The following is a 229,899-nucleotide window of genomic DNA, read 5'->3' on the forward strand; positions in this document are numbered from 1 at the left end:
GCGCCGCTCCCCTGCCGCTGCACGCGCTGCGCGCCGCCGGCGTCGCCGTGGGCCTGGGCACGGACGGCATCCGTGACCTGTGGTCCCCCTACGGCACCGGGGACCTGCTCACGCTGACCACGCAGCTCGCCCGCCTGTCCGGCTTCCGGCGCGACGAGGACCTGGTCACCGCGGCCCGCATCGCCTCGGCCGACGCCGCCCGCTTCGTCGGCCGCGCGGCGCACGACCTGGTTGCCGGCGCACCGGCCGACGTCGTGCTGGTCGACGCCCAGAACGTGCCCGACGCCGTGGTCCGCGCCCCGCGCCGCGCCCTCGTGGTCGCGGCCGGCCGGGTCGTCGCCAGGGACGGCGAGGTCCTGGTCTGAGGTGAGGGGTGAGCCGACGGCAGGCCCGGTGCCCCGTCATCGGCCCATCGCATTGATCGAACCAATCGCCCCGCGATCCCGTAGCCGTCCCACGCAACACCTTGACCCGCAGCGCTCCCGTCCGTAGATTGCAGGCATTTCATCGGATGTTTGCGAGGGAGCGGCATGGCCACGATCACCGGAGTGCGCGTCGAGGACGTGCGGTTCCCGACGTCGGCCACCGCCGACGGCTCGGACGCGATGAACAAGGACGCCGACTACTCGGCGGCCTACGTCGTGCTGGAGACCGACGCGCCCGACCCCGCCGCCTCGGAATCCGCCGGCCCGTCCGGATCCGGAGGCACGCTCGGCGGGTACGGCCTGACGTTCACGATCGGCCGGGGCAACGACATCGTGGCGGAGGCCGCGCGGCAGCAGGCCGCGGTGCTCGTGGGCCGCGACGTCGACGAGCTCGTCGCGGACATGGGCGCGGTCTACCGCGACCTGACCGCCGACAGCCAGCTGCGCTGGCTCGGACCCGAGAAGGGCGTGGTGCACCTGTCGCTGGCGGCCGTGCTCAACGCCGCCTGGGACCTGGCGGCGCGCCGCGCGGGCAAGCCGCTGTGGCGGCTGCTCGTGGACATGACCCCCGAGCAGCTCGTCGACGTCGCCGACCTGCGCTACCTCTCCGACGCCCTGACCCGCGACGAGGCGCTGGCGATCCTGAGGTCCCGGGAAGCAGGACGGCAGGAGCGCCTGGACCACCTGGAGCGCACCGGCTACCCCGTCTACACGACGTCGGCCGGCTGGCTCGGCTACAGCGACGACAAGCTGCGGCGGCTGTGCCAGGAGGCCGTGGACGCCGGGTACCAGCACGTGAAGCTGAAGGTCGGGGCGAACCTCGACGAGGACGTCCGCCGGCTGACCATCGCGCGCGAGGTGCTGGGCCCCGACCGGAACCTGATGATCGACGCCAACCAGGTGTGGGACGTGCCGCAGGCGATCGAGTGGATGCGCGAGCTGGCGCGGTTCGACCCCCTGTGGATCGAGGAGCCCACCTCGCCCGACGACATCCTGGGCCACGCCGCGGTGCGCCGCGCCGTCGCGCCGGTCGGCGTCGCGACGGGCGAGCACTGCCACAACCGCGTGATGTTCAAGCAGCTCTTCCAGGCCGAGGCGATCGACTACTGCCAGCTCGACACCGGGCGGCTGGCCAGCATCAACGAGATCGTCGCCGTGCTGCTGCTCGCGGCCAGGTTCGGCGTGCCGGTGTGCCCGCACGCGGGCGGCGTCGGCCTGTGCGAGATGGTGCAGCACGTCTCCGTGCTGGACTACGTGGCGATCGGCGGCGACCTCACCGGCCGCGTGACCGAGTACGTGGACCACCTGCACGAGCACTTCACCGCCCCGTGCGTCGTCGCCGACCGGGGCGCGGGCACCGCGTACGTGCTGCCGGCGCTGCCCGGCTACTCCACGCAGATGTACGAGGAGTCGATCGACCGGTTCCGGTTCCCGGACGGGACGTACTGGGTGGGCGAGACCTCGGTGGGCGGCGCTCCGGTACGCGACACACCTGTGCCGGATACTTCTGTGCGGGATACTTCGGGGCATGTCCCGCACTGACGAGGTCGTCGACGGCATCCGCAGGATGATCCTCGACGGCAGGCTGCGACCCGGCGACCGCCTGCCGGTGGAGAAGGACCTGGCCGACGAGCTCCAGGTCTCCCGCGGCTCCCTGCGCGAGGGCGTGCGCGCGCTGTCGATCCTCGGCGTGCTGCACACCCGGCAGGGTGACGGCACGTACGTCACCAGCCTCGACGCCGCGCGCCTGCTCTCCCCCATGGCCCTGGTCCTCGACCTGCAGGACGACGGCGCGCTGCCCGCCTTCCACAGCGTCCGCCGCGTCCTGGAGACGGAGGCCGCCGGGCTGGCGGCCACCCGGATGACCGACGAGGCGCTCGCCGAGGCCCGGGCCGTCCTGGACCAGGTCGCCGGGGTGCTGGACGGCGCGGAGGTGGACCACGACCGGTTCATCGAGGTCGACATCGCGTTCCACCGCGTGATCGCGGCGCACACCGGCAACCCGGTGCTGGAGGCGCTGATCGAGTCGTTCGCCGGCCGCACCGTGCGGGCGCGCCTGTGGCGCGTGCTGCACGCCGAGGGCATCGAGGCGCGCACGCACGGCGAGCACGAGGCCGTCTGGCGTGCGCTCGCCGCGCGTGATCCCGAGGCCGCCCGGATCCGGATGGCGGCCCACCTCCTGGGCGTCGAGGACTGGCTGCCGAAGCCGGAGAACCTGGACGAGGACTCCTGACACGTGCGGGCGGGTCTGCCACGCGCTACTCGTACAGCACCGCGGCGATCTCCTCGTCGTCGATGTTCGTCTGGTCGTACCAGTAGAAGCCGGAGTCGATGACAGGCTCGACCTCCTCGCCGTCGATCGCGGCGACGGCGGCCTTCACCGTCTCGTAGCCCATCTTGATCGGGTCCTGGGTGATCGCCCCGGCCATCAGGCCGTCGCGGATCGCGTCGGTCTGCGCCTTGCCGGAGTCGAAGCCGATCACGGTGAGCTCGCCCGACCGCCCGGACTCCTGGACCGCCTTGACGACGCCGATCGCCGACCCCTCGTTGGTGCCGTAGATGCCCTTGAGGTCGGGGTGGGCCTGCATGATCGCCTTCGCGGCGTCGGCCGACTTGAGCTGGTCGCCCGCGGCGTACTGGGTGTCGACGATCTCGATGTCCGGCGCGTTCTCGTGGATGTACGCGGTGAACCCCTCGACGCGCTGCTGCCCGGTCTGCGACGTCTGGTCGTGCCCCACGATCGCGATCTTGCCGCTGCCGACCAGCTCGGCCATGTGCTTGGCCGCCTCGGCCGACGCGGCGAGGTTGTCCGTGGACACCGTGGTCACCGGCACGTCGGAGTCCACGCCCGAGTCGAAGGCGATGACGGGGATCCCCCGCGACTGCGCGTCCGTCATCATCGGGATGGACGCCTCGGAGTCCAGGGCCGCGTAGCCGATCGCGTCCGGGCTCTTGTCCAGGGCCGTCTGCAGCATGGTGAGCTGCTTCTCCACCTCGGTCTCGGTCTCCGGCCCCTCGAACGTGACCTCGACGCCGAGCTCGGCCGCGGCGTCGTCGGCGCCCTGCTTGACCGCCTGCCAGAACTGGTGCTGGAAACCCTTCGAGACCAGGGCCACGTACGGCTTGTCCCCCGTCCCGGGCGCCCCGCCTCCCGAGCCGCCCGAGGCGCACGCCCCGAGGGCGAGGACGGCGACGGACGCGGCGAGGGCCATCAGGCGCCTGCGCGTGGTGCTGCTGCTGTTCATCCGGGTCCAGCTCCTTCGGTGGTCGGTTCGAACGTCCGTGGTCGGTCGAACGTCCGTGGTCGGTTCGAACGTCCGTGGTCGGACGGCGGCGTCAGGCTTCCTTGCCCCGCCGCAGCATGTCGGCGTACACCGCCAGCACGATCACGATGCCGACGGCGACCTTCTGCCACTCCTGCGGGATCGACATGATCCGCAGGCCGTTGGTGAGCGTCGCCATGATCAGCGCGCCGATGACGGTGCCGAGGATCGTCGCCTTGCCGCCGCGCAGCGAGGTGCCGCCGATGACGACGGCGGCGATGGCCTCCAGCTCGTACCCCAGCCCGAGGCCGGGCTGCGCGGAGTTGAGGCGCGAGGCCATGACGACGCCGGCGAGCCCCGTGAACAGGCCGGCCACGACGTAGATGACCACCTTCCACCGACGCACGTCGACGCCGGAGATCGCCGTCGCCTCCTCGTTGGAGCCGATCGACAGGGCGTAGCGCCCCGTGAGCGTCTTGCTGAGCGTCACGCCCGCCAGCACGGCGGCGACGAAGAAGATGAGGACGGCGTTGGGCAGCCCGGGCACGAGCTCGCCGCCCGCGAGCTGGCCGAACCCGGGCACGTCGCTGAAGTAGATGGGCTTGGTCCCCGAGATGACCAGCGAGAGCCCCTGCGCCACCATCATCATCGCGAGCGTGGCGATGAACGGCGGCAGCCGGAGGTACGCGACGTTCAGCCCGTTGAGCAGGCCGATCAGCGCCCCGATCGCCAGCCCGCCCAGCACCCCGACCACGAGCGGCAGCCCGAGGTTCGCCAGGAACACGCCGGTCATCACCGAGCACAGCGTCATGCCGGTACCCACGGACAGGTCGATCCCGCCCGTCGCGATGACGAGCGTGGCGCCCAGCGCCATGATCCCGGTGACGGCGGTGGCGAGCAGGATGCCCTTCACGTTGGCCCAGTCGAGGAAGTACGGGCTCGCCACCGAGAAGAACACGAAGATGACCACCAGCCCGCCGAAGGCGAGGAGCTGCTGGAGCTGCTGGCGGTTGCCGAGCCTGGTGACATTCATGCGTCGCCTCCGGTCGTGACGAGCGAGCGGTCGGCACCGAACCGCGTCGCGAGCTCCATGATGTGGTGCTGGGTCGCGTCGGCGTTGGCGAGCGTCCCGGTGACCCGGCCCTCGCACATGACGACGATCCGGTCGGCCAGCCGCAGCACCTCCGGCAGCTCCGACGAGATGACGACGATCGACTTGCCCTGCGCGGCCAGGCCCGTGAGCAGGGTGTAGATCTCGTCCTTGGCGCCGACGTCGATCCCGCGCGTCGGCTCGTCGACGATCAGCACGTCGCAGTCCCGCACCAGCCACTTGGCCAGGACCACCTTCTGCTGGTTGCCGCCCGAGAGGTTCTTGGCCCGCTGGGTCACCGACGGGGTCCGGATCGAGAGCCGGTCCACCATCTCGGCGGCGACCCGACGCCCGTCGGCGTCCCGCACGAACCCGCCGCGCGTCATGCCGGGCAGCGAGGACAGCATGACGTTGCGGACCACGTCCTGGTCCAGCAGCAGGCCGTAGCGCTTGCGGTCCTCGGAGAGGTAGCCGATGCCGTGCCGGACGGCGTCGGCAGGACTGCGCACCGTGACCGGCTTGCCGTTCACCTCGACCACGCCCGTGGACCGGTCCGCCCCGATGATAGCCCGGGCCACCTCCGTGCGGCCGGCGCCCATGAGCCCCGCGAGGCCGAGGATCTCGCCGCGGTACAGCTCGAAGGACACGTCCTTGAGCAGAGCGCGGGTGCTGAGGCCCCGCACCGCGAGCGCCACCTCACGGTCCGCCACCCCGGGTGCGGGCTCCGGCCGCACCCCGGTCGCGAGCTGTCGCCCCACCATGGCGGCGATGACGTCCCGCGTCGCGGTCCCCGCCGTGGGCAGCGTGTCGACGTACCGGCCGTCGCGCAGCACGGTGATGCGGTCGGAGATCTCCTTGATCTCGTCCATCCGGTGCGACACGTAGATGACGCCGGTGCGCGGGGAGACGAAGTCGCGCACGATGCGGAACAGCGTGGCGACCTCGGTCTCGGTCAGCGCCGCCGTCGGCTCGTCCATGATCAGCACGCGGGCGTCGAACGAGAGCGCCTTGGCGATCTCGACCATCTGCTGGCCGGCGACGCTCAGGTGCGCCACGGGCTGCCGCGGGTCCAGGGGGATGCCGAGCCGCTCGAAGAGCCTGCCCGCGCGCCGCTCCAGCTCGTCGTCGCGGATGAGCAGCCCGGCGCGCCGGGGCTCGCGACCGATGAAGATGTTCTGCGCGACCGTGAGGTCGGGCATGAGGTGGAACTCCTGGTGGATCACGCTGATGCCGAGCTCGTTGGCCTGCCGGGGGCCGGCCGGGCTCATGGGCGCGCCGTCGAGCTCCATGGTCCCCGCGTCGGGCCGGTGGATCCCGGACAGCAGCTTGAGGAGCGTGGACTTGCCCGCCCCGTTCTCGCCGACGAGCGCCAGCACCTCGCCGTGCCGCAGGTCGAGGTGGACGTCGTCGAGCGCGCGCACCCCGGGGAAGGACTTGCTGATCCCCGTGGCACGAAGAAGTGCCGGGCCGTCCGTCACGTGAGCTCCCTTGCGTACGTGCCTCGCATCCAACCGCTGGCATTCAACCGCAGACATCGGATGCATCTCAAGGCTTTCCGCAAGATTCATGCGAATTTGCCCCGTTCGACGGGCGTGGGGCACAGATAGATCGGACGTTTATCGTCCGGTCAGAGCTCTGCGTCCGGCACTGCGTCCGGCACTGCGTCCGGCACTGTTTCCGGGACCGCGTCCGGGGCGAGCAGGCCGGCGTCGGCGAGCGCCTGCCACAGCTCCCCCGGAACCCGCACGGCTGCCCGCTGCGCGGCCTGCACCGCGTGCCCGGGCTCCCCGAGTCCCACGACGGTGCTCACCACTGCCGGGTGCGTGCGCACGTAGGCGAGCGCCGCCTGGGGCAGCGTGACGCCGTGCTCCTCGCACACCGCCGCGATGCGGCGGGCGCGGTCGAGCGGTCCGGCGGGGACGGGCGCGTAGTCGTAGGTCGCGTCCGACGGCGGCCGGTCGTGCGCCAGGAGCCCCGAGTTGTAGACGGCGGCCGCGACGACCGCCACGCCGCGCTCGGCAGCGGCGGGGAGCAGGTCGGCCAGCGCGGGCTGCTCCAGGAGCGTGAACCGCCCGGCGCACATGACGACGTCGACGTCGGTCTCGCGCACGAACCGGGTCAGCATCGCGGACTGGTTCATCCCGGCGCCGATCGCGCCGACGACACCCTGGTCGCGCAGCTCGACCAGCGCGGGCAGCGCCTCGTGGGCCGCCTGCGCCCAGTGCTCGTCGGGGTCGTGCAGGTAGACGACGTCGAACCGGTCCAGGCCCGTGCGCTCCAGGCTGGCCTCGATCGAGGCCAGCACGCCGTCGCGGGAGAAGTCCCAGACCCGGCGCGCGGTGGCCGGCACGTCGAACATCTCGGGGTCGGTGCGGTCGGCGGTCTCGGGCGACGGGACGAGCAGTCGTCCGACCTTCGTGGAGACCACCACCTCGCCGCGCGGCCGGGTGCGCAGGTAGGCGCCGAGCCGGCGCTCCGACAGGCCGAGGCCGTAGTGCGGCGCCGTGTCGAAGTAGCGGATCCCGGCGTCCCACGCGGCCTCGAAGGTCGCGTGGACCGCCTCGTCCGTGGTCGCCCGGTACAGGTTGCCGGCCGGGGCGGCACCGCATCCGAGCGTGGTGAGCCGGACGCCGGTGGCGCGCACCTCGGTGGTCAGCATGGGGGTCCTCCTCGACGGCACCGGCGAAAACATCAGATGTATAGCACGCCTGCGCCCGGAGCGGGTCCTCCCAGCGGCTGCTCGGCCGGCTCGCACGAGGCACAATGCAGGATGACCACTGACGAGAACCCCCCGGTCGACGTCAAGCCCCGCTCCCGCCAGGTGACCGACGGCCTCGAGGCCACCGCGTCGCGCGGCATGCTCCGCGCCGTCGGGCTGGGTGACGACGACTTCGCCAAACCGCAGATCGGCGTCGCGAGCTCGTGGAACGAGATCACGCCCTGCAACCTCTCGCTGGACCGGCTCGCGAAGGCGAGCAAGGAGGGTGTGCACGCCGCGGGCGGCTACCCGCTGGAGTTCGGCACCATCTCCGTCTCGGACGGCATCTCGATGGGGCACGAGGGCATGCACTTCTCGCTCGTGTCGCGCGAGGTGATCGCCGACTCCGTCGAGACCGTCATGCAGGCCGAGCGCCTGGACGGCTCGGTGCTGCTGGCCGGGTGCGACAAGTCGCTGCCGGGCATGCTGATGGCCGCCGCCCGCCTGGACCTGTCCAGCGTGTTCCTCTACGCGGGCTCGATCATGCCGGGCTGGGTCAAGCTGACGGACGGCACCGAGAAGCAGGTCACCATCATCGACGCCTTCGAGGCGGTCGGCGCGTGCGCGCGCGGGCTGATGAGCCAGGAGGACGTCGACCGCATCGAGCGGGCGATCTGCCCCGGCGAGGGCGCCTGCGGCGGCATGTACACGGCCAACACGATGGCGTCGGCGGCCGAGGCGCTCGGCATGTCGCTGCCCGGCTCCGCGGCGCCGCCCGCGGCCGACCGCCGCCGCGACACGTGGGCGCACCGGTCGGGCGAGGCCGTGGTGAACCTGCTGCGCAAGGGCATCACGGCGCGCGACATCCTGACCAAGGAGGCGTTCGAGAACGCCATCGCCGTGGTCATGGCGTTCGGCGGGTCCACGAACGCGGTGCTGCACCTGCTCGCCATCGCGCACGAGGCCGAGGTGGAGCTCACCCTCGACGACTTCTCCCGCGTGGCCGACCGCGTGCCGCACCTGGGCGACCTCAAGCCGTTCGGCCGGTACGTGATGAACGACGTCGACCGCATCGGCGGCGTGCCCGTGGTGATGAAGGCGCTGCTCGACGCCGGGCTGCTGCACGGGGACGCCCTGACCGTCACGGGCCGCACCATGGCCGAGAACCTCGCCGACATCGCGCCGCCCGACCCGGACGGCAAGATCCTGCGCGCGATGGACAACCCGATCCACCGCACCGGCGGCATCACGATCCTGAACGGGTCGCTGGCCCCGCAGGGCGCCGTCGTGAAGTCGGCGGGCTTCGACTCGGACGTGTTCGAGGGCACCGCGCGCGTGTTCGAGCGCGAGCGGGGCGCGCTCGACGCGCTGGAGGACGGGACGATCCAGGCCGGCGACGTCGTCGTCATCCGCTACGAGGGCCCCAAGGGCGGGCCGGGCATGCGCGAGATGCTCGCCATCACCGGCGCGATCAAGGGCGCGGGCCTCGGCAAGGACGTGCTGCTCATCACCGACGGTCGCTTCTCCGGCGGCACCACGGGCCTGTGCGTGGGGCACATCGCGCCCGAGGCCGTGGACGCCGGTCCCATCGCCTTCGTGCGCGACGGCGACCGCATCCGCCTCGACGTGGCGAGCAAGACCCTCGACCTCCTGGTCGACCCCGCCGAGCTGGAGGCCCGCTCGACGGGCTGGGCTCCCCTGCCCCACTCCTACCAGCGCGGCGTGCTCGCCAAGTACTCGAAGCTGGTCCAGTCGGCGTCGAAGGGGGCCGTGCTCGAGTAGACAAGCCCACACTGCGGACCAGGTCGTTGCCGAAGGTAACTATCTGGCACGATGGCGGTGTGACGAACGACGGTGGTAGCGGCGGTTCAGGGGACGATCGAGACTTCCGCTTTCGCGACATCGCCGTCGTCGCCTACCTGCCGTCCGTCGTCAGCTCGGTCGGCCACGGCGCGGTCATGCCCGTACTGGCGATCCACGCCGGCGACCTCGGGGCGGGTACCGCGCTGGCGGCGCTCGTCGTCGCGCTGCTGGGGATCGGTCAGCTCGCCAACTCGCTGCCGTCGGGCGCGCTCGTCGCGCGGCTCGGCGAGCGCCGCACCCTGGTGATCGCCGGGCTCGTCGACGCGGTGGCGATGCTGGTCGCGTTCTTCGTGCCCTCGGTCTGGCTGCTGTGCGTCTGCGTCTTCGTCAGCGGCATGAGCTGGACGGCGTTCCTCCTGGCCCGGCAGGGGTTCCTCATCGACGCGGTACCGGTGAGCCACCGGGCGCGCGGCATGGCGCTGCTCGGCGGGTCGATGCGGCTCGGCATCCTGGTCGGCCCGTTGCTGGGCGCGCTGCTGATCCACCTGTTCGACGTGCGCTCGGTGTTCCTGCTCGCGGCGTGCGCGTCGGTCGCGTCCGCGCTGATCGTCACGCGGATGCCGGACTTCGGCCGCGTACGCCGCGGCGCCGTCCCGCTGCCGGTGCACTCGGTGCTCCGGGAGCACCGCCGCACGCTGCTCACGCTCGGCGTGGCCGTCATCATCATCGGCGCGTCGCGGTCGGTGCGCACCGGCCTGCTGCCGCTGTGGGCCGACCACGTGCACATCTCCGCCGCGGTGGTCTCCCTGCTGTTCGCGGTCGCCGCGACGATCGACATCGCGCTCACCCTGCCGGGCGGCTGGCTGCTCGACACCAAGGGCCGCCGGGTGGTGGCGGTGCCGGTCGTGCTCGCCGTCGGCGTCGGCTGCCTGCTCCTTCCCCTCGCCGACTCGGCGCTCACCGTCGGCCTGGTGATGGCGCTCATCGCGCTCGGCAACGGGCTGGGCTCGGGGATCGTCATGACCCTGGGCGCCGACGTCGCGCCCGAGGAGGGCCGGTCGCAGTTCCTCGGCGGCTGGCGGCTGTGCGGCGACATCGGCAACACCGGCGGGCCGCTGCTCGTCTCGGCGGTGGCCGCGATCGCGCCGCTCGCCGCAGCGCCCGTCCTCATCGGCGTGCTGGCGCTGCTCGGCGCGATCTGGGTGGGGCACTGGACCGGCAAGGCCGACCGGGACCGCCGCGCCGGGGGCGGCGCCGCCCCCGCGTAGGGACGGCGGGCGCGACGCGCTCCTCCGTGCCACGGTGAGACCGTGACAGCGTCGCCCGCACCCCCGGACCCGGCTGAGTCCGCTGACCCGACGGGCCCGACAGGCCCGGCCGGCCCGGCCGCCATCGACGCAGCCGTCGACGCCCTCTACACGCAGCCGCTCGACAGTTTCGTGGCCGCCCGCGACGCGGCGGCCCGCAAGGTGGCCGACGGCGGCGACCGGCTCGGCGCGGAGCGCCTCAAGCGGCTGCCCAAGCCGTCGGTCGCGGCCTGGGTGATCAACCACGTCGTGCGGGAGCGGCCGGACGACGTCGCGGCGCTCACCACCGTGGGCGACGAGCTCCGGGCCGCCACGCAGGACCGCGACCGCGCCCGGATCAAGGCGCTGGACCACCTGCGCCGCGAGCGGACGGAGGCCCTGGTCGGCGCGGTGCGGGACGCCGGCGAGGTGGACGGGCGGCCCGTCTCGGCCGCCGTCCTCGACCGTCTCACCGAGACCCTGACCGCCGCGGTCATGGACGCGGACGCCGGCGCGGCCGTGCGCGCCGGACGCCTCTCGCGCGGCCTGCAGCACGCCGGGTTCGGGATCGTGGACGAGCTCGGCGAGGAGGCAGACCTCGTGGCACTGCGCCCGGAGGCGGCGGAGCCGGACGCGACAGAGGCAGAGCCGGAGACGGCGGAGACCGAGCCGGACACGGCGGAGACCGAGCCGGACAAGGTCGCCGCAGAGCCGGACAGCGGGCGAGACACGGCGGAGGCCGCCGAACGGGCCGTCGAGGAGACCTCCGCGCAGGTGGACCGGCTGGAGGCCCGGCGCGACGACGCGAGCGACCGCCTGCGCGCCGCGGACGCCGCCGTCGAGCACGCGGAGGGCGAGACGGCACGCCTGGACGAGGAGCTCGCACGGCTGACCGCAGAGCGCGACGCGGCGCGCCGTGCCCTCGACGAGGCCCGGGCGGCGGCGGACGAGGCGCGCACCGACCTGACCGCCGTCGAGGAGGAGCTCGACGACGCGGAGGAGCGTGCGGCGCAGGCCCGCCGTCGTCGCCGGGCGGCGCGCGGCCGCTGAGTGCGGGCGCTGAGTGCCGGCAGGACGTCAGTCGTCCGGGCCGGGCTCCCGGACCGTGTGCAGCACGCGGACGTGCTGGTCGTCGACCGGCGCCGCATCCGGTCCGAGGTCCGGCGTGGTCCCGTGCTCCCGGAGCACGGCGATCACGGCCCGCCGGCTGGTGTGCCGCCGGATCTCGGCGGCCGCCTCGCGGTCGAGCCGGTCCAGGAGCTCAGCGGCGGCAGCGGGGTCGTCGAGCACGTCCGGCAGCTCTGCCGGCGGCACGCCCAGCTCGGTCAGTCGCGCGATCCGTAGCAGCCGGGCCAGGTGGCGCACGTCGTACTCGTGGTCGTCGTCGGCCGTACGTCTCGGCTCCTCGAGCAGCCCGATCTGGTGATAGTGCCGCAGGGCACGGATCGTCACGCCGGCGAGACCTGCCAGCTCGCTGCTGCGCACGGTCACCTCCTTCGGCGGCTCGACGACGTACGCCCCCGAGCGGAAGGCCTGCCTGCCCCTCCGCAGGGGCCCGCTGCGGAGGGGTTTGCTCGGTAGTTCCCGTCCCAGACACGGGAACTACCAATCGCAACGTATCAGGTGGGATGTGGCCTTCACCCGCAAGAATGCGCGGAAAGTCGGTAATGAGCTAGATCAATTCATCCACCTTTGTCACCCCTCTCGCCCCCGGAGATTTCTTATCGCGAAGACGGCCGGACGTCGGCCGGACCGGCCGGCCCGTCAGGGGCCACCAAGCGCCACCAACAGCTTCTCCACGGTCTCCTCAACGGTCGACTCCTGCCCCACGACGAACTCCTCCTCGACGCGCAGCCGGTCGTCGGGGGTGAACCAGTCCGCCATCTGCTCCGGCGTGAATTCGGCCGCCTGCGGCCGGGTCGTGTGCCGGCGGAGCGTCTCGTCGAACGGCACGTCCAGGTACGCGCACGCCGTCGTTCCGGCGTGGTCGGCGACCAGGGCGGTGAGCATGGGCCCGTAGTGGTCGCCGGCCAGGATTCCCTCCAGCACCACGGAGCAGCCGGCGTCGAGCGAGTGGCGCACCACGGTGTCGATCAGCCCGATGTTGACCCCGCCGGGCACGTCCTTCTCCCACAGCAGGATGCGGCGCAGGTAGTCCTGCTGCACGAGCGCCGTCCCCCGGCCCATCCGGCGGCGCAGCTCCGCGGCCACGGTCGACTTGCCCGCCCCGGACGGACCGCGCACGACGGCGAGGCGGGTCTCGGCGCTCCCGCTCAAGCCCTGCTCCCCATGCCCTGCCCGCTCAAGCCCTGCTGCCGGTGAGCGCGAGCGTCCCGCCGAGGCCGATCATCATGCCGCCGCCGGTGGCCCGGATCGCGGAGAGGCGGCTCGGCGACGACGCGAACCACGTGCGCGCGGCACCCGCCAGGAGCGCCCACAGGCTGTCGAAGACCAGGGCGACGAGCGTGAACACCAGGCCGAGCACCATCATCTGCAGCGGCACGTGCCCGGCGCGCACGTCCACGAACTGGGGCAGCGCGGCCACGAAGAACACGATCGTCTTGGGGTTGGTCACGCCCACGACGAAGCCCTGGCGCAGGATCACCCAGCGCGACGGCGCCTGGCGCCCCGGTGCGCCGTCCACCTCGCCGTCCGGCCCGACGCCGTCACGCCGGTGCCGGATCGCCTGCACGCCCAGGTAGACCAGGTAGCCGGCGCCCAGCAGCTTGAGCACCGTGAACGCCACGATCGACTCGGCCACGACCGTGCCGACGCCGAGCGCGACGGCCGCGACCAGCGGCAGGGCGCCGAGCTCGTTCCCGGGCACGCTGAGCAGGCCGCCGGGGCGGCCCAGGGAGAGCGAGCGTCCGACGACGAACAGGACGCTCGGCCCGGGGATCACGATGAGGATCACGGACGCCGCGACGAACGCGACGAGGGTCTCGATGGTCGGCATGGCGCCACCCTATTCCCCGCTCGTGTGCACCCCTTCGAGCTGGTCGGCCCGGCGCACGTGCCGGGTGACCCACGGCCCGAGCAGCGCGAGGACGGCCGCGAAGCCCAGGGCGACGAGGCCGATGCCGCCGAAGTACGCGGTGTCGGACGCGCCCTCGGTGGCCTGGACGAGCTGCGCCGTGATGGCCTGCCCGGCGGCGGGCGCGAGGAACCACAGCGCCATGGCCTGCCCCTGGTAGGCGCGCGGCGCGAGCAGGGTCGTGGCGGCCAGGCCCACGGGCGAGAGGCACAGCTCGCCGAGGGTCTGGATCACGTACACGACGACGAGCACCCAGCCGGGCGTGAGGTCGTCACCCGCCAGGGCCGAGGCGCCGGCCAGCACCAGGAACGACAGGGCCGCGAGCGCCAGGCCGATCGCGAACTTGTACGGCGTCGGCGGCCGGTCCTTGGTGCGGACCCACAGCCAGGCGAACGCGGGGGCCAGAATGATGATCGCGGCGGGGTTGATCGACTGGAAGAACTCGGGGCTGACGGTGAACCCGAGGATCTCGCGCGAGGTCCGGTCGGCGGCGAACGTCGCGAGCGTCGTCGCCGCCTGCTCGAAGATCATGAAGAAGAGCATGGCCGCGACGAACAGGGGGATGTAGGCGACCAGGCGGGGCCGCTCGGCGTCGGTCACGCGCGGCGACCGGTACATGGTGATGAAGAACGCGATCGGCGCGAGGAACGCGATGTAGCTGAGGGTGTCGATGAGGGCGTGCACACCCCACTCGCCCGAGACGAGCCGGGCCACGAGGTACACCAGGATCACGGCGCCGAGGATGATCGCGAACATGCGCACCACCGCCGGCCGCTCCCCGGGCCGCACGGGGTTGGGCACGACGTCGCCCGCGCCCTGCAGGTTCTTGCGGCCGAGCACGAAGAACACGAGCGCGATGCCCATGCCGATCGCGGCCACGGAGAACGCGGCGTGGTAACCCCAGACGGCCCGCACGGCGCCGACGATGATCGGCGAGAAGAACGAGCCGATGTTGATGCCCATGTAGAAGATCGAGAACGCCGACTCGCGCCGGGGGTCCTGCCGCTCGTACAGCGCGCCCACCATCGAGGACACGTTGGGCTTGAGCAGGCCGGTGCCGAGCGCGACGAGCACGATGCCCAGGTAGGAGAACCCGGCGGTGGGGACCGTGAGGCACACGTGGCCGGCGGCGATGATGATGCCGCCGTAGAGCGTGGAGCGCCGGGCGCCGATGACCCGGTCGGCGAGCCAGCCGCCGACCACGGACAGCAGGTAGACGCCGGTGCCGTAGATCGAGACCACGGCCTCGCCCAGCGTCTCCTCGAGGCCCAGGCCGCCGTTCGCGATCGTGTCGGTCAGGTAGAAGACCAGGATCGCGCGCATGCCGTAGTAGCTGAACCGCTCCCACAGCTCGGTCGTGAACAGCGTCATCAGACCGAGGGGATGCCCGAAGAAGCGCCGGTCGCCCGCCACTGCGGCGGGTGGGGTCGGGTCCGGTCCGGTTCCTGACGGCGGTGTCGCCGAGCCTGTGCTCATCCCCCGATCGTCGGTGCCGCGACGGCGGGCCGCACGTCGGGCGGGAAACTCACCGCGCGGCCGCCGACCGCCCCCAGAGCATCCGGCCCACCACCCGCCGTCGGACCACCACGCCGACGTGCACCGCCAGTGCGGCGTAGAAGCACAGGTGCGCGGCGATGTGCAGCGGCAGGAGGTCGGAGCTGCCCAGCACCAGCGCGATCCCGGTCGCGGGGACCACGAAGAGCATCGCGAGCAGGATGCGCTCGGCGTGGTGCAGCACCTTCCGGTCGGTCCTGGTCAGCCGCGGGTCCCAGGGCGGGAGCGGCGTGGTGCTGCGCCACACCACGCGCAGCACGCCGATCGCGACGATCGCCAGCCCGAGCAGGACGTGCCACGCCGGCAGCGCGAGCCCGCCCTGGCCGTCGAGGAGGCCACTCGCACCACTACCTGTCCCGCTCCCCGCCCAGTCACCCGTCCACAGGTCCGCCCACGCGGAGCCGACGGCGTCGTCGGCGTCCTGCTCGCGCAGGTCCTGGGCCTGCTCGCAGGCCTCCTCGAGCCGGTCGAACCGGTCCTCCTCGGCGTCGGTCGTGTCGCCGCCGCTGCGGTCCTCCCCCACCGGGTCGCAGTCGACGTCGGGCACGTCGCCGTCGTCATCCATCGCGTAGCCCACCGCGAGCTGGGCGGCCAGGAGCGCGACCGTCGACCAGTGCAGGACCTTCGTGACGATGCCGTAGCCGTGCTCGCCGTTGCGCCACCTCATGCGGGCAACCTCAGCGCAGGCGGGCGGTCCTGTCCAGCCCGCGGCCCCAGGTCGCGGCAAAACGCGCGCGGTACTGGCTCGGCGAGGTGCCGAGGCGGGCGACGAAGCGGCGGCGCATCGTCTCGGGGCTCCCGAACCCGGCCGCACCCGCGGCCGCGGTGACCGAGTGGCCCGCGTCGAGGAGCGACCGGGCGCGGTCCAGGCGGGCGTCCTCGACGAACCGCGCCGGTGAGGTGCCGAGCTCGGCCGCGAACAGGCGGGTGAGGTGCCTCGGTGAGACGCCGGCGACGGCGGCGAGCGACGTCGCGGTGTGATCGAGCGCGGGCTGCGCCGCCACCAGGTCCACCACCTCCCGCAGCGCGGAGGAACGGGGCGGACGCAGCTCGAGCGGAGCGGAGAACTGCGACTGGCCGCCGGGCCGCCGCATGAACATCACCAGGTTGCGCGCGACGTCCCGCGCGAGCTCGGGGCCGTGGTCCTGCTCGACGAGCGCGAGTGCGAGGTCCATGCCGGCCGAGACCCCCGCGGACGTGAACACACCGCGGTCCTCGACGAACAGCGCGTCGAGCTCGACGACGACGTCCGGGTAGGTCCGGGCGAGGACCTGACCGTGCCTCCAGTGGGTGGTGGCACGGTGCCCGTCGAGGAGACCGGCCGCGGCCAGGACGAACGATCCGGTGCAGATCGATACGAGCCTGCGCGCCCGGGGCCCGACCTCGCGGACGGCGGCGGTCAGCCCGCCCGGGACCGGCCGACGGACGAGCTCGTCCCCGCCTGCGACGACGACCGTGTCCACCTCCCCGAGACCGGACACCGCCGCGTCGACGGGCAACCGGGTCCCGATCGACGTGCGCACGGGCTCGCCCGACACCGAGGCATAGCTGAGGCGGTACGCCGCACCGAAGGTGTTGGCCTCGGCGAGAACCTCGGCCGGACCGGAGACGTCGAGCATCTTCATGCCGTCGAACACGACGAACACGACGTCCCGCTCGGTCACCACCTGGCTCACCTCCGTCACGCTCTGCGGGCCCGGCGGCCCAGCGGTCACACTCAAGCACGACCTGGAGGGGCGGTCACTCGGGCCAGTCGTTGTCCTGGATGATCCGCACGAAGTCCTGCCGCCGGAACGACGGGTCGAAGTGCGCGAGCACGTCGTCGTTCATGGTGCCGAACGTCGTGCCGGGCCGGCCGGCCATGCCCTCGTAGAAGGCCCGCAGGATGCGGTTCTTGAAGTCCGGCCGCGGGTGCGCGGCGACTGTCTCGGCGCGCTGCCAGGGTGCGATCTCGCCGAGGTCGAGGCCGAGCACGTCGGTCTCCACCCCCAGGGTCACGACGGCGACCTCGGGCGCGAGCAGGTGCGGCACCTCCGGCGTCGTGTGCAGGGCGACGGCAAGCCAGACGGCGCGGACCTCCTCCGGCGAGCGGCCGTGGCCGCGCAGGAACGCCGACGCCGCCTCGGCACCATCGATCTCGAAGCGGCGGTCCCGGGAGCCGTACGCCGCCGTCAGACCGAGATCGTGGAACATCGCCCCGACATAGGCGAGCTCGGGATCGACCGGCAGACCACGGGCGGCCGCCTTGAGCATCCCCCAGACGAAGACCCGGCGGGAGTGGTGGAACACGAGGTCGTCGGCGGCCTGCCGCACCAGTGCGGTCGCGTCCCGGACGAGCTCGGTGTCCGGGACGGCGATCCCGGCGATGGTCTCAGGCATGTGGGGCTCCTCGGTCGATGGCTGGGTACGGTGCGCATGTCGTCGCACCCACCCACCGTCCCCGGTGCCGGGCCGTCGGCGCACCGTCCGGACGGACCGGTACCCCACAGATCCGGCCATCGTGGTGCGCGGCCTCGCGCCCGCTGGATCACCGCTCCTCAGCCCGCACGGCCGTCGCGGACACGGCGTCGTCCCCATACGCCCTACGTTGTCGAGAGTTGAGTGCTGGGTTTTCGCCCTTCTGGCACACGAAAAAGGGCGAAGATCCAGCACTCAACGATGACGGCCGCGGGCGGTCAGGACGGCGCCGGGCCCGTCGAGCCGCGCCAGATGATCGTGTTCAGCGGCCCGTCCGACGCCGCCTCGGCCTCGCGGGCTGCGGCCGTCTCCGGCTGGAGCGTGGCGACCAGCCGCGCCATGGCCGCCCGGCCGAGCTTGCGGTGGTCGACGTTGACGGTGGTCAGCGTGGGCTCCAGGTACGCCCCGAGCTGGTTGTTGTCCCAGCCGGTCACGCTGAGGTCGCCCGGGATGGTCCACCCGCGCTCCCGGGCACCCAGGACCACGCCGGCCGCGCCGACGTCGCTCGCGGCGATGACGGCGGTCGGGTGGTCCTTCTCGGGCAGGGACAGGACGGCGGCGTGGGCACCCTCGGCCGACCAGTCGCTCTCGATGATCTGGGCCGGGCCCAGCCCGAGCCGTTCGACCGTGGCGACGAAGACGTCGCGGCGGCCGCGGGCGGAGGCGTAGTCGAGCGCGCCGGTCACGTGCAGGAACCGGCGGTGACCCAGCTCCGCGAGGCGTACGACCAGGTCCTCGACGGGCGAGCCGTCGGCCAGCTCGCCGACGCCGCGGAACTTGTCGTCGTAGTCGGCGGACACGACGATCGCGGCCCGCTCGGGAAACCTCCCGCCGGAACCCGGCGGCAGCGGCGCGAGGGCGAGGACGCCCTCGACCTGACCCGAGTCGGCGAGCTCCCGCACCCGCTCGAAGCGGTCGGCCGGCGTGCCCTCGACGCTGAACGCCTCGACGGTGTAGCCGTGCTCGTGGGCCACCTCCATCACCCCGCTCAGGATCTGCGGCGGGCCGTACGTGGCCACCGCCGGGAGCAGCACGGCCACCCGGCCGCTGCGCCGGGTGCGCATGGACCGGGCGGTCAGGTTGGGGCGGTAGTCGAGCTCCTCGACGGCCTGGCGCACGCGGGCCACGGTCTCGGGCCGCATCTTGGCGTCGTTGCGCAGGTAGCGGGAGACGGTCTGGTGGGAGACCCCGGCGGCCTTCGCGACCTCCCAGATCGTGGCGCGCCGCCGGTCGGTCGCAGTGTCCGTCGACGTGTCGCTCGAGCTCTCGTTCGCCATGCCCCGTCCTCGCTGGTCGTCACGGCTGGTCATCACGGCTGGTCACCGCTGGTCATCACCGTTGGTTGTCAACGCTGGTCAGCGCCGGTCATCACCGCTGGTCAGCGCCCGCGTCCGTGTGGCACGCGAGCATTCTGGCACGCCCCCGCAGATCACCGTCGCGTGAGAGGCCCTTGCGAAGTGATCGATCACCTCCTAGCCTAACCCGCAAGCGGTGATCGATCACTCTGCAATGGTGCAGCCCCGTGGCAATGGAGCTGGCGATGGAGCAGGTCGTGGCAGATCGCCCTTGGAACAACGATGTACCACCCAACGACGAATGAGCCGGCAGCGCCCGGACCCGCATGGCGGGTCGTCCGAGCCCGGGGAGAGGCCCCGGGCCATCAAGTTCACCATCAGTCCGTTCACCGAGGAGCGACACCATGCCTGAGAACGCGCCGCACGTCCGTGACGTGCCGGGGATCGCGGGATGACCGCGGTCGACGAGACCCGCGCGGGACGCGCCGGTTCCCGTCGTCGCGCGCCGGAAGGCGGCGACGGATCACCGCCGATCCGCCGGCCCATGCCCTGGTGGCGGCGGCTGGCGCGCGACCGGGCCGTGCTGCTGCTGGCGCTGCCCGGGATGGCGGTCATCGTCGTCTTCCAGTACCTGGCCCTCGGCGGCAACGTCATCGCCTTCCAGGACTACCAGCCGTACCTCGGCATCGAGCGCAGCCTCTGGGTCGGGTTCGAGAACTTCCAGATCCTGTTCTCCGGCGACCCCGAGTTCCTGGCCGCGCTCCGCAACACCCTGGTCATCACGCTGCTGCAGACGGTCTTCGTCTTCCCCGCGCCGATCGTCCTGGCCCTGCTGCTGCACAGCCTGGTGTCCAACCGCGTGCGCCAGTGGGTGCAGTCGATCCTGTACCTGCCCCACTTCCTGTCGTGGGTGATCGTCGTCGCGGTGTTCCAGCAGATCCTCGGCGGGGCCGGGCTGATCAACAACTTCCTCCGGTCGCACGGCTGGCAGCCCATCGACATCATCGGCAACTCCGACGCCTTCTACGCGCTCATCACGTCGCAGGTGATCTGGAAGGACACCGGGTGGGCCACCATCCTGTTCCTCGCCGTGCTGGCCGGGATCGACAAGTCGCTGTACGAGGCCTCGGCCGTCGACGGCGCGTCGCGCTGGCGCCAGACCTGGCACATCACCCTGCCCGGGATGCGGCCGATCATCATCATGCTGCTCATCCTCAAGCTCGGCGACTCCCTGAGCGTCGGGTTCGAGCAGCTGATCCTTCAGCAGCAGGCGGTCGGGCTCGGCGTGTCGGACGTGCTGGACACCTATGTCTACAACCAGGGCGTCCTGGGCGGGTTCTGGGGCGTCGCGGCCGCCGTCGGCCTCGTGAAGGGAGCGATCGGGCTGGTCCTGGTCCTCGTCGCCAACAAGACCGCCCACGCCTTCGGCGAGGAAGGGGTGTACCGAGCATGAGCACGACCACCACCGCAGGACCTGCCCCGACCACGGCGGGCCCCACCATGAACGACGACCGGCCCCGCGGCCGCACGCGCCCCGTGATCGACGGCGTGGCGATGCCCGGCCCCATGGAACGCACCGTCAAGGGCATCGTCCTGACGATCGCCTGCGCGCTGGTGATCCTGCCGTTCGTCGGCATCATCTCCACGAGCCTGGCCACGCCGGAGCAGGTCACCGAGGCGGGTGGCTTCGTGCTCCTGCCCACCGGGATCGACCTGAGCGCCTACCGGATGATCTTCGCCGGCGGCGTCGTCACGCAGGCGCTGTGGATCAGCATCCTCGTCACGGGCATCGGCACCACGCTGAGCCTCGCGCTGACGACGACGCTCGGCTGGGCCCTGAGCCGCAAGGGTGCGTTCGGCGTCCGGGCGATGCTGCTCGTGGTGCTGATCAGCCTGCTCTTCAACCCCGGGATCATCCCGAGCTATCTCGTGGTCCAGCGGCTCGGCCTGCTGGACACGCTGTGGGCGCTGATCATCCCGACGTCGGTCTCGGCCTTCAACGTGGTGGTCGTGCGCGCGTTCTTCGTGCAGCTCCCGAACGAGGTGATCGACGCCGCGCGCATCGACGGCGCCACCGAGTGGCAGCTCTTCTGGCGCATCGGGCTGCCGCTGTCCAAGCCGGTGCTCGCCGTCGTCGGCCTGTTCTACGGCGTCGGCTACTGGAACGCGTTCTTCAACGCGCTGCTCTACATGTCGGACGCGAGCAAGTGGCCACTGCAGCTCGTGCTGCGCACCTACGTGGTCGACGGCGCCCAGCTCGGCTCCCAGGACCTGGGCATCGACGCCGCGTCCCTGCCGCCCCAGACGTCGCTGCAGATGGCGATCCTCGTGGTCTCCATCGTGCCGGTGCTGCTGGTCTACCCCTTCCTGCAGCGCCACTTCGCCAAGGGGATGCTCACGGGCGCGGTCAAGGGCTGACCCGCGCGGCCGGCGTCGTCGGGCGCCTGCCCGGTCTCCTTCCCGTTCTTCCCTTGCGGCTGTCCCCGCTGTCCCCACTGTCCCCGCTTTCCCCTGCTCAACCCTGCTTTCTCCCCCCGCTCGATGAGGAGTAGTCATGAACCGTTTGCTCACGGAGACGAACATCAGCCGCCGCAGCCTGCTGATGGGAGGCATGGGCCTCGGCGCGTTCGCCGTGCTCGGCCTCGCCGGCTGCAGCAACGAGGGCCGCGGTGGCGGTGCCCTGACCGGCAACGCCACCGTCGCCCTGCCCACGTACGTCCCGTACGACGGCGTGCCGATGGACATCAAGGGCGCCGACGGCGTGCCCGACACCATGCTGAAGTACCCCGCCAGCCCCCAGAAGGTCACCAGCGGCCAGCCCGGCGACGGCGAGGACGTCGGCATCTTCGGGATGACCAACACCCCGGTGCCGCCGTCGGTCGACAACAACGCCTACTGGCAGGAGCTGCACGAACGGCTCGGGTTCGCCCTGACGATCGCACTCACGCCGGCCGGCGACTTCTCCGACCGCTTCCAGACGACGGTGGCCGGCGACCGGCTGCCGGACATCTTCGAGATGTTCCCCGGCGACGTCCCCGGCCTGCCGAGCCTGCTGGAGGAGCGGGCGACCGACCTGACCGAGTTCCTCTCGGGAGACGCGGTCAAGAAGTACCCGTTCCTCGCGAACATCCCCACGGAGAGCTGGCAGTCCTGCGTCTACAACGGCAAGATCTTCGCCGTGCCGGTCCCCCGCGGCCCGGCGCAGAGCGGTGTGTTCTACGCGCGCCAGGACTGGTTCGAGGCCGAGGGCATCGACCCGCAGGTGACGTCGGCCGAGGAGTTCTACGACCTGTGCAAGGAGCTCTCGGGCGGCAACACCTGGGCGCTCGGGCGCGTGCCGCTCGGGCACCTGCGCCAGATGTACGAGATCCCGAACGGCTGGTCCGAGGACGGCGGCAAGCTCACCAGCGCCAACCTGCACGAGCGTCAGCAGGAGGCCCTGGAGCTCGGGCGGCGCCTGGTCGCGGACGGGTTCGTGCACCCGGACGGCGTCCCCGCCACCCAGCCGCAGCGTAAGACGTGGCTCGTCAACGGCACCATCCGCATGCTCGACGACACGTTCAGCGCGTGGCCCGACTTCTCGAACTACCCGATCGACGAGAACTTCCGGCTCTCCGTCGCACCGCCCCCGCTCGCCGAGGGCGGCGGCACGGCGGGCATCCACCTCGGCGCGCCCGTCCAGAACATCACGTCGATCAGCAAGAAGTCCGCCGGCCGCGTGGAGGCGCTGCTCGACGTGCTCAACTACCTCGCCGCCCCGTTCGGCTCGGAGGAGCACCTCTTCCGGACCTACGGCGTCGAGGGCGTGCACCACGAGCTCGACGGGACGGACCCGGTGCTCACCGAGAAGGGCCGCACCGAGATCCAGCTCGGGCTCAAGTACGTCGTCGAGGGCCCCTGGGTCAACTTCCAGGCCGGCGACCCCGACGTCGCGCAGGCCGAGCACGACGCCCAGGCCGCCGTCGTACCGACCGCCGTCGCCAACCCGGTGCAGGGTCTGTTCAGCGACACGGCCAGCCGCAAGGGCGGCCAGCTCGGCGAGAAGCTCGTCTCCGTGGAGTCCGACATCCTCGCCGGACGCAAGCCCGTCACCGCCTGGGCCGACGCCGCCGCGGCGTGGGCGAAGGGCGGCGGCGACACGATCCGCGACGAGTACCAGACGGCGCTGGCGGAGCGGCAGGGCTGACCCGCACCCGCCCTCGTCCACCGCTGAGTGCTGGGCATGTGCGGGATCGGGCTACCTGATCCCGCACATACCCAGCACTCAACAGGTTTGCGGCTGGACGGGAGGTTCAGTCCTGTGCGGGACGGCCGGCGGGGTGTCCGGGCGACGGCGCTGCCGCCGCGCATTCGACGCACCGCTCGGCGGAATTCCGCCGCTCAAGACGTGACAAAGAGGTCCGGGAGGCGGGTGCGGTCGCGCCCGCGGTGAGGCGGACGGCGCGCGGTGGGGCGGGCGCGCCGCGCAGTGAGGCCGACGGCGCGCGGTCGGGCGGACGGCCCGCGGACGCGCGAACGGCCCGCAGGGGGCGGACGGCGCGCGCGGCGGCACGGGCGGAGAGGCTGGCGCGAGTGGGCGCGAACGGGCGGGCCGCCTAGGCTGCCCGGTCCCGCTAGGCTGCCCGGTCCCGCTAGGCTGCCCGGTCCCGCACGACCCAGTCCGCGAGGGCCGACAGCGGGACCAGCAGCTCGCGGCCCCGTTCGGTGAGCTCGTACTCGACCCCGGGCGGAACCGTGGGGAAGACGGTCCGGGCGACCAGCCCGTCGTCCTCGAGCGCCCGGAGGGTACGGGTCAGCATCCGCTGGCTGATCCCGTCGACGCGCCGGTGGAGCTCGTTGAACCGGTGCGCGCGCTCGGCGAGCAGCATCAGCACGAGCAGCGTCCACTTGTCGCCCAGCATCCGCACCACGTGCGTGACGGGGCACGCCTCGTACTCCTCGGTCGGGACCCGTCCCGGCAGGCGGCCGCCGACGGCGGCGGCAACCATGTGGGCGTCGGGGTGGGGCACATCGGTGTTCCCATCTGACATGAAAGTGCCTTCTTCCGAGACGTCCGCGGTGCCGTGAGGATCGATGACGTCACCGTACCCAACGGTCACGACCGCGAGACGACGAGGAGACACGAGTGAGCACTTCCCCCACGCTGCTGGTCCTGGGCGCCGGACCCGGCCTCGGCATGTCGGTGGCCCGGCGGTTCGGCAAGGAGGGGTACCAGGTCGGTCTGGTCTCCCGCAGTGCCGACCGTCACCCCGGTTACCTGGACGACCTCCGCTCGGCCGGGGCTCGCGCGGTCGCCGTCGCCGCGGACGTGCGTCGGCCTGGTGACCTGCGACGCGCGATCAACGAGGTCGCGGCGGAGCTCGGGCCCGTCGACGTCGTCTACCACGGGCCGGGTGCCGACAACCCGGCGGCCGCCCCGATCGGCATCCTCGACACGAGCGCCGACGACGTCCGCGCCGCAGCCGCCCAGGTCGTGGACCCCGCCGTCGAGCTCGCCGGGCTGGTGCTGCCGGGTATGCGGGAGCGCGGCAGCGGAGCGATCGTCTACGTGTCAGGGCTCAGCGCCGTCGTCCCGCTGCCGTTCCTCGGTCCGTTCGCGCCGGCCTCGGCCGCGCTGCGCACCTACGCCCTGACCCTCGCCGAGGCTGCCGCGCCCGACGGCGTCCACGTGGGCTCGCTCGTGGTCGGCGGGCTCATCGAACGCGGCGACATCCACAGGATGCTGACCGCGAGCCAGACGGACGTCGGCGGAGCAGATGCACCGGAAGCGACGCTCGATCCGGCGCCCGACCTCGCGTCGGACCTGACGTCGGACCCGGCTCCCGGCTCGGCTCCCGTCCCAGTTCTCGACCCCGACGACCTCGCTGATGCGGTCTGGCGCATCGCAACAGGCGCCGAACGCGAGGTCGTCTTCAACGCGCTCGCCCCGAACGCGGTCTGACCGGCGTCACCGTCGCCCTGGCTCGTCCCCACCTCGCACAGCCGTCGAACAGGCGAGAAGAGGCAGAGCCAGGGCATGGTCATGCCGCCGTTGCGGGTGGCATGGCGGACGGGTCGTCGGGGTCGACAGCCTCGCCGGGTGCAGGTGCGGGGTCGATGGGTGCTGGGTCGATCGGTTCGGGCACACGGATGCGGTGACCACGCGGATCGGTGAAGACCCACCCCGTCTCCACCAGCACACCGCCCGCGGTGTTGGCGTGGAGGGGTTTGCCGGCCCAGGACATCGTGATGCCCCGGGTATCGACGAGCTGGTGATGGAACCAGCACAACAACGCACTATTGGCCACCGACGTGGCGCCACCATCCGCCCAGTGCGTCACCGCATGATGCACCTCGCACCGCGACGGCGGCTGATCACACCCCGGGAACACACAATGCCCATCCCGCGCGATCACCCCACGCCGCATCTGCCCCGACACCGTGCGCTGCGCCCGCCCCACATCCAACACACCACCATCCGCACCGAACACCACCCGCGTCACCGCACTGTCACACGCCAACCTGCGCAACAACCCTCGCGGGATCCGACCACCCGACTCCGTGAACACCGCACCACCGGAACCCAACAACCCCATGCCAGCACCCACGCCCGAGTTCGGCACCCCTGAGTTCGGCACACCTGGGTTCGGCACGCCTGGGTTCGGCACGCCTGGGTTCGATGCACCTGGGTTCGACGCACCCCCGGTCGCCGACCGGTCCGGGACCCTCCGTCCGCAGGTCAGGCACGACCCCTCACGCGTGCGGGTGACCTGAGTGACCAGCTCCGACCAGGACACCGTGACATTCAGGTGCGGCCGGATCGACGCACCCGGCGAGGCCTGATTCGTGTCCAGCACCAGACGCGCAATGTCGGCCAGGCCCTGCGCACGGCGCTGACCAGGAGTCCTGGAGTCCTCCGCGGCCGGTGCACCGACCACCGCGTTCAACGCCGTGGTCAACAGCAGACCGTGCTCATCGGTCAAGAACCCCGCCACATGGAACCCGCCCAGGGTCCTGGACACATCCAAGAACTCACCCCGGACAGCCCTGTCATCGTCCACGTCATCGGTATCCGGATCCGTCACCGTCGCGAACCGGCGCGCCACCACCCGAAACTGATCCGCATTGAGTACCCCGGCCTCGCGCAGGACCAGGCCCTCACCCGTCACCAGGGTCCCCTCACCGATCGCGGCCTCGAGCACCTTCGTGATCCGGGCCCTGGTCTCCGACCCGTCCGGATCATCAGCCGGGTCAGGCAGATCCACCGCGACCGTGTCCACGAACGCCTCCGGTGTCGTGGTCTGCCCGGTGCGGGCATCGACCAACCACGCCAACGCGTCCTGACGGCTCCGGCTCGTGGGCGCGACCTCGCTCATCACCCGCGCATGATCCACACCCAGGACGCCCGCGACCAGACCCTCACGCGTCACCGGCAACGCCCGCGCCAACCGACGCGCCATCGCCACGTCCTTCCGCGCGGTGGACGCCGACACACCCTCCCGCAGCCGCAACCACGCCGGGAACGTGCGCGACATCCCACCACTACGCCACGACCCGTCGTCCTCGATCCGCGGCAACACCGTCAACCGCACACCCTCCAAACGACCCACGACCCGGCGCACCCGGGTATGAGCCTGCATCAGCCTGGTGACCGACGGCGCACCCCAACCATCCGCGACCCCCGGCGCGACCAACTCCGCCAGCTCACCCACCACGGCCTCGATCCGATCCAACACACCCTCCAACGAACCCGGGGACACACCACCGGACGCCACCCCCATCGAATCCACCCGTGCCACCCCCTGTGCTCGCCTGACACCATTGTCTCGAACATTCATACGCATCGCGAGGCACACATGAAATCTGTGGATAACTCTTCGCGCGCGAGAAGGCTTCGCGCCACGCGGAAGGCAGGCTGACCTTGAACAGGAGGACCTGGCTCGGCCACGGCCGTTACGGCAGCGTGCCCCGCTACGCACGGAGGCTCCCGGAGAGGCGCACGACCTCACCGAGGTGCACGTCGACACAGCCGCCCCGGGCCCGGCGCCGTCGCGGACATCGTCCCGGCAGCGGCGCCCGTGGAGTGCGGGCTCAGATGCCGGCCGTCGCGCTCCCCCGCAGGATCGAGGTCATCTTCTTGCCGCGTGCCAGCTCGTCGACCAGCTTGTCCATGTACCGGATCTGCTGCATCAGCGGGTCCTCAATGTCCTCGACGCGGTACCCGCAGATGACGCCCTTGATCAGGGACACGTTCGGGTTCATCGCGGGGGCCTGCGCGAAGAAGGTCTCCAGGTCGACCCCGCTGTCGATCGCCTGCCGGAGGCCGGCGTCGTCGTAGCCCGTGAGCCAGGAGAGCACCTGGTCCAGCTCGGCCGTGGTGTGGCCCTTCCGCTCCACCTTCTGCACGTAGAGCGGGTAGATGCTGGCAAAGCTCATCGCGAAGATCCGGTCTCGTGCCATCTCCCGACTGTATCCGGGCCCACCGACACCCCGAAGGAGCTAGCCGAGCTCGATGACGATGCCCGTCAGGTCGTGCAGCACGCTCGCCGCCCCGGCGGCGACCGCCTCGCGCGCACGGCCCGCCGTGACGGCGGCAGGGTGGGCGTCGTCGTTCCCCAGCCCCGTTCCGCGGAACTCCGCCCCCGGCCAGACGACGGCGGTCACGTTGTGGGTCGGCTCCGGAAGCTGCGCACCGACCACCAGGAAGTCGGTCTCCAGGTACTGGGCGGTGATCAGGGAGAACACGTCCACCACCCCGTCGCCGACGCCGACCACGAGGTCCGGCGCGGCCGCCACGGCCTCGTCGATGCGGCGCTCGACCTCGTCGTCGCTCCGGGCCGGCAGGACCGTCAGGTCCGCCCCGTGCTCCGCGGCATAGTGCTCGACGGCGTCCGTCAGGGTCGCGGTCGCGGCGTCGTCGCCGCGGGCGACGACGACGATCGTGTACCCGGCGGGGACGGCGACGTCGTCCCACGTGCCCGGCGTGGGGCGGACCGTCGCCTCCGGCGCCGGCTCGTGGCTCGACCCGACGAACCGCGCGGCGAACCCGGTCAGGGGCGCCGGGCTGGCGACACCGTCCGACGTCGGGCCGGGCGTGACGGCGCCACACGCGGCGAGGGTGAGCGCGACGGCGACCGCCGCCAGGCTCGCGGTGAGTCCCACTGCCGGCCGCCTCACGGCGCGACCACCTCGGACTCCTCGGCGGCTGCCTTGTCAGAGCCCGTTGCCCCCTCGGCCCGGACCGCCTCCTTCACCGCGCCTTCCACAGGAACACCCTCCGCCGCCGCGCGCTCCGCGAGCGCCTTCGCGACGGCCGCCTGGACGCGGGCGTCCTCGCGCTGCCCGCGGGTCCGGCGGCGGCGCACCATCACGACGACGGCTCCGACCAGCAGCACGACGACGACGAGCGGCAGCCACGGCACGGCCCACCCGGACGCGTGGGCCTCGACGGGGGCGACGCCGGGGGTCGCGCCCGCGACGTCGGGCAGCTGGGCGACGAGCACGATGTCGGCACCGAGCCAGAACAGCGGAGCCACGCCGTCGACCGGCACGGACACCGGCCAGGACTCACCCGGGAGGAGCTCGGGCACGTCGTCGGCGGCGCCCTGCGCGCCGAGCCAGCCGAACGGGCCGGCGACGCCGACCTGCTGGTTCGCGGCCAGGCGGACGTTGCCGTCGTTGCGGACGGTGTAGGTGACCGTCGCGTCCCCCGGCCCGAAGGGGTTGAGGGTCTGGTGGTACTCGACGTGCGCGTCGGTGACCGTCAGGCTCGGCGCGAGGTCGCCGGCGACCCGCAGGTACACGCGGATGCCGGACCGGGTCTCGTAGTCGAGCCCCGCGTCCTGGGCGGTGACGGTGCGCGAGGTCAGGATCGCTCCCGCGTAGTCGCCGGGCGTCGCGTCGTCGGGCACCTGGAGCGTGAAGGGGACGTCGGCGCTCTCGCCGGGCGCGAGGCGCACCTGGTCGACGGCGGGGTCGAGCCAGGACCCGACGTTCACGGAGCCGGTGTCGTTGGACCCGGTGTCGTCGGGCCCTGTGTCGTCGGACCCGGTGTCAGCGGCGTCATCCCGCGTCAGCACGTCGAGCTGCCCCGCCGTCGTCGTGTAGCCGTCGGCCGCGTAGATGTCGAGCCTCAGCGGGGTCTCGCCGTGGTTGGTGACGACGAGCTCGTCCGACACCTTGGCGCCCGGGTCCACCGTGTAGCGGAAGTTCTCCCGCTCGGTCCCCTGGTCGTTGGTCGCGGTGCGCACGCCCCAGGTGACGTCGTCGGTGGGTACGGCGGACGGCGCAGCAGCGATCGGCACAGCAGCGACCGGCACAGCAACGGCCGAGGGCCCGGCGAGCGCCGTCCCGAGGGTGACGACCAGGGCCACGAGCCCCACGGGCAGAGCCCTGAGCGCGGCTGAGGAGCGAGCGGCGACACGGCGCGTGGTCGCGCGGGCGGCAGGCACGGGCATGGAGGTTCCTTCGATGGTGCCGGACAGACAGGTTTCGGGAAGAGGGTTGACCGGGTCACCGGGCGGGCGACGCTCCTCGTGAGAGCGCCGCCCGCCCGGCGCGGGTCAGCCCCGCTCGGGTCAGCCCCGCTCGGGTCAGCCCCGCTCGGGTCAGCCCCGCTCGGGTCAGCCCCGCTCAGGTCAGCCCCGCTCAGGTCAGCCCCGCTCAGGTCAGCTCAGCGCGGTGAGCGTGAGCGTGGCCCGGTAGGTCCCGTCGGTGACGTCGACGGGGATCTTCAGGTCGAGGTCGGCGCCGAAGAGCGCCGAACCCGTGGTGTGCCCGGCCGCGGCGCGGCCGAGGGTCGCCGACTGGGACAGGCCCGGTCCGCCGGTGAACCCGGTCGCGACCTGCGCGCCGGCGACGGATCCGCCGCCCGCCTCGATCACGTCCGGCGTCCAGCCGAGGTACTTGCCGGAGAACGACTGGTCACCGGAGGTGAAGTCGCCCACCTGGGCCGACAGCGACCACTGCGGGCCGCCGCGGCGCGTGTCGGTCACCCGGATCGGGTTGATCGAACCGTCGGCGGCGTAGTGGTCACCGGCGGCCTCGGCGGTGCCGAGGTCGACCAGTGTGTTGGCGCCGTCGATGCTCCAGACGAACTCGCCCGGGGCGCCCTGCGGCACCACGACCTGCAGCTTCTGCGTGTCGGGGTCGACCGGCTTGGCGATGGTCACCTGGTCCACCACCGAGTTCACGGGGCGGTCGGCGTCCTTGGCCTCGGAGCGGATGGTGCGCACCGAGATGGCGTCGTCGGACACCTCCACGGCCGTGTAGTTGCGCACGTTCTCCTGGTTGAAGGCGGAGAGCCACCACGAGCCGGCCGCGTTCGCCGAGTAGTACTTCGAGCCGGACGCCGAGTTGGCCGTCACGTACAGCACGCCGCCGGGACCCGGGGTGAGGACGTCGGCGCCCGCCTCCTCGGCGGGGTCGGCCTTCTCGCCGTTGCGGATCAGGTACGAGCGGGCGTAGCTGTGGTCGTGGCCCTGGAGCACCAGGTCGATGCCGAGCTCGGAGAAGAGCGTGGGCCACGTGTTGCGGCGGTCGATCACGTCGCTGTCGGTGGCGTGCGGGCCCACCGAGTAGATCGAGTGGTGGAACGACACGACCTTCCACCTCGCCTCGTCGCCGTGCTCCGCGACGACGTCGCGCACGAACCGCTCGTGCGAGGCGTAGTCCCGGCTGTTGGAGTTGAGGTTGAGGAACAGCACGTCGTTGTAGACGAACCAGTAGTCGCCGCCCGAGCTCGTGCCGGAACCAGGGCCGGCCGTCTCGTCGAGGTTCGGCGTGTTGAAGTGCTGGCGGTACGCCTTGTTGCCGACGTCGTGGTTGCCGTTGTTCGCCACGAACGGGATCTGGCGCAGGTGGTCGGTCGACAGGAAGGCGTCGTACTGCGCCTCGCTGCTCGCCGACTCCACCTGGTCACCGGCCGAGAAGAGCATCTCGGCGTCCGGGTAGGCGGCCGTGGCGACGTCGAGCGTGTCGACCCAGCCCTCGGTGTCGCGCGGCACGTTGCCCGAGGAGCCGAGCTGCGGGTCGCCGAAGAACAGGAAGTCGAAGTCGCCGTCGAAGTCCTGCGTACGGAACGTGGAGACCGCCGACCAGGCACCCTCGGTGCCGGCCCGGCCCTCAGTACCGACCCGGTAGGAGTACGCGGTGTTCTCCTGCAGCCCCGTGAACGTCGCGTGGCGGTAGAACTCGCCGCTCGACGACGGCCCGCCCGTGGCCGCCACGCTGATCGCGTCGGCCGGGAAGACGCCGTCCACGACCTCGCCCGCGGGCGCGATCTGGGCCACCTGCTCGGTGTCCTGGTCCGAGTACCACGCCAGGTTGCGCTCGGCCTGGGTCGCGCCGATGCCGAGCACGAGGTCGGTCACCGTGGTGGTCGGCTCCTCCTCCGGCACCTCGACGGGAACCAGCGACTTGAGGTCGAGGTACACGTCGGAGCTGGCCGCCCGGTCGTTGTAGAGGCCGATCGCCAGCGTGTTCACGCCGGCCTGCAGCACGTCGGCGGGCACGCTGAACTGCTGGCTCACCGGGTCGCCGGCGCTGGAGCCGGCGTAGGTGAGGTTCTTCTGCGCGTCGGGGACGGCCTCGACACGCTCGTCGACGAAGCCGGCCACCTTGGTGCCGTTGACGAAGATCTGCACCGCGTCGTCGAACGTCACGTCGCCACGCAGCGACGCGATGTCCGCGAGCTGGTCCGCCGTGACGTCGAACGTGGTGCGCAGGTGGTACGTGGGGATCGCGACCTTGGTCGCCGCGGCCGGGTCCACGTAGTGGTCGAGCACCGTGGTCACGGGGAAACCCGAGCCGAGGTCCGGCGTCGCCGAGCCGTTCTTCGCACCGAACGGTCCGGTGGCGCGCTTCCAGCCCGCGTCGTCGAACCCGGCGTAGGTCCAGGTGAGCCGGTCGCTGCTGCCCGCGGCCGGGTCGGTGTTGGTGTCCGAGTACGCCCAGGTGGTCGTGCCGCCCAGGAACGTCGAGGGCAGGTCAGCCGCGCCCGCCGACGTCGCGGCATACGTCAGGCCGCCGGCGACGACGGAGACGAGCCCCACCGCCGCGACGGCTGAACGACCCCAGCCGCGCACGGACGCGGCCGGGCGATGGTCATTCGCTTGCATGAGTCCTCCAGTGAAGGGAGCGCCGAGCGGCGCCGAGCAGACACTTGCCCCGGGAGACGAATCGGTGCCGACGCCGGGGTGAGCGGCAGATGAACATGCGGCGCGGCGGCGGGTGATCTTTCGGCCCTGGACGCGAAGTCCCAGGTCAGCCAGCCGGTCAGCCCATCCGGTCAGCCCAGCAGGTCAGCCCAGCCGGTCAGCCCAGGAGATCAACCCAGCCCGAGCAGCCGCTGGCCGAACCAGAACAGCCCGACGAGCGTCACCCCGGCCGCGACCACGACGCCCGTCCACAGCGCGGTGCGCGGTGCGCGGCGGCGCAGCAGGGTCAGCAGCGGGAAGACGACGGCGATGACGCCGAGCTGCACCACCTCGATGCCCACGTTGAACACCAGGAGCGACCACAGCAGCGCCCACGAGAACGGCTCGTCGATGCCGAGCGCACCGGCGAACCCGAGGCCGTGGACCAGGCCGAAGCCGAAGACCACGGCGAGCCGGAACCAGTCGGCCCGATCCAGTCCGGCCCTGTCGAGGTGGAGCCGCCCGACCCGAGCCGGCTCCAGCACGCCCTCGTGTGGCGCCGCCGCGCGTCCCCGCCACATCCCCCACACGTGCCAGGCCGCCACCACCGCGATCGACAGCGCGATGACCGGCTCGACGACGGCCGCCGGCGCGCTGACCACGCCCAGCGCGGCCAGCAGGAACGTCACCGAGTGCGCCAGCGTGAACGACGTCGCGGCGAGCACCACGTCCCGCAGGCGGCGCGAGCCCACGATGAGCGCGAGCAGGAACAGCAGGTGGTCCGGGCCGAGCAGCAGGTGCTCCGCGCCCAGCACGAAGAAGTGCCCCATGCGCTCGTACCAGTGCTCGACCGTCGAGAAGGACGGCGTGTGCTGCGTGAGCGCGGCGCTGCCGGCGGCGCCGTCGAGCTCGTAGTCGAGGATCGTCGTGGTGCCGGTGACGTAGCCCTCGTCGTCGGCGAAGAGGGTGCTGCGCACCTCGTAGTCGACGGGCTCGCCCGAGTCGGTCGGAGCACCGCAGTCGTGGTCGAGCACCAGCACGGCGTACGGCACACCCTCGCGGTCGGTGATCTCGACGTCGCCGACCTGCGCCGGGGTGCACGCCACGCCGTCGGCCGTCACCTCGAAGCGGTCGGTGACGTAGCCGAGCACGGTGTCGGCGTGGGCGGCGAGCGCCGTCGGCTCCTCGCCGGTCTCCCAGACGGCCATCCCCTCGTCGAAGAAGGCGCGGTCGTCCTGGTACTCGGCGGCGGAGACGACGAGCAGGTCGTACTCCAGGCCGAGCTCGGTGCGCACGACGCCGGGCTCAGGGGTCGAGGCGTCGGCGTAGACGGTGGACGTGAAGCCGTGCGCGCCCGCCGAGGGGGCGAGCGCGGGCAGGAGGAGGAACGCGAGCAGCGCGGAGGCTGCCGCGACAGTCGGAGAGCGACGCACGGGCGGCACCCTCCACCACCGGGATGAACGGCCCGCGAACACCCGGCGAACCATTCCCGGCCAGCAAGACCAGCGAGCCGGGACCGGCAGTCCGGCCCCGGCTCGCGACAGCCTCCTCCAGCAGCGACACCAGCTACAGCGTCGGCACCAGCACCGTCATCAGCTCGCCCGACCCCAGGTGCACCAGCGCCTTGCCCGGTGTCACCTGCGTCGAGACCGCCGAGCGCGGCAGGCTCGCCCCGACGAGGTCGCCGTCGAACCGGTCCTGTGGGCTGAGCAGCGCACCGCGCCGGCTCTTCTTGACGTCGACCTGCCAGCCGGAGAACCCGCTGGCCACCTCGGAGGCGTCGCCGCCGAGGATCAGGCCGCGCCGGTTGTCGGCAGCCGTGCGCAGGTACGCGCGCAGCCAGGTCTTGGCGGGGACGTCGGCCACCAGCTCGCCGTCGTCCACGACGAGCACCACGGGCTCGCCGTCGGGGTCGAGGTGCGGCGCCAGCTCCTCCTCGGTGATCTCCGTGCCGGTCAGGACGGCGCGCACGCCCGCCCTGCCCTCGAGGTCGCGCAGGATGCTCGGGCGCGGCGCCAGGACGACCACCTGGGTGCCGCCGCGCAGCAGCGACTCCGTCATGACCGCCAGCATGGTGGACCGCCCCGACTTGGACGGGCCGCCCACCAGGAACGCGGGCGCGTCCCCGGCGAGATCCATGCCGAACGCGGTCAGGTCGTCGCCGCCGACGCCGAGCAGCGCCCACATCGGCTGGGCCGCCTCCGGGCCCACGTACTGGTAGGCGGCGTCGACCGTGATCGTGGAGGGCAGGTCGTCCACGCGGAAGGGACCGGTGCCGGGCACGACGTCCTCCCGCTCGCGGATCGTGGCGGCCATGAGCCGCGCGGCGCTGGTCTGGGCGCGACCCGACGGGTCGTCGCCGAGGATCGCCACCTGCACCTCGAGCCCGCTGCCCGACCGGAACGCGCGGCCCGGCTGGATCTCCTCGGGCAGCTTCTTGTGGTCGATGCCCACCATCCCGTAGTCGAACCGGTCGGTGAGCCGCAGCACGAGCGCGTCGTCGGTCAGCACGCTCATCCGGCTGGAGAGCAGGCTGCGGTCGCCGGACACCAGCAGGTGGATGCCCGCGCTCGCACCGTCGCGCAGGAGCTCCTGGACGGTCTCGACCAGCTTGCCGCTGTCGACCTCGCCGTAGGTGCTCATGAAGCTCTCCCAGCGGTCGATCAGCACGAGCACGCGCGGCAGGCGGGTGCCCGGCTCGGCGAGCTCGCGCTGCTCGGTCACGCTGGCGAAGTTGCCGGCGGCGAGCACCTGCTGGCGCCGGCCGAGCTCGGCCTGCAGGCGGGTGAGCAGGCGCTTGGCCCGCTCCGCCTGCCCGCGCTGCACGACGGCGCCCGTGTGCGGCAGCTCGTTGAGCACCGTCAGCGCGCCGTTGCCGCAGTCGATCGCGTACAGGTGCAGGTCGGCCACCGCCATCTGGCTGGCCGCGGCGAACGCGCTGGTGCGCAGCACCGTCGACCGGCCGCTGCCTGGTGCGCCCACCACGTACCGGTGCCCGAACTCGTCCAGGTCGATCAGGGCGGGTCCCTGCCGCTGGTCGGACGGCGAGTCCTCCAGCGCCCAGGCGAACTGCGACTGCGCGCTGGTCTGCACCAGGTCGTCGAACGGCAGCAGGTCCGGCAGCGCGGGCAGCCACGGCCGCCGCGGCTCGTCCCAACCGCCCACACGCGCCGTCTCGCGCAGCGTCTCGACCAGCGCCGCGAGGTCGGTCTCGACGTCCTCGCTCCGCTTGACCCGGGGGCGGGCGGGCGCCGGGGCCCCGAGGTCGGTCACGGAGATCCGCGCGACGAACGGCGCCTCGACCTGCCCGACGTCGGACAGCGACAGGCGCCGGCCGCCCACGCGCGCGGACTGGAACGGGACCAGCGACGAGTGCCCGAGCCGGGCGTAGGCGCGGCCTGGCTGCGACTTGGCGATCTCCGCCGCCTCGTTCGCGTCGATGACGTCCTTGGACTCGCTCTTGTCCGTCATCCGCAGGGCGATGCGCAGGTTCGTGTTGGCGCGGATCTCCGGGGAGATGACGCCGGACGGGCGCTGCGTGGCGAGGATGAGGTGGATGCCGAGCGACCGGCCCCGCTGGGCGATGTTGACGAGCCCGGTGACGAAGTCGGGCAGCTCGCGCACCATCGAGGCGAACTCGTCGATGACGATCATCAGGCGCGGCAGCGTGGGGCCGACGTACCCGCGGCTCTGCGCGTCGAGGTAGTCCTCCAGGTCCTTCGCGCCCGCGGCGGCCAGCACGTGCTCCCGGAAGGTGAGCTCAGCGCGGAGCGAGTCGAGCGCGCGCTCCACGAGGTGCGTGTCGAGGTCCGTGACCATGCCGACCGTGTGCGGCAGCTGCTCGCACTGGCTGAACGCGGCGCCGCCCTTGTAGTCGACCAGCACGAAGTTCATGGTCTCCGGCGTGTTCACCACGGCGAGCGAGGCGACGACGGTCTGCAGGAACTCGGACTTGCCGGAACCGGTCGTGCCGCCCACCAGGGCGTGCGGCCCGTCGCGGACCATGTCGAGCACGAACGGCCCGTCCAGGGACACGCCGACGACGGCGGCGGTGCTGCCCTTGCCGCCGCTGGAGATCTTCCGCCACCGGGCCACCATCTGCTCGGCGTCGACCTCCTCGATGTCGAGCACCTCCACCAGGCGCGCCGAGTCGGGGATCAGGCCCTCGCCCTCGCTGGCGGTCACGTCGTGCACCGCGGCGACGGCGCGGGCCACCGGCTCGTACCAGTCGTCGTTCACCTCGTCGACCAGGATGGTGCGCAGGTCGTCGGCGTCCTGCCGGCGCAGCGTCATGCCGCCGTCCACACGGGCGAGCGCCACGACCGTGCACTCCTCCGGCAGCATCTGCTCGTCGCCGTCCAGGCAGACGACGCTCACGCCGACGCCGGGGCCGTCGCGCAGGATGGACACGACGCCGGGCAGGGCGCGCAGGCGGCGGGCGCCGTCGAGCACCACCACGACCTGCGGGCCGGACATGACCTTGCCGCCGGCCCCCTCCATGGCGGCGCGGCGCTGCGTGATCAGGGAGTTCACCTCGGCGACGCGGGCGGCGAGCGTGTCCGTCGTCGTACCGATGAGGGCGACGGCCTCCTGGCCGAACGCCGGGCGGGCGTGCGGCAGCCAGGCCGCCCAGGCCCAGTCCTGCACGTGCTCGGAGCTGGTCAGCACGTAGACCTGCACGTCACGCGGGCTCTGCAGCACGCCGAGCTGGCCCACCATCCACCGCGCGCGGCGGCGCGGCCAGTCCCCCGGGCCGGCCAGGCCGACCACGCCGGCCTCCTTGAGCGAGACCGTGACCGGCACGGACCGGACGGTCGCGCGGGTCTTGCGGCGGTGCTCCGGCTCGGCGCTGTCCTCCACCTCGACCTGGCTGGTGGCGTCGGCGAGCCCGAGCCGCACCGTGAGGTGGTCGCCGTCCGTGCTGCGGCGCTCCCACAGGCGGCGCGTCGGCGTGGTGGCGATGAGCCGCAGCTCGGCGGCACCCGGGCTGGAGACCCGGCGTCGGTGCTGCTCGCGCCGCACCGCCTCCAGCACCTCCTCCTCCAGCGCGGCCCGTTCCTCGGCGTGCTGCTTGAGCCGCTCCTTGTGCGTGATGTTGCCGTTCCGCTTGGACATCCACCAGTTGCCCCAGCCCATCAACGGCGTGGCCAGGGCGAACATCAGGTAGAACGGCGACTTGAACACGATCGCCATGACGACGCCCAGCACGGCGGGCATCGCCATGCCGAGCCACGGCAGCGGGTTGCGGGCGGGCGCGACCGGCTCCGCCGGCAGCCGGAAGTGCGTGTCCGGCATGGGCGGCAGCAGCCGCGGCGGCCGGTTGTAGTCCAGGTGCCCGGGCTCGGTGGCGGGCCGCAGGTCGGCGTCGGGCCGCGTGGCCGGCTGGACCGTCAGCACGCTCGGGCCGATCCGCAGCTGCGTGCCCGCGGGCCACGGCGCGTCCTCCTCGCCCAGCGGGTCCTCGGACCGGTCCAGGTGGACCGGTCGGCCGACCGAGCGCGGGTCCGGCACGCGCCGCACCCGCACGGCGCCGTCCAGTCCCACGACGACGGCGACGGCGGCGAGCCCGCCCTCGCGCGGCTCGTCCACCCGGACCCGGCCGTCGGGACCCACCTGCAGGACGGACTCACCGACACCGAGGCGGACGACGGCTCCGGTGCCCGTGCCGCCCGTGACGCACAGGTCGACGGGGCCGCCCGAGCCGGCGCTGTCGATCACCGGCTCGGCGAACGAGACGACGGCGCCGTCCCGGATCCCCGAGTCGGCGACGAGCAGCTCGGCGCCCGGGCCGTCCACGACCGCGTCGCCGTGCACGGAGCGGTCCTGCACCCCGTAGCCCTGGACGGCCCGGCCGTCCACGTACATGGTGCTGCCCCGGGGTGCGCCCACCTCGGCGGCAAGCCGCTCGGCCAGATCCGCCGCCTTGGTGCGCTCGTCCAGGTCCAGGGACAGGAGCGTCTCGCGCGCACCGTGGCGCACGGTGATCAGAGCGTGCATGTCATTCGCCTCCCCGCCGCACGGCGGTCTGCTCGTCGAAGCGCACGTCGGGCAGGAACCCGCTGCGCAGCCAGCCGTCGTCGCCCGCGGTGAAGCGCCACTTCGCGGACGGGGACTGACCGAGGACGATCACCACCCAGGTGAACTCCGGGCTCGCGAACCGGGCCGCGAGCAGGTCCTGCTGCGCCGCGGACGGTGCCTGCGACAGGACCAACACGCCGCCGTCGCCCACCTCCAGCTCGGGCAGCACCTGCTCGATCCCCGCCAGGTGCTCCACCTGCTCGGGCCGGGGCAGGCCGTTGCCCACCATGACCACGCGCGGGTCGTTCGACCACGGGTTGCCCGTCAGCTCGCCCAGCCACCGGCGCAGCACCTCGTGCCGCACCCGGGTGGGGCCGTCCAGGCTGATCACGCCGCGGGCCACGGAGAAGTCCACGAGCACCCGGCCCGTCTCCCCCATACCCAGGTTGACCAGCCGCGAGAACCGGGTGGTCGGGCTCTCCGACGCCGCCCCGGACTGCAGCCTCGCCAGCGGCGCGGACCAGCTCTGCCCGTCCTCGCTCACCTGCCACGGGGCCGGGGCCGGGGAGGCCGGGTTCGTCAGGCGCAGCCGCAGGGAGCTGCCCTCGATGAACACCCCGGTCGTGCCCGGCACGTCCAGGCCGTCGCGCTCGCAGGCCGCCATCAGCACCCGCAGCGCCCGGTCGACCGTCCACGCCGCCGAGGTGTCGGTGCGCAGCAGGCTGTCGTCGAACGGCTCGTGCCGCTTGCGCCGGCGCACCAGCCAGAACGGCACCAGCCCCAGGAGCGCGACGAGCACCAGACCGCCGACGACCAGCAGGATCGGGACGACGGGTACGGAGACTGCGGCCTCCTCGGCCCCGGCCACGTCGCTGGTCGGCGCCGGGGTCGGGGTCGGCTCGAGCGAGGGCGTGGCCGACGGCGAGGGGGACGCCCCCTCGTACCCCGGCAGCGGGCCGAACTCCAGGCCCTCGCCCACCGCGTCCTTCGGCATCCTGAGCACCCAGCCGGGCGTCAGGGTCCTCGGGTCGGTGAGGTACTCGCCGTCGGGCTGCCGGTGCCCCTCGGTGAGCGCGGCGATCTCCGGCCAGCGCTCCCGGTCGCCCAGGAACCGCTCGGCGATGTCGTTGAGCTTCTCCACGTTGTCGTCAGGCGTCGCCTTGACCACGTAGTACAGCACCGAGCCCGGCGGGCCGCTGCGGCTCGGCACCGGCGTGGGCGTGGGGGTCGGCGAGACCTCCGCCTGCTGCGTCACGCTGGGCTTCGGGGTCGGTTTCTTCGGGGTCGGCGTCGGGGTCGGCGTGGGCTCCGGCTCGCCGTAGACCCGCATCTCCCAGATGGAGTTGCCGGCCGTGCCGACGCGCGCCCCGGAGTACATCCGCACGTAGCGGCCCTTACCAAGGAAGTTGAGCACGTCGTTGCCGCCGTCGCCCGCTTGGATCGAGGCCGCCTCCCAGGTCTCGCCGTCGTTCGACAGCTCGATCCGGTAGTCCGTGGAGTAGGAGACCTCCCAGTCGATCTCGACCCGGTGGATGGTCGTGGACCGTCCCAGGTCGATCCGGAGCCACTGCGGGTCGCTGAACGCGCTCGACCACCGGGTGTTCGGGTTGCCGTCCACGGCCTGGCGCGCGGGGAACTCGGGCTTCTCGAGCGACGACGCGACGGCCGGCTTGCCCTGCGAGAGCAGTACCGGGTCCTCCTGCGCCTGCGCCGGGGTGACCCCCGGGAGAACGGTGCCGACGAGCGCGACGAGCAGTGCGGTCACCAGGGTCGTCGCCAGGCAGAGGCGCGCGACCCTTGTCAGTCGTTCACTCACCGGCCCGACGCACCGCCGTCTGCTCCGTGTAGCGGACGTCGGGCAGGAAGCCGCTGCGCAGCCAGCCGTCGTCGCCGGCGGTGATCCGCCACTTCGCCGACGTCGACTCGCCGAGCACGATGACCACCCAGGCGAAGCGCGGGTCGGCGAACCGGGCGGCCAGCAGGTCCTGCTGCGCCACCGACGGCGCCTGCGACAGCACGAGCACGCCACCGCCGGTGGCGTCGAGCTCCGGGATCACCTGCTCGATCGCCGCCAGGTGCTCCACCTGCTCCGGCTGCGGCAGGCCGTTGCCGACCATGACCACGCGCGGGTCGTTCGACCAGGGGTTGCCCGTCAGCTCGCCCAGCCAGCGGCGCAGCACCTCGTGCCGCGCGCGGGTGGGCCCGTCCAGGCTGATGACGCCGCGGGCGCGGGCGAAGTCGACCAGCACCCGGCCGGTCTCGGCCACGCCGATCGTGACCAGGCGCGAGAACCGCGCGGTCGAGGCCTCGCTGGCAGGCGCCGCCTGCAGCCGCGCCAGCGGGGCCGACCAGCTCTGGCCGTCCTCGTTCGCCACCCACGGCTCGGGCGCCGGGGAGACCGGGCCGGCCAGCCGCAGCCGCATCGCGCCGCCCTCGATGAAGACGCCGGTGATGCCCGGCACCTCGACGCCGTCGCGCTCGCACGACGCGAGCAGCACCCGCAGGGCGCGGTCCACCATCCACGACGCCGAGGTGTCGGTGCGCAGCAGGCTGTCGTCGAACGGCGCCTCCCGGCCGGCGCGCGAACGGCGCACCGCGTAGACCACCACGAGCACGAGGGCCGCCGCGACCACGGCGAGGCCGACGCCGATCAGGACGGGCTCCAGCCCGGACCCGCCGGTGGACTGCTCGTCCGAGCCGGCCGGCGCGGTCGCCTCGGTCGGGGCGTTCGCCTCCGCCGACGGGCTCGCGCCCGGGAGCGGGCCGTGCTGCAGCCCCTCGCCCTCCGCGTCCTCGGGAAGCTGGAGCACCCAGCCCACCGTCACGACCGCCGCGTCGGTGAGCTTGCCGCCGTCGGGCTGCGTGCGGCCCTTGTTCAGCTCGAAGATCTCCGTGTACCGCTCGCCGTCGCCCAGGAACCGCTCGGCGATCATGTGGAGGTACTCCGGCTCGCCCTCCGGCGTCGTCGCGATCACGTAGTAGGGGACCGACGGCGCGGCCGGCGCCTCGGGCGAGGCGCTCGCCTCGCCGGCGCCTTCCGCGGGCCCGGTCGGCAGCACGCCGACCTCGATGCCCTCGCCCTCGGCGTCGTCGGGCAGCTGCAGCACCCAGCCCGGCAGCAGGACGGTCTCGTCGGTCAGGGCGTTGCCGTCGGGCTGCGTGCGGCCCTTGTTGAGCTCGAAGATCTCCTTGTACCGGTTGCCGTCGCCGAGGAGGCGCTGGGCGATGTCGAACAGGAACTCCTGCTCACCCTCCGGCTTGGCCGGCACCACGTAGTACTTGACCTTCTCGCCGTCCTTCGTGGCCGTGGCGAGCTTGTCCGTGGCGAGGTGGTGCGCGACAGGGCCGGCGTGGACCGCGGTGTGGGCGGCGCCCACGAGAACGGGACCCGTGGTGGCCGCCTGGGCGGCGGCCGCGAGAGGAACCGTGACGGCTGTCGTGAACAGGGCCGCCGCTGCGATAGCGGCGGCGATACGGGGTGCGTGCTGCACAGTTGCTCCGTCTTCAGATGTGTCGCGCTCCAGGTGAGCCGCGTCAGTCAGGGGTGGTGCGCCGGGTGGTTCAGGCCCGGGTGGTTCAGGAAGGGTCTCGCGCAGGAGGCTCGCTCAGGCCGAGCCGGGAACGCTTCGCTCCGGCAGCCTGAGGGGGTTCGTGCCGGGGCCGGCCCAGCGGAAGGTCGTCATCACCGCGTCGAAGAAGAGCACCATGGCCTCGGCCAGGCGCTCGGTGTTCTCGCTGTTCCAGATCGTGGTGAACGACAGGACCAGCCACTCGCCGTCGGCCTCGTCCCGGGAGACCGCGTACAGCACCTGCCGGGTCGACAGCTCCAGGTCCTCGCTCTTGACGCCGTGCTCGGTGTGCACCACGCGGACGCCGGGGCGGCCGTCGATCTCGACCAGCTCGCTCTGCTCGTACCCGTCGCTCAGGATGCTGGTGACGATCCGGGTCGGGTCGGTGCCGACGTCGCTGACCACCTCGATCTCCGCGATCGAACCCGGGACGATCACGCCCTCCATGGGCTCGGTCGGCAGGTAGACCGCGCCGGTGCCGGCGTCGCGCGCCTGGCCCAGGGTCTTGTGCAGCTCGTCGCGCAGCATGCGCCGGAACGGCTCTGCCTTGTCGCGGGGCAGCGACTCCGGCAGGGCCCGGGCGACGACCTGCTCGACCGCCTCGTCCAGCTCGCGCTGGCGGCCCTCGCCCGTCGGGAACCGGGCCCAGCCGGGTGGCAGGAGCATCACCCAGGCATCGGTCGGCTTGCCGCCCGCCTGCCCGTTCCCGGGGGTCTCGCCCGCCCAGGTCTGGCTCGCGGGGGTCTGGCTCGCAGGGTTCTCGTTCACGGGGCTCTCGCTCACGGTTCGCTCCGGATGATCTTCACGGCCGACAGCAGGCCGACGAGCGTCTCCAGGATCGTGGGGACGAGCACGAGGTCCTGGCTGCGCCAGATCAGGGCCGTGTCCACCACCGCCTCCGGGTGCTCGGTGCGCCGGCCGACGGCGACCGTCACCCAGGCGCCGCCCGCCTCGTCGATGTCCACGCGGGTGACCTGAATGCCGTCGCCGTCGGGCAGCTCGGGGTACTCGATGCTCGGCGGGTTGACCGGGTTGACCGGGTTGCCGCCGGTCGCGCCGAGCACCGTCATGAGCGCGTCGTCCGACTCGGCCGGGTCCATCATGCCGACGGTGACGAGCACGGGGACGGGGCCGCGGTCCAGCAGGCCGAGGCCCGCGATCGCCCGGGCGCCCTCGGTCGCCGCCTCGTCGGCGAACGCCACCAGGCTCGCGACCGTCTGCGTCAGGGAGTCGCGGACGAGCTCCACGTGGCCGGCGTCGGGCTGCGCCCCGCCGACCGAGTCCTGCGGCAGGAACGACGTGAGCAGGAGCTCGACGGCCTCCCCCTGCCACGCGCCGACCGTCTCGGCGGGCTCGGTCACCGTGGAGGGCACGACCAGCCAGCCGGCCGGGGCCTCGATGGTCCAGGTCCAGTCCTGGACGCCGACGCCGCTCATGCCGGCCCCCTACGTCTCGTCGCACACAGCGAAGTCGCAAACACTGAATCGGCTCCTGGCTCAGGTGGTGAGGTGGTTGTACTCGTAGTCCGTCGGCGCGGTCCAGTCCCCGCGCTTGTCCTCGCCGGGGAAGCTCGTGGGCGGCACGGCACCCCAGAGACCGCTGATCAGGCCCGACAGCATGGCACCCGGACCGGCCACGTAGATCCACGGCTTGATCGTGAACTTCGCGCCCCAGAGCCCGAGCAGGCTGAGCTCCCTGAGCCCGCCGAGGCCGAGCGCGCCGCTGAGCGACCAGGACTTGATCGGGGCGACGATCGAGGCCCAGCCGGGCAGCTTCGTCGAGATCATGATCGAGATCTTCTGGATCGCCATGGGCTTGATGATGAGGCCGCCCAGGGTGCCGATGAAGGGGCCCGAGGCGCCCTTGCCGGCGAGCACCGCACCCTGTGCCGCCTTCACCGACGCCGTGATCGACTTGGCCACGACCATGCCGACACCGGCCGCCGCGACGCCGATGACGCCGAGGATGACACCCATCCAGCTCGCCTCGCCCTGGGCGGCGAGCACGATCGAGGCGACCAGGCTCACGACGCCGACGATCAGGCCGGCCAGCGCCAGCGCACCCACCCCGGGCAGGAGGATGGCGAGCACGGCGAGCGCCATGCCGATGTAGCCGAGGATCTCGACCAGCCCCTTGAGGAACTTGTTGAACCCGTGCACGAAGGCTTCCCAGCCGCTGTGCTTGAGCCCGTCGTCGCCCCAGTTCTCCTTGATCTTGGCGGCCGCCCGCTCGGCGGCCGAGTCGAGGGCCGACATCGCGGCGACGGCGATGGCCTTGGCCGCCGCCAGCTCGCCCTTGGCACCCTCGATCTTGTTCGCCCGGTTCTGGGACTCCTGCTTCTGCTGCTCGGTGAGCGGCGGCGCGTCGTCCGGCCGGTCCGCGTTCACCGGGTCGGGCATGCCCTCGGCGCCCTTCTGGGCCGCGGCCGCGTCCTCGGCCTTCGCCAGGGCCTTGCCCGTCTCCGAGCGCGCGGTCTCCAGCTCGGGACGATAGGCCTCCAGGGCCGCGCGGACGTCGTCGTACCGACCCGCGGCGGCGGCGAGGTGCTCGTGGCTCTCCCCGGCGCGTCCCCGCATGGCGTCGGCCGCCTCACCCTTGAGCAGGGTCTCGTCGCCGTCGCCGATCTTCTTGAGGAGCGCCGCCTGCGTGGTCATCATCTCGGCGATCTCTTTGTAGTGCTTGATCACCGCATCCAGACCGGACGCCTCGGCCGGAACAGGGTCGTCGTCGTAGTCCAGCAGATGCCACTCACCCACGCGGGCGGCGCTCATCCGGCCTCCTCATAGTTCGGGCCTGTGTCGCGCCGTCCGGCGCCGACCAGGTCTTCGGGTCTGTCGAGCTTCAGGTGTGTCGGGTCAGCCCTCGGGCGTCAGCGACTTCTCCAGCTCGATCTCGGTGTCGTTCCAGGTCTCGGCGGCCTTCTCCATCTTGTCCTGGAGGTCCTTGAGGTTTTCCTGGAGCTTCTCCCGCTTGACCCACCAGCTGTCGACGAAGTCGCCCATGGCGTTCTTCACCGTCCTGTGACCCCAGAGGTCGCCGTCGTCCCAGAGCTCTTTCATGTTCTCGAGCTCGTGGAGCACCGACTTCAGCTGCTCGGCAGCTTCGTCGACGGCGATCGAGGTAACGACGAGGTCGGCCATCCGACGACTACTTGTTCAGGGCGTTGGCGAGTTCCTCGTCGGTCTTGCGGAGCGCCTCGGCGGCCTGCTTGAGGTACTCGCCGATCCCGGTCAGACCCTCCATGACCTGCTTGCCACCCTTGTCGAGCTCCTTGTAGGACTCGTCGAACCGCTTGGAGGACTTGTCCGTCACGTAACCGTCCTGGACGAGGTTGTCCACCATCGAACGCAGCTGGTCCAGCTTGTGCTGCATGTCGTCCGCCTCCTGCTTCATGCGCTGGGAAGCGTCCTCCATCTGCTGGAAGGTCACATTGATGTTGGCCATGATCGGTCCTCTCGGGTTGCCTCGTGGAAAACAGGGCGATCGTACATGAACCGGACACCCCTGGGGTGAATCTTCGGGTTATCCCTTACGCGGATCCGGGGACCCTCCGTTCGGGCAGGTTCACGGGGTTCGAACCGGGACCGGTCCAGCGGAAAGTGGCCATGACGGCGTCGAAGAACTCGACCAGTGTCTCGGCCAGCCGCTCGGTGTCCCGGCTGCTCCAGCCGGTGCTGAAGGACAGCACCAGCCAGTCGCCGGCCGCCTCGTCCCGGGAGACGACATACGTCACCTCACGCGTGGAGCGCGCCGGCCGACCGCCCTCTCGGTGCACATCGTGCCCGGTCCGCACCACCCGCGCACCCGGACGTCCGTCCAGGTCAACCGCCTCGCTCGTGTCGTGGGTCCGGCCCAGCACGCGCTCGGCGACCTCGGCGGGGCTGTGCCCCACCTCGCCGAAGAGCTCGGTCTCGGTGATCGACGCCGGGACGGCGATGCCGGCGATCGGAACAGTCGGGAGGTAGACGGCTCCGGTGCTGGTGCTGGTGCTCGTGACGGAGCTGGTGCTCGTGCCCGCTTCGGCGTCGGCGCCGCCCGCACCGGTGAGCGCCGCGCGGAGCGAGGCCCGGAGCAGCTCCCGGCGCGCGGCGAGGTCGGCGTCCTGCGGACCGCCCGCGAGGGCCCGGTCCCGGGGCAGCGCGCGTGCGACCACCTCGTCGACGGCGGCGTCGCGCTCCTTGCCGCGCCCCGCGCCGAGCGGGAACCGCGCCCAGCCCGGGGGCAGGAGGAAGGCCCAGGTGTCGGTAGGCGTCGCCGGCGACCCTGTCGCTGGTCCTGCCGCCGGGCCTGTCACCGGTCCTGCCGCCGGGCCTGCCGCAGGCCCGGTCATGCCGCGGTCCGGTCGATCCGCACGGCCGGCATCAGCTGGTCGAGCAGCTCCACCATCGCCGCGCCGAGAACGAGATCCTGGGTGCGCCAGACCAGTACCGTGTCCACCACCGCGTCCGGGTGCTCGGTGCGCCGCCCCAGTCCCACGCTCATCCAGGCACCGCCGGACTCCTCGCCGATGTCGAGGCGGATCACCCGCACCCCGTCGCCGTCGGGCATGTCGGGGTACTCGACCGTGGGCGGCGCCGCGGGGTAGCCGCCCGTTGCGCCCAGCGCGGCCATGAGGTCGTCGTCGGGCGCCGCCGGGTCACTGGTCCCGACGGCGACGAGCACCGGCACAGGCCCGCGCCCCATCACCCCGAGGGCCGCGACGACGCGATGGTCGCCGGGGGCCATGCCGTCGGCGAACTCCCGGAGGTTCACCACCGAGATGGCGGCAAGCTGGTCGAGCTGGGCGCGTGCGTCGTCGTCCAGCTCGACCGTCGTGCCGGACTCGTCGGGTACGGGCTCGAGCGACTCACGCACGACTGCCGTGGCCCCGCGCTCCCAGGCGGCGAGGTCGTGGGACGCCCCGGTGATGCCGCCCGGGACCTCGAGCCAGCCCTCGGGCAGATCCAGCCGCCACTCCCAGGACGACGCCAGGGCACGGGGTGTGCCGGTCGTGCTCGTCTCCGGTGTCGTCACAGGCCCGTCTGCTCCGAGTAGAGGCCGCTGTAGTCGGCGTCCCGCCAGCCGTCTAGGCTCCAGCGCGGGTCGGTCGGGTTGAAGTTCGACGGGTTGATCAGGCTGAACGGCCGCATCGACCAGCCGAACGTGTACGAGATGGGGCCGATGTACATCCACGGCTTGATCGCGAATCCGGTGATCCCGAGCTGGCCGAGGGCCGCGTTGATCTTCTGCACGTCCTTGATGTCGCTGATGCCGATCAGCCGGTCCCAGCGCCACGGGCCGCCCTTGATCGCGGTCATGAAGCGGCTCGAGTCGTTCTTGAACCACGCACCGAACTTGCTGAAGTCGCCCTTGACCCACGCGTTTGGCTTGCCGATCTGCCACCAGCCGGGTGAGACGCGAGTGGTCTGGATGAAGTTGCCCCAGTTCGTGAACGGCTTGATCTGGGCCCCGAGCTTGCCGGTCATGAACCGGTCGAACGGACGCATCGGGTTCTTCGAGTAGATGGCCAGGCGGCTGGCGAGGCTGTTGAGCTCCTTGATCGCTCCCGGCGTGAACTTCACCTTGGAGCCGAGCTGCGCGGCCTGGATGGTCTTGAGCGAGCCGGCCATCTTCGCCGCGACGCCGATCAGGCCCAGGCTGAGGATGCCGATGATGACGCTCAGCCAGCTGCCCTCGCCCTGCACGGCCAGGATGAAGCTCGCGGCGACGGAGACCACTGTCGCGATCACGCTCAGCAGCGTGAGCATGCCCAGGCCCGGGATGAGGATGCTGAGCACCGCCAGCGCCATCCCGATGTACATCAGGATCTCGACCAGCTTCTTGAGGAACTTGTTCAGCTTGTGCAGGAACGCTTCCCAGCCGCTGTGGTGCAGACCGTCGTCGCCCCAGTTCTCCCGGATCTTGTTCGCGGCTGCGGTGGCAGCGGCGTCGAACCTGACCATGGCCGCACGCGCCTTGGCCTTTGCCGCCTCCAGGTCACCCTTGGCCTCGTTGATCTTGCCCGTGCGGCTCTCGGACTCCTGCTTCTCCTTGTCGGTGAGCGGCGGCGCGTCGTCCGGCCGGTCGGCGTTCACCGGGTCAGGCAGGCCCTCGGCACCCTTCTGGGCGGCGGCCGCGTCCTGGGCGGCCGTCAGTGCCAGGCCCGTCTCCGAGCGTGCGTACTCCAGCTCCGGCCGGAAGGTGCGCAGCGCGTCCCGGATGTCGTCGTACCGGCCGGACGCCTTGTTCAGCGCGTCGGCGCTCTCCCGGGAGCGCTTGCGCATGGCGTCGGCCGCCTTGCCCTTGAGCAGGGTCTCGTCGCCGTCGCCGATCTTCTTGAGCAGCTTGGCCTGCGTCGACATCGCCAGCGCGATGTCCTCGTAGTGCTTGATCACCGGGTCCAACCCGGCCACGTCGGCCGGGACGGGGTCGGAGTCGTAGTCGAGCAGATGCCATTCCCCGGCCCGGGTGTCGCCCATCCTCGTCCTCCTACTGCGCGTGAACTGCTCATCGAACTGCGGGGCACCGAACTTCTGGGCACAGGACTGCTGGGCGTCGGGCTGCTGGGCGTCGGCCCGTTCCCTGGGGAGCTACTGCTCGTCGAACGAGGCCGCGAGCTCGATCTCCAGGTTGTTCCACTGCTCCGCGGCCTGCTCCATCTTCTTCTGCAGGTCCGAGAGGTTGGTGGTCAGCTTCTCCCGCTTGACCCACCAGTCGTCGACGAAGTCGTCCATCGCCTTCTTGACCGTGTCGTGGCCCCAGACGGTGCCGTCCTCCCACAGCTTTCCCATGTTCTTGAACTCGTCGACGATCGCCGCCAACTGCTCGGCGGCCTCGTCGACGGCGACCGACGTGACTACGAGGTCGGCCACGGGGCTACTTGTTCAGGGCGTTCGCGAGCTCTTCGTCGGTCTTGCGGAGCGCCTCGGCGGCCTGCTTGAGGTACTCGCCGATACCGGTCAGACCCTCCATGACCTGCTTGCCACCCTTGTCGAGCTCCTTGTAGGACTCGTCGAACCGCTTGGAGGACTTGTCCGTCACGTAACCGTCCTGCACCAGGTTGTCGACCATGGTGCGCAGCTGGTCCAGCTTCGCCTGCATGTCGTCCGCCTCCTGCTTCATGCGCTGGGCGGCGTCCTCCATCTGCTGGAAGGTCACATTGATGTTGGCCATGACAGAACCCCTCGTTCGTGCGTTGGTCGTGCTCGGACGGACTCACGTACCCGGCAATCGTCATCAATGGGACTAACCGGACGGCGACGCGCGAGTGAACAGCCGGGGAACGGCACGCGGCATGGCGACGACGGGCCCGGGGATCACCCCGGGCCCGTCGTCGGTCGCGCAAAAAGTGGGTCCTACCTGCGCTTTTGCATGGAGTTTCAGTCAGCGGCAGCGCATCAGCAGTGCGCCAGGAACGGCCGGTCCTCGAACCGCCGGTCGAGGAACGCGATGACACCCGGCGCCCCGGTCACCATCGTCGAGACGTGCTCGCCGAGGTGCCACTCCCACTGGACCTCCGCGCCGGCGGCGCAGTACTCGTCCCGCAGCGCCCGCGCCTGGCCCGGTGCGACGATCTCGTCGAGCGTCCCGTGGAACAGGCGGATCGGGACGTCCGGCGGGTTGTCCCCGAGCCGGTTCTCGTCGAGGCGCGCCCGCCACTGCGGCGACTGGAGCGGGTTGGTCGAGGTGAACATCCCGATGTTCTGGAACGCGTGGGCGATCGTGGCCTCGACGCAGGCATCCTTCTCGCGCTCGTACGTCTCCCGGCCGCGCTCGTTGAGGTAGGACCCGAGATCGAGCTCGGGGTAGGCGGCGTCGAGCCCGTAGGCCGCGAACAGGAGGAAACCGAACCCGACCTGCCCGTCGAGTCCCTCGGCGACCTCGCTCAGGTCGGCGGGCACGCCGCCCGCCGCGACACCGACGAGGTCGAGCTCCGGCGCGTACTCGGGCTGCAGCTCACCTGCCCACATCGCTCCCCCGCCGCCCTGCGAGTAGCCGGAGAACGCGACCTTGCCACCGGCCCGCAGCCCGGTGACCGGCAGGTTCGTGGCGGCGCGCACGATGTCGATGACGGTGCGCCCCTCCGACTGCCCGACGACGTAGGTGTGCCCGCCCGCGTGCCGAGCCCCTCGTAGTCGGTCACCACGACCGCCCAGCCCGCCAGCAGCATCGGCTCGATGAAGGGCCGCTCGTAGTCGAGCCAGCGCGACGGCGCGCACGTGTCGCCGACGCCGCGCGTCCCGCTCGCCACGGACACGATCGGCCGCGGGCCCTCGCCCCGCCAGGGCGTGGTCGGCACCAGCACCCGGCCGGTCACCGGGATGTCCTGGCCGGTCGCGTTCGTCGAGTGGTACATCACCAGGTAGTTGCGGGCGCTGAGCTGCCGAGGTTCCTCGCGCCACCGGACCACCTCGCCGTTCGGACCGTCGGGCAGGGGCGTCGGCGGGGTGTAGAAGTCGTCGAGCGGGACGGCCTGGTTCGGTACGACGGGCACGTCGGGCACGTCGGACGCCGAGCTGGACCGGTTGGGTGAGGCGGCCGCCGTGCTGGACAGGCCGGCCGGCTCGGACGGGTCGGATGTCGCCGCGGCCGGGACGGCGACCGTGGGCAACGCCAGCACGGTCAGGGCGGCGGCGACGGCAGTCCAGCGGAGCCGGGCGCGGCGTCGACCTGCCTGGGGAACAGCCTTCGGGACGGCGGACGAGGCGTGGGAGGCGTGCGAACGGTGGACGAGCGGCATCGGATCTCCTCGGTGAGGTCCTCGGACGCTCGGCCTTGAGCGCCCGCGCCCGCGAGCGGGCCGCTACTGACTCTAACCGCAATAACGCGACCCGAACAGCATCCGGACAGAAGAGTCCGCTTCCGGACCGGAAGGTCGCCGAGCTCGGTCAGCAGCAGATCCTGTGCAGCGTGCCGGAGTGCGCTCCCGGCCCGCGCGGCGGCCGGACTAGCCCTTGGCGACCGCCGGGGCCGGCGACGCGGCCGCCTCGGCGCGCTCCACCAGGCCGGCGAGCAGCGCGGCGAACGGCACCAGCACCAGGTTGCCGAGCAGCATGGTGCGCAGGAACGGCAGCCCCGCGACGTAGCTCGCCAGCAGCCCGTCCAGGGTCGACGGGTACAGCCCGTCCAGCAGCCAGACACCGAAGTTGGTCCAGGCGAAGAACCACAGCGAGCCGCCCACGCCCACGCCGAGCGCGGCCGCGTACCGGCCGGGCCCGCGCAGGTGCCGCGCGAAGATCGCGCCGGCGCCCACGACGGCCCACGCCGACCAGGTGAACCACATGATCTGCGTGTTGCCGAGCACCGCGTCGCTCACCGCGACCACGGCGAACGGGACCACGGCAGCCCACCGGTTGCGCAGCAGGAGCACGGCGAGAAAGGTCGCCGCGGTGGCGATCTCCAGGTTCGGTGGCGCGCCGAGCCCCGGCGCGACCAGCCGCCACACCACAGCGGTGGCCAGCACCAGCACCACGGTCGCGGGCCGCCACCAGCGGTGGGCCAGCTCCCGGACCGTCAGGTCACGACGCGCCCCATCGCGCCCGTCCGACGACGGCGTCAGTACGTCTCGAGTGTCCACGTGATCTCCTGGCCGTCCTCGGTCTCCAGCGATCCGGCACCGACCTGCGCGAGCTCGCCGTCCACGGAGAGCGACCAGAACTCGCTCTTCGAGTCGTCGGCGACCCGGCCGCCGATCGCGGTGACGAACGCGTTCGCGCCCTCCCCCGTGACCTCGGCCGACGGGTCCGCCTCGAGCAGCAGCTCCAGGGCGGTCGCACCCGTCCGGCCGGAATAGCTGAGGCTCTCGACCTCGCCCGACGCGTCGGTCGACAGCGAGGCCTCGGCGGACGGCGACGCCTCGGCGGCCGACTGCTGGCCCAGCGTGGCCGAGACCATCGGCTCCGGCTCCGCCGTCGTACCGCCACAGGCCGCGAGCAGGCCGGCGACGAGAAGGGCGGCCGCCGCGGAGGCGACGGTCCGGAGGGGATGGCGGGAAGTCGTGTTCACGCCGGCCAGTCTAGGTCGGCGTGGACACGACGGCGCCGCCGTCTCAGGCGTCGATCCGGGACCGGTCCAGCTCGGCCGCGCCGGCGATGAGGAACTCCTTGCGCGGCGCCACGTCGGTGCCCATGAGCAGCTCGAACGCCCGCTCGGCCGCCTCGGCGTGCTCCGCGGTCACGCGACGCAGCGTGCGGTGGCGCGGGTCCATCGTGGTCTCCGCGAGCTGGTCGGCGTCCATCTCGCCCAGGCCCTTGTACCGCTGGATGTCCGGCTTGTAGCGCCGGCCCGCCCGGTCGAGCTTCTTCAGCGTGATGCCCAGCTCGGCCTCGGAGTACGTGTAGATGTACTCGTTCTTGCGCCGGCCGTTGCCGATCACCTCGACCCGGTGCAGCGGGGGCACCGCCGCGAACACGCGGCCGGCCTCCACCATCGGCTTCATGTAGCGGTAGAAGAGGGTCAGCAGGAGGGTGCGGATGTGCGCGCCGTCCACGTCGGCGTCGGTCATCATGATGATCTTGCCGTAGCGCGCGGCCTCGATGTCGAAGGACCGGCCGGAGCCCGCGCCGAGCACCTGGATGATCGCCGCGCACTCGGCGTTGCGCAGCATGTCGCTGATTGACGCCTTCTGGACGTTCAGGATCTTGCCGCGGATCGGCAGCAGCGCCTGGAAGTCGCTGGACCGGGCCAGCTTGGCGGTGCCGAGCGCGCTGTCGCCCTCGACGATGAACAGCTCGGAGCGGTCCACGTCGTTCGAGCGGCAGTCCGCCAGCTTGGCCGGCAGCGAGGAGGTCTCCAGCGCGTTCTTGCGGCGCGAGATCTCCTTCTGCTTGCGGGCCGTGATGCGTGCGCGCATCTCGGCGACGATCTTGTCCAGGAGCAGCGAGGCCTGCGTCTTGCCGTCGCGCGTGGTGGAGGTCAGGCGGGCCTGGATCTCCTTCTCGACCACACGGGAGACGATCTGGCGCACCGGCCCGGTGCCCAGCACCTCCTTGGTCTGCCCCTCGAACTGCGGCTCGGACAGGCGCACCGTGACCACGGCCGTGAGGCCCGCGAGCACGTCGTCCTTCTCGATGCGCTCCGCGCCGTCCTTCGTGGAGACCTTGAGCTTGCGCGCGTTGGTCTCCACGCCCTTGCGGATCACCTTGAGCAGGCCCTGCTCGAAGCCCGTCAGGTGCGTGCCGCCCTTGGGGGTCGAGATGATGTTGACGAAGGACCGCACCTCGGTGTCGTAGCCCGTGCCCCAGCGCAGCGCGATGTCGACCTCGCACTCGCGCTGCACCTCGCGCGGCGACATGTGGCCGCGCTCGTCCAGCACCGGCACCGTCTCGGTGAAGTTGCCCGACCCCTGCAGCACCCACGTCGCCGTGACGGGCGTGTCGGGGGCCAGGAACTCGACGAAGTCGGCGGCGCCGCCGGTGTGCTTGAAGGACTCCTCGTGCGGGCCGTTCTCGCCCGGCGTGCCGGGCAGGCCGCGCTCGTCCCGCACCACGATCTCGAGGCCCGGCACCAGGAACGTGGTCTGCCGGACGCGCGTGACCAGCTCGTCGTAGCTGAAGACCGCGGACTTGGGGAAGATCTGCCGGTCGGCCCAGTAGCGCACGCGCGTGCCGGTGCGGCCGCGCGGCACCTTGCCGACCACGCCGAGCTCGGAGTGGTCCACGAAGGGGTGGAACGCCGCGTCCGGGCTGGGACCCGAGGCCGGGTCGGAGAACGTGCCCGGCTCGCCCCGGTGGAAGGTCATGCGGTGCGTCTTGCCGCCGCGGTCCACCTCGACGTCGAGGCGCGAGGACAGCGCGTTCACCACGGAGGCGCCGACACCGTGCAGGCCACCGGACGCCTGGTAGGAGCCGCCGCCGAACTTACCGCCCGCGTGCAGCTTGGTGTAGACCACCTCGACGCCGCTCAGACCCGTCTTGGGCTCGATGTCGACGGGGATGCCGCGCCCGTCGTCCGAGACGGTCACCGAGGTGTCGGCGTGCAGCACGACGCCGATCTTCGTGGCGTGGCCGCCCAGGGCCTCGTCGACGGAGTTGTCGATGACTTCCCAGAGGCAGTGCATCAGGCCACGGGAGTCGGTGGTCCCGATGTACATACCGGGACGCTTACGAACCGCCTCGAGGCCCTCGAGGACGGACAGGTGGCGAGCGGTGTACGACTCGGACGTTGCGGTCACGGCGACAGCGTAGACGAGGTCACCGACATCCCACGTCAGGCGCCCCGTGACGTGGCTCGAACGCCGTGCGAACAGCCGTGTGACGCCAAGATTCACCCCATGACGGAAATTACCCTTTCAGCGCAATTGGGGGCGGAAGGGCACCAGAAGTGTGAGCGACGCCGCTATGCTCGCAGCGAACCGGCCACATGGGCTGGCATGAACCGCGCGAGCGAATGGTTGGATGGAGATGTGACGACCTTGACGACCGAACCGCTCACCGCCCTCGACCGCTGCGACCGCTGCGGCGCGCAGGCCTACGTGCGCGTCGTTCTGCCCGTTGGCGAGCTGCTCTTCTGCGGCCACCACGCGCGCGCACACGCGTCCGCCTACGCGGACGTCGCCACCCATGTCCAGGACGAGACCGACCGGCTCCACGCGGAGCACGGCCAGGCCTGACACCCAGGCCGGACGACCACCGGACCCACAGACGCCGACAGACCGACGCCGGCGGTGAGCCACCCCGAAGGGTGACCCACCGCCGGCGTCGTCATGTCCGGGCAGAGCTGCCGCCTGGCTCACTTCCGCGCGGTCACCGTGTCCGCCCAGGAGGCCCGGAACCCGAGAGTGGTGCGCCAGCCCTCCGCCGTCTTGGTCAGGTTGCGGGTGGTGCCCTGCACCGAGACCGCCTGCATCGTCTTGATCTGGCCGCTGGAGTAGCGGGCCGTGACCTTGACGGACTTGACCCAGGCCAGGTCGAAGACCGTCTTCGCCTTCGTCTGCGTGAGCGTCCCGGTCCAGGAGGTGTTCGGGTTACCCGGCGCCTGGGCCGAGTAGGGGTCGGCGACGTGCGCGAGGTGGGACTGCGCGGCGGTGCCGAACGCGTCCTGGTTGTTCGTGGTTCCGGAGTAGCTGCCGCCGTGGCCGGTCGAGGCGAAGTACGGCGTCTCGGCGATCTCGCCGGCGGGGTTGCGGACGATCGAGACGGTCGAGGCGCCGTCCTGCCGGGTCGCGTCGACGGCGGCGCGCCACGTCGAGCCCGCCTCGCCGCCCTCCTTCTTCCAGCCGGTGTAGTTCTGGCTGCTGGTGTCGTCGTAGAGGTGGCAGTCGCACGAGGTCTTCAGGCCGGCGGTCTTGGCCAGGACGGCATAGTTGCGCGCGACGATCGCCTGCGCCTGGAGCGCGGCGGCGCCGCCGTAGCCGCTGGTGCCCCACAGCGACGGCATCTCGTCGAGCCCGTAGAGGTACTCGTCGTTGAGGACCACCTGGTTGACCACGTTGGGGCGCGGGTTGGGGCTGGTGATCCGCAGCCGGCCGTGCCGGTAGCTGCCCTGCGCCCCGGAGACGGTCACGGTGCCGGCGGTGCCCGCCCAGTAGTCGGTGCCCGTCCACTCGAGCCAGAGCGTGCGGCGGGCGCTGATCGTCTGGCGCACCGTGCCGTTCTCGGTGATCTTGGCGGTCACGCCCGCCGTGGTCCGGGCGATCGAGAGCTTGCGGGCCGACGTGCCGGTGGCGAGCTGCGCCTGTGCGCCGTCGAGCAGCCGCCACGAGCCGGCGGACAGGCTGATCGTGGTGGTGGTCGGGTCGGCCGCCTTGCCCAGCACCTGGACGTCGATCGACGTGCGCGGGTTGTTGGCGGTGCCCACGGTCGCACCCGGGTAGTAGTGCCCCAGGATCTGGGTCGCCGTGCTGCCGGCACGCGCCATCTGGTAGGCGCCGTACTGGGCCATGCCCACGCCGTGCCCGTTGCCCGAGCCGGCGATCGCCCACGACCCCGGCACGACCGTGATCGTGAGGGTGGCGCTGGTGGCCTTCACGGTCTTGAAGCGGTACTTCGTGGTGACGGACGGCTTGACCGACGTCGTCGCCTTGCCGGTGGAACCTGTGGTCACGGTCTTGATCCGCACCCAGGCGCCGTCGCGGTACTGCTGGACGGCCACCGACGCGTTCTTCCGGGCGGCGCCGTTGTAGCGGTAGACCACCGAGAGGGTCTTGGCTGTGGCCGCCGTGGTCGTGGCGGAGCCGGACGCCGTCAGCGTGTACCCCGCCGCGGCGGCGGGGACGGCGGACAGGCCGACCGTGAGGAGCGTGACTGCGAGGCACGTGACGAGGACTGCCGCGAGCGTCCGGACACGTCGTGCTCCGGGAGCGGCGCTGATCGATGGGGACACATCGGGCACGCTTCCATACGAAGACGCCGGGCGGGTGACCTTCCGAAGAAGTTCACCCGCCCGGCGTCGGTCCCGGATCGTGCCGGGCTCGGTGGAGGAAGTCGCTCAGTCGAGGTAGTCGCGCAGCACCTGCGACCGCGAGGGGTGGCGCAGCTTCGACATCGTCTTGGACTCGATCTGACGGATACGCTCACGCGTCACGCCGTAGACCTTGCCGATCTCGTCGAGCGTCTTGGGCTGGCCGTCCTGCAGGCCGAACCGCATCGAGACCACGCCGGCCTCGCGCTCCGAGAGGGTGTCGAGAACCTGGTGCAGCTGCTCCTGGAGCAGCGTGAACGACACGGCGTCCGCCGGGACGACGGCCTCGGAGTCCTCGATGAGGTCACCGAACTCGCTGTCGCCGTCCTCGCCGAGCGGGGTGCTCAGCGAGATGGGCTCGCGGCCGTACTTCTGGACCTCGACCACCTTCTCGGGGGTCATGTCCAGCTCCTTGGCCAGCTCCTCCGGCGTGGGCTCGCGGCCCAGGTCCTGGAGCATCTGGCGCTGGACACGGGCCAGCTTGTTGATGACCTCGACCATGTGCACCGGGATGCGGATGGTGCGGGCCTGGTCGGCCATGGCACGCGTGATCGCCTGCCGGATCCACCAGGTCGCGTAGGTCGAGAACTTGTAACCCTTGGTGTAGTCGAACTTCTCGACCGCACGGATCAGACCGAGGTTGCCCTCCTGGATCAGGTCCAGGAACAGCATGCCGCGGCCCGTGTACCGCTTGGCCAGCGAGACCACGAGGCGGAGGTTGGCCTCCAGCAGGTGGTTCTTGGCCCGCTTGCCGTCGTGCGCGATCCACTTGAGGTCGCGCTCGAAGCGGCGCTGGTCCTTGTCGTTCCGGTCGAACTCCGTGGTGGCAAGGCGCTCCTCGGCGAACAGGCCGGCCTCGATGCGCTTCGCGAGCTCGACCTCCTGCTCCGCGTTCAGCAGCGCGACCTTACCGATCTGCTTCAGGTAGTCCTTGACCGGGTCGGCCGTGGCACCGGCGGTGACGACCTGCTGTGCGGGCTGGTCGTCGTCGTCCCGGTCGGAGACGACGAAGCCGGAGCTCTCGTCGCCTTCCTTGGCCGTCTTGCCGGCTCGGCCGCGAGTCGTCTTGGTGACGGTCTCGGGACCGGAGTCGGTCTCGTCCTCGGGGTCCTCGACGGCGACGCCGTCGGGCTCGATGTTGTCGTACTTCGACTTGCCCCGAGCAGCAGGCTTCTTCGCGCCGGCCTTCGCCGCCGGCTTCTTGCGCGTGCTCGTCGTTGCCTCGTCATCGTCATCGTCGACGTCGTCGAAGTCGAGATCGACGTCGTCGGGCATCTCGTCGTCGTCCTTCGGCTTCGCGGTGGAGCGCGCCGGGGTCGACCTCTTGGCGGTCGTGGTCTTCGCCGCCGTCGCCCGGGTGCGCCGGGCCGGCTTCGCGGAGGCCTCCGCCTCGTCGGCGGGCGCCTTGGCGGCGACCGCTGTGGAACGGGTGGCCGACGCCGCGGCCACCTTGGTAACAGTGGGGAGCCCCACCTGCACACCGGCGTTGGCCAGTGCGCGCAGCACCGCCTTCAGCCGCTTGGCGTCACCGACCTGCGCCGTCTCGCATGCACGCCGGAAGTTCTCGGCGTCGACCGAGCCGTCGGCGGCACCGCGAGCGAGGAGTTCCTGCAAGGCAGGATGCTCGAACTCACGGGGCAGGTTGTCGCGTGCAGGGACAGGAGCGGTGTCCTGGGGGGCTTTCAGCGGAGTGGGCGCCACAAACCGACCTTTCGGCATTCGAGGGGGCGGTGTACCGCCGGCGGGGCCGTCACTGGACCTTCTTCTTCCGCCGGCGAACATATATATTGTACCGTCGGCCTCCCTGTACCCCGCGACGAACGCGGTGATATGGGCAAAGTCAGTGCGAAGTCACGTCGGGCGGGACTACCCCGCGGGGTTTCTGATTTCGCGTGCCAAGAGTCAACGACTGGCACCCCCGCACCATTCCCGGTTCGGCGAATCTGCGGCGAACTCGCGCTGGACCAGGCGCTGGACCAGGCCCTCGACGGAGCCCTGGACCAGGCCCGGGACCGGCGGTCCGATGGCCCCGGACCCGGACAGGGCCTGACGGACCTGGTCAGGGCCTGCCGCGACCTCGTCAGGACCGGGGCAACCGACCGGGCCCGGGCCGGATCGAACGTCGCCCCGGGATCACCCGCGGCTCACCCGCGCCGACTCACCCGCGCCAGCTCGAACGCCGCAGGACCCGACGCGTCAGGCGCCGCGATATCGGACGCCGTCGAATCAGACGCCACAGGATCAGACACCACAGGATCAGACGCCGCTGGATCAGACCTTGACGGCGAGCACCGGGCACGGCGCCTCGACGAGGATCCGCTGCGCACCCGCGCCGAGGATGAGCTTGCCGACGGGGCTGCGCTTGCGAAGGCCGATCACGATCAGGTCGGCGCCGGTGCTCGTGGCCGCACGGATCAGGTCCTCAGCGAGGTCTCCGGTGCCCTCCTCGACGCGCACGTCGAGCCCGGCCGCCGGGCCGGTCGCGAGCTCGTCGAGCTCGGCCTGGCACTCGTCGACGGGACGCTTCCCGCTCGTGACGACGACCAGCGGGGCGCTGCGCTCCCGAGCCTCGGTGACAGCGGTACTGAGGGCCTCTCGGCCCTCGGGCGTGGCGAGGTGGCCGACGACGATCGTCATGTCAGCCGACGCTACCCCACACCGCGGCCCGGTCGATGCCGCACACGACGCTCCCGCCGCACTCACACCGCAGCCATCTCGTCCGATCCCGCCTCACCGTGGGGATCACCGTGAGGATCGCTGTGGGTGTCGCTGTGGGTGTCGCCACGGGGATCACCGTGGAAGAGGGCCTGCTCCCGCCGCACCCAGCCCGGCGGGACGCCGCCGACGATCGCGCTGCGCAGCAGGAGCGCGAGCCGGTAGTCCGGGTCCACGCCCAGCGCGTCCGACACCCGCTCGGCCGCCAGCCCGCCGTCGCCGTGCCACCAGGCCACGAGCGCCAGCAGCAGGTACGCCGGGGCCCGCCGGTTGCGGGGCACGTGCGTGACCACGGCCTCCAGCACGTCGCGGGCCGGGCGGGTGATGCCCTCGTCGGGCGGGATGCCCCGTTGCGGGTCGATGATCTGCGCCATGACGGCTCCGGTGGACCGGTCCGTGTCGCCGTCCGCCTCCCGCCGCGCGGTACGGAGCGCCGTCTCCGCCGTGCCAGGCGCAAGGCTGAGCAGCACCGCGTCCCGGACGGGCGTGTCCGCGAGCGCCGCACCGATCTTGCCCAGATCCACCGGGGAGAGCGGCACGCGTTCGCCGGGTGTCGCACGCGCCGTGGCACGCACCGCGGCACGCCACAGGCCGAGGCTCTCGGCTCCCCAGTCGGCGAGCGCCCGCTCGGCCTGCGCGACCTGCTCGGCCCGCACGGCCAGGCCCCGGGCCGCGTTCCGGGCCGCGTTCCGGGCCGCCGTCCTGGCCGTGCCTCCGGCAGGGCTTCCGGCAGGGCTTCCGGCAGAGCTACCGGCAGAGCTACCGGCCGTGTCCCCGGCTGGCCCCAGGCCGAACACCGCGCCGTCGACGGGACCACCGTCGACCGGGCCGCCACCGTTCGGGAACCTGGTCCGGTGCAGCAGCCGGCGGTAGGTGTCGGTCCAGCGCGCCGCAGCCCGCCGCGCCTGCGTGCGGGCGGCCTCGGGCGCGGCCCGCAGGGTGTATCGCTCCTCGCGGGTGCCGGCCACGGTGCGGCCCTCCAGGACCATGTGGGCGGCGACGCGGGTGCCCTGGAGCGCGGACAACGGCCGGCCCTCGGCCGGGCAGCACCTCGGGTCGGCGCAGTCGAGCGCCCGGAAGCCCGTCGGCGTCACGAGCCAGACCTCGGTCCCGGGGAGCCGCCGGTCGAGACGTGCCCGGAGCAGGTCCGCCGCGAGCCGCGCGGCGCCGGACGGCGCCGTGGCGTCCGTGGCGGTGTACAGCACCACGACGGCCCGGTCCGCGCCGTCGGCCACCACGTGGTCGGCGAGCCAGCGGGCCGTGGCGCCACCGTCGGGCCCGTCGGGGTCTCCCGGCCGGCGCAGGCGGAGGTCGGTCAGGTCGACCCGGGCCACCAGCCCCACCCGTTGGCGCGGGCCGGTCAGGCTCACCACCACCGCGGACTCGACCGGCTCGAAGCCGAGTCGGTACGGGACGTAGGCGAGGAGGTCCTCCGGCCCCGACACGCGGACGACCCGTTCGTTGGGGACCACCCGGGCGGCCGGTACGGCAGGCGTCCGGCCGCGGTCCGGACGCCGGCCGCGCGCCGGGGCGACGGCGCCGGGGACCTCCGTCCGGCGGATGTCGTCCTGGGAGATGCCGTACCCGGGGTCGGCGTTCCCCGGGATGTCGCGACGGGAGGCGTCGTTTGCGGGGCTGTCGTGAGGGGAGCTGTCGTTCGGGACGCCGTCCCGGTCGGTGCCGTTGTCGAGGTTCATGTGGACGATCTCAGCCCGCCGGCAGGACGGCGGCGCGCCCGGGCGGGCCGTGTGGACAACCGGCTTCCTGTGGTCGCGCTCGCTCCCGCACCGCCCCGTCCAGACGGTCTCATCACCGCACGCTGTCGTCACCCGGGCCTGTGCGGCTACCGTGTGCGACGTGCCCCGCTTCGCCACAGCCCGCCGCACGGCCGCGCTCGCCGCCGCCGTCGGGCTGGCGCTCGCCACCGGGGGCTGCGGCGCCGGGACCGAACAGTCCGCGGCGGGCAGCACCACCACCGGCGGCACCACCACCGGCAGCACCACCGGCCCTGAGCCGGGCGGCGCCGCGACCGGCGGACCGACCGAGCTGCCGACCTTCGACCCGTCGTCCGCGGTGGCCACCTACGCGCAGGGGTTCCCGCCCGATCTCTTCCCCATGCCGAAGGACGCCACACTGCTCGCCTCGTCGGCGCAGCCCGTGCCCACGGCGTCGACGGAGTCGAAGACCAAGGCCGTCCCGATGACCCAGGTCACGCTCAACCTGTCGTCGAGCCGCCCGACGGACCAGGTGATCAAGCAGGCCGAGAAGATCCTCACGGGGCAGGGTTTCCGGCGGATCGACGCGCCGGAGGCGAGCGGCCTCACCGCGCAGACCGCGTTCCTGCGCATCACCAAGGAGAAGTCGGGCGAGGTGCAGGAGTCGCTCGTGGTGGGCGTGCTCGACGACGGGGAGCGGCGCCTCTGCTCGATCAGCGGCACCGTCCGCACCCCATAGGCTGGTGCCGTGCCCGCCTCACCTGTCCGTACCAGCCCCCGCGACCCCCGCCCCCTGAGCCCCGCCGCCCTCGTGGACGCCGAGCAGCTCCGCGGCGACGTCGACGCCGCCGTGAGCGCCCACCTCGCCCGGCTGACGGCCGAGGTCGGGGCGATCAGCCCGAGCGCCGAGGCCATGGTCGAGGAGGCGGCGGGTCTGCTCGCGGGCGGCAAGCGGCTGCGAGCCGCGTTCTGCTACTGGTCGTTCCGCGCGCACGGCGGATCCGCCGACCCGGCCGACCCCGCCCGCGTCGCGACCGTCCGGGTGGGCGCCGCGCTGGAGCTGTTCCAGGCCGCGGCCCTGCTGCACGACGACGTGATGGACAACTCCGACACCCGCCGTGGCCGCCCCACGGCGCACCGCGCGTTCGCCGCGAAGCACGCGGGCGCGGCCTGGGCCGGCGAGCCGGTGAGGTTCGGCGACTCCGCCGCCATCCTGATCGGCGACCTGGTGCTCCTGGCCGCCCAGCGCGAGCTGTCGGCGGCGCTAGCACCGCTGCCCGCGGCCGTCGCCGAGGCGACCCGCGCCCGTTTCGACGCGATGCAGAGCGAGGTGGTCGTGGGCCAGTTCCTGGACGTGCTGGTGCAGGCGGAGCCGTGGGGCCAGGACCCAGCCGCCGACGAGGAGCGCGCCCGGAACGTGCTGCGTGCCAAGACGGCGAGCTACTCCGTGGCCGCCCCCCTCGCGCTGGGCGCGCTGCTGGCCGGCGCGGGCCCGCAGGCCGCGGCCGGGATCGAGGCGGCGGGCCAACCGCTGGGCGAGGCGTTCCAGCTCCGGGACGACGTGCTCGGCGTCTTCGGCGACCCGGCCGTCACGGGCAAGCCCGCCGGTGACGACCTGCGCGAGGGCAAGCGCACGGTGGTCGTGGCCCGCACCCTGGCACTGCTGCCCGACGCCGACGGCCCCGAGGCGGCCGTGCTGGTCGCCGCGCTCGGCAACCCCGACCTGTCCGACGACGACGTGGCACGGGTGCGCGAGGTCATCGTCGGCTCCGGTGCGCTGGACGCGGTCGAGGAGCTCATCGCCGATCTCGCCGTCCGCGGCCACGCGCTGCTGGACCTGGCGGACCTGGCGGAGCCAGGCCGCGGCCTGCTCACCGACCTGGCCCACGCCGCGGTCGACCGGACAGCCTGAGCCTCACCCGGCCCAGCCTCGCCAGCCCAGCTCACCAGGCTCGCCAGCCCAGCTCACCAGGTCCAGAGGGTGACCTCTTCGCCCTTCTTCAGCTTCTCCCCCGCGACGGGCTCGGTCTCCTTGACACCCTCGTCGAACAGCTCGCCGAAGCCGCGCACCACCGACGTGTAGCCGGCCTCGTCGAGCAGCGCCTGGGCGTCCTCGACGGACAGCCCGACGACGTCGGGCACGGTGCCCTGGGCACCCATGCTGACCACGATGGTGACGGTGCTGCCCGGCTCGGCACCCTTGCCCCCGCCCGGCTTGGTGCGGATCACCGTCCCCGCCTCTGCCTTCTTGTCGAACGTGTCCTCCCGGACGACGTCGAACCCCTGGGCGACGAGCGCGTCCTCCGCCTCGCCCGCCGACAGGCCCGTCAGCTCGGGCACGGTCACCGGCGGGGGCCCGTCGGAGACGGTGAGCCGGACGGTCTCGTCGGTCGGCACGGTGCCGCCGTCGCGCACGGAGGCCCAGATCACCTGGTCGCGCGGCACGTCGGCGGAGTACTCGCGCGAGACCTCGACGTCGACGAGGCCGACGTCACCCAGCGCCGCCCGGGCCTGCTCCTCGGTCATGCCCACCAGCCCGGCAGGCACCTCGGCCACCTCCGGCCCGAGCGAGACCACCAGGCGCACGGGCTCGTCGCGCTGCGAGCGCCGCCCCTCGTCGGGGACCACCGAGATGACCTCGCCCTCGGGCACGTCGGAGTCGTGCTGCTCCACGTTCGACGACGTCAGCCCGGCCTCGGTCAGCGCCTCCTCGGCCTGGGCCACGGCCACGCCCACCACGCCGTCGGGGACCACCGCGTAGGCACCCGGGCCGTGCTCCGTGTACCACCAGGCGCTGAACAGGACCGCGACCAGCGTGACGCCCAGCAGGATCCTGCCGCCGCGGCGCGGCTGCCGCGCGGGCGGCGGCGGAGGCGGCTGCGGCGTCTGCTGCGGCACCGCCCACTGGCCGGCCGGCGGCCGCTCCACGACCGCGGTGCGCGCGGCCTTCACCGCGGCGGACGACGGCGGCGGCGCCACCTTGGCGGGGATGTCCAGCACCTCGTTGGGGATCTGCCGGAACGTGCTGCGCAGGGCGTCGAGCGCCACCGCGGCGTCGTGCGGGCGCCGGTCCGGGTCCCGCGCGGTGAGTGCCCGGACCAGGACGTCGAGCGGGCGGCCCAGGTGGCCGGCGAACGCGCTCACGGGCGGCACGTCGGTGTTGACGTGCGCGAACGCGACCTGGATGGGCCCCTCCCCCTCGTGCGGCAGGCGGCCGGTGAACAGCTCGAACGCGAGGATCCCCACGGCGTACACGTCGGCGCGCGCGTCGACGTGCCCCGTGGCGATGGTCTCGGGTGCGAGGTAGGCCACCGTGCCCAGGATCGTGCCCGTCGTCGTGTTCGACACCTCGGAGATGGCGCGGGCCAGGCCGAAGTCCGCCACCTTGGGCCGCCCGGTGCCCTCCTCCAGCAGCACGTTCTCCGGCTTGATGTCGCGGTGCACGATCCCCTTGGCGTGCGCCGCGGCGAGCGCGGAGAGCACCACGTCGAGGATCGCGAACGAGCGGCGCAGCGTGAGGTCGCCGTCGCGGATGAGCTGGCGCAGGTTGGTGCCCGGCACGTACTCCATGGTCAGGTAGCGCATGTCGCCGTCGGTGCCCTGGTCGTAGACGGCGACGACGCCGTGGTGCTGCAGGCCGGCGGCCGACCGGGCCTCGCGCTCGAAGCGCTGCCGGAAGCTCGCGGCCTGCTCCCCCTCCGCGAGGTGGGGGTGCATCACCTTCAGGGCGATCTCACGGTTCAGCCGCGTGTCGTGCGCGCGGTACACCGTGGCCATGCCTCCGCGCGCCACGCGCGCGACTATCTCGTACCGCCCGTCGACCAGGCGGCCGATGAGAGGGTCTGCCGTCACCTGAGCCACGGGTGGGAGTGTACGGGTGACCACCCACGGCCCGGCAGGAACGCGCATACCGGACGGCGGGCCGTTGCCGGATCGTTGCCGTGTCCCGGGCCCAGGCCTCGTCGCCTAGGCTTCTCCCGTGACAGATCTCGACGCCCTCGTGGGCGAATGGCTGACCCTCCCTGACCTCGCCGAGTCCCTCGACATCGAGGTCGGCAAGGCCCGCGGCCTGGTGAGCGACCGGCACGTCGTCGGCATCAAGCGTGGTGAGCGCACGACCTTCCAGGTCCCCGCCCTGTTCGTGCTGCCCGACGTCGAGGGACGCCCTGGCGTGATCCCGACGCTCCGCGGCACCATCATGGTGCTCTCCGACGCGCAGTTCACCGAGGAAGAGATCCTCGAGTGGCTGTTCACGCCCAACGACGAGCTCGGTGAGAGGCCCGTGGACGCCCTGATCGACGGCAAGCGTGCCGCGGTGCGCCGGGTGGCGCAGACGCTGCTCTGACGACCTGACCCGGTCCTGCGGCCGGCCGCCCCTCGGGACGGCCGGCCGCAGGACTGCTGTCGGTGACCGCTACCGGCGGAGCATCTCCGCGACCTGGAAGGCCAGCTCCAGCGACTGCTGGTGGTTCAGCCTCGGGTCGACGAGCGTCTCGTAGCGCAGCGCGAGGCCGGCGTCGGAGATCTCCTCGCTGCCACCGAGCACCTCGGTGACGTCGTCGCCCGTGAGCTCCATGTGCAGGCCGCCCGGGACGGTGCCCAGCGCCTTGTGCACCTCGAAGAACCCGGCCACCTCGTCGAGCACGTCCGTCAGCCGGCGGGTCTTGTAGCCGCTGTCCGACGTGATGGTGTTGCCGTGCATCGGGTCGGTGACCCAGGTGACGTTCGCGCCGGACCACGTCACGGCCTCGACCAGGGACGGCAGCACGTCGCGGACCCGGCCCGCGCCCATGCGCGTGATGAACGTGAGGCGGCCGGGCACGTTGTCCGGGTTGAGCCGCTCGGTGAGCGCCAGCGCGTCGTGCGGCGTCGTCGTCGGGCCCAGCTTCACGCCGACGGGGTTGGCGATCCGGGACATGAAGTCGACGTGGGCGCCGTCGAGCTGACGCGTGCGCTCGCCGATCCACAGGAAGTGCGCGCTGGTGTCGTAGGCGTTGCCGGTCCGCTGGTCGGTGCGGGTCAGCGCCCGCTCGTAGTCGAGCACCAGGGCCTCGTGGCTCAGGAAGAACTCGACGGAGCGCAGCGCGTCGAAGTCGGCGCCGCACGCGTGCATGAACCGGATGGCCCGGTCGATCTCGTCCGCCGTCTTCTCGTACCGCGCGTAGGCGGGGTTGCTCATGAAGCCGCGGTTCCACTCGTGCACCTGCCGCAGGTCGGCGAAACCGCCCTGCGTGAAGGCCCGCACGACGTTGGCCGTCGCCGACGAGATCCGGTAGGCCTGCTCCAGCCGCTCCGGGTCGGGGATCCGGGCCTGCGGCGTGAACGGGAAGCCGTTGATCATGTCGCCGCGGTAGGCAGGCAGCGTCTCGCCGTCGCGCGTCTCGGTGTCGCTGGAGCGCGGCTTGGCGTACTGGCCGGCCATGCGGCCCATCTTCACCACGGGCGTGCTCGCGCCGTGGGTGAGCACCACCGCCATCTGGAGGATGGTGCGGATCTTGTTGCGGATGCGGTCGGCGTTCGCCTCGGCGAACGTCTCCGCGCAGTCTCCGCCCTGGAGCAGGAACGCCTCGCCCCGGCCGGCGGCGGCGAGCCGCTCGGTCAGGGTGTCGGCCTGTGCGGGCACCACGATGGGCGCGGCCTGGGCCAGGCGGCCGGTGGCGGCCGCCAGTGCGGCCGGGTCCGGCCACGTGGGCTGCTGGCGCGCCTCCAGCGTGCGGTAGTGGTCCAGCCCCGCCGGACCGGCGGCGCGCTCGGCCGGGTCAGCGACGGTGCTCATCGACCCACCGTCCGCGGTGCCGGTGCTACCAGCAGTGCCGGTGCCACCTGTGACGCCAGTGGTGCCCGCACGGTGCTCAGTGCTCCGCGGGAGCGGCCGGCACGAGCGGCTGGCCGATCTCGGCGAGGATCTGGCCGAACCACTCCTGCGAGACGTCGAACGCCTTGCCGCCGGCGATGCGCGGGAACGCGATGGCCTTGAGCCGGTCACCGTCCTCCTCGTCGTGGCCGATGACGCCGGACTCGCCGCGCAGCGCGCACTCGACCGCGTAGTCGGTCATCGACTTGATGAGGCGCAGGTCCTCGGAGTTGGCGGCCGCGGCGCGCGAGAAGTAGCCCGACTTCTGGACCATGACCTTCTCGGCGCCCAGCTTCTCCGCGAACTGCTTGGCGAACCACTGGCCAGGGTTGATCGTGTCGAGCTTCACGTGCCCGAACGGGTCGCGCTCCACGGTCTCGCCTGCCGCCTCGAGCTGGGCCACGATCTCGTGCATGCCCGCACCCTCCGACAGGAAGATGTTGACGTTGCCGATCTCGTCCATGACGCCGCGCAGGCGCTTGGCCTCGCCCTCCAGGTCGATCTCGAGCTCGGGCAGGAACACCGCGTGCACGTCCCAGCGCTCGCGCGACAGACCCAGGGCCGGTGCCCACTCCTGCTCGTCGAGCCAGCCGCGGTAGGACTGCGCCGTGGCCGCGGTCAGCCAGCCGCAGTGGCGGCCCATGACCTCGTGCACGATCAGCATGCGCGGGCCCACGCGGTTCTCGCCGATGACGTTGGCCGCGAACTTCGCGCCCTCCTCGGCGGCGGTCCACGCGCCCAGCGACTGCTTGATCGGCACCACGTCGTTGTCGATCGTCTTGGGCAGGCCCACGACGGTCAGCTCGTAGCCGTTCTCGTGCAGGTAGGCAGCGAGGTCGGCGGCCGTCGTGTTGGTGTCGTCACCACCGATGGTGTGCAGCACGTCCACGCCGTCGGCCTTGAGCTGCTCCGCGGCGACGTGCAGCGGGTCCTGACCCTCCTGCACGAGGCCGCGCTTGACCGCGTCCTTGACGTTGGTCAGCTTCACGCGCGAGTTGCCGATCGGCGAGCCGCCGAACTTGTGCAGGACGTGAGCCTGCTTGCGAGCCTCGTCGTCGATCTCGATCTTGTTGCCCGTCAGCAGGCCGTGGTAGCCGTGCAGGTAGGCAATGATCTCGATCTCGGGGTCGAGCTCGGTGTAACGCTCGATCAGACCGCCGACCGAGGACGACAGGCAGGGCGCGAAGCCGCCGGCGGTCAGCAGGGCCACACGACGAACAGCCATCGGAGGAGCACCTCTCATCAGGGAACTTTCGGGGGCGCCGCCGCCGGCGATCGCCCGCGCGGCACCCTTCGTCGTCATCCTACTGAGCGCCGGGGGCAGCGCTCGGCACGTCCGGTGACTGAGCACGTCCGGACGGGCGCTGTCGGACGGCGTCCCGCGCATGAGAGAATGGCGGTGAGCCTCCCGGCGCCTAGCGGCCCGGGAGGCTTTCCGTTATGACGAACTCACCACGCACGGCGAACTCACCAGGCACGACGAACTCACCGCAGACCCCGCCGGCACGACTGACGATCCGGCCCACCACCGGCAGCGACCAGCCGGTCCTGGAGCGGCTGTGGCTCCTGTTCCGGCACGACATGTCCGAGGTCTCGGGCGCGCTGCCCGATGCGACCGGTCAGTTCCGGCGCGAACGGCTGGACGCGGCGTTCACCGACCCGGGCTGGCGCGGGGTCATCGCGCACCTGGAGCCCGCCGGCGCGGCGCCGTCGCCGGTCGGATTCGCCCTGGTGCGCGGGCTCGACGGGCCAACCCGCGTGCTCAGCTCGTTCTTCGTGGTGCGCGGCGTGCGGCGCATCGGCGTCGGGCGGGAGCTCGCGGCCCACGTGCTGGCCGCGTTCCCCGGCGGCTGGGACGTCGCTTTCCAGGACGCCAACCCGCCGGCGGTGAACTTCTGGCGGGCGGTGGCCACGGACGCCGTCGGCGCGGCCTGGACCGAGGAGCACCGCGCCGTCCCGGGCCGCCCGGACCTGCCGCCGGACACCTGGATCTCGTTCACGACGAGCTGACCCCGCCCGCCTCAGACACGCGTCAGACACGTGTCAGACCCACAGGTCACCCGGGTGATCTGTGGGTCTGACACGTGCTCCGACACGAGCGAGGGTCGGCCGGCCTCAGTTGAGGAGGTGCAGGCTGTCCTTGTTCTTGTCCGCGTACAGGCGCTCGACGTCGGCGTCGAAGTCCTTGAGGAACACCGCCCGCTTCACGCTCTGCTTGGGGGTGAGGTACCCGTTCTCGATCGTCAGGTCGCCCGCCAGCACCGTGTACTTGCGGATCGACTCGGCCTTCGAGACCGCCTTGTTCGCCCGCTGCACCGCGCCGTCGAGGGCCGCGAGGACGTCCGGGTCCTTGCGGGCCTCGTCGACCGACATCACCGGCTTGCCGTGCATCTTCAGCCAGCCCGGCAGGCCCTCGGCGTCGAGCGTGAAGAGCGCCCCGATGAACGGCTTGCCGTCACCGACGACGACGCACTGGCTCACCAGGGCGTGCGCGCGGATGCGGTCCTCCAGCATCGAGGGCGCCACGTTCTTGCCGCCCGCCGTGACGATGATCTCCTTCTTGCGGCCGGTGATCGTGAGGAACCCGTCGTCGTCCAGCACGCCCAGGTCGCCCGTGCGGAACCAGCCGTCCTCGGTGAACGCCTCCGCCGTGGCGGCCTCGTTCTTGTGGTACGCCCGGAAGATGTGGTGGCCCTTGAGCAGGATCTCGCTGTCCTCGGCGATCTTCACGCCGCAGCCCGGGAGCTGCAGGCCGACCGAGCCGATCTTCGTCGCCGTGGGACGGTTCACGCTGGTCGGCGCGGTGGACTCGGTGAGGCCGTAGCCCTCGAGCACCTTGAGGCCCAGGCCCCGGTAGAAGTGGCCGAGCCGCTCGCCGAGCGGGCCGCCGCCGGACACCGCGAACTCCGCGCGCCCGCCGAGCTTGGCGCGCAGCTTGGAGAAGACCAGCGCGCTGGCGACCGCGTGCTGCAGCCGCAGGCCCAGCCCCGGGCCCGACGGCGTGTCGAGCGCCCGCGACCACGCGATGCCCGTCGCCGTGGCCCAGTGGAAGATCTTGGCCTTGCCGCCGGCCGCCGCCGTCTGCTCGGCCGTGTTGTAGACCTTCTCGAACACGCGCGGCACCGCGAGGATGAAGGTCGGCTTGAACTCGCCCAGGGCGTCGACCAGCGTGGACGTGTCGCCCCAGTGCCCCGTGACCACGCCGCCCGCCACCGCGAGCACGTGGATGTAGCGCGCGAACACGTGCGCCATCGGGATGAACAGGAGGGTGCGTCCGCCCTCCTTGGCGAACACCTCCGGCACGGCCTCGACGGCGTTCACGGCGAGCGACGCGAAGTTGCGGTGCGTCAGCTCGGCGCCCTTGGGGCGACCCGTGGTCCCCGAGGTGTAGATGATCGTGGCCAGGTCGTCGAGCCCGGAGAGACCCCGGCGCCGGGCGATCTCGTCGTCGGGCACGTCCGCGCCCTCGGCCGCGACCGCGTCGAGCGCACCGTCGTCGATGACGAGCACGTCGGTCACGAGCGGGACCGCGTCGCGCACCTCGGCGACGGTGGCGGCGTTGGCCGGGGTCTCGGCGAAGACCAGCTTCACCTCGGCGTCGGACAGGATCCACTCGACCTGCTCGGCCGAGGACGTCTCGTAGACAGGGACGGGCACCGCGCCCGCGGCCCACGCCGCGAAGTCCAGCACGGCCCACTCGTACCGCGTGCGGCACATGATGCCGACGCGGTCCCCGGGCTCGATCCCGCGGGCCACCAGGCCCTTCGCCACAGCGACCACCTGGGCGTCGAACTCGCCGGCACTGACGACCCGCCAGGGCTCGCCCTTCCCCGCAGGAACCTCCATCATCGGCTTGTCGGCGCCGGCGCCGACCCGCTCGGCGAGCACATCGTTGAGATTGGAGGTGGGGGGCAGCTCGATGAGGATCGGGCTGAAGATCTCGTCCATTCTGACTCCAGTGGCAGTACTGACCGTGCCTGCAAAGATACCGGGAAACGGACTCCGCGTGTTGCACTCCTCGCGGTCGCTACCCTGGGTGTGCGCACCTTCTCGGTGCAGCCCCCTTCTGGACGGTCCTCGCGGCCGTCGCGCAACGAGAGAACGTGAGGACGAATGCACGCCATCGGGGTCGACATCGGCGGCACCAAGATCGCTGTGGGAGTCGTCGACGAGGAGGGCAAGATCCTCGCCCAGGTGCGCCGGGAGACCGACGCCGACGACGTCGCGCACATCGACAGGGCCATCGCGGACGCGTGCAACGAGCTCGTCAAGGAGCACGAGGTGGGAGCGATCGGCCTGGCCGCGGCCGGCTTCGTGAGCCCCGACCGCACATCGGTGAACTTCGCGCCCAACATCGCCTGGCGCGAGTACCCGCTGGCCGCGAAGGTCGCCGAGCTCGTCGACGCCGACCTGCCGATCGTCGTGGAGAACGACGCCAACGCCGCCGGCTGGGCCGAGTTCCGGTTCGGCGCGGGCCGCGAGGCCACCGACATGCTGATGCTCACGGTCGGCACCGGCCTGGGCGGCGCCGTCATCTCCGAGCGGGAGCTCGTGCGCGGCAAGTGGGGCATGGCCGCCGAGGTGGGGCACATGCGCGTCGTGCCGGAGGGCCACTACTGCGGGTGCGGTCACGAGGGCTGCTGGGAGCAGTACGCGTCGGGCAGCGCCCTGGAGCGTGACGCCCAGCACGCCGCCGTCGCCCGGGTGGACCAGGCGGACCGCCTGCTGGAGCTCGCGGGCGGCGACCCGGAGAAGATCCGGGGCAAGATGGTGACCGAGGCTGCCCAGGAGGGCGACGAGCTGTCGATCGAGCTGCTCGCGACCCTGGGCCGCTGGATCGGCGAGGGCTCCGCGTCGGTCGCGGCCCTGCTGGACCCCGAGCTCATCGTGATCGGCGGCGGCGTCGGCGCGGCCGGCGACCTGCTGCTCGGCCCGGTGCGCCGCGGCTTCGAGGCGCAGCTCTCCGCGATGGGCCACCGGCCCGTGGCCAAGATCGAGCTGGCCGAGCACGGCAACGAGGCCGGCATCGTCGGCGCGGCGGACCTGGCCCGGCGCTAGTCCCCCTGGGCCCGTACCGGCCCGGAAAGAGTCAGACCCACAGATCACCCGGGTGATCTGTGGGTCTGACTCGTTGGAGCCTGCGGCTCCGCTCCGGCTCAGACGATATTTTCTGTCGTCCGAACCTGCGGCTCCGCTCCGGGCGAGATGCCTCGTTCCTCGGCCCTCACCCTGCGCTGCGCCTCCGGTTCAGACGACGGCACCCGGTCCGTCGTCGTCGGGGTCGCGCTGGTGCGGCATGCGCCAGATCAGCACGCCCAGGCCGGCGACGAACAGGCCGAGCCCGATCTGACCCGCCAGCGGCGGGATCGAGACGGCCGGCACCGCCGCGGAGACGATCATGCCGATCACCGCGAGCACGGGCACGCCGACCACGAAGCTCCACGCCATGGTGAGCAGCGGGTCGCGCGACAGCAGCGCGGGCGGCTCCGGCGGCGTGAAGTGGGACTCCGCCTCCTCGAGCGCCTCGGCGTCGGGCGACAGGGGCCAGTCGCGCGGGCCCGAGGGCGTGCGCGACCCGGACGCGTCCGACGACGAGCCCGGTCCCGTGCCCGGTTCGTCGGCCGCGTCACCCGTGCTCGTCCAGTCGCCGCCGGCCCAGCCGCCGTCCGACCAGCCGCCCACCTGGCGGCGCTTGCCGACGCCCCGGTCACCGGTCTCGTCGTCGGCCCGGGTGCCGGGCGCACGACCGCGAGCGCCGTCGTCGTCGCTGCCCTCGTCATCGGGTCGCGATGTCTGAGAGGATTCGGCGGACTTCTCCGCGCCGTCGGTGTCCCCGTCGGCCCGAGAGACGTCCATGTCGCCAAGCGTGGCGACGATGTCGGCCCAGCGCGATGCCACGTCGTCGTCGCCCAGCTCGCGTGGGGTGTCGCCGGGCACGTCGTCGTCTCGGTCGTCGGTGTTCGATGCGGCCATGGGCACACTCTATTGTCGTCAGGGGGCCCGCGGGGGCGGGTCTTGAGGAGGAATCTTGTTCTACTGGGTGATGAGGAACGTGCTGGTCGGCCCGCTGCTGCGCCTCGCGTACCAGCCGTGGGTCGTCGGCGGCAAGAACGTGCCCCGGACCGGCGCCGCGATCGTGGCCAGCAACCACCTGGCGGTGATCGACTCGTTCATCCTGCCGCTCCTGATCTCGCGCCGCGTGACCTTCCTCGGCAAGTCCGACTACTTCACGGGCAAGGGCCTCAAGGGCAAGATCGTGGCCTGGTTCATGACCGGCATCGGCGTCATCCCCGTGGACCGCTCCGGCGGCGCCGCCAGCGAGGCCGCGCTGCGCACCGGACTGCGCGTGCTGCGCGAGGGCAGCCTGTTCGGCATCTACCCCGAGGGCACCCGCAGCCCCGACGGCCGCCTCTACAAGGCGAAGACGGGCGTGGCCCGGATGGCGCTCGAGTCGGGTGCCCCGGTCATCCCCGTCGCCATGGTCGACACCGACGTCGCCCAGCCGGTGGGCCGGACCATCCCCACGTTCATGCCGCTGGGCGCCGTGATCGGCGAACCCCTCGACTTCAGCCGGTACAAGGGGATGGAGAGCGACAAGTTCGTGCTGCGCGCCGTCGCCGACGAGATCGAGTACGCGATCCTGGCCCTGTCCGGTCAGGAGTACGTGGACGCGTACGCGGCCAGCGCCAAGGAGCGCGCGGCCCGCGGCGAGCCCGCGATCCCGACGGCGGAGGAGGGCCCGGGCGGCCTGCCCCTGCCGGAGGTCGAGAAGCCGCGCCGGCCCAAGCGCTGACCGGCCCGGCCTCCGGCCCGAACGCCGCTCCCCTACTTGATCCCCGTCGTCGCGATCCCCTTGACCAGGTAGCGCTGTCCAAGCAGGAACGCGAGGAAAAGCGGCACCAGCGACAGCACCGACATCGCGAACATGCCGCCGAAGTTCGACTCCGACGTCGCGTCGAGGAACGCGCGCAGCGCGAGCGACACCGTCCAGTTCTCCTGCGACGTCAGGTAGATCAGCGGCCCGAAGAAGTCCGACCACGTCCAGATGAACGTGAAGATCGTGGTGGTCGCCAGCGCCGGGACCATCAGCGGCAGGATGATCTGCCCGAAGATCCGCAGGTGGCCGGCGCCGTCCAGCCGGGCGGCGTCGTCCAGCTCGCGCGGGATGCCGCGGATGAACTGGACCATCAGGAAGACGAAGAACGCGTCGGTGGCCAGGAACTTGGGCACCACGAGCGGCAGGAACGTGTTGATCCAGCCGAGCTGGGCGAAGATCACGTACTGCGGCACGATCACCACGTGGACGGGCAGCATGATCGTCGCCAGCATCACCGCGAACCACAGGGTGCGCAGCGGGAACCGCAGGCGCGCGAACGCGTAGGCCGCCAGCGAGCAGGAGATCAGGTTGCCGAGGATCGCCCCGACCGAGAGCACCGCGGAGTTCAGGAAGTACCGGGTGAACGAGTACCGGTGGGCGTCCCAGCCGGAGGCGTAGTTCTCGGCGGTCGGGTCGGTCAGGAGGATCGAGAGGTCGCGGAAGATCTCGTCGTCGGGCCGCAGCGACGCGACCACCAGCCAGATCAGCGGGTAGACCATCAGCAGCGAGAGCACCAGCAGCCCGGCGTGCTTGAGCACGCTGCGGACCTGGCGGCGCAGCACCGGTGGCCGCGGCGCGGGCACCCGCGCAGGCGCCGACCGGGAGACAAGGGCGGGGTCGGTCGTCTCAGTCGTCATAGAACACCCAGAACCTCGACAGCCAGAAGTTGAACGCCGTGAAGGCGCAGATGATGGTGAGCAGGAACCACGCCATCGCGCTCGCGTAGCCCATGTTCAGGTTCCCGAAGCCCTCGCGGTACAGGTACAGCGTGAAGAAGAGCGTCGAGTCGCTCGGCCCGCCGGTGCCGCCCGAGACGATGAACGCCTGCGTGAAGGTCTGGAACGCGAAGATCACCTGGAGCACCAGGTTGAAGAAGATGATGGGGCTGAGCAGCGGCAGCGTGATGGACACGAACCGCCGGCCGGGCGAGGCGCCGTCGACCTGCGCGGCCTCGTGGTACACGGCCGGGATCTGCCGGAGGCCTGCCAGGAAGATCACCATCGGTGACCCGAAGGTCCAGATGTGCAGCACGATGATCGTGCTCAGCGCGGTGGACGGGTTGGAGATCCAGCCCGGGCCGTCGATGCCCACCAGTGCCAGCACCCAGTTCACCAGCCCGTCCGTGCCGAACACCTGGCGCCACAGGATGGCGACGGCGACCGACCCGCCCAGCAGGGAGGGCAGGTAGAAGACGGACCGGTAGAACGCCAGCCCCCGCATGCCGCGGTCCAGCAGCAGGGCGATCGCGAGCGCCAGCGCGAGCTGGAGCGGCACGGACACCACCACGTAGACCACCGTGACCCGCAGGGAGGCCCACAGCCGGCGGTCGCCGAGCATGTCCGCGTAGTTCTCCAGCCCGATGAACTGGGCGGGCTGGAGCAGGTTGTAGTCGGTCAGCGACAGGTACGCCGAGGCCAGGATCGGGCCCACGGTGAACGTCACCAGACCGATCAGCCAGGGGGTCAGGAAGGCGTAGCCCGCCTTCGCGTCGGGGTAGCGGATCTTCCGGGCGGCGGTCCCGTCCGGCCCGGGTGCCGGACGGCGCCGTCCACGCGCCAGGGTGCGCAGCTCACCGATGCTGCTCACGCAGGACCTCCTCGTCCTCGACGTTCCCCCGTCCTTGGGAGCCCGCCTTCGAAACCGTTCTGGATAACGATTGCGGGAAGTGAAGCACAGATCGTTGACACGATTCAATAGCCCCGCATACGTTGACGCCCACCATCACGGACCCGATCGCAATGAAGCGAGGCGCAGGGATGCGAAAAGCACGTGCAGGTTCCAGGCGCACGACGACGGCGCTGGTCGCCGCCGGTGCGACGCTCACCCTCCTGACGGCCGGCTGCGCCGTCGACCCGGCCGGAGCCGGCGGAGGCGGGGGCGGCGAGTACGACCCCGACGAGGAGGTCACGCTCCGGCTGAGCTGGTGGGGCGAGGCGGACCGGAACGCGACCACCGACGACGTCGTGGCCGACTTCATGACCGAGCACCCCAACATCACCGTCGAGACCGAGCCCAGCGACTTCGAGTCGTACTTCGACAAGATCGCCACCTCCACCGCCGCGAGCGACGCGCCCGACGTCATGGCCCTCGGCGGCGCCTACCCGCTGGAGTACGGGGCCAAGGGCGCGCTCGTGGACCTGGGCACCCTGGGCGAGCAGCTCGACATGTCGGCCTTCAACGAGGCCGCCCTGTCCGGCGCCACGTACGAGGACGCCGTCTACGGGGCCCCGACCGGCGGCAACGCGATCGGCCTGCTCGCCAACCCCCGGATCTTCGAGGAGGCCGGCGTCGAGCTGCCGGACGACGAGACGTGGACCTGGGACGAGTTCGCCGACCTGGCCGCCGAGATCTCGGACGAGCACCCCGACGACGACACCTACGGGTTCGAGATGCAGGTGACCGACATCCTCGGCAGCTACGCCGGGCAGCGCGGCACGGGCATCTACGACTGGGACGGACAGCTCGCCGTGGACACCGACACCCTCGTGGACTTCTGGGACCTGGAGCTGGGCCTCGTCGAGTCGGGCGCGCAGCCGTCCGCCGAGGTCACCACGGAGTTCCAGGGCCAGTCCCCCGAGCTCACGCTGATGGGCACCGGCAAGGCCGCGATGGGCTTCGTCTACTCCAACCTGCTGGGCACCTACGCGGACGCGTCCGGCGACGACCTGGTGCTGCTGAAGATCCCCGGCGAGCAGGAGTTCGAGCACCCCGGCGTCACCGTGCTGCCCTCGCAGTACTGGGCCGTCTCGTCTCAGTCGGAGCACCCGGAGGCCTCGGCCCTGCTCGTGGACTACCTGGTCAACAGCCCGGAGGCGGGCAGCAAGATCCTGGCCGACCGCGGCCTGCCGTTCAACACCGAGGTGTTCTCCGCCATCGAGGGCGACCTCTCGCCCAAGGACGCGGAGTCCGGCGCGTACGTGCAGGAGATCGGCGAGACGGCCGAGCCCGCTCCCCCGCAGCCGGAGGGCGGCTCGATCCTCAACGACACCACGATCCTGTACGACTCCGAGGTGCTCTTCGGCACCATGACACCGCAGGAGGCGGCCGAGGCGTGGACCGCGGACATGTCGGCGGCACTCGAGTAGCCCGGTGCCCCTGACCCCCGAACGGCTCGCCGCCGGTACGTCTCTGCGCGTCACCGGCGGCGAGCGCGCCGCGGCGCTCGCCGCCACGTGGCACGCGGCGCTGACCGACGTCGCCGCGTGCGTCCGCCCGCTGCCCGGCTCTCCCGCCGGGGCGGACGGCGGCGCGCCCACCGAGCCCCTCACCGAGCCCCTCACCGCGGCCCTCACCGAGGGCGGCCCCTACCCGGGCTGCTGGCTGGAGAGCACGGGCAGCATCAGCACCGAGGTCCTGGGCCGGTTCGCGCCCGGCGTCGCCCGCGACACCCACCTGCTGCTCGCCCGCGGGGCGCGTGACGACGGCCTGCTGCCCTACAAGGTGACGGACGACGGGCCCGCACACGCGCAGATCCAGCGCGTCACACCGCTGGCCAGGAGCGTGTGGGAGCAGTACCTGCGCTCGGGCCGGGACGACCGAGGCCGGGCCGACGGAGGCCGCGACGACGAGGGCCGCGACACCGACTACCTGCGTGAGATGTACGCGGCCCTGGCCGCGGACGACGCCTGGGTCGCCGAGCACCGGGACACCCGCGGCACCGGCGGCGTCGAGGCGTTCTGCACCTACGACACCGGGCACGACGCCTCGCCCCGGTTCTGGCACGTCCCCGACACCTGCCCGGACGGCGACCCCGCGCGCTTCGACGCGGCGCACCCCCTGCTCCCGTTCGTCGCCCCCGACCTGACCGCCGAGGCCTACGCCCGCCGCGTCCATCTCGCCCGGGCCGCCGAGGAGCTGGGCGAGGACCCGCGCCCGTGGCGGGCCGCGGCGTCGGACAGCCTCGCGGCGCTGGACCGCCTGTGGCACGCCGGCGACGAGACCTGGTACGACCGGGACGCAACGGGCGAGCCGGTGCGGATCCGCACGGACGTGCTGCTGCGGGTCCTGGCGTGCGGGGTGGGCGACGACGCGCTCTTCGACCGGCTGCTCCGCCGGCACCTGCTGAGCACCCGCGGGTTCCTGGCACCGGCCGGGTTCACCTCCGTGGCCCTGGACGACCCCCGGTTCGACCGCGACGCGACGCGCAACTCGTGGGGCGGGCCCGTGAACTTCCTCGCGCTGCTGCGGGCCCCGCGCGCGTTCGAGGCGCACGGACGCACCGCCGAGCTGGCCCGGGCGCTGCGCGGGGCGTTCGACGCCCTGCTGCGGGCCGACCGGTTCCCCCAGACCCTCGACCCGTGGACCGGCGACGCCGGGTACGGGTCGGGCTACTCCCCCGCCGCGCTGTTCTTCCTGGACGCGGTCGAACGGTTCTTCGGCGTCCTGGAGCTGCCCGACGGCGGCGTGCTGTGCACCGGCCTGTCCGCCGCCGACCCGGGCCGGTGGCCGGGCGTGGAGTCGCTGACCTACGAGCGGCCCACGCGCTCCGGCGTCTGGGCACAGACCGTCGCGGGCGACCGGGTCGCGGTGACCCGCGACGGCTCGCCGTGGCTCGCCTTCCCGGTGGGCTGGCGGGTCGAGCTGGCGCCGTCGGGCGAGGTGGCGGCGGTGACCGGGGTGTCCGGCCGGCCCGTCGCCGGGACCCTCACCCTGCCCGACGGCACCCGCACGGACCTGACCCTCGCCCCGAACGAGCGCGTGGCGCCGCGCTGACCGCGCCGCGCCGCTGCCAGAAGAACCGCCGGCCTAACGAACCGGCGCCGCGGTGGAGCTCCGCACCACGAGGCTGGTCGCGAGCTCGGTGCGCAGGGTGTGCCCGCTCGCGGTGCGGGCGCGGTACACCAGGTCGACGGCGGTGGCGCCCATCTCGGCGAGCGGCTGGCGCACCGTGGTGAGCGCGGGGTCGATCCATGGCGCGATGGGCAGGTCGTCGAAGCCCACGAGCGAGACGTCGCGCGGCACGACGAGCCCGGCCTCGCGCAGGGCCCGCAGCGCCCCGAGCGCCGTGTCGTCGCTGCTCGCGAAGATCGCGGTGGGCGGGTCGTCCAGGCCCAGGAGCCGCTGCGCGCCCTCGTACCCGGAGGTCACGCCGTACGCGCCCACGTGGACGAGGTCGTCGTCGGTGGTCAGACCCGCCCGGATCATGGCGGCGCGATAGCCCGCGAGCCGCGCGATGGCGTTGTCCTGCTCCAGCGCGCCGGTGATGGTGGCGATACGCGTGTGGCCGAGGGACAGCAGGTGCGCCGTCGCCTCCAGCCCGCCCTGGAAGTTGGTGGCGCCCACGCTGAGCATGCCCTCCGGCGGGCGCTGCCGCGGGTCGACGACGACGAGCGGCGTGCCGGTCTGCTCCAGGGCGCGCCGCGCCTCGGCGTCGGGCACCGCGACGATGCTGACCAGGCCGTCCGTCCCGCGTTCCAGCGCGTGCCGCACCCAGGCGCTGCAGTCGTCGGGGTCGGGCTCGACCGCCAGGACCACGTCGAGCCCGAACCGGCGGGCGCCGGCGACGGCGCCGCGGACCACGGCCTCGGACCACGTCCCCTCGAAGTCGACGATGCGGACGTCGATCATGCCGGTGGGCTTGGCCTGCGGCGGGCGCACCTCGTAGCCGTGCCGCGCCAGCGCCTCGGTGACGCGGGCCCGGGTCTTGCCGGACACGTCGGGCCGGGCGTTGAGGACCTTGGAGACCGTCGGGACCGAGACGCCCGCCTCGGCCGCCACGACGGCGAGCGGGATGTGCGGCTGGTCGGTTGCCATGGGTCCTCCGTCGGACATCGGTGAAGCAAGCGTTTCCGAAATCAGGATGGTAGCCCATCCCGGCGCGTGCCCCTGCAAACCAAGCGGTCGAAGGCTGGAGGTCGGTTGACACCATCCGGCGGTCCGTCTAACCTCCCGGGGTCTTTCCGAGATTCGGCTTCGAAATTTCGGAAGCAGGTCAACAAAGGAGTGATCGTGAACAGGACACCTCGCCTCGCCGCAGCGGCGACGGCGTCGACCCTCACGCTGGCCCTCGCCCTGACCGGGTGCGGACGCAGCGACGAGGCCGGCACCACGGCAGACAGCGCCAGCAGCATCTCGGAGGGTCCCGCGACGGGCACCGTCGAGGTCTGGGCGATGGGCACGGAGGGTGAGCTGCTGCCCGAGCTCGCCGAGCAGTTCGAGGCCGACAACCCGGACGTCACCGTGAACGTGACGCCGGTGCCGTGGGAGTCGTCCACCGAGAAGATCAACACCGCCATCGCCACCGGCGAGGTGCCCGACGTCATGCAGGTCGGCACCACCCTGATGAGCGGCTTCGTGGGCCTGGACGGCCTGGCGCCCACGCCCGAGGACATCGACTCCTCGGCGTTCTTCCCGGGCGCCTGGGAGACCACCGAGGTCGACGGCACCTCGTACGGCGTGCCGTGGTACGTCGAGTCGCGCGTGCTGTACTACCGCACCGACCTCGCCGAGGAGGCCGGTGTCGAGGCGCCCGCGGACTGGGCGGGCCTCACCGACTTCGCGGCCGGGCTGCAGGACGCCGGGGCCGAGCACGGCATCGCGCTGCAGACGCGCGGCAACTCGACCGCGCTGATGTACTTCCCGTTCTACTGGCAGGCGGGCGGCGAGATCCTGGACGACGCCGGCGAGTTCACGCTCGACAACGACGCCCAGGTCAAGGCGCTGGAGTACTACTCCTCGTTCATGCGCGACGGGCTCGCCCCGCCGGTGCTCGTCGAGGAGGAGAAGGTGCAGAACTTCATCGACGGCAAGCTCGGCTCGTTCGTCTCGGGCCCGTGGGAGCGCGCCAACCTGCTGACCACCGCGGGTGACGACTTCGCCGACAAGTTCGGCGTGGTGCCGCTGCCCGCCGACGAGGCGACGGCGTCGTTCATCGGCGGCTCCAACCTCGCCGTCCTCGCGGACGCCGCGAACCCCGACTCCGCCTGGAAGTTCGTGCAGTTCGCCACCGACCCGGCCACCCAGGTCGACTGGTTCGGCATCTCGAACGACCTGCCGGCCGTCCAGGCCTCGTGGGAGGACCCCGCGCTGGCCGACGACGAAGCCGTGGCCATGTACCAGGGCGTGCTGGAGACCGCGCGCTCCACCCCCGCGATCCCCACCTGGTCGGAGATCGAGCACGAGCTCGACCTCATCATCGAGCAGACCATCGCGGGCGACCTGACCCCGGAGGAAGCCGCCGCCAAGATGCAGGAAGCGGCCACCTCGATCGGGACGGGCCTGGACTGACCCGTGGCCATCTCCGCACGCCGCCGCCGCACGGGCCTCGCCGCCTGGGGCTTCGCGCTGCCGTTCACGATCCTGTTCGCCGTGTTCATGCTGGTCCCGGTGGCGTCCTCGCTGTACATGGCGTTCACCGACATGCACGGCGCGGACCTCCGGACGCCCTGGGCCGTGAACTTCGTGGGGTTCGACAACTTCGCGGCCGCGCTGGCCGACCCGAAGTTCCAGCAGGCCGCCGGCAACACGCTCTACTTCGTCGGGGTGGCCATGCCGCTCACGCTCGGGGTGGCGCTGCTGCTGGCGGTCCTGCTGAACTCGGGCCTGGTCTGGTTCCGGTCCGTGTTCCGCGTGGGCTTCTACGCCCCGGTCGTGACGTCGATCGTCGCGGTGGCGGTGGTGTGGCGGTTCCTCCTGCAGCCCGACTTCGGGCTCGTGAACTCGGCCCTCGGCCTGATCGGGATCGACGGGCCGCGCTGGCTCACCGACGAGGTCTGGGCCATGCCGTCGCTGATCATGATGGCGACCTGGCGCAACGTCGGGTACTCCATGGTGATCCTGCTGGCCGGGCTGCAGGGCATCCCGCGCGACCTGTACGAGGCCTCGGCCATCGACGGCGCGGGCGCCGTGCGGCAGTTCCGGTCCATCACGGTGCCGCTGCTGCGGCCCACCCTGCTGTTCTGCGCCGTCATCACCGGCATCGGCTACCTGCAGTTCTTCGAGGAGCCGTTCGTCATGACGCAGGGCGGGCCGCTCGGGGCCACCAACTCGGTGGCCTACGAGGTCTTCAACCAGTTCGGGTTCGGAAACTACGGCCTGTCGGCCGCGATGAGCTACGTGCTGTTCGTCGCCATCGTGATCCTGTCCTACCTCCAGTTCCGCCTGCTCAGGACGGAGAAGTGATGACGGTCCTGTCCGAGCGGTCCGGCACGCGCCGCACCGCCCCGCGCCCCTCCGCCCCCAGCCGGCCCGCCACCCGCCGCTTCACGCCGCGCGCGATCCTCCTCAACGTCGTGCTCCTGCTGGGCCTCGCGGCCTCGTTCGGGCCGCTCGTGTGGATGATCGTCTCCTCGGTCAAGCCCGAGGGTGAGATCCGGCAGTTCCCGCCGACCCTGTTCCCCGAGCAGCCCACGTGGGACAACTACACCGAGCTGTTCGCGACGCTCGACTTCCCGCGGTTCTTCGCCAACTCGGTGGTCGTGGCGCTGGTCGTCACCGCCGGGTCGGTGCTGTTCAGCGCCATGGTCGGCTACGCCCTGGCCAAGCTCGACTTCCCCGGCCGCCGCGCCCTGTTCCTGCTGATCATGGGCACGCTGATGGTCCCCGGCATGGTCACGTTCGTGCCGCTGTTCGTGCTCGTGGCCAACCTGGATCTGATCAACACCTACGCGGCGCTGATCCTGCCGTTCCTCGCCGCGCCGTTCGGCGTGTTCCTGATGCGGCAGTTCATGCTCGACATCCCGGACGAGCTGCTCGACGCCGCCCGCGTCGACGGCGCCGGCGAGTTCCGGACGTTCTTCGCCGTCGTGCTGCCGCAGACGAAGCCCGCGCTGGCGACGCTCGGCATCCTGACGTTCCTCGGGTCCTGGAACAACTTCCTGTGGCCCCTGGTCGCCGTCCAGTCGGCCGACAAGTACACGCTGCCCGTGGCGCTCGCCCTGTACTCCACGGGCCAGAACACCGTGCAGTACGGCCTGCTGGTGGCGGGCGCGACCGTCATCGTGCTGCCCATCCTCATCGTCTTCCTGGCCCTGCAGCGCCACATCGTGCAGGGCATCTCGACCACCGGGCTCAAGTAGCCGCACCGCCCAGCCCCACCACGCCAGCCGCACCACCCGAGGAGTTTCTTCCGTGACCGAACAGATCACGCTGCCCACCGCACCCGAGTTCCTGTGGGGCGCCTCGACCGCCGCGCACCAGATCGAGGGCGGCAACACCAACAGCGACTGGTGGGCCAAGGAGCACGTCGCCGGGTCGCTGTGCGCGGAGAGCTCCGGCGACGCCGTCGACAGCTACCACCGCTACCCGGAGGACATCCGGCTGCTGGCCGACGCCGGCCTGAACGCCTACCGCTTCTCGATCGAGTGGGCGCGGATCGAGCCGGCCGAGGGCGAGTTCTCGCGGGCGCAGCTCGACCACTACCGGCGGATGATCGACACCTGCCTGGAGGCGGGCGTGACGCCGATGGTGACGCTCCTGCACTTCACGCTCCCGCGGTGGTTCGCCGAGCGCGGCGGCTGGTTCGCGCCCGACGCCGTCGACCTGTTCAGCCGCTACGTCGAGACGGCCAGCCAGATCCTGGGCGACGTCCGCCACGTGGTGACCATCAACGAGCCCAACATCACCTCGATGATGCTCGGCGCGAGCCGGCGCACCAACCTGGACGCCGCCGGGCTCGCCGCCCCGGACCAGGCCGCCTCCGAGATCCAGGCCACCGCTCACCGGCGCGCCGTCGACATCCTGCACGGGCTGGGGCACGTCAAGGCCGGCTGGACCATCGCGAACCAGGTGTTCCAGGCGGCACCCGGCGCCGAGGAGGCCCGCGACGCCTACGCCTATCCGCGCGAGGACTTCTTCCTGGAGGTCGCGCGCGGCGACGACTTCGTGGGCGTGCAGAGCTACCTGCGCACCATCATCGGGGCGGACGGCGAGCCCATCCCCTTCGGCGACGACGTCGAGAAGACGCTGACCGGCTGGGAGTACTACCCGCAGGCGCTCGGGGAGGCGCTGGAGTACACCCACAAGTTCACCGGCGGCGTGCCGATGATCGTCACCGAGAACGGCATGGCCACGGCCGACGACGCCCGCCGCATCGATTACACGACCGGCGCCCTGCAGGGCATGGCCCGCGCGATGTCCGCGGGCTGCCGGGTGGACGGCTACCTGCACTGGTCGCTGCTCGACAACTACGAGTGGATGAGCGGCTTCCGGCCCACGTTCGGGCTGATCGCCGTGGACCGCACCACCTTCGAGCGCACGCCCAAGCCGAGCCTCGCGTGGCTCGGCAAGGTCGCGCGCACCGGAGAGCTGCCCGCCTGACCCGTCCGGCACCGCCGGACAGATGCACCACTGGACCGCTGGACCGCTGGACCGCACAGCACTGCCCCGAACTGTCACGACTACGACGACGTAGAAGGAGACACACCATGAGGAGAATTCGGACAGCGGTCGCCACCGCCGCCGTCGCCGCGCTGGCGCTCACCGCCCTCCCGGTGAGCGCCACCGGCGCGGCGCCGGACCGGGGCGCGGCCCCGGCCGAGGCCGAGGCCGCGGGCACCGCCCAGGACCGCCGCCAGCTCCGCACCTGGGCCGCCGACACCTGGCGCTCGTTCGAGGCGCTGGTCGACGAGGAGACGGGCCTGCCCGACGACAACATCGGCGGCGACCTGGACCCGGCCAGCCGGGGCGGCTACACCTCGCCGACCAACATCGGCGCGTACCTCTGGAGCACCGTCGTGGCCCGCGACACGGGCCTGATCGGGCGCACGGAGGCCCGCGAGCGCCTGGCCACCACGCTGCACACCGTGGCCGGGCTGGAGAAGCACGAGCCCAGCGGCATGTTCTACAACTGGTACGACCCAGCCACGGGCGCCAAGCTCCTGACGTTCCCCACGAGCGGCGACCCGATCAAGCCGTTCCTGTCGAGCGTGGACAACGGCTGGCTCGCCACGGGCCTGCTGCTGACGAGCCGCGCGGAGCCGTCGCTGGCCGACGAGGCGGACGCCGTCCGCGAGGCCATGGACTTCGGCTGCTACTACGACGCGGCGCAGAACCAGATCCGGGGCGGGTTCTGGGACGTCGACCCGCAGGAGACCGCGCCGGTGGCCGGCGACTACTGCGAGATGGGCGCCGACGTCTGGTACACGGGCCACCACTACGGCGCGTTCAACACCGAGCCGCGGATCGCGTCCTACCTGGGCATCGCCGAGGGGCAGATCCCGGCGGAGCACTACTTCGGCACCTACCGGACGTTCCCCGACACGTGCGACTGGTCGTGGACCGAGACCCGGCCGGTCGGCGGGTGGGCCGAGTACCTGGGGGTGCCGGTCTTCGAGGGGGCACTGCCCTACCGGGGCATGCGGGTGGTCCCGACCTGGGGCGGCAGCATGTTCGAGGCGCTCATGGTGCCGCTGTTCGTGCCCGAGGAGAAGTGGGGTCCGCGGTCGTGGGGCCGCAACCACCCCCTGTACGTGCAGGGGCAGATCGAGCACGGCCTGCGCGAGGCGGACTACGGGTACTGGGGCTTCTCGCCGTCGAACAACCCGGCCGGCGGGTACCGCGAGTACGGTGTGGACCAGCTCGGGCTGGACGGGCCGGGCTACACCTCCGACCAGGAGCGCACGACGGTCGACCAGCCGTACGAGGGCTGCCGCGAGGGCTCGCCGGAGCCCACGGCGTACGGCGACGGCGTGGTGACCCCGCACGCCTCGTTCCTCGCCCTGCGGTACGCGCCGCGGGAGGCGATGACCAACCTGCGGAACATCGCCACCGACTTCGACGCCTACGGCCCGGGCGGCTTCTACGATGCCGTCGCCGTGCGCAGCGGCCAGGTCTCCCAGCGCTACCTGTCCCTGGACCAGGGCATGATCATGGCCGCGCTCGGCAACGAGCTGGCCGACGACGCGATGCGCCGCTACGTCGCGCCCGGCGCCCTGGAGCGCGAGGTGCGACCGCTGATGGCGATGGAGACGTTCGCCGTCGGCCGCGACTGAAACCCCCGACGTGTCAGACGCTCAGGTCACCGGAGTGACCTGAGCGTCTGACACGCTGGACCTCCCGCACCATCTACGAAGGGGTAGTTCCTTGGCCTCCGTCGACCTCGCCCCGCGCCTCGGGCGCACCGTGCTCTACCAGATCTACCCGCAGTCCTTCGCGGACGCGAACGGCGACGGGATCGGCGACCTCGCCGGGATCACCGAGCGCCTGGACTACCTCGCCTGGCTCGGTGTAGACGCGATCTGGCTCAGCCCGTGCTTCGTCTCGCCGTTCGCCGACGCCGGGTACGACGTCGCCGACTTCCTCACCGTCGCCCCGCGCTACGGCACGAACGAGGACATGGCGCGGCTGACCGAGGAGGCCGGGCGCCGCGGCATCTCCGTGCTGCTCGACCTGGTGGCGGGCCACACGTCGGACCAGCACCCCTGGTTCCGCGCGTCGGCCGACGACCCGGACGACCACCGGTTCGTGTGGAGCGACGTGCCCGCCGAGGGCTTCCAGCCCGGGCCGGGCGCACGCGGCGGGTACTACAAGCCCAACTTCTTCCCCGTGCAGCCCGCGCTGAACTTCGGGTACGCCCGCCTCGACCCGGCCGAGCCGTGGCGGCAGCCCGTCGACGCCCCCGGTCCCCTGGCCAACCGCGCGGCGCTGCGCGACATCATGGCGCACTGGTTCGGCCTCGGCGTGGCCGGGTTCCGCGTGGACATGGCGGCGTCGCTGGTCAAGGACGACCCCGGCCACGTGGAGACGGCCAAGCTGTGGCACGAGATGCGCGCGTGGCTGGACCGCGAGTTCCCGGGCCGCGTGATCATCAGCGAGTGGGGAGACCCGCGGGTCGCGGTCCCGGCGGGTTTCCACGCGGACTTCTTCCTCCAGTTCGGCGGGGACGACGACGGCCTGCCGCTGCGGTCGCTGTGGAACAACGGCGCGGGCACCGTCAGCCCGTCGTGGGGTGAGCTCGCGCCCTGGGCCGGAGCCGACGGGACCGGCGACGCCGCCACGTTCGTCCAGGCGTGGCGGGCCGCGACGGACGCCATCGCGGCGGCCGGCCGCGGCGGCGTGGTGGGCCTGCCGACGTCGAACCACGACTTCACGCGGCTGGTGGCGGGCCCCCGCGACGCCGAGCAGGCGCGCGTGGCGCACGTGCTCACCATGACGTGGCCCGCCATGCCGTCCGTCTACTACGGCGACGAGATCGGCATGCGGTACGTGCCGGGCACGCCGACCCTGGAGGGTTCCCGGCTGGGGCCTGCCTACGACCGGGCCGGCTCGCGCACGCCGATGCAGTGGGGCGACCTGCCCGCGGACCCGTACGGGCCCGGCAAGCCCGCGACGTCCACGTACCTGCCGCAGGACCCCGACCCGGACCGGCCGACGGTCGCCGCCCAGGTCGACGACGCCGGCTCGCTGCTGCGCCTGGTCCGCGACCTCATCGCGCTGCGGCACGACGACGAGCGCCTCGACGTGGCCGCGCCGGTCGAGGTGCTCGCCACCGGGTACCCCCTGGCGTACGTGCGCGGCGGCACGCTCGCCGTGGTGCTCAACCCGGGCCGCGCGGCCGTGGAGCTCCCGCTGGACGGCGCCGGGAAGGCGCGGCCGCTCGTCGCCCGGGGCCTCCGGGTCGAGGCGGGCGACGGCGCAGCGGGCGACGGCGGACCCGACGTCGTGCACCTGGACGGCCACGGCTACGCGGTGCTCGACCTGGCGGGCGCGTAGGGCGCACGACGCTGGTACGCGCACCGGTCCGGTGCGCGTACCGGGTTAACCTTGGGCCCGTGGAACTGATCCGGAAGGGCAAGGTTCGCGAGGTCTACGCGGACGGCGACGATGTGATCCTGGTGGCCTCCGACCGCGTGTCGGTGTACGACGTCGTGCTGCCCACGGCCGTACCCGACAAGGGCGCGATCCTGACCCAGCTCTCGCTGTGGTGGTTCCGCCAGTTCGCCGACCTGGTGCCCAACCACGTGATCAGCGAGGACGTGCCCGAGGAGTGGGCGGGCCGCGCGATCCGCTGCAAGAAGCTGGACATCGTGCCGGTCGAGTGCATCGCGCGCGGGTACCTCGCGGGCGGGGGGCTGGACAGCTACAACGCCACCGGCAGCGTGTCCGGCGTGGCGTTCCCCCCGGGCCTGGTCGAGGCCGACCGCCTGCCGCAGCCCGTCTTCACGCCGTCCACCAAGGCGGACGAGGGCCACGACGAGTACATCTCCGTCGAGGAGATCGCCAAGGACCTCGGCACGGAGACCACGGACCGGCTGCGCGAGCTGACGCTCGCGATCTACGACCGCGGCGCCGAGATCGCGCGCGAGCGTGGCGTCATCATCGCCGACACAAAGCTGGAGTTCGGGTTCGACGCCGACGGCGTGCTGACGCTCGCCGACGAGGTGCTCACCCCGGACTCCTCGCGCTTCTGGAAGGCGAGCGAGTACCAGCCCGGCCGCGGCCAGTGGTCCTACGACAAGCAGTTCGTGCGCGACTGGTCCTCGACCCTGACCGGCTGGGACCGCACCTACCCGGGCCCCGAGATCCCGGACGACGTGGTCAAGGAGACGCGCGCCCGGTACGTCGAGATCTACGAGCAGCTCACCGGCGAACGCTGGGCCTGAGCACTCTCGGCCGCCGCGGTGCCGGAGAGTGTCAGTGGCACGCGCTAGCGTGCACGCCGTGAGCACCGCGGCATCCGTCCAGCAGTCGGCCTACCAGGCCACCTTCGAGGAGCTCGGCACGCCGCTGCGTGACGTGACCTTCGTCGTCGTGGACCTGGAGACCACGGGGACCAACGCCAAAGAGGGCGGGATCACCGAGATCGGCGCGGTCAAGGTGCGCGGCGGCGAGGTGCTGGGCGAGTTCCAGTCGCTGGTCAACCCGGGGCAGCCGGTCCCCGCGTTCGTCGCCCGGCTGACCGGCATCACGAACGCCATGGTCGCCACGGCGCCGGACATCGCCCTCGTCCTGCCGAGCTTCCTGGAGTTTGCGCACGACACGGTGCTCGTGGCGCACAACGCGCCGTTCGACGTCGGCTTCCTCAAGGCGATGTGCGCCCGGCTGGACTACCCGTGGCCCGGGTTCACCGTCGTGGACACGGTGCCGCTGGCCCGCCGCCTGGTGACGCGGGACGAGGCGCCCAACCACAAGCTCTCCACGCTGGCGAACCTGTTCCACGCCACCGTCTCCCCCGACCACCGGGCGCTGGCCGACGCGCGCGCGACCGTCGACGTGCTGCACGCCCTCTTCGAGCGCCTCGCGCCGATGGGCGTCACGCACCTGGAGGACCTCGCCACGGCGGCCGACCCGGTGCCGCCCGAGGTGCGCCGCAAACGCCACCTGGCCGACGGCCTGCCCGAGTCGCCCGGCGTCTACCTGTTCCGCGGCCCGGGGGACGAGGTCCTGTACGTCGGCACGTCGGTCAACATCCGCAAGCGGGTGCGCTCGTACTTCACCGCCGCCGAGAAGCGAAAGCGGATCACGGAGATGGTGCGCATCGCCGAGCGGGTCACGCCCGTCGCCTGCGCCACGCCGCTGGAGGCCCAGGTGCGGGAGCTGCGGCTCATCACCGAGCACGCGCCGCGCTACAACCGGCGCTCCAAGTTCCCGGAGCGGCACTCGTGGGTGCGCCTGACCGACGAGGCCTACCCGCGCCTGTCGGTCGTGGGCGGCGTCGTACCGGGCGCCGCGCACATCGGCCCCTTCGGGTCCCGGCGCACTGCCCAGGAGGCCGTGCACGCCCTGCACGACGCCCTGAACCTGCGGCAGTGCACCGCCCGCATCCCGCTGGTCTCCAAGCGGCCCGGCAGCCCGTGCGCCCTGGCGGGGATGGGCCGCTGCTCCGCCCCGTGCGTGGCCACGGAGGCGCCCGACGCGTCCTACGCCGACGTCGCCGACGCCGCGCGTGACGCCCTCACCGGCGACCCCGCCCCGGTGGTGCGGGCGCTCTCCGACCGGATCGCGACGCTCGCCCACCAGGAACGCTACGAGGAGGCGGGCGAGGTCACCCGGCGCCTGCGCGCCTTCGTGCAGGGCGCGCACCGGGCCCAGCGGCTCGGGCCCCTGGCCAGGTGCGCCGAGCTGGTCGCCGCACGCCCGTCGGGGATCGGCGACGCCCCGGGCAAGCCCGGCGGCTGGGAGATCGTGGTGATCAAGCACGGCCGGCTCGCCGCCACCGACGTGTCGGCGCCGGGCGCCAGCCCGCTCCCCCTGGTGTCCGCCCTGCGCACGACGGCGGAGCACGTCGAGCCGCCCGTCGCCCCCGCGCCCGCCGCACACCCCGAGGAGACCGACCTGCTGCTCGCCTGGCTCGACTCCCCTGGCGTCCGGCTGGTGCACGTCAGCGACACCTGGGCGTGCCCGGTGCGCGCGGCGGGGGCGCACGCCGACCTGACCTGGGCGTCGGAGCGGGTGCGGACGGAGATCGCCACGGCGGAGGGTTCGGCCGACGCGGAGCCCTCCACGGACGGAACCGCCGTCGTCCCGGGACCCGAGAACCCGCGGCACGTGGATACGATGACGGCATGCTGACCGCGATCGTCCTCATCGACGCCGAGACGTCCCGCATTCCCGAGGTCGCGCAGGAGGTCGCGAACATCGACGGTGTGAGCGAGGTCTTCTCCGTGACCGGCAAGACCGACCTCGTGGCGATCGTGCGCGTACCCGAGCACGAGCAGCTCGCCGGCGTCGTGTCCGACACCGTGAACAAGGTGCCGGGCGTGCAGAACACCGAGACGCTCATCGCGTTCCGTGCCTTCTCCAAGGCGGACCTGGAGCAGGCGTTCGCCCTGGGGCTCGACGACTAGCTCGCGCCCCCGACCGCGGCTCCCCCGTTACCGCGGCTCCTCGCCCGGCCCCGCGGCGCCCTCTCCGGAGGTACGCGGCCCGGCCGTCCGCGGGCCGGACGTGCCCTGCCCGGCGGTGCCGGGCCCGACGGCCGCCGGGGTCCTGGCCTCGATCTCGTCGTGCTCGCCGTGCGAGTGGGCGGCCGCGAGCTCCGCGGGCCTGGCCGGCTCCACGCGGTCCTCGTAGAAGAACTCGGACAGCCGCTGCCAGCGCCGGTCGGACCGGTAGCCCTGGCGCCTGACACCGCGGGCGTCCGTCGCGGGTCTGATCTCCAGCGGCTTCGGGGACGTGTGCTGGGTGCGCAGCCACACCTCCTGCGGGTCCAGCGGGGTGTGCACCTCGACGTACTCGCCGTTGGCGAAGCGCACGATGCGGCCCGACTCGTGGCCGTGCAGCACCAGCTCGCGGTCCTTGCGCTGCAGCCCGAGGCACACCCGTTTCGTCACGAAGAACGCGAACACCGGCCCCACGAACAGGAGCACGCGCAGCACCCAGGTGATCGCGAAGATGCTCAGCGAGAAGTGCGTGGCGATGATGTCGTTCGTGGCGGCCAGGGCACAGACCAGGAACGCGACGAACAGCGCGACACCGATGCCGGTCCGCACCGGCCGGTTGCGCGGCCGGTCCAGCACGTGGTGCTCGCGGTGGTCCCCGGTCACGCGGGCCTCGAGGAACGGCCACGCGAACAGGATGGTGAACAGGATGCCCGGCACCACGACCGCCGGGATCAGGATGTTCATGCTCAGCGTGTAGCCGCCGATGACCCACTCCCAGCCCGGTCCCGGCATGAGCCGTAGGGCGCCGTCGACAAAGAGGATGTACCAGTCGGGCTGTGTGCCGGCGGAGACCGGTGCCGGGTCGTACGGGCCGTAGTTCCAGATGTTGTTGATCGCCATCGTGCCGCCCATGAGGGTCAGCACGCCGGCGATGATGAAGAAGTTGCCCGTCATCTTGGCCACGTACACCGGCAGGGCCGGGTAGCCGACGACGTTCCTGTCCGTGCGGCCGCCGCCCGGGTACTGGGTGTGCTTCTGCAGCACCATGAGGAACAGGTGCAGCGCGATCAGGGCGATCAGGATCCCGGGGATCACGAAGATGTGCAGGGTGAACAGCCGCGGGATGATGTGGCTGCCCGGGAACTCGCTGCCGAACACCAGGAACGACATGTACGAGCCGATCACCGGGATGGACTTGACCACGCCGTCGATGATGCGCAGGCCGTTGCCGCTCAGGACGTCGTCGGGCAGCGAGTAGCCGGTGAAGCCGGCCGCCAGGGCCAGGATGAGCATGGTCAGGCCGACCAGCCAGTTGATCTCGCGCGGCTTGCGGAACGCGCCGGTGAAGAAGATCCGGAACATGTGCAGCACGATCGAGCCGATGAAGATCAGGGCCGACCAGTGGTGGATCTGCCGCATCAGCAGACCGCCGCGCACCTCGAACGACATGTCCACGGTAGAGCTGAACGCCGCCGACATGAGCTGCCCCTGCATCGACGGCGGATAGTCGCCCTCGAACCGCACCAGCGCCATGGACGGCTCGAAGAACATCGTCAGGAAGAACCCGGACGCGATCAGCACCACGAACGAGAACAGGGCGATCTCGCCCAGCATGAAGGACCAGTGGTCGGGGAAGACCTTGCGCGCCAGCTCCTTGACCAGCACCCCGATGGTGGTGCGCTGGTCCAGGTAGTCGGCTGCCTTGCCGACGGCACTCGGACGCTGCTTCGTTGCCACGTCATCACCCCTGATTTCGGCGGCGCGGGCTCTACCGTTGACATCCAGTAGACACCGTGCCGGGCTTTGCTTCCACCCTCGCCGACGAATCAGGGCGCCGGAACGTGACACGACAGATCCGGCGCACCCGCGGGAGAAATCTCCCGGGGCGCGCCGGATCTGGTCCCGTCAGGCTGTCACGCCGAGGCGACGACGAGACCCGCGGTCTGCGTCTTCGCCCGCGCCAGGCGCTCGGAGACGTTGCTCCACGACACCAGGTTCCACCAGGCCTTGATGTAGTCCGGGCGGACGTTCAGGTAGTCGATGTAGTAGGCGTGCTCCCAGCAGTCCAGCATGAGGACCGGGGTGAGCGCGAAGGGGATGTTGCCCTGCTGGTCGAACAGCTGCACGACGACCAGCTTCTGGCCCACGGAGTCCCAGGCCAGGACGGCCCAGCCGGAGCCCTGCACACCGGCGGCGACGGCGGTGAAGTGCGCCTTGAACTTCTCGAACGAGCCGAAGTGCTCGTCGATCGCCGCGGCGATGTCGCCGGTCGGCTCGCCGCCGGCCTCCGGTGCCATGTTCGTCCAGAAGATCGAGTGGTTGATGTGACCACCGAGGTTGAACGCGAGGTCCTTCTCGATCTTGTTGACGCCTCCGAGGTTGCCCGTCTCGCGGGCCTCCTCGAGCTGCTCCAGGGCAGTGTTGGCACCCTTGACGTACGTCGCGTGGTGCTTGGAGTGGTGCAGCTCCATGATCTTGCCCGAGATGTGCGGCTCGAGCGCGGCGTAGTCGTAGGTCAGGTCAGGGAGCGTGTAAACAGCCATTGCTGAGGTACCTCCAGGATCGGTCCGCACACCGGACGGTGCGCAGGGGTGGGACGCCGTCCTGGTCGTGCGCCGGTGTGGTGCCCGCCGGGACGGCAATGGCCCGTGTCCCTGGCCGCAGATGCGGACCAGGAGACACAGGCCATCGCTTGGTGTCGCAGGTCGCTCAGTGCTCCCGCGAGGTGGTTCCCGCGCCTGCCTCGACGGCCTGGCGCTCGGAGCCGGACAGCTCGTCGTGCTCGCCGTGCGAGTGCGCGGCGGCGACCTCGGCCGGGGTGACGGGCGAGACGCGGTCCTCGTAGAAGAACCGGGACAGGCCCTGCCAGCGCTTGTCGGCGCCGTAACCCTTGCGCTTGACGCCGCGGGCGTCCGTCTTCGGGGCGATCGCCAGCGGGGCGGGCGCCTCGAAGTTGACGCGCAGCCAGCGCTCCTGGTCGTCGAGCGGGGTGTGCACCTCGATGTACTCGCCGTTGGCGAAGCGCACGATGCGGCCCGACTCGTGACCGTGCAGCACCAGCTCGCGGTCCTTGCGCTGCAGCCCGAGGCAGATGCGCTTGGTGACCCAGTACGCGAACACCGGCCCCACGAAGAACAGGACGCGGAACACCCAGGTGATCGCGTTGATCGACAGCGCGAAGTGCGTGGCGATGAGGTCGTTCGACCCGGCCAGGGCCAGGATGATGAACGCCGTCAGGAACGCGACGCCCAGGCCGGTGCGCGCCGGCTTGTTGCGCGGGCGGTCCAGCACGTGGTGCTCGCGGTCGTCGCCGGTCACCCGCGCCTCGAGGAACGGGTAGACGATCAGGAACGTGAACAGGATGCCGGGGATCACCACAGCAGGGATCAGCACGTTCAGCGGCAAGGTGTAGCCGAAGATGACCCATTCCGTGCCCTGGCCCGGCATCAGGCGCAGCGAGCCCTCCAGGAACAGCATGTACCAGTCCGGCTGGGCACCCGCGGAGACCGGCGACGGGTCGAACGGCCCGTAGTTCCACACGTTGTTGATCGACATCGTGGCACCCATGAGCGCCAGCACGCCGAAGACCATGAAGAAGTTGCCGGTCATCTTGGCCACGTACACCGGCAGCGCCGGGTAGCCGACGACGTTCTTGTCCGTGCGGCCGCCGCCCGGGTACTGGGTGTGCTTCTGCAGCACCATGAGGAACAGGTGCAGCGCGATGAGCGCCAGCAGGATGCCCGGCACCACGAAGATGTGCAGCGTGAACAGGCGCGGCACGATGTGGTGACCCGGGAACTCGCCGCCGAAGATCATGTACGACATGAACGAGCCGATCAGCGGGATCGACTTGACCACGCCGTCGGTGATGCGCAGGCCGTTGCCGCTCAGCACGTCGTCGGGCAGCGAGTAGCCGGTGAAGCCGGCCGCCAGGCCCAGGATCATGAGCAGGATGCCGACGATCCAGTTGATCTCGCGCGGCTTGCGGAACGCGCCGGTGAAGAACACGCGCATCATGTGCACCACGATCGAGGCCATGAAGATCAGGGCCGACCAGTGGTGGATCTGCCGCATGAGCAGGCCGCCGCGCACCTCGAACGACATGTCGAGGGTCGAGGCGAACGCGACGGACATGAGCTGACCGTGCATGGTCGCGGGGTGCTCACCCTCGTAGGTGGTGAGCGCCATCGACGGCTCGAAGAACATCGTCAGGAAGAATCCCGAGATGATCAGCACCACGAACGAGAACAGTGCGATCTCGCCGAGCATGAAGGACCAGTGGTCCGGGAAGACCTTGCGCGCGAACTCCTTGACGGCGACGCCGATGGAGGTGCGCTGGTCGAGGTAGTCCGCCGCCTTGCCGACGGTCGTCGTCGGCTTGGCCGGTGCCTCACGCTTGGTGTCGTGGGTCGCGGTGCTCACTTCAGGCGCTCCCAGAAGCTCGGGCCGATGGGCTCGGCGAAGTCGTCCTGCGCCACGAGGTAGCCCTCGTCGTCGACCGTGATCGGCAGCTGCGGCAGCCGGCGGTTGGCCGGGCCGAAGACGACCTTCGCGCTGTCCGCGATGTCGAACGTCGACTGGTGGCAGGGGCACAGGAGGTGGTGGGTCTGCTGCTCGTACAGGGCCACCGGGCAGCCCACGTGCGTGCAGATCTTCGAGTAGGCGACGATCCCCTCGTGCGACCAGGTCTCGCCCTCGGGCGACTGGTCCGTGCGGAGGTCCTCCGGGTTGAGGCGGACCATCAGGACCACGGCCTTGGACTTCTCGTTGATCCACTCGTGCGTGGAGCGGAACTCCTCGGTGGTCTCCGGGATCACGTGGAAGACGGAGCCGACGGTGACGTCGGCGGCCTTGATGGGCCGGCCCGAGGGGTCGATCGCCAGGCGCGTGCCGTTCTTCCACATCGTGTGCTTGAACTTGGAGACGTTCCAGTCGCCGCCCACGGAGCCGATCAGCGGTACCGCGATGGCCAGCGGGAACAGCGCCAGGGCACCGAAGAAGGCGCCCTTGAGCACGCCGCGGCGTCCGACGACGCCCGAGTCGGCGAGGCCCTCGTTCAGGTCCTGGACCGCGATGGCGCGGTCCTCCTCGTTCGTCGCGAGCGGGTGCCGCTCCTGGACCATCTCCTTGTCGCCCATGAGCGACTTGGCCCAGTGGATGCCGGCGATGCCGATGCCCAGCAGCGATACCGCGAGGCAGAGGCCGAGCAGCAGGGTCGACAGGCGGACACCCGAGGTGGTGCCGTCCGGCGGGACCATCACGTAGGCGACGATCGAACCGACCGTGCCCAGGATCGACAGGACGAAGAGGATGGTGACGGTCCGCTCGGCGCGCTTGGCGGCGCGCGGGTCGGTGTCCGTCAGACGGTGCTTGTGGTCCGGGACGCCCGGGTCCGGGAACCGCTCCGGGTGCCCGACGGCGGTACCCGCCTCGGGGGTGACCGTCACCTCGTGCGAGGTGTCGGCGGGGTTGTTCTGGTTCTCGCTCACGAGGACTTCGCTCCGATCCACACTGCGGCGCCGATGAGCAGGCCGAGGCCGATCACGAAGGCCCAGAGACCTTCGGACACCGGTCCGAGGGCGCCGAGCGCGTTACCGCCGGCCGAACCCTCGCGCTGCTCGACGAGGAACGACACGATGTCGCGCTTCTCGTCCGGCGTGATGTTCGCGTCGTTGAACACCGGCATCGACTGCGGGCCGGTGAGCATCGCCTGGTAGATGTTCCGCTCCGACGTCTCCCAGAGCGCGGGGGCGAACTTGCCCTCCGAGAGTGCGCCGCCGGCGCCCACGGCGTTGTGGCACATGGCGCAGTTGGTGCGGAAGAGGGCCATGCCGTTCGAGGGGTCACCCTGCGTCGGGTCGACCTGCTCGTCGGTCGGGATGGCCGGGCCGGCGCCCAGCGAGGCGACGTACGCGGCCAGCGCCGCGGTCTGCTCCGCGTCGAACTGCGGCGGCTTGGCCTCGGCCTGCGGGCCGTTCATCTGCATCGGCATGCGGCCGGTCGACACCTGGAAGTCGACGGCGGCAGCGCCGACGCCCACCAGGGACGGCACGCCGTCGGTGCCCTCGGCGTTCGCGCCGTGGCACGTCGCACAGTTGGCCTGGAACAGCTTCTTACCGGTCTCGATGTCCGCGGTGCTGACGGTCTCGGCCTTAGCCGTGCTCGGAGCCAGGGCGGCGTAGACGCCGCCCGTGGTCAGCAGCGCCAGCAGCAGGAGTACGACCGGCGCCAGCCGGTGGTGCCTGCGGGCGGCGAGTGCCTTCACGAAAATTTCCTCGTCTCGCTGTGAGTGTTGAGCTTCTCTGTTATGAACCTATGCCACCGCACGTGGCCGTGAGGCGCGGCTGCCCGGGGGCGACCGCGCGACCGGTCAGCGCAGCAGGTAGATCACCGCGAAGAGCGCGATCCACACCACGTCGACGAAGTGCCAGTAGTAGGACGTGACAATCGTGGTGGTGGCCTCGTGGTGACCGAAGCGCTTGGCGGCGAACGAGCGGCCGAGCACGAAGAGGAAGGCGATCAGACCGCCGGTCACGTGCAGACCGTGGAAGCCGGTGGTCATGTAGAAGACCGACCCGTACGCGCTGGACGAGATGGTCAGACCCTCGTGCACCAGCTCGGTGTACTCGAAGATCTGGCCGCCGATGAAGAACGCGCCCATGAGGTAGGTCATGGTCAGCCACTCGTGCATGCCCCAGGTCCAGAACTGGAAGAGCTTCCCGGAGCGCGACGGCTTGAACTGCTCGGCCTTGAAGACCGCCCACTGGCAGGTGAAGGAGGACAGCACCAGGACGATCGTGTTGATCGTGGAGAAGGTGATGTTCAGCTTGTCCGCCTGCAGCGCCCACTCCTCGGCCGGCATGGTCTGCCGGACGGTGAAGTACATCGCGAAGAGCGCTGCGAAGAACATGAGCTCGCTCGCGAGCCAGACGATCGTCCCGACCGAGACCGGGTTCGGACGATTGACTGTCACGTGCTGGTGCGTGGGGGTGGCTGCAGCCGTTGCGGTCGACACGACAGCCATTATGGCCGACGTTCGGGTGTCCCGAACGCCGAACCGTCACGGACGCTCGCGTCGAATCTCACAAAGTCCACTCAACGCCCTACCTGGGGCGTCTCTTGCTGACGCGATTCTGCAGAGTGCCATGAAAAGGGCGTGGACATATCTGCCGTCGGAGCGGGGTCTGTGCCACGATCGACGCATGACCGGCATGACGACGGAAGTGACCAGCGCAGGCACGAGCGGTACGCCCTCCCCCAGCGCGACGTCGAGCCCGCGAGTCCTCCTGTACAGCGACGACCGGACGGTGCGTGAGCAGGTACGCCTCGCCGTCGGCCCCCGCCTGCACGCGGGCGCGGCCGACATCGTGTGGGCCGAGGCCGCCACCGCGGCCGCCGTGGTGGACAAGGCCGACAACGAGACGTGGGACCTGCTCGTCCTCGACGGAGAGGCCGACCAGGCCGGCGGCATGGGGCTGTGCCGCCAGCTCAAGAACGAGATCTACGAGTGCCCCCCGGTGCTGGTCCTCACGGGCCGCCCGGCGGACGCCTGGCTCGCGACCTGGTCCCTGGCCGACGGCGTGGTGGCGCGCCCGCTCGACGCCATCAAGGTCCAGGAGGCCGTCGCGCGCCTGCTCGCCCCCTCGACGGCGGGTACCGCGTGAACCTCGAGGCACCCACCTGGTCCGGTCTGCTCGCCGGGCTCATGACCGGCACCGACCTGAGCCAGCGGGAGGCCCGCTGGGCGATGGACCGGGTGATGACCGGTGAGGTCTCCCCCGTCCAGCTCGCCGGCTTCCTCGTGGCGCTGCGGGCCAAGGGCGAGACCGTCGAGGAGCTCGCGGGCCTGACCGACTCCATGATCGAGCACGCGGTGCGTATCGACGTGCCCGGGCCGTCGGTGGACATCGTCGGCACCGGCGGCGACCGCGCGCACACCGTGAACATCTCCACGATGGCCTCCGTGGTCATCGCGGGCGCCGGCCTGCGGGTGGTGAAGCACGGCAACCGGGCGGCGTCGTCGTCGTCGGGCAGCGCGGACGTGCTGGAGGAGCTCGGCATCCGCCTGGACCACCCGCCGGAGCGCGTCGCGCAGATCGCGCGCGAGGCGGGCATCACCTTCTGCTTCGCCGCGGCCTTCCACCCGTCCATGCGCCACGCGGGCGTGACCCGCAAGGAGCTGGGCGTGCCCACGGTCTTCAACTTCCTGGGCCCGCTCACGAACCCGGCCCAGCCGCGCGCGGCCGCCGTGGGCTGCGCCGACGCGCGGATGGCGCCGCTGATGGCGGGCGTCTTCGCCGAGCGGGGCAAGTCCGCGCTGGTCTTCCGCGGGGACGAGGGCCTGGACGAGCTCGCCGCGACCGCGGGTGCCACGGTCTGGGAGGTGTCCGGGGGCACGGTCACCGAGCACCGCATCGACCCCGCCGACGACCTCGGCCTGACGCGCATCAAGGTCGAGGACCTGCGCGGCCACGACGCCGCCTACAACGCGGGCGTCGCCCGCGCCGTGCTGGCGGGCGAGTCCGGTCCGGTCCGCGAGACCGTGCTGCTCAACGCGGCCTCGGGCCTGGTCGCCGACGGCACGCTGCCCGGTACCGGCTCCGGCACGCTCGTGGAACGCCTCACCGCCGGCATCGGCCTCGCGGCCCAGGCCGTGGACTCCGGGGCGGCGCAGGCCACCCTGGAGCGCTGGGCCCAGGCCGCGAGGTAGCACAGCAGCGCAGGGGATCAGCCGAGCATGCCCTCGGTCAGCTCGTCGATGCTCACGAGCTGGTCGCCGGTCGGGGCGGCCACGTCGACGGGCTCGCCCCAGCCGGTGAAGGTGCCGCTGGCCACCAGGGGCTTGCCCTCGACGTCCATCGTCATGACCAGCGCACGTGCCAGGTTGTCCTCGTCCACGTGGTAGACGATCTCCATCTCGCCCATCTGCGCCAGCATGTCCTCGGGCAGGTCCTCCACCTGGGGGCCGGTCATCTTGGTCGGGTCGACGAGCAGCGTGTAGACGTCCGTCTCGACGCCGTCGACCGTCTCCGGGCCGGACTTCTCGAACGACGTGATGGCCCCCTCCATGCCCTGGAGCTGCGCGGCCGGGTCCATGTCCTCCAGGCTGCTCCGCATGGCGTCGCCCATGCCCTTGAAGAGCGTGCCCATCGGGTTGTCGGACTCGCCGGCCTCGGTCAGGCTCAGGAACTTGCCGGACGTCGTCTCGCCCATGTTCATGTAGAAGTCGCCGTCGACGAGGACCATGTCAGCGGTCTCGCCCTCGATGTCCATCGTCATCGCCATCGCCGGGTTCTTCGGGTCGGCCAGGTCGATGTCGGCCTCGAGGGGAGCGCCCGCCAGCCCGGCTTCCTCGGCCCCCGCGCCCGAGTAGCCCATCGACATGTGGACGGTGCCCGCCTCGGTCTGTGCCGCGGAGAGCTCCTCGACGAACGAGGCCTGGGTCAGCTCGACCTGGGTCTGCGCCGCCTCGGTGGGGGCAGCCTCGTCAGCGGAGCCGCTCGAGGTTGCCGCGCAGCCGCCGAGGCCCACGGCGAGCACGCCCGCCGTCGCCAGCACCACCGTCTTGGAGTAACGCACTGTTGGCCTTCCTGCTCGCCCTCCGGCCGACGCACAGGTTGCCTCGGGGAACCGGCCAGCGAACAGTCGATCTCACCACGGTGGACTCCCAGGACACCGTCGGCAGCGGGTGAACTACCGGGTGAAAACGAAGCGACCCGGCGTCGGGGCACACCCTCGCACGAGGGCACGCTCCGACGCCGGGTCGGCCGTGAAAAGCAGTGAGAACGAGCTCAGTGCGAGTGGATGCCTCGCGAGTACTCGAACACCCAGCCCACCAGCGCGATGATCGCCACGCAGAAGCCGATGTAGAGCACCCACCAGCCCACGGCCAGGCCGAGGAAGCAGATCGCGGCGGAGCCCGCGATCGCGAGCGGCCACCAGCTCCAGGGCGCGTAGACGCCCTGGTCGCCCGCGGCGTCCTCGATGTTGCCGTTCGGGTCGTCCTCGGGCCGGGCGTCGATGCGCCGGGCCGTCAGCGTCAGGTACGCGCCGATCATCGCCACCAGGGCGCCGACCAGCGGCATGCCCAGGTAGCCGACCGGCTCCTGCCAGTCCGTCATGAAGCCGTAGACGACTCCGGCCAGGACGAAGAAGGGCGTGCCCCAGAGGAACAGGCGACTCTCGATCTTCACTTGCTGGTCCCCTCGTCCGGCTGGTCAACGATGGTCGTGCTGCTCTGACCCGACTCGCCGCCGCCGTGCGCGGCGCGCTGCTGGGCCTGCTTGTCCTGACCGCGCCGGTCCGCCTCGCCGTAGATGTTGTCGAGCACACCGCGGTTGTACTCCGGGTGCTCCATCGCGACGACCTCGGGGTGGTGCAGGTCGAACGCCGGCGACTCCGAGCGGATGCGCGGGAGCGAGGCGAAGTTGTGCCGCGGCGGCGGGCAGGACGTGGCCCACTCCAGGGAGCGGCCGTAGCCCCACGGGTCGTCGACCGTGACCTTGGGCGCCTTGCGCCAGGTGATGTAGACGTTCCAGAGGAACGGCAGGGTGGACGCGGCGAGGATGAACGCGCCGATCGTGGACACCTGGTTCTCCCAGGTGAAGCCCTCCTGCGGCATGTAGTCCGCGTAGCGGCGCGGCATGCCCTCCACACCCAGCCAGTGCTGGATGAGGAACGTGGTGTGGAAGCCGACGAAGAGCATCCAGAAGTGCACCTTGCCCAGGCGCTCCGACAGCATGCGGCCGGTCATCTTGGGCCACCAGAAGTAGAACCCGGCGAACATCGCGAACACGACGGTGCCGAAGACCACGTAGTGGAAGTGCGCCACCACGAAGTACGAGTCGGAGAGCTGGAAGTCCAGCGCCGGGCTCGACAGGATGATGCCGGTCAGACCGCCGAAGAGGAAGGTCACGAGGAAGCCGATGGACCAGAGCATCGGTGTCTCGAACGTGAGTTTTCCTCGCCAGAGCGTGCCGATCCAGTTAAAGAACTTCACGCCGGTCGGCACCGCGATGAGCATCGTCATGAACGCGAAGAACGGCAGCATGACGGCGCCGGTCACGTACATGTGGTGCGCCCACACCGTCACCGACAGCGCGGCGATGGCGATGGTCGCGTAGACCAGGCCCGTGTAGCCGAAGATCGGCTTGCGGCTGAAGACCGGGAAGATCTCGGACACGATGCCGAAGAACGGCAGCGCGATGATGTACACCTCGGGGTGACCGAAGAACCAGAAGAGGTGCTGCCAGAGGATGGCGCCGCCGTTCTCCGGGTTGAAGATCTGCGCGTCGAGACGGCGGTCGGCACCCAGCGCGAACAGTGCCGCGGCCAGGGGCGGGAACGCCATCAGCACCAGGAGGCTGGTGACCAGCGTGTTCCAGGTGAAGATCGGCATCCGGAACATGGTCATGCCCGGCGCACGCATCGTGATGATCGTGGTGATGAAGTTGACCGCACCGAGGATCGTGCCGAAACCGGCCAGCGCCAGGCCGAAGACCCAGAGGTCTCCTCCCAACCCTGGACTGTAGGTCGTGGTCGACAGCGGCGCGTAGGCGAACCAGCCGAACGACGCGGCACCCTGCGGGGTCAGGAAACCGGCCACCGTGATGAGGCCGCCGAACAGGTACAGCCAGTAGGCGAACATGTTCAGCCGCGGGAACGCGACGTCGGGCGCGCCGATCTGGAGCGGCATGATCACGTTCGCGAAACCCGCGAACAGCGGGGTGGCGAACAGCAGCAGCATGATCGTGCCGTGCATCGTGAAGAGCTGGTTGTACTGCTCCTTGCTCTGCACCAGCTGGATGCCCGGCGCGAAGAGCTCGGCCCGGATCAGCAGGGCCATCAGGCCGCCGATGCAGAAGAAGATGAACGACGTGATCAGGTAGAGGTACCCGATCGTCTTGTGGTCAGTGGACGTGATCCACTTGATGACGGTCCGGCCGAGCGTCTGCCTCCCGGGCGCCAGGCCCGGGATCAGCTCGGTCGTGGTCGCTGCGGCCATCAGTGCCCAGCCTCCTCTTCCAGTGTTTCTGCCGGGTCCTCCACCGGGCCGGCGGTGCGGGCGAGGTCCATGCCGAGCGAGCCGGTCTGACCCTTCGCCTCGAGCTCCGCCATGTGGGCGTCGTACTCCTCGGCGGACACGACCTTCACGTTGAAGAGCATGCCGGAGTGGAACTCGCCGCAGAGCTCGGCGCACTTGCCGGCGTACGTGCCCTCACGGGTCGGCGTGACCTGGAACGTGTTGGTCCGGTTCGGGATCATGTCCTGCTTGTACAGGAACGCGGGGATCCAGAACGAGTGGATGACGTCGCGCGAGTCGAGCGTGAACTCGACCGTCTCGTTCACCGGCAGGTAGAGCGTCGGGAAGGACGTCGAGGTGCCGACGGCGCCGTCGAGCTCGTCCTCGGCCGTGACGCTGCCGGGGTCCGCCTCGTGCTCGCCGTAGTCGTACACGTCGGCGTCGAGGTAGTTGAAGTCCCAGCTCCACTGCTTGCCGATGACCTGGATGTGCTCGGTCGCGGTGCCGTCGACGGTCTTGATGGCCGTCACGTCGCGGTCGGTGTACCAGAACAGCACCAGCACCATGATGATCGGCACGGCCGTGTACATGAGCTCGAGCGGCAGGTGGTAGCGCGTCTGCACCGGGAGCTGGTGGTCGTCCTTGCGCTTCCGGTAGGCCGCGATGCACCACAGCATCAGGCCCCAGGTCACGATGCCCACGGCGAGGGCAGCGATCCACGAGCCCACCCACAGGTCGGTGATGCGCTCGGTCTGGTTAGTCACCTCCCCGTCGCTGTAGCCGGGCAGGTATCCGCGCTGGACGGATTCACTTGCGCAGCCGGAGGCCAGCACTGCGACTGCGGCGGCAAGAGCCGACGCACGCAGGATGGCCCGCCGGGTGCGGGTAGGTGGCTTCGAGTGCAAGGGAGGCCTTTCACGTCTCGTCCGGCGCGTCGCACCGGTTTCCTCCCGAGCTCCACGCAGAACCTTCGTCCTCGATGGGATGCAGCCTAGCGCGCTCCGGGGCCTGATGATGCCCGGAAGGCGCCCGCGGGAACGTGACGCACTCCGCACCTGGGGCACACATCGACGCTGTTCAGGACACCCACCCAAGTCGTGTCAGAACGATCGTCACGAGGCACCGCGGCAGGGGTGCGAGGATCGGGTGGACGGCACAAGGAGCAGGAGGACGTGTGAGCCACGCCACCCCAGGTGTCCCCGAGCGGGTCTACCTCGACAACGGCGGACGGGCCCCGTGGCACCCGCTCGCCCGGCAGGCCTTCGAGCAGGCCCTCGCCGACGGCTGGGCCGACCCCCGCCGGCTGCACGCCGAGGGCCGCCGCGCGGCCCGGCTGCTCGACGGCGCCCGCGAGGCGATCGCCGCCGTGCTCGGCGCGCGGACCCAGGAGGTCCGGTTCACGCCGAGCCACACGGCCACTCTCCACGCCGCGGTCGCGTCGGCGGCCGCCGCCCGACGGCGCGCCGGTTCCGCGGTCGCCGTCGGCGCCGTCGAGCGCGCCGCTGTGCTGCACGCGGCGACGCTCGCCGCGGGGGGTACCGGTCCCGTGCCCGTCGACCGGCTCGGCCGGGTCGACGTCGACGCCATGGTCGCCGCGGTCGGGGCTCCCGGCGTCGCGCTGGCCGCGCTCCAGCACGCGAACGGCGAGGTGGGCACGGTCCAGCCGGTCGAGGCGGTGCACGAGGCGGCCCGCGCGGCCGCCGTCCCCCTGCTGGTCGACGCCGGGGCGAGCGTCGGGCACGTGGCGGTGCCCGACGCCTGGGACCTCCTCGCCGCCGACCCGGCCGACTGGGGCGGGCCCGCCGGCGTCGGCGTCCTCGCCGTCCGGCAGCGGGTGCGCACCGCGCCCGTCGGGCCCGAGGACGAGGACCCGTGGGCCCCGGGCGGCGTGAGCGTGCCGCTCGCGTTCGCCGCCGCGGTGGCTCTGCAGGCGGTCGAGTCCGACCGCGTGGCGCAGGAGGCGCGCCGCCGGGCGCTGGTGGAACGCGTGCGTGCCGCGGTGGCGCGCATCCCCGACGTCGAGGTGGTGGGCGACCCGGACGACCGGCTTCCCCACGTGGCCACGTTCTCGTTCCTCTACGTGGACGGCGAGGCGCTCGTGACGGAGCTGGACCGGCACGGGTTCGCGGTCGGCTCGGGCTCGGCGTGCACCGCGAGCACGCTGGAGCCGTCGCACGTGCTGGCCGCGATGGGCGTGCTCACGCACGGCAACGTGCGGATCGCCCTGGACCGGTCCACCACGGCCGACGAGGTCGACCGCTTCTGCGCGGTGCTCCCCGGCGCGGTGGCGAAGGTCCGGGAGATGCTGGGCGTCGGCGGCCTCTGACTCCCCTCGTCCGTGTCAGACGTACGGGTCACTAGAGTGACCTGTGTGTCTGACACGCTGGTGGACGCTCGCGGGCTGCGCTGCCCGCTGCCCGTGATCCGGCTCGCCGCGGCGGCGAAGGGCCTGCCCGCGGGCACGGAGCTGACCGTCCTGTCGACCGACCCCGCGGCCAAGCTCGACGTGCCCGCGTGGTGCCGGATGCGCGGCCACGAGCACGTGGGGACCCGGGAGCACCGGGCCGCGGCCCCGGAAGCCGGGGACGAGGCCTGGGACGGCTGGGCCGTCACGGTCCGCCTCGGCTGACGCACGCGGCTCCGGCGCCCCTTCCGGGAACGACGACGGGCCGGTCACCCTGAGGTGACCGGCCCGTCGTGCCGAGAACTACGCTCGGCGAGCTTCGATCAGGAGAACGACCCGCCGCAGGCGCATGCGCTGCCGGCGTTCGGGTTGTCGATCGTGAAGCCCTGCTGCTCGATGGTGTCCTTGAAGTCGATCGTGGCGCCCTCGAGGTACGGCACGCTCATCTTGTCCACGACGACCTCGACGCCGTCGTAGTCGCGCAGAGCGTCCCCGTCGAGCACCCGCTCGTCGAAGTAGAGCTGGTAGATCAGCCCGGAGCAGCCACCCGGCTGCACCGCTACGCGGAGGCGCAGGTCGTCGCGGCCCTCCTGCTCGAGCAGGCTACGGACCTTGCCCGCGGCGACGTCGGTGACGTTGACGCCGTGGGTTGCGATGTCCGTGGTGGTGTCGGTCATGTCATCTCCCGATCGTGTTCGACATACCGGTTGTCGATCCTTGAACGTTGCCAACCGATGAGCTGGTCCGTCTGTTCCCGCGTTCCGGTCTGTTCTCAGATCGTACGCCCAGGTCTCGCCCGAGCCCATCACCGTTCCGCCTGCGTGGCACGGTGAGCGCTGTCAGTCTGCCCAGCCCGGGGACCACGTCCGGGCCACGCGCGCGACGCCGTCGTCCGCCACCTCGTGCACCCCGCTGAGGCCCGCAGTGGACCACTCCCGCCTGCTCACCTGGCTGCGCCCGGTGAGCACGACGACGGGGACGGCGTGCGGCGCGGCGGCGGCCGCCGCCTCCACGACGACCCCCCGGTGCAGCCCCTCGCCGTCGAGCAGCGTGACGTACGCCACTACGACGTCGGCGCGTGCGGCGGCGTCGCTCAGCGCCGCCTGCTCCGCCCGCGGCAGGGCCGACGGGGCCGGCCCGGGCGGGGTCGGCCCCGGGTGGGCCGGCCCCACGTCCTGCGGCCCGACGGCGGCCGGCCGGCCCACCGGGATCGCCGGACCCGCCAGGAGCACGCCACGGCCCGCACCCTCCTCGTGCCCGTTGCCGGAGCCGCCGCCCGGCGCACCGCCCGGACCGCCCGTGGACGCGGCGGCGGCCGCCGGCACCCGGACCGCGCGCGCCTCGGTGCCGGCGTGCGGCGCGGCGGCATGCCACGCGGAGGCCAGTCGCTCGGCGTCGGGCAGGGTCTCGGCAAGCAGCAGCACGTGCACGAGACGCATCGTGGCACCGTCCTGACCGGGTGTCATCACCGCGTGTCATGATGGTGACCGTGAGCACCCTGCTGGCTGAATACTCCGGCTTCTCCGAGCCCGCCTCCTCCCCGTTGCTGTTGCTCGGCCAGGGTCGTGACCTGGCCTCCGAGCGCGGCGTGGAGTGTACGGGCGAGCTTCCCGCACCGAGCGACCCGGACCTGGTGGACCGGGCCCGCGCCGCACGGGCCGCCCTCGGCAGCCGCGCGTTCGTCCTGGGCCACCACTACCAGCGCGACGAGGTCATCGACTTCGCCGACGTGACCGGCGACTCCTTCAAGCTCGCGCGCGAGGCAGCTGCCCGCCCCGAGGCCGAGTTCATCCTGTTCTGCGGGGTGCACTTCATGGCCGAGAGCGCGGACATCCTCACGTCCGACGCGCAGCAGGTCGTGCTGCCGGACCTCGCGGCCGGCTGCTCCATGGCCGACATGGCCGCGATCGGCCAGGTCGAGGAGGCCTGGGCCGTGCTGCAGGACGTCGGCATCGCCGACTCCACGATCCCCGTCACCTACATGAACTCGTCGGCCGCCATCAAGGCGTTCACCGGGCGCCACGGTGGCACCGTCTGCACCTCCTCCAACGCGGAGGTCGCGCTGCGCTGGGCGTTCGACCAGGTGGGCGGTATCGACGGCACCGGCAAGGTCCTGTTCCTCCCCGACCAGCACCTGGGCCGCAACACCGCCGTCCTGGAGCTGGCGATGTCGCTGGACGACTGCGTGGTCTTCGACCCGCGCAAGCCGAACGGCGGGCTGACCGACCAGGAGCTGCGCGACGCCCGGATGATCCTGTGGCGCGGGCACTGCTCGGTCCACGGCCGCTTCTCGGAGCAGAACGTCACCGACATCCGCGCGGCGGTGCCCGGCATCAACGTGATGGTGCACCCCGAGTGCAAGCACGAGGTCGTCACCGCCGCCGACTACGTCGGCTCGACGGAGTACATCATCAAGCAGCTCGACGCCGCCGAGCCCGGCTCCTCGTGGGCCATCGGCACGGAGCTCAACCTCGTCCGCCGGGTCGCCCGCGCGCACCCGGACAAGCAGGTGCACTACCTCGACTCGACGGTGTGCTTCTGCTCCACGATGAACCGCATCGACCTGCCCCACCTGGTGTGGGCCATGGAGTCGCTCGCGGAGGGGCGCATGGTGAACCGGATCGTCGTGGACGCCGACGATGCCCACTGGGCGCGCGTGGCCCTCGACCAGATGTTGGCCCTTCCCGGAATCTGACCGGGCTGAGCGTGTGAGCGGCAACGGCGGGCTGCGCATCGGGATCTTCGTCTTCGACGGGGCGGAGGAGCTCGACGTCGTCGGACCCTTCGAGGTCTTCGCGGAGTGGGGCTCGCACTCCCAGCTGCGGCCCACCGTGAGCACGTTCTCCTGGGACGGCTCCGGCGTGCGGCTCGCCAAGGGGCTGCGGATCCTGCCCGCGCACGGCGCGGACGACGTGGGCCCGCTGCACGTGCTGGTCTACCCGGGCGGCATGGGCACGCGGCCGCTGCTGGCCGAGCCGGGGCACCTGGAGTGGCTGCGCCAGATCCGCAAGCAGACCCCGATCATGGCGAGCGTCTGCACGGGTGCCCTGCCCCTGGCCGCCGCCGGGCTGCTCGCGGGGCGGCCCGCCACCACGCACCACGAGCACTACGACGAGCTCACCGAGCTGGACCCGAGCGTGCTGGTGGACACCGAGGCGCGGTACGTGGACGACGGCGACGTGATCACGTCCGCCGGCGTCTCGGCGGGCATCGACATGGCGCTCCACCTGGTCGAACGCCTGGAGACCCCGGCCGCGGCCCGGCTGGTGCGCAACGCGATCCAGCACCCGCCGACGGCGCTCGGCGCGCCCGGACCAGGGACCGGACCAGGTATCTGATACTGCCAGTTTCCGGTATAACCTCGGGCGCATGGCTCGCATGCTCCAGCTCACCTGGACCGGACTCTTCCCGCGCAAGGCCCGCCCCGGACAGACCCTGCTCGACCCGTCGGTCACCCGGATGCGCGTCGGCCCCCTGGACCTCGACTCCTACCTGCACGTCAACAACGGCACGTACCTGCAGATGATGGATGTCGCCCGGAACAACCAGATCGCCGACCTCGGCATGTTCCCGGTCGCCAAGGAGAAGGGCTGGGCCCCCGTGGTCGCGGCCTCGACCATGAAGTACCGGCGCTCCCTGCAGCCGTTCGACCGGTTCGAGATCACGACCCGGATCCTGGGCTGGGACGAGCGCGTCTTCTACCTGGAGCAGGTCTTCACGCGGGGCGACACGCTGTACGCCCGCGGGATCGTCGCGAGCCGGTTCCTGGACCGCAGGGGCAACCGGATCTCGGCGCTCGACGTCGTCCGGGACGCCACGGGGCAGGACCTGCCCTCCCCCGCCCTTCCCGAGGACGTCGCGGCCTGGGCCCGCGCGATGGATGTCGCACCGCGCGAGCCCTCCGCGAAGAACTAGAGGGACGGGCTGGAGGGACGGGCTAGAGCCCTTCGCCGATCTTCGTCAGCAGCAGCGCCTCGGCCAGGACGACGTTCTGCAGCTCCCCGAGGTGCACCGACTCGTTCGCGCCGTGCGCCCGCGAGTCCGGGTCCTCGACGCCCGTCACGAGGATCGCGGCGTCCGGGAAGATCTCGAGCAGGTCCGCGATGAACGGGATGGACCCGCCCACGCCGACGTCGACCGGCGGGGTGCCCCACGCCTCGGTGAAGGCGGCACGGGCCGCCCGCATCGCCGCCGTGTCGCCCGGGGCGAGGAACGGCTTGCCCTGCTCGCCCGAGCGCCACGTGACCTGTGCGCCGAACGGCGCGTGCTTCGCGACGTGGGTGGCGAGGGCGGCGTCGGCCGCGGCCGGGTCCTGGCCCGGCGCGAGCCGCAGCGAGATCTTCGCGGTGCAGCGCGGCGCGATCGTGTTGGACGCCTCGGCCACCGAGGTGACGTCCATGCCGATGACGGACAGCGCGGGCTTGGACCAGAGGCGCCCCGACAGCGTGCCGGTACCGGCGAGCTCCGCGCCGTCGAGCAGCGAGGAGTCGGCACGGAACTCGGCCTCGGCGTAGTCGACCTCGGGCTCGGGCGCGGTGACCAGGCCCTCGACCGCAACGTCGCCGGCCTCGTCGTGGAACGTCGCCACGAGGCGCGACATCAGGGTGACGGCGTCCAGCACCGCGCCGCCGAACATGCCGGAGTGCACCGCGTGGTCCAGGACCCGCAGCTCGATCTCGCCGTCGACGAGGCCGCGCAGCGACGTCGTGAGGGCGGGGACGCCCACCTTCCAGTTCGTGGAGTCGGCCACGACGATGACGTCGGCCGCGAGCAGGTCGCGGTACTGCTCCAGGAAGGCGCGGAACGACGGCGACCCCGACTCCTCCTCGCCCTCGAGGAACACGGTGACGCCCACGGGCAGGTCGGCACCGTCCGGCAGGCCGAGGGTGCGCAGGGCGCCCAGGTGGGCCACGATGCCCGCCTTGTCGTCGGCCGCGCCACGGCCGTAGAGCCGCTCCCCCACCTGCGTGGGCTCGAACGGCTCGGTGTCCCAGGTCGCGGGGTCGCCCGGCGGCTGCACGTCGTGGTGTGCGTACAGCAGCACGGTCGGCGCGCCCTCGGGCGCGGGGCGGCGCGCGACGACGGCGGGCGCGCCGGGCGTGCCGTCGGGGCGCGGGGCGGACAGGATCTGGACGTCCGGCAGACCGGCGTCGCGCAGGAGCTGCGCCGTGGCGGCGGCGCTGGCGGCCACGTGCGCCTGGTCGAACGCGGCGGCCGAGACGCTCGGGATGCGGACGAGCGCCTCGAGGTCGGCCTGCAGAGCGGGGAACAGCTCGGTGACGCGGGCCCGGAGGGCCGCGGTGGTATCGATGGTCACAGCCCCACGTTAACGGCTCGGAACCGGCCGCCGCCGGGAGCGATTAGGCTGGGAGGGTGTTCTCCCGCAGCAAGACTTCGACTCCAGACGGCGTGACCCCCGTGGGCGACTCCCCGGACGAGGTGACGCCGACGTCCGACACCACGTCGGGTGCCGCCGCCGGCAAGGGCCGGCCGACGCCCAAGCGCAACGTTGCGCAGGCCGCGAACAAGCGTCCCCTGGTCCCGGACGACCGCCGGGCGGCGCGCAAGACCCAGCGCGAGAAGTCGCGCATCGACCGGGAGCGCTCCTACCAGGCGATGCAGACCGGCGACGAGCGGTACATGCCGGCCAAGGACAAGGGCCCGGTGCGCCGGTACGTGCGCGACTTCGTCGACGCGCGCTGGAACCTGGGCGAGTTCTTCCTGCCGGTCGCGTTCATCTTCCTGTTCGCGACGTTCTTCACGACGCAGTACCCGCAGCTCAGCATCTTCGTGATGCTCGGCCTGTACGGGTTCCTGTTCCTGACGATCATCGACGTGTGGCTGCTGTGGCGTTCGCTGAAGAAGCGCCTGACGGCCAAGTTCGGTGAGGTCCCGCGCGGCCTCGTGATGTACACGGTCACCCGCGCCTACCAGCTGCGCCGCTCGCGGCTGCCCAAGCCGATGAGCAAGAAGCGCGGCAACTACCCGGAGTGATCCTGCGGCCGCTGCGGCAGAACCGCTGAGAGACCTGTGGCGAGACGGAACCGGCTGGTTCCGTCTCGCCACAGGTCTATCCGGGCGGACCCGGGGAGGTCAGGCGAGGCGCTTCTTCGGCATGCCCTCGAGGGTCTTGGCCGGGTCGCGCTCGACGACGCCGTCGAGGGCCTCGTCGATCTGCTTGAGCAGCTCGTCCGGGATGGTCACGCCCGACGCCTTGACGTTCTCCGCGACCTGCTCGGGGCGGGACGCGCCCACGAGCGCGGCGGCCACGTTGTCGTTCTGCAGCACCCAGGCCACGGCGAGCTGCGCCATGGACAGGCCCAGCTCGTCGGCCACCGGCTTGAGGTTCTGCACGGCGGTCAGGGTCTCGTCGCTCATGAAGCGGCTGATCGTCTGCGCGCCGCCCTTCTGGTCCGTGGCCCGCGAGCCGGCCGGCGCGGCCTGGCCCGGCAGGTACTTGCCGGAGAGCACGCCCTGCGCCATGGGCGACCACACGATCTGCGAGACGCCGACCTCCTTCGAGGCGGGCACGACCTCGTCCTCGATGACGCGCCACAGCATCGAGTACTGCGGCTGCGACGAGATGAGCTGGAAGCCGAGCTCCTTGGCGAGCGCGGCGCCGGCGCGGATCTGGTCGGCGGTCCACTCGGAGACGCCGATGTAGAGGGCCTTGCCCTGGCGGACGACGTCGGCGAACGCCTGCATCGTCTCTTCCAGCGGCGTCTCCACGTCGTAGCGGTGCGCCTGGTACAGGTCGACGTAGTCGGTGCCGAGCCGCGTCAGGGAGCCGTTGATCGACTCCAGGATGTGCTTGCGCGACAGGCCCGTGTCGTTGGGGCCCTTGGGGCCGGTGGGCCAGTACACCTTGGTGAAGATCTCCAGGGACTCGCGGCGCTCGCCCTTCAGCGCGTCGCCGAGCACCTGCTCCGCGACCGTGTTGGCGTAGACGTCCGCGGTGTCGAAGGTGGTGATGCCGGCGTCGAGGGCGGCGCGGACGCACGCCGTGGCGACGTCGTTCTCGACCTGCGAGCCGTGGGTGAGCCAGTTGCCGTAGGTGATCTCCGAGATCTTGAGACCACTGTTGCCGAGGTACCGGTAGTTGACCATGGCATCACCCTATGACAACGGTCGAATCGCTTTGACCCACTTTCACGCACCGGAACGACCACGTGCACCCAGGACGCCGATCGGGGCCCGGTCCCTGCGCTCAGGGCTCGAACCTGGCCCGGTACAGCGACGCCGTTCCGTCGCCCGGGCTCTCCACGTGCCAGGCGACGAGGTCGCCCGCGACCGCTGCCGAGACCGCGCGATCGTTCGGGACCACCCCGAAGTGGTCCACCACCTGGGGCTGCCCGTCGCCGACCGCGTCGGCGACCAGGTAAACGGTGTCGCCCTTGTTCCCCGCCGTGCTCCACACCACGTCGCCCGCCGACACGTCCAGCGAGGTCACGACCTCCCCGGCGGTCCCCGGTCCGAAGACCCGCTCCCGGCCCGTCGCACGGTCCAGGACGTGGACCATCACGCCGTCGTTCCAGGCCACGAGCCGGTCGGACACCGCGAGCTCGCGCCCCCAGTAGGCACCGGTGCCGGGCCTCGCCGGGGTGGCGGGCCGAAGTGTCTCCGTGCGCCCGTCGTCCCGGTGGGAGGTGATGGCGTACCGCATCGTGCCGTCGGCGACCCGCTCCACCGTAGTGACCACCAGCTCGTCGTCGTGGGTCGCGAACGTCCGGACGCCCGTCGCGACGACCTGCTCGGGGCCGGTGCCGTCCACCGCCGTCGCCGAGACGGTGCGCACGAGCTCGCCGTCCGGTCCGGGCGCCTCGGTCAGCCAGGCGACCCGTCCGGCGGTGAGCCCGAGCGACGGGTCACCGAGGACCGCGCCGTCCGCCGCGTGATCCGAGGCGCGGTGCTCCGCCACGGTGAACCGACCCGATTCCGGTCCCCGCACGCGGATCGCCCACACGCCCGGGGCGCCCTCGGTGACGGGCGAGTCGACCCAGGCCAGCCAGCTGTCCTGGCGCACCGCTGAGAGGACCACGGTGCTCAGGCCGCCGAGCGCGCTCGAGCTCTCGTACTCGCCGGCATGCGGAATCCCGTCCTCCTGGATCTCCACGATCTCGATCACGGACGAACCGGCACTCCCGGCCAGGTCAGGGTTCCCGGACTCCGCGAACGACTTCACCATGAAGTACGAGCCGTCCTCGGCGAGCGTCGCCGTGGCGGTCCCATCGCCCGACACGGCGAAGGTCTCGCGCAGCGGCTCCACCTCGGCGGAACCGACAGGCGCGGCGGTCAGGCCTGGCCCGGGTGCCGCGTCGTCACGCCGTTCGAGCAGCCGCTCGATGCCGGTCACCTCCCGGAACCACTCGCTGCCCGGCAGGGCGACCTCCCCCAGGCCCGGCACGCGCACCGGCCCCGCAAGGAACCACACGAGCAGGAGCGCGGCGACGCCCGACGTCGCGCCCTGCGCGGCCCGACGACGGCGCAGCGACGCCTTGCTGCCCCGCAGCACCGCGGCGGCGTCCAGGGCGGGCGCGTCGACCGCCTCCAGGTCCGCCTCGGTGACGAAGCCGCGCAGCCGCTCCAGCGCGCGGGCGTTGGTCGCCTTGACCGTGCCGACGCTCCGGCCGAGCTCCGCCGCGACGTCCGCCTCCGAGAGGTCCAGCAGGTGCCGGAGCACCACGACGCGCCGCTGCTGCGGCGCGAGCCGCGCGAGGGCGCGGACGAGCGCGTCGCGGAGCTCCACCTCGCCGGCCCGGTCCGGGGTGGTCCCCACCGGGAGGCGGTCGTCGCCCGGCACGACCTCGCGCCGGGTGTGCCGCCACGTGTCGATGCGCAGGTTCACCAGGACCCGCCGGGCATAGGCGCGCGGCTCGCGGTCCCGTACCCGGTCCCAGACGCGGTAGGTGCGCTCGAACGCGGTCTGCACCAGGTCCTCGGCCCGGTGGCTGTCGCCGGCCAGGAGGTACGCGGTGCGGTACAGGTAGGGTCCGGCCGTCTCGACGAACGCGACGAAGTCGTCGTCGCGCGCCCGGGCCACGCGGACCGTGGCGCGCCCGGTCTCGGTCTGCCCGGTCTCGGTCTGCCCGGTCTCGGCGTGCCCGGTCTCTTCGGTGTCGGTGCTCATGTCCCCCACCACGGTCACCGAGGCTCGCAGGTTTACCGGCCGACGGCGAGGGCGGGCCGCGCGACCACCCCACGAGACTCACCCCATGACACTCACCCCACGAGGTTCACCCCACGAGGCCGCGCGGCGCGAGCCACCGCGCGGCGACCTGGACCACCGGGCCCACGCCGAAGGCGAAGACCACGGTCGCCCACCCGAACGTCCCGCCCAGCAGCACCCCCACCACGACCACCGTGACCTCGATGACGGTCTTCACCAGCCAGACGGGCCAGCCCGTGCGCTGCACGATCCCGGTCATCAGCCCGTCCCGCGGCCCCGGCCCGAGCCGCGCCCCGACGTAGGCCGCCGTGCTCACCCCGAGCAGCACCGTCCCGCCCAGCGCCAGCACGATCCCGGTGGCGAGCGCCGGCTCGGGCAGCAGCCGTTCGAGCACCCACAGCGAGGGGTCGATGACGAGGCTGATCACAATGATGTTGGCGATCGTGCCGATCCCCGGCTTCTGGCGCAGCGGGATCCACGCGAGCATCACCAGCAGCCCGACGCCGAGCACGACCCAGCCGTACGCCAGCCCGGTCCGGTCCACGATGCCCTGGTCCAGGACGGCCCACGGCATCGCGCCCTGGCCCGAGTGGAGCATCAGCGCCGTGGCGACGCCGAAGCCCACGAGCCCGAGCAGGAGCTGGACGCCGCGGCGCACCGGGTGCATCAGGACCGGGGCGCCGGGCGCGGCAGCGGCGATCGCGGTGTCGGTCGCAGGGGCAGGCTCGGCCGGGCGGCCGGTGGTCGTCGTCATGTCCCCATGGTGCGGGGCTATTGGCCTTGTCATCCAGGGCCAATCGCGCAAGAGTGGCCCCTATGTCCGCCGCGACCCCGACCGTGCTGCGTCAGCTCTCCCCCGCCACGACCGCCCGCCTGCTCGGCTCGTGGCACGCGGGCGGGCCCGCCTACGTGGCCCTCGCCGACGCCCTGCGCGCCGCCGTCCTGTCCGGCACGCTCGCCCCGAACACCCGCCTGCCCAGCGAACGTGAGCTCGCGGCGACGCTCAAGGTGTCGCGCACCACGACGTCGGGCGCATACGCGCGGCTGCGCGAGCTGGGCTTCGCGGTCAGCCGCGTCGGGTCGGGCACGGTCGCCACGCTGCCGCAGCGCAGCGCCGATCCTGCCCCCGGCCGGCCGGCCGGGGGCGACGCCCCGGTGGCCGACGACGCCCTGCGGGCCGTGACGCCCGCGGGCCTGCCGTCCGGCGTCGGGCACCTGGACCTGTGGCAGGCCACCCCGCCCGCGCCACCGGAGCTGCACGAGGCCTTCGCGCGGGCCCTGGAGCGCCTGCCCGCCTACCTCGACTCGGGCGGCTACGAGCCGCACGGCCTCACGCCGCTGCGCGAGGCCGTCGCCGCTCGCTATCGCGAGCGCGGCGTGCCGACCACGGCCGACGAGATCCTGGTGACCACCGGCGCCCAGCAGGCGATCGCGCTGCTGGCGCACACCCACCTGCACCCGGGCGACCGGGCGGTCGTGGAGTCGCCCACCTACTTCCATGCCATGGAGTCGATGCGCGACGCCGGGGGCCGGGTGGTCGGCGTGCCCACGGGTCCGCTCGACGTCGACCTGCTCGCCTCCACGGTGCGGCGCGCCCAGCCGCGGCTGGTGTACCTCGTGCCGGACTTCCAGAACCCGACGGCGTTCGTGATGTCCGCCGGCGAGCGTGCGGCGGTCCGGGAGATCGCCGACCGGTACGGCGTCACGGTCGTGGGCGACGAGACGCTCGTCGAGCTCAACCTGTCGGACGTCGAGCTGCCGCCCGCGTTCGCCGGGGACGGGACGTCACCGCACGTGGTGACGGTGGGGTCGGCCTCGAAGGCGTTCTGGGGCGGGCTGCGCGTCGGCTGGGTCAGGGCGCACCCGCAGGTGATCGCCCACCTCGCGCGGGCGCGGCAGTCGGCGGACATCGCGACGGCCGTGCTCGAGCAGCTCGCCGTGGTGGAGCTGCTCGGGCGCCACGAGGAGGTCATGGCCGGCCGGCGCCGGATGCTGCGCGAGCGCAGGGACCTCCTCGTCCACCGGCTCCGGGAGGCGTTCCCCTCCTGGGACGTGCCGACGCCGCAGGGCGGCCTGTTCTGCTGGGTCGACCTGGGCCGGCCGGTCGCCCAGGCGTTCGCCGCCGCGGCGGCCGCGGAGGGCGCGCTCGTGGCGGCCGGGCCGATCTTCAGCCCCGAGAGCACCGGCTCCGCGTCCCGCGTGCGGCTCACCTTCACGCGGTCCCCGGCCGAGCTGGCCGACGCCGTGCCGCGGCTCGCCCGGGCCTGGAGCCGGGTGGTGCCGTCCGGCAGGCCGAGGCGCTGACCCGAGGCCGCGGGGCCTCAGGGGATCCGCAGCTCCACACCCGGCGCGGCCTGCGTGCCGTCGTGCAGCAGGCTCGCCAGCACGGCGCCGGCCGTGGCCAGCTCGCGCCAGTGCTCACCGAGCCACTGCTCGGCGTCGTACTGCGCGGTGAAGACGGGCGTGACGGGGTCGCTCAGGCGACGCCCCTCGGCGTCGTCCAGGGCCCACTCCCACTGCGGACGGATCACTCGTACCTCCCACTAGCCGTCGAGCCGGCCGACCGGGTCAGGGCGCGGTTGATCTCCGACGCCCACAGCGGCCCCTCGTAGACGAACGACGTGTACCCCTGGGTCAGGTCGGCGCCGGCGCGCAGGTACGCGCGGACGTCGTCGGCCCGGGTGATGCCGCCCACGCCGATGATGACGGGGCCCGTGCCGAGCCGCTCGCGCAGGCGCGCGACCACCTCGATGCCCCGGCCGAGCAGCGGCGGGCCGGACAGCCCGCCCGGACCGCGGTCGTGGCCGATGGTCGTGTTGACCGCCACCACGCCGTCGAGCCCCAGCTCCAGCACGAGGTCGGCGACGGCGTCGACGTCCTCGTTCGCGAGGTCGGGGGCGATCTTCACCAGGAGCGGGATCCTGCGGCCCGTGCCCTTGCCCGCGGCCGTCCCGGTGGTGGCCTCGTCGGCGGCGGCGCGGACCGCCTCCAGGATGGGCCGCAGCGACTCGGTCGCCTGCAGGTCACGCAGGCCGGGGGTGTTCGGCGACGACACGTTGACCACGAGGTAGTCCGCCCAGGGAGCCAGCAGCCGGGCCGACGTCGCGTAGTCGGCGGCGGCGAACTCGGGCGGCGTCACCTTGGACTTGCCGATGTTGGCGCCGACCACGATCGCCCGGCCCGCGGCGGTGCGACGCAGCGCGCGCAGCCGGTCCGCGGCCGCGGCCGCGCCCTCGTTGTTGAAGCCCATCCGGTTGCGCACGCCCCGCACGTCGAGCTCGCGCCACATGCGCGGCTTGTCGTTGCCGGGCTGCGGGCGCGCGGTGACGGTGCCGATCTCGACGAACCCGAAGCCGAGCATCGTCAGGCCCCGGACGGCGCGCGCGTTCTTGTCGAAACCGCCCGCCAGGCCGAACGGCGCGGGCACCACGCGGCCGAAGAGGCGCACGCTGCCCGGGCCCCCGGCGCGCTGGCCCAGGTACGGGGCGAGCGCGCCCTGCGCGACGTCCCGCAGGACCGGCACCTTCCCGGCGCGCTCGATCAGCGAGAACGCGATCTCGTGGGCACGTTCCGGGTCCATCCGGCGGAAGACACCGTTGAACAACAGCGAGTACGGCCAGCTCATGCAGTCCTCTCCTCGGACGTGCTGCGCGACGTCCGCCACAGCCACCACAGCCCCACGAAGGGCAGGACCAGGGGCACGTAACCGTAGCCCTGGCCGAATCCGGACCAGACGGTCGACTCGCCGAACACGTCCGGGTCGGCGAGCGACAGCGCCCCGATCGTGACCACGCCGACCGCCTCGATCCCGACGGTGATCCACGCCGTCACGCGCCAGGCGGGCGTGCCGATCGCGAGAGCGAAGGTCGCGACCACGTAGACCGCGGCCGCGAGCGTGGAGAGCGTGTACGCCACGGGCGCCTCGCCGAACTTCACGACGAGCTCGTAGGACGAGCGGCCGAGGGCGGCGAACGCCAGGATCCCGTAGATGGTCACCAGGACGCGGCCGAAGCCCCGCCCGGTCCGTCGTCCGGCTGTCCGTTCCGTCATCGCCATCAGGCCCCCGTCCAGATCTGCCACATGCGCCACTCCAGGAAGGCCACCGTCAGGGACGCGACGAGCAGCACCACCGAGCTCCACTTCGTGCGCTCCGCGAAGGCCCACGCGGCGGCGACCGGCAGGATCACCAGTGTCGTGGCGAAGTACCCCCAGAACAGCACCGGGTCGCTCGCACCGTCGCCGCCCGCACCCTGGACGATCGCCACGACGCCCTGCACGAGCAGGAAGAACTCGATGACGGCGCCGCCCCAGAGCTGGTTCAGGATGACCGCGCGGTCGCGGGCGACGAACCACCCGGCCCACCCGGCCAGGACCACGCAGAGCGCGACCACGAGGAGCAGGAGGGCAGGGATCACGTCCTGCAGACTACCGGGCGGTCCCGGTGGGGCGGCAATCGGATCGTGCGTGACCTGCGCCTCCATGAGGCCGGGCGAGGGCGTGTACGGGTGGCGTGCGGGGCGGTGCACGGGCCCCGTCCCGGCCCGAGGTCCGGCTGTCGGAGGCCCGGGATACCATCGGCTGCGTGACCGACGTGACCCTCTCCAGCAAGAATCCCACCGCCGTGAAGGCCGAAGCGCTCGTGGTGGCGACCGCCCAGACGTCGGACGGCGTAGCCGTCGTGTCCGACCAGCTCCCCACGGACCTCCTGACGCAGCTCGAGACGCTCGCCCCGCAGCTCGGCGTCACCGGCGCCCGCGACGAGGTGCGCAAGATCCCGGCCGGCGACAAGCTCGCCGCCGACGTCCTCGTCCTGACGGGCCTGGGTGAGCGCGCCGAGGACGGCACGTTCGCCGCCGAGACGCTGCGCCGCGCGGCAGGCGCGGCGACCCGCGAGCTGGTGGGCCTCAAGTCCGCCGCGATCGCCCTGCCCGCGTCCGACGACGCGGAGATCACCGCCGTCACGGAGGGCGCGCTGCTGGGCGCCTACACCTTCAACCGGTACCGCACCGCCGGCAAGGACGCCGCGAACGGTACGAAGGACGCGAAGAGCAACGGCAAGGACGCCGCGAAGAACGGCAAGGACCCGGTCGCCGCGATCGAGATCCTCACCCCGCTGCACAAGAACGCGAAGGCCAAGCTGGCCGCCGAGCGCGCCGAGATCCTCGCCGCGGCGGTCCACGCCACGCGCGACCTGGTCAACACCGCCCCCAACGAGCTGTACCCGGCCACGTTCGCCGACGCCGCGAAGGCCGCGGCCAAGGACGTGAAGCACGTCAAGGTGACGGTGCTGGACGACAAGCAGCTCGCGTCGGGCGGCTACGGCGGCCTCACGGCCGTCGGGCAGGGCTCGTCGCGCGGCCCGCGCCTGGTCAAGGTCGCCTACGCGCCCGCCAAGCCGGACGCGAAGGTCGCGCTCGTCGGCAAGGGCATCACGTTCGACTCGGGCGGCATCTCGATCAAGCCGGCCGCCGGCATGGAGGCCATGAAGTCCGACATGGCCGGCGCCGCCGCCGTGCTGTCCACGGTGATCGCCGCCGCCAAGCTGAACCTCCCGGTCGCCGTCACCGGCTACCTCTGCCTCGCCGAGAACATGCCGGGCGGCAACGCGCAGCGTCCCGCCGACGTCATCACGATCTACGGCGGCAAGACCGTCGAGGTGCTCAACACCGACGCCGAGGGCCGCATCGTCATGGCCGACGGCCTCGTGTCCGCCGTCGAGGACGGCCACGACGTGGTGCTCGACATCGCCACCCTCACGGGCGCCCAGATGGTCGCGCTCGGCAACCGCACGTCCGCCGTCATGGGCACCGACGAGGTGCGCGACGAGGTCAAGGCCGCCGCCGACGCGTCGGGCGAGCTCTTCTGGCCCATGCCGCTCCCGGAGGAGCTCAAGGCCAACATCAAGTCCAAGGTGGCCGACGTCGCCAACTCCGGCCCGCGCTGGGGCGGCATGCTCAACGCCGGCCTGTTCCTGCAGACCTTCGTGGGCGACCACCCGTGGGCGCACCTGGACATCGCCGGCCCCGCCTTCAACGAGGGCGGCGCGCACGGCTACACGTCCGGGGGCGGCACCGGCGTCGGCGTCCGCACCCTCCTGGGCTTCGTCGAGGGCCGGGCCGCCGCGAAGTAGCTACTTCTTGCGCTGGGCGCTGTTCCAGTCGCGCATCCGCTGGGGGTAGCCGGTGAACCGTACGTTGTACACCGGCACCCCGAGCTGGTTCGCGATGTCGAACGCGGTGCGCTCGTCGGGCACCCGGCGGCGCGTCCACTCACCGGTGCTCGCCACGAGCAGGATGGTGCTGGGGATGTCGGTGGTCGGGGGCTCCACGTAGGCCTCGACCCCGACGCGCGAACCGATGAACTCACCGAGGTGCGCCAGGGTCTGGCGGCGCGCGTCGTTGCCGGTGGGGCGGGATCCGCTACCGGGTGCGGAGCGTCGCTGGAAGAAGCGCGCGAGCGAGCTACGGGACTGGCGGGGCATGCACCGAGGGTACTAGCGAGACCGGCGCTGTCCTAGGCATCTCCACGCACATCGCAGGAAACTCGCACCTTCTCGCCGCCGACCGTCCCAGCCCGGACCGGGCACGGAGCGGGCACGGACCGGGCACGCCGTCCTGTCACAGGGCCGCCGGAGCGTCAATGTCGCCACGGTCACACCCGACAAGCCGCGTACACGATTGGGGCCACGCCCGCTGAAGTGTCAAGATGGCATGCGGCGACAACCCACGCAGCCGACGAAGCCAAGCGGTCACCGCCGCAGAGTCAACGAGGAGCCAGCACGTGCCTACGCATGACAGTCCGACCACGTTCGACGTCGTCGTGCTCGGCGGGGGAAGCGGCGGCTACGCCACCGCGCTCCGCTCCGCACAGCTGGGCCTGAGCGTGGCCCTCGTGGAGGAGGGCAAGCTCGGCGGAACGTGCCTGCACGTGGGCTGCGTCCCCACCAAGGCGCTGCTTCACGCAGCCGAGGTGGCCGACGCCGCCACGCACGGCGCGCAGTTCGGTGTGCGCACCTCGCTGGACGGCATCGACATGCCCGGCGTGCTCGCCTACAAGGACTCCGTGGTCGCCGGCCTCTACAAGGGCCTGCAGGGGCTGATCGCCTCGCGGAAGATCACCGTCGTCGAGGGGCACGGCACGCTCGCCTCCCCCGGCGTCGTCGAGGTCACCGCCGCGGACGGCGCGAAGACCAGCTGGACCGGCACCCACGTGGTGCTCGCGACCGGCTCGTACGCGAAGACGCTGCCCGGCCTGGAGCTCGGCGGCCGCATCCTCACCTCCGACCAGGCGCTCACGCTGGACACCGTGCCCAAGTCGGTCGTGGTGCTCGGCGGCGGCGTGATCGGCGTGGAGTTCGCCAGCGTCTGGAAGTCCTTCGGCGCCGACGTGCAGATCGTCGAGGCGCTGCCCCACCTCGTCCCCAACGAGGACGTCGCCCTCTCGAAGGCGCTGGAGCGCGCGTTCCGCAAGCGTGGCATCAAGTTCTCCCTGGGCGAGCGCTTCGCCCAGGCCAAGCAGTCCGACGACGGCGTCCAGGTCGAGCTGGAGTCGGGCACCACGTTCGACGCCGAGCTTCTGCTCGTCGCCGTCGGGCGCGGAGCGCGGACCGCCGACCTCGGCTACGAGGCCGCTGGTGTGCGCGTCGACCGCGGGTTCGTGCTGACCGACGAGCTGCTCCGCACCGGCGTCCCGACGCCGGCCGGCGGGCAGGTCTGGGCCGTCGGTGACATCGTGCCCGGCCTGCAGCTGGCCCACCGCGGGTTCGCGCAGGGCATCTTCGTGGCCGAGCAGATCGCGGGCCTGTCGCCCGCACCGATCGACGAGGCGACGATCCCGCGCGTCACCTACTGCGAGCCGGAGGTGGCGTCGGTCGGCGTCACAGAGGCACGGGCCGCCGAGCTGTACGGCCCGGACGGGGTGGAGACCATCGAGTACAACCTGGCGGGCAACGGCAAGAGCAAGATCCTGGGTACCCAGGGCTTCGCGAAGCTCGTGCGCCGCAAGGACGGACCCGTGGTCGGTATGCACCTGATCGGCTCGCGCGTGGGCGAGCTGATCGGCGAGGGCCAGCTCATCGTGGGCTGGGAGGCGTTCCCTGAGGACGTCGCCTCGCTCGTCCACGCACATCCCACCCAGAACGAGGCACTCGGAGAGGCACACATGGCACTGGCCGGCAAGCCTCTGCACGCCCACAACTGACCATAACGACAAAGGAGACCCCACAGGTCATGTCTGAGAACGTGCAGCTGCCGGCCCTCGGCGAATCCGTCACCGAGGGCACTGTCACCCGCTGGCTCAAGGCTGTCGGCGACGAGGTCGCCGTCGACGAGCCGCTGCTCGAGGTGTCGACCGACAAGGTCGACACCGAGATCCCGTCGCCGATCGCCGGCGTGCTCGAGCAGATCCTCGTCCAGGAGGACGACACCGTGGAGGTCGGCGCCACCCTCGCCGTCATCGGCGACGGCTCCGGATCCGGTGCCGCCCCGGCAGCGCCTGCCGCCGAGCCCGCCGCTGCCGAGGCCCCCGCCCCGGAGGCGACGCCCGAGCCGGCCGAGGCCGCTCCCGCCGAGGCACCCGCGGCGGAGTCGCCCGCCCCTGCCGAGGCTCCGGCCGAGGCGCCCGCGCCGGCTCCGGCCGGTGCCGGCACCGACGTGCCGCTGCCCGCGCTGGGCGAGTCGGTCACCGAGGGCACCGTGACGCGCTGGCTCAAGGAGGTCGGTGACGACGTCGCCGTCGACGAGCCCCTGCTCGAGGTCTCGACCGACAAGGTCGACACCGAGATCCCGTCGCCCGTCGCGGGGACGCTCCAGGAGATCCTGGTCAAGGAGGACGAGACCGTCGAGGTCGGCGCCATCCTGGCCCGCGTCGGTTCCGGCGCCGCCGCTCCGGCTGCTGCTCCGGCGCCTGCTGCTCCGGCTCCGGCCCCCGCCGCTGCTGCACCGGCCGCCGCTCCGGCTGCTCCGGCACCCGCTGCCCCAGCACCCGCTGCCCCGGCGCCCGCTGCTCCGGCTCCGGCACCTGCCCCCGCGCCTGCCGCGCCGGCACCGGCCGCGGCCGCTCCGGCGCCTGCTGCTCCGGCGCCCGCCGCCGCTGCTCCCGCCGCCGCGGGCGGTCGCACCATCGGCTCGTACCTGACCCCGCTCGTGCGCAAGCTCGCCGCGGAGAAGGGCGTCGACGTCGCGGAGGTGAAGGGCACCGGTGTCGGTGGCCGCATCCGCAAGGAGGACGTGCTCGCCGCCGCCGAGGCCAAGGCCGCCCCGGCACCCGCCGCCGCTGCCGCACCTGCTGCGAAGGCGCCCGCTGCGACCAAGCTCGAGGTGTCGCCGCTGCGCGGCACCACGGAGAAGATGTCGCGCCTGCGCAAGATCGTCGCCGAGCGCATGCTCGAGGCCGTCCAGTCGCAGGCCCAGCTGACCACGGTCCTGGAGGTCGACGTCACCCGCGTCGCGAAGCTCCGGGGGAAGGCCAAGGAGTCGTTCGCCGCGCGCGAGGGCGCGAAGCTGACCTTCCTGCCGTTCTTCACGCTGGCCGCCGTCGAGGCGCTCAAGGCGTACCCGAAGATCAACGCCACGATCGACACCGAGAAGGGCGAGATCACCTACCACGGCTCGGAGAACGTCGGCATCGCCGTCGACACCGAGCGTGGCCTCGTGGTCCCGGTCATCAAGAACGCGGGCGACCTGAACCTGGCGGGCATCGCCCGGCAGATCCAGGACCTGGGTGCGCGCACCCGCGCCAACAAGGTGACGCCGGACGAGCTCTCGGGCGGGACGTTCAACATCACGAACACCGGCTCCGGCGGCTCCCTCATCGACACGCCGATCGTGCCGCTGGGCCACGCGGCCATCCTGGGTACGGGCACCATCACCAAGCGCCCGGTCGTGGTGACCGACGCGGAGGGCAACGAGAGCATCGCGGTGCGCTCGATGGCGTACATCTTCCTGTCCTACGACCACCGCCTGGTCGACGGTGCGGACGCCGCGCGCTTCCTCACCGCGATCAAGAACCGGATCGAGGAGGGCGCGTTCGAGGCCGAGGTCGGTCTCTGACGACGTCCCACGGGTCGGCCGGGTAGCTCACGCACCTGACGCCGACCCCGCAGCAGCGGGTGGTGGCCGGTTCCGGGTTCGGGACCGGCCACAGCCGTCTGTCCGCAGTCGGTGCCATGCCGTCGGTGCCCCGCCGTCGGGCAGGCTAGATTCGCGGCATGGACGTAGTCGTGGCCGGGTCGCACGGCCTCATCGGCTCCGCGCTGGTCTCGGACCTCGTCGCCCGAGGGCACGGCGTGCGCCGCCTGGTGCGGCGCGGGAGCGAGTCGTCCGGTTCCGCCGAGGCCGCCGCGGGCCCGCCCGGCGTCCGGCACGTGCCGTGGGACCCGCGCACCGGCGAGCTGGACCAGGCCGCGCTGGAGGGCGCGGACGCCGTCGTGAACCTGGCCGGGGCGGGGATCGGTGACCACCGCTGGACCCCGGCCTACAAGCAGAAGCTCCTGGGCTCGCGCACCACGACGACGAGCCTGCTCGCCCGCACGATCGCGCGCCTGGACGGCCCGCCGGTGCTGGTCAACGCGTCGGCGATCGGGGCGTACGGGGACCGCGGGGACGAGGTCCTGACCGAGGCGTCGGAACGGGGGGACGACTTCCTCGCGGGCCTGGTCAAGGCCTGGGAGAACGCCACGGCGCCCGCCACCGCCGCCGGGGCCCGCGTCGTCTGGCTGCGCAGCGGCATCGTGCTCGCGCCGTCGGGCGGGGCGCTCGGCAGGCTGCTGCCGCTCCTGCGCCTCGGTGTGGGCGGGCCGCTCGGCAATGGCCGGCAGTGGTGGAGCTGGATCACGCTCACCGACGAGGTCGCGGCGATCCGCCACGTCATCGGCGCGGACGTGCGCGGCCCCGTCAACGCCGTGGCGCCCGAGCCCACCACCAACCGAGACCTGACCCGGGCACTCGCCCAGGCCCTCCACCGGCCCGCTGCCCTGACGGTGCCCCGGTTCGCCCTGCGGATCGCGCTCGGAGAGTTCGCCGGCGACCTCGTGGCCTCCCAGCGGGTCGTCCCCGCGGTGCTCAACCGCACCGGGTTCACCTGGACGCACACCGCCCCCGAGGAGGCGGCGCGCTGGGTCGCCGGACGCTGAGCCGGCCCGGCGCGCCCGGCGGGCCGGACCGGCCCGCCTGGCGGCACCGCGTCAGCGGACCTCGCTGACCCGCCAGCCGGCCGGCGTCCAGACCAGGGTCAGGTCGGCGGACTCCTTCGATGCCGGCACCGCCGTCTCGCCGTCGGCGGACACCTGCCGGTGCGCGGTGATCGTGTACTGAATCCGCACGATCGCCTCGATCGGCACCTTCTTGGCGGACGTCTGCTCGGCGGCGTCGTCCGACGTCTGCACCGTCTTGCGCGACGCCGTGGTCGCGCTCTGCACGGCCGACGCGGCACCAGGGCCCTGGGTCACGACCTCGATGGACTCCACCTCGGCGGACGCGCCGACCACCTGGGACCGGTTCTGCTTGAGCTCGTCGAGGATCTGCTGGTCGGCAAGGTAGGCCGGCGAGCCCTCCAGGTTGACCGTGCTGATGTCGGAGACGGCGCCCGCCAGCAGCGCGAGGCGACGCTCGGTGAGCTCGACCGCGGCGCCTGCCGGGTCCTTGGCGTTGCTCACCGGGTTGATGCCGCCCCAGACGGGGGTGGAGGCCTCGGGTGAGGGCGCCGCGACGGCGGGCTCCTCGCCGCCGAACGCCTCGGGCAGGGCGGTGACCCCCGCCGTGATCCCCGTGACCACGCCGGCGGCGATCATGACCGTCGCGAGCACGGAGCCCGCGGTGACGCGCGGCTCGGCGGCCCGCGCGCCCGGTCGTGCGCCGGCGGCCCGGCCCGTGACGGGCATCGTCGCCCGGCGCCGCGCGCTGGTCGCCCAGGAGCGTGCGTCGACCGCCGCGATGGAGCCTGTCAGCGTCTTGGCCGCGGAGCGCCAGGCCGACGGCGTGTGCGCGCCGAGCGGCACGTGACCGGCGATGGGCACGGGCCCGCTGATGGCGGCCGAGACGAGGGCGGAGGCGTCCGGGAGGCGCACCGGCTGCGGCGTCACGGCGTCGTTCGCGAGCGCCGCGAGCGTGCCCGGCTCGGGCCGGTCGCGCGGGTCCTCCGCCCGGGCGCGGGCCAGGACGGCCCGCAGCGCCTGGTCGGCCTTGGAGTCCAGGCTCGGCCCGGGGAAGCCCAGCACCGACTCGACCAGTGTGGCCAGCGAGGTGACGTCGACCGGGTCGTCGCTGTGCTCGGGCAGCGTGACGCGCGGGCGCAGCACGGCGCTCCCGTCGCTGCGCAGCAGCACGTCCGTGGGCCGCACGCCGCCGTGGACCAGGCCCACGCTGTGCAGCGCGGCGAGCGCCTGCGCGATGGCGACGGTGATCCCGGCGCCCTCGGCGGCGGTCAGGGGACCGCGCGAGCCGACGGCGGTCGGCAGGTCGACCGCGCCCGTCCGCGACAGCCGGACGTCGAGGTTGTCCGGGCCGTTCGGCGAGATGGCGATGAGCGGCACGAGATGGGGGTGGTCCAGTGTCGCGAGGGTGTCCAGGCGGCGCACCAGAAGCTCCCGTGCCGCGGCCTCGGTGGGGACGGCTACGCGGACCAGTTCCGCGGATTCGATGTAGTGCACCCGATCATGAGAACTCCGTGAATCGGAGCCCGCTCTTTATCCACAGGATTTGCCGAATTCGACGCCCTGTGGGTGAACTCCTGGGTACACGCAGGGAATCACACGTCGACGAGCCGCCCCTCCTTGGCCGAGACCCGGGCCGCGTCCAGGACCTCCGCGGTCCGGACGGCGTCGGCGGGATCGACGGGCACGTCGGCCTCGCCGGCGAGCCACTCGGCCACGGCGGAGTAGAAGTCGCCGTGGCCGCCGCGGGGCTGCGGCACGGCGGTCCGCTCGCGGCCGCGGGTGAGCCAGCCGTGGGTGCCCTCGGGCTGGTCGTCGTCGAGCACGTCGAAGGGCGACGCGTCGCCCTCGAACGAGTTCACCAGGTACGCGCCCCCGTCGCCGAGCACACGGGTGCGCGGTCCGGGGGCGCCGACCAGGGAACCGGCCCACAGCCGGGAGACCACGCCCTTGGCGGGCGGCTCGACGCCGAACAGGACGTCGGCGGCCGCGGCGCGCCCCGGGACCGCACCGGGCCTGGTGCCCGGCGCGGCGTGGTGCAGCACGAGGAACACGTCGTCCTCGGTGGGCGTCGAGAGCGAGCGGGTCTCGGCGTACACGGAGACCACCGGCCCGAACAGCTGGGTGGCCGAGTCCACGAGGTGCGGGCCGAGGTCGAGCAGGAGCCCGCCGCCCACGACGTCGTTCTCCTTCCACCGCTGCTGGGGCTTGGGCCGCCAGCGCTCCCAGTGCCGCTCGAAGGTGTGCACCTTGCCGAGGTCGCCCCGGTCCAGCAGGGCCTTGAGCGTGAGCTGCTCCGGGTCCCAGCGCCGGTTGTGGAACACGGTGAACGGCGTGCCCGACGACGACGCCGCGGCCACCACCCGGCGGGCCTCCGCCGCCGTGGTCGCGATCGGCTTGTCCAGCACGAAGGGCTTGCCCGCCACGGAGACGGCGTTCGCGTGCTCGGCGTGCAGGGAGGAGGGACTGGCGATGACGACCAGGTCGTAGAGACCGGGCTCCGCCAGCATCGAGGGCAGGTCGTTGAAGAGCCGCGCGCCGGGCCAGTCACCGGCCGCCTGGACGCGCCGTCCCGAGTCGCGCGCGACGACCGCCGTTACCGACATACCCGCAGCTCGCGCCAGCCGAGCGTGAATTTGCCTGCCCGCGCCGCCGTAGCCGACAATCCCGATCCGAAGTGCCATGGCCCCATCGTGCCCCGCGGGACGCAGCGACGCGAGATTACTGGTCAGCCGCTTAATTCCCGTAACACAACTCTGGCAGACTGGGGCAAGAGGTGCGTTTCGCACGTTCTTAGACTTTGTCCGGCCATCTTTGGTCGGACCAACGGCCGACAGATTGAGGGGCTCGTGTCCGCCACAGCCAAGAAGTCCAGCCAGACCCGTAAGACCCTGCAGCTCGTGCTCATCGCCGTCGCGGCGCTGGTGCTCGCCGGCAACTTCGTCGTCAAGTCCCTGGGTGACGACGTCGCCCCCGCCGAGGGCGCGGAGGGTTCGGCCCTCGCGGCGCTGGACACGCTGACCGTGCAGGACGCCGCCACCGAGGACGGCTACGACCGCGAGTCCGACTTCGGCAGCGCCTGGCAGGACGCCGACGACAACGGCTGCGACACCCGCAACGACATGCTCCAGCGCGACCTCGACGACTTCGTGCTCACCGACGGCGACTCGTGCCAGGTGGCCTCCGGCACGCTCGACGACCCGTACACGGGCGAGACCATCGAGTTCGAGCGGGGCGAGAACTCCGGCGCCGTGCAGATCGACCACGTCGTCGCCCTGATGAACGCGTGGACCACCGGCGCGGCCGACTGGGACAAGGACAAGCGCGTCGCCATCGCGAACGACCCCCTCAACCTCGTCGCCTCGGACGGCCCCGCCAACATGGGCAAGGGTGCCAAGGACGCCTCGGAGTGGCTGCCGGAGAACCAGGCCTACCGCTGCGAGTACGTGGCGCGGCAGATCGCCGTCAAGGCCAAGTACGAGCTGTGGGTCACGCCCGCCGAGCACGACGCCATGGAGGACGTCCTGACGAGCTGCCCGGCGGAGACGCTCCCGGCCTCCTGATGGGGCGGATCCTTGCTGACGGTGGATCAGCAGGCAGTCGGCGACCATCACCGGACCGCACGCAGTCGTCCCCGGCCTGCTGAACGCCACTCAGCACCATTGGCCCGGCAGACCCTGGTTGAGGTGGCAGCAGAGGCGTAGCGCGACCACAGGTCCGGGTTCGGCGAGGTTGTGCACAGGCTCGGCCCGCGCGCCGTCGACGGCGGGCTCCGCGGTGATCTGATCCCCGCATGCGTTCGCTCACCGCGGTCCCCCAGATGCTGCACGACCTCGCCGCCAGACAGGAAGGCCTCGTCTCCGTGCGGCAGTGCTACGCCGCAGGCATCGACCGGCGGCGCATCGGACGGCTCGTCGACCGCGGTGTCTGGCGCAGGGAGGGTGGCCGCGTCGTCGACACCGACCCCGCTCCGCCGGCCACGCGGGTACGGGACGACTACTTCGACCATCTCCGACGCCGGTCCGCGGTGAAGGGTCTGCTCGTCTGGCCGGGAACGGCTGCCGTCGGGTGCGCCGCACTCGCCCTGCACGGGGTCGCCGGCCTGCCCCGGCGCATCGACCCCGAGGTCTCGTTCCCCCGGGGCACTCGCCATCAGGGGCGGGACGGCGTGCTCGTGCGCCAGTACGGGAACTTCGGGTCCCAGGTCCACGGCTCCTGGCGCATCGCGAAGGTCGAGTGCGCGCTGGCCCAGGCCCTGCCCGGTCTCTCGCGGGACGACGCGGTCGCCGTGGTCAGCAGTGCCCTGAACAAGGGCCTGCTCGGCACGACCGGGCGCGCCGACGTCGAACGGCTGCTGCGCGGGCGCCGGGGATCCGTGGAAGCCGTACGCCGGCTCGGCCTCTCGGACGGCGGGGACGAGTCCCCCGCGGAGACACGTACCCGCCTCTCCTGCATCGACCACGGCGTACCTCCCGACCGCGTCCAGGTGGAGTTCCGAGAGAACGGGACGTTCCTCGGCCGCTGCGACCTCGGCTGGCGGCTGCGTGACGGGCGATGGCTCGTGGTCGAGGTCGACGGCGTCGGACCGCACTCCACACCGGAGGCCCTGGTCAAGGACGCACCCCGGCAGAACCGGCTGCTCGCGACCGGGAAGATCGTGCTGCTGCGCTTCAAGCCGGCCGACAACGACCTCCCGGGAGGCATCGGGGCGGTCGTCGCTGCCCGTCTCAAGCACCTGGGCGGCCACTCCCCAGAACCCGCGCCCCGACTGTCTCCGGTCCACCTGGACTGAGTGCGGTTCAGCAGGCCGAAGGCGACCGCGACCGGGCCCCTGACGGCCGTCGATCTCCTGCTGAACCCTGATCAACACGCTCTCGGCGGCGGCCCAGCGGCGCGGGTCTAGGCTTGCGCGCATGGACATCCGACACCTCACCGGGCACGTCGAGTACCACGAGGGCTGGGACCTGCAGCGACGCACCCACGAGGGCGTCCGCGCGGAGGACCTGGCCGACACCGTCTTCTTCCTGGAGCACGAGTCCGTCTACACGGCGGGCGCGCGCACGCACCGCGACGAGTACCCGACCGACGGCACCGAGGTCGTCAAGGTCGACCGCGGCGGCAAGATCACGTGGCACGGGCCGGGCCAGATCGTGGCCTACCCGATCATCAAGCTGGCCAAGCCGTTCGACGTCGTCGAGTACGTCCGCACGCTGGAGCAGGCGGTGATGGACGTGTGCGCCGCGTTCGGCGTGGAGACCATGCGGGTCGAGGGCCGCTCCGGCGTCTGGGTCGCCGCCGACTCCCCCGACGTGCCGAACCCCCGGCTCGAACGCAAGGTGTGCGCCATCGGGGCCCGGGTCGCCAAGGGTGTGACCATGCACGGCCTGGCCCTGAACTGCGACGCCGACCTGGCCGCGTTCGACCACATCGTGCCGTGCGGCATCCCGGCGGAGGACGCCGACGTCACCTCGCTGACCGCCGAGGCCGGCCGGCGGGTCACCGTCGACGAGGTCCGGCCCCTGCTGGAGGCGGCCCTGATCGAGCGCCTCTCGCCGCTGCTCGCGCGGGACTCCGCGCCGGCCGAGGCCGTCGCCGCGTCAGCGTGACGAACGCCACGTGCCGCCCCGGGGACGGCCGCGCGACGGCGGTCTCCCGAGGCTTAGGCTGGGCCAACCCGCTGACCTGGGAGGGATCTGCGTGACCATCGCACCTGAAGGCCGACGCATGTTGCGCATCGAAGCGCGCAACTCGGCCACGCCCATCGAGAAGAAGCCCGAGTGGATCAAGACCCGGGCGGTGATGGGACCCGAGTACCGCGACATGAAATCGCTCGTGAAGGGCGAGGGCCTGCACACGGTCTGCGAGGAGGCCGGCTGTCCCAACATCTTCGAGTGCTGGGAGGACCGCGAGGCCACCTTCCTCATCGGCGGTGACCAGTGCACGCGCCGCTGCGACTTCTGCCAGATCGACACGGGCAAGCCCGCCGACTTCGACAAGGACGAGCCGCGCCGCGTGGCGGAGTCCGTGCGGACCATGGGCCTGAAGTACTCGACCGTCACGGGCGTCGCCCGCGACGACCTGGCCGACGGCGGCGCCTGGCTCTACGCGGAGACCGTCCGCCAGATCCACGCACTCAACCCCGGTACCGGCGTGGAGCTCCTCATCCCGGACTTCAACGCCATCCCCGAGCTGCTCGACGCCGTCAACGAGTCCCGCCCCGAGGTGCTCGCGCACAACGTGGAGACCGTGCCGCGGATCTTCAAGCAGATCCGCCCGGCCTTCACCTACGAGCGGTCGCTCTCGGTCATCACCCGGGCCCGTGACGCCGGCCTGGTCACCAAGTCCAACCTGATCCTCGGCATGGGCGAGACCGTCGACGAGGTCAAGCAGGCGCTGCAGGACCTGCACGACGCCGGCTGCGACATCATCACGATCACCCAGTACCTGCGCCCGTCGCTACGCCACCACCCGGTGGACCGCTGGGTGCGGCCGGAGGAGTTCGTGGAGCTGTCCGAGACGGCCGAGGAGATCGGCTTCCTCGGCGTCATGGCCGGGCCGCTGGTGCGCTCGTCCTACCGCGCGGGCCGGCTGTGGGGCCAGGCGATGACCAAGCACGGCCGCGCGATCCCCGAGGCGCTCTCGCACCTCGCACAGCCCACCACGTCCCGTCAGGAGGCGGCGAGCCTGCTGGCGCGCTGACCCGGCACGCCGAACCCTCGCAGCGCACTAGAATCGATGACCATGGCCCGAACCTCGTCCGGAGGCGAAGCGCGCGACGACGCGTCCGTCACCAAGCAGAAGAAGCCCAAGAAGCGCCGCTGGTATCACCAGCTGTGGGACGTCTACCAGATGACCCGCAAGCAGAACCCGCTCGTCACCTGGTGGATGCTCGCCGCGTTCATCGGTGTGGTGGCGGTGGCGCTGCTCATCGGCGTGCTCGCGGGCCCGTGGGTCTACGCGCTCGTCATCGGCGTGCCGTTCGGCGTGCTGGCGGCGATGTTCGTGCTGTCGCGCAGCGCGGAGAAGGCCGCCTACACGCAGATCGCCGGTCAGCCGGGCGCGGCGCGCGCCGCGCTCGGCACCGTGCGCGGCGGCTGGACGTTCGAGGACGAGCCCGTGGCCGTCGACGCCCGCAACCAGGACTTCGTGTTCCGGGGTGTGGGCCGAGCCGGCGTCGTGCTGGTCTCCGAGGGTCCCTCGCACCGCGTGACGCGGCTGCTCGACCAGGAGCGCAAGAAGGTCAGCCGCATCCTGTCCAACGTGCCGGTCACCGTCATCCAGTGCGGCGACGGCGAGGGCCAGGTGCCGCTGACCAAGGTCGCGCGAGCCGTCACCCGGCTCAAGTCGACGCTGACCCGGGCCGAGGTGGCCGAGATCAGCAAGCGCCTCAAGGCCATCGGCGGCATGAAGCTGCCGATCCCCAAGGGCATCGACCCGACCCGGGCCCGCCCCGACCGCAAGGGCATGCGCGGTCGCTGACCGGCTCCCGGCCGGCACCAGCCGGCCGCGGACGCCGTCGGGCAGCCGAGCGGCCTGACCTCGAGAGGGGCGCCTCCCGTACGGGAGGCGCCCCTTTTGCGCACCCGGCGGTCGTCCGATGGACGGACGCCGCCGGGCCGCGGCATGTGAGTTCTGGCACGCTGTGATAACGCTGCCGGAGCTACCACCAGCACATCTCCCCACGGTTACACGGTCGAGAGGCGCGAGAAACACTCCGGCAACAATCAGTAACCCGAGAGAAACCACCTGCCCTTAGGTTCGTGGCGATCCGCGTGCAAGCCTGCCCAGCCGTTCGGCGTCGTGCGACGGACTCCCCCTGGACTTATCGAGCGAGCAAGGAGCGCAGATGTTCAACAACGCCGAGGAGGCGATTGCCTTCACCCGCAACGAGGGGGTGGAGTTCGTCGACGTCCGGTTCATCGACCTGCCGGGTGTCACTCAGCACTTCAACATCCCGGTCGAGCAGTTCGACGAGGACGCCTTCAGCGAGGGCCTCATGTTCGACGGCTCGTCCATCCGCGGTTTCCAGGCGATCCACGAGTCCGACATGAAGCTCGTGCCGGACATCGCGACGGCGTACATCGACCCGTTCCGCAAGGCCAAGACGCTGATCGTGAACTTCTCGATCGTGGACCCGTTCACGGGTGACGCCTACGCCCGCGACCCGCGCAACATCGCGGCCAAGGCCGAGGCGTACCTGAAGTCGACCGGCATCGCCGACACCGTGTTCTTCGGTGCCGAGGCCGAGTTCTACGTGTTCGACGACGTGCGCTTCAAGACCGCGTCGAACGAGAGCTTCTACTCCATCGACTCCGTCGAGGCTGCGTGGAACACCGGTCGCGAGGAGGAGGGTGGCAACCTCGGGTACAAGACCCGTTACAAGGGCGGCTACTTCCCCACCTCGCCGAGCGACCGCTTCGCGGACCTGCGCGACGACATGGTCAAGACCCTCGGCCAGGTCGGCCTCTCCGTCGAGCGCGCGCACCACGAGGTGGGCACCGCCGGCCAGCAGGAGATCAACTACAAGTTCAACTCCCTGCTGCACGCCGCCGACGACCTGATGAAGTTCAAGTACGTCATCAAGAACGTCGCGTTCGAGGCCGGCAAGTCGGCCACGTTCATGCCGAAGCCGATCTTCGGCGACAACGGCTCGGGCATGCACTCGCACCAGTCGCTCTGGAAGAACGGCGAGCCGCTGTTCTACGACGAGAAGGGCTACGGCGGCCTGTCCGACCTGGCTCGCTGGTACATCGGCGGCATCCTGAAGCACGCGCCGTCGCTGCTCGCCTTCACCAACCCGTCGGTGAACTCGTACCACCGCCTGGTCCCGGGCTTCGAGGCCCCCGTGAACCTCGTCTACTCGGCTCGCAACCGCTCCGCCTCGATCCGTATCCCGATCACGGGTACGTCCCCGAAGGCGAAGCGCATCGAGTTCCGCGCGCCGGACCCGTCGTCGAACCCGTACCTGGCGTTCTCCGCGATGCTGATGGCCGGCCTGGACGGCATCAAGAACCGCATCGAGCCCCCGGCCCCGGTCGACAAGGACCTCTACGAGCTGCCGCCCGAGGAGCACGCGCAGATCGCCCAGGTCCCGACGTCGCTCAACGGCGTGCTCGACGCCCTCGAGGCCGACCACGAGTACCTCACCGCCGGTGACGTGTTCACGGAGGACCTGATCGAGACCTGGATCGCGTACAAGCGCGAGAACGAGATCGACCCGATCCGCCTGCGGCCGCACCCGCACGAGTTCGAGCTCTACTACGACATCTGATCCCTGGGCCCGGTAGGGCCTGGAGATGTCGCCGGAACGGCGGCTGGCCTGCGCTCTCGTCTCGCGACGAGGTGCGGCGTCGGCCGCCGTTTCTCGTGCTCCGGTGTATCTCGTGTGTGGGGGTTCAAGTCCCCCTCCGGACACTGGTGCGGCCATGCAGCACGAGCCGTTGTGTTCAGCACAGCAGTTGCTGCCACTGAGGGCCGGCTCCTGGCAGCAACTGCTCTGCTCAACACTGGCGCGATCAAGCATTTCGTCAGTGCGTACGCTTCCCCGATGGGCACCGACAGCTACGGCGGCATCGAGGTCAGGCACCCGGGTGCGAACAGCGACTGGTACGACGGCGAGCCGTGGTTCAAGATCCTCGATCTCTACCCGCTTCTCGAGGACGGCGGCCCGGCGGGCGCCTATCCGGCCTACGCCTACCTCTTCGGCATCCGGAACAGCTACGGCTTCGAGCCTCTGGCACCGGCGCGCGGGCTGCCCGACGACGTCTCAGGTGCCCTTCGCGACGATCTGCAGGGTTACATCGAGTCCGGAGAGCTGATCGCCTCCTGGATCGGGTGGGACGAACTCGCCGCGCTCGACCCGGATGAGCCGTTCGGACACATCATCGGCTACCTGGAGTCGAACGACGGCTCGCCGCTGTACCGCACACTGCTCCTTCAGCACGGTTGGACGGCCGAAGCGATCAAGTTCGCAGGACCAGCCGCCGTGTCGGCCGCGCTGACCCCGGCCGACGCGGCGACGTGGGAGCACGATGGCGCGACCTACTGGTACCGACCGATGACCCTCGGCTCCTACTTCGGAGACGGCACCCCGTGGGGCCACGTGCTGTCCGTCATGCGCGCACTCGCGGGCAGGTTCGGGTCCGAGGGCGTGCGGCTGATCGCGGCGTTCGACTGAACGTTGCTCCGCCGCTACCGGTGGCCGTCCGCGTCGACGCCGTGACCGGCCCAGCCCCGTCAGCGGTCGTAGAACTGCATCCTCCAGTCGACGGTCCAGTTGCCCGGTTCGTACTCCAACACGATCGGGCCGCTCGTCCCGCCCACGATCTGGTACGGCGTGATCTGGAGTGCGGTGTCGACCCCATGCGACGTGTTCAGGATGCCGTCGAACCGGTCGAGGGTGACGAAGGCGGCGAACGGGCCCCCGCAGACCTCGGTGGTCTCGCCGACGTCGGTGCGGACGGCCACCGCGACGTAGGACCGTCCGCTCGGCACCATGCCGACGCCGAACCAGGGACTCTCGGGGCAGTCCCCGGGGCCGTCGTTCGCCCACATCAGGGTCCGAGGCCCCCAGCTCGTCCCGGCCGAGCGGGTGTAGAACCGGTGCTCGTCGCCGGTCATCCCGGCCCAGACCAGCCGCGTGAGGGAGTCGCCGGCGGCGAGCTCGGCGCGGTTGCTGGTCCGGAGCTGGTAGGTCGGCATCGTGGTGCTGCTCGCCTGGCGCCACAGCTTGTCGCGCGCGAGCAGCGTCTCCCGCCCACCACCCTCGGTGACGAGCCGGAGCCGCGGCCTGGGATGGTCGACGGTGCCCAGCGCCACCGACGGGGACCAGGTCGTGGCCCCGGGCTGGATCACGGTCCGCCGGATCTCCGCCGTCGTCCCCTTCGGCGCCGCCCAGACCACGGTGACCTTGCCCGCGTCGTTGATGGCCACGTCCCTCGGCGCGTCCACCAGGACCGAGGGGACGCGGCGGGTGACCCAGGAGCCGCCCCGCTCCAGCCGGCTCAGGTACGCCCGCCCGCCCGCAGCGCTCCACAGCAGGGCGGCGTCTCCGTCCTTGTTGCCCACGAGCTTCGACCGCGTGACCTCCTGCGCGGTAACCGTCACGGGGCCGTCCCATCCCGTCCCGTCGAACAGCCAGGACACGCTTCCCGTGACCGCCATCGCGTAGTCCCCCGGCCCCGCGATCACGCCGCCCTGGGAGCTGGCGGGTACGTCGACGCGTGACCACTCAAGCCAGCGGCCGTGCTCGAGCCACGACTCGTCCTGGGTGCCGGGCCCGGGCAGGCTCACGCTGAACACGCGACCCGACCCCGAGACCGCCACGTCCCGGTGGACCTCCCCCTCCGGGCCGCTCCAGCCGGACGCCGGGTCGCCCGGAGCGGCGGACGCCGACGCTCCGGCAAGCAACGTCGTGGCGAGCAACGCCGCGGCAAGGGCACCGGCAGCGATGCTCGCGGCTGCAGTCCGCCGCATGATGCCTCCTGGGTCAGCGTCACCGCTGCCGCTCCGGAGCCCGTGGCGTCGTTGCCAGGGGCTGGGGCACGCGCGGTCTGTTCCGATGGTGGCACGGGCCCACGACACCCGACAGCCCTTTCACCCGTGCGTCACCTCAGGTCAGGCCGCCGCGGAGCGCCGAGGTCCCGGGCCCGGGCCACGGTCGCCCGTTTCGGGGGAGGCCCCGCGGGCCGCCGTCCGCCATCGTGTGCCTAGCGGACGAGGCGCCGACCTGCTCCAGGGTGCGCCCGCAGGACCGCGCTGGAGGCGACCATGTCGCGGACCGTGGGCCGGATCGCGGTGGACCCGGCGTCCACGCACGCTATCGAGGTCGCCAACCGGCTCCACGTGGACGTGGTACAGGGCCTCTCCCTTGCCGAGGCGGGCCGTCGGCTCCAGATGTACGGGCCGAACCGGCTGACCGCGGCCAAGAAGGAGTCGCCGCTGCAGGCTTTCGGGCGCCAGTACCGCGACTTCATGCAGATCGTCCTGCTGGTCGCGGCGGTGGTGAACCTCCTGGTCACCGGCGACGTCGGCACCTCGCTGGTGCTGGCCGGACTGACCCTGTTCAACGCCGTCATCGGCCTGCGGCAGGAGGCCAAGGCCGAGGAGAGCGTCGCTGCCCTGGCCAAGATGATGAAGACGGTCGCGCGCGTCCGGCGCGACGGGCAGGCTGTCGAGATCGACGCCGGGGACCTGGTGCCGGGCGACGTCGTCCTCGTCGAGGCGGGCAACCGTGTGCCCGCTGACGGCCGGATCACGCTCGCTGCCACGCTGGAGATCGAGGAGGCCGCGCTCACCGGGGAGAGCCTCCCGGTCGGTAAGTCGACCGACCCGGTGGCGGGCGACGACGTCCCGCTGGGGGACCGCACCTGCATGGCCTACATGAACACCGCGGTCACCCGCGGCCGCGGCGAGATGGTGGTCACCGCGACGGGCATGAACACCGAGATCGGGCACATCGCGAACCTGCTGGCCGGCACCGAGACGGACAAGACGCCGCTGCAGAAGCAGCTCGACGGCCTGTCCAAGATCATCGCGACGATCGCGGCCGTCGCCCTGGTCTTCGTGGTCGTGCTGGGGCTGGTGCGGGGCGAGTCGTTCGACACGCTGTTCATCACCGGCGTGGCGCTGGCGGTGGCGGCGATCCCGACCGGTCTGCCCGCCGTCGTGACCGCCCTGCTCTCCATGGGCACGCGTGAGATCGCGCGTCGCCACGCGATCGTCAAGCGGCTGCCCGCGGTGGAGACGCTCGGGTCGACGTCGGCCATCTGCTCGGACAAGACGGGGACCCTCACGCTGAACAAGATGACTGCCCGGGAGCTGGCGATCCCCGGCCAGCACGCCTTCACCGTCACCGGCGAGGGCTACGGCACCACCGGCGAGATCAGGCACGTGGGCGGCTCGCGTATCGACCTCGACCCGTACCTGCTGCCCATGGTCCTGTGCGCGGACGCCGTGCTCGACGGCGAGAGCCTGATCGGCGACCCCACGGAGGGCGCGCTGATCGTGCTCGGCGCCAAGGGCGGCCTGGACATCGACGCCACGCGGCGTGACTTCCCGCGCGTCGCCGAGGTGCCGTTCGACTCCGAGTACAAGTTCATGGCCACCTTCCACGAGATGGCCGACGACGCCGGACGTCCCGTGGTGCGCTGCTACGTCAAGGGTGCCCCGGACGTGCTGATCGCACGCGGTGCCGCCTACCGGTCCCCCGACGGCGCCGTCGTACCGATCACCGACCAGAACCGTGGCCTCGCGCTCGAGGCGAACAACCGGATGGCGAACTCCGGCGAGCGGGTGATGGTGGTGGCCCAGCGGGACATCGACCACGCGACGTTCGAGGCGGCGCGCGTGAGCGGCCGGAACCTGATCGCCCTGGTCACCGACCTGACGCTGCTCGCGATGGTGGGCATCGTGGACCCGCCGCGGCCCGAGGCGCGAGCGGCGATCGCCGAGTGCCGCTCCGCCGGGATCCGGGTGCGGATGATCACCGGCGACCACGCCTCCACCGCCGCCGCCATCGCCAGGGAGCTGGGTATCGAGGGTCGCGCCCTGACGGGCAACGAGTTCGCGGACCTGACCGACGACGAGCTGCTGGCCCAGCTCCACGACATCGGGGTGATCGCCCGCGTGGCGCCCGAGGACAAGATCCGGCTGGTGCAGCTGCTCAAGCGCTCGGGCAACGTGGTCTCGATGACGGGCGACGGTGTGAACGACGCGCCCGCGCTCAAGGCCGCCGACATCGGCGTCGCCATGGGTATCACCGGCACCGAGGTCTCGAAAGAGGCCGCGGTGATGATCCTGACGGACGACAACTTCGCGACCATCGTGAGTGCCGTCTCCTACGGGCGCAGCCTCTACGACAACCTCGTGAAGTACCTCCGCTTCCAGATGTCCACGCTGGTCGCCTACATCGCGATCTTCCTGATCGCGGGCATCCTGAACATCGCGGCCGGCACGCCGCTGAACCCCCTGCAGATCCTGTGGCTCAACATGGTGGTGGACATCCCGATCGCGATCGCGCTCGGCTTCGACCAGCCGACCAAGGGCCTGATGAGCAGGCCCCCGCGACCCGTCGGGGCGCCGGTCCTGTCCCGCGCAGCCTGGGTGCGGCTCTGCGTCCAGGGCGCCGTCATGACGGCCGGGTCGCTCTGGGCGTACCAGATCGGGACCGACGCCGGGGCCGTGGTCGCGGCCACCATGCTGCTCACCACGCTGTCGCTCTTCCACGTGGTCGCCGGCCTGCTGTCCCGCGACCAGCTCGGCACGATCTTCGACCGCGACGCCGTGCCCGGCGCCGCCCAGCTACGGCGCTACGGCCTGGCGCTGCTGGCGATCGTCGCGGTCACCACCATCGGGCTGCTCGAACAGGTCTTCGGTACGACGGAGCTCGACGGGCGGCAGTGGGGTGTCTGCATCGCGCTGGCGCTGAGCCTGCTGGTGATCGAGGAGATCATCAAGGTGTTCCTGCGCGGGCGTGCGGACGGGGGCGGCAGGGCACCGCGGATCGAAGCCGGGCGAGGGGCGGGGCGGGCGGTGTGAGGAGCTGGGGCCAAAGGGCGTGCACCCGTCTGAGATGATCCGGCACGAGCAGCTCCTGCTGCCTGCCGGTGACGAGGGAGCATGGTGGCTACGGTGGAGATCGCAGACGAGCCGACGGCGATGTTGCACTTCGGCACCGTGGGCGCACCCGATCTGCCGCGGCGAATCGACCTCCTGCTGACCACGAACGGCCTGGCAGCGTTGACGGGCGCAGAGTTCCTGCTGGATGTGGAAGCCGACTTCTCCGTACGCGATGGCCAGGACGTCATCCTCGCCGAGCCGTCGTTTCCCGTCGCCGAACTTGCCCGGGCCCTGGAGCTGTGGGCGCCGGAGGCGGACGAGCCGCGAGACGACTTCGCCTTCGACTCCATGGCGTACGAGGTCCCGGGCGCCGTGCGGATCGTCAACACGGTCGACGGATGGACGATCGGGTCCCACTACGGGCGGACGACGACGGAGCCGCGCCCCTGGCCGGTCGTTCGCGCAGAGATCTGGGCCTTCGTCGAGGCGGTCAAGGCAGCCACCCCCGTCGCGGTCCACGCCGCCACCGGCTCGATGATCACCGCGATCCTGGCCATGCACCGCGCCTTCGACATGCCCCTGGCCGACGCCAAGTCCTTTGTGGCGGACGCCGTCGGCGAGGTCGATCCGGTGAGCCCGTGGCCGCAACGTGGCGGCATGAATCATGCCTGACGCCGCGAACGGTCTCTTTCGATGATCGATCGTTCGCCGTCGACGAGTACCGCCGGCGGCGGGTGCGTGACCGGCCCTACGCTCGCGCCCATGGACGGCATCGAACGATCTGACGAACAGCGGATCGTCGGACTCCCCGAGACCTTTGATGACTCGGCGAGCTGGTACTTCGGCATCGAGCACTACAAGACTGAGTACCAGCATGGGCTCGACGCGATCACCGCCAGGCACGGAGATCGCCTGGACGCACTGGCAGGGCGAGTACTCAGGCGCACCTGGGTGCTCTGGGACGCCGAGGACGACTCGTGGTTCTCCGATGCGCCGGTACTGTTCGACTTCGGGAACGAGCAGCTCGAGATCCAGCACTACAAGTTCGACGAGCTCTCGATCACCTGGAACACCATCGATGCCCGGTCCGCAGTCCGTTGGCCGGAGAGCGAACTCGTCTGGAGCGATGACGCGCTGGCCGGCCTCTCGCACCTGCATGGGCAGCGGGTGCTCGCCGGGCAGCTTCTCGAGTGGCGGGGACCCGACCCCGACCTGGCGAACGGGATGGTCGCCGTCGGAGTCGTTCTCGAGAACGGTCGGGTGCTCGTCTACAACGCCCTCGACGAGAACGGTCTCGATTTCGGGCAGCCACGCCCTGAATACCGGTCCTGGTCCCTCGACACTCGATAACCCATCATCCGAGCCGTACCACGCGGGCCCACGACGGCGGCGACGGTCGTTGGTAGGTGCTGTCCTCGCGCCACTTGCTCGGTCGAGGGAACAGCCCCACCACCGTCCGGCACGACGGCCTGGCGGAGGGCCACGCCGTCTGGCCGTCGGTCAGGACCACGAGCGCGTCGGGCTTCGGGTGACAGCCGAGGGCTGCCGCCATTCCCGTCGTCAGGTCCGTGCCCCCGCCGCCGACGAGCGGGATCCCCTCCGTCTGACAGACGCGTCCCGCGGTCTGCACGGCCGCGTCGCACGAGAACACGGTCACCAGGTCGCGCCGTCCACCCATTGCCTTCAGGATCGCCGAGACCTCCAGAAGTGCGGTGCCGAGCTCGTCGTCGCTCACCGATCCGGACGTGTCGATGACCACGCTGACCCGCGGCGGCCGACGGCGCAGGCTGGGCAGAATCGCCCCGGGCAGCGAGGCACTCCTCCGACCGGGACGCCCGTAGGTGTAGTTGTCGCCGACGCCGCTGCTGGTCACCGCCGAGCGAAGGGCAGCGCCCAGCAGGTCGCGCCAGGTCTGCGGCGGATGGACGACGTCGTTGGCCCAGCGCTGCCACCCCGCGGGCGTGCTACCGGGTGCCCCGACGATCCCGCGTGCGACCCGGAACCTGACGGCCTCACGCTCCGACTCGGACAAACCGTGGGAGCTCCCCTGCCCCAGGTCCCATGCCCGGTCCTGCCCGTCGGCACCACTGCCGCAGTCGTGCCAGGCGTACGGGTCGGTCAAGGGACCAGGGCTGATGTCGTCGACGTACTCCTCCAGGAGCAGGCCCGGCTTCAGATGCAGCCGGGCAGGAGTGACGGCACCCGACGGCAGCGGCAGGTCGTCGTCGATGTCGTCGTTGATCTCGCAGTCGGCGGCAAGGTTGATCTGGAACGGCCGGACACGCGCCTCGGGGCCCGTCCGGGCCGCCACGAGGCGTTTGCCGCGACCGTGGTGGTCACGCAACAGGTGGGAGACCTCGTGCACCCACACCCCGGCGAGCTCGTCCAGCGGCGTCCGTTCGACGAAAGCCGGCGAGACGTAGCAGCACCAGTGCCTGTCGACGGCCATGGTCGGCACCGTCGAGGTCGGCACCACCTCCAGGGCGAACAGTGCGGTCGCCAGATAGGGGCGCAGGTGACAGGCCCTGAGCCGGGCCGCATACAGCTTCTCGGCATCCATGTTCGTCGTCACGCGCTCACGGGCAGCAGGCCGGCGTGCTTGCCCAGCGGCACCGCGACCGCGAGCCGTTCGATCGCGGCAGGTACCGCCCATTCCGGTCGGCGCAGTGTCGACAGGGTCATGACCGGCGTGACGAGCAGGTCGGGTGCGCCGGTGTCCAGGGCTCGGACGAGCACCTCCCATGCCGCGGTCCACCGGCCCTCGTCCGGCCGCTTCTTCACCGCCAGCACGACGGCGTCCAGGACCGCCAGCCGCAGGTCCCCCCGCTCGGGCAAGACAGCCGAGGCAGGGTCGGCGAGGAGTGTCTCCGGATCGGGCAGGTCGAGCCGGTCGATTGCAGCCAGCAGCTCGAAGCCCGGCCCGTCCCCTACTGCGCCCTTGACCAGCAGCGAGAGAACATCACGGTCCACGTCCGCTGCCGTGGCGAATGCGATGAGACGCAACGCCGTCTCCCAGCTGCGCGGCGACGGCCAGGCGCCGCCGCGACGAGTCTCGGTGGTCGGCAGCTGGTGCATGAGCGCGGGCCGCGCCTCGAGGAAGGTGCACACGGCGCGCCGGGCGAAGGCCACGGCATCGGGCAGATTCTCCGCGTCCAGCCTGGGCAGGACGGCGCTCGGCCAGGTCCCGCTCAGCCCGCGGACAACCACGTCGGGGTCGTGCCGCCAGGGTAGGTGGACGAACCGGTTGGCCAGCGGGGCACTCAGCTCCCACCCGTCGGCGGCCGAGCCTCGCGGGTTCGCCGCAGCCACGATACGGACGCCGTCGGGTAGCCGAAGCGCCCCGACCTGGCGTTCCAGGACGACCCGCAGGAGGGCCGCCTGCACCGCCGGCGGTGCCGTCGACAGCTCGTCGAGGAAGAGCAGTCCCCGGCCGGCATCGGCCAGGCGGACCGCCCAGTCCGGCGGGGCCATCGGCACGCCGAGACGCGCCGGGTCGTCACCGATGACCGGTAGGCCATTGAAATCGGACGGCTCGTGCACGCTCGCGATGACGGTGGTCAGGGGCAGAGCCAGGGAGTCGGCGAGCTGCGCGATCGCCGAGGTCTTGCCGATGCCCGGTTCGCCCCACAGGAGCACGGGGACGTCGGCGGCCACCGCCAGCGCGAGTGCGGTGAGCTGTGGTTCGGGTCGTGGTTCGGTGGTCGAGCCGGTGAGCAGAGACAGGAGGTCGGATGCGACCGAAAGCTGAGAAGTCATGGGTCACCTGTGAGTGGTAGAGGTCCGGCCGGGGCCGGGCAGGTCAGTGGGACGCCGCGAGAAGGCGGCGGGTGTGCCGGTCCCGCTGACGGCGGGGTGTGGAGGAAGCGACCACGCGCGCACGGAAGCTCTGGTCGGAGCGGGCATACGGATCGGGCGGAACCTCGGGGTCGATGTCGAGCAGCAGCGGCAGAAGGCCCGCCCGGTATGCGCCGTACGCGGTTCGTCCGGCCGCCACCGCGGCCAGCTCGTCCTGGAGGTCGCCGACCCGGAGCACTGCCTCGGGACCCAGGAGGTTCTCGATGACGGCCAGGGCGGAGTCGACGTCGCCGTGGTCGAGTCGTGCACGCACGTCCGCGAGCGCCGTCGGCGCACGGTGCAGCTGGTCGATGACGTGGAGGCAGGGCAGCGGCGTTCCGCCGAGCCGCGCCAGCAGCTCTTCGCGCCGGACCTCGTCGGGAGGGTGGTCGAGGGCGGTGAGGACGCCGTCGACAACCGCCAGTCGGTGCAACGCGCCGCGGCACTCGACCTGTCGTGTGCCCGGCGCCGACTCGGGGCGCCGGCTGCGGATGCTTCCGGGAGCCAGCGCATGGGCGACGAGCGGGTGCAGGTCGCCGGGCGCGATCAGCCCAGCCCGCAGGAGCAGGACGTCGGGTGGCACCCAGGTCGCGGCATTCGGGAGCACCGCAATGCCGGGGACCCGACGTCGTCTGGCCTGGGGCGTTCCGGAGAGCCGGCCCTCGTCGAGAAGGTCCGCCAGGTCTTCGGGCGTCGGCGGCCACGGGGTTCCGTCGTCGTCCAGGCGGAGGACCAGGCGCCTCGCGCCGAGGTATACCACGACGCCACTATCAGGCGCGCCGTCCGACTCGACGAGGAGTGCGGCTTCAGCCGCCCACCGGGTCACCGCCCAGTCCGACGGCGTAGCCACGGCCGGGTCGGGCCCGACCGGGGTTGCGGCCTCCGGCGCTCGCCCGGCTCGTTCGGCGAGCTCGTCGCTGCGCCGCACATCCCAGAGGTGCCGGTGCAGGTCGAGCCGGAATCGCCGGTCGGGATGTGGCGCCGCCGCGTCGGCGGCGTCCCACCACGCCAGGCTCATCCGTTGCGGCCCGGCCGCCCACGCGGGCGGTGTCCGGACCACCAGGTGCCCGGTGCCGCCGTCGGGCAGGTGGTACCGGGCGAGCGTGCAGCTGGTACCGGGCCGGAGCAGGCCGTCGGGCAGCACCCGCGGCATGTGCCAACGCAGCAGGTCGGGTGCGAGGTGGCGGAGGTCCGCCCGGACCGCAGAGGGGAGCTCGGCGCCGTGACGATGTCGAAGGTCGCGCAGGTTCACGTCAAGGTCCACGTGCGCGGCCGCGCAGGCGCCCGCCCAGTCGCCCATCTGACGGCGGGCCGTGGAGATCTCGATCATCGGCGGCGGTACGGCGTACTCACGTACCCGCTGCCAGGAAAGGAGCCGGAGGTTCTCGGTCGACCTCGATGAGTGCATCAGCACTCACCTTCGGTGTACCGGACCCCCAATCTGGTGATCGTGAAGGTCATCATCGGGAGGGAGGCTAGCAGGCCGGATGCTCGACCGGTAGCCTCCGTGACGATGAAGCTCGTGGACGACCCGACGGCGGCTCTAGCGGGCCTGCCGATCGAGGACGGCGGCCTGACCGGGATGGACGCCGTCGGATGGCTGGACAGCACGTGGGTCCTGCACGACTTCGAGCTCGAGGTCGCACGTGAGCCGGCGAGTGACCTCGTGTGGGAGCGGAGACGATGGGCCGACGTCGCGTCTGAGCCAATCAGTCCTCGCCTCCAGTCGAGCACGAGGCCGCCGAGCTCGTGGCTACTCCCGCGGGAGCTTGGCGGCACCACGACCGAGGGCTCGATGCAGGGCGAGAGTGTTCGCGGGTTGCTCGAGGTCCTGGCCGGCGTTACCAGGGTTACCGACACGTGTTACGCGTTCTATGCGCAGATGACGACGTGGGACTTCGACTCACTGGCGCTGTACGAGATGTCGTGGGACGTCCCGCATGTCTTCGGTTCGGTGAATCTTCCCTCGTCCAGTCCGTCAAACCTCTGGCCCGCGGACAAGTCATGGTTCGTCTGGACCGACTATGACCTGTGCGCCACAAAGGTGAGCGGAAGTCCGGAGCTCATCACGGCCGTCCGCACACACGCGCTGCTCGAGACAGTGGAGTGGCCCCGTGACTGAGGACCCGGACCTGGACGGCCCGGCCTTCGTCGCGTTCTTGAATGCCGCGAAGGCGTATTGCACCGAGGTCGAGGCCGTCGGGGCCGAACCGCCCGACAGCGCGGACGAGAGGGCGATGGTCCTCGGGTTCAGGGCACGGGTCGCGGCGCTCTTGGCCGCGGCTGTCGCCCTTCCCGACGTCGAGGTCACGACGTCGGAGATCTCGCCGAGTATCAGTCACGAGGCCTGGAGCGCCAAGTTTGCCGCCCTGGACAGGGCTCTCGGTCCGGCGGCGACCTACTGGGCCGCCTTACCGACCGCCGGCACTGAGGCTGATGTCGCACTGGTGCCACTCGCCGACGACCTGGCCGACATCTGGCGTGACCTTCGTTCGGCGCTGGACTGGCTGGACTCCGGCGCGGACCCAGCCGATGTTCTCTGGGAGTGGCGGTTCGGGTTCGAGACGCACTGGGGCCGGCACGCGACCCAGGCACTTGGCGCATTGCACGCAGCCGCCGTGAGTTCCTGACGACTCGACCACCATGCAGTTGCTGCCAGGACCTGCCCGGTCCTGGCAGCAACTGCATGCCCGATTTGTGGAGCCGGCAACGGAGCCGGCGGTGGAGCCGGCAGCGCAACCCCGCACCGCTCGCGGCGCGTCACGCCCACGCCCCCTCCCGCACCGGTTCGAACCGGTCGTGCTCCGTGCGGCACATGCCCTCCCCGTGGGTCAGGCCCGGCAGGTCCCGCTGCAGCGCGGCGACGCTCCCCGCCGGGATCTCGCCGCGCATGACGACGATGCCGCCGCTCCCGACGCGCGACTCGAACGGCACCCCGCCCAGCCGGCCCACCAGCGAGGCCACCGGTCCGACGGTGTCCTCCGGCAGCTCGATCACGAACCGGTGCACCGGCTCGCACACCACCGTCCCGGCCCGGCGGACCGCGGCGGCGAGCACGCGCGGCGCCAGCCCGCGGAAGTCGGCCCCCGTGCTGGACATCGCCTTGTTGAACTTCTGGTGCATGTGGCTCTGTCGGGGTGAGTAGCCCGAGTGAGTCATCACCACGCGGGCGTCGGGAACCGGGAACCGCAACGGACCGCGAGCGAGCGAGCGGCGCACGGTGTCCTCGGTCGCGTCGAAGAACGCGGGCGGCATCGACCCGCGCTCGCACTCCAGCTCGAACCTCACGCCGCTCCCCGGGGCCGCGGGCTCGACCCGCAGCCCGATCGTGGCGTGGAACTCGTTGCCGTTCTGCTTCTTGATCTCCAGTGCGTGCCCGCTGCCGACCAGCCGCTCGGTGCGCGCCGTCCGGACCTCGCCGAACCGCGCGTCGACGCGGTACTCCCGCTGCAGGATCGCCGCCAGCACCTCCCGCTGGACCTCGCCGTACAGGGAGACGGTCATCTCCTCGTCGCGGCGGCGCACCTGGATGAGCGGGTCCTGCTCCGCCAGCTCGGACAGCGCCGCGTACAGCCGCCCGCGCGCGGCCGGTTCGGCGTCCACCACCGTCTCGTACGACGGCGGCGGGAACTGGCTCGCCCGCTCGTCCCCCGGCCGCTGCGGCCCGACGACGTCGCCGACGCGCGCTGTCGCCAGCCCCTGCACGACGGCGATCTGGCCGGGCCGCGCCGTCGAGCGCGGTTCGAGCGTGCCGCGGTGCGCGACGCGCAGCCCGGTGATCCGCTCGGACCTCCCGTGCCCGAGGTCGATCCGGTCGCGGACCCGCAGCGCGCCGGACCGCATCCGGACGAACGCCCGCTTGCGGCCGTCCTCGCGGTCGATCGCGAAGACGACGCCGGACGGCCCGTTGGTCCCGGCGGCCGGCAGCGGATCCGAGTCGGGCTCGGCAGCGTCGTCTGCTCGCGCGTCCCCGGGCGACGCCGGGCCGCCGCCGTCGGCCACGACCGGGAGGTACGTTCCCAGCGCGGCGGTCAGGTCGGGCATGCCGACGCCGGTCACCGCCGACCCGAACAGCACGGGGTGCGCGGCCCCACGGCGCGACTCTCCCGCGAGCCAGGCCCGCAGGCCGTCGTCGGGCAGGGGCTCCACCCGGACCGCGGGTGTGCCGGCGTCGAGCACCCGCTGCACCGGCAGGACGTCGGGGCTGAGGCGGCGCGCGACGGCGTCGGCCACCGCCTCCGGGCGCGCGCCGCGCCGGTCGATCTTGTTGACGAACACGATCACGGGCAGCCGCAGCCGCTGCAGGGCGCGCATCAGCACGAGGGTCTGCGCCTGCACGCCCTCGACGGCGGACAGCACGAGCACCGCGCCGTCGAGCACGGCGAGGCTGCGGTCCACCTCGGCGATGAAGTCGGGGTGGCCCGGTGTGTCCAGCACGTTGACGGTGACGTCTCCCGCGGGGAACGACGCCACGGACGCGCGGATGGTGATGCCCCGCTCGCGCTCCAGCGCGAGCGAGTCGGTCAGGGTATCGCCGCCGTCGACGGAACCGAGGCGGTCGATCACGCCCGAGTGGTGCAGCAGGCGTTCGGTCAGGCTGGTCTTACCGGCGTCGACATGAGCGACGATCCCGAGGTTGAGGTACGACAAAAGCAGTCACGTCCGTGGTCAGGTGGGTCAGGGCACGGGGCGTGACAGCTGTCATCGGTGTTCCAATCTCTCGGGTTGCCCCGACCCTGCCCTCCCGACCGAGGCCGGGGCAACGGTTTATTCGGCCGGCCTGCCCGTCGCACCGGGCCACCGACCAGGGTCGCCGTCGCGTCCAGGGGGTACTCGTCCGCATTCGCTCCGCCATGTTCAGGCCATCACAGGAGCCGTCATGGCGCGAACACTTCTGGCCTCCGGCGGATCGTGCGTCACAGGCCGAGGGGATGGACACTCGCCGTCCCAGACGCGCGCTGCAGGCCTCCCTCAGACGTCGGCGAGACGCGCCGGATCGACACCGGCCAGGCGGGCCGCGTCCTGGCCCGGCGGGAGCCCGAACAACCGTCGGTACTCGCGGCTGAACTGCGAGGCGCTCTCATAGCCGACGGCGAATCCGACGGCAGCCACGTCGCCCGGTTCGGCCAGTAGCCGGGCTCGCGCCGCCTGCAGCCGGATCACCTTCTGGAACTGGATCGGCGTCATGGTCGTGACGGCCCGGAAGTGGCGGTGCAGAGAGGTCACGCTCATCCCCGCGACCCGTGCCACGTCCTCGACCCGGAACAGATCGGCGTGGTGCTCCCGGATCCAGCGGATCGCCCGGCCGACCTGCACGACGTTGCCGTCGCCCAACCCGATCTGCCGAACTGTCCCCCGCTGCGGACCGGTGAGCAGCCGCCACACCAGCTCGCGCTCGGCCCCGGTCCACAGCACACGCTGGTCGTCGGGTCGGTCGAGCAGCCGGAGCAGCCGGACCACCACGTCGAGCAGCTCGTCGCCGGCCGAGCTGACCCCGACCCCCGGAGACGGCCCGCCTGCCGCCGGAAGCGGTGCGTCCAGGACGAGCTCGGCGATGAGCGTGGGTCGGAGGGCCAGGCCCATCACCAGGTAGGGCTCGGCGGCAGAGGCTCTGCTGACATGGGCGATCACCGGGAGCTCCATCGATGCGACCAGGAACTCGCCGGCGCCGTACGTGAAAACGCGCTCGCCGAGCACCGCGCGCTTCGCGCCCTGCACGACGAGCACGAAGACGGGAGCGGTCTGACCGGGCATGGGCTCGGTCGGACCGTCACTACGGTGCAGGACCAGCCCCGCCGGCGTCGCACCCCCGGCGTGGCGGAGGACCAGCTCGCGTATCTCTGGCAACGCACTCACGGTCCCACAGTGTCAACGTTGGAAGGATCAGGCAATCCGGTGGCAGCATCGCGCTACCTCGGCAAGGTCGTGCGGGTGTGCAATCGACCCATGACACTCGACAGCTTTGTCACGCTGGGCCGCTCTGGCCTGCGGATCAGCCCCTACACGCTCGGCGCGATGACCTTCGGGGAGGACCATGGCTGGGGAGCCCCTGTCGCGGAGTCCGAAGCGATGATCACGGAGTACCTGGAACGTGGCGGCAACTCGATCGACACCGCCAACATCTACACCAACGGCCACTCCGAGAAGATCATCGGCGACTACCTCGCCGCCCGCCCTGGCCTGCGCGACCGGGTCGTGCTGGGCTCGAAGTTCTTCGGGAACCTGTTCCCCGGCGACCCCAACGGTGGCGGCGCAGGGCGCAAGGCGGTCGTCGCACAGGTCGAAGCCTCGCTGCGCCGGTTGGGCACCGACTACCTGGACCTCTACTGGCTTCACAACTGGGACCGCGGTGTCCCGCTGGAGGAGACGCTGCGCGCGCTGGACGACCTCGTCACCTCAGGCAAGATCCGCTACGTCGGCCTGTCGGACCTGCCCGCGTGGAAGGCCGCGGAGGCACAGGTCGTCGCGCACTTCCGGAACTGGACGCCCGCCGTCGGGATGCAGCTCGAGTACTCGCTGCTCGAACGCACCGTCGAGGGCGAGCTCATCCCCATGGCAGCCGAGCACGGGCTCGGGGTGCTGCCCTGGAGCCCGCTGAAGAGCGGATGGCTGTCCGGCAAGTTCACGCGCGGAGGCGGTACGACCGACACGATGCGTGGCGGCATCGTCGGTGGGCCGGGAGATCGCGACTGGCCGGTCATCGACGCCCTGGTGGACGTCGCAGCCGAGGCAGGCGTGACGCCCGCCGCGGCGGCGCTCGCATGGGTCGGCGCGCGACCGGGTGTCACGTCGGTGCTCATCGGGGCCCGGCGCCTCGACCAGCTCCGAGCGAACCTCGACGCCGTGGACGTCCGGCTCACGACCGCGCAGACGGCGCAGCTCGACGAGGTGTCGGAACCGGCACTGAGCTTTCCGGCGGCCAACAACCGGGACCTGGCGCCGAGCCTCGGCTTCGCGGGCGCGACGGTAGACGGCAGGCCCAGCAGTGCGATGCCCTGGCTCGAGGGGAGCCCGACGCGCTACTGATCGGCTGCTACGGGCCGGCCGCGCTATCGAGCGGCCGGCCCGCGGACCGTGAGCTACTCCGCACCGTAGAAGATCCGCTCCATCACCGCCCGGGCCCGCCGGGCCACGCGGAGGTACAGCTCCTCCAGCTCCGGCCCCGTGCCGACGTCGCCGAGCAGCCGGGCGATGCCGGTCAGGGCGTGGCTGTCGTGCGGCAGCATGTCGACGCCGGCGCCCGTCGTCCGCCCGGACCACAGCACGATCGCCGACCGCAGCCGCGACGCGAGCACCCACGCCTCCAGCAGCACCTCGGCGTCGTCGTCGGTGAGCAGGGCCGCCTCGTTCGCCGCCTTGAGCGCGGAGACCGTGCCCGTGGTCCGCAGGCCCGGCACCTCGTGCGCATGCTGGAGCTGCAGGAGCTGGACGGTCCACTCGACGTCGGAGACCCCGCCCCGGCCCAGCTTCAGGTGCCGTGCCGGGTCGGCCCCGCGCGGCAGTCGCTCCGACTCGACGCGCGCCTTGATGCGCCGCACCTCGCGCAGCACCGCGGCGTCCAGCCCGCCCTCGGGGTAGCGCAGGGGGTCGACGAGCTCCGTGAACCGCGCGCCCAGCGACCGGCCGCCCTCGGCGCCGGGTCCCAGGTCGAGCTCGCTCCCGCCCTCGGGCAGCGCACCCCCGCCGTCGGACAGCGAGGCCGCCACCGCGCCCTCGTCCGGGCCGCCCGCCGCGACCACGCTGAGCGTGCCCGACAGGGCGCGCGCCCGGAGCAGCGCCTGGGCCTCCCAGGGCGAGGACCAGCGGCTGTAGTACTCGACGTACGACTGGAAGGAGCGCACCAGGGGCCCGTTGCGGCCCTCGGGCCGCAGGTCGGCGTCGACGGGCAGGCCCGGCTCCGGCCCGACGGCGGTGAGGATCCGCCGCATGCCCTTCGCCACCGTCAGGGCGTAGTCGTTGGCCTCCTTGTCCCCGGCGCCGCCCACGGCCTCGTAGACGAACATGATGTCCGCGTCCGAGCCGTACCCCATCTCCTGGCCGCCCAGCCGGCCCATCGCGACGATGAGCAGCCGGGCGGGCTCGTCGCCGCGCGCGATGTTCCGCTCGCCGCGCGCCTCGTGCTCCGCGATGCGCAGCCCGCCCGCCAGGACGACGTCGGCGGCGTCCGAGATGGCCCTGGCGGCGTCGACCGGCCCGAGCTCGCCCAGCACCTCGGCCACGCCGGTGCGGGCCAGCTCGCGCCGCCGGAGAGCACGCAGCGCGACCGTGGCGGTGTCCACCTCCTGCGCGCGCCCGAGCAGCGCGTCCGCCTCCGCGGCCAGCCGCCGCGCGCCGCGCGGCGCCAGCGAGTCGGACTGTGCCAGCCAGCGCACCGACTCCGGGGACCGCCCGATCGCGTCCGCGAGGTAGCGCGACGAGGACAGCACCTGGGCTAGGTGGGAGGCCGCCTCCGCGGAGTCGCGCAGCAGCCGCAGGTACCAGTGGGTGGAGCCCAGGGTGTCCGACAGCTTGCGGAACGCGAGCAGCCCCTCGTCCGGGTCGGCGCCCTCGGCGAACCAGCCGAGCAGCACCGGCAGGAGCTGGCGCTGGATCGCCGCGCGCCGCGAGACGCCGTCGGTCAGGGCCTGGACGTGGCGCATCGCGCCGGCCGGGTCGCGGTAGCCGATCGCGGCGAACCGGGCCATGGCCGCGCGCGGCGCGAGCGACGCCTCGCTCGTGGACAGCAGCGCCGTGGCCGGCAGGAGCGGCCGGTAGTAGACGGCCTCGTGCAGGTCGCGCACCTCACGCCGCACGGACCGCCAGGTCTTGACCAGGTCGTCCGCGCCGCCCTGGCCCAGCCCGCGGGCCAGCCGCCGCAGCTCCGCCTCGGCGGTCGGCATGAGGTGGGTGCGGCGCAGGCGGAAGAGCTGGATCCGATGCTCCAGCGCCCGCAGGAACCGGTAGCACTCCCCCATCCGCCGGGCGTGCTCGCGCCCCACGTAGCCGCCCCGCGACAGGGCCGCGAGGGCGTCGAGCGTGGTCCGCGACCGGATGTCCTCGTCCGCCCGCCCGTGCACGAGCTGCAGCAGCTGCACGGTGAACTCGACGTCGCGCAGGCCGCCCTTGCCGAGCTTGATCTGCCGGTCGGCCTCGGCCACCGGCACGTTGTCCTCGACGCGCTTGCGCATCGCACGGGCGTCCTCGACGAAGTTGGGCCGCTCCACGGCCTGCCACACGAGCGGCCCGACGGCTGCGGCGTACGCCTCCCCCAGTGCCAGGTCGCCCGCCACGGGACGCGCCTTGAGCAGCGCCTGGAACTCCCACGTCACGGCCCACCGCTCGTAGTACGCGACGTGGCTGGCCAGCGTCCGCACGAGCGGCCCCTGCTTGCCCTCCGGCCGCAGCGCCGCGTCGACCTGCCACAGCGCCGGCTCCGCCGACGCCCCCGAGCACACCTGGGCCAGGCGGCCCGCGAGCCGTGCGGCGACCCGGAGGGCGTGGTCCTCGTCGCACGCGGGCGCGCCGTCGGGCAGCACCCCCGGCTCGGCCACGTAGATGACGTCCACGTCCGAGATGTAGTTCAGCTCCCGGCCGCCGGTCTTGCCCATCCCGAGCACGGCCAGGCGGACGCCGGCCGCGTGGTCCTCCTCCTCGGAGCGCGCCACGGCCAGCGCGCCCTCCAGCGCGGCGGCCGCCAGGTCGGCCAGCGCCGCCGCGACGGCGGGCAGCACCGTCGTCGGCTCGGACGCGGTGACGTCGGTGGCGGCGATCCGCAGCAGGCGCGCGCGGTAGGCGCGGCGCAGCCGGTCGGTGTACGACGACGAGGTGCCCTCGTCCGGTGCCGTCTCCCCGTGCCGGCCGTGGGTGCCCGCGACGGGCTCGGCGGAGTCCGGATCAGCGTCGACGGCGCGCAGCAGCTCGGCGCGCACGGCCTCGGCGGGGACACCGGTGCCCGGGGTCAGGTCGCGGATCAGGTCGAGCAGCGCGGGGTGGCGCACGAGCTCGTCGCCGAGCGCCGAGGACGAGCCCAGCACCCGCAGCAGCCGGTCGACGGCGGTCGGGCGGGGCGCGCCGTCGTCGACGGCGGGGCCGTCGTCCGTGCCGTTGCCCGGGCCGCCGTTCGCGCCGGAGCCGTTGGTGGAGCCGTTGCCGGCAGATCCCTTGTCCGGAACCGCGGTGTCGGCGCCGGCGGCCGCGAGGACCGGGCGCAACCGGTCCGGGGCGGCCGCCGCGAGGCGGACGAGCTGGAGCAGCGCCAGGTCGGGATCGGCGACACCGGCGAGCGAGCGCAGGAGCGCCACGTCGGCGGGCTCCAGGACGACCGCGCCGCGGTCGGGGCCGGCCGCGCGGCCCGCTCCGCTGCCCTTGGGGCTGCTGTCCAGGACGGCGACCAGGTCGGGGTCGCGCCACAGCGAGGCGGACCGGGTGAGGTCGGCGAACCCGGCCCGGATCAGATGGGTCGTCAGGGTCTCGGGTCGGCGGCTCTGCACCCCCCGACCCTACGACGCGGGTGGGGGGTGCAGCACCCCTGTCAGAGCTGCGGGAACGTCAGAGCCGCAGGAACGTCAGAGCTGCAGGAACCGCTTGAGCTCGAACGGCGTCACCTGGGCGCTGTACGCCTCCCACTCCTCGCGCTTGTTGCGCAGGAAGTAGTCGAAGACGTGCTCGCCGAGGGTCTCGGCCACGAGCTCGGACTTCTCCATGAACTGGATGGCCTCGTCGAGGTCGCGCGGCAGCGGCGCGATGCCCAGCGCGCGGCGCTCGGCCGGCGTGAGCTCCCAGACGTCGTCCTCGGTGTGGTCCAGGAGGTCGTAGCCCTCCTCGATGCCCTTGAGGCCTGCCGCGAGGATCACGGCGAACGCGAGGTACGGGTTGGCGGCGGAGTCCAGCGCGCGGTACTCGATGCGCGCGGAGTTGCCCTTGCCCGGCTTGTACATCGGCACGCGGACCAGCGCGGAGCGGTTGTTGTGGCCCCAGCTCACGTAGCTGGGGGCCTCCTGCCCGCCCCAGAGCCGCTTGTAGCTGTTGACGTACTGGTTGGTGACGGCGGTGATCTCACCCGCGTGCACCATGAGGCCCGCGATGAACTGGCGCGCCGTCTTGGACAGCTCGAACTGGGCGCCGGGCTCGTAGAACGCGTTGCGGTCGTCCTCGAACAGCGAGACGTGGGTGTGCATGCCGGAGCCGGGCTGGTCGGCCAGCGGCTTGGGCATGAAGGACGCGAACACGCCCTGCTCGAGCGCCACCTCCTTGACCACCGTGCGGAACGTCATCAGGTTGTCCGCGGTGGTCAGCGCGTCGGCGTACCGCAGGTCGATCTCGTTCTGGCCCGGGCCGGCCTCGTGGTGCGAGAACTCGACCGAGATGCCCATGGACTCCAGCATCGTGATCGCGGCACGGCGGAAGTCGTGCGTCGATCCCCGGGCCAGGTGGTCGAAGTACCCGCCCTGGTCCACCGGCTCCAGCTTCGGGTCCGACTTGGTGAGCTGGTTGAACAGGTAGAACTCGACCTCGGGGTGCGTGTAGAAGGTGAACCCGCGGTCGCTCGCCTTGGCGAGGGTGCGCTTGAGCACGTTGCGCGAGTCCGCCAGGGACGGCTGCCCGTCCGGCGTCAGGATGTCGCAGAACATGCGGCCCGTACCGTGCCGCTCGCCGCGCCACGGGAGCACCTGGAAGGTGGTCGGGTCCGGCTTGGCGACCATGTCCGCCTCGAAGACCCGGGTGAGGCCCTCGATGGCGCTGCCGTCGAAGCCGATGCCCTCGCTGAACGCCGACTCGAGCTCGGCGGGTGCCACAGCTACCGACTTCAGCACGCCGAGCACGTCGGTGAACCAAAGCCGGATGAAGCGGATGTCGCGCTCCTCGACCGTGCGGAGCACGAACTCCTGCTGCCTGTCCATGGGCCCATCTTGCACTAAACCTGTTACAGGTGCGTGTACCGAGCATGGACGACCGGTCGTAGGCTTTCCAGCGGCACCGAGGCCGTTCGAACCACAGGAGGACCATGTCCGCCCACACCTCACCCACTCAGGGTCCCAAGAGGGTCCGCGTGCACCATCTGGCCGAGGCCAAGGCCAAGGGTGAGAAGCTCGCGATGCTCACCGCGTACGACGCGGTGACCGCAGCGATCTTCGACGCGGCCGGCATGGACATCCTGCTGGTGGGCGACTCCATCGGGAACGTCATGCACGGGCACACCAGCACGATCCCCGTGACCGTGGACGACATGATCCCGGCCGCCCGCGCCGTCGCGCGGGCCACGAAGCGCGCGTTCGTGGTGATCGACCTGCCGTTCGGCTCGTACGAGGCCGGGCCGCAGCAGGCGCTGGAGACGTCGGTGCGGATCTTCAAGGAGACGGGCGCCGACGCCGTCAAGCTGGAGGGCGGCGTCCGCTCCGCGCCGCAGATCCGGGCGCTCACCGACGCCGGGATCCCCGTCGTCGCGCACCTCGGCTACACGCCGCAGTCGGAGAACCTCCTGGGCGGACCGCGCGTGCAGGGCCGGGGCGACGACGCCGTCGAGCGGCTCGCCGACGACGCGAAGGCCGTCGAGGAGGCCGGCGCCGTCGCCGTCGTCCTGGAGATGGTGCCCACCGACGTCGCCGCGCGGATCACCGAGATCGTGCGCATCCCGACCATCGGCATCGGCGCCGGACCGCACTGTGACGGCCAGGTGCTCGTGTGGACGGACATGGCCGGGATGACCGACTGGTCACCGCGGTTCGCCCGGCGCTACGCCGAGCTCGGCGCGGCGCTGCAGCAGGCCGCGGAGGACTACGTCTCCGAGGTCAAGGACGCCTCGTTCCCGGACGCGGAGCACTCGTTCGAGAAGTGATCCACGTGTCAGACGTACAGATCACCCGGGTGACCTGTACGTCTGACACGGGTGCTCACTTGTTGCGCCATTCCTCGTCCTCCTTGTCCCAGGACTCGTTGCGCGACCTCGCGCTGTCCAGCGCCCGCTCGGCCTCGGCGCGGGTGCTGTACGGACCCATCAGGTGCGACCAGGACGAACGACGTCCCACTTCGACCGCCCCGGTCTCGGTGTTGTACCAGTACTGCTCCTCGGTGCTCATGAGACGATCCTGACATGAGCGACCTGGCGTTCGGCATAGACATCGGAGGTTCGGGGATCAAGGGTGCGCCCGTCGATCTCACGGCGGGCGAGTACGCGGAGAAGCGGACTCGCATCCCGACACCCCAACCGTCCACCCCGCAGGCCGTGGCGGACGTGCTCGCGGAGCTCGTCGACACCTACCACCTGCCCGACGACGTCCCGATCGGCGTGGCCTTCCCCGCACCGATGCAGCACGGCGTGGTGCGTTCCATGGCGAACCTCGACCAGTCCTGGACCGGCGTGGACCTGCCGGCGCTCGTGCAGCGCGTGACGGGGCGCCACGTGGTCGCGGTGAACGACGCCGACGCGGCCGGCGTGGGCGAGGTCCGCTACGGCGCCGCCCGTGACGCGGACGGCGTGGTGCTGGTGGCGACGCTCGGCACGGGGATCGGGTCGGCGCTGGTGGTCGACGGCGTCCTGGTGCCCAACACCGAGCTGGGCCACCTGGAGATCGACGGGCACGACGCCGAGTCGCGCGCGGCCGACTCCGCGCGGGAGCGCGAGGACCTGTCGTGGGAGGACTGGGCCGAGCGCCTGCAGCGCTACTTCGGGGTGGTCGAGGACCTGATCTCCCCCGACCTCATCGTCGTGGGGGGCGGCGTCAGCAAGCACCACGAGAAGTACCTGCCGCACCTGCACCTGCGGGCGCCGATCGTCCCGGCGCAGCTACGCAACGCGGCCGGCATCGTCGGCGCCGCGGCACTGGCCGCCGGGCGCTGAGGCGCGCGCGCCCGGCCTCCGTGCCGGGCGCGGTCAGGCCTCGCGCGCGGCGCGGGGGTGCGCGGGCTGCGCGAAGAGCGCGTCGACCCCGAGCATCTCGATGACGTTCCGGACCACCGGCGGCGGCTCCGGAAGGCTGACGGTCAGCCCCTCCTGCGTCCCGTAGGTGTACATCTGCATGAGGAACGCGACGCCGGTCGAGTCCATGAACGTCACCTTGGACGTGTCGATGACCACCGCCTTGGCCCGCTCGAGGGCGTTGGCTATGGCAGCACTCGACTCACCGCGCAAAGAGACATCGATCTCTCCCCACATGCTCACGACGCTCGTGCGAGCCTGTTCCTCGAACAGGATCCCGCCCGTGCGCCCCCTGTTGTCGAATTCGGTGTTGCTCACTTGCATCGCCCCTGTTCATTGCTCCCCGACATGGCCGCCGGAACGGGTCGCCCGACCCCCCGGGCAACTCTGGGAGATTGCAACGCCTTCGTCGCGATCACGGGCAGCCTACATCCGTGAAGATCGCAAGTGGAACAGCCTGCAAGGGTTACATTTCGAAGACCCTACTGGTATAACCCAGTATTTCTCCGGGCAAACTAGCACACAACTCCCGGTCAGATCGGACATAAAGATACCGAGTTGGACATACGTCCAAGAAAAAAATTCACCGGAATCAATTCTCCGACGACCGATTGGGGCCGTCCGGGCCTTCGGAGGCACCGGGATTGCGAACGTTCGGTGCGCTTTCCTTCTCCCATGCATCGAGCTGCATAGTGAGAGCCTTGGCGAGCTCGAACACCTGCTGCGGAGGAATGCGCACGCGCGAAACCACCCGGCCCGGCACGGTGATCGACGTGACCTCACCCGACTCCGGGTCCGAGACCGGGCTCGGCGGCTGCTTCACGGCGATGAAGTCCAGGATGAACGACGTCGGTGTGTGCCACACCGAGGCGAAGTCGGCCGGTACGCCGGTCTCCATCTCGTCGGGCACGTCGATCTGGAACTCCTGGGGCAGCTCGTCGGACGACACTGAGGCTCCTCGTTAGGCCGGGCGGTGCACCGACCGTACCGTGGGGCAGGTTGGCGCGACAGTGGAAACGGACTCGAAGGACATATGGTTCCTGACCGGCCGAGCTGGCGCCCCGGTCAAGAAAATGTGCCGCCACGTTCAGGTTCCCGGCACTAGACTCACGCGGCCGTTCGCGCGAGCGCCTCGCGCGCCGAACATCCCGCACCGACCCGCTCACACACCCTGGAGGACCTGCCATGCCCGCCGACGCGTCCGAGCTCGCCACGGAGCGGGAGTTCCTTGCCGAGGCCCGCTCACAGCTCGGCCGGATGCGCGACCGCGTCGCCGCGCTCGACGGCAGCTACGCGGGCGACTGGGTGAGCGCCGAGGTCCTGGAGGCCACGCTCGCGCGCCGCATGGAGCAGCTCACCGACGACCCGGAGATCCCGCTCTTCTTCGGCCGCATCGACCTCGCGGCCGGCGAGACCTTCCACATCGGACGACGCCACGTGTCGGACCCGGACGGCGAGCCCATGGTCGTGGACTGGCGCGCCCCCGTGAGCACCCCGTTCTACCGGGCCACGGCCAAGGAGCCGATGGGCATCACGGCCCGGCGCCGTTACGGGTTCGCCCGCGGCCACCTGACGGCGTTCGAGGACGAGTCCCTGACCCGTGCCGGCCTGGGTGGGCAGGGCGGGCAGGGCGACGACGGCGCCGCACACTCCGAGATCCTCGAGGCCGAGATCGAGCGCCCGCGCTCCGGCCCCATGCGTGACATCGTCGCGACGATCCAGCCCGAGCAGGACGTCATCGTCCGTATGCCGCTCGAACGCACGCTCGTGGTGCAGGGCGCGCCCGGCACCGGAAAGACGGCGGTGGGCCTGCACCGCGCGGCGTACCTCCTGTACGCGCACCGGGACCAGCTCACCCGCCGCGGCGTGCTCGTCGTCGGGCCGAACAAGAGCTTCCTGCGGTACATCCGCGACGTGCTGCCCGCCCTGGGCGAGATCCACGCGACGCAGGCGACCATCGAGGAGATCGTGAGCGGCCACGCCCCGGTCCGCGCCACGGATCCCGCCGACGTCGCGACCCTCAAGGGCGACGGGCGGATGGCCGAGGTGCTGCGCCGCGCCGTCTGGTCGCACGTCGGAACCCCGGAGGAGACGCTCGTGCTGCCGCGCGGCTCGTTCCGCTGGCGGGTCCCGGCCTACGAGGCGCGCGAGGCCGTGGAGCAGGTCATGGGCCGCGGCGTGCCGTACGCGCTGGGCGCGGCCCAGCTCCGGCACGCGCTGGCGCACCGGGTGCTGGTCCAGATCGAGGAGACCGGCGACGCGCTCGACGACAAGGCCTGGGACGTGCTGGCCCGGACCAAGCCCGTGCGGGACTACGCGGCGGCCGTCTGGCCCGCGGTGGACCCGCGCAAGCTGCTGTTCCGCCTGTTCTCCGACCCGGAGTTCCTGGCCGGGTGCGCCCAGGACGTCCTGACCGACGCCGAGCAGGCCCTCCTGACCTGGGCCCGTCCGCCCCGCACCGCCGGCTCCGCCCGCTGGACGACGGCGGACCTCGTGCTGCTCGACGAGATCGCCGACCTGCTGGACCGGACCACGTCGGTGGCGCACATCGTGGTCGACGAGGCACAGGACCTGTCCGCGATGATGCTGCGCTCCCTCGGCCGGCGCGCCGCCACCGGCTCGCTCACCGTGCTCGGCGACCTGGCCCAGGCCACGACGCCCTGGGCGGCGCGCGACTGGGCGGACGTGCTGCGCCACCTGGCCAAGCCGGACGGGTACGTGGAACAGCTCACGGCGGGCTTCCGCGTGCCCGCCGACGTGATCGAGCTCGCGGCCCGGCTGCTGCCGAGCATCGCACCCGGCCTGGAGCCGCCCACCGCGGTGCGGCGCGCCCGAGGCCGCCTCAGGTTCACCGCGGAGCCGCTCGACGACGTGCTGGTCGGCGTCGGCATCGCGGACCTGGAGGGCTCGGTCGGCCTCATCGTGCCCGACGCCGCCGTGCCGGACGTCCGCGAGACGCTGGCCGCCGTCGGGCTCACCTTCGCCGTCGTGGGCGAGCAGGAGGACGCCACCCCGGCCGCGGGAGGCGGCGACCACGCGGAGCCGGACGACTCCTCGGAGTTCGACGTCCACCTGGACCTGGTGCCCGCCTCCCTGGCGAAGGGCCTGGAGTTCGACCACGTGCTGCTGCACGACCCGGCCGCGATCGTCGCGGCCGAGCCGAACCACGCCACCGGCCTGCGCCGCCTCTACGTCTGCCTCACCCGCGCGGTCACGTCGCTGGTGGTGCGGCACGACGGCGACCTGCCGCCGGAGCTCGGCGTCGAGGCTCCGGACCGGGCCATGCACGAGGCTCCGGACGGGGCCGCGGCCGGCGTCGGGCGCTAGTCCCCGCAGCGGCAGCCGTCGTCGCCGCACCCCTGCTCGGCCCTGAGCCCACCCTGAAGCTCGCCCTCGCCCACGAGCTGGGCCACGGGGGTGCAGCAGGCGTCGCCGTGCCAGGCCTCCCAGCCCTCGCGGACGGCGAAGCCCGCGATGACCACGGCAGCGACCGGGTCGGCCCACCACCAGCCGAGCAGGCTGTTGAGCAGGAGCCCGGCGAGCAGGGCCGCCGAGAGGTAGGAGCAGATCAGGGTCTGCCGGGAGTCGGCCACGGCGGAGGCGGAGCCCAGCTCGCGCCCCGTGCGGCGCTCGAACCAGGACAGCCCCGGCATGACCAGCAGGCTGACGGCGGCCAGGACGATGCCGACCGTGGAGTGCTCGGGCGAGGTGGCGCCGAGCAGGGCGCGGGCGGCGTCGACGGTGACGAACGCGGCCAGGCCGAAGAACGAGACGGCGATCAGGCGCATCGCGACCTTCTCGCGGGCCTCCGGGTCGCGGCCCGCGAACTGCCAGGCGACCGCGGCCGCCGACAGCACCTCGACCACGGAGTCCAGGCCGAACCCGATCAGCGCGCTGGAGGAGGCGATGTGGCCGGCGGTCAGGGCGACCGCCGCCTCGACGACGTTGTAGGTGATCGTGGCGGCCACGACCCAGCGGATGCGGCGGGCCAGCACCGCACGCCGCGCGACGCTCAGCGGCCGGGGCACGGGGAGCGCGGTCATGCGCACGTGCAGTCGGGGCCGCAGCAGCCGGGGTCGACCGCCAGCACCAGGCCGAGCAGGTCACCCAGCGCGGGCGCGAGGCGGGTGTCCGCGAGCCGGTACCAGGACCGCCGTCCGTCCTTGACGGACTCGACCAGCCCGCAGCCCCTCAGGCAGGCGAGCTGGTTGGACATCACCTGCCGGGACACGCCCAGCGCGTCGGCGAGGTCGGACGGGTAGGCCGGCGCCTCCCGCAGCGCGAGCAGGATGCGGGTGCGGGTCTCGTCGGACAGCGCGTGCCCCAGCCGCGCCAGGGCGGCCGTATGGGTCAGGGTCACCGACTCGGCGATCGTCTCGGTCATGGGAGCGACAGTACACGGAATCGTGTATTCATGGAACGCTGTATCGAGAGTCCGGCGCGGTCGTCGGTGATCGGCGGTGCGCCCCCTCGGCGGGAAGGTCCTACGGCTCGACGGGTTCGCCCGTCGGGTCGTCCGCGGCCGGAGCGGCCAGCTCGGGCCCGCCCGCGGGGTCCGCGTTCCACGCCTTCAGCCGCCAGCCGCCCACGGGGTCGCCCTCGACCTCTACCAGGCCGGTGTTGGCCAGCGGCGTGCGCTCGGCCTGGTCGACGTCGACGTCCGCCGCGCGCGCCGCCGCCCACGCGCGGATCGCGGCGCCGTGCGAGACCACGAGGACGCTCTCGAGGCCCTGCGCGGCGAGCTGCGCGACGGCGTCGTCGTACCGGCTGAGGAACGCGCGGCCGTCGGGGCCGCCGGGCATCGCGCGGCCGACGTCGCCGCGCGCCCAGCCGAACACCGTGTCGAGGTAGCGCAGGTGCGCCTCGTGCGCTCCGGCCATCTCCAGCTCGCCGGCGTCGATCTCGCGCAGGCCGTCCAGCACCTGCGGCTCGATCCCACGCTCCTGGGCGAGCGGCGCCGCCGTGAGCGACGTCCGTACCAGCGAGGAGACGGCGATCGCGTCGATCTGGCGGCCGCGCAGCGCCGCGGGGACCGCGGCCGCCTGCCGCTCGCCGAGCCGGGTCAGGCCCGGTCCGGGGTGTGCCGTGTCGAGCAGCCCTTCCACGTTCGAGGGGGTCTGTCCGTGGCGCAGCAGCAGAAGTCGCATGGGCGCATTCTCCCCGACCGGGCGGGTCCGGCCGACGCGCGGGGCCCGCGCGCCGGCCGGGCCGGTGCTAACTTCGAGACGTGGCTGACGACGCGCCGCACGGCCTGCGTATCGCCCGTCCGGCGCGGTGGGCGCTGGGCCGGGTCGAGCGTTCGGGCGGGTTCGTCACCCGGATGACCTGGCATCTCGTCGACGGCTCGTCGGTCCGCTGGGCGTCGCGGGCGGTCCGTCGCCGCGGCCGGGTCGAGATCCGGGACGCCGACGGGAGCGTGACCCGCGTCGTCGGCGCCGAGCCCGCGACCGCGACCCGGCTGGCCCGGGCGAACCTCGCCGCGGGCATCGCCTTCATGATCGGCGGCTCCCTGTTCGCCCTCGGCCCCTTGCTGGCCCAGTTCGGCGCGGGGAGCGTCCGGGGCGTCGACATGGTCTACCTCGTCGGCGGGGTGTTCTTCAGCGCGGGCGGCTACGTCTCGGTGGTGCAGGCGTCGAACATGCCGACCGACATCGACGCGCGCGGCATGCTGCGCACCACGTCGTGGCGGTGGTGGGCATGGTGGCCCCGGCAGATCGGCTGGCTCAGCGCGGCGGTGCTGTTCGCCGGCACCCTGTCCTTCGGGGTCAGCCTCGTCGCCGCGTTCGCGTCCGACCTCACGGCGCGGCAGTCCAACGGGTGGATCTGGTTCCCGGACATCGTGGGCTGTATCTGCTTTCTCGTCTCGGGGCACCTCGCCCTGGTCGAGGTCTGCCACGGCCGCATCGGGCTGCGGCCCCACGATCTCGGCTGGTGGGTGGTGGCGGTCAACCAGCTCGGCTCGGTCTTCTTCTTCCTCGCCGGGCTCGCCGCGTTCACCCGGCCGGCCACGTCGACCGTGGTGGACCTGGGCATGGTCAACTGGGGCACGTTCGCGGGGGCGGTCTGCTTCGTCGTCGGCGGGGCGCTGCAACTCGCGGAACGCCCGGACCGCTGACACCGCGGACAGACCCGCGAGCGCCGGGTCAAGTTCGCCCTCCCTCGGGTCGACGGTGCCGGGGCGCCGTGCTTGACTCGAAAACATGGCCACGCGCGACGAGCGCACGACGGCGCTCTACGGAAACAGATTCCTCACCGAGGAGGCACCCTCCTCGGTGTTCCCGGCGACGGGGATGAGTCCCACCGACACCATGCGGATGCTGGGCGAGGACCTGGCGCTCGAGGGTGACCCCATGCGCAACCTGGCGACGTTCGTCACCACCTGGATGGAACCCGAGGCGCAGCGGATCATCGCCGAGAACCTGCACCGCAACTTCATCGACCACGCGGAGTACCCGATCTCCGCGGAGATCGAGCAGCGGTGCGTGCGGATGCTCGCGGACCTCTTCCACGCCCCCGGGGAGACCACCGGGTGCCGCACCCAGGGGTCGTCGGAGGCGATCATGCTCGGTGCGCTCTCGCTGAAGTGGAAGTGGAAGGAGCGCCGCGAGGCAGCAGGTCAGCCCGTCGACCGCCCCAACCTGGTCTTCGGCGGCGACGTGCACGTGGTCTGGGAGAAGTTCTGCCGGTACTTCGACGTCGAGCCCCGGATCATCCCGCTGGCGAAGGACAAGTACACGATCGGGCCCGACGACGTGTCCCCGTACCTCGACGAGAACACGATCGGCGTGGCCGCCGTGCTCGGTACCACCTTCACGGGGCACATGGACGACATCGTCGGCATCAACCGGCTGCTCCTGGACGTCCGGGCGGAGCGCGGGCTCGACATCCCGCTGCACGTCGACGGCGCCAGCGGCGGCTTCGTCTGGCCCTTCCTCTACCCCGACTCGCCGTGGGACTTCCGGCTGGAGCAGGTCCGGTCCATCAACGTGTCGGGCCACAAGTACGGACTGGTCTATCCCGGGATCGGCTGGCTGGTCTTCCGTGAGACGTCGGACCTCGCGAAGGACCTCGTGTTCTACGAGAACTACCTGGGCAAGACGGACGCGACCTTCACGCTCAACTTCTCGACCGGCGCGGCGATGGTGCTCGCCCAGTACTACAACTTCGTGCGGCTCGGCCGTGAGGGCTACACCTACGTGATGACGCAGATGCAGCAGAACGCCCGGGTGCTGGCGGCCAACCTGCGCGAGACGGGGCGGTTCGAGGTGATCGGCGACGACGCCGAGCAGCTGCCGCTGGTCGCCTTCCGGCTGGCGGGCGACCACGTGGGGTACGACGAGTCGGACATCGCCTGGCAGCTCTCGGCGGAGCGCGGCTGGATGGTGCCGGCGTACACGCTCCCGCCGGACGCGCAGGACGTGAAGATCCTCCGCGCCCTGGTCAAGGAGACGATGAGCCGGGCCCAGGTGGACCGGCTGACGCAGGACATCGAGGACGCCTGCACGACCCTCGACCTCAAGGGTGGCGCGCACCCGACCGAGCGGCTGCAGGCCAAGACCGGTACGGGCTACTGACCCGCGGGGGCCGGGTCGTCGGCAGGGTCGTCGGCCGGGTCGTCGTCGAAGGCCCGCAGGCCGTCGATGCTCGTCAGGTTCTTCCGTCGCCGGTACTCCTGCTGCCCGGCCTCGCCCTTGCGCTCGAAGTAGGGGCCCATCAGGTCCCGCTCGCCCTCGTACGCCATGAGCGGTACGCCCCAGCCGCAGCTGTCGGAGACACGGTCGACGTCGACGACGACGACCGCGCGGGCGCCGGGCACGTTGATGAAGCCGCCCGCGAGCGCCGCGTACCCGTCGTCGTACCGGGTCACGACGCGGCCGGTGCCGTGCAGCCGGACGATGTTCGGCGGGCCGTCGAACGCGCAGAACATGACGGTGATCCGGCCGTTCTCGCGCAGGTGCGCGATGGTCTCGCTGCCGCTGCCGGTGGCGTCGAGCCAGGCGAACGTGTGGTCGTCGAGCACGCCGAAGGTGCCGGGGACGCCGCGGGGCGAGAGGTTGACGTGCCCGTCCGCGGCCAGGGGCGCCGTCGCCACGAAGAACACGGGCTGCCGTTCGACGAACTCGCGCAGCCGGCCTTCGATCCGTTCGTGCAGCTTCATGGCCCGCATGCTGCCATGCGGGGCGCGGCTGATGCTGGGGCGTCCGAGGGACGTCAGGGCGGAGCGACGAGGACGGACGAGGGCGGGCAACCGGCCGGCGTCCGGGGCGCCGGATAGGGTCGGTCGCATGTTCGTGCTGGAGACCGAACGCCTGCTGCTGCGGCCGTGGCGCGTGTCCGAGGCCGCCGTCCAGCACGAGATGTGGACCGAACGCGACCCGCGGGTGCCGCGGCATCGGCGGATCGGCGCCGACGGCCGGCCCACCGTCGAGGACGTCGAGGGCTGGATCCGCGACGGTGCCCCGCCCGGTTCCCTCGGGCTGCCGGCGCTGGAGGTCAGGGCGACCGGCGACGTCGTCGGATACTGCGGGCTGATCGCGAACACGCACGGGCCGGAGGACGAGCCGGAGCTGGCATACGAGCTGCTGCGCCGCGCCTGGGGTCAGGGGTACGCGACCGAGGCCGCACGGGCGGTGCTGGGCTGGGCACGGGAGTCGGGCTACCGGCGGCTGTGGGCCACGGTGCGGGACTGGAACGGCGCGTCGCTCCGGGTGCTGGCGAAGGTCGGGTTCGTGGAGTCCGGCCGCGTGGAGAAGGACGCCGTGCACGGGGACTCGCTGTTCCTGACGACGGAGCTGTGACCGGGTTCGACCGGTCACACAACGTCGAAGAACGTCTCCGGGCGGCCGAGGAACCTCTTCCAGAGGGCGACCGAATCCAGCTCGGACCAGGTGCGCTCGGCGATGCCGTGCTCGGTCATCTCCAGGATCTGCGCCCCGGGGAGCGCCGCCACGAGCGGTGAGTGCGTCGCGTAGATCACCTGGGCGGCGTGGTCGGCCACCAGGTCCTGCAGCCGGTACAGGAGCTGCAGCGTGGACTCGAACGACAGCGGCCCCTCGGCCTCGTCGAGCAGATAGAGGCCGGGACCGCTGAACCGGCCCGAGATGGCCTGGAGGTAGGACTCGCCGTGGCTGACCTCCGTCGACAGCCGGTCGCCGTAGCCGCTCACCCCGGCGCCCGTCATGAACTCCAACATCCCCGCGGCCGTCTCGGCGCGCAGGTAGAACCCCTTCGCCTTCTGCCGGAGCATCCGGGACCCGGCGATCGTCCGGTCCAGGACGAGCGCCTCGCCCAGCGGGCTCGTGTCGAGCTCGCTCGCGTACTTGCGACCGCCGTGGCCACCGCGAACGTCGATCCCGTACTGCTCCGCGATCGCTTCGAGCACGGTGGACTTGCCGGACCCGTTCGCCCCCATCAGGACCACGATGCTGCTGGTCAGCCGCACGCCACGCGCGGCGATCTCGGCGACGGCGGGTACGGTCCACGGCCAGGCGCCGTCTTCGACCAGGGCGGGTCTGACGCTCACTCGCTCGATCAGCACCCCGCCAGGTTAGCCGCGAGGAGGCCGAGCACCGGCGCCCCGCGCTCACTCGACGAGCCCTCGCTTTCGCGGCATATGCCCGTATCCTCACGATGGTGGACACGCAGGAGAGTTCGCCGGGCCGCCGGGCGGGCTGGTTCGGCCAGCACTCGGTCGCCGTCGTGGCGGCCGTCGCCGCCGCGGTGCTCGGCGGCGTGGCGACGGCCTGGGGCGAGAACCTGTTCACCCCGGGCACGTCGGACTCCGAGGCGCAGGTCCGCGTGCTCGAAGCCACGATCAAGGACCTGGAGGCGGCCAACGGCCGGCTCGACGACGAGCTGACCGCCCTGCGCGACCAGAACGACGGCCAGCGGGCCGAGCTCGACGACCTCGAAGCGCAGAACCAGGAGCTGAGAGATGAGATCGATCGCCTCCGTGACCAGGCGAGCGCGGACGACAGCGCCGGGACCGACGCCGGGAATGATGACGGCACGCAGGACGACTCCGCCGGGGGCGCTTCCGCCGTCGTCTCCGGCGTCAGGCGCGAGACGGACGCCGCCGTCCAGGTGATGCTCCACACCTGCCTCGACCTGGACACGACGTCGGCCGGCTGGGGCGCGGCGTCAGTCCCCCAGGACCTCTGCTACGGCGACGCCGGCGTCGAGGGTCCGCGCCTCACGATCATGAGCGGAGTGCCCAGCCGGGCGGACTGCGAGGCGCAGACGACCTGGCAGCAGACCATCGCCTCGGACGCGGTGACCGAGGGGATGCACCTCTGCGTGCAGACCAACGAGCGCCGTACCGCGTACGCGCACATCGCGGCGGTCGACCGAGACGCCGAGACCGTCGCGTTCGACCTCGTGGTCTGGGAGCCGAGCTAGCGCCGCTGCCCGTTGATCACTGCCTTCGCCGCCCGGTCGACGTTGTCGGCGAGCTGGCGGAGCTGTGCACAACCGGCTTCGGGGAGGCGGCCTTCGGGGCTCCGCCCGTCTCGTTACTCATGGGGTGAAGCGTGCCACCGAACCGCCCGGGAATCGACGGAAGTCATGGCTCGAGAAGCGCACGAGCCGAGCCGGCTGTCGAGTCCGGGCAACACGCACCCTGGGCGATGCCGGCGTCAGACCCCCAGCCGCCGGCTCAGCACCGGCACGCCGTCACCCTCCAGGTCCGTCAGCGCCTCGCGCCGTCCCGCCATCGCCATGACCAGGGAGAGCAGCGGACCCTTCGCCACGGGCCCGTCGCCGGTCCGGAACTCCGCGTCGGTGGCCGTCAGCCGGAGCCCCTTGACCAGCGACCTGCTGTTCACCGCGAAGTCCTTCGCCGCGAAGAAGCGCGCGACCAGGATCAGGCCCTCGGCGTCCGGCTCGTGCTCCAGCCCCAGGGGCCGGCGGATGTCCTCGGCATGCACGATCAGCTCGCCCAGCCCGCCCACGCTCTCCTTCCGGGGGAGCGCGATGGGCCCGAATATGGCGTAGCGCTCCAGCGTCTGCGCCGACGAGTCCCCGCGGAACTCCTCCAGCCGCCGCTGGTTGTGCACGTCGGCGTCGAAGCGGGCACCGGCGATGCTGCGCAGCCAGCCCCAGAACGTCAGCGTCGACGCGGCACCCAGGTGCGCGACGACGTCCTCGACGTCCCAGTCGCCGCACAGCGTCGGCGAGCGCCACTGCTCCGGCGTCAGCATGCGCAGGTCGGCGACGAGCGCCGCGTGCTCCCGCTCCTGGATCTGCGACGGTCGAGTCATGGCGGACAGTCTAGGAGCGGGGTACGTCTTGTGATCGGGGCCCTGCCTTCATCCGGCGGGGAAGTAATGGCCGTTGTCCAGATCGGCGAGCAGGCTCGGCTGAGCGGGTTCCCAGCCGAGGGTCCGGCGGGTGATGAGGCTGGACGCCGGGTAGCTCCGCGTGACCACGTTCGTGAGGAACCCGAAATACCCCGGCAGCACCAGCTCGTCCAGGGGCACGCTCACAGCGGGCAGACCCAAGCGGCTGCCGATGGCCTCGGCGATCTCGCGGACCGAGATGCCCCCGTCCCCTACTCCGTGCCAGTACCTGCCGGCTGGGCCCGTCTCCAGCGCCAGGCGGAACACGGAGGCGACATCGCGGACGTGCACGGCGTTCCACTGGTTCGCGCCGTCTCCGGGATAACCGGCGAAGCCCTTCTCCTTCGCGAGCGCGATCAGCATGGGGAGGAAGCCGGCACGATCGGTCGTGCTGTGCGCGATGTTGGCGATCCGCACGACCGAGGACCGCACTCCCCGCTCGGCGAGTCCGACCACGGCGGCTTCCACGACGTTACGGGCCCGCAGGGTGCCCTTGTGCTCGTCGCCGACGGGAAGGGCCGGGTCCTCCTCGGTGGCCGGCCGGCCCAGGTTCCGCCCGTTCCCGGGCGAGCCGATGCTCCCCGCCGCGACCAGCGGCTTTCCGGTTCCCGCGAGTGCCTCGCCGTACGCGAGCACGACCGGGAGCTCCGCGGCGGTCACGGCGTCGATCCCGCCGGACGGAAGCAGGTCTTGCCGGTGCGCCACGTGGATGACGCCGTCGGAGTCCGCGGCCGCCTCCTTGAGCACGTCGAGGTCCTGGAGATCGCCGCGGCGTACCTTCGCGCCGAGTGCGGACAGGGCCGCCGCGGCCGTGTCCGACCGGGCCAGGCCGGTGACCTCGTGCCCGGCGGCGAGGAGCTCGGGGATGATGTACGAACCGGAGTGGCCGGTCCCGCCGGCGACGAAGACGCGCACGCTGCTGCTCCTTATGAGTTGTGCGGGATGAGTTGTGCGGGCGTGTGATGCGGGTAGGTGAACTGGCGCAACAGATGTTGGTGGAAGTGCGCTCAGCCCGTGAATTCGTCGACGCCGAGGGCGAAGCCCCAGTGGCCCACCCCGTTGCCGGCGAGGCTCACCGTGACCAGGCCCATCCCTTCCAGCCAGTGCGCCATCCTCAGGCCGCCGACGTCGAGCGGGCGCAGCCCGAGGCTCTCGACGAACGTGGCCACGTGCACCTTGGCCTGCGCGTCGTCGCCGGCGATGAAGACGTCGGGCCGGCCGTTCTCCAGGACGTTGCGGAAGATGGTGTTGAAGGCCTTCACCACACTCGCGCCGGCCGGGGCCACCTTGGCGACCTCCTGCGCGATCGAGGTCTCCTCGCCGTGGGCAAGCCCGTCGAACGTGGCGTTGAAGGGGTTGCTGATGTCGACGATGATCTTGCCCGCAAGAGCGTCCCCGTACTCGGCGACGACCGGGACGACGCCGTCGTACAACAGCGCCGTGATGACGATGTCCCCGGCCGGGACGGCGCCCCACTTGCCCGCCGTCGCGCCGCCGCCCTGAACCCTGGCCAGGTCGTCGGCCTTGGACTGATCGCGTCCCATGACCTCGACGGTGTTGCCGCCCGCCACCGCGAGCGTGCCGATGGCACGGGCCATGTTTCCCGTACCGATGAGGGTGATGCTGCTCATGAGTTGTGCTCTCTTCCCGATGCGTGGTTCCTGGTGCGTGCTTCAGATGGCGGTGGTGCCGCCGTCGGCGACCAGTTCCAGGCCGTTGACGTAGCTGGAGTCGTCGGAGGCGAGGAACAGGGCGACGGCGGCGATCTCCTCGGGGCGGCCCATCGTTCCGCGGGGGATGAGGGACTCGAATGCGGCCTTGGTCGCCTCGTCGAACAGTTCTTCCTGCTTGGCTGTGGCGACCTGGCCGGGGGTCAGGACGTTGACCCGGATCTTGCGGTCGCGCAGCTCGTTGAGCCAGACGCGGGCCCAGGCCTGCTGGACGGCCTTGCTCCCCGCGTAGAGGCTCCAGCCGGGGAAGGCGCCGAGTGAGGCGTTGGACCCGGTCATGAGGATCGAGCCGTTGTCGTTGATCAGCGGCAGTGCCTTCTGCACGGTGAACAGGGTGCCGCGCGCGTTGAGCGAGAAGGCACGGTGGAACTGTTCCTCGGTGATCTCACCGAGGACGGCGGGTTCGCCCAGCCCGGCGCTGGCCCACAGCACGTCGATCGAGCCCTTCTCCCGCTTGACGGTGTCGTACAGGCGGTCCAGGTCGTCCAGCTCGGCCGCGTCACCCTGCACGGCGGTGACGTTGCGGCCGATCAGCCTGACGGCGTCGTCCAGCGCCTCCTGCCGCCGGGCCTGGATGAAGACGTGCGCTCCCTCCTCGACGAACAGCTTGGCGCCCGCCAGTGCCATTCCGGTGGATCCGCCGGTGATCACCGCTACCTTGCCATCGAGCTTTCCCACTATCACTCCGTTGAATTGATGGATACTGCGATCAGATCCCGATGCCGAATTTCGGTTGCCGAATTCCGGCGTCGAATTCTTGTGCGGGAATCTTGTGCCGAATTCGCTCGGCCTCATGAACGATGCCATTGGCGCGAACGTGCCGTCCAAGACCCTTTTCAGCCGCGGTGATACCTTGGGGGCATTGCCGGACCGGGAGGGCCCATGGATCTGGACCTGCGCAAGCTGCGCTACTTCGTCGCCGTCGCCAACACGCTGCACTTCGGTCGCGCCGCGGAGGAGCTGCACATCGCGCAGCCGGTGCTCAGCCGGCAGATCCGCGCGCTCGAACACGATCTCGGCGCCACGCTGTTCACCAGGGACAGCCACGGCGCGGCGCTGACCGACGCGGGTCGACAGCTGCTGGACGACGCCGGTCCGCTGCTCGCCTCCGCGCACGCGGTCCGGCGCCGGGTGTCCGCGGCCGCCCGCGGCAGCCGGCGGCTGGTGGTCGGCTTTCGGGCGGGCATCCCGGTCATCCCGGCGGCGCGGGAGTTCGAGGCCCGGCATCCGGACGTCGTCGTGGACGTGCAGCGCATGGAGTGGGACGACCAGGCGCCGATGCTGCTCGACGGCCGCGTCGACGTCGGCTATGTGCGGCTGCCCATCGACGAGACCGGACTGCGCCTGACACCGCTCTACACCGAGCCGCTCATGGTGGTGCTGCCCGCCGGTCACCGGTTGGCCGGCAAGGAGGAGGTCACCGAGGCCGACCTGGCCGGCGAGCCGCTGGTCTGGCACGCCGACGCGAGCACGCAGCCCACCAGGCGCCCGCACCCCGACTCCGGGCTCCGGGTGCGCGGGGTCGAGGAGAAGCTCGAGCACGTCGCGGCCGGCCGGGGTATCTCGTTCGTGGGGCGTTCGGAGACCGTGTTCTACTCACGTCCGGACATCAGCTACGTGCCCGTCCCGGATCTGGCGCCCGAGCAGATTTACCTGGCCATGGCGGCGTCGCGCACCTCGCCGATGGCCGACGACTTCTTCGCCGCGGCTCAGGCGACGGCTGAGATCACGGCGGAATGCGGGAACTACGAGATGTGGCAACGTGCGAACGACGCCGTTTCACGGCGCAGTTGACCGGTCGCGGAGACGCGGACGTCTCCTGGCGGGGTGGCCATGAACCGGTACGAGACGAGGCGCTGAGCGCGGTCCTTCCTCGGCGGGTTCGGCCGACGGGTTGCGCGCTCGACCTCACCCGTTTCGGATGACTCGCGGGGACCGTCCCGGGCGCATACTGGCGCCGAGAGTGAGGTCGAGATGTGTCGTTGGCTCGCGTATTCAGGTTCGCCGGTGCTTCTGCAGGATCTTCTCTACAAACCTGAGAACTCGCTGGTGGTGCAGAGCAGGCACTCACGCCTGGGCGTGGAGACCATCAACGGTGACGGTTTCGGTGTCGGCTGGTACGGCGCCCTGGAGGAACCAGGCATCTACCACAGCACCGAGCCCGCATGGAACGATCGCAACCTGCGAGAGCTCTCAGCCCACGCATCCGCCGGGCGGGTCTTCGCTCACATCCGCGCATCGACCGGCACGGCGGTGCAGCAGACCAACTGTCATCCCTTCCGGCACCGCAGCTGGCTCTGGATGCACAACGGGTCCATCACGGACTTCACGGTGCTGAAGCGCGACCTGATCCTGGCCGTCGATCCTGCCCTCTACACGGAGATCGAGGGATCGACGGACTCCGAGCTGTTCTTCTTCCTGGCCCTGACCTTCGGACTCGAAGAGGACCCACCCGAAGCAGTGGCCCGAGCAGTCGGCCTCATCGAGGAGACGGGGCGACGCCACGGCATCGAGCACCCGATCCAGATGACGGTGGCCACCACCGACGGGACCACCACGTGGGCGTTCCGCTACTCCAGCGTGGGCAAGTCTCGGTCGCTGTTCCACAGCACCGACATCTCCACGCTCCGACTCCAGTACCCCGACAACCCCGTGCTGCACGAGCTCTCCAACGACGCACGGCTCGTGGTGTCCGAACCGCTGGGGGACCTGCGCGGAGCATGGCGAGAGGTGCCGGAGTCCACGTGCCTCGTCGTCCATGGCGGCCGCGAGGAGCTTCGCGAATTCTCACCCACGCATGCCCTGGGATGACGGCCGGAGCGACCACCCCGCGAACGCTCTCGCGCCCTGATCCGGGGCCCTGCGGTCATCACCCCAGAGGGGCCCGGAGGCCCTGTGGTGGCTACTGTGGAAGACGCAGGGGGCTGTCACCCAGGAGGGCGCTGTGGCAGAACATGCCCGCGAGAGAACCAAGCTCCTGCTTGATGCCATGGCGAACTTTGGACGCGGTCTTGATCTTGAAGCCGTCTTGAATCAGATCAGTGCGGTCGCTGCTCAGCTGGTCGGGGCGCGGTATGTGGCACTCGGCGTACTGGGCGACGACGGGCGCATCGCCCGGTTGCTGACGGTCGGGCTCTCAGCCGCGCAGGTAGGGGCCATCGGCCCTTACCCGACGGGGCGCGGAATCTTGGGCGAGCTGATCCGGCGCCAGGTGCCGTTGCGGCTGCATGATCTTTCGGCACACCCGGCATCCGTGGGTTTCCCGGCCAACCATCCGCCCATGCGGTCCTTCCTCGGGGTGCCGCTACGTGTGCACGGCACGGCGTTCGGCAATCTGTATCTCACGCAGAAGGTGGACGGTGGCGACTTCACCGATGAGGACGAGCGGCTGCTGGAGGCACTGGCCGCCGGAGCGAGCGTCGCCATCGAGAATGCTCACCTCTACGAGGAGTCGCGCCTGCGGGAGCAGTCGGCACGTGCAAACGACGAGATCTCCCGCCGGGTGCTCGCCGGTCACTCACAGGAGGACTTGCACGCCCTGATCGCGGACCGTGCCCTGCACGTGGCAGACGCGGATCTCGCGGTCATCGCCAGGCCGGAGCCCGAGTCAAAGCGCCTTGTTGTGAGATCCGCGTCGGGGGCCGAGGCCAAGCGACTGGTCGGCGTCATGCTCCCGCCGGGTAGCACCTTCTCGGGCGCCGCGTTCGAGCCGGATGGGTCGAGCGTCGCCCCCGACGCCATGGCGGACGAACGCGCCCAGCTCTCCTTCGATCTGCGCCGTGAGATCGGCGCCCTCCTGGCGTTTCCGCTGGGAGAGCCAAGCAGTACGCGTGGGGTGCTGGCCATCGGGAGGTACGGCGGCAGGGTGCCGTTCGCGCCCCTCGTCGTCGAGGCGTTGCAGGGTTTCGCGGCTCAGGCGGCCGTTGCGCTGGAGCTGGCGGAGCATCGAGCGGACGTCGAGCGGTTCGCCGTGCAGCGTGACCGGGGGCGCATCGCGCGCGACCTGCACGATCTCGCCATCCAGCGCCTGTACGCGACCGGCTTGTCGCTGCTGGCCGCCGGCCGCGACCTCGACGATGATCACGCACGACGGATCGGCCGGGCGGTCGACGAGATCGACGAGACGATCGCCCTGATCCGGACCACGGTGCACAGGCTGCAGCCCGAAGGTGCGGGCTCACGACAGGCGGGCCTGAGATCACGGGTCTACGCGGAGATCGATGCGGCAACCAGCCGGTTGGGCTACGCGCCCCGGTTGCGGTTCGACGGCCCCGTCGATGCTGCTGTCCCACCGAACATCGCGGATCATGTCGTCGCTGTCCTGCGCGAGGGGTTGTCGAACGTCGCCAGGCATGCGCACGCGCGGACAGTCTCGGTACGCCTGGTGGCGTTGGACGACGTCGTCCTCACCGTGGCCGACGACGGAGTCGGCATTCCTACCGACGTTCCCCTGAGCGGGCTACGCAACCTCGCCCGGCGGGCAGCAGACCTCGGTGGTGCGCTCAGTGTTCAGCCGGCCGGGGCGAACGGCACTCGCCTGGAGTGGCGGGTCCCCCTGTCCCAGAGCTGACCCTGCCTCCGCGTCATGGCCTCTGCCGGCCGAGTTCGTTCATGACGCGATCACCGGCAGCTGCTGGTCAACGGCTATCTTGCGCCGAGTCCGGTCTGCTTCCTGGCACGCATCGCGTCCAGCTGCACTGTCGAGGGCTTCATGCCGCGCGTCACGGTCTCGACGACCCAGTCCCTGGCGACTCGGTGGGCCTGCCCTTCCGTCCCGAATCGTGCGGCGGACTGGAGACCGTCCGGGCCACTGAACTGCCACTCGTAGGAAGCCTCCGGGTCGGCCCGATCGACCATCCTCAAGCTGTAGGGACAGATCTCCAGCACCGCGCCGCGGGTCCCCGAGCTGTCCTGGACGTTCAGGAGGCTCGTCCGGTCGGGTGCAGCGGGGAAAGCGACGCCATACGCGAGCGCGAGCAGGTCGTGCGCTGACAGACGGTGCATGAGCCCCACCTCGGGTCTTGGGTCCTCCGAGCATAGAACCACCGACTGTGGGTGCCGGGCCCGTACGTCGCTCTCGCAGGTCGCGGACGCGTCTGGTCAGGCGGAGAAGTTCATCCGTGGGTCCGCTGCCGATCACGGCACCTGGTTCTAGCATCCGAGTATGTCGGCTGACGTCATACTCACGATGCCTGGTGCCCTGCGTGGTCTGTCGGGTTCCACGGCGACCTACCTGCCCAAGGCGTGGGTTCGATCTGCGGCTGCGATCGCCGCCGGTCATCTGGCGCTCTCCTCAGAAGTCGCGCTGGCCTTCGAGGGACGGCCTGCGGCACGCGGTGGCATCGTCCTGGGGCCTTCCACGATGATGGCCGGCTTGGTCGACCGGGCGGCGGTACATCGCCGTGGAGCGCTCGGGCCACAGGCGCTGGGCGGTTCGGGGATCGACGTCGCCTATCCGCACAAGATCGCCGAGGCAGCCAACCTGCCGATCATCGTGCCTGCGGCAGACGCCGTGCAGTACATGGCCGACTACGCGATCGCCGTGCGGAGCATGTCCTACGGCAGCCCGCTGAGCATCACGCTCAACTTCGGGCCTCTCGGCAGTGTGCTCAAGGCCGGCCTGGAGGTGATGGTCGGCCCCGGCGGCCTGCGTCAGGTGATCCGTGCCGGGCACGAGATCAGACCTGAGGCGGAAGGTGAACAGCCCGACCAGGTTGCACCGGTGCTCGAACGGCAGCACCAGGAGGCGCTGTACCGCAGCGCTGGTGGTGCCACCGTGGCGGCGGCGGCCATCGCTCAGGCCCTGGGCGCCGCAGGACACCCGCCCGAGCTCACCGGCCCGCTCGCGGACGAGATCATCATGGCGCCCGACCTCGTGCCGGACGTACACGCGACGCTCGGATCAGGTGTCGAGGTCCACGCCGGTGGCGAGTACGGATCCGAGGACGACATCTATTTCGCGCGTCCCTGAACTCTCGTCCCTCGACGTCGGGTATCACGTCAAGCCGCTGCTTGCGTGGGCCGGTATCGCATGGCGACCGCCCCCGACCGGAACTCATGGCGGTCCACGAGCTCGAGCTGGATGCGCTCGCGCAGACCGGCGAGCAACGTCGGCCCGTGTCCGGCGAGGACCGGCTGCACAACGAACTCGTACTCGTCGATCAGTCCCAGATCTGCCAACGCCAGGGGCAGCGTCACGCCACCCACCCACAGGCCCTCGCCTGACTCCTGCTTGAGCTGCTGCACCGCTTGACCCAGGTCGCCTCCCACCAGCTCGGCATTCCAGTCGACCTCGCTCAGCGTGCTCGACACGACGTACTTCTTCGCCCGGTCGATGGCCTCGGCGAACGGGGTCTCCCACTCACCCATCCAGTCGGGCCACGTCCCTGTGGCCGGCTGCCGCCACGCCGACTCCATCATCTCGTAGGTCACCCGGCCGAAGAGCAGGGCATCGGCTCGCTCCATCTCAGCGGTCCAGTAGCGCATCGACTCCTCGTCCGGGGGGAGCCCTGCCTCGTGGTGGCAGCAACCGTCGAGTGTGACGTTGATCGAGTATCGAAGTGGTCTCATCTTGTTGCTCTCCCTTGATGCGCCCCGCGTTCACCGGACCGTACTCAGCTCAGACGACTATCGGCGCCATTTCTCATCGTGCCCGATCCTGGAGTTGCACCTCTCGTAGCGGTATGTGGTCCGGTTGACTCACGTCCCGCCCACTGAGGAAGGCCCTGCCCATGTATTCGTCGTTCATCCCGCCGCGCCACGTCAAGATCGGTGACGCGGCGGCCTTCGTCGGCACCACACCGCGGGCGATCCGTCACTACCACGAGATCGGCCTGCTCCCCGAGCCCGAGCGGGGCAGTGACGACCGCCGCCGCTACGGATACGAAGACATGATCCGGCTGCTGTGGATCCGCAAGATGGCCGACGCCGGGATCGCCCTGGACGACGTCCGTGACGCCTTCGCCGACACGGCACCTGCAGGTGCCGACAGCGACCACGACGTCGCGAGCATCCTGGAACGGCTGGAGGAAACCCTCGTCGCCCAGGAAGCAGAGCTGCGGCGGCAGCGGACCGCCGTGCAGCGCATGCGCACCGAGGGCAGCAGGATGGGCCTGCTCTCCGACTTCGTCACCAGCCGCCTCAAGAGCCTGCCCGAGGGTTCCCTGCGCCAGGCGGACCTGGACAACCTGCTGGTCATCGAGCGGATCTTCGGCCCGCTCGGTGCGGCCGTCAACGCCACCCGTTACATCGCCCTGGCCACCGACCCGGGTCTGCGGGAGGAGTCCGACCGCGTTGATGCCGCCGAGGAGGCACTCGACGACACGATCGCTGTCGACGACCCCCGCGTGGCACAGGTGGCTGCCGAACGGCACGCCTTCGAACTGGCGCTGCATGCCGTCATCGAGGATTCCGGCCTGGCGCAGAGCGACGATGCGCTCTTCGACTCCTGGGACGCGTTGCACCCCGCTACCGCCGATGAGGGTACGAACGAGGCAGGCCAAGCCACTGGCAGGGGGCACGAGTCCATGAGCGCGTTCGAAGCCACCGGAAAGATGCCCTACGGCTTCTCCCCCGCCCGCCTGCGCTGCATGCAGTTGGCCGAGGAACTCGCGGCCCACGAGTCACGACGCGCCGTCGGGTAGGGCTGACGTACCGTGCTGTCCGCACAACCGATGACCGATGCCGTGAAGACCTCCTGACCGACCGAACGGGCGGTCACCGGTGTTGCCGGCAACCCTCAGTCAGCAGAGTCAGTCGTCCGCTCGTCGGTCAGGTCCGGTCTCGACAAGGGATCACGATGCGTTGAAACCTGGATCGCGGCGACGACCTCTGGGCAGGTCAGAGCGTTAAAAGCGGACGAGCCGGTCTGTACGCCGGGTTCTCCCGCGGGCTGTCACGGTATGTCTCGCGGTGTCCGACGAACTGGTTGGGCACCGCGAGATCGTTGGAATCTCGAGGATCTCACGGTGTCACGCTGCGTTGGTGGGAGTGGCGCCGCATGGGCTCAGACGGCGGTCATGTGTACCCGATGTGTACCCGGCCGCTCCCCACTCACACGGCGCACAGACTTGCATTGAGCGATTTCCAGGTGCCCTGGTCGCATTGGACAGCGCCGTCGCCACGCTGATCGCAGGCGCGCTGGCACGGTCCTGAGCAAAGGCCCAGCAGCCGCGTCGGCCTTCCGCCCGCTCAGCAGAGCAGGCCGGAGTCATGGCGGTGTCGATGTCCGCCCTGGTGCCGGCCACGCGGGTCAGGTGGGTTGGATGGCGCCCATTGCCTGGTCGAGCAGATCGCCGAACGGCGGCGCCTGGTTGGTGGTGAGCCACGTGGTCCCGGCCGCGATGAGGCAGGAGAAGGCGGCGCCGACGATGGCCGCGGCGCGCGGGTCGGCCGGATCGAGCCAGCCGGTGCGAGTGCGTGTCTCCTTGAGCACGAGCTCCTGCATCCGGGACACCCGGTCGAGGTAGCTGGCGTTGAGCGTCGGATGGTCCCGCACGATCTTCTCCATGGCGATCGTTGTGGCTCCCCGGGCTTCGCTCTCGAAGTATTCGGCGACCCGGCCGAACACCTGCCGCAGCGACGCCCAGATGGGTTCGCCGGCCGGGCGGGCGGCCAGGTCCTCGGCGAGCTGCTCACCAAGGACCTCGTACTTGCCCATCACGAGCTCTTCCTTCGACGCGAAGTAGCGGAAGAACGTGCGCTTGGACATACCGGCCGCCGCCGCCAGATCGTCGATGGTCGTCTCGTCGTAACCCTTTTCGACGAACAGGTCAACGGCGAGCTGCGTCAACTCGCCGCGGACGGCCCGGCGGGTGCGTTCCCGGACCGGGAGTGGATCGCGCTGCATGACGATAACAATACCACGCAGGCGCACTCTTGACACCGAGTGACATGTTTGACGTACAGTAGCCAGAGAGCCGATGCGTGACATGGGCGGCCAGCCCCCCTCATCCCGGCCGAAGGCATCCAGAAGGAGCAACGTCATGCCCACCACCAAGCGCCGCGCACTGATCCTCATCTCGTCGGCCCGACAGCTGCCGCTGGCCCAGCCGGCCGAGGTCACGTCGATCTCGACCGGGTTCTTCCTGGTCGAGATGGCTCAGGTACTCAAGGAGTTCGAGAACGACTACAAGTTCACCTTCGCCACCCCCGACGGCAACGCCCCACAGCTCGACATCAACGGCATGGCGCTGGCGGTGAACGCCGTCGAGAAGGTCGGCGCCAGGACCATGCCCCTGCGCATGGAGCAGCGCCGCAGCTCGTTCACCGTCAGCGGCTTCCGGGAGCGCCACCCCGATATGGTGGCCCGCCGCGAGCAGGAGGTCCGGCTGCTGGAGCGGCACCTCGGCCGGATCCCGGTCTCCGAGCTGCTGCCCAACAGCGAGCCGGAGCTGGCCGAGTACCGCCCCGAGCTGCTCCGCCGCCTCAACAAGCTGCCCGAGGGGACCTTCCACTCGCTGCCCGAACTCGTCGGGCGCCACCGCGACCAGGCCGACCCGTTCACCTTCGCCGACTTCGACTTCATCCACACCCCCGGCGGTCACGCCCCTATGGTCGACTTCCGCGACAACCCGTGGGTCGGCGAAACCCTCCACCTGGCCCGGGAGAACGACGTCACCATCTCGCTGATCTGCCACGCACCCATCGCGGTGACCTCCACCCGACAGCGCGTCGACGCACAGGGCCGCCCCTACACCGTCAGCGACAACCCGTTCGCGGGCACACCCATCTCGACCGTCCCCACCATGGGCGAGATCTTCGCGCTGCGGTTCCTCTACCCGCACGTCCCGGGCAAGAAGACCCGGTTGACCTACTTCGTCGACCAGGCCATCAAGGAAGCCGGCTTCACCCTCGTGCGCAACGGGGCCGCGCCGAAACTGGCCTACGAGCCGTCCGTGCGGCTGCTCACCGGCAACGGCCCGCAGGCCATCGACCGGCAGACAACCAAGCTGCGCAGCATCCTCACCAGCAACCGCACCGCCCTCCGCGTCGGCGACAAGCAGCTGAGCAAGTAGCCACTACCGCCGCCCACCTCCACAACGAACTCAAAGATCGTCGGATCGCCATACCGCGTGCGGATGGCCGTCCATACCCACAGGAGCTTTTACGTCATGAGCAAGGTCTGGTTCATCACGGGTTCGTCGCGCGGTTTCGGCCGCGAGTTCGCCCTCGCCGCCCTGAAGCGCGGCGACCAGGTCGCGGCAACCGCCCGGGACACCACAACGCTGACCGACCTGGTCGAGCGGTTCGGTGAGGCGGTGCTGCCGCTGCGTCTGGACGTCACCGACCGTGCGCAGGTGTTCGAGGCGGTCGCGGCGGCCAAGGAGCGGTTCGGCCGGCTGGACGTGGTGGTCAACAACGCCGGTTACTCCCTGATCGGCGCCGTGGAGGAACTCGGCGAGCAGGAGCTGCGCGACCAGCTGGAGACCAACGTGTTCGGCGTCTTCCACGTCACCCAGGCGGTACTGCCCGTCCTGCGGGCGCAGGGCAGCGGCCACATCGTCCAGATCTCCTCGGCCATGGGGGTGGCCACCTTCGGCGGCACGGGCGGTTACAGCGCCTCCAAGTGGGCGCTGGAAGGCCTGAGCGAGGCGCTCTCCCAGGAAGTCGCGGCCTTCGGCATCAAAGTCACGATGATCGAACCCGGCGCCTTTGCCACCGACTTCGCGAGCTCGTCGGTCTTCACCGCGCACCGCCAGGACGCCTACGGCCCCCTGCACGCGTCGCTGAACGAGATGGGCGCCTCCGCCCAGGCGCCCGGCCCCGGGGCTGTCGGCGAGGCGATCCTCCAGCTCGTCGATGCCGAGGAGCCGCCGCTGCGTGTGTTCTTCGGCGAGCAGCCCTCCCAGTGGGTGCCCGCGGTGTACCAACAGCGCCTGGAGACCTGGGCCGAGTGGGCGCACGTGTCCAAGGGCGCGGAAGGCAAGTAGGAACGCCCGGCCCTCAGGCCATGACACGTAGGGCCCACCCACAACGAACTCAAAACAATCCGGACAGCCCTCCCCCTTGCGGGTGGCCGTCCACACCAACAGGAGGTTTACATCATGAGCAACGTCTGGTTCATCACCGGCGCGTCGAAAGGCTTCGGCCGCGAGTTCGCCCTCGCCGCCCTCGAGCGTGGCGACCAGGTCGCAGCGACCGCCCGCAACACGGACACCCTGAGCGACCTGGTCGAGCAGTACAGCGACGCCGTCCTCCCGGTCCAGCTCGACGTCACCGACCGCGACCAGGTGTTCGCTGCGGTGAAGTCCGCACACGAGACGTTCGGGCGGATCGACGTCGTCATCAACAACGCGGGCTACGGGCTCTTCGGAACGGTCGAGGAGATCACCGAGCAGCAGCTGCGTGACCAGCTCGAGACGAACCTGTTCGGCGTCTTCCATGTCACGCAGGCCGTCCTCCCGATCCTCCGCGAGCAGCGCGCGGGCCACATCATCCAGATCTCGACCATCGGCGGCATCGCCGCGTTCCCGGCCCTCGGTGGCTACCACGCCTCGAAGTGGGCACTGGAAGGGATGACGGAGGCACTCGGCCAGGAAGTGGCCGGCTTCGGCATCAAGGTCACCCTGGTCGAGCCCGGCGGCTTCGCCACCGACTGGTCCGGTGCCTCCGCCGTCGTCGCCGACACGCATCCCGCGTACGCGGCTCTGCACGAGAACATGGCCGCGCGGCTGGCGCAGGTCGTACTCCCGGAGCCGGTCGGCTTCAAGTCCGCGATCCTCCAGGTCGTGGACGCCGAGGAGCCGCCCTTGCGCGTGTTCTTCGGGGAGGGGCCGACGCAGCTGGCACCGCAGGTCTACCAGCAGCGCCTGGCCGAGTGGGCCGAGTGGGCGCACGTGTCCAAGGCCGCAGAAGGCAAGTAGAAGGCGCCCGGCCCGCGGGCCATGACACGCCCACACCACGGCGTGCACCCGCACCGCCGGCATCTGAGGGAGCCCGGGCGGCACCCCCGCCCGGGCTCCTCACCCGCAGCGTGAAGCCTGGGTCCGAGTGATCCGGGTCAGAAGTCTCCGGCGATCCGCCAGCAACCGAGCCACGCCCTCATCACCCCGGCGCCTGGTGCAGTCCCGGCGACCTGACCGGGTCAGCGCCGGACGACGCGCATCGCAACCTGGACGATGTCCCCCTCGCCGACGCCCTCCGCGCGCTGCACCGCAACCTTGACTGGGAGCAGGTACCGGCCGTCCCTGGGGAAGATCGCCGTCGTGAACTCGGTCCGTCCGATCGTGGCGATCACCGGAACCTGGCCCCAGTAGACGACGTCGCGGGCGGCCTCACGGATGTCGTCGCTGTCGCCCTCGGGGATCGCGACGAAGAGGTACGGCGCCGGGCCGCGCCATTCGACCACAGGTCCGCTGAATGCCCACTCCATTCGAGCAGTGTGCCCGGACCGCCATCGCATGTCACGGCCAGCGCCCGTCGCTGACCAACGGCAGCACTCCCCGCGCCAACTGGTCGCTGAGAGCCGCTATGTCGACATCGCCGAGGCCTTCCCTTCGCGACGTGGTCGCCACGCTAGTGGAGTTCCATGCCACCGCTCTGTGGACACGCAGCATCATGTGACTAGCTGGCTGCGGAGACGCTGCTGGTAGCGGCAGCGACCGCTTAGGACGCTCGGCGGGAGGAGATACGCATGGCCAACCGGTACTCCTCCACGGGCCCGACCCCTGAAGCTTACGCAGGCGACCGGTTCCAAATCCTCTCGCTCGACGGCGGTGGCGCTAAAGCGCTATTCACCGCAAGTGTCCTCGCTCGCTTCGAGGAAGACCACGGCGTCAGGGTTGTCGACCGCTTTGACCTCATCACAGGCACTTCAGCCGGCGGCATCGTGGCACTATGCCTAGGCGCCGGTCTGCCACCAGCTGAGATTGCCGACCGTTACCTCGAACTGATCACCAAAGTCTTCCCCCGCAGCAGGCGACGCAAGTGGCGCCCCAGTCGCCTGGTGCGGCCCAGCTACTCGGGTAACGCCCTCCGCGAAGCTCTGGTCGAGGTGTTCGGTGACCGTCTGCTTGGCGAAAGCAGCAAGCGACTGCTTGTACCCTCCTGGAACGTCCAGAGCGGCGAGGTGCACCTCTTCAAGACGCCACATAGCGAACGACTCGTTCGAGATCGAAACGTAAAGATGGTCGACGTCGCGCTCGCCACATCGGCTGCACCGACGTACTTCCCAGCGGCGACGGCCGACTCTTCGCAGCTAATTGACGGCGGGGTCTTCGCCAACAATCCGTCGGTATTCGCCATCAGCGAGGCCAAGAGCATGCTCGGCGTCCCACTAGAGTCGATTCGGGTTCTCAGCATTGGGACGATGGTGCCCTTCACCGACCACTCTGACCGACTCGATAACGCCGGGATCGGCCGATGGGCCGCTGCCGCAGTAAACACCATCCTTACTGCGAGTAGCCACAGCAACAATGGTCTAGCACAACACCTGATCGGCTTCGACAACTTCGTCCGCTTAAACGCCACTGTGCCACAAAGCCTGTTTGCACTTGACCGCATCGACGCCGCCAAGGTAGCGGGCTACGCCGCCACGGTGAGTCGCAACCTCAGTCCGGAGTATGTCGCCAAGTTCATCGATCACACAGCACCAACACCGAGAACGGTGCTCTGCGCCGCTCGGCGTTCTGGGAGACGTGGAAGCGTGCGCTCAAGGAGGCGAAGCTCTCGGGCTACACCTTCCACGATCTGCGCCACTACTACGCGAGCCTGCTCATCCGCCACGGCTCATCCGTGAAGGCGGTTCAGGCACGACTGGGCCACAAGAACGCGAGCGAGACCCTGGACACCTACTCGCACCTCTGGCCTGACGAGGAGGAGCAGACTCGCACAGCGATCGACCTCGTCATGAGCACCCGGCCAACTCCTGCGGCCACGGCGAAGACCAACGAGGCCGCGACCGATGGCGAGCAACAGGCCGCCTGACCCCACGCGGTACACAGTCATGTGTACCCAATGTGTACCGGCCACCTTCGGCCAGCACTCCGCCGCAGGTCAGAGCGTTAAAAGCGGACGAGTCGGTCTGTACGCCGGGTTCTGTTCCCGCGCGCGGTTACCCCCGCGCGGGCGACGGTCATCCATCTAGGCCCTGCGTTGCCGCAGGGCTCGAGCGGTCTACCCGACTGTGCTTCTCAGAAGAGAATCGGGCGAGCAGCCCTCAAACACAGTCTGTCTGACCTTGCTCCAGGTGGGGTTTACCTAGCCGCCGCCGTCACCGGCGGCGCTGGTGGTCTCTTACACCACCGTTTCACCCTTACCCCCGGTCCGGAGACCGAGGGCGGTCTGTTTTCTGTGGCACTGTCCCGCGGGTCACCCCGGGTGGCTGTTAACCACCACCTTGCCCTGTGGAGCCCGGACGTTCCTCGGCGGGCACCCGAGGGTGCCCGACGCGACCGCCCGACCGACTCGTCCGCAGGTAGAAGAGTACCTGCCGGACGCCGGTTCAGACGTCCAGGCGGTACCCCAGCGCCAGCTCGTCCCCCGACACCCCGCGGATCCCCCAGTTCTCGCGCGGGCTCTCCAGGATCACGATCTCCAGATCGTCCACCGCCAGTCCGAGGCGCGGCGCGACGTCGTCGTACAGGGCGGCGATCAGCGCGCGCCTGGCCTCGCGGCTGCGGCCGGTGAAGCAGACGATCTCCACGACCAGGTAGGCGTCCGAGCGCGGGGCGACCAGGTCGCCGTCGTCCAGGAGGAGGAAGCGGTGGAACCGCTTCTCCGGCGGGAGCTGCCAGGTGCGCACCAGCGCCTCGTGGAGCGCGTCGGAGACCTCCGCGCGCCGCTCGCCCCAGACCGACCGGTTCCCGTACACCTTGACCTGCGCCATGCCCGCCAACCCTAGTGGCCCCGGCGACCTGTCCGGGCGGCGACTTAGGCTAGGCGGGTGCTCCTGCTCCTACCGCCCTCCGAGGGCAAGACGCCCGCGCCCGACGGCGCCGCTCCCCTCGACCTGACCACCCTGGCCCACCCGGAGCTCACCGCCCGGCGCGAGCAGGTGCTCGCCGAGCTGGCCCAGGTCAGCGCGCGGCCCGGCGCGACGGCGGCCCTCGGGGTCAGCGACGGGCTCGCCGAGGAGGTGGCGCGCAACACCGCGCTCCACGCGGCCCCTGCGGCTCCCGCGGCCGAGGTCTACACGGGTGTTCTGTACGCGGCGGCCGGCCTCGCCGCGCTGCCCGACGCCGCGGCGCGGCGCGCCCAGGCGAGCGTCCTCACCTTCTCGGGGCTGTGGGGCGTGGTCGCCCCCGGCGACCGCATCCCCGCCTACCGGCTCGGCATGGGCGTCGGCCTGCCCGACGCCGGCCGGCTCGCCACCTTCTGGAAGCCCGCCCTGGCCGAGGTGCTCGACGCGCGGGCCGCGGGCGACGTCGTCGTGGACTGCCGGTCCGCGACGTATGTCGCGGCCTGGAAGCCGCGGACGACGGCCGCCGCCGACGGGACGCCTCCCGCCGAATGGGTCGAGGTGCGGGTACTGCGCGAGACGGACGGGAAGCGCACCGTGGTGTCGCACAACGCCAAGCACACGCGCGGCGTGCTGGCCGGGCACCTGCTGCGCCGCGAGCACGAGGCCCGGACCAGCGAGGACGTGCTCAAGGCCGCCCAGGAGCTGGTGGGGTCCGTGGTGCTCACCGAGATCGGCTCGGGCAAGGACCAGACACTCATCGAGGCGAACCTGCTGGACGGCGGGCCGCGCGGACCGCGGACGCTGGAGCTCGTCCTCGCGTAAGCCTGCACCCCCGGCGTCGGTAACGGCTGGGCCACAGGCCTGGCGCCAACGCCTACCGACCGGTTGGATGTGCGGTCATGAGGATCAGCAGCCTGACGGGCGCCAGGATCGCAGTGGCCGCGGCGTTCTTCGCGCAGGGCTTCGTCTTCATCAGCCTCACCACGCGCCTCCCGCGGTTCCTGGAGCGGTGGGGGATGGACGAGGTGGCGCTCTCGCTGCTGCTGCTCATGATGGTGCTGCTCGCCGGGGTCGGGTCGCTGGTCGCCGAGCGCGCCGCGCACCGCACCGGCAGCGCGCCGATGCTCCGGCTCGGACTCGGGCTGATGGTGGTCGCCGTCCCGGCCATCACCCTGGCGTCTGCCGTCGGCTTCTTCGTCGGCGGGGTCGCCCTCTACGGGATCGCGCTCGGCCTGGTCGACGCCACCTCGAACATGCAGGCCGTCGACCTGGAGCACCGGTACGGCCGCCCCATCCTGCCGTCGTCCCACGGCTACTGGACCACCGGCGGCATCATCGCCGCCGCGATCGCCCTGGCCACGGGGCACCTCTCCCCCGCGGTCGGCGCGTTCGTCGCGGTGGTCCCCGCAGCGATCGCGTTCGCGCGGTTCGTCCCGCGCGTCGGGGCCGCGGCCGACGGCGCACCCGCTATCGGGGCGGCGCCCGGCCTCGCGCCCGACGCCGCCCCGATCCCGTGGAAGCCCATCTGGCTCGTGGGCGCCGGGCTGGTCGTGTTCTACATGGTCGACACCACGGCCTCGACCTGGGGGCCCGTCTACCTCGCGCGCTCCTTCGATGCGCCAGGCAACCTGGTGGCCCTCGCGACCTTCCCCTACCTCGTGACCTCGATCGTGGTGCGCCTGGCCGGCGGCCAGCTCGTGACCCGGTTCGGCGTGGTGCCCCTGCTCCGGGTCGGGGCGGTCGTCGCCTGCGGGGCCCTGACGCTGGTGGCGCTCGCGCCGACCTGGCAGGTCGCGGTGGCCGGGTTCACGGTCCTCGGCGCGGCGGTCGCGCTGGTGGCGCCGCTCAGCTTCTCGGCCGCGGGCCGCATCGCCGCGGGAACGGCGGCTGACGGCACGGCAGGCGCCACGGCGGACGGTTCGGCGCCCGCCGAGCCCGACCGCGCCCGGACCGACGCCGTCATCGCGCGCTTCAACCAGTTCAACTACGTCGGCGCGCTGCTCGGAGCGGTGCTCACGGGCTTCGTGGGCGCCGACAACCTGCGGCTCGGGTTCGCCCTGCCCGCCGTCCTCGTGCTGGCGCTCGTGCCGCTCGCCTCGGCGTTCGCCCGGGGCGCGCTCAACCGTCGGTAGGCACCCCGACGGCGGTCACCTCGGCGGTGCCGTCCTCCCACAGACGCAGCACCGACAGCGACGCGGGCGGGACGCGCAGCCGCGCCCAGTACGAGGCTGGCGCCCCCAGCGCCTGCCCGACGGCGGTGCGGATCTGCCCCGCGTGCCCCACCACCACGACCGTGCGGTCCACGCCGCCGGCCAGCAGCTCGGTCAGGCCGTCCCAGACGCGGGCGCCGAGCTGCGCGTAGGACTCGCCGCCCGGCGGCACGAAGGTGCCGGTCGAGTGCCACTGCGCCAGCTCACCCGGCCAGCCCTGCTCGATCTCCGCGGCGGTATGCCCCTCCCACTGCCCGAACCGGCTCTCCGCGAACCGGTCGTCGGTGCTCACGTGCAGCCCGAGGCGACGTCCGACGGCGGACGCCGTCTCCTGGGTGCGCACCGTCGGGGAGGCGACGAGCGCCGTCGGACGGGGCAGGTCCGGCCAGAGGCCGCCGCCGCGCATGCCGCCCGACGACGACGCGCCGGCCCGCGGCGTCCGCCCGATCCGGAACACGGCGTCCGCCGCCTGGGCGGCCTGGAGCCGGCCGCGGGCGCTCAGCGACGGGCCGGGCGCGTCCGAGCCGGAGTAGACGCCGACCTCCGTCAGCGGGGTCACGCCGTGCCGCACGAGCACCACGGTGAGCGGGACGGCATCGTCGAACCGCGTGGGGATGCCCGAGGGACGCACGTGCGTGTCGAGGCCGGGCGCCTCGCTCATGCGCGGGTCATCCGGCGGCAGCGCCGGTCGTCGACGCGACGCGCACCAGGATGCGACCGCACTCCTCGCAGCGCACGACGGCGTCGGGCGCCGCGCTGCGGATCTTGTCCAGGTCGACCGGCGGCAGGTCCATGCGGCAGCCGTCGCAGCGGTTGCCGTTCAGCACCGCCGCCCCCGTGCCGCCGAGCTGCGCGCGGAGCTTCTCGTACAGGGCCACCAGACCCGCGTCGAGGCCCTCGACCGCCGTCGCGCGGCTTGCCGCGAGCGCCGCGACCTGCGCGTCGACGTCGGCCCAGCCCGCGTCGCGCTCGCCCTCGACCTTGGTCTTCTCCGCGACGAGCTCGTCGTTCGCGGCCTCGACCTTGGCCAGCGCGTCCTCGTGGGCGTCGAGGCGCTCCATGACGTCGAGCTCGACCTCCTCCAGCGCGGCCTGGCGGGCGGCGAGCGAGCGGAGCTCGTCGGTGAGCGCGACGGCGTCCTTGGCGCTCACGCTGCCCGTGTCCAGCCGCTGCTGGTCGCGCGCGGCGCGGTTGCGCACCTGCTCGACGTCGCTCTCCGCCTTGGTGAGCTCACGCTTGAGGTCGGCCACCCGGGTCCGCGACTCGACGAGCGAGGCGCGCAGGTCGGCGATCCGGCCGTCGAGCTCGGTCAGCTGCGTGAGCGCGGGAAGGCTCTTGCGCGTGTGGGCGAGCTGCTGAGCGCGGGTGTCGAGCGCCTGGACCTCCAGCAGCCTGCGCTGGTCTTCGGGTGGTGCAGTAGCCACGGGAGGCGTCCTCTCGGTCGTGATCTGGGGGTGGTCCAACGCTACCCCGCGCCCGAGGCCCGGGGCGCACCCGGGCCGGGTCCTCAGCGGGACGGGATCTGGCCCGTCCAGGGGTCGGTGACCAGCTCGCTGACGCGGGCCTCGACCGCGAGGCCGCCGGCCGCGAGCGCCGAGGCGAGGTCCTCGACGGCGTAGCGCAGCCAGGGCCACTCGCTCGCGTAGTGGGCGGTGTCCACGAGGAAGGGGGTGCCCGCGGGCCCGGGGACGCCGGCCGCGCGGGCCTCGAACTCGGCGCGTTCGCGCAGCTCGGAGGCCGGGTGGTGGCGCAGGTCGGAGGTGACGTAGACGTCGGCGGCGGCCGCGCGGACGGCGTCGAAGTAGCCGTCGCCGGACCCGCCGAGGACGGCGGCCGTGGTCACCGGGGCGTCCGGGTCGCCGGAGAAGCGGATGCCCTGGGCGGTGGCGGGCAGCGCTTCCGCGACGCGGCGCGCGAAGCCGGCGAGGGTGGTGGGCTCGGCGAGGCGGCCCACCCGGCCGATGCCGCGGGCGGCGTCGGTACCTTCGCCGCCCGACGGCGCGGCGCTGACCTCGAGCGGCCGCCGGTCGGTGATGCCGACCAGGTCGGCGAGCGCGTCGGCGACGCCGCGCGGTGCGGCGTCGGCGTTGGTGTGCGCTACGTGCAGGGCGCAGCCGCCGGTGAGCAGCCGGTGCACCACCGACCCCTTGAAGGTGGTGGCGGCCACGGAGCTCACGCCGCGCAGGAACAGCGGGTGGTGGGTGACGAGCAGGTCGGCGCCCCAGTCCAGGGCCTGGTCCACGACGGCGGACACCGGGTCCACCGCGAACAGCACCTTGCGCACCGGGGCGGCCGGGACGCCCACCACGAGGCCGACGGCGTCCCAGCCCTCGGCCGTCGACGGCGGGTAGAGGCCGTCGAGCGCGGCGACCACCTGGGCCAGCGTGGGAGGTGCGTCGGGGGCGGGGGCGTCGCTGCTGCTCACGCGGTGCAGCGTAGTACGGGGCTCCGGGACGGGGCGGGGCGGCGGGCGTTTGGGCGCCATGCGGCTGGCGTCGGCCGCAGGATGACCGGTGCGCCCCGTTACGCCGGAAACGTGCTCTGACCTGGGCGTTTATCGCGCCGCTCGCCAGGCGGACGGCCCGTGACCTTGCTAAGGTCCTTCACTTATGGGGGACACCGTCGAGCACCGCCTTGGCGGGCCACCGACCATGCGCGCCAGGCTGACCGCTGCCGTCCGCGAGCGCATCGACATCCGCGATCTCATGCCGTCGCGCGCCGACTACGACCTGCGGCCGCGCACGCTGCGGTCCGACCTGCTGGCCGGCATCACGGTGGGCGTCGTCGCCCTGCCGCTCGCGCTCGCGTTCGGCGTCAGCTCCGGCGTCGGACCGGCCGCCGGGCTCGTGACGGCGGTCGTGGCCGGCATCGTCGCCGCGGTCTTCGGCGGGTCCAACCTCCAGGTCAGCGGCCCCACCGGAGCCATGGCCGTGGTCCTGGCGCCGATCGTCGCGCAGCACGGCGTCGGCTCGGTCGCACTGGTGACGCTGCTCGGCGGCGCCCTCGTGCTCGTGTGCGGGCTGCTCCGGCTGGGCCGCGTGGTCACCTACATCCCGTGGCCCGTGGTCGAGGGCTTCACGCTCGGCATCGCGGCGATCATCTTTCTGCAGCAGGTGCCGGCCGCCGTCGGCATCACCGCCGAGACCGGGCACAACACGCTGGTCACGGCGGTGCGGTCGGTCGGCTCGGCGTTCACGTCAGGGCTCACGTCCGGCAGCCCGGCCGACGGCGGCCTGCCCACCTGGGTCTGGACCCTGGGGGTCGTGGCCGTGGTCGCCGCCGTCATGCTCGTGCTGCCGCGCGTGGCCAGCGCCCTGCCCGCGTCGCTGGTCGCCGTGGCCCTGGTGACGCTGCTGGCGGGGCTGCTCGACGCCCCCGTGCCGCGCATCGGCGCGCTGCCCAGCTCCCTGCCCGTCCCCGTGCTGCCCGACGCGACCCCGGACGCCGTCCGCGACCTCGTGGGCGCGGCCGTCGCCGTCGCGGCGCTGGCCGCCATCGAGTCGCTGCTGTCCGCCCGCGTGGCGGCCACGATGAGCGGCGCACAGGGCAGGACGGCGACCTACCACCCCGACCGGGAGCTCGTCGGGCAGGGGTTCGCGTCGCTGGCCAGCGGCGTGTTCGGCGGCATCCCCGCCACCGGCGCCATCGCACGGACCGCGGTCAACGTGCGCTCCGGGGCACGCACCCGCCTGGCCGCCGTCGTCCACGCCCTCGTGATCCTCGCCGTCATCTACCTCGCCACCGGACCCGTGAGCCACATCCCCCTGGCCGCGCTCGCCGGCGTGCTCATGGTCACCGCCTTCCGCATGATCGGTGCCTCCACCATCCGGTCGGTGCTCACCTCCACCCGGCCCGACGCCCTCACCTTCGTGATCACCGCCGTGATCACCGTCGCGTTCGACCTCATCGACGCCGTCCAGATCGGCCTGCTCGTGGCCGCGTTCTTCGCCCTGAAGGCCGTGGCCGGGGCCGCGAGGGTGCACCGCGAGCCGCTGCCCGGCGTCGCGCACGAGGGCGACGAGCGCATCGCGCTGTTCCGGCTGGAGGGCGCCATGTTCTTCGGCGCGTCCGACCGGATACTGAGCGAGGTCACGGCGATCACGCACGGCGAGCCCCGCCTGCGCGAACCCGTCGACGTGGTGATCCTGTGGCTCTCGCACCTGCAGCTCGTGGACGCCACCGGGGCGCGGGCCCTGGCCGATCTCGTGCTGGAGCTCGAACAGCGCGACGTGACCGTGCTGGTCAAGGGAATCCAGCCGCAGCACCGCAAGCTCCTGGAGGCGGTGGGCCTGAACCGGATGCTGGCGCACGAGAGCCACCTGTTCACCGATCTGCCCTCCGCGGTGGAGCACGCCAGGTCGCATGTACCGGCGCCGCTGACGGCATAGGCTCGGACCGTGACCGAGTCAGCATCCTCCCCAGCGCCCCGTATGAACGTCGAGTCCTTCAACCTCGACCACCGCGCCGTCGCCGCGCCCTACGTGCGCCTCGCGGACCGCAAGCAGCTCCCGCACGGCGACGTCATCGTCAAGTACGACGTGCGGTTCACCCAGCCCAACGTCGCGCACCTCGAGATGCCCACCGTGCACTCCCTGGAGCACCTGTTCGCGGAGCACTCGCGCAACCACTCCGACGCCGTCCTGGACTTCTCCCCCATGGGCTGCCAGACCGGCTTCTACCTGATGCTGCAGGGCGAGCCCGAGTACGACGACGTGCTCAGCCTGATCGACGCGACCCTGCGCGACATCGTCGCGGCCACCGAGGTGCCGGCCGCGAACGAGGTGCAGTGCGGCTGGGGCGCGAACCACACGCTCACCGGGGCGCAGGAGGCGGCGTCCGCGTTCCTGTCCGCGCGCGGCGTGTGGTCGGAGGTCTACGCGAAGGGCGCCCCGGGCGATGCCTCGGCCGCCGACGCCGCCGCCCGCGACGCCGCGGCCCGCGAGGCGGCCGCGCGTGACGCCGAGGCCGGCCTCCAGCGGGAGGGTTCGCCGCTGCCGGGTTCGCCGGTGTCGCCGGAGCAGACCGGCGGGGCCAACCGGTGAGCGACGCGCCTGTCGCCGTCGTCCTCGTCGCGATGGACGACGAGGCGGCGCCGTTCCTCTCCCTCGCGTCCGACGTCGGGGAGCCCGAGCGGGTCGGCCTCGCCGAGCAGCGCACGATCACGCTGGCCGGACGGCCCGTCGTGCTGGTGCGCACCGGCATCGGCTTCGTCAACGCGACGGCCGCCGGCACCGGCGCGATCCTCCGGTACGGCACGGACGTGCCGCTGATCAGCGCGGGCAGCGCCGGCGGTCTCGCCAAGGACGTCGCCGTGGGCGACGTCGTGCTGGGCGCCCGCCTCGTGAACGCCGACGCCGACGCGCGCGCCTTCGGCTACGTGCTCGGCCAGGTTCCGGGCATGCCGGAGGCGTACGACGCCGCTCCCGCGCTGGCCGACGCCGTGCGCCGTGCCGCGACCACGGTCGACGAGCAGGTGCTGCGCGAGGGCAGCATCGGGTCCGGCGAGAAGTTCGTGACCACCGACCTGGCGCAGCAGCTCCGCGCCGACTTCCCGGACGTGCTCGCCGTCGACATGGAATCGGCCGCGCTGGCCCAGCTCTGCCACAACTTCGGCGCGGACTTCGTGTCGGTGCGGGCGGTCTCCGACCTGTGCGCCCCGGACGGGACCGAGTTCCGCACCCACGTGGACGACGCCGCGCACCGCTCGGCCGAGTTGGTCACGGCCGTGATCGGGCTGCTGGAGGGCTGACCGGGGCTGGGCCGGCGGCGCGCTACGCGGGCTCCCGCGCGGCGTCGTCGGAATCGCGGGCGGCGGCCTGGAGCTGCGCCACCGCGTGGCCGATGAGCGCGGCCCGGCGCCGGTCGAGGCGGGCGTGCACGACGATGCGCCGCGCCACCGCGGGCCGCACCACGGGCCGGGCGACGAGGCCCTCGGGCAGGTCGGTGACCGCCAGGAGCGGCAGGACCGTCACCCCGACCCCCGCCAGCACCAGGCGGAGCGCCGCCCGGTGGTCGTCGAGCCGGGCGGCGTAGCGCGGGGTGAACCCCGCGGCGCTGCACGCGGTCAGGACGATCTGCCCGATCGGGCTGTCGTAGATGTCGTAGTCGATCCAGGGCTGGTCCGCGAGATCGCGGAGGCTGACCTCGGGGCCGGCGGCTCGCGGGTGGTCGGCGGGGAGCACGGCCACGAAGCCCTCGACGGTGAGCTCGTGCCGCCGGTATCCGTCGAGGTGCACCTCAGCGCCGCCGTCGGGCTCGGTCCGGACGTCGAGGTCCGGCCGCCGTCGTCCCCGCCCGTCCACGGGCTCGTTCAGGCTGATCTCGACGGTGAGGTTCGGCTGGAGCTCGCGCACCCCCCGGACGACGGCCGGCATCCACTGCTCGGCGGCCGACGCGAAGCAGGCCACGGCCAGGTGCTGCCCCTGGCCGCTGCGGAGGTCCGCCACGACCCGTTCGAGCAAGCCGAAGTCGGCCAGGAGCACCTGGGCCTGGTCCGCCAGGTGCCGCGCGTCGTCGGTCGCGACGATGCCACGCCCCCGCTTCTCGAACAGGACCAGCCCCGTCTCGCGCGCCAGGGCGGTCATGTGCTGGCTGATCGTCGCGGGCGAGTAGCTGAGGTTCCGGGCCGCCTGGTTGATGGAGCCGGCCGCCAGGACCGCCCGCAGGATCTCGAGCCGTCGGGGATTGAGCATGACGCGACTGTACGGGTATGGCGAACGGTCGCGCGGTTTTGTTTGCTTGTCCTGATCCTTTCGGGAGACCGAAGATGGCATCCGGCGCACCGGGTCCGGTTGAGCGGACGCTTCGGTTCACACGAGAGGACGGCGATCGACATGACGTTCCAGGACGAGGCGGACCGCCTCCTGATCCGGTACGGCCCCAGCTTCAGCCCGCGGCTGATCGAGCGCGCCGCCGGTTCGTACGTGTACGACAGCGACGGCACGCCGATCCTCGACTTCACGTCGGGACAGATGAGCTCGATCCTCGGGCACGCACACCCGGACATCGTCGCGACGGTGTCGTCGTCGGTCGCGTCCCTGGACCACCTGTTCAGCGGCATGCTCAGCGCCCCGGTCCTGGGCCTGGCCGACCGGCTGACGGCGACGCTGCCCGCCGGCCTCGACAAGGCGATGCTGCTGAGCACGGGCGCGGAGTCCAACGAGGCCGCGATCAAGATGGCCAAGCTGTACACCGGCCGCTACGAGATCGTGTCGTTCGACCGCTCGTGGCACGGCATGACCCAGGGCGCGGCGTCCGCCACCTTCTCGGCGGGGCGGCGCGGCTACGGTCCGCCGACGCCGGGAAACCTCGCCCTGCCCACCCCGAACGCCTACCGCTCGCCGTTCCGGTCGGCCGACGGGTCGTACGACTGGGAGGCCGAGCTCGCGTACGGCTTCGCCCTCGTCGACCAGCAGTCCGCCGGCAGCCTCGCCGCGTGCGTCGTCGAACCCATCCTGTCGTCCGGCGGGATCATCGACCTGCCCCCCGGGTACCTGCGCCGCCTCAAGGAGCTGTGCGAGGAGCGCGGGATGCTGCTCGTCCTGGACGAGGCGCAGACCGGCCTGGGCCGCACCGGGACCATGTACGCGTTCGAGCGCGACGGCGTCACGCCCGACATCCTGACCCTGTCCAAGACGCTCGGCGCCGGGCTGCCGGTAGCCGCCGTCGTCACCAGCGCCGAGATCGAGCAGGTCTGCTACGACCGCGGGTTCCTCTTCTACACGACACACGTCTCGGACCCGCTGGCGGCGGCCGTGGGGCTCACCGTCCTCGACGTCATCGAGCGGGAGGGCCTGGTCGAGCGGGCTGCGCGCCTGGGCGAACAGCTCACCGAACGGCTGCTCGCGCTGCGCGATGCCTACGACGTGGTCGGCGACGTCCGCGGCCGTGGGCTGCTGCAGGGCGTCGAGCTGGTCCAGGACAAGGTGAGCAAGGCGCCCGCCGACGCGCTCGGCAACGCCGTCACCGCGGCCTGCCTGGACCGGGGCCTGCACATGAACATCGTCCAGCTGCCGGGGATGGGCGGCATCTTCCGGATCGCGCCGCCCCTGACGATCAGCGAGGACGATCTCCACCGGGGCGTGGACATCCTGGAGGCGTCGCTCAAGGCGGTGCTGGATCGGTAGAGCTGGACCGGTAGCGGCGGTCTGCGGGCCTGGCCGGCACGAGGCGTGCCCGGCCGGGTACGGAGCCCGGACGGCGCTTGGCCTCGACGATCAGCCCTTCGCGTCCGCGTAGCTCTCGGTCACGGCGACGCTGAGCGGAAAGTCGACGGGGAAGTCACCGAACAGGAGCCGGCCGGCCTCCTCCGCGGCGGCGCGCACCTCCTGCGCGACGACGTCGGCGAGCGCCGCCGGGGTGTGCACCACGATCTCGTCGTGCAGGAAGAACACGAGGTGCGGCCGGCGGTCGAACGGCGCCGGGGCAAGCCCGGGGGCGCCGTCGGACGCATCCTCCCCGAGCGCCCAGAGTCGACGGCGGATGGACGCGATCCAGCACAGCGCCCACTCCGCCGCGGTGCCCTGCACGACGAAGTTCCGGGTGAACCGGCCCCAGGACCGGGTCTGGCTGCGGGCGCGGGACTGTGCGTCGGCGCCGGCGTCCTCGTCGAACGCGGAGCCCTGCACGGCGGCCCACGACTCCCCTGGAAGCGGCGAGCTGCGGCCAAGCCGGGTGGTGACCACCTCGCCGCGCTCCCCCGCCCGGGCCGCGCGCTCGACCAGTTCGATGGCCTGCGGGAACGCCCGGGCGAGCCGCGGCAGCACCTGGGCGCTGACGCCGGTCGTACCCCCGTACATGGCGCCGAGCATGCCCACCTTGGCGTGCTCGCGGGAGTCGACGGCGCCCGTGGCGACGATCCCCGCGTACATGTCGGTGCTCGCCCCGTCCTTGGTGCGGCCGGCGGCGGCCATGCGCTCGTCGCGCGCCAGGGCGGCCAGCACGCGCGGTTCGAGCTGGGCGGCGTCGGCGACGACGAAGGTCCAGCCCGGGTCGGAGACCACCGCGCGCCGCACGTTGTGCGGGAGCTGGAGCGCGCCGCCGCCCGTGCTGGCCCAGCGGCCGGTGACCACGCCGCCCACGACGTACTCCATGCGGAACCGGCCGTCGGGCGCCCAGGTGTCGAGCCAGTTCCAGCCGTTCGCGGTATAGAGGCGGTAGAGCCTCTTGTACTCCAGGAGCGGCGCGATCACGGGGTGGTCGAGCTTCTCCAGCTCCCACTTGCGCAGGCTGCGCGAGCCCACGCCCGCGTACTCCATGGCGCGCAGCAGGTCCTGGTGGGAGTCGGGGTTGAGTGTGGGTGGGGCGTCCAGCGCGGCCCGGATCTGCTGGGCCAGTGCCTCGAGCTTCGCGGGCCGTGCACCCGGCCGCGGTCGCGGCCCGAGGGCCTCGGTGAGGATCTCGTCGTGGACGTCGCCGCGCCACGGGAGGCCGGCGTGATGCATCTCGGCGGCGGCCAGCGCGCCCGCCGACTCCGCCGCGAGCAGGAGGCGGAGCCGCCCGGGGTCGGTGCTGTCCTTGATCGCGAGGAGCTGGGCGGCCAGCTCCGTGACGGGGTCGAGCGGGTCGACAGGGTCGTCTGCTGCAGTGCCGGCTGGGACGGTGGCGGCGGGTCCGCTCTCGCCGAGGTCGAAGAGGGCCTCGGCGCCGAGGTGCCGGTCGGGCCGGACGAGGGCGGCCGCCGTCGGCCCGCCTGGGGGCGGGATGGGGGTGAGCCGGTCCCAGGCCGTAGCCCCGGCCTCGGCGAGCGCCGTGTGCGCCGACAGGGTCGAGGCGCGAAGCACCGCGTGCGCGAGCCGGAGGTCGTGCGCCCGGTCGACCCGAACGCCCTCGGCGAGGAGCGCGGGGTACCAGCCGTTGGTATCGTCCCAGGTCCAGCGCACGTGAGCCGCCTCGTCGCCCGCCACCTCTTGCGCCAGGGCGGACGTCTCGACGACCCGCGGCTCCCCCTCGGGCACGCCCGTGTCGGACACCGGCCGCAGGCCGATGCCGGAGCCGTCCCGCGAGACCACCGTGTGCATGGGACCCAGTCTGCCGTGCGCCTCTGACACTCCGTCGGAGCCCCGGTACGGGCAGCCCCTCGCCCGGAGGAAACCTCGCAGGAGACCTGGCGCGAGGCACGGAAATGCATCCACTCCGGCTGGACCCTCGTTGACCGCCGCGGCCGGGAGATCCACCCGGCGGGCAGCCCGCTCCGAGCGATCGGGGGACGGAGATGAAACAGCCCGCCAGTGATCCAGCCAGGCGGGTGCGTACCGCCGCCGTCCCGGCCGGAGCACCGGCCGGGACGGGCAGTTTGGTCAACCCGCCACGTGGTCAACCCGCCACGTGGTCATCCCGCCACGTGGTCAACCACGACTTGGTCAACCCGCGACGTCCGCCACAGCTCGGGCCCGGCCCACGACGAAGGCGGCGTGCAGCACCGCGGGCGGTGTCAGCTCGCCGGCCAGGAGGCCCTGGGCCGTCCGCTCCAGTGTCGCGAGCCCGAGGTCCCGGGCAAGCACGCGCGCCTGCTCGACGTCGGACCGCTGCCGCACCGTGAGCGCCGGCCGGCCCGTGGCTGCCGCGGCGAGCAGGACGTCGCCCAGCAGCAGCGCCACGCGGCGCACCGGGGGCGGCGGCGCCGTCGGCGGCCGGACGACCTTTGCCGAGGACGCCTGGGCCTTGAGCTTGCGGATCCGCTTGCGCCAGAAGTCCCAGTAGCTGTTCTCGAGCGACCAGGCGGGCGTGATCGTGGGGCTGACCAGGCGGATCGCACCCTTGTCGCGCACGAACAGGCCGACCGGCTCGTCCCGGTCCTCGCGGCGCTCGATCGTCACCGCGACCAGCCTGGACCGCACGGACAGCAGCGTCTGGACCGCTTGCTCCCCGGCGGCCGGCAGGCGCAGCTGCCGCGTCTCGCCGTCCGAGGTGACGACGGCGAGCGTGAGCTCCTGCCGCACCTCGTCGATGCCGACCTCGCCGACGTCGCGGACCAGTACCAGCCGGACGTTCGCCGGACGGCGACCGAACCCGACGACGTCGCGCGGCCGCACACCCGCCCCCGTGCGCTCCGCGATCACGCGGAGCTCCTCGAGGCCGAACCCGTCGCCGTCCAGGCGCTGGAGCACGGGCGTGCCGCCCGCGCCGAGGCCGCCGTCAGGCTTGGTCCGCACCTTCGCCAGGGCGAACGCGCCCTCGCACAGCGTGCTCAGGGACCTGTTCCACAGGAGCGGGCTGGTCCAGCTCCGCTGGAACCTCGGGTCGCTGCCCGACGGCCGGCCGGTCACGACCTGCCGCACCTGCCCGGTGTCCGCCGTGGCGGGCGCGCCAGCTTCGGTCTCGGTGTCCCAGCCCAGGTAGGCCAGGCCGCGCGACCCGCTCTGCGACGTCCACCAGCGGGCCCCGAGCGGCACCCAGCGGGAGAGGTCGATCTCGTCGTCCGTGCCCTTGCCGGGCCCGCGCCCCCGGCCTGCCGCTGCACTGCCTGTCGCTGCGCGGCCCGACGTGCTCGCGGCGCTGCCCGACGCACCAGCAGCAGCGCCCGAGGCGTCTGGGACGGCGCCCGAGGTGCTGACGGCATCGCCCGAACCGCCACCAGCATCTCCCGGAACTCCCGCGGCACCCGACGCCGTCGTGGGTCCTGCACCGGCAGTTGCCGCCGGGTCCGTCGCGCGTTCCAGCACCTCGCACATCGCCCAGACCTCGGCGAAGGCGTCGAGCAGGTCGGACTCCGTGACGGCGTCGTCGCGACCGGCGAGGCCCGCGACGAGGCCGCCGGCGACCCGGATGAGACCGTCGAACCGCACGTTGCCGACCTGGTCGGGAGCGACCTGGTCGAAGCCGGCGACCCGCACCCGGCCGGCCAGTGCGGTCAGCGACTCCGCGTCGTCCGCCCCGAGGTGGGACAGGCCGCCCGACATGAGCCGCCCGACGACGTCGCGCACCTCCGCGAGCGCCTCGCGACGGCGCTTCACTACCGCCGCGGACGGGGCGCGGCCCGCCGCCGCGCCGGGGGCTGCGGACCCGGTGGCCGAACCGGCCGCACCCGCACCGCCGGGCGCGCCCGCTGCGCCGTCACCCGCACCTGCCGGCCCGCCGGGCCCTGCGGCCCCACCGGGTCCGGCGGTCGGGCCAGATCCGGTAAGCGCACCAGGTCCTGCCGCGGATCCCGCCCTGGGCACGGACTGCGCGACGACCGCAGCTACGTCCGCCGACACCACGTCGGGCGCGATCCCGATCGCCCACAGGCAGGCGGCGACGACGTGCTGGCACACCCCCGCCGTCGGGCAGTCGCACGCGACCGCGGCCGGGCCGCGGCCGTCCACGCGCACCGAGACGCCGGACACGTCGAGCACCGCACCCTTGGCGTCGAGCGACACCTCGGTCACGGTGTCCTTGCGGGCGCGGCGCAGCAGGCCTGCGTTGCCGAGCGCCTTGAGCGCGTCGTCGTCCAGGCCCGCGTAGGGCGCCGCCCACGCGTAGGTCTTCCGGTCGCTCATGAGAGCACCTCCCCCAACCACTCGGCGAAACGTTCGGGCGTGAGCGCGGCGACCTCCATGCCGCACTCGGCCAGGTGCCGGGCGGTGCCCTGGTCGTAGACGGGTTCGGCCGCCTCGTCCAGGGCGGCGAGCCCCAGCATGGTGACGCCGGAGGACGCCATGCGGCGCACCGTCGTCAGCAGGTTGGACACCGATCCGCCCTCGTAGAAGTCGCTGACCAGCGCCACCACGGTCCGCGACGGGTTGCGGACCTGCTGCTCGGCGTGCCGCACCGCCCGTGCGATGTCGGTGCCGCCCCCGAGCTGCGCGGTCATCAGGACCTCGACGGGGTCTGCGGCCAGGTGCGACATGTCCACCACCGAGGTGTCGAACAGGTAGAGCTGCACGTTGATGCCGGGCAGCCCCGACAGGATTCCCGCACACACCGCGGAGTACAGCAGCGACGGCGCCATCGAGCCCGACTGGTCGACGAGCAGGATGACGTCCCAGGTCAGGGTCCGCTTGGCACGCGCGGAGAAGCGGACGTCCTCCACCGTCATCCGGCCCTCGGCGTCGACGCGGCCAAGGTTGGCGCGCAGCGTGCGCTTCCAGTCGAAGTTCCGCGCGACCCGATGCATCGACCGGCGTGACCGGTCGATGCGGCCGTTGACCGCCGTGGTGAACCGGGGTCGCAGCCGTCGCACCACGTCGTCGACGACCCGGCGGATGATGCGCCGCAGCCCGGACGCGGCCTGCTCGCTGAGGGCGCCCCGGACCTGCAGCATCGCGACGGCGAGCTCACGCGACGGTTCGAGGGTCTCGAGCGCGGTCTCGTCCTGCAGCAGCTCGGTCAGGCCGTAGCGGCTGACGGCGTCGACCTGCATGCGCTCGAAGGTGTCCCGCGGGAACAGGCTGCCGGCCTCGCTGAGCCAGCCGAGCGCGGTCACGTCCACGCCGTGCGGCTGGGACCCGCCGAGTCCCGCACCCCTGCCGCCGCGCGCGCCGCCGCCCTCGCCGGGACCCGTGCCTCGCCCGACGCGATGCCCGCGGGCCGTGTACTCGCGGTCGTACAGGTACCGCAGCGACCGCTCCAGCCCCTGGTCCTGCTGCCCCACCTGCAGCTCGTCGGCCGCGTACCGGCCCAGCACCAGGCGCCAGCGCCGGGCGGCCTCGTCGTCCGAGACAGACGGCGCTGGTTCGGGCGCCTCAAGGCTTTCAAACGTCTCAACGCCTTGGGGCGCCCCAAGGACGGCGGGCACCACGGGATCAGACACCTCGAGATCGGGCACCGCCTGATCGGTCGCGCTCATGCTTCTCCTCCTGCCGTGCCGACCTGTGCAATACCGGCTCCTGCCGTGCCGACGCCGGCGGCGCCCACGGCTCTGGTCGCTTCCGTCGCCGGGCCCCAGTGGGCCAGCCCGTCCCGTTCCAGCACCGCGACCAGCTCCCGGTCCAGGACCAGGCCGGTCGCCAGGTCCTCCTCCGACAGCGCGACCCGCACGTCCACCTGATCCACCCGCGCACCGGTTCGCTCGGCCACACGCTTGGCCAGCCGGTGCGTCTCGGTGGGACGCAGCCAGGTGAAGGCCCGCCGCAGGTCCGGCAGCACCGCCAGGAACGCGTCGCCGTCGAGCGTGCGCAGCGCGTCGTCCACGGCGTCGAACATCTCCGGCGTGTGCAGGATCAGGTCCGGCGCGGCGCGCATCACGCCGCCGAGGAACCGCACGGCCGCTCCCGGGTCCGCCCCCGCGGACAGGGCGCCACGCACCCGGGTGACCAGGACGTCGTCGGTCACCTCGCCGTCGGTGAAGCCCAGGGCGAGCAGGGCGCCCGCCACGGCGGGCGCGGTGCCCTCGTCGTCGCGCAGGCGCGCGAGCTCGCGCTCGACGGCGATGCGGTTGGCCGCGCCGTCGGCTCGGCTCGCACCGCCGTCACGCACGACGCTGTCGGGCGCGCCGCCGTCTGCCGCGCTGCCGTCCGCCGCGCCGCCGTCTGCCGCCGCCGCGTCCCGCAGCAGGGAGCGCAGGCCGATCAGCGTCCCGATCGCGGCGTCCTCGTCCTCGGCCCGGACCTTGCCCAGGTCGCTGACCAGGTAGGCAGCCGTCGCGAGTGCCTGGCTCACCAGGTCGAGCAACTCGCCCGCGTACTCCTCCGCACCCAGCTCGACCCGTGCCTGCCACAGCCCGAGCAGCCGGCGCGCGCCCGAGACGACGGAGTCGACGTCGCGGTCGGTGTCGAGGGTGACCCGCAGCAGGGTGACGATCCGGGGCAGGTGCGAACCCATCCCGATCACCAGCGCCTGCGCGACGAGCCGCGCGAGGGCGTCGACCGACGCGGCCGCTGCCCCGGGCACCGAGCCCGTCCCGGTGCCGGCGAGCCGCGCCTCCGCCTCGTACAGCCGGGCGACCGCGACCGCCTCCAACGTCGCGCCGAGGTGCACCATCTCCACCAGCCGTGCCTCGACCAGCGGCGTCCAGCAGTACTGCCACTCCTCCGTGATCAGGCCCAGCCCACGGCCGGCCACGTGGTCCGGACCCGAGACCAGCTGCCCGAAACCAGCCCCGACGAAGTCGAGCAGCGCCAGCACCTGACGCTTGGCGCGGTGCGACGCCGTCCGGCGCGCGTCCAGGCGGGCCGTGCGCGGGAGCGAGTCGTCGACGACGAGCCGTACCGCCCGCACCCGCTCGCGCACGTCGCGTACGAGCGGCGGCGACGCGCTGCCGGGCGGCACCTCGCCCAGGGCCCGGCCGCCGAACACCTCGGCGATCGCCAGCCCCAGCGGCCGCTCCGGCTCGCCCGGTCCGCCGACGCCGCCGTCGTCCTGCACGTAGCACGAACGCATCGCGTCCAGCAGGTCGGTGCGGCCGGCGAACGCGCGTTCGCGCAGGTCCGCGAGCCGGGTCGCGGACGCCGCGGCGGCACCCACCTGCGGCAGGCTCACCGCGTGCCCCCGGTCAACGGCGCCCCGGGCGACGTCGACCAGGATCTCCGCGGCGAGGGCGCGAGCGCCGACAGGACCGGACGCCGCGGGCACCGTGCCCACTGCGCCTGCCGCAGTACCAGAAGCCGTAGTACCGGTCGCCGCTGGACCAGTCGCCGCGGTACCGGAAACCGCGCTGCCCTTCGCGGACCGACGCTTCGTCGACCCAGGCTTCGCCGCAGAGGTCGCGGCAGTGGTCGCGGCAGCGGTCGTGGCAGTGGCACCGATTGCGCCGGTCGCGCCGACCGAGCCGAACGCCGGGAAAGCCGTGCCCTCGACCGCCAGCTCCCGCAGGTGCGCCGCGTGCAGGCGCTCGTAGTAGCCGGGCGAGGGCATGCCCGCGCCGTACCCGCGCAGCCCGTCGAGCCGCTCGTGGTCGTAGCGCACCAGCCAGGCCTCGCCCTCGGCCACCGGGCCGAAGCCGCCCTCGGGCTGCCGGTCGCGCACCGGAGCGCCCTCCGGCGCGCCGGACAGGGCCTCCACCAGGGCGAGCGTGTGGAAGGCCCCGGTCACGACGAGCACGGGTCCGCCCGCCCCTGCCACAGCTCCTGCCGCCGCCTCAGCCACACGGGCCGACATTCGCGCCTCACGGTCCAGGGACCCGTCGGCGCCGAGCACGCTCTCCTCGTAGTCGAGGCGCGCGAGCGCCGCCCACGCGAAGACGTCGTCGAAGACGGCCCGCCAGTCGGCCAGCTCGGCGCTGCGCCGGGACTCGAACAGGTGGTCCCACACCTCGTCGTGGTCGCGGCACCCGAGCCGACGCGCGAGCGTCGCGACCGCCTCGGAGTGCGCCAGGTACCGCTCGGACATGAGCGTCCGCGCGAACGGGTCGGGCCGAGCGACGACGTCCGGCCCGGGGCCCGGGCCGGCACCCGGCCCTGAGGCCTCCGGTCCGAAGCCGGCTGGCCCAGAACCGCCGGGCCCCGAGACAGCCCGCTCCGCCGCCGACCGCTCGCCGAAGGAGCGGTCGATGAACCTGAGCTCCGCACCGACGTCGCGCCCAGCGTGCAGGGCGACCCACTCCGGGGAGAAGGACGCGAGCGGGTAGAAGCCGGCACCCTCCCCGGGTTCGCGGTCGCCCGTCTCCGCCGTGGAGCCCGTACCCGAACCAGCCGGGCCGCCGAGGCTCAGCACCGCGATCGGCGGCCGGGTCGCCTCGTGCAGCAGGTCCGGGATGAGCCGCGTGAACTCCTCCGGCCCCTCGATGAGGACTGCCGCCGGCCGCAGCTCCTCGATCGCCGCACGCACCGCCACGGCGCACGCCGGGCTGTGGTGCCGCACCGGCGCGAAGTAGATGCCACGCTCGGTCTGCAGCCGTCCGACGGCGTCCGCTGCCGAGCGCAGGCGCTGCGGCGCGAGATCCCAGACGGCGCCCGCGCCTGCCCCGCCCGTCACCGCCACAGCGGTTCTGCCGCGGTGAAGAACGCCTTCCAGCGCGCGTCGGTGCGGGCACGCTCGCGCACCACGTTGTCCACGTAGTGCCGGAGCCGGCGCGCGTCCTCCTCCTCGCCCTTGAGCGCCACGCCCGCGACCTGCCGCGCCACCTCGGCTGCGGTCACCGTGCCGTCGCCGAGGTACCGGGCCTCCAGCGAGGCGGCGACGGCGACGTTGACGGCCTCGGCCGTGGACATGACCGTCTCCGGTCGCTTGACCGGCGCGCCCTCGCGGGTGCTGCCCGTCCGCAGGTCCTGGAACACGGTCACGAGCACCTCGAGCACGTCGCGCGGCACCTCGGGGCGGTCGCCCTCCGGTCCCAGCTCGGCCGCGAGCTGGCGCTGCACCAGCTCGATCTCGAACGCGCGGTCGCGCACCGGCGCCACGGTCTCGAAGCTGAACCGGCGCTTGAGGGCCGCCGACATCTCGTGCACACCGCGGTCCTTGAGGTTCGCCGTCGCGATCACGGTGAAGCCGGGGCGGGCGGCGACCCGCGCGTCGGGCCCGAGCTCGGGGACCATCAGCTGCTTCTCCGACAGGATCGACACGAGCGTGTCCTGGATCTCGGGCGCGCAACGCGTGATCTCCTCGAAGCGCACGACACGCCCCTCGCGCATACCCGTGCAGATCGGCGACGGCACCAGCGACCGCTCGCTCGGCCCCTCGGACACCAGGAGCGCGTAGTTCCACGAGTACCGGACGTGGTCCTCGGTGGTGCCCGCGGTGCCCTGCACCGTCAGGGTCGAGCTGCCCGACACCGCCGCCGACAGCAGCTCCGACAGCATCGACTTGGCCGTGCCGGGCTCACCCACGAGCATCAGGCCCTGCCGGCCCATCAGGGAGACGACGGCGCGGTCCACCAGCGGGTCGTCACCGTAGAACTTGCGGGTCACGCCGAGCTCCTCGGAGCCCACGACGAACGCCCGCACGGCCCGCGGGCTGAGCCGCCAGCCCGGGGGTCGCTCGTGCCCGCGCTCGGTGTCCCAGGCGTCGAGCGTCGCCAGCTCGGCGGCGTAACGGATCTCGGCGGGCGGGCGGATCTCGGCATCGGCGGTCGTGCCGGCTGAGATGGTGGTGTCCGTGGTCATGACGTCCTTCGGTGCTTGCGTTCGAGTGATGGCGTTTCGGGTGCTGGCGTTTCGAGGTACTTCGAGTGGTGGCCGACGTGGCAGCGACGTTTCGCCCCAGGTCAGGGCTGCTCCGGTCAGCGTGCGATCAAGGTAGCGGGAGCCACTGACACCGCCGCAGGCCGGCTCAGAACCTGCTCTTCCTCGCCCGGTCGGGGTCGAACGCCCCTGCCTGGGCCACCGCCACGTACGCCCGGTCCGAGACCGCGACGAGCACCGCCGCCAGGTGGGCGCCGGTGAACGCGATCTCCACGGTGACGCGGGGGCGCGGGTACTTGGTGTAGGCGCGGGTGTCACCGACACGGCGGCGATGCGCTGCTGATGAGCCGGAGCTCGTCGATCAGTCCCGCGGCCAGGAGCGGCTGAGCGAGCCGTGCTGCGCGGGTATCGCGACCCGCGCAGCACAGAGTTCAGGCAGCACAGCGCTCAGGCAGGACAGGGCTCAGTACTGGCTCTTCTTCTCCCAGTCCGGGTCGAAGGCCCCGCCCTCGGCCACGGTCACGTAGTCCCGGTAGGACACCGCGAGCAGCACCTTCGGCACGTCCTTGAGCTTGAGCCGGCCCCGGTCGTCCCACGTCCCGGTACGGCGGAACACCAGCTCCTGGACGGCCGCGGTGATGTTCTCCTCGGGCAGGAACGCCCCGGTGAACTCGATCTCGACCGTGAGGTCGAGGGTCGGGTACTCCTTGCGGTAGGCCGAGAACCAGCCGGCGTCCTCGGCCTGCGAGCGTGAGTACCCGAGCTTGGTGGCACGGCCGCGGATCGTGAACGAGTCGCTGAGCCAGCCCTTCCGGGTGTCGACCACGGTGGCCTCACCCGGCAGGTCCGGCAGCCCGCCGGCGTCGTCCGCCTCGGCTCCCAGGCCCTGGTCGAACAGCGGTGTGATCTCGTAGTCGGCGAGGTGGCCGCGCCAGGCGGGCGCACCGGTCTCGTCGTCGTCCCCGAGGGTGGCGGCGTGCACCAGCGACACCCGGGCGTCGTCCGGCAGGGTGACGTCCTCGTCGTCGACGCCGATCAGCGCGCCGCCGTCGCCCGGCCGGAACGTCACGGTCGGGCCAGCCGTCGTACCCGCGCCAGCGGCACCGGCAGCACCATCAGTGCCGGGCAGCTCCGCCGCCCACACCAGTCGCGCGGCCAGGCGGGACATCAGCGGGTGCCCCAGCACGAACTCGCGCCAGTCGGCGGCGCTCCACGTACGGCCCGTGACCATGGCCTCGGCGAACCGCTGGGTCTGCAGCGCGACGACGGCCTTGAGCTCGGCCCGCGACTCCTTGAGCTGCCGCTTCGCCTCGGCATACACCTCGTCGTCGTCGGACGCGCGCTTGGCCGGCAGAGCCTTGACGACCTTGCCCGCGGGGTTGCGCAGCTCGAGCGTGAACGCCTCGGTGATGCGCCCGGTGACCACGCGCGCCTCGCCGCCGTCGGCGCCACCGTCGTTCCCGGCAACAGAGGGTCCGCCGAGGTCGAGGCGCAGGATGCCGTCGTCGTCGAACCCGGCCGTCTGGACCGTACGGTCGGCGAGCTGGTCGCCGTCCCAGCCGTTGCGGTCGGCGATGTCCTGGGCGAGCACCCCGGCCGTCTCCTGGACCGTGCGCTGCTTGAACCGGCGCGACACCGCGAGCAGCTGTTGCACCGCGGCCCGGTCGCCGTTGGCGGCGAGCGCCCGCACCAGGTACTCGGCCTGGGCGCGGCGGCCCTTGTGCGCGGCGAAGTAGTGCTGCGCGGTCGTCGCCAGCCCGGCCCCGGGCATCCCGACGGTCAGTGCGAGCAGCCCCTTCTCCTGCGTGGCCGACCCGAGATACGTGGACTGGTCCTCGCGGTAGAGCCTCTTCCAGAAGTCCTCGACGGTCTGCCCGGCCTGGTCCGAGTAGTACTCGGGGTAGCGCTTGATCGCGGACTGCAGGTTGTCCCAGCGGGACTGCGCGTGCTGGTCGGCGTACTCGCGGGAGTGCTCCACGGACGGGTTGCGGGTGTCCTGGGCGACCCAGGCGCGCAGCACGAACGAGCCGAGCGCGGCCCGCGAGGCCGGGTCCAGCAGCCCGACGTACCGGGCGATCAGGCCCTCGCCGCTGGGCGCCTTGAGCTTGGTGGCCAGGACGACCCACCAGCGCACGACGTCCCGCGGCACGACGCCGCCGGCCTCGCCGGCAGCGCCGGCACCGGCCCCAGCACCAGCACCAGCACCAGCACCAGCACCAGCAGCACCCGCCCACCGCACCTCCGGGAGCTGCTCGAACGGGAACCAGTCGAGGCTCGCCGGGATCCTCGCCTTGAGGCCCTTGACGGCCTCGGCCAGCAGGATCTCCGGCGCGAGGTCGGCCGAGATGTCGTCGCCGAGCGTCTCCAGGGCCGAGAGCAGCGCGGCCCGCGCCGCCTCGCGACGCTCCTTCTTCAGGGCGGCGCGCAGCGCGGGCACCGCGGCGGGGTCACCGATGCGGGCGAGCCAAACCGCGGCCGACGCACGCACCTCGCCCTTGCTGTCCGCGAGCGCCTGCTCGGCCAGGGACCGCGCCCCGGTGTGGGCCTCCAGGACCTGCTGCGCCGTGACACGGTGGGTCTTGCCCGCACCGAGCGCGAGCGCCGTGAGCTTGGGCAGCAGCATCGGCGGCAGGGCGGGGAACTCGCGCAGCATCGCGAGCGCCTTGCCGGTGCGCTCGCCGCCGTCCCCGGTCCGCAGGGCGCGTTCCAGGATCTCGGGGCGCTCGGCGAACCAGGGCCAGGCGACCGACGCCGGGATCTCCTCGTGTCCCCACCAGCGGTTCAGGACGAGATCGGTGACGAGCCGCTCGACGTCCGGGATCCCGGCGCGCTCGAGGCCGTCGTGGAGCTGGCGCAGGTCGGTGATCTCGTCGAGGTGCCCGCGCAGGCTCCACAGCAGGTTGTTGCCGTCGCTGCGGCCGCCGTGGACCAGCGCCCGCAGGCGCACGTGGAACATCAGGCCCTGGTCGGCGAACGGCTCGTGGCGCCGGTCCGTGAGCCAGGCGACCAGGGGCGAGCTGCCGAGCTGCCGAGCCGGAGCCTTCGCCGTGAGCACCCGCGGGAGGGCCTCGACGTCCTTGGCGGTGATCTTCTCGAGCTGCTTGAGGTTGTTCTGGGCGGTCTTGAGCACCCAGTCGTGGCCGCCGGCCTTCGCGTTCTTCCGGGCCTCGTCGAGGTTGGTCCGGGCCCGGGCGGTCGCCTGCTCGACGTCGGTGCGGAGCTGCTTGACCCACGCGTCGTCGAGCACCGGGTCGGGCAGCGGCTCCCACTCCGGGAGGTCGATGACGACGTCCTGCGCGGGCGTCTCCAGCGCGCGGGAGCGCTCGACGGTCTGTTCCAGCAGCTTGACGCGCGCGCCCTGCCCGGCCGCGACCTTCCCGTTCTCGTCGCGCAGCGTGGCGAGCGCCGCCTCGCACGCGGCGAGGCCACCGTCCAGCGCGGCCAGCCGCGTCACGGCCTCGCCGAGGGCGCCCGACTTCGCCGTGGTCAGGAAGGGCGCGAGCAGCGCCACCTGCCGGTCGTCGGGCAGGGTCGCGAGGTGCTGGAGCGCCGCGATGCGCACGCCCTTGGCCGGGTCGGCGGCGAGACCCGCGACGATCCGCGCGAACTCGTCGCTCGGGACCTCCTGGGTCGAGATGCGCTTGCCGATCCGGTCGAGCACCTCCTCCTTGCTCGCTGCGGTCAGCCCGGGGACGACGTCGGCCAGGAGCACGGCGTGCAGGCCCACGAACTCGCCGAACGCGGCGGACTTCATGATCCCCTCGCGGGCGTCCGAGTACCAGGAGCGGCCCTTCGAGGAGCGGTGCACGATCGCCACCAGCACGGTGCGCGGGGCGTCGTCGGCCGGCACGCCGCCCTCGACCGCGGCCTCCTCGAACATCGCCGGCGTCCAGCGCGTGCGCGTGGCCTGGTCCCCGTTGCCGGGACGGTTGCGCTTGGGCGTGCCGATGTGGCCGATGTCGTGCACCAGGAGCGAGAGCCACTCGGGCACACCCGGGATCTCGACCGTCTCGCAGGCCTGCGCCAGCAGCCGGGCGAGACGGACCACCTGCGCCATGGCGCCGACGGCGTAGACACGGCGACGGCCGTTGACACCCTTGTCGGTGGTCCAGTTCTTGTGCTGGGCGGCGACCTTCTTGACGAGGTCGGGCGAGACCCAGCTCGACCAGTAGGTGGTGCGACCCGGCTGGTCGAGCAGCCGGTCGACGTCGTCCGTGGCGGCGGACGCCACCTGGGTCAGGACCTCCGGCGTCGTGCCCTCCAGCACGTAACCCACCGCGTCCTCGTACAGACCGGTGCTGATCAGCGACAGCGGCGCCAGCGCATCCGCCACGCCTCGCGCCGTCTCGTCGCCGCCCCGCACCCGGTCCATCAGCTCCTGCAGCATCTCGCCCCATCACGTCGTCGTCGGCCATCGGGGCAGAGCTCGCCCCTGGATCGTGCCGCCTTCGGCAGCACGCGCACAAAGTAGCGGTGGCCACTGACACCCGGACCGACAACCAGGAGGGGCTGCCCGCCCGGGCGCCCGGCCGGTCGGCGGACCGGCCGGGCACCCGGGCGCGACGGGAGACGCGACGGCTACGGCGTCAGCCGGTGCAGGTCCCGCGGGAACGGCGTCACCTCGCGGACGTTGGCGGCCCCCACGAGGCGCGCCACCCAACGCTCCAGCCCGATCGCGAACCCGCCGTGGGGCGGCATCCCGTGCCGGAACGCCTCCAGGTAGGACGCGTACGACGCCGGGTCCTCGCCCCGGGCCTCGATCGCCGCCACGTAGTCGGCGTACCGGTGCAGGCGCTGCCCGCCCGTGACCAGCTCGAGCCCGCGGAACAGCAGGTCGAAGCTGTTGCTCCACCGGGAGTCCCCGGGCCTCTGCCGAGCCGGCTCAGGGTGCGTGTAGAACGGCCGCTTGGCCATCGGGTAGCCCTCGACCGCGACGAAGTCCGACCCGTGCTCGGCCCGCGCCCACTCCCCCAGAGCGCGCTCGTGCTCGGGTGCCAGGTCGGGTTCGTCCGACGGCGCCCCGACGAGCTCCAGCGCGTCGGCGAAGTGCAGCACCGGGAACTCGGCCGGGACCCGCGGCACCTCGACGCCCAGCCGCTCGGCGGCCCCCGACCCGCGGACGGCATCGGCCATCCCCGCCAGCACGTCGCGCAGCACGGCCAGCACGTCGCGGTGGTCGCGCACGAACCCGAGCTCGACGTCGAGCGAGCGGTACTCCGCGAGGTGCCGCACGGTGTCGTGCGGCTCGGCCCGGAACACCGGCCCCACCTCGTAGACCCGCTCGAAGACGCCGACCATCTGCTGCTTGTAGAACTGCGGCGACTGCGCGAGGTAGGCGGGCCGGCCGAAGTAGTCGACGGGGAACACGTTCGCTCCCGACTCCGTGGCCGTACCGACCAGCTTGGGCGTGCAGACCTCGGTGAAGCCCGCCGCGTCGAGCGTCGCGCGGAACCCGCGCAGGCTCGCCGCCGCGACCTCCCAGCGCGCCTTCTGCGCGGGGTGCCGCCAGGCGACGGCGGCGTGGTCGAGCATCGTGGGCAGGGCGGCGGTCAGGGCAGGCCGCCACAGCTCGACCGGCGGGGTCTCCGCGGCGTCCGTGAGCGGCGTGATCACCGGTCCGGCGTCGCTTGGTCCGGCACCCGCCAGCCCGGTGACCTCCACGCCGCCGGGTGCCTGCGGGTTCGCGGTGACCGTGCCGGTCACCTCCACGGTGGTCTCCTCGGGCGGCACGCCCGGCGCCTCCCGCCCGACGCCGGAGCGCACCACGACCTGGGCGAGACCCGTGCGGTCGCGCAGCACCAGGAAGGTCACGGTCGCGAGCTCGCGACGGCGGTGCACCCAGCCCTGCAGCCGCACGACGGACCCCGGCGGGACGTCGGGCAGGTCGCGGGCGAGGGTGCGGGCGGGAACCGCTGCGGACGCGGTCACGGCCGGAGCCGGGGACGCCGTCGGGGACGGCAAAGGTGGTCTCATCGTTCCTCCAGAGAGCGCAGGCCCTGGAGGAGCGGGCGGGGGCTAGGTCGCGGTGCCACCACTCCTTTGCCGGGAAGTCCCGGCCTCTCGTCGGTACGCCGCACGCGCGGGTGGTCGCTCGCCCGGCGGACCGGGCCGAGGTTCGTCACGCCTCACGCTCACCACAGCACACGCTATGCCCGACGGCGACGGCGGCGCCACACGATTCGGAGTCCGTCCCACCGCCGACCGACTCACACCGACTCACACCGACCGCACCGACCGCACCGACACAGCCCAACCAGCTCACCCGGCATCGGCGGCGGCGAGCCAGGTCCGCACGGCGCGACCCACCGCGACGTCGTCCTCCAGCAGCACGAGGTGACCGCGCCCGGGGAACGCGACCACCTCCGGGTTGCCGGGAAGCCGCTTTCGCAGGCGCGTGGCCTGCTCGAACGGGATCCACGGGTCGGCCTCGGCCCAGCCGATGCGCACCGGGCAGCGCACCTCGCCGAGCCGGCGCACGATCGGCGCGGTGTGCTCGGGCGAGAGCTGCGCGATCTGGCGGTAGAACGCGGCCTGATCGGGCTCCAGCACATAGGTGGCGATGCGCTCGCGGGCGCCGGCACCGCCGCCGTCGACCTCGACATCGACCTCGACGAACACCGGCTCGGGCAGGGCGGACGGGCGTGGGGCGGAGGCGCGGCCAGGCATCCCCCGACGCTATCCCGAGCCTCCGACACACCCCATGGCGACGGGCACCGAGGCTCCCGGACCCGAGGGGTGAATAAGGTGAGGCTAGCCTTACTTCTATTGCTATGATCGGCTCGTGATGACACATTGTCAGCACGTCAGAACTGCGCCGGAGGAGACCCCGTGAGCCTGCCCGTCGAGGAAATCGCCCCCGTCCCCCTGTCCGCGGTGCTCCGTCAGGGCACCCGTGACGCCCATGCCGGTGCCAACTCGGAGCAGTTCATCGAGGAGCTCCTGTCCGGGGCCCTGACCCGGGACGCGCACGCCGACCTCACGGCGCAGCTCCTCGTGGTCTACGAGGCTCTGGAGGAGGCGAGCGCCGCACTGGGGAGCGACGACCGGGGTGCCGGCCTCGTCTTCGCGGAGCTCACCCGCGTTCCCGCGATCGAGCGGGACCTCGCCTTCCTGTACGGGCCGGAGTGGCGCGACAAGATCCGGATCCTGCCCGCGACCCGGGCGTACGCCGATCACGTCCGCGAGGTGGGCGGCAGCCTGCCGCAGTACGCCGCGCACTCCTACACGCGCTACCTGGGCGACCTGTCCGGCGGGCAGATCGTCAAGCGCATGATGAAGGAGCACTACGGCCTCGGCGAGGAGGGGCTGGCGTTCTACACCTTCCCCGACATCCCCAAGGTCAAGGTGTTCAAGGACGCCTACCGCGAGGCCCTGGACGAGCTCGACCTGGACGACGACGAGGTGGCCGCCACCCTCGCCGAGACGCACCTCGCCTTCACGCTCAACCGCGCGGTGTTCACGGAGCTCGCCGAGATCCACTGCTGACCCCGGCACGCGTCAGACGCTCGGGTCACCCGCGTGACCTGGGCGTCTGGCACGCACCGGCGTCTGACATGTCACATCGTCTGACTTGTCACATCCGGAGGCGTCACGTTCCGCGTTCGTGCGTTGTCAGATGGAGTATGAACACCACCGAACGTCGCATCTCCACGACAGCGCTCGTCATCGGTACGGGCGGTTCCGGCCTGCGCGCCGCCATCGAGCTCGCCGAACAGGGGGTGGACGTCCTCGCCCTCGGCAAGCGGCCCCGGATGGACGCCCACACCTCGCTCGCCGCCGGCGGGATCAACGCCGCCCTCGGCACCATGGACGCGGAGGACAGCTGGCAGCAGCACGCCGCGGACACCATCAAGGAGAGCTACTTCCTGGCCAACCCGCACACGGCCGAGATCGTCGCGCAGGGTGCCGCACAGGGCATCGCCGACCTCGAGCGGTACGGCATGGCCTTCGCCCGGGAGGACGACGGGCGCATCTCCCAGCGGTTCTTCGGCGCGCACACCTACCGCCGCACCGCGTTCGCCGGCGACTACACCGGCCTGGAGATCCAGCGGTCCCTCGTGAACCGGGCGACGCAGCTCGACATCCCGATCCTCGACTCGGTCTACGTCACCCGGATCCTGACCCACGACGGCGCGGTGTTCGGCGCCTACGGGTTCGACCTCACCGACGGCACGCCGTACCTGATCCACGCCGACGCCGTGATCCTCGCCGCGGGCGGCCACAACCGCATCTGGCGGCGCACGTCGTCCCGCCGCGACGAGAACACCGGCGACTCGTTCTGCCTCGCCGTCGAGGCCGGCGCGCGCCTGCGCGACCCGGAGCTGGTCCAGTTCCACCCGTCGGGCATCCTGGAGCCCGAGAACGCCGCGGGCACGCTGATCTCCGAGGCGGCGCGCGGCGAGGGCGGCATCCTGCGCAACGCCCTGGGCGAGCGGTTCATGCAGAACTACGACCCCGAGCGCATGGAGCTCTCGACCCGCGACCGCGTGGCGCTCGCCGCGTACACCGAGATCAAGGAGGGCCGCGGCACCGAGAAGGGCGGCGTCTGGCTCGACGTCTCGCACCTGCCGCGCGAGACGATCATGACGCGCCTGCCGCGCGTCTACCAGACGATGCTCGAGCTGCAGATGCTCGACATCACGGCCGAGCCCATCGAGATCGCCCCCACTGCCCACTACTCCATGGGCGGCGTGTGGGTGCGGCCCGAGGACCACAGCACCGAGGTCGACGGCCTGTATGCGATCGGCGAGGCGTCCAGCGGCCTGCACGGCGCCAACCGCCTGGGCGGCAACTCGCTGATCGAGCTGCTGGTGTTCGGCCGTATCGTCGGCCGCGCCGCGGCGGCCTACTCGGCCGGCCTGGAGGCGCAGCGCCGCTCGCATGACGCCGAGGCCTACGCCCGCGCCGAGGTGGCCGACCTGCTCACCGCCGACGGGCACGAGAACGTGCGCGCCCTGCAGCGGGCGATCCGCAACACGATGACCGAGCACGCGGGCGTCGTCCGGGACGAGGAGGGCCTGGTCACGGGCCTGCGCGAGCTGGACGAGATCGAGGCGCGCACCCAGGAGATCGGCGTGCACCCCGACATCGCCGGCTTCCAGGACCTCGCACACGCCTTCGACCTCAAGGCGTCCCTCATCGCGGCCCGCGCCACCCTGGAGGCCGCCCGCGAGCGCCGAGAGACCCGCGGCTGCCACAACCGGAGCGACTACCCGGACCTGGACCCGGCGCTCCAGGTGAACCTGGTCTGGTCCCCGAAGACCGGCATCGTCCGCGAGGAGATCCCGGCGGTCCCGGAGGAGATCGCGACCCTGATCGCGGCCCAGGAGGTCTCGACGGAGGGCAAGCTGGTCGAGTAACCCCCTCCCCGGCTCGTTGAGTGCTGGGTATTCGCCCTTCTGGCACACGAAAAAGGGCGAATACCCAGCACTCAACGAGTTGGGGCGGGCGGGTCAGCGGCGGTGGCGGGGGTTGTGGGCGTGGCCTGTGGCGCGTTCGGTCCAGCCCGGCCAGACGCGTTGCGCGTCGCGCTCGTGGAGCTTGCCGCCCAGGTGCATCGCCCGCCAGACGCCGCGGTAGCCGGGCAGCACGCCGGAGGCGATGATCACGTGCCCGACGACGACGGGGGTCACCACATACGTGGACCACCGGTGCACCGCCGCGAACCACACGAACGCCGGTCCCCCGCTGACGACCGCCAGCCCCACGCCGGACACGACCAGCGCGAGCAGCGTCGCGACGAGCACCAGGTTCGCGATGCGCTGCCCGGGGTCGAACCGGCCCTCGTGCCGCCCGAACCTGCCGGTCAGGATCGCGGCGGGCCAGCTCCGGAACCACGCGCCGTCGCCGTGCTCGAACCGGAAGGTCTCGCGCCAGAAGGTGCGCCAGCCCCGTACGCCGACGACGACGGCCAGCACCGTGAGCCCGGCGAGGACCCAGCCCGTGACGGTGTGCAGGTCGGCGTCGGACACGCCGGTGACCCGTGCGACGACGCTCGGGCTGCCCTCGTTCCCGAGCAGCAGCCACCAGCCGGTGATCAGCAGCACGACGACGGTCACGTAGACGCCGGCATGGAACCAGCGTGCCGGACGGCGGTTGCGCTCGACCGTGCCGACGACCGGTCCGGAGGCCGCTCCGGTGGCGGCTCCAGTGGCGGCTCCGGCAGCACGCTTGCCGGCACCGTTGGCGGCAGGGTCAGGGCGCTCAGTAGCTGTCACCGTCGTCCTCCGTGGCACCTCCCGTGTCGCCCGAACCGCCTGCGCCCACGGTCACCTCGATGTGGGTCTCCACCCCGGCCGGCGAGTGATCGGCGTTGCGCAGCGACGCGTCGATCTCGTGCTCACCCTCGGGCAGATCGGTGACCTCCACGCTGTCGCCCTCGACCACCAGGTACTCCTGGTCGTCCCCGTCGAAGTACACGTGCACGTGGTGATCGCCCGACTCGGTCGGCCCGAGCTCCTCGCTGGAGGAGAGGTCGACGGTGAACGGCGTCTCGACCGTGCCGCCGTCGTCGGGCGAGGTGATCTCCAGCGTCATGCCGCCGGCCGCACCGCCCGAGTCGCCCTCGTCGCCGCCACCCCCGCCGTAGCCGCCCCCGCTGCCACCGCCGCTGCCGCAACCCGCCACGAGCAGGACGGTCAGTGCCGCCCCGGCAGCGAGCCTCGCTCCGCGCGGCCTGGACGCCCCATGCAGTCCGGACGCTCCGCGCAGCCCGGACGCTCCTCGTAGTCTGGACATGGCTACCTCCTTGTTCCGGGCGTCGCCGACGACGCCCGTCACCTGTCCCTACGTGGCGGAGCGTTCGACGGATCTCTCGACCTCCGAAGCGCGACACGATCCAGCGGGGCGAGATCCACGGACCGGTCCCGGCACGTAGGGAAGGACATGACGGCATCGGACGAGGCGCTCCTCGCCGGGATGGCCGCGGACGACCCGGACGCGGCGGCCGTCTTCGTGCGCCGGCACCAGGCACGGGTGTACGGGCTGGCGCTCTTCGTGGTCGGCATCCCCGCGGTCGCCGAGGAGGTGGCGCAGGAGACGTTCGTCCGCGCGTGGCGGCACGCCGACGGGTTCGACCCCAGGCGGGGCCGCGCGACGACGTGGCTGCTCGCGATCGCCCGGCACGCCGCGATCGACGTGCTCCGGGTGCGGCGCGATGTGCCCGTCGACCCCGTGGTCATGGCGGAGCGGATCACGGCCGAGACCGTCGCCGACCCGGACCTGCTCGCGGACCGGGTGGCGACCGGCACCACGGTGGACGCCGCACTGGCCCACGTGCCGCGGGAGCAGGCGACGGCGGTGGTGCTCGCGGCGGTCTTCGGGCTCAGCGGCGCGGAGATCGCGCGGCGGACCGGCGTGCCGCTGGGGACGGCCAAGACGCGTATCCGGCTGGGGCTGCGGCACCTGCGCGACGAGCTGGCGAGCAGCCGGGAGGAGGAGCGGCCATGAACGGGGCGAACGGGAACGGGGCGGACACGAGCGGGAGCGGCCGCTGCGCGGAGCTGCGCGACGCACTCACCGAGGTGGCGCTGGGGGTCGCCGACGGCGCCACCCGGGCCGCCGTCATGGCGCACCTGGCGACGTGCGACCGTTGCCGCGACGAGCTGTCGTCGCTGGCCGACGCGGCCGACGAGCTGCTGCTCCTGGTCCCGGAGCGCGAACCCCCGGCCGACTTCGAGGGGCGCGTGCTGGCCCGGCTCGCGGCGGGTCCGGCACGGCACGACACCGAACCGACGAGCCACGTTCCCGGTGCTCCGTCCTATCCGGGCGCCCAGGACGGCCCGGCGACACCCGGCCCCGCGACCGTCCGGCGGCACGGCGCCCGGCGCGCCGTCCTGGCCGCCGCCCTCGGGGCGGGGCTGCTCGTGGCGGGCGGCGCGGGCGTGTGGGTCGTGACGGCGCCGGACCGGGAGCTGGCCGCGTCGTACCGCACGACGCTCGACACGGCGCACGGCCGCTACCTCACCGCCGCCGACCTGGTCGCGACCGACACGACGGACGGTTCGGCGGACGGCTCGGCGCAGTCGGTCGGCACCGTCTTCCTCTACGAGGGCGACCCCTCCTGGGCCTCCGTGGTGGTGCGCGACGCCGGGCCGGCGCCCCGCTACGACGTCACCGTGGTGGTCGCGAGCGGCACGGACGACCCGGACGCCGTCGCCCCCACCCCGTACGGCAGGGGCATCCACGCGACAGAGCCGGGCCACACGACCTTCGACCGCAGGGCCTCGGAGGCCGGCACCCCACCCGGCACAGGCAACCCACGCAGCACCGGCGCCGTCCGCCCCGCCAACGAGGACACCCGCGAGATCGACCTCGGCACGTGCGTCGTCACGACGGGCACCTGCTCGACGGGCGGGATCCTCGACGTCCCCGTGCGCGACGTCGTCTCCGTGCGCCTGGCGACCCCGGACGGCGAGGCGTGGGCCACGGCGACGCCCTGAAACTCGACGGCGGAACTATGCGGTGAGGCCTCCGCGGACCACCAGGCGCGGCTCGACCAGCACGTACGCGGCCTCCTCGGCCGAGTCGCGCTGGTCGCTCCGCAGGACGACGCCGCCCGTGGGCCCCATCAGCAGGTCCAGCACCCCGGCCGCGACCTGCTCCGGGAGCTGCTCCACGCTGCTGATGCCCAGCGCCTCGGCGGCCGGCGTGTTGTCGAACCCGACGACGGGCAGGTCCGGGCGGCCGAGCGCCGTGGCCGCCAGGTGCGCGCCGATCGCCAGGGAGTCGCTGACGCACACGACGGCGTCCACGGCGGGGTCGGCCGCGAGCGCCGCCCCGGTCAGCTCGCGGGCGAGGCCGACACTCTCCTCGGTGTGCCAGCGAGGGCCGGCGGACCCGGCGTCGGCCATCGCCTCGCTCCAGCCGCGGGCGCGGTCGTCGCCGGTCCCGGACCCCTCGGGCCAGCCGAGGAACGCGATCTTTGGACCCGCCTGGTCGAGCAGGTGGCGCGTGGCGGCGCGGGTACCGGCGGCGCCGTCGACGTCGGCCCAGGAGTGTTCGCCGGCGCCGTCGCCGTCGGACCGCCAGGGGCGGCCGAACGAGACGAACGGGACGCCGCGCTCGTGGAGCCAGGTGGTGCGTGTGTCCTCGTGGGACGTGCCGGTCAGCACGACGGCGTCGATCTCACCGCCGTCGACGAGGTCACCGATGCGCTCGATCTCCTCGGCGGGCGTGCGCGCGGCGTAGAGCAGGATGCGCATGCCGCGCTCGCTGGCGCGCTCGGTCAGGGCGTGGACGAAGCGGTCGAGCACCACGCCGGAGATGCCGCCCGCGTACGGGTCGAGCCGCACCCCGATGGTCGAGCTGCGCCGCGTGCGCAGGCGGCGTGCGGCGGCGTGCGGGCGGTAGCCGAGCTCGGCGATGGCGCGCTGCACGCGCTCGCGCGTGGGGCCGCGCACGATGTCCGGCGAGTTCAGGACGTTGGACACCGTCTGGCGGGAGACGCCGGCGGCGCGGGCGACGTCCTCCACGGTGGGGGCCTTGGTCATCGTGCCCCCTCCCCTGTGCCGTCGTGAGCTCTGCCGAAGTGCTTGCGCTGTCATGACCGGCCCGTCCTGCCCGGCACTGTCGTGAATGTTCGGAACGTCATCTTAGGTGCGTCGTCAGTACCACGGTCCACCTTGACACCGCACCCGAGCGCTCCATAGCCTCCTGCACAGCATAATTTGATCGTTCAAACTCCACCACATCATGAACCACGTGCCTCATCAAGGGAGAAGAGACATGACACGGCCCATCTCGCGGAAGCTCGTCGGAGCGGGCGCCCTGCTCGTCGCCGGCGCGCTCACGCTCACCGCCTGCGGCGGCTCCGGCTTCGAGGACACCGCCGAGGAGCCCGCGGCGGGCGCCGCGGAGCTCACCAGCTCCGACGACCCGCTGTCGATCCTCATCGGCTCGTCCGGCGACGCCGAGACCGACGCGGTCACCGAAGCCGTCGCGGCGTGGTCCGAGGAGTCCGGCGTCGAGGCCGAGGTCCAGGTCGCCAGCGACCTGCCCCAGCAGCTCTCGCAGGGCTTCGCGGCCGGCTCGCCGCCGGACCTGTTCTACCTGGCGCCCGAGGCGATCGCCGGCTACGCCGACAACGGCTCGCTCCAGGCGTACGGCGACCTGCTGGCGAACAAGGACGACTTCTACCCGTCGCTCGTGGAGAACTTCACCGTCGACGACACGTTCTACTGCGCGCCCAAGGACTTCTCGACGCTCGGCCTGGTCATCAACACCCAGCTCTGGGCGGACGCCGGCCTGACCGACGCCGACCTCCCCACCACCTGGGACGAGCTGGCCACGGTTGCCGAGAAGCTGACCACCGACGACCAGGTGGGCCTCTCGTTCGGCGCGGAGTACCAGCGCGTGGGCACCTTCATGGCCGAGGCCGGCGGCGGCCTCGTGGTCGACGGCGAGCCGGTCGCCAACAGCGAGGGCAGCGTCGAGGGCCTGACCTACGTGCAGTCCCACCTGAAGGACGGCACCTTCGCGTACGCGGCCGACCTCGGCGCCGGCTGGGGCGGCGAGGCCCTCGGCAAGGGGCTGGCCGCCATGGTCATCGAGGGCAACTGGGTCACCGGCGCTCTCACGAACGACTTCCCCGACGTCGAGTACACCGTCGCCGAGCTGCCCGCCGGCCCCGCCGGCCAGGGCACGCTGCAGTTCACGAACTGCTGGGGCATGGCCGCCGACAGCCCCAACCAGGAGGCGGCGCTGAGCCTGGTGGAGCACCTGACGAGCACCGAGCAGCAGCTCGCGTTCTCGGAGGCGTTCGGCCCGATGCCGTCCATCGAGTCGGCTGCCGCCGACTGGACCAGCGCCAACCCCGACCTCAGCGCGTTCCTGGACGGGGCCGCCTACGCGCAGTTCCCGCCGAACTGGGCCGGCGCGACCGACGTCATCACCGACCTCAACGCGCAGCTCGAGTCGCTGGAGTCCGGTGACCCGCAGGCGATCCTCGACACGGCGCAGTCGAACCTCGAAGCGATCGCCGAGTAGGCACAGATGTCCGTCCTCGCGTCGCCGCGTGACGCCGCGCCCCGCCGTGCCGGGTCCCCTCGCGGGATCAGGCACGGCGAGGCCGTGGCCGGCTGGCTCTTCACGCTGCCCGTCCTGGTGATCCTCGGCGTGTTCCTGCTCGTCCCGGTCCTGATGGCGCTCTGGGTGAGCTTCTCGGACTGGTCCGGGCGCGGCAGCCCGCTCTCCTCCGGCGTCGGCTTCGTGGGGCTGGACAACTACGCCGCCGTCACCACGGGCGGCGGCCTCGCCGAGCGCGACTTCGGCGTCGCGCTGCGCAACAACGCCTGGTACGTGCTGCTGGTCGTGCCGCTGCAGACCGGCCTGGCCCTGTTCCTGGCGGTCCTGGTCAACCGCGCGGTGCTGCGGGGCCGTGGCGTGTTCCGCACGGCCTTCTACTTCCCGTCCGTGACCAGCTCGGTGGCCATCACGGTGCTGTGGCTGTTCCTGTTCTCGACGTCGGGCGTGGTCAACACGATCCTCGCCCGGGTCGGTATCGCCGGGCCCAACTGGTTCAACGAGCCGAGCGGCGTGCTGCACAACCTGCTGGGCGCGCTCGGCGTGCGGACCGGACCCGACGTGCTGACCCAGCACGGTCTTCTCGGCGTGACCTGGTGGGACTGGCTGGCCGGGCCCTCGGTGGCCATGTCGGCGTTCGTGCTCATGGCGATCTTCACGACCAGCGGCACGTTCATGCTGCTGTTCATCGCCGGCCTGCAGAACATCACCCCCGAGGTCGAGGAGGCCGCGATGGTCGACGGCGCGAACGCCTGGCAGCGGTTCTGGCGCATCACGCTCCCCCAGCTCAAGCCGACCCTCTTCACCGTGCTGACCCTCGGCCTGATCGGCTGCTGGCAGGTGTTCGACCAGATCTACACCGGCACGCAGGGCGGCCCCGGCAAGACGACACTGACGCCCGCGTACCTCAGCTACCAGTCGGCGTTCCTGTCCCAGGAGTGGGGCCAGGGCGCGGCGATCGCGTTCATCCTGTTCGTCATCATCGTGCTGCTGACCATCCTGCAGCGCTGGGTCCTGCGCGACCGCCCCGACGTGCCGCGGCGGGCCCGACGACCCGGCCGTGCGCCTTCTGCCACTGTCACCTCGACGACGGAGGACGCCCGATGAGCCGCGTCACGCGCCGTCCTCCGCTGCGCACGCGCCACCGCATGCCACGCAAGGCGTTCGCCTGGCAGCTCGGCCTCTACGCGCTGCTGGTCCTGCTGGCGCTGGTCTACGTCTACCCGTTCCTGGTCCAGCTCGCGACGTCGGTCAAGACCGAGGCGGACGCCGCGGCCGACCCGGTCTCGCTGGTCCCCGACCCCCTGACCTGGGCCGCGTACGGGCGCCTGTTCCTGCGCTCCGACTTCCCGGTGTGGTTCGCCAACTCCGCCGTCGTCACGATCCTCGTGACCGCGGGGCGCGTGTTCTTCGACTCCCTGGCGGGCTACGCGCTGGCCCGCCTGACCTTCCGCGGACGCGGCGTGGTCTACGCGGCGCTGGTCGCCGTCATGGCGGTGCCCACCGTCGTGCTGCTGATCCCCAAGTTCCTGGTCATCAACCAGCTCGGCATCTACGACTCGTACGCGGGCATGGTGCTGCCGCTGCTGGTCGACGCCGCGGGCGTCTTCATCATGAAGAACTTCTTCGAGTCCGTCCCCCGGTCGGTCGAGGAGCAGGCACGCATCGACGGGGCCGGCACGTTCCGGATCTTCTGGTCCGTGGTGCTGCCCATGGCCCGGCCCGCGCTGGTGACCATCGTGATCCTGTCGTTCCAGGGCTCCTGGAACGAGCTGAGCCACTTCATCGTCGCCGCACAGTCCCCCGAGCTGACGACCCTCACCAAGGGTGTCGCGTCGCTGGCGAGCGGCCAGCTCAGCCAGGGCAGCCAGTACCCGATCAAGCTCGCCGCCGCGGCGATCATGACCATCCCCGTGGCGGTCGTGTTCTTCGTGTTCCAGCGACGCATCATGAACACCAGCGAAGGAGCCGTCAAGGAATGACGCCGTCCACCACCCCACCCCTGCAGCCGCTGCTCAGCGACGCCGTCATCGCCCTGCGCGCCCCGACCCAGGTCTGGTCCGGCCGGGACGGCGACCTGGGCGCCGCGCCGATCGACGGCGTCTACCACGGCGACGTCCGGCACGTGCGCGAGCTGGTGCTGGAGTGCGCCGAGTCGGACGTCGAATACATCTCGGTCGCCCCGGACAGCGCCTCGCACGTCGTGTTCGGCGGCCTCCTGCGCGGGGCGGACGACGCCACGCCCGACCCCAAGGTGCGCCTCGTGCGCGACCGGCGGGTCGCCGACGGTGTGCTCGCCGAGACGTGGACGGTCGCGTCGCACCTGCCCACCGCGACGCGCGTGACGCTGCGGCTGCGGCTGCGTCCGGACTTCGCGACCCTGCACGAGGTCAAGGCGGGGATCGCGGGCGCGGCGGGTTCGGACGGCGGCGGGGGCGGCGACGCCCCGGTCGTCACGGTGGCGCCGGGCTCGGCGACGGCGCGCTCCGGCAGCGCCTCCTCCACCCTGACCGCCGAGGGCGCCACGGTGACCTCGGGTCCGGGCGGCGCGATCGAGGCCGTCTGGGCCCTGGGCGTCCCGGCCCACGGCGAGGCGGAGGCGGTCTGGTCGCTCGCCCTGCACGACGACACGATGGTGGTCCGGGGCGCGGACGGCGTCTGGCCCGGCACGGCCCGGATCACCGTCCCCGAGGGAGCCGACCCTCGCCTCGCCCGCTGGCTCGACACCGCCCTCGACGACCTCGACGCCCTGCGGCTGGCCCTGCCCGGGCACCCCGACGACGAGTTCTTCGCCGCCGGTGCGCCCTGGTTCTTCACGCTGTTCGGCCGGGACGCGATCTGGGCCGCCCGGCTCGCGCTCCCGCTCGACGTCCGCGTCGCGGCCTCCACGCTGCGCGTCCTGGCCCGCCTGCAGGGCACCGCCCACGACGTCGAGACCGCCCAGGAGCCCGGCAAGATCCTGCACGAGCTGCGCGCCGCGCCGCTCGAGATCCCCGGCGAGGGTGTCGTCCTGCCGCCGCTCTACTACGGCAGCGTCGACTCGACGCCGCTCTGGGTGTGCCTGCTCGCCGACGCCTGGCGCGCCGGCATGCCCGACGACGAGGTCGCCGCCCTGCTGCCCACGCTCCGCGGGGCCCTGACCTGGCTGCTGGAGCACGGTGACAGCGACGGCGACGGGTTCATCGACTACATCGACCGGTCCGGGCGCGGGCTGGCCAACCAGGGCTGGAAGGACTCCGGCGACTCCATCCAGTGGCGCGACGGCGCCCTCGCCGACGGCCCGATCGCGCTCTGCGAGGTCCAGGGGTACGCGTACGAGGCGGCGCTCGCGGGCGCCGAGCTGCTGGAGGCGTTCGGTCCGGTGGGAGACGCGGCGTCGGGCCCTGAGGCGGCGGGCACCTCGCCGTCGGGCGACCTGAGCCCGGCCGGGCTGCGCGCCTGGGCCGCGGACCTGCGTACCCGGTTCGCGGCGTCGTACTGGGTCGAGACCCCGGAGGGCCGGTACCCCGCGGTGGCGCTGGACCGGGACAAGCGGCCCGTCGACACGCTGACCAGCAACATCGGGCACCTGCTCGGCACCGGCATCCTCGACCCGGCCGAGGAGGAGCACGTGGCGGCCCTGCTGCTCGGGCCGACGATGTCGACCGGGTTCGGCATCCGCACCATGTCGAGCGGCGCGGCGGGGTACTGGCCGCTGTCGTACCACGGGGGCAGCGTCTGGACGCACGACACCGCCATCGCGGTGCACGGCATGCACCGCGCGGGCCTCGCCGACCAGGCGGAGCGCGCCGTGGTCGGACTGCTGGCCGTGGCCGAGGGCTTCGCCTACCGGGTCCCGGAGCTGCACGGCGGCGACCCCGCGACCCGCTCCGGCGTGCCCACGCCGTACCCGGCGGCCTGCCGCCCGCAGGCCTGGTCGGCGGCCGCGGCGATCACCTGTCTGGCGGTGTCGGGCGCGCGGGCGGGCGCTGTCGCCGTCTGACCCGGGCCTCCCGAAGGTCCGCCGCGGAGGTCTCGCGGCGGACCTTTCCCGTGGTCCGGGACGCCAAAGGTAATCTTTCGTCATGAACCGGGTGACCCTGCAGGACGTGGCGGATCACGCCGGGGTCTCGATGAAGACCGTGTCCAACGTGGTGCGCGGCTACCAGCACGTGAGCCCGCGGATGCGCGAACGCGTGCAGGCCGCGATCGACGAGCTGGGCTATCGCCCCAACCGGACCGGCCGCAGCCTCGCGACGGGCCGGTCGAGCATGCTCGGGCTCGCCTTCCCGGACCTGCGGCGGCCGTACTTCGCGGAGCTCGCGCACGTCTTCGCCCGGGTCGCGGAGTCGCGCGGCTACCGGCTCCTGCTCGCGGAGACGGGCGCGACCGCGGACGGCGAGCGCTCCGTGCTGCGCGACCCCGAGGCCGGGATCATGGACGGGATGGTGCTCCAGCCGCAGGTCCTGACCGCCCGGGACCTGGACGACCAGCGCCACGGCCTGCCCATCGTCTTCCTCGGCGAGGACCCGCAGCCCGACGGCGCGGACCAGGTGGCGATCGACAACGTCGCCGCGGCCCGCGACGCCGTCGGGCACCTGGTGCGCGCGGGACGACGCCGCATCGGGTTCCTCGGCCACGAGACCGACCGGATCTCGTGGACCTCCACGCTGCGGATCGAGGGCTACCGCGCGGCACTTGTCGACGCGGGCCTCCCCGTGGACCCGGCCCTGCTCGTGACCCGGCGGCAGGACGGCGACGCCCGCGACGCCGAGGAGGCCCTCGCCGCCGCGCTGGACGCCGGGCTGCAGCTGGACGGCCTGCTGTGCCGCGACGACCTCGCGGCGATCGGCGCCCTGCGCGCGCTGCGGCGGCACGGCCTGGACGTCCCGGGCGACGTCGCCGTGATCGGCTGGGACGCCATCGAGCTGGGCGCGAGCACCGCACCGAGCCTGACGTCGGTCGCGCCCGACACCCGGGCGCTCGCGGAACAGGCCCTCGACCTGCTGCTGGAACGCCTGGAGGGCTACGCGGGCCCGGGCCGCCACGTCACGGTGGGCCACACGATCCAGTTCCGCGAGAGCGCCCCGGAGCTGCCGGCGTAGCGGGAGCCCCTCGCCCGGCGGCCGCCCGGTGAGTTCGGCGGCTCTCGTCCAGGTCGGCACTCTCCTGCCCAGGTCGGCAGTTTGCATCGAGGTCGGCACAGGCCTGTGCCGATCTCGGTGCCAACTGCCGACGTCGATGCGAACTGCCGACCTCGCGCACTCAACGGCCCGTCACCCGCTCACAGGACGCCGCCGACGGGCGCCCAGATCGGCAGGTAGCTCGCCGAGGTCGGCAGGTTGCTCGGCGAGATCGGCGATCCGCACCGCGCGGTCGGCAGATTCCTCACCGAGGTCGGCAGGTCGCATCGAGATCGGCACAGGCCTGTGCCGATCTCGGTGCCAACTGCCGACGTCGATGCGGACTGCCGACCTTGCGCGCACGGCACCGGCGCAGTGCGCGTGGCCGCACAGCCGCCTACCCAGTCATTGGGCCCGAAACAGCCCTCATTTCGGGCCCAATGACTGGGTAGGCGCCGCGGCGTCCGACGACGGCATCCAGCGTCCGGTGCAGATGTCCGGTGCTGACGTCCGGTGCTGGCATCCGGTGCCGGCGTCCGGTGCTGGCGTCCGGTGCTGGCGTCCGCAGACCGTAGGCGTGGATCTCTGTTGAGTGCCGGTTGGACTCAGCTGCGTTCAGCGCAGTCGGTCGGCGTTCACCGTGGCTGGACAGTTCGGCTCATCCAGAACACCCAGGGCGCAGCCGGACGAAGTTCAGCCCAGGCGACACCCCTCGATTGTCCTCACGTTACCCCCGGCCGCTTCGACAAATCCCCCACACCAGTCAGCCCACACCAGTCAGCCCGTACTCACCGGCCCACACCAGTCTGCCGGTGCGAGGCAGTCTCGCCCGGGACGCCCGCCCGAGAGACCCGCACCGGGACGCCAGCACAGGACTGCTTCGCTCACGCGTGTGTCGGGTCGACGGCCGCGAGTTGCTCGACCAGCGCCGCGCGCACCGAATCCGGCAGGTCGACGGCGGAGAGCTCCGCGAGCTTCTCGGCCACCGTCCGCGTGCTGCTGACGATGTCCCAGGCCTCGAGCTTCTCCGGGTTGCTCGACTGCGCGCTCTCCAGGATGACGCGGGCCGCCTCGGTCCGGTCCGAGCCGATGCGCAGCGGCCCGCCCTCGACCCGGACCACGATCTCCGCCGTCGGCGGCGCGGAGACCTGGACGCTCCACCGCCCGTCGACGCCGTCCACCGCGACCACGGCACCGTTCACCGTCACGGGCCCCTCGGGCAGTCCGGCGAGGAACGTCACCGTCCACTCCCGGTGCGCAGGCACCGCCGTCGCGTCACCACGCACGGGCTCCACGCGGAACTCGCCGCGCTCGCGGTCCCAGCGCAGCGTGGCCGTCGTGGCAGGTCCGGCACCGGCCGCCGAGGCACCGCCGATCGAGGCAGCACCGTCCACCGACGCGGCGTCATCCAGCGCAACACCAGCGACGCCGCCCACCGGACCAGAAGCCCCGTCCTCGGCGTCCTCCACCAGCACGAACTCCCCCGACGCCCCGGGCGCCACGAGCACCTCCAGGGCCTCGGGGTTGCGGGTCGCGTCGAGGTCGGGGCCGGCGTCGAGCGGCAGGATGCCGCCCTCGCGCAGCAGCGCCGGGACGGACCCGAGGGTCCGGTGCATCTCGACGGTGCGTCCGCCCTGGTAGACGGCGTCGGTGAAGATGTCGGTCCACAGCCCCTCGGGGAGCCAGACCCGCACGCTCCCCCGCAGCGACGCGGCGTCCCGGGGCGAGGTGATCGGCGCGACCACGAGCTCGCTGCCGAAGGCGTACTGGTTGGGCACGCGGTAGGCATCGGCGCGCCGCGGCTCCAGGTGGTACATCGGCCGCACGAGCGGCACGCCGGCGGCGGCGCGGTGGTTCATGGTGTGCAGGTAGGGCACCATGCGGTGCCGGAACCGCAGCGCGTCCTCCATCGCGGCGCGGTGCTCCGGCGGGAACACCCACGGCTCCTTGCGGATGAACGGGTTGTTCGCCGAGTGCAGCCGCATGATCGGCGAGAACACGCCGAACTGCACCCAGCGGGTCGCGAGCTCGTCGTCACGCACGCCGCGGGTGTGCCCGCCGATGTCGTGGCTCCACCAGCCGTAGCCGATGTTGGCGGCGGTGGCGGTGAACTCCGGCTGGAATGCCAGCGACTCCCACGAGACCACGGCGTCGCCGGAGAAGCCGACCGCGTACCGGTGGCTGCCGGGTCCGGCGTAGCGGGAGAACGTCATGCCGGGCTTGCCGTCGCGGGCGGCGTCGAGGTGGTGGAAGTGGTTCAGCACCCACAGCGGGTCCACGCCCGCCGTCCCCGAGGTGCGGCCCTGCTGCCAGTCGATCCACCAGAAGTCGACCCCCTGCTCCTCCAGCGGGTGGTGCAGCTCCCGGAAGTACGCCTGGAGGAAGGCCGGATCGGTCGGGTCGAACGGGATGGGCCGCTCGGTGTCCGGGTCCACGCCCAGGGCGCGGGCCATGGCGGGGTAGGCGTCCTCGAACGCGCGGACGCCGTCGGCCGGGTGCAGGTTGAGCGTGGTGCGCAGCCCGCGCTCGTGCAGGGCGCCGAGGAAGGCCGCGGGGTCGGGGAACAACGTGGGCTCCCACGAGTAGCCGGTCCAGCTGCTGCCGAAGCGCTCCGGCACGGAGTCCACCCGGTGCCAGTCCATGTCGATCACGGCGACGGAGAACGGGATCCCCTCGGCCGCGAACCGGTCCATGAGCGCCAGGTACGACTCGTCGCTGTAGGGGTGGTACCGGCTCCACCAGTTGCCGAGCGCCCAGCGCGGCAGCCGCATCGGGTGGCCGGAGACCCGGTAGAGGTCGCGGACGGCGTCGGTGTACTCGCGGCCGAACGCGAACACGTACAGGTCCTGCCGCCCGGGCACGCGGGAGCCCACCCAGCCGTCGTCCTCGAACAGGAACGACGCCGAGTCGTCGACCACGCCGATGCCGTCGCGGGACACGACGCCGGGCTCCAGGTCGGCGCGACCGTCGACGTCGTCCAGCGTGCGGGCCGTGCCGCCCAGGTCCCACGTGGGCTCGCCGTACCGCCAGCGCCCGGAGTCGCGCCCGAGGATCTCGACCACGAGACCGCTCGCCGAGAACTCCCCGCCGTCGTACCGCAGCCGGGCGCGCGCCGTGGTGAGCACCACGCCGTCGCCGACCCGCTCGACGGCGAAGTCGGCGGGCGGCAGGTCACGCCGGATCGCGAACGTGGAGGCGCGGTCCTCGAACCCGCCGTCCGCCGAGCGCTCGACCCGGAAGACGCCGTCGCTCAGCACGGTGATGCGCCAGCCGGCGCCGTGCACCTGCTGCTCGCTGCGTGCGCGGGGCGCCGCCTCCGGCAGGGGCCGGACGACGGACAGGCTGTCGACGATCTCTGACATGGAACTCCTCGGTGCTTGCGGGTGGTGCGTGTGCGGGTCGGCAGGCTCAGTGCTTGACGGCGCCCTGCGTCACGCCGCTGATCACCCAGCGCTGCGCGAACAGGTACGCGACGATCGTCGGCGCCATCGCCATGAGGTACGACGCGAAGGCGACGTTGTAGTTGGTGCCGAACTGGCTCTGGAAGATGTTCTGCACCACGGGCAGGGTCTGCAACGTGGGGTCGGACATGATGAGCGACGGCATCATGAAGTCGTTCCAGGACGCCAGGAACGCGAAGATTCCGACCGTAGCGTTCATGGGCCCAAGCAGCGGCAGGATTATCCGCCAGAAGATCTGCCACGTGCTCGCGCCGTCGATCCGCGCGCTCTCCTCCAGCTCGATCGGGATGGACCGCAGATAGGCCGTGTAGAGCAGCACGCTGAACGAGAGCTGGAACATCGCGTGCAGGATCCCCACGCCCAGCGGGTTGTCCAGGCCGGTGAGCGCCGTGAGCTGGATCTGCGGCAGCGCGACGACGGGGAACGGCAGGAACAGCGCCGCGAGCAGGTAGACCATCGACCACCGGAAGAACCGGTGCGACCAGTTCCGGGCGATGGCATAGGCCGCCAGCGAGCTGAGGAAGAGCGTGAGCAGCACGGCGATCGCCGCCACGGCCAGCGAGATGCCGAACGAGACGGGGAACCGCGTGAGCGACCATGCCTCGGCGAAGCTCGCCGGGTGGAACGGGGCCGGCAGCGAGAACGCGTTGCCGTCGGCGGACTGCGCGCTGGTCTTGAACGCCATCGACAGCGTCACGTACAGCGGCACGAACACCGTGAGCGTGGCCAGGCCGAGCAGGATCGTCAGCGGCCAGTTCGTGCGGTGCACGCGGCCGGCGTGGGCCGGGCGCGGGGATCGGACGGACGGGCGCGGGCCGGCCGCGCGGGGTGCTTCGACGGTGGTCACAGCTGGACCGCCCTTCCACGGGTGGCGATGATCTGAGCGACGGAGATGAGCGCGGTGACGATCAGGAACACCGTGGCGTTGGCCATCTGGTAGGCGTAGTCGCCGCCGGTGAAGCCGCCGAAGATCGTCATGGCGACGCTGCTCGTGGCCGTTCCGGG

200 protein-coding genes, 1 other RNA gene and 2 pseudogenes (2 of these 203 cut by a window edge) are annotated in these 229,899 nt (G+C 72.0%); 87 read left to right on the forward strand and 116 right to left on the reverse strand.

Features of this window, described 5'->3' with window-relative positions; genetic code table 11:
- The 3 genes from AB0I29_RS01495 to AB0I29_RS01505 all read left to right on the forward strand — a co-directional run.
- On the forward strand, positions 1-365 hold the 3' portion of the coding sequence (locus AB0I29_RS01495) for an amidohydrolase family protein (protein ID WP_357477171.1). The gene continues 910 nt to the left of window position 1, outside the view; only the last 365 of its 1,275 coding nucleotides appear in the window; the start codon falls outside the window, past its left edge; its stop codon occupies positions 363-365.
- Between the two features lie 165 nt (positions 366-530).
- Positions 531-1,967, forward strand: coding sequence for an enolase C-terminal domain-like protein (locus AB0I29_RS01500; RefSeq protein WP_357477174.1), 1,437 nt, complete (start codon positions 531-533; stop codon positions 1,965-1,967).
- Entirely contained in the window at positions 1,954-2,658 is a 705-nt protein-coding gene (locus AB0I29_RS01505) for a FadR/GntR family transcriptional regulator (RefSeq protein ID WP_285101341.1), read from the forward strand. The genes AB0I29_RS01500 and AB0I29_RS01505 overlap by 14 nt, the downstream gene beginning before the upstream one ends.
- A 25-nt stretch (positions 2,659-2,683) precedes the next feature.
- Here the strand turns inward: AB0I29_RS01505 and AB0I29_RS01510 are convergent, their stop codons facing one another.
- The 4 genes from AB0I29_RS01510 to AB0I29_RS01525 all read right to left on the reverse strand — a co-directional run bounded on the left by AB0I29_RS01510 (position 2,684) and on the right by AB0I29_RS01525 (position 7,437).
- Positions 2,684-3,670 (reverse strand): ABC transporter substrate-binding protein, encoded by a 987-nt coding sequence (locus AB0I29_RS01510; protein WP_285101339.1) that lies wholly within the window; start codon positions 3,668-3,670, stop codon positions 2,684-2,686.
- A 91-nt stretch (positions 3,671-3,761) separates the two neighbouring features.
- The gene (locus AB0I29_RS01515; protein WP_285101337.1) at positions 3,762-4,721 is read right to left on the reverse strand and encodes an ABC transporter permease; all 960 of its coding nucleotides are present in this window, start codon (positions 4,719-4,721) and stop codon (positions 3,762-3,764) included.
- Positions 4,718-6,256, reverse strand: a complete 1,539-nt coding sequence (locus tag AB0I29_RS01520; protein WP_357477181.1) for a sugar ABC transporter ATP-binding protein — start codon at positions 6,254-6,256, stop codon at positions 4,718-4,720. The genes AB0I29_RS01515 and AB0I29_RS01520 overlap by 4 nt, the downstream gene beginning before the upstream one ends.
- A 149-nt stretch (positions 6,257-6,405) precedes the next feature.
- Positions 6,406-7,437, reverse strand: a complete 1,032-nt coding sequence (locus AB0I29_RS01525; protein ID WP_357477184.1) for an aldo/keto reductase — start codon at positions 7,435-7,437, stop codon at positions 6,406-6,408.
- Positions 7,438-7,548: 111 nt separating this feature from the next.
- Here AB0I29_RS01525 and ilvD point away from each other — a divergent pair, with 111 nt between their 5' ends.
- From ilvD to AB0I29_RS01540, 3 genes are read left to right on the forward strand one after another with little or no spacing between them, the layout of a single operon-like run.
- Complete coding sequence (gene ilvD / locus AB0I29_RS01530; protein WP_357477187.1) at positions 7,549-9,258, forward strand: dihydroxy-acid dehydratase; 1,710 nt, start codon at positions 7,549-7,551, stop codon at positions 9,256-9,258.
- A 59-nt stretch (positions 9,259-9,317) separates the two neighbouring features.
- Entirely contained in the window at positions 9,318-10,547 is a 1,230-nt protein-coding gene (locus AB0I29_RS01535) for an MFS transporter (protein ID WP_357477191.1), read from the forward strand.
- Between the two features lie 42 nt (positions 10,548-10,589).
- Complete coding sequence (locus AB0I29_RS01540) at positions 10,590-11,615, forward strand: hypothetical protein (protein WP_357477194.1); 1,026 nt, start codon at positions 10,590-10,592, stop codon at positions 11,613-11,615.
- 27 nt (positions 11,616-11,642) lie between these two features.
- Here the strand turns inward: AB0I29_RS01540 and AB0I29_RS01545 are convergent, their stop codons facing one another.
- The 8 genes from AB0I29_RS01545 to AB0I29_RS01580 form a co-directional block, all read right to left on the reverse strand.
- Positions 11,643-12,050 carry a MerR family transcriptional regulator gene (locus AB0I29_RS01545; RefSeq protein ID WP_357477197.1) on the reverse strand — a complete coding sequence of 136 codons (408 nt, stop codon included), beginning with the start codon at positions 12,048-12,050 and terminating at the stop codon, positions 11,643-11,645.
- Positions 12,051-12,329: 279 nt separating this feature from the next.
- A complete protein-coding gene (locus AB0I29_RS01550; protein ID WP_285101323.1) occupies positions 12,330-12,842 on the reverse strand; it encodes an AAA family ATPase in 513 nt (170 codons plus the stop codon).
- A 25-nt stretch (positions 12,843-12,867) separates the two neighbouring features.
- A complete protein-coding gene (locus AB0I29_RS01555) occupies positions 12,868-13,521 on the reverse strand; it encodes a LysE family translocator (protein ID WP_357477202.1) in 654 nt (217 codons plus the stop codon).
- A gap of 9 nt (positions 13,522-13,530) precedes the next feature.
- Entirely contained in the window at positions 13,531-15,075 is a 1,545-nt protein-coding gene (locus AB0I29_RS01560) for a peptide MFS transporter (protein WP_285101319.1), read from the reverse strand.
- 49 nt (positions 15,076-15,124) lie between these two features.
- Positions 15,125-15,820, reverse strand: coding sequence for a hypothetical protein (locus AB0I29_RS01565; protein ID WP_357477206.1), 696 nt, complete (start codon positions 15,818-15,820; stop codon positions 15,125-15,127).
- 10 nt (positions 15,821-15,830) lie between these two features.
- Positions 15,831-16,829, reverse strand: a complete 999-nt coding sequence (locus AB0I29_RS01570) for a GlxA family transcriptional regulator (protein WP_285101314.1) — start codon at positions 16,827-16,829, stop codon at positions 15,831-15,833.
- 64 nt (positions 16,830-16,893) lie between these two features.
- Positions 16,894-17,532: an HD domain-containing protein gene (locus AB0I29_RS01575; RefSeq protein ID WP_357477210.1), complete on the reverse strand. Its 639-nt coding sequence runs from the start codon at positions 17,530-17,532 to the stop codon at positions 16,894-16,896.
- A gap of 296 nt (positions 17,533-17,828) precedes the next feature.
- Positions 17,829-18,887, reverse strand: a complete 1,059-nt coding sequence (locus AB0I29_RS01580; RefSeq protein ID WP_357477213.1) for a LacI family DNA-binding transcriptional regulator — start codon at positions 18,885-18,887, stop codon at positions 17,829-17,831.
- Between the two features lie 562 nt (positions 18,888-19,449).
- Between AB0I29_RS01580 and AB0I29_RS01585 the strand changes: the two genes are divergently transcribed.
- From AB0I29_RS01585 to AB0I29_RS01595, 3 genes are all read left to right on the forward strand, one after another.
- Entirely contained in the window at positions 19,450-20,358 is a 909-nt protein-coding gene (locus AB0I29_RS01585; protein WP_357478105.1) for an ABC transporter permease subunit, read from the forward strand.
- Positions 20,355-21,323 carry a carbohydrate ABC transporter permease gene (locus tag AB0I29_RS01590; RefSeq protein ID WP_357477218.1) on the forward strand — a complete coding sequence of 323 codons (969 nt, stop codon included), beginning with the start codon at positions 20,355-20,357 and terminating at the stop codon, positions 21,321-21,323. Before AB0I29_RS01585 ends, AB0I29_RS01590 begins: the two co-directional genes overlap by 4 nt.
- Before the next feature lie 136 nt (positions 21,324-21,459).
- A complete protein-coding gene (locus tag AB0I29_RS01595) occupies positions 21,460-23,091 on the forward strand; it encodes a hypothetical protein (RefSeq protein WP_357477222.1) in 1,632 nt (543 codons plus the stop codon).
- A 445-nt stretch (positions 23,092-23,536) separates the two neighbouring features.
- On the opposite strand, the gene AB0I29_RS01600 is transcribed toward AB0I29_RS01595, so the two are convergent.
- Entirely contained in the window at positions 23,537-23,935 is a 399-nt protein-coding gene (locus AB0I29_RS01600; protein WP_285101302.1) for a helix-turn-helix domain-containing protein, read from the reverse strand.
- A 95-nt stretch (positions 23,936-24,030) separates the two neighbouring features.
- Between AB0I29_RS01600 and AB0I29_RS01605 the strand changes: the two genes are divergently transcribed.
- Positions 24,031-24,846 carry an SDR family NAD(P)-dependent oxidoreductase gene (locus AB0I29_RS01605; protein ID WP_357477227.1) on the forward strand — a complete coding sequence of 272 codons (816 nt, stop codon included), beginning with the start codon at positions 24,031-24,033 and terminating at the stop codon, positions 24,844-24,846.
- Positions 24,847-24,925: 79 nt separating this feature from the next.
- On the opposite strand, the gene AB0I29_RS01610 is transcribed toward AB0I29_RS01605, so the two are convergent.
- From AB0I29_RS01610 to AB0I29_RS01705, 20 genes are all read right to left on the reverse strand, one after another.
- Positions 24,926-26,617, reverse strand: coding sequence for a DUF222 domain-containing protein (locus AB0I29_RS01610; RefSeq protein WP_357477230.1), 1,692 nt, complete (start codon positions 26,615-26,617; stop codon positions 24,926-24,928).
- Between the two features lie 358 nt (positions 26,618-26,975).
- Entirely contained in the window at positions 26,976-27,344 is a 369-nt protein-coding gene (locus AB0I29_RS01615; protein ID WP_285101298.1) for a DUF2200 domain-containing protein, read from the reverse strand.
- A gap of 39 nt (positions 27,345-27,383) precedes the next feature.
- Entirely contained in the window at positions 27,384-28,061 is a 678-nt protein-coding gene (locus AB0I29_RS01620) for a BMP family ABC transporter substrate-binding protein (RefSeq protein ID WP_357477233.1), read from the reverse strand.
- On the reverse strand, positions 28,058-29,341 hold the full coding sequence (locus AB0I29_RS01625; protein WP_285101293.1) for a DUF916 domain-containing protein: 1,284 nt from the start codon (positions 29,339-29,341) through the stop codon (positions 28,058-28,060). Before AB0I29_RS01625 ends, AB0I29_RS01620 begins: the two co-directional genes overlap by 4 nt.
- Positions 29,342-29,551: 210 nt before the next feature.
- Positions 29,552-32,002: a fibronectin type III domain-containing protein gene (locus tag AB0I29_RS01630; RefSeq protein ID WP_357477238.1), complete on the reverse strand. Its 2,451-nt coding sequence runs from the start codon at positions 32,000-32,002 to the stop codon at positions 29,552-29,554.
- 209 nt (positions 32,003-32,211) lie between these two features.
- The gene (locus AB0I29_RS01635) at positions 32,212-33,453 is read right to left on the reverse strand and encodes a HupE/UreJ family protein (RefSeq protein ID WP_357477241.1); all 1,242 of its coding nucleotides are present in this window, start codon (positions 33,451-33,453) and stop codon (positions 32,212-32,214) included.
- 133 nt (positions 33,454-33,586) lie between these two features.
- Positions 33,587-38,017, reverse strand: a complete 4,431-nt coding sequence (locus tag AB0I29_RS01640; protein ID WP_357477244.1) for an FtsK/SpoIIIE domain-containing protein — start codon at positions 38,015-38,017, stop codon at positions 33,587-33,589.
- A 1-nt stretch (position 38,018) separates the two neighbouring features.
- The gene (locus AB0I29_RS01645; RefSeq protein ID WP_357477247.1) at positions 38,019-39,803 is read right to left on the reverse strand and encodes a discoidin domain-containing protein; all 1,785 of its coding nucleotides are present in this window, start codon (positions 39,801-39,803) and stop codon (positions 38,019-38,021) included.
- Positions 39,804-39,846: 43 nt separating this feature from the next.
- Positions 39,847-41,529 (reverse strand): hypothetical protein, encoded by a 1,683-nt coding sequence (locus AB0I29_RS01650; RefSeq protein WP_357477250.1) that lies wholly within the window; start codon positions 41,527-41,529, stop codon positions 39,847-39,849.
- A gap of 114 nt (positions 41,530-41,643) precedes the next feature.
- Positions 41,644-42,390: a hypothetical protein gene (locus tag AB0I29_RS01655; protein WP_357477253.1), complete on the reverse strand. Its 747-nt coding sequence runs from the start codon at positions 42,388-42,390 to the stop codon at positions 41,644-41,646.
- Complete coding sequence (locus tag AB0I29_RS01660) at positions 42,387-43,043, reverse strand: hypothetical protein (protein WP_357477257.1); 657 nt, start codon at positions 43,041-43,043, stop codon at positions 42,387-42,389. Before AB0I29_RS01660 ends, AB0I29_RS01655 begins: the two co-directional genes overlap by 4 nt.
- A gap of 60 nt (positions 43,044-43,103) precedes the next feature.
- Positions 43,104-44,378, reverse strand: a complete 1,275-nt coding sequence (locus AB0I29_RS01665; protein ID WP_285101277.1) for a DUF308 domain-containing protein — start codon at positions 44,376-44,378, stop codon at positions 43,104-43,106.
- Positions 44,379-44,462: 84 nt separating this feature from the next.
- The gene (locus AB0I29_RS01670; protein ID WP_285101276.1) at positions 44,463-44,747 is read right to left on the reverse strand and encodes a hypothetical protein; all 285 of its coding nucleotides are present in this window, start codon (positions 44,745-44,747) and stop codon (positions 44,463-44,465) included.
- A gap of 7 nt (positions 44,748-44,754) precedes the next feature.
- Entirely contained in the window at positions 44,755-45,051 is a 297-nt protein-coding gene (locus AB0I29_RS01675) for a WXG100 family type VII secretion target (protein WP_182617598.1), read from the reverse strand.
- Between the two features lie 85 nt (positions 45,052-45,136).
- The gene (locus AB0I29_RS01680) at positions 45,137-45,937 is read right to left on the reverse strand and encodes a hypothetical protein (protein ID WP_357477262.1); all 801 of its coding nucleotides are present in this window, start codon (positions 45,935-45,937) and stop codon (positions 45,137-45,139) included.
- Positions 45,934-46,620 (reverse strand): hypothetical protein, encoded by a 687-nt coding sequence (locus AB0I29_RS01685; protein WP_357477265.1) that lies wholly within the window; start codon positions 46,618-46,620, stop codon positions 45,934-45,936. Before AB0I29_RS01685 ends, AB0I29_RS01680 begins: the two co-directional genes overlap by 4 nt.
- A complete protein-coding gene (locus AB0I29_RS01690; RefSeq protein WP_285101271.1) occupies positions 46,617-48,065 on the reverse strand; it encodes a hypothetical protein in 1,449 nt (482 codons plus the stop codon). The genes AB0I29_RS01685 and AB0I29_RS01690 overlap by 4 nt, the downstream gene beginning before the upstream one ends.
- 111 nt (positions 48,066-48,176) lie before the next feature.
- A complete protein-coding gene (locus AB0I29_RS01695; protein WP_285101269.1) occupies positions 48,177-48,458 on the reverse strand; it encodes a hypothetical protein in 282 nt (93 codons plus the stop codon).
- A gap of 4 nt (positions 48,459-48,462) precedes the next feature.
- Entirely contained in the window at positions 48,463-48,759 is a 297-nt protein-coding gene (locus tag AB0I29_RS01700) for a WXG100 family type VII secretion target (RefSeq protein WP_357477270.1), read from the reverse strand.
- Positions 48,760-48,983: 224 nt separating this feature from the next.
- A complete protein-coding gene (locus tag AB0I29_RS01705; protein ID WP_357477273.1) occupies positions 48,984-49,805 on the reverse strand; it encodes a lipase family protein in 822 nt (273 codons plus the stop codon).
- Here AB0I29_RS01705 and AB0I29_RS01710 point away from each other — a divergent pair, their 5' ends adjacent.
- Positions 49,806-49,952: a hypothetical protein gene (locus tag AB0I29_RS01710; protein ID WP_357477276.1), complete on the forward strand. Its 147-nt coding sequence runs from the start codon at positions 49,806-49,808 to the stop codon at positions 49,950-49,952.
- A gap of 581 nt (positions 49,953-50,533) precedes the next feature.
- On the opposite strand, the gene AB0I29_RS01715 is transcribed toward AB0I29_RS01710, so the two are convergent.
- Genes AB0I29_RS01715 through AB0I29_RS01725 form a run of 3 tightly spaced genes read right to left on the reverse strand, consistent with a single transcriptional unit; the run spans position 50,534 to position 53,758 of the window.
- Positions 50,534-51,163 carry a DUF6580 family putative transport protein gene (locus AB0I29_RS01715; RefSeq protein WP_357477280.1) on the reverse strand — a complete coding sequence of 210 codons (630 nt, stop codon included), beginning with the start codon at positions 51,161-51,163 and terminating at the stop codon, positions 50,534-50,536.
- Entirely contained in the window at positions 51,142-51,591 is a 450-nt protein-coding gene (locus tag AB0I29_RS01720) for a DUF4430 domain-containing protein (RefSeq protein ID WP_285101264.1), read from the reverse strand. Before AB0I29_RS01720 ends, AB0I29_RS01715 begins: the two co-directional genes overlap by 22 nt.
- 43 nt (positions 51,592-51,634) lie before the next feature.
- Positions 51,635-53,758: a DNA topoisomerase IV subunit B gene (locus tag AB0I29_RS01725; RefSeq protein ID WP_357477283.1), complete on the reverse strand. Its 2,124-nt coding sequence runs from the start codon at positions 53,756-53,758 to the stop codon at positions 51,635-51,637.
- A gap of 198 nt (positions 53,759-53,956) precedes the next feature.
- Between AB0I29_RS01725 and AB0I29_RS01730 the strand changes: the two genes are divergently transcribed.
- Entirely contained in the window at positions 53,957-54,196 is a 240-nt protein-coding gene (locus AB0I29_RS01730) for a hypothetical protein (RefSeq protein ID WP_051109391.1), read from the forward strand.
- A gap of 119 nt (positions 54,197-54,315) precedes the next feature.
- On the opposite strand, the gene AB0I29_RS01735 is transcribed toward AB0I29_RS01730, so the two are convergent.
- The 4 genes from AB0I29_RS01735 to AB0I29_RS01750 all read right to left on the reverse strand — a co-directional run bounded on the left by AB0I29_RS01735 (position 54,316) and on the right by AB0I29_RS01750 (position 60,398).
- Complete coding sequence (locus AB0I29_RS01735) at positions 54,316-55,908, reverse strand: SpoIID/LytB domain-containing protein (protein WP_357477286.1); 1,593 nt, start codon at positions 55,906-55,908, stop codon at positions 54,316-54,318.
- A 105-nt stretch (positions 55,909-56,013) separates the two neighbouring features.
- The gene (locus AB0I29_RS01740) at positions 56,014-57,600 is read right to left on the reverse strand and encodes an RNA polymerase sigma factor (protein WP_285101258.1); all 1,587 of its coding nucleotides are present in this window, start codon (positions 57,598-57,600) and stop codon (positions 56,014-56,016) included.
- A gap of 657 nt (positions 57,601-58,257) precedes the next feature.
- Positions 58,258-58,623, reverse strand: coding sequence for a universal stress protein (locus AB0I29_RS01745; RefSeq protein ID WP_357477291.1), 366 nt, complete (start codon positions 58,621-58,623; stop codon positions 58,258-58,260).
- A 62-nt stretch (positions 58,624-58,685) separates the two neighbouring features.
- A complete protein-coding gene (locus tag AB0I29_RS01750; RefSeq protein ID WP_357477294.1) occupies positions 58,686-60,398 on the reverse strand; it encodes a DUF4192 domain-containing protein in 1,713 nt (570 codons plus the stop codon).
- 160 nt (positions 60,399-60,558) lie between these two features.
- Here AB0I29_RS01750 and AB0I29_RS01755 point away from each other — a divergent pair, with 160 nt between their 5' ends.
- Together AB0I29_RS01755 and AB0I29_RS01760 are read left to right on the forward strand one after the other, a co-directional pair.
- Positions 60,559-61,155, forward strand: coding sequence for a hypothetical protein (locus AB0I29_RS01755; RefSeq protein ID WP_357477298.1), 597 nt, complete (start codon positions 60,559-60,561; stop codon positions 61,153-61,155).
- A 9-nt stretch (positions 61,156-61,164) separates the two neighbouring features.
- Complete coding sequence (locus AB0I29_RS01760; RefSeq protein ID WP_285104384.1) at positions 61,165-62,328, forward strand: polyprenyl synthetase family protein; 1,164 nt, start codon at positions 61,165-61,167, stop codon at positions 62,326-62,328.
- A gap of 53 nt (positions 62,329-62,381) precedes the next feature.
- Here the strand turns inward: AB0I29_RS01760 and pknB are convergent, their stop codons facing one another.
- Complete coding sequence (gene pknB / locus AB0I29_RS01765; RefSeq protein ID WP_357477301.1) at positions 62,382-64,277, reverse strand: Stk1 family PASTA domain-containing Ser/Thr kinase; 1,896 nt, start codon at positions 64,275-64,277, stop codon at positions 62,382-62,384.
- Positions 64,278-64,395: 118 nt separating this feature from the next.
- Between pknB and AB0I29_RS01770 the strand changes: the two genes are divergently transcribed.
- On the forward strand, positions 64,396-64,761 hold the full coding sequence (locus AB0I29_RS01770) for an Rv2175c family DNA-binding protein (RefSeq protein WP_285104380.1): 366 nt from the start codon (positions 64,396-64,398) through the stop codon (positions 64,759-64,761).
- Positions 64,762-64,830: 69 nt separating this feature from the next.
- Here AB0I29_RS01770 and AB0I29_RS01775 read toward each other — a convergent pair whose 3' ends face one another.
- Both AB0I29_RS01775 and AB0I29_RS01780 read right to left on the reverse strand, forming a co-directional pair.
- Complete coding sequence (locus AB0I29_RS01775; protein ID WP_285104378.1) at positions 64,831-66,192, reverse strand: class II 3-deoxy-7-phosphoheptulonate synthase; 1,362 nt, start codon at positions 66,190-66,192, stop codon at positions 64,831-64,833.
- Positions 66,193-66,268: 76 nt separating this feature from the next.
- Positions 66,269-67,495 (reverse strand): pyrophosphate--fructose-6-phosphate 1-phosphotransferase, encoded by a 1,227-nt coding sequence (locus AB0I29_RS01780; RefSeq protein WP_108495681.1) that lies wholly within the window; start codon positions 67,493-67,495, stop codon positions 66,269-66,271.
- Between the two features lie 215 nt (positions 67,496-67,710).
- Here AB0I29_RS01780 and AB0I29_RS01785 point away from each other — a divergent pair, with 215 nt between their 5' ends.
- Entirely contained in the window at positions 67,711-68,280 is a 570-nt protein-coding gene (locus tag AB0I29_RS01785; RefSeq protein WP_357477307.1) for a GNAT family N-acetyltransferase, read from the forward strand.
- A gap of 105 nt (positions 68,281-68,385) precedes the next feature.
- Here AB0I29_RS01785 and AB0I29_RS01790 read toward each other — a convergent pair whose 3' ends face one another.
- Positions 68,386-70,218 carry an AMP-dependent synthetase/ligase gene (locus tag AB0I29_RS01790; RefSeq protein ID WP_357477310.1) on the reverse strand — a complete coding sequence of 611 codons (1,833 nt, stop codon included), beginning with the start codon at positions 70,216-70,218 and terminating at the stop codon, positions 68,386-68,388.
- A gap of 165 nt (positions 70,219-70,383) precedes the next feature.
- Here AB0I29_RS01790 and AB0I29_RS01795 point away from each other — a divergent pair, with 165 nt between their 5' ends.
- Positions 70,384-71,328 (forward strand): ROK family glucokinase, encoded by a 945-nt coding sequence (locus AB0I29_RS01795; RefSeq protein WP_285104375.1) that lies wholly within the window; start codon positions 70,384-70,386, stop codon positions 71,326-71,328.
- Between the two features lie 189 nt (positions 71,329-71,517).
- On the opposite strand, the gene AB0I29_RS01800 is transcribed toward AB0I29_RS01795, so the two are convergent.
- Positions 71,518-72,243: a hypothetical protein gene (locus tag AB0I29_RS01800; RefSeq protein ID WP_357477315.1), complete on the reverse strand. Its 726-nt coding sequence runs from the start codon at positions 72,241-72,243 to the stop codon at positions 71,518-71,520.
- 55 nt (positions 72,244-72,298) lie between these two features.
- Here AB0I29_RS01800 and AB0I29_RS01805 point away from each other — a divergent pair, with 55 nt between their 5' ends.
- Entirely contained in the window at positions 72,299-73,063 is a 765-nt protein-coding gene (locus AB0I29_RS01805; RefSeq protein ID WP_285104371.1) for a lysophospholipid acyltransferase family protein, read from the forward strand.
- 32 nt (positions 73,064-73,095) lie between these two features.
- On the opposite strand, the gene AB0I29_RS01810 is transcribed toward AB0I29_RS01805, so the two are convergent.
- Both AB0I29_RS01810 and AB0I29_RS01815 read right to left on the reverse strand, forming a co-directional pair.
- Complete coding sequence (locus AB0I29_RS01810) at positions 73,096-74,004, reverse strand: carbohydrate ABC transporter permease (protein WP_285104368.1); 909 nt, start codon at positions 74,002-74,004, stop codon at positions 73,096-73,098.
- Complete coding sequence (locus AB0I29_RS01815; RefSeq protein ID WP_285104366.1) at positions 73,994-74,953, reverse strand: sugar ABC transporter permease; 960 nt, start codon at positions 74,951-74,953, stop codon at positions 73,994-73,996. Before AB0I29_RS01815 ends, AB0I29_RS01810 begins: the two co-directional genes overlap by 11 nt.
- Before the next feature lie 170 nt (positions 74,954-75,123).
- Between AB0I29_RS01815 and AB0I29_RS01820 the strand changes: the two genes are divergently transcribed.
- On the forward strand, positions 75,124-76,452 hold the full coding sequence (locus tag AB0I29_RS01820; protein WP_285104365.1) for an extracellular solute-binding protein: 1,329 nt from the start codon (positions 75,124-75,126) through the stop codon (positions 76,450-76,452).
- A 4-nt stretch (positions 76,453-76,456) separates the two neighbouring features.
- Positions 76,457-78,079, forward strand: a complete 1,623-nt coding sequence (locus AB0I29_RS01825; protein ID WP_357477324.1) for a hypothetical protein — start codon at positions 76,457-76,459, stop codon at positions 78,077-78,079.
- A 33-nt stretch (positions 78,080-78,112) separates the two neighbouring features.
- On the opposite strand, the gene AB0I29_RS01830 is transcribed toward AB0I29_RS01825, so the two are convergent.
- Positions 78,113-79,120: a LacI family DNA-binding transcriptional regulator gene (locus AB0I29_RS01830; RefSeq protein WP_285104362.1), complete on the reverse strand. Its 1,008-nt coding sequence runs from the start codon at positions 79,118-79,120 to the stop codon at positions 78,113-78,115.
- A 195-nt stretch (positions 79,121-79,315) separates the two neighbouring features.
- Here AB0I29_RS01830 and AB0I29_RS01835 point away from each other — a divergent pair, with 195 nt between their 5' ends.
- From AB0I29_RS01835 to AB0I29_RS01875, 9 genes are all read left to right on the forward strand, one after another.
- The gene (locus AB0I29_RS01835; protein WP_285104360.1) at positions 79,316-80,593 is read left to right on the forward strand and encodes an extracellular solute-binding protein; all 1,278 of its coding nucleotides are present in this window, start codon (positions 79,316-79,318) and stop codon (positions 80,591-80,593) included.
- A 3-nt stretch (positions 80,594-80,596) separates the two neighbouring features.
- Entirely contained in the window at positions 80,597-81,487 is an 891-nt protein-coding gene (locus AB0I29_RS01840; RefSeq protein ID WP_357477330.1) for a sugar ABC transporter permease, read from the forward strand.
- Positions 81,487-82,383 (forward strand): carbohydrate ABC transporter permease, encoded by an 897-nt coding sequence (locus AB0I29_RS01845; protein WP_357477333.1) that lies wholly within the window; start codon positions 81,487-81,489, stop codon positions 82,381-82,383. The genes AB0I29_RS01840 and AB0I29_RS01845 overlap by 1 nt, the downstream gene beginning before the upstream one ends.
- 52 nt (positions 82,384-82,435) lie before the next feature.
- Positions 82,436-83,623: a family 1 glycosylhydrolase gene (locus AB0I29_RS01850; RefSeq protein ID WP_357477336.1), complete on the forward strand. Its 1,188-nt coding sequence runs from the start codon at positions 82,436-82,438 to the stop codon at positions 83,621-83,623.
- A gap of 107 nt (positions 83,624-83,730) precedes the next feature.
- Complete coding sequence (locus tag AB0I29_RS01855; RefSeq protein WP_357477339.1) at positions 83,731-85,296, forward strand: glucoamylase family protein; 1,566 nt, start codon at positions 83,731-83,733, stop codon at positions 85,294-85,296.
- Between the two features lie 91 nt (positions 85,297-85,387).
- Entirely contained in the window at positions 85,388-87,016 is a 1,629-nt protein-coding gene (locus AB0I29_RS01860) for an alpha-amylase family glycosyl hydrolase (RefSeq protein WP_357477342.1), read from the forward strand.
- An 11-nt stretch (positions 87,017-87,027) separates the two neighbouring features.
- On the forward strand, positions 87,028-87,906 hold the full coding sequence (locus AB0I29_RS01865) for a phosphoribosylaminoimidazolesuccinocarboxamide synthase (protein ID WP_357478108.1): 879 nt from the start codon (positions 87,028-87,030) through the stop codon (positions 87,904-87,906).
- Positions 87,907-87,955: 49 nt separating this feature from the next.
- On the forward strand, positions 87,956-89,815 hold the full coding sequence (locus AB0I29_RS01870) for a DEDD exonuclease domain-containing protein (RefSeq protein WP_285104402.1): 1,860 nt from the start codon (positions 87,956-87,958) through the stop codon (positions 89,813-89,815).
- Entirely contained in the window at positions 89,809-90,090 is a 282-nt protein-coding gene (locus tag AB0I29_RS01875; protein WP_253867636.1) for an Lrp/AsnC ligand binding domain-containing protein, read from the forward strand. The genes AB0I29_RS01870 and AB0I29_RS01875 overlap by 7 nt, the downstream gene beginning before the upstream one ends.
- Positions 90,091-90,117: 27 nt before the next feature.
- Here the strand turns inward: AB0I29_RS01875 and AB0I29_RS01880 are convergent, their stop codons facing one another.
- From AB0I29_RS01880 to AB0I29_RS01905, 6 genes are all read right to left on the reverse strand, one after another.
- Complete coding sequence (locus AB0I29_RS01880) at positions 90,118-91,863, reverse strand: cytochrome bc complex cytochrome b subunit (RefSeq protein WP_357477345.1); 1,746 nt, start codon at positions 91,861-91,863, stop codon at positions 90,118-90,120.
- Between the two features lie 176 nt (positions 91,864-92,039).
- On the reverse strand, positions 92,040-92,669 hold the full coding sequence (locus AB0I29_RS01885) for a superoxide dismutase (protein WP_285104348.1): 630 nt from the start codon (positions 92,667-92,669) through the stop codon (positions 92,040-92,042).
- Positions 92,670-92,835: 166 nt separating this feature from the next.
- Complete coding sequence (locus tag AB0I29_RS01890) at positions 92,836-94,548, reverse strand: cytochrome bc complex cytochrome b subunit (protein WP_285104346.1); 1,713 nt, start codon at positions 94,546-94,548, stop codon at positions 92,836-92,838.
- Positions 94,545-95,615 carry a Rieske 2Fe-2S domain-containing protein gene (locus AB0I29_RS01895; RefSeq protein WP_285104344.1) on the reverse strand — a complete coding sequence of 357 codons (1,071 nt, stop codon included), beginning with the start codon at positions 95,613-95,615 and terminating at the stop codon, positions 94,545-94,547. Before AB0I29_RS01895 ends, AB0I29_RS01890 begins: the two co-directional genes overlap by 4 nt.
- The gene (locus AB0I29_RS01900) at positions 95,612-96,391 is read right to left on the reverse strand and encodes a c-type cytochrome (protein ID WP_285104342.1); all 780 of its coding nucleotides are present in this window, start codon (positions 96,389-96,391) and stop codon (positions 95,612-95,614) included. The genes AB0I29_RS01895 and AB0I29_RS01900 overlap by 4 nt, the downstream gene beginning before the upstream one ends.
- Before the next feature lie 105 nt (positions 96,392-96,496).
- Positions 96,497-97,150 (reverse strand): heme-copper oxidase subunit III, encoded by a 654-nt coding sequence (locus AB0I29_RS01905; protein ID WP_108495698.1) that lies wholly within the window; start codon positions 97,148-97,150, stop codon positions 96,497-96,499.
- Positions 97,151-97,328: 178 nt separating this feature from the next.
- Here AB0I29_RS01905 and AB0I29_RS01910 point away from each other — a divergent pair, with 178 nt between their 5' ends.
- Positions 97,329-97,790, forward strand: a complete 462-nt coding sequence (locus AB0I29_RS01910; protein WP_357477354.1) for a hypothetical protein — start codon at positions 97,329-97,331, stop codon at positions 97,788-97,790.
- A complete protein-coding gene (trpD, locus tag AB0I29_RS01915) occupies positions 97,787-98,836 on the forward strand; it encodes an anthranilate phosphoribosyltransferase (protein ID WP_357477357.1) in 1,050 nt (349 codons plus the stop codon). The genes AB0I29_RS01910 and trpD overlap by 4 nt, the downstream gene beginning before the upstream one ends.
- A 17-nt stretch (positions 98,837-98,853) precedes the next feature.
- On the opposite strand, the gene AB0I29_RS01920 is transcribed toward trpD, so the two are convergent.
- The 4 genes from AB0I29_RS01920 to coxB form a co-directional block, all read right to left on the reverse strand.
- Positions 98,854-99,705, reverse strand: a complete 852-nt coding sequence (locus tag AB0I29_RS01920; RefSeq protein WP_357477360.1) for a hypothetical protein — start codon at positions 99,703-99,705, stop codon at positions 98,854-98,856.
- Between the two features lie 212 nt (positions 99,706-99,917).
- Positions 99,918-100,319: a cytochrome c oxidase subunit 4 gene (locus AB0I29_RS01925; RefSeq protein ID WP_285104334.1), complete on the reverse strand. Its 402-nt coding sequence runs from the start codon at positions 100,317-100,319 to the stop codon at positions 99,918-99,920.
- On the reverse strand, positions 100,316-102,130 hold the full coding sequence (gene ctaD / locus AB0I29_RS01930) for a cytochrome c oxidase subunit I (RefSeq protein ID WP_357477363.1): 1,815 nt from the start codon (positions 102,128-102,130) through the stop codon (positions 100,316-100,318). Before ctaD ends, AB0I29_RS01925 begins: the two co-directional genes overlap by 4 nt.
- Entirely contained in the window at positions 102,130-103,053 is a 924-nt protein-coding gene (gene coxB / locus AB0I29_RS01935) for a cytochrome c oxidase subunit II (protein ID WP_285104330.1), read from the reverse strand. Before coxB ends, ctaD begins: the two co-directional genes overlap by 1 nt.
- Before the next feature lie 269 nt (positions 103,054-103,322).
- Between coxB and AB0I29_RS01940 the strand changes: the two genes are divergently transcribed.
- Positions 103,323-104,474, forward strand: a complete 1,152-nt coding sequence (locus AB0I29_RS01940; protein WP_357477366.1) for an aminotransferase class V-fold PLP-dependent enzyme — start codon at positions 103,323-103,325, stop codon at positions 104,472-104,474.
- A gap of 45 nt (positions 104,475-104,519) precedes the next feature.
- Positions 104,520-104,777: a sulfurtransferase TusA family protein gene (locus tag AB0I29_RS01945; protein WP_285104327.1), complete on the forward strand. Its 258-nt coding sequence runs from the start codon at positions 104,520-104,522 to the stop codon at positions 104,775-104,777.
- 98 nt (positions 104,778-104,875) lie between these two features.
- On the opposite strand, the gene erpA is transcribed toward AB0I29_RS01945, so the two are convergent.
- Positions 104,876-105,229 carry an iron-sulfur cluster insertion protein ErpA gene (gene erpA, locus AB0I29_RS01950; protein WP_020014294.1) on the reverse strand — a complete coding sequence of 118 codons (354 nt, stop codon included), beginning with the start codon at positions 105,227-105,229 and terminating at the stop codon, positions 104,876-104,878.
- A gap of 162 nt (positions 105,230-105,391) precedes the next feature.
- Positions 105,392-105,991, reverse strand: coding sequence for a hypothetical protein (locus AB0I29_RS01955; protein ID WP_357477371.1), 600 nt, complete (start codon positions 105,989-105,991; stop codon positions 105,392-105,394).
- 41 nt (positions 105,992-106,032) lie between these two features.
- Here AB0I29_RS01955 and nadA point away from each other — a divergent pair, with 41 nt between their 5' ends.
- From nadA to AB0I29_RS01970, 3 genes are read left to right on the forward strand one after another with little or no spacing between them, the layout of a single operon-like run.
- Positions 106,033-107,247 (forward strand): quinolinate synthase NadA, encoded by a 1,215-nt coding sequence (nadA, locus tag AB0I29_RS01960; protein WP_357478112.1) that lies wholly within the window; start codon positions 106,033-106,035, stop codon positions 107,245-107,247.
- 13 nt (positions 107,248-107,260) lie between these two features.
- Complete coding sequence (locus tag AB0I29_RS01965) at positions 107,261-107,890, forward strand: DJ-1/PfpI family protein (RefSeq protein ID WP_285104323.1); 630 nt, start codon at positions 107,261-107,263, stop codon at positions 107,888-107,890.
- Positions 107,891-107,930: 40 nt separating this feature from the next.
- Positions 107,931-108,467, forward strand: coding sequence for an acyl-CoA thioesterase (locus AB0I29_RS01970; RefSeq protein WP_285104398.1), 537 nt, complete (start codon positions 107,931-107,933; stop codon positions 108,465-108,467).
- Between the two features lie 22 nt (positions 108,468-108,489).
- On the opposite strand, the gene AB0I29_RS01975 is transcribed toward AB0I29_RS01970, so the two are convergent.
- Positions 108,490-109,869, reverse strand: a complete 1,380-nt coding sequence (locus tag AB0I29_RS01975) for a dipeptidase (protein ID WP_357477375.1) — start codon at positions 109,867-109,869, stop codon at positions 108,490-108,492.
- 56 nt (positions 109,870-109,925) lie between these two features.
- Between AB0I29_RS01975 and AB0I29_RS01980 the strand changes: the two genes are divergently transcribed.
- Entirely contained in the window at positions 109,926-110,546 is a 621-nt protein-coding gene (locus tag AB0I29_RS01980) for a DUF3043 domain-containing protein (protein ID WP_285104319.1), read from the forward strand.
- A 99-nt stretch (positions 110,547-110,645) separates the two neighbouring features.
- On the opposite strand, the gene AB0I29_RS01985 is transcribed toward AB0I29_RS01980, so the two are convergent.
- From AB0I29_RS01985 to AB0I29_RS01995, 3 genes are all read right to left on the reverse strand, one after another.
- Complete coding sequence (locus AB0I29_RS01985; RefSeq protein WP_285104317.1) at positions 110,646-111,659, reverse strand: aldo/keto reductase family protein; 1,014 nt, start codon at positions 111,657-111,659, stop codon at positions 110,646-110,648.
- A gap of 100 nt (positions 111,660-111,759) precedes the next feature.
- Positions 111,760-113,679, reverse strand: a complete 1,920-nt coding sequence (locus AB0I29_RS01990) for a SigE family RNA polymerase sigma factor (protein WP_357477380.1) — start codon at positions 113,677-113,679, stop codon at positions 111,760-111,762.
- Positions 113,680-113,785: 106 nt separating this feature from the next.
- Positions 113,786-114,472 carry a hypothetical protein gene (locus tag AB0I29_RS01995; RefSeq protein ID WP_285104313.1) on the reverse strand — a complete coding sequence of 229 codons (687 nt, stop codon included), beginning with the start codon at positions 114,470-114,472 and terminating at the stop codon, positions 113,786-113,788.
- A gap of 62 nt (positions 114,473-114,534) precedes the next feature.
- Between AB0I29_RS01995 and AB0I29_RS02000 the strand changes: the two genes are divergently transcribed.
- On the forward strand, positions 114,535-116,022 hold the full coding sequence (locus tag AB0I29_RS02000) for a PLP-dependent aminotransferase family protein (RefSeq protein WP_357477383.1): 1,488 nt from the start codon (positions 114,535-114,537) through the stop codon (positions 116,020-116,022).
- A 17-nt stretch (positions 116,023-116,039) separates the two neighbouring features.
- Here the strand turns inward: AB0I29_RS02000 and AB0I29_RS02005 are convergent, their stop codons facing one another.
- Genes AB0I29_RS02005 through AB0I29_RS02020 form a run of 4 tightly spaced genes read right to left on the reverse strand, consistent with a single transcriptional unit; the run spans position 116,040 to position 118,133 of the window.
- Positions 116,040-116,249, reverse strand: coding sequence for a hypothetical protein (locus AB0I29_RS02005; protein ID WP_285104310.1), 210 nt, complete (start codon positions 116,247-116,249; stop codon positions 116,040-116,042).
- Positions 116,246-117,343: a quinone-dependent dihydroorotate dehydrogenase gene (locus tag AB0I29_RS02010; RefSeq protein ID WP_285104308.1), complete on the reverse strand. Its 1,098-nt coding sequence runs from the start codon at positions 117,341-117,343 to the stop codon at positions 116,246-116,248. The genes AB0I29_RS02005 and AB0I29_RS02010 overlap by 4 nt, the downstream gene beginning before the upstream one ends.
- On the reverse strand, positions 117,340-117,768 hold the full coding sequence (locus AB0I29_RS02015) for a hypothetical protein (RefSeq protein ID WP_285104306.1): 429 nt from the start codon (positions 117,766-117,768) through the stop codon (positions 117,340-117,342). The genes AB0I29_RS02010 and AB0I29_RS02015 overlap by 4 nt, the downstream gene beginning before the upstream one ends.
- Positions 117,769-117,773: 5 nt before the next feature.
- Entirely contained in the window at positions 117,774-118,133 is a 360-nt protein-coding gene (locus AB0I29_RS02020; RefSeq protein ID WP_357477389.1) for a hypothetical protein, read from the reverse strand.
- Positions 118,134-118,300: 167 nt separating this feature from the next.
- On the opposite strand from AB0I29_RS02020, the gene AB0I29_RS02025 reads away from it, so the two are divergent.
- A complete protein-coding gene (locus AB0I29_RS02025; RefSeq protein WP_285104302.1) occupies positions 118,301-119,848 on the forward strand; it encodes a leucyl aminopeptidase in 1,548 nt (515 codons plus the stop codon).
- Here the strand turns inward: AB0I29_RS02025 and AB0I29_RS02030 are convergent, their stop codons facing one another.
- Complete coding sequence (locus AB0I29_RS02030; RefSeq protein ID WP_285104300.1) at positions 119,849-120,199, reverse strand: oxidoreductase; 351 nt, start codon at positions 120,197-120,199, stop codon at positions 119,849-119,851.
- A gap of 299 nt (positions 120,200-120,498) precedes the next feature.
- Here AB0I29_RS02030 and lpdA point away from each other — a divergent pair, with 299 nt between their 5' ends.
- From lpdA to AB0I29_RS02045, 3 genes are all read left to right on the forward strand, one after another.
- Positions 120,499-121,917: a dihydrolipoyl dehydrogenase gene (lpdA, locus tag AB0I29_RS02035; RefSeq protein ID WP_285104298.1), complete on the forward strand. Its 1,419-nt coding sequence runs from the start codon at positions 120,499-120,501 to the stop codon at positions 121,915-121,917.
- 29 nt (positions 121,918-121,946) lie between these two features.
- Entirely contained in the window at positions 121,947-123,767 is a 1,821-nt protein-coding gene (gene sucB / locus AB0I29_RS02040; protein ID WP_285104296.1) for a 2-oxoglutarate dehydrogenase, E2 component, dihydrolipoamide succinyltransferase, read from the forward strand.
- Positions 123,768-123,925: 158 nt separating this feature from the next.
- A complete protein-coding gene (locus tag AB0I29_RS02045) occupies positions 123,926-124,849 on the forward strand; it encodes a TIGR01777 family oxidoreductase (protein WP_357477396.1) in 924 nt (307 codons plus the stop codon).
- A gap of 51 nt (positions 124,850-124,900) precedes the next feature.
- Here AB0I29_RS02045 and AB0I29_RS02050 read toward each other — a convergent pair whose 3' ends face one another.
- Both AB0I29_RS02050 and AB0I29_RS02055 read right to left on the reverse strand, forming a co-directional pair.
- On the reverse strand, positions 124,901-126,364 hold the full coding sequence (locus AB0I29_RS02050; protein WP_285104291.1) for a hypothetical protein: 1,464 nt from the start codon (positions 126,362-126,364) through the stop codon (positions 124,901-124,903).
- A 98-nt stretch (positions 126,365-126,462) separates the two neighbouring features.
- The gene (locus AB0I29_RS02055; protein WP_285104289.1) at positions 126,463-127,551 is read right to left on the reverse strand and encodes a Gfo/Idh/MocA family oxidoreductase; all 1,089 of its coding nucleotides are present in this window, start codon (positions 127,549-127,551) and stop codon (positions 126,463-126,465) included.
- 165 nt (positions 127,552-127,716) lie between these two features.
- On the opposite strand from AB0I29_RS02055, the gene AB0I29_RS02060 reads away from it, so the two are divergent.
- The 7 genes from AB0I29_RS02060 (at position 127,717) to AB0I29_RS02090 (ending at position 135,044) form a co-directional block, all read left to right on the forward strand.
- Positions 127,717-128,430 carry an HNH endonuclease family protein gene (locus tag AB0I29_RS02060; RefSeq protein WP_285104288.1) on the forward strand — a complete coding sequence of 238 codons (714 nt, stop codon included), beginning with the start codon at positions 127,717-127,719 and terminating at the stop codon, positions 128,428-128,430.
- 230 nt (positions 128,431-128,660) lie between these two features.
- A complete protein-coding gene (locus AB0I29_RS02065; protein WP_357477401.1) occupies positions 128,661-129,659 on the forward strand; it encodes a type IV toxin-antitoxin system AbiEi family antitoxin domain-containing protein in 999 nt (332 codons plus the stop codon).
- A gap of 121 nt (positions 129,660-129,780) precedes the next feature.
- Positions 129,781-130,473, forward strand: coding sequence for a lipoyl(octanoyl) transferase LipB (lipB, locus tag AB0I29_RS02070; protein WP_285104284.1), 693 nt, complete (start codon positions 129,781-129,783; stop codon positions 130,471-130,473).
- 91 nt (positions 130,474-130,564) lie between these two features.
- Positions 130,565-131,566 (forward strand): lipoyl synthase, encoded by a 1,002-nt coding sequence (gene lipA / locus AB0I29_RS02075; protein ID WP_108493590.1) that lies wholly within the window; start codon positions 130,565-130,567, stop codon positions 131,564-131,566.
- Positions 131,567-131,608: 42 nt separating this feature from the next.
- Positions 131,609-132,346, forward strand: coding sequence for a DUF4191 domain-containing protein (locus AB0I29_RS02080; RefSeq protein ID WP_285104282.1), 738 nt, complete (start codon positions 131,609-131,611; stop codon positions 132,344-132,346).
- Positions 132,347-132,713: 367 nt separating this feature from the next.
- Positions 132,714-134,138: a type I glutamate--ammonia ligase gene (gene glnA, locus AB0I29_RS02085; protein WP_357477407.1), complete on the forward strand. Its 1,425-nt coding sequence runs from the start codon at positions 132,714-132,716 to the stop codon at positions 134,136-134,138.
- 171 nt (positions 134,139-134,309) lie between these two features.
- Positions 134,310-135,044, forward strand: coding sequence for a hypothetical protein (locus AB0I29_RS02090; protein ID WP_357477410.1), 735 nt, complete (start codon positions 134,310-134,312; stop codon positions 135,042-135,044).
- 59 nt (positions 135,045-135,103) lie between these two features.
- Here the strand turns inward: AB0I29_RS02090 and AB0I29_RS02095 are convergent, their stop codons facing one another.
- Positions 135,104-136,342, reverse strand: a complete 1,239-nt coding sequence (locus tag AB0I29_RS02095; RefSeq protein WP_357477413.1) for a hypothetical protein — start codon at positions 136,340-136,342, stop codon at positions 135,104-135,106.
- A gap of 294 nt (positions 136,343-136,636) precedes the next feature.
- Between AB0I29_RS02095 and AB0I29_RS02100 the strand changes: the two genes are divergently transcribed.
- The 3 genes from AB0I29_RS02100 to AB0I29_RS02110 all read left to right on the forward strand — a co-directional run bounded on the left by AB0I29_RS02100 (position 136,637) and on the right by AB0I29_RS02110 (position 140,776).
- Positions 136,637-139,405, forward strand: a complete 2,769-nt coding sequence (locus AB0I29_RS02100) for a cation-translocating P-type ATPase (protein WP_357477416.1) — start codon at positions 136,637-136,639, stop codon at positions 139,403-139,405.
- 93 nt (positions 139,406-139,498) lie between these two features.
- The gene (locus tag AB0I29_RS02105) at positions 139,499-140,098 is read left to right on the forward strand and encodes a hypothetical protein (protein WP_357477419.1); all 600 of its coding nucleotides are present in this window, start codon (positions 139,499-139,501) and stop codon (positions 140,096-140,098) included.
- A 90-nt stretch (positions 140,099-140,188) separates the two neighbouring features.
- The gene (locus tag AB0I29_RS02110; RefSeq protein ID WP_285104274.1) at positions 140,189-140,776 is read left to right on the forward strand and encodes a hypothetical protein; all 588 of its coding nucleotides are present in this window, start codon (positions 140,189-140,191) and stop codon (positions 140,774-140,776) included.
- 4 nt (positions 140,777-140,780) lie between these two features.
- Here the strand turns inward: AB0I29_RS02110 and AB0I29_RS02115 are convergent, their stop codons facing one another.
- Genes AB0I29_RS02115 through AB0I29_RS02125 form a run of 3 tightly spaced genes read right to left on the reverse strand, consistent with a single transcriptional unit; the run spans position 140,781 to position 144,668 of the window.
- On the reverse strand, positions 140,781-141,998 hold the full coding sequence (locus AB0I29_RS02115; protein ID WP_357477424.1) for a VWA-like domain-containing protein: 1,218 nt from the start codon (positions 141,996-141,998) through the stop codon (positions 140,781-140,783).
- Positions 141,995-143,182: a MoxR family ATPase gene (locus tag AB0I29_RS02120; RefSeq protein ID WP_357477427.1), complete on the reverse strand. Its 1,188-nt coding sequence runs from the start codon at positions 143,180-143,182 to the stop codon at positions 141,995-141,997. Before AB0I29_RS02120 ends, AB0I29_RS02115 begins: the two co-directional genes overlap by 4 nt.
- A gap of 43 nt (positions 143,183-143,225) precedes the next feature.
- Entirely contained in the window at positions 143,226-144,668 is a 1,443-nt protein-coding gene (locus AB0I29_RS02125) for a hypothetical protein (RefSeq protein ID WP_357477431.1), read from the reverse strand.
- Positions 144,669-144,710: 42 nt separating this feature from the next.
- Here AB0I29_RS02125 and AB0I29_RS02130 point away from each other — a divergent pair, with 42 nt between their 5' ends.
- Together AB0I29_RS02130 and AB0I29_RS02135 are read left to right on the forward strand one after the other, a co-directional pair.
- Positions 144,711-145,382, forward strand: a complete 672-nt coding sequence (locus AB0I29_RS02130) for a hypothetical protein (protein ID WP_357477434.1) — start codon at positions 144,711-144,713, stop codon at positions 145,380-145,382.
- The gene (locus AB0I29_RS02135) at positions 145,375-145,890 is read left to right on the forward strand and encodes a DUF5063 domain-containing protein (protein ID WP_285104266.1); all 516 of its coding nucleotides are present in this window, start codon (positions 145,375-145,377) and stop codon (positions 145,888-145,890) included. The genes AB0I29_RS02130 and AB0I29_RS02135 overlap by 8 nt, the downstream gene beginning before the upstream one ends.
- A gap of 130 nt (positions 145,891-146,020) precedes the next feature.
- Here AB0I29_RS02135 and AB0I29_RS02140 read toward each other — a convergent pair whose 3' ends face one another.
- Both AB0I29_RS02140 and AB0I29_RS02145 read right to left on the reverse strand, forming a co-directional pair.
- Positions 146,021-147,910 (reverse strand): translation factor GTPase family protein, encoded by a 1,890-nt coding sequence (locus AB0I29_RS02140; protein ID WP_357477438.1) that lies wholly within the window; start codon positions 147,908-147,910, stop codon positions 146,021-146,023.
- A gap of 321 nt (positions 147,911-148,231) precedes the next feature.
- Entirely contained in the window at positions 148,232-149,116 is an 885-nt protein-coding gene (locus AB0I29_RS02145) for an AraC family transcriptional regulator (protein WP_357477442.1), read from the reverse strand.
- A 90-nt stretch (positions 149,117-149,206) separates the two neighbouring features.
- Between AB0I29_RS02145 and AB0I29_RS02150 the strand changes: the two genes are divergently transcribed.
- A complete protein-coding gene (locus tag AB0I29_RS02150; protein WP_357477446.1) occupies positions 149,207-150,286 on the forward strand; it encodes an aldo/keto reductase in 1,080 nt (359 codons plus the stop codon).
- A 53-nt stretch (positions 150,287-150,339) separates the two neighbouring features.
- Here AB0I29_RS02150 and AB0I29_RS02155 read toward each other — a convergent pair whose 3' ends face one another.
- Together AB0I29_RS02155 and AB0I29_RS02160 are read right to left on the reverse strand one after the other, a co-directional pair.
- On the reverse strand, positions 150,340-153,729 hold the full coding sequence (locus tag AB0I29_RS02155; RefSeq protein WP_357477449.1) for a bifunctional [glutamine synthetase] adenylyltransferase/[glutamine synthetase]-adenylyl-L-tyrosine phosphorylase: 3,390 nt from the start codon (positions 153,727-153,729) through the stop codon (positions 150,340-150,342).
- Between the two features lie 75 nt (positions 153,730-153,804).
- Positions 153,805-155,139: a glutamine synthetase family protein gene (locus AB0I29_RS02160; protein WP_285104256.1), complete on the reverse strand. Its 1,335-nt coding sequence runs from the start codon at positions 155,137-155,139 to the stop codon at positions 153,805-153,807.
- A 104-nt stretch (positions 155,140-155,243) separates the two neighbouring features.
- On the opposite strand from AB0I29_RS02160, the gene panB reads away from it, so the two are divergent.
- On the forward strand, positions 155,244-156,074 hold the full coding sequence (gene panB / locus AB0I29_RS02165) for a 3-methyl-2-oxobutanoate hydroxymethyltransferase (protein ID WP_182617797.1): 831 nt from the start codon (positions 155,244-155,246) through the stop codon (positions 156,072-156,074).
- Positions 156,075-156,129: 55 nt separating this feature from the next.
- On the opposite strand, the gene AB0I29_RS02170 is transcribed toward panB, so the two are convergent.
- Positions 156,130-156,315: an SPOR domain-containing protein gene (locus tag AB0I29_RS02170; RefSeq protein WP_357477455.1), complete on the reverse strand. Its 186-nt coding sequence runs from the start codon at positions 156,313-156,315 to the stop codon at positions 156,130-156,132.
- A gap of 14 nt (positions 156,316-156,329) precedes the next feature.
- Here AB0I29_RS02170 and ppgK point away from each other — a divergent pair, with 14 nt between their 5' ends.
- Complete coding sequence (ppgK, locus tag AB0I29_RS02175; RefSeq protein WP_285104252.1) at positions 156,330-157,076, forward strand: polyphosphate--glucose phosphotransferase; 747 nt, start codon at positions 156,330-156,332, stop codon at positions 157,074-157,076.
- Between the two features lie 33 nt (positions 157,077-157,109).
- Here the strand turns inward: ppgK and AB0I29_RS02180 are convergent, their stop codons facing one another.
- Entirely contained in the window at positions 157,110-157,478 is a 369-nt protein-coding gene (locus AB0I29_RS02180) for an STAS domain-containing protein (protein ID WP_285104250.1), read from the reverse strand.
- 268 nt (positions 157,479-157,746) lie between these two features.
- Positions 157,747-158,103 carry a DUF3467 domain-containing protein gene (locus AB0I29_RS02185; RefSeq protein ID WP_285104248.1) on the reverse strand — a complete coding sequence of 119 codons (357 nt, stop codon included), beginning with the start codon at positions 158,101-158,103 and terminating at the stop codon, positions 157,747-157,749.
- Positions 158,104-158,339: 236 nt separating this feature from the next.
- Between AB0I29_RS02185 and AB0I29_RS02190 the strand changes: the two genes are divergently transcribed.
- Positions 158,340-160,481 carry an AAA family ATPase gene (locus AB0I29_RS02190; RefSeq protein WP_357477462.1) on the forward strand — a complete coding sequence of 714 codons (2,142 nt, stop codon included), beginning with the start codon at positions 158,340-158,342 and terminating at the stop codon, positions 160,479-160,481.
- On the opposite strand, the gene AB0I29_RS02195 is transcribed toward AB0I29_RS02190, so the two are convergent.
- The 3 genes from AB0I29_RS02195 to AB0I29_RS02205 all read right to left on the reverse strand — a co-directional run bounded on the left by AB0I29_RS02195 (position 160,478) and on the right by AB0I29_RS02205 (position 162,301).
- Complete coding sequence (locus tag AB0I29_RS02195; RefSeq protein ID WP_357477466.1) at positions 160,478-161,197, reverse strand: cation transporter; 720 nt, start codon at positions 161,195-161,197, stop codon at positions 160,478-160,480. The two genes, AB0I29_RS02190 and AB0I29_RS02195, sit on opposite strands and share 4 nt — an antisense overlap.
- A complete protein-coding gene (locus AB0I29_RS02200) occupies positions 161,194-161,538 on the reverse strand; it encodes a metalloregulator ArsR/SmtB family transcription factor (protein ID WP_285104243.1) in 345 nt (114 codons plus the stop codon). Before AB0I29_RS02200 ends, AB0I29_RS02195 begins: the two co-directional genes overlap by 4 nt.
- Positions 161,539-161,638: 100 nt before the next feature.
- Positions 161,639-162,301, reverse strand: a complete 663-nt coding sequence (locus tag AB0I29_RS02205; protein ID WP_357477471.1) for a histidine phosphatase family protein — start codon at positions 162,299-162,301, stop codon at positions 161,639-161,641.
- An 80-nt stretch (positions 162,302-162,381) separates the two neighbouring features.
- Here AB0I29_RS02205 and AB0I29_RS02210 point away from each other — a divergent pair, with 80 nt between their 5' ends.
- Together AB0I29_RS02210 and AB0I29_RS02215 are read left to right on the forward strand one after the other, a co-directional pair.
- A complete protein-coding gene (locus AB0I29_RS02210) occupies positions 162,382-163,269 on the forward strand; it encodes a hypothetical protein (RefSeq protein ID WP_285104239.1) in 888 nt (295 codons plus the stop codon).
- Positions 163,270-163,354: 85 nt separating this feature from the next.
- Positions 163,355-164,728, forward strand: a complete 1,374-nt coding sequence (locus tag AB0I29_RS02215) for a glutamate decarboxylase (RefSeq protein ID WP_285104238.1) — start codon at positions 163,355-163,357, stop codon at positions 164,726-164,728.
- Here AB0I29_RS02215 and AB0I29_RS02220 read toward each other — a convergent pair.
- On the reverse strand, positions 164,722-165,312 hold the full coding sequence (locus AB0I29_RS02220) for a pyridoxamine 5'-phosphate oxidase family protein (RefSeq protein WP_285104235.1): 591 nt from the start codon (positions 165,310-165,312) through the stop codon (positions 164,722-164,724). The genes AB0I29_RS02215 and AB0I29_RS02220 overlap by 7 nt on opposite strands.
- Before the next feature lie 127 nt (positions 165,313-165,439).
- Here AB0I29_RS02220 and AB0I29_RS02225 point away from each other — a divergent pair, with 127 nt between their 5' ends.
- Positions 165,440-165,952 (forward strand): GNAT family N-acetyltransferase, encoded by a 513-nt coding sequence (locus AB0I29_RS02225; protein WP_285104233.1) that lies wholly within the window; start codon positions 165,440-165,442, stop codon positions 165,950-165,952.
- Between the two features lie 14 nt (positions 165,953-165,966).
- Here the strand turns inward: AB0I29_RS02225 and AB0I29_RS02230 are convergent, their stop codons facing one another.
- Positions 165,967-166,692, reverse strand: a complete 726-nt coding sequence (locus AB0I29_RS02230; protein ID WP_357477480.1) for an AAA family ATPase — start codon at positions 166,690-166,692, stop codon at positions 165,967-165,969.
- A gap of 95 nt (positions 166,693-166,787) precedes the next feature.
- Between AB0I29_RS02230 and AB0I29_RS02235 the strand changes: the two genes are divergently transcribed.
- The gene (locus AB0I29_RS02235) at positions 166,788-167,552 is read left to right on the forward strand and encodes a hypothetical protein (protein WP_357477484.1); all 765 of its coding nucleotides are present in this window, start codon (positions 166,788-166,790) and stop codon (positions 167,550-167,552) included.
- 236 nt (positions 167,553-167,788) lie between these two features.
- On the opposite strand, the gene AB0I29_RS02240 is transcribed toward AB0I29_RS02235, so the two are convergent.
- The 4 genes from AB0I29_RS02240 to AB0I29_RS02255 all read right to left on the reverse strand — a co-directional run bounded on the left by AB0I29_RS02240 (position 167,789) and on the right by AB0I29_RS02255 (position 170,898).
- Positions 167,789-168,412, reverse strand: a complete 624-nt coding sequence (locus AB0I29_RS02240) for a maleylpyruvate isomerase family mycothiol-dependent enzyme (protein WP_357477487.1) — start codon at positions 168,410-168,412, stop codon at positions 167,789-167,791.
- 48 nt (positions 168,413-168,460) lie between these two features.
- On the reverse strand, positions 168,461-169,405 hold the full coding sequence (locus AB0I29_RS02245) for an SDR family oxidoreductase (RefSeq protein WP_285104224.1): 945 nt from the start codon (positions 169,403-169,405) through the stop codon (positions 168,461-168,463).
- Between the two features lie 92 nt (positions 169,406-169,497).
- Positions 169,498-170,121, reverse strand: a complete 624-nt coding sequence (locus AB0I29_RS02250; protein WP_357477492.1) for an NAD(P)-binding domain-containing protein — start codon at positions 170,119-170,121, stop codon at positions 169,498-169,500.
- A 42-nt stretch (positions 170,122-170,163) separates the two neighbouring features.
- Positions 170,164-170,898, reverse strand: a complete 735-nt coding sequence (locus AB0I29_RS02255) for an SDR family oxidoreductase (protein ID WP_357477495.1) — start codon at positions 170,896-170,898, stop codon at positions 170,164-170,166.
- A gap of 204 nt (positions 170,899-171,102) precedes the next feature.
- On the opposite strand from AB0I29_RS02255, the gene AB0I29_RS02260 reads away from it, so the two are divergent.
- The 3 genes from AB0I29_RS02260 (at position 171,103) to AB0I29_RS02270 (ending at position 174,790) form a co-directional block, all read left to right on the forward strand.
- Positions 171,103-172,014: a LysR substrate-binding domain-containing protein gene (locus AB0I29_RS02260; RefSeq protein WP_357477498.1), complete on the forward strand. Its 912-nt coding sequence runs from the start codon at positions 171,103-171,105 to the stop codon at positions 172,012-172,014.
- A gap of 180 nt (positions 172,015-172,194) precedes the next feature.
- The gene (locus AB0I29_RS02265) at positions 172,195-173,031 is read left to right on the forward strand and encodes a class II glutamine amidotransferase (RefSeq protein WP_357477501.1); all 837 of its coding nucleotides are present in this window, start codon (positions 172,195-172,197) and stop codon (positions 173,029-173,031) included.
- Positions 173,032-173,164: 133 nt separating this feature from the next.
- Complete coding sequence (locus tag AB0I29_RS02270; protein ID WP_357477504.1) at positions 173,165-174,790, forward strand: GAF domain-containing protein; 1,626 nt, start codon at positions 173,165-173,167, stop codon at positions 174,788-174,790.
- A gap of 74 nt (positions 174,791-174,864) precedes the next feature.
- On the opposite strand, the gene AB0I29_RS02275 is transcribed toward AB0I29_RS02270, so the two are convergent.
- Positions 174,865-175,224 carry a hypothetical protein gene (locus tag AB0I29_RS02275; RefSeq protein WP_285104213.1) on the reverse strand — a complete coding sequence of 120 codons (360 nt, stop codon included), beginning with the start codon at positions 175,222-175,224 and terminating at the stop codon, positions 174,865-174,867.
- Between the two features lie 160 nt (positions 175,225-175,384).
- Here AB0I29_RS02275 and AB0I29_RS02280 point away from each other — a divergent pair, with 160 nt between their 5' ends.
- Positions 175,385-176,191, forward strand: a complete 807-nt coding sequence (locus tag AB0I29_RS02280) for a hypothetical protein (protein WP_357477508.1) — start codon at positions 175,385-175,387, stop codon at positions 176,189-176,191.
- 29 nt (positions 176,192-176,220) lie between these two features.
- Here AB0I29_RS02280 and AB0I29_RS02285 read toward each other — a convergent pair whose 3' ends face one another.
- Positions 176,221-176,790, reverse strand: a complete 570-nt coding sequence (locus tag AB0I29_RS02285; protein ID WP_357477511.1) for a dihydrofolate reductase family protein — start codon at positions 176,788-176,790, stop codon at positions 176,221-176,223.
- 161 nt (positions 176,791-176,951) lie between these two features.
- On the opposite strand from AB0I29_RS02285, the gene AB0I29_RS02290 reads away from it, so the two are divergent.
- On the forward strand, positions 176,952-177,863 hold the full coding sequence (locus AB0I29_RS02290) for a MerR family transcriptional regulator (protein WP_357477514.1): 912 nt from the start codon (positions 176,952-176,954) through the stop codon (positions 177,861-177,863).
- 608 nt (positions 177,864-178,471) lie between these two features.
- Here the strand turns inward: AB0I29_RS02290 and AB0I29_RS02295 are convergent.
- On the reverse strand, positions 178,472-179,068 hold the full coding sequence (locus tag AB0I29_RS02295; RefSeq protein ID WP_285104205.1) for a TetR family transcriptional regulator: 597 nt from the start codon (positions 179,066-179,068) through the stop codon (positions 178,472-178,474).
- A 136-nt stretch (positions 179,069-179,204) separates the two neighbouring features.
- On the opposite strand from AB0I29_RS02295, the gene AB0I29_RS02300 reads away from it, so the two are divergent.
- From AB0I29_RS02300 to AB0I29_RS02310, 3 genes are all read left to right on the forward strand, one after another.
- Complete coding sequence (locus AB0I29_RS02300) at positions 179,205-180,236, forward strand: hypothetical protein (RefSeq protein ID WP_357477518.1); 1,032 nt, start codon at positions 179,205-179,207, stop codon at positions 180,234-180,236.
- A gap of 96 nt (positions 180,237-180,332) precedes the next feature.
- Entirely contained in the window at positions 180,333-181,151 is an 819-nt protein-coding gene (locus AB0I29_RS02305; protein ID WP_357477521.1) for an SDR family NAD(P)-dependent oxidoreductase, read from the forward strand.
- Between the two features lie 114 nt (positions 181,152-181,265).
- Complete coding sequence (locus AB0I29_RS02310; protein ID WP_357477524.1) at positions 181,266-182,084, forward strand: SDR family oxidoreductase; 819 nt, start codon at positions 181,266-181,268, stop codon at positions 182,082-182,084.
- Positions 182,085-182,305: 221 nt separating this feature from the next.
- Here AB0I29_RS02310 and AB0I29_RS02315 read toward each other — a convergent pair whose 3' ends face one another.
- Positions 182,306-182,593 (reverse strand): DUF1905 domain-containing protein, encoded by a 288-nt coding sequence (locus tag AB0I29_RS02315; protein WP_357477528.1) that lies wholly within the window; start codon positions 182,591-182,593, stop codon positions 182,306-182,308.
- 261 nt (positions 182,594-182,854) lie between these two features.
- Between AB0I29_RS02315 and AB0I29_RS02320 the strand changes: the two genes are divergently transcribed.
- A complete protein-coding gene (locus tag AB0I29_RS02320; protein ID WP_357477531.1) occupies positions 182,855-183,958 on the forward strand; it encodes a CBASS cGAMP-activated phospholipase in 1,104 nt (367 codons plus the stop codon).
- Positions 183,877-184,146 (forward strand): annotated as a pseudogene (locus AB0I29_RS02325) (tyrosine-type recombinase/integrase); the annotation flags it as partial. The gene AB0I29_RS02320 and the pseudogene AB0I29_RS02325, both read left to right, overlap by 82 nt.
- A gap of 84 nt (positions 184,147-184,230) precedes the next feature.
- Here AB0I29_RS02325 and rnpB read toward each other — a convergent pair.
- An RNA gene (gene rnpB, locus AB0I29_RS02330) (RNase P RNA component class A) lies at positions 184,231-184,629 on the reverse strand.
- A 34-nt stretch (positions 184,630-184,663) separates the two neighbouring features.
- Entirely contained in the window at positions 184,664-185,047 is a 384-nt protein-coding gene (locus tag AB0I29_RS02335) for a tautomerase family protein (RefSeq protein ID WP_357477535.1), read from the reverse strand.
- Positions 185,048-185,104: 57 nt separating this feature from the next.
- Here AB0I29_RS02335 and AB0I29_RS02340 point away from each other — a divergent pair, with 57 nt between their 5' ends.
- Positions 185,105-185,944, forward strand: coding sequence for a peroxide stress protein YaaA (locus AB0I29_RS02340; protein WP_357477539.1), 840 nt, complete (start codon positions 185,105-185,107; stop codon positions 185,942-185,944).
- Between the two features lie 77 nt (positions 185,945-186,021).
- A complete protein-coding gene (locus tag AB0I29_RS02345; protein ID WP_357477542.1) occupies positions 186,022-187,254 on the forward strand; it encodes an MFS transporter in 1,233 nt (410 codons plus the stop codon).
- Here AB0I29_RS02345 and AB0I29_RS02350 read toward each other — a convergent pair.
- The 3 genes from AB0I29_RS02350 to AB0I29_RS02360 form a co-directional block, all read right to left on the reverse strand.
- On the reverse strand, positions 187,241-187,993 hold the full coding sequence (locus AB0I29_RS02350) for a histidine phosphatase family protein (RefSeq protein ID WP_285104187.1): 753 nt from the start codon (positions 187,991-187,993) through the stop codon (positions 187,241-187,243). The genes AB0I29_RS02345 and AB0I29_RS02350 overlap by 14 nt on opposite strands.
- A gap of 7 nt (positions 187,994-188,000) precedes the next feature.
- The gene (locus AB0I29_RS02355) at positions 188,001-188,756 is read right to left on the reverse strand and encodes a C4-type zinc ribbon domain-containing protein (RefSeq protein WP_357477547.1); all 756 of its coding nucleotides are present in this window, start codon (positions 188,754-188,756) and stop codon (positions 188,001-188,003) included.
- An 83-nt stretch (positions 188,757-188,839) separates the two neighbouring features.
- Positions 188,840-189,757 carry a Nif3-like dinuclear metal center hexameric protein gene (locus AB0I29_RS02360; protein WP_357477550.1) on the reverse strand — a complete coding sequence of 306 codons (918 nt, stop codon included), beginning with the start codon at positions 189,755-189,757 and terminating at the stop codon, positions 188,840-188,842.
- A gap of 226 nt (positions 189,758-189,983) precedes the next feature.
- Between AB0I29_RS02360 and AB0I29_RS02365 the strand changes: the two genes are divergently transcribed.
- From AB0I29_RS02365 to mtnN, 3 genes and pseudogenes are all read left to right on the forward strand, one after another.
- Positions 189,984-191,720, forward strand: coding sequence for a SulP family inorganic anion transporter (locus AB0I29_RS02365; RefSeq protein WP_357478116.1), 1,737 nt, complete (start codon positions 189,984-189,986; stop codon positions 191,718-191,720).
- Positions 191,721-191,762: 42 nt separating this feature from the next.
- Positions 191,763-192,212: pseudogene (locus AB0I29_RS02370) on the forward strand (S-ribosylhomocysteine lyase); the annotation flags it as partial.
- 158 nt (positions 192,213-192,370) lie between these two features.
- Positions 192,371-193,081 carry a 5'-methylthioadenosine/S-adenosylhomocysteine nucleosidase gene (mtnN, locus tag AB0I29_RS02375; RefSeq protein ID WP_357477553.1) on the forward strand — a complete coding sequence of 237 codons (711 nt, stop codon included), beginning with the start codon at positions 192,371-192,373 and terminating at the stop codon, positions 193,079-193,081.
- Between the two features lie 22 nt (positions 193,082-193,103).
- On the opposite strand, the gene AB0I29_RS02380 is transcribed toward mtnN, so the two are convergent.
- On the reverse strand, positions 193,104-194,024 hold the full coding sequence (locus tag AB0I29_RS02380) for a LysR family transcriptional regulator (protein WP_357477556.1): 921 nt from the start codon (positions 194,022-194,024) through the stop codon (positions 193,104-193,106).
- Between the two features lie 141 nt (positions 194,025-194,165).
- Between AB0I29_RS02380 and AB0I29_RS02385 the strand changes: the two genes are divergently transcribed.
- A complete protein-coding gene (locus AB0I29_RS02385; protein WP_357477559.1) occupies positions 194,166-195,458 on the forward strand; it encodes an aspartate aminotransferase family protein in 1,293 nt (430 codons plus the stop codon).
- Positions 195,459-195,548: 90 nt separating this feature from the next.
- On the opposite strand, the gene AB0I29_RS02390 is transcribed toward AB0I29_RS02385, so the two are convergent.
- From AB0I29_RS02390 to AB0I29_RS02430, 9 genes are all read right to left on the reverse strand, one after another.
- Positions 195,549-197,351 (reverse strand): bifunctional 3'-5' exonuclease/DNA polymerase, encoded by a 1,803-nt coding sequence (locus AB0I29_RS02390; RefSeq protein WP_357477562.1) that lies wholly within the window; start codon positions 197,349-197,351, stop codon positions 195,549-195,551.
- 342 nt (positions 197,352-197,693) lie between these two features.
- The gene (locus AB0I29_RS02395) at positions 197,694-199,811 is read right to left on the reverse strand and encodes a hypothetical protein (RefSeq protein ID WP_357477565.1); all 2,118 of its coding nucleotides are present in this window, start codon (positions 199,809-199,811) and stop codon (positions 197,694-197,696) included.
- Positions 199,808-201,100, reverse strand: a complete 1,293-nt coding sequence (locus AB0I29_RS02400) for a VWA domain-containing protein (protein ID WP_357477568.1) — start codon at positions 201,098-201,100, stop codon at positions 199,808-199,810. The genes AB0I29_RS02395 and AB0I29_RS02400 overlap by 4 nt, the downstream gene beginning before the upstream one ends.
- Positions 201,097-204,165 carry a DUF5682 family protein gene (locus AB0I29_RS02405; RefSeq protein ID WP_357477572.1) on the reverse strand — a complete coding sequence of 1,023 codons (3,069 nt, stop codon included), beginning with the start codon at positions 204,163-204,165 and terminating at the stop codon, positions 201,097-201,099. The genes AB0I29_RS02400 and AB0I29_RS02405 overlap by 4 nt, the downstream gene beginning before the upstream one ends.
- Positions 204,162-205,292, reverse strand: coding sequence for an AAA family ATPase (locus AB0I29_RS02410; protein WP_285104165.1), 1,131 nt, complete (start codon positions 205,290-205,292; stop codon positions 204,162-204,164). Before AB0I29_RS02410 ends, AB0I29_RS02405 begins: the two co-directional genes overlap by 4 nt.
- Before the next feature lie 166 nt (positions 205,293-205,458).
- The gene (locus tag AB0I29_RS02415; RefSeq protein WP_357477577.1) at positions 205,459-205,584 is read right to left on the reverse strand and encodes a hypothetical protein; all 126 of its coding nucleotides are present in this window, start codon (positions 205,582-205,584) and stop codon (positions 205,459-205,461) included.
- Positions 205,585-205,773: 189 nt separating this feature from the next.
- A complete protein-coding gene (locus AB0I29_RS02420; RefSeq protein WP_357477580.1) occupies positions 205,774-209,697 on the reverse strand; it encodes a DUF4132 domain-containing protein in 3,924 nt (1,307 codons plus the stop codon).
- 191 nt (positions 209,698-209,888) lie between these two features.
- Positions 209,889-211,238 carry an aspartate--tRNA(Asn) ligase gene (aspS, locus tag AB0I29_RS02425; RefSeq protein ID WP_285104159.1) on the reverse strand — a complete coding sequence of 450 codons (1,350 nt, stop codon included), beginning with the start codon at positions 211,236-211,238 and terminating at the stop codon, positions 209,889-209,891.
- 330 nt (positions 211,239-211,568) lie between these two features.
- Positions 211,569-211,976 (reverse strand): alpha/beta hydrolase, encoded by a 408-nt coding sequence (locus AB0I29_RS02430; protein WP_357477586.1) that lies wholly within the window; start codon positions 211,974-211,976, stop codon positions 211,569-211,571.
- Positions 211,977-212,138: 162 nt separating this feature from the next.
- Between AB0I29_RS02430 and AB0I29_RS02435 the strand changes: the two genes are divergently transcribed.
- Positions 212,139-212,795 carry a biliverdin-producing heme oxygenase gene (locus AB0I29_RS02435; protein WP_357477590.1) on the forward strand — a complete coding sequence of 219 codons (657 nt, stop codon included), beginning with the start codon at positions 212,139-212,141 and terminating at the stop codon, positions 212,793-212,795.
- 137 nt (positions 212,796-212,932) lie between these two features.
- Positions 212,933-214,669, forward strand: a complete 1,737-nt coding sequence (locus tag AB0I29_RS02440) for an FAD-binding protein (RefSeq protein ID WP_357477593.1) — start codon at positions 212,933-212,935, stop codon at positions 214,667-214,669.
- Positions 214,670-214,762: 93 nt separating this feature from the next.
- Here AB0I29_RS02440 and AB0I29_RS02445 read toward each other — a convergent pair whose 3' ends face one another.
- Positions 214,763-215,527: a cytochrome b/b6 domain-containing protein gene (locus AB0I29_RS02445; protein ID WP_357477596.1), complete on the reverse strand. Its 765-nt coding sequence runs from the start codon at positions 215,525-215,527 to the stop codon at positions 214,763-214,765.
- Entirely contained in the window at positions 215,514-216,047 is a 534-nt protein-coding gene (locus AB0I29_RS02450; protein WP_357477599.1) for a hypothetical protein, read from the reverse strand. Before AB0I29_RS02450 ends, AB0I29_RS02445 begins: the two co-directional genes overlap by 14 nt.
- 147 nt (positions 216,048-216,194) lie before the next feature.
- Between AB0I29_RS02450 and AB0I29_RS02455 the strand changes: the two genes are divergently transcribed.
- Both AB0I29_RS02455 and AB0I29_RS02460 read left to right on the forward strand, forming a co-directional pair.
- A complete protein-coding gene (locus AB0I29_RS02455) occupies positions 216,195-216,758 on the forward strand; it encodes a sigma-70 family RNA polymerase sigma factor (protein ID WP_285104148.1) in 564 nt (187 codons plus the stop codon).
- Complete coding sequence (locus AB0I29_RS02460) at positions 216,755-217,750, forward strand: zf-HC2 domain-containing protein (protein WP_357477602.1); 996 nt, start codon at positions 216,755-216,757, stop codon at positions 217,748-217,750. Before AB0I29_RS02455 ends, AB0I29_RS02460 begins: the two co-directional genes overlap by 4 nt.
- A 15-nt stretch (positions 217,751-217,765) precedes the next feature.
- Here the strand turns inward: AB0I29_RS02460 and AB0I29_RS02465 are convergent, their stop codons facing one another.
- Entirely contained in the window at positions 217,766-218,800 is a 1,035-nt protein-coding gene (locus tag AB0I29_RS02465; RefSeq protein WP_357477605.1) for a LacI family DNA-binding transcriptional regulator, read from the reverse strand.
- Positions 218,801-219,035: 235 nt separating this feature from the next.
- Here AB0I29_RS02465 and AB0I29_RS02470 point away from each other — a divergent pair, with 235 nt between their 5' ends.
- The 5 genes from AB0I29_RS02470 to AB0I29_RS02490 all read left to right on the forward strand — a co-directional run bounded on the left by AB0I29_RS02470 (position 219,036) and on the right by AB0I29_RS02490 (position 225,415).
- On the forward strand, positions 219,036-220,295 hold the full coding sequence (locus tag AB0I29_RS02470) for an extracellular solute-binding protein (RefSeq protein WP_285104141.1): 1,260 nt from the start codon (positions 219,036-219,038) through the stop codon (positions 220,293-220,295).
- A 6-nt stretch (positions 220,296-220,301) separates the two neighbouring features.
- Positions 220,302-221,438, forward strand: a complete 1,137-nt coding sequence (locus AB0I29_RS02475) for a sugar ABC transporter permease (RefSeq protein ID WP_357477609.1) — start codon at positions 220,302-220,304, stop codon at positions 221,436-221,438.
- A 41-nt stretch (positions 221,439-221,479) separates the two neighbouring features.
- Positions 221,480-222,313 carry a carbohydrate ABC transporter permease gene (locus AB0I29_RS02480; RefSeq protein ID WP_285104397.1) on the forward strand — a complete coding sequence of 278 codons (834 nt, stop codon included), beginning with the start codon at positions 221,480-221,482 and terminating at the stop codon, positions 222,311-222,313.
- Entirely contained in the window at positions 222,310-224,313 is a 2,004-nt protein-coding gene (locus tag AB0I29_RS02485) for a glycogen debranching N-terminal domain-containing protein (protein WP_357477612.1), read from the forward strand. Before AB0I29_RS02480 ends, AB0I29_RS02485 begins: the two co-directional genes overlap by 4 nt.
- A gap of 82 nt (positions 224,314-224,395) precedes the next feature.
- Positions 224,396-225,415, forward strand: coding sequence for a LacI family DNA-binding transcriptional regulator (locus AB0I29_RS02490; protein WP_357477615.1), 1,020 nt, complete (start codon positions 224,396-224,398; stop codon positions 225,413-225,415).
- Between the two features lie 902 nt (positions 225,416-226,317).
- On the opposite strand, the gene AB0I29_RS02495 is transcribed toward AB0I29_RS02490, so the two are convergent.
- The 3 genes from AB0I29_RS02495 to AB0I29_RS02505 all read right to left on the reverse strand — a co-directional run.
- Complete coding sequence (locus AB0I29_RS02495; protein WP_357477618.1) at positions 226,318-228,795, reverse strand: TIM-barrel domain-containing protein; 2,478 nt, start codon at positions 228,793-228,795, stop codon at positions 226,318-226,320.
- 46 nt (positions 228,796-228,841) lie between these two features.
- The gene (locus AB0I29_RS02500; RefSeq protein WP_357477621.1) at positions 228,842-229,663 is read right to left on the reverse strand and encodes a carbohydrate ABC transporter permease; all 822 of its coding nucleotides are present in this window, start codon (positions 229,661-229,663) and stop codon (positions 228,842-228,844) included.
- A 74-nt stretch (positions 229,664-229,737) separates the two neighbouring features.
- Positions 229,738-229,899, reverse strand: the 3' end of a protein-coding gene (locus AB0I29_RS02505; RefSeq protein WP_357477624.1) for a sugar ABC transporter permease. Its footprint extends 780 nt past the window's final position; only the last 162 of its 942 coding nucleotides appear in the window; its start codon lies beyond the right edge, outside the window — the gene reads right to left on this strand; the stop codon is at positions 229,738-229,740.

Source organism: Promicromonospora sp. NPDC050262, assembly GCF_040655935.1.
Taxonomy (GTDB): Bacteria; Actinomycetota; Actinomycetes; order Actinomycetales; family Cellulomonadaceae; genus Promicromonospora.

What these genes read in the sequence shown, in the direction of transcription:
- AB0I29_RS01500 (WP_357477174.1), top strand. Translation starts at nt 531, where the DNA reads ATGGCCACGATCACCGGAGTGCGCGTCGAGGACGTGCGGTTCCCGACG.
- AB0I29_RS01505 (WP_285101341.1), top strand. Translation starts at nt 1,954, where the DNA reads ATGTCCCGCACTGACGAGGTCGTCGACGGCATCCGCAGGATGATCCTC.
- AB0I29_RS01510 (WP_285101339.1), bottom strand. Translation starts at nt 3,670, where the DNA reads ATGAACAGCAGCAGCACCACGCGCAGGCGCCTGATGGCCCTCGCCGCG.
- AB0I29_RS01515 (WP_285101337.1), bottom strand. Translation starts at nt 4,721, where the DNA reads ATGAATGTCACCAGGCTCGGCAACCGCCAGCAGCTCCAGCAGCTCCTC.
- AB0I29_RS01525 (WP_357477184.1), bottom strand. Translation starts at nt 7,437, where the DNA reads ATGCTGACCACCGAGGTGCGCGCCACCGGCGTCCGGCTCACCACGCTC.
- ilvD (WP_357477187.1), top strand. Translation starts at nt 7,549, where the DNA reads ATGACCACTGACGAGAACCCCCCGGTCGACGTCAAGCCCCGCTCCCGC.
- AB0I29_RS01555 (WP_357477202.1), bottom strand. Translation starts at nt 13,521, where the DNA reads ATGCCGACCATCGAGACCCTCGTCGCGTTCGTCGCGGCGTCCGTGATC.
- AB0I29_RS01560 (WP_285101319.1), bottom strand. Translation starts at nt 15,075, where the DNA reads ATGAGCACAGGCTCGGCGACACCGCCGTCAGGAACCGGACCGGACCCG.
- AB0I29_RS01565 (WP_357477206.1), bottom strand. Translation starts at nt 15,820, where the DNA reads ATGAGGTGGCGCAACGGCGAGCACGGCTACGGCATCGTCACGAAGGTC.
- AB0I29_RS01575 (WP_357477210.1), bottom strand. Translation starts at nt 17,532, where the DNA reads ATGCCTGAGACCATCGCCGGGATCGCCGTCCCGGACACCGAGCTCGTC.
- AB0I29_RS01580 (WP_357477213.1), bottom strand. Translation starts at nt 18,887, where the DNA reads ATGGCGAACGAGAGCTCGAGCGACACGTCGACGGACACTGCGACCGAC.
- AB0I29_RS01585 (WP_357478105.1), top strand. Translation starts at nt 19,450, where the DNA reads ATGCCCTGGTGGCGGCGGCTGGCGCGCGACCGGGCCGTGCTGCTGCTG.
- AB0I29_RS01590 (WP_357477218.1), top strand. Translation starts at nt 20,355, where the DNA reads ATGAGCACGACCACCACCGCAGGACCTGCCCCGACCACGGCGGGCCCC.
- AB0I29_RS01595 (WP_357477222.1), top strand. Translation starts at nt 21,460, where the DNA reads ATGAACCGTTTGCTCACGGAGACGAACATCAGCCGCCGCAGCCTGCTG.
- AB0I29_RS01600 (WP_285101302.1), bottom strand. Translation starts at nt 23,935, where the DNA reads ATGTCAGATGGGAACACCGATGTGCCCCACCCCGACGCCCACATGGTT.
- AB0I29_RS01615 (WP_285101298.1), bottom strand. Translation starts at nt 27,344, where the DNA reads ATGGCACGAGACCGGATCTTCGCGATGAGCTTTGCCAGCATCTACCCG.
- AB0I29_RS01625 (WP_285101293.1), bottom strand. Translation starts at nt 29,341, where the DNA reads ATGCCCGTGCCTGCCGCCCGCGCGACCACGCGCCGTGTCGCCGCTCGC.
- AB0I29_RS01630 (WP_357477238.1), bottom strand. Translation starts at nt 32,002, where the DNA reads ATGCAAGCGAATGACCATCGCCCGGCCGCGTCCGTGCGCGGCTGGGGT.
- AB0I29_RS01640 (WP_357477244.1), bottom strand. Translation starts at nt 38,017, where the DNA reads ATGCACGCTCTGATCACCGTGCGCCACGGTGCGCGCGAGACGCTCCTG.
- AB0I29_RS01660 (WP_357477257.1), bottom strand. Translation starts at nt 43,043, where the DNA reads ATGAGCGGCGTCGGCGTCCAGGACTGGACCTGGACCATCGAGGCCCCG.
- AB0I29_RS01665 (WP_285101277.1), bottom strand. Translation starts at nt 44,378, where the DNA reads ATGAGCGCCGCCCGCGTGGGTGAGTGGCATCTGCTGGACTACGACGAC.
- AB0I29_RS01670 (WP_285101276.1), bottom strand. Translation starts at nt 44,747, where the DNA reads ATGGCCGACCTCGTCGTTACCTCGATCGCCGTCGACGAAGCTGCCGAG.
- AB0I29_RS01675 (WP_182617598.1), bottom strand. Translation starts at nt 45,051, where the DNA reads ATGGCCAACATCAATGTGACCTTCCAGCAGATGGAGGACGCTTCCCAG.
- AB0I29_RS01680 (WP_357477262.1), bottom strand. Translation starts at nt 45,937, where the DNA reads ATGACCGGGCCTGCGGCAGGCCCGGCGGCAGGACCGGTGACAGGCCCG.
- AB0I29_RS01690 (WP_285101271.1), bottom strand. Translation starts at nt 48,065, where the DNA reads ATGGGCGACACCCGGGCCGGGGAATGGCATCTGCTCGACTACGACTCC.
- AB0I29_RS01700 (WP_357477270.1), bottom strand. Translation starts at nt 48,759, where the DNA reads ATGGCCAACATCAATGTGACCTTCCAGCAGATGGAGGACGCCGCCCAG.
- AB0I29_RS01730 (WP_051109391.1), top strand. Translation starts at nt 53,957, where the DNA reads ATGAACCGCGCGAGCGAATGGTTGGATGGAGATGTGACGACCTTGACG.
- AB0I29_RS01745 (WP_357477291.1), bottom strand. Translation starts at nt 58,623, where the DNA reads ATGACGATCGTCGTCGGCCACCTCGCCACGCCCGAGGGCCGAGAGGCC.
- AB0I29_RS01750 (WP_357477294.1), bottom strand. Translation starts at nt 60,398, where the DNA reads ATGAACCTCGACAACGGCACCGACCGGGACGGCGTCCCGAACGACAGC.
- AB0I29_RS01775 (WP_285104378.1), bottom strand. Translation starts at nt 66,192, where the DNA reads ATGAGCACCGTCGCTGACCCGGCCGAGCGCGCCGCCGGTCCGGCGGGG.
- AB0I29_RS01780 (WP_108495681.1), bottom strand. Translation starts at nt 67,495, where the DNA reads ATGGCTGTTCGTCGTGTGGCCCTGCTGACCGCCGGCGGCTTCGCGCCC.
- AB0I29_RS01785 (WP_357477307.1), top strand. Translation starts at nt 67,711, where the DNA reads ATGACGAACTCACCACGCACGGCGAACTCACCAGGCACGACGAACTCA.
- AB0I29_RS01790 (WP_357477310.1), bottom strand. Translation starts at nt 70,218, where the DNA reads ATGGACGAGATCTTCAGCCCGATCCTCATCGAGCTGCCCCCCACCTCC.
- AB0I29_RS01795 (WP_285104375.1), top strand. Translation starts at nt 70,384, where the DNA reads ATGCACGCCATCGGGGTCGACATCGGCGGCACCAAGATCGCTGTGGGA.
- AB0I29_RS01800 (WP_357477315.1), bottom strand. Translation starts at nt 72,243, where the DNA reads ATGGCCGCATCGAACACCGACGACCGAGACGACGACGTGCCCGGCGAC.
- AB0I29_RS01810 (WP_285104368.1), bottom strand. Translation starts at nt 74,004, where the DNA reads ATGACGACTGAGACGACCGACCCCGCCCTTGTCTCCCGGTCGGCGCCT.
- AB0I29_RS01820 (WP_285104365.1), top strand. Translation starts at nt 75,124, where the DNA reads ATGCGAAAAGCACGTGCAGGTTCCAGGCGCACGACGACGGCGCTGGTC.
- AB0I29_RS01830 (WP_285104362.1), bottom strand. Translation starts at nt 79,120, where the DNA reads ATGGCAACCGACCAGCCGCACATCCCGCTCGCCGTCGTGGCGGCCGAG.
- AB0I29_RS01845 (WP_357477333.1), top strand. Translation starts at nt 81,487, where the DNA reads ATGACGGTCCTGTCCGAGCGGTCCGGCACGCGCCGCACCGCCCCGCGC.
- AB0I29_RS01855 (WP_357477339.1), top strand. Translation starts at nt 83,731, where the DNA reads ATGAGGAGAATTCGGACAGCGGTCGCCACCGCCGCCGTCGCCGCGCTG.
- AB0I29_RS01875 (WP_253867636.1), top strand. Translation starts at nt 89,809, where the DNA reads ATGCTGACCGCGATCGTCCTCATCGACGCCGAGACGTCCCGCATTCCC.
- AB0I29_RS01885 (WP_285104348.1), bottom strand. Translation starts at nt 92,669, where the DNA reads ATGGCTGTTTACACGCTCCCTGACCTGACCTACGACTACGCCGCGCTC.
- AB0I29_RS01905 (WP_108495698.1), bottom strand. Translation starts at nt 97,150, where the DNA reads ATGGCTGTCGTGTCGACCGCAACGGCTGCAGCCACCCCCACGCACCAG.
- AB0I29_RS01910 (WP_357477354.1), top strand. Translation starts at nt 97,329, where the DNA reads ATGACCGGCATGACGACGGAAGTGACCAGCGCAGGCACGAGCGGTACG.
- ctaD (WP_357477363.1), bottom strand. Translation starts at nt 102,130, where the DNA reads ATGGCCGCAGCGACCACGACCGAGCTGATCCCGGGCCTGGCGCCCGGG.
- erpA (WP_020014294.1), bottom strand. Translation starts at nt 105,229, where the DNA reads ATGACCGACACCACCACGGACATCGCAACCCACGGCGTCAACGTCACC.
- AB0I29_RS01955 (WP_357477371.1), bottom strand. Translation starts at nt 105,991, where the DNA reads ATGCGTCTCGTGCACGTGCTGCTGCTTGCCGAGACCCTGCCCGACGCC.
- nadA (WP_357478112.1), top strand. Translation starts at nt 106,033, where the DNA reads ATGGTGACCGTGAGCACCCTGCTGGCTGAATACTCCGGCTTCTCCGAG.
- AB0I29_RS01970 (WP_285104398.1), top strand. Translation starts at nt 107,931, where the DNA reads ATGCTCCAGCTCACCTGGACCGGACTCTTCCCGCGCAAGGCCCGCCCC.
- AB0I29_RS01985 (WP_285104317.1), bottom strand. Translation starts at nt 111,659, where the DNA reads ATGGTCAACTACCGGTACCTCGGCAACAGTGGTCTCAAGATCTCGGAG.
- AB0I29_RS01990 (WP_357477380.1), bottom strand. Translation starts at nt 113,679, where the DNA reads ATGAGCACCGACACCGAAGAGACCGGGCACGCCGAGACCGGGCAGACC.
- AB0I29_RS01995 (WP_285104313.1), bottom strand. Translation starts at nt 114,472, where the DNA reads ATGACGACGACCACCGGCCGCCCGGCCGAGCCTGCCCCTGCGACCGAC.
- AB0I29_RS02000 (WP_357477383.1), top strand. Translation starts at nt 114,535, where the DNA reads ATGTCCGCCGCGACCCCGACCGTGCTGCGTCAGCTCTCCCCCGCCACG.
- AB0I29_RS02010 (WP_285104308.1), bottom strand. Translation starts at nt 117,343, where the DNA reads ATGAGCTGGCCGTACTCGCTGTTGTTCAACGGTGTCTTCCGCCGGATG.
- AB0I29_RS02015 (WP_285104306.1), bottom strand. Translation starts at nt 117,768, where the DNA reads ATGACGGAACGGACAGCCGGACGACGGACCGGGCGGGGCTTCGGCCGC.
- AB0I29_RS02030 (WP_285104300.1), bottom strand. Translation starts at nt 120,199, where the DNA reads ATGCCCCGCCAGTCCCGTAGCTCGCTCGCGCGCTTCTTCCAGCGACGC.
- sucB (WP_285104296.1), top strand. Translation starts at nt 121,947, where the DNA reads ATGTCTGAGAACGTGCAGCTGCCGGCCCTCGGCGAATCCGTCACCGAG.
- AB0I29_RS02045 (WP_357477396.1), top strand. Translation starts at nt 123,926, where the DNA reads ATGGACGTAGTCGTGGCCGGGTCGCACGGCCTCATCGGCTCCGCGCTG.
- AB0I29_RS02055 (WP_285104289.1), bottom strand. Translation starts at nt 127,551, where the DNA reads ATGGCACTTCGGATCGGGATTGTCGGCTACGGCGGCGCGGGCAGGCAA.
- AB0I29_RS02065 (WP_357477401.1), top strand. Translation starts at nt 128,661, where the DNA reads ATGCGTTCGCTCACCGCGGTCCCCCAGATGCTGCACGACCTCGCCGCC.
- lipB (WP_285104284.1), top strand. Translation starts at nt 129,781, where the DNA reads ATGGACATCCGACACCTCACCGGGCACGTCGAGTACCACGAGGGCTGG.
- AB0I29_RS02080 (WP_285104282.1), top strand. Translation starts at nt 131,609, where the DNA reads ATGGCCCGAACCTCGTCCGGAGGCGAAGCGCGCGACGACGCGTCCGTC.
- glnA (WP_357477407.1), top strand. Translation starts at nt 132,714, where the DNA reads ATGTTCAACAACGCCGAGGAGGCGATTGCCTTCACCCGCAACGAGGGG.
- AB0I29_RS02095 (WP_357477413.1), bottom strand. Translation starts at nt 136,342, where the DNA reads ATGCGGCGGACTGCAGCCGCGAGCATCGCTGCCGGTGCCCTTGCCGCG.
- AB0I29_RS02100 (WP_357477416.1), top strand. Translation starts at nt 136,637, where the DNA reads ATGTCGCGGACCGTGGGCCGGATCGCGGTGGACCCGGCGTCCACGCAC.
- AB0I29_RS02110 (WP_285104274.1), top strand. Translation starts at nt 140,189, where the DNA reads ATGGACGGCATCGAACGATCTGACGAACAGCGGATCGTCGGACTCCCC.
- AB0I29_RS02120 (WP_357477427.1), bottom strand. Translation starts at nt 143,182, where the DNA reads ATGACTTCTCAGCTTTCGGTCGCATCCGACCTCCTGTCTCTGCTCACC.
- AB0I29_RS02125 (WP_357477431.1), bottom strand. Translation starts at nt 144,668, where the DNA reads ATGCACTCATCGAGGTCGACCGAGAACCTCCGGCTCCTTTCCTGGCAG.
- AB0I29_RS02150 (WP_357477446.1), top strand. Translation starts at nt 149,207, where the DNA reads ATGACACTCGACAGCTTTGTCACGCTGGGCCGCTCTGGCCTGCGGATC.
- AB0I29_RS02160 (WP_285104256.1), bottom strand. Translation starts at nt 155,139, where the DNA reads ATGGACAGGCAGCAGGAGTTCGTGCTCCGCACGGTCGAGGAGCGCGAC.
- panB (WP_182617797.1), top strand. Translation starts at nt 155,244, where the DNA reads ATGTCCGCCCACACCTCACCCACTCAGGGTCCCAAGAGGGTCCGCGTG.
- AB0I29_RS02170 (WP_357477455.1), bottom strand. Translation starts at nt 156,315, where the DNA reads ATGAGCACCGAGGAGCAGTACTGGTACAACACCGAGACCGGGGCGGTC.
- ppgK (WP_285104252.1), top strand. Translation starts at nt 156,330, where the DNA reads ATGAGCGACCTGGCGTTCGGCATAGACATCGGAGGTTCGGGGATCAAG.
- AB0I29_RS02180 (WP_285104250.1), bottom strand. Translation starts at nt 157,478, where the DNA reads ATGCAAGTGAGCAACACCGAATTCGACAACAGGGGGCGCACGGGCGGG.
- AB0I29_RS02190 (WP_357477462.1), top strand. Translation starts at nt 158,340, where the DNA reads ATGCCCGCCGACGCGTCCGAGCTCGCCACGGAGCGGGAGTTCCTTGCC.
- AB0I29_RS02195 (WP_357477466.1), bottom strand. Translation starts at nt 161,197, where the DNA reads ATGACCGCGCTCCCCGTGCCCCGGCCGCTGAGCGTCGCGCGGCGTGCG.
- AB0I29_RS02200 (WP_285104243.1), bottom strand. Translation starts at nt 161,538, where the DNA reads ATGACCGAGACGATCGCCGAGTCGGTGACCCTGACCCATACGGCCGCC.
- AB0I29_RS02205 (WP_357477471.1), bottom strand. Translation starts at nt 162,301, where the DNA reads ATGCGACTTCTGCTGCTGCGCCACGGACAGACCCCCTCGAACGTGGAA.
- AB0I29_RS02215 (WP_285104238.1), top strand. Translation starts at nt 163,355, where the DNA reads ATGGCCACGCGCGACGAGCGCACGACGGCGCTCTACGGAAACAGATTC.
- AB0I29_RS02220 (WP_285104235.1), bottom strand. Translation starts at nt 165,312, where the DNA reads ATGAAGCTGCACGAACGGATCGAAGGCCGGCTGCGCGAGTTCGTCGAA.
- AB0I29_RS02225 (WP_285104233.1), top strand. Translation starts at nt 165,440, where the DNA reads ATGTTCGTGCTGGAGACCGAACGCCTGCTGCTGCGGCCGTGGCGCGTG.
- AB0I29_RS02240 (WP_357477487.1), bottom strand. Translation starts at nt 168,412, where the DNA reads ATGACTCGACCGTCGCAGATCCAGGAGCGGGAGCACGCGGCGCTCGTC.
- AB0I29_RS02250 (WP_357477492.1), bottom strand. Translation starts at nt 170,121, where the DNA reads ATGAGCAGCATCACCCTCATCGGTACGGGAAACATGGCCCGTGCCATC.
- AB0I29_RS02260 (WP_357477498.1), top strand. Translation starts at nt 171,103, where the DNA reads ATGGATCTGGACCTGCGCAAGCTGCGCTACTTCGTCGCCGTCGCCAAC.
- AB0I29_RS02265 (WP_357477501.1), top strand. Translation starts at nt 172,195, where the DNA reads ATGTGTCGTTGGCTCGCGTATTCAGGTTCGCCGGTGCTTCTGCAGGAT.
- AB0I29_RS02275 (WP_285104213.1), bottom strand. Translation starts at nt 175,224, where the DNA reads ATGCACCGTCTGTCAGCGCACGACCTGCTCGCGCTCGCGTATGGCGTC.
- AB0I29_RS02280 (WP_357477508.1), top strand. Translation starts at nt 175,385, where the DNA reads ATGTCGGCTGACGTCATACTCACGATGCCTGGTGCCCTGCGTGGTCTG.
- AB0I29_RS02285 (WP_357477511.1), bottom strand. Translation starts at nt 176,790, where the DNA reads ATGAGACCACTTCGATACTCGATCAACGTCACACTCGACGGTTGCTGC.
- AB0I29_RS02290 (WP_357477514.1), top strand. Translation starts at nt 176,952, where the DNA reads ATGTATTCGTCGTTCATCCCGCCGCGCCACGTCAAGATCGGTGACGCG.
- AB0I29_RS02295 (WP_285104205.1), bottom strand. Translation starts at nt 179,068, where the DNA reads ATGCAGCGCGATCCACTCCCGGTCCGGGAACGCACCCGCCGGGCCGTC.
- AB0I29_RS02300 (WP_357477518.1), top strand. Translation starts at nt 179,205, where the DNA reads ATGCCCACCACCAAGCGCCGCGCACTGATCCTCATCTCGTCGGCCCGA.
- AB0I29_RS02305 (WP_357477521.1), top strand. Translation starts at nt 180,333, where the DNA reads ATGAGCAAGGTCTGGTTCATCACGGGTTCGTCGCGCGGTTTCGGCCGC.
- AB0I29_RS02310 (WP_357477524.1), top strand. Translation starts at nt 181,266, where the DNA reads ATGAGCAACGTCTGGTTCATCACCGGCGCGTCGAAAGGCTTCGGCCGC.
- AB0I29_RS02315 (WP_357477528.1), bottom strand. Translation starts at nt 182,593, where the DNA reads ATGGAGTGGGCATTCAGCGGACCTGTGGTCGAATGGCGCGGCCCGGCG.
- AB0I29_RS02320 (WP_357477531.1), top strand. Translation starts at nt 182,855, where the DNA reads ATGGCCAACCGGTACTCCTCCACGGGCCCGACCCCTGAAGCTTACGCA.
- AB0I29_RS02335 (WP_357477535.1), bottom strand. Translation starts at nt 185,047, where the DNA reads ATGGCGCAGGTCAAGGTGTACGGGAACCGGTCGGTCTGGGGCGAGCGG.
- AB0I29_RS02345 (WP_357477542.1), top strand. Translation starts at nt 186,022, where the DNA reads ATGAGGATCAGCAGCCTGACGGGCGCCAGGATCGCAGTGGCCGCGGCG.
- AB0I29_RS02350 (WP_285104187.1), bottom strand. Translation starts at nt 187,993, where the DNA reads ATGAGCGAGGCGCCCGGCCTCGACACGCACGTGCGTCCCTCGGGCATC.
- AB0I29_RS02365 (WP_357478116.1), top strand. Translation starts at nt 189,984, where the DNA reads ATGCGCGCCAGGCTGACCGCTGCCGTCCGCGAGCGCATCGACATCCGC.
- AB0I29_RS02380 (WP_357477556.1), bottom strand. Translation starts at nt 194,024, where the DNA reads ATGCTCAATCCCCGACGGCTCGAGATCCTGCGGGCGGTCCTGGCGGCC.
- AB0I29_RS02385 (WP_357477559.1), top strand. Translation starts at nt 194,166, where the DNA reads ATGACGTTCCAGGACGAGGCGGACCGCCTCCTGATCCGGTACGGCCCC.
- AB0I29_RS02390 (WP_357477562.1), bottom strand. Translation starts at nt 197,351, where the DNA reads ATGCACACGGTGGTCTCGCGGGACGGCTCCGGCATCGGCCTGCGGCCG.
- AB0I29_RS02395 (WP_357477565.1), bottom strand. Translation starts at nt 199,811, where the DNA reads ATGAGCGACCGGAAGACCTACGCGTGGGCGGCGCCCTACGCGGGCCTG.
- AB0I29_RS02400 (WP_357477568.1), bottom strand. Translation starts at nt 201,100, where the DNA reads ATGAGCGCGACCGATCAGGCGGTGCCCGATCTCGAGGTGTCTGATCCC.
- AB0I29_RS02410 (WP_285104165.1), bottom strand. Translation starts at nt 205,292, where the DNA reads ATGACCACGGACACCACCATCTCAGCCGGCACGACCGCCGATGCCGAG.
- AB0I29_RS02420 (WP_357477580.1), bottom strand. Translation starts at nt 209,697, where the DNA reads ATGCTGCAGGAGCTGATGGACCGGGTGCGGGGCGGCGACGAGACGGCG.
- AB0I29_RS02430 (WP_357477586.1), bottom strand. Translation starts at nt 211,976, where the DNA reads ATGCCTGGCCGCGCCTCCGCCCCACGCCCGTCCGCCCTGCCCGAGCCG.
- AB0I29_RS02440 (WP_357477593.1), top strand. Translation starts at nt 212,933, where the DNA reads ATGAACACCACCGAACGTCGCATCTCCACGACAGCGCTCGTCATCGGT.
- AB0I29_RS02450 (WP_357477599.1), bottom strand. Translation starts at nt 216,047, where the DNA reads ATGTCCAGACTACGAGGAGCGTCCGGGCTGCGCGGAGCGTCCGGACTG.
- AB0I29_RS02455 (WP_285104148.1), top strand. Translation starts at nt 216,195, where the DNA reads ATGACGGCATCGGACGAGGCGCTCCTCGCCGGGATGGCCGCGGACGAC.
- AB0I29_RS02460 (WP_357477602.1), top strand. Translation starts at nt 216,755, where the DNA reads ATGAACGGGGCGAACGGGAACGGGGCGGACACGAGCGGGAGCGGCCGC.
- AB0I29_RS02465 (WP_357477605.1), bottom strand. Translation starts at nt 218,800, where the DNA reads ATGACCAAGGCCCCCACCGTGGAGGACGTCGCCCGCGCCGCCGGCGTC.
- AB0I29_RS02470 (WP_285104141.1), top strand. Translation starts at nt 219,036, where the DNA reads ATGACACGGCCCATCTCGCGGAAGCTCGTCGGAGCGGGCGCCCTGCTC.
- AB0I29_RS02475 (WP_357477609.1), top strand. Translation starts at nt 220,302, where the DNA reads ATGTCCGTCCTCGCGTCGCCGCGTGACGCCGCGCCCCGCCGTGCCGGG.
- AB0I29_RS02480 (WP_285104397.1), top strand. Translation starts at nt 221,480, where the DNA reads ATGCCACGCAAGGCGTTCGCCTGGCAGCTCGGCCTCTACGCGCTGCTG.
- AB0I29_RS02485 (WP_357477612.1), top strand. Translation starts at nt 222,310, where the DNA reads ATGACGCCGTCCACCACCCCACCCCTGCAGCCGCTGCTCAGCGACGCC.
- AB0I29_RS02490 (WP_357477615.1), top strand. Translation starts at nt 224,396, where the DNA reads ATGAACCGGGTGACCCTGCAGGACGTGGCGGATCACGCCGGGGTCTCG.
- AB0I29_RS02495 (WP_357477618.1), bottom strand. Translation starts at nt 228,795, where the DNA reads ATGTCAGAGATCGTCGACAGCCTGTCCGTCGTCCGGCCCCTGCCGGAG.